General features: G+C 68.0%; 227 protein-coding genes, 8 tRNA genes, 1 other RNA gene and 1 riboswitch (1 of these 237 only partly in view). Of the genes, 83 read left to right on the top strand and 153 right to left on the bottom strand.

Annotated elements, in window-relative coordinates; genetic code table 11:
• Together RQG82_RS14145 and RQG82_RS14140 are read left to right on the top strand one after the other, a co-directional pair.
• Positions 1-150: the end of a DUF4166 domain-containing protein gene (locus RQG82_RS14145; protein WP_311259685.1), read on the top strand. It extends 480 nt beyond the left edge of the window; 150 of the gene's 630 nt are visible here — the last part of the coding sequence; the start codon falls outside the window, past its left edge; its stop codon occupies positions 148-150.
• Positions 147-1,133 carry a DUF1731 domain-containing protein gene (locus RQG82_RS14140; RefSeq protein WP_311259684.1) on the top strand — a complete coding sequence of 329 codons (987 nt, stop codon included), beginning with the start codon at positions 147-149 and terminating at the stop codon, positions 1,131-1,133. The genes RQG82_RS14145 and RQG82_RS14140 overlap by 4 nt, the downstream gene beginning before the upstream one ends.
• Here the strand turns inward: RQG82_RS14140 and RQG82_RS14135 are convergent.
• The 3 genes from RQG82_RS14135 to RQG82_RS14125 are packed head-to-tail and all read right to left on the bottom strand — an operon-like array spanning position 1,130 to position 2,730.
• Positions 1,130-1,534 (bottom strand): PLD nuclease N-terminal domain-containing protein, encoded by a 405-nt coding sequence (locus RQG82_RS14135; RefSeq protein ID WP_311259683.1) that lies wholly within the window; start codon positions 1,532-1,534, stop codon positions 1,130-1,132. The genes RQG82_RS14140 and RQG82_RS14135 overlap by 4 nt on opposite strands.
• Positions 1,535-1,572: 38 nt before the next feature.
• Entirely contained in the window at positions 1,573-2,502 is a 930-nt protein-coding gene (locus tag RQG82_RS14130; protein WP_311259682.1) for an aldo/keto reductase, read from the bottom strand.
• Between the two features lie 9 nt (positions 2,503-2,511).
• Positions 2,512-2,730, bottom strand: a complete 219-nt coding sequence (locus RQG82_RS14125; protein WP_311259681.1) for a hypothetical protein — start codon at positions 2,728-2,730, stop codon at positions 2,512-2,514.
• An 85-nt stretch (positions 2,731-2,815) separates the two neighbouring features.
• On the opposite strand from RQG82_RS14125, the gene RQG82_RS14120 reads away from it, so the two are divergent.
• From RQG82_RS14120 to RQG82_RS14110, 3 genes are read left to right on the top strand one after another with little or no spacing between them, the layout of a single operon-like run.
• Complete coding sequence (locus tag RQG82_RS14120; protein WP_311259680.1) at positions 2,816-3,202, top strand: helix-turn-helix transcriptional regulator; 387 nt, start codon at positions 2,816-2,818, stop codon at positions 3,200-3,202.
• 22 nt (positions 3,203-3,224) lie between these two features.
• Entirely contained in the window at positions 3,225-3,665 is a 441-nt protein-coding gene (locus RQG82_RS14115; protein ID WP_311259679.1) for an ImmA/IrrE family metallo-endopeptidase, read from the top strand.
• A 35-nt stretch (positions 3,666-3,700) separates the two neighbouring features.
• Complete coding sequence (locus RQG82_RS14110; RefSeq protein WP_311259678.1) at positions 3,701-4,303, top strand: GNAT family protein; 603 nt, start codon at positions 3,701-3,703, stop codon at positions 4,301-4,303.
• Here the strand turns inward: RQG82_RS14110 and RQG82_RS14105 are convergent, their stop codons facing one another.
• Entirely contained in the window at positions 4,304-4,534 is a 231-nt protein-coding gene (locus RQG82_RS14105) for a hypothetical protein (protein WP_311259677.1), read from the bottom strand. It abuts the gene before it with no gap.
• Between the two features lie 78 nt (positions 4,535-4,612).
• Between RQG82_RS14105 and RQG82_RS14100 the strand changes: the two genes are divergently transcribed.
• On the top strand, positions 4,613-5,224 hold the full coding sequence (locus tag RQG82_RS14100; protein ID WP_311259676.1) for an NAD(P)H-dependent oxidoreductase: 612 nt from the start codon (positions 4,613-4,615) through the stop codon (positions 5,222-5,224).
• Position 5,225: 1 nt separating this feature from the next.
• Here the strand turns inward: RQG82_RS14100 and RQG82_RS14095 are convergent, their stop codons facing one another.
• Both RQG82_RS14095 and RQG82_RS14090 read right to left on the bottom strand, forming a co-directional pair.
• Positions 5,226-5,558 (bottom strand): hypothetical protein, encoded by a 333-nt coding sequence (locus RQG82_RS14095; protein ID WP_311259675.1) that lies wholly within the window; start codon positions 5,556-5,558, stop codon positions 5,226-5,228.
• Positions 5,559-5,608: 50 nt separating this feature from the next.
• Positions 5,609-6,628 carry a hypothetical protein gene (locus RQG82_RS14090; protein WP_311259674.1) on the bottom strand — a complete coding sequence of 340 codons (1,020 nt, stop codon included), beginning with the start codon at positions 6,626-6,628 and terminating at the stop codon, positions 5,609-5,611.
• 72 nt (positions 6,629-6,700) lie between these two features.
• Here RQG82_RS14090 and pgi point away from each other — a divergent pair, with 72 nt between their 5' ends.
• Together pgi and RQG82_RS14080 are read left to right on the top strand one after the other, a co-directional pair.
• On the top strand, positions 6,701-8,380 hold the full coding sequence (gene pgi, locus RQG82_RS14085; protein WP_311259673.1) for a glucose-6-phosphate isomerase: 1,680 nt from the start codon (positions 6,701-6,703) through the stop codon (positions 8,378-8,380).
• A gap of 21 nt (positions 8,381-8,401) precedes the next feature.
• Entirely contained in the window at positions 8,402-8,812 is a 411-nt protein-coding gene (locus RQG82_RS14080) for a DUF2809 domain-containing protein (protein WP_311259672.1), read from the top strand.
• A gap of 49 nt (positions 8,813-8,861) precedes the next feature.
• Here the strand turns inward: RQG82_RS14080 and RQG82_RS14075 are convergent.
• The 4 genes from RQG82_RS14075 to galU form a co-directional block, all read right to left on the bottom strand.
• A tRNA-Ala gene (locus tag RQG82_RS14075) sits at positions 8,862-8,934 on the bottom strand.
• A 49-nt stretch (positions 8,935-8,983) separates the two neighbouring features.
• Positions 8,984-9,841 (bottom strand): hypothetical protein, encoded by an 858-nt coding sequence (locus tag RQG82_RS14070; protein ID WP_311259671.1) that lies wholly within the window; start codon positions 9,839-9,841, stop codon positions 8,984-8,986.
• 82 nt (positions 9,842-9,923) lie between these two features.
• The gene (locus RQG82_RS14065) at positions 9,924-10,535 is read right to left on the bottom strand and encodes a GNAT family protein (protein ID WP_309694366.1); all 612 of its coding nucleotides are present in this window, start codon (positions 10,533-10,535) and stop codon (positions 9,924-9,926) included.
• A gap of 46 nt (positions 10,536-10,581) precedes the next feature.
• Positions 10,582-11,469: a UTP--glucose-1-phosphate uridylyltransferase GalU gene (galU, locus tag RQG82_RS14060; protein ID WP_311259670.1), complete on the bottom strand. Its 888-nt coding sequence runs from the start codon at positions 11,467-11,469 to the stop codon at positions 10,582-10,584.
• 40 nt (positions 11,470-11,509) lie between these two features.
• Between galU and RQG82_RS14055 the strand changes: the two genes are divergently transcribed.
• The 3 genes from RQG82_RS14055 to mscL are packed head-to-tail and all read left to right on the top strand — an operon-like array spanning position 11,510 to position 12,848.
• Positions 11,510-12,106 carry a 5-formyltetrahydrofolate cyclo-ligase gene (locus RQG82_RS14055; protein WP_311259669.1) on the top strand — a complete coding sequence of 199 codons (597 nt, stop codon included), beginning with the start codon at positions 11,510-11,512 and terminating at the stop codon, positions 12,104-12,106.
• A 15-nt stretch (positions 12,107-12,121) separates the two neighbouring features.
• Complete coding sequence (locus RQG82_RS14050) at positions 12,122-12,394, top strand: FmdB family zinc ribbon protein (RefSeq protein WP_311259668.1); 273 nt, start codon at positions 12,122-12,124, stop codon at positions 12,392-12,394.
• Positions 12,395-12,422: 28 nt separating this feature from the next.
• Complete coding sequence (gene mscL, locus RQG82_RS14045; protein ID WP_311259667.1) at positions 12,423-12,848, top strand: large conductance mechanosensitive channel protein MscL; 426 nt, start codon at positions 12,423-12,425, stop codon at positions 12,846-12,848.
• 87 nt (positions 12,849-12,935) lie between these two features.
• Here the strand turns inward: mscL and RQG82_RS14040 are convergent, their stop codons facing one another.
• Complete coding sequence (locus RQG82_RS14040; protein ID WP_311259666.1) at positions 12,936-13,130, bottom strand: hypothetical protein; 195 nt, start codon at positions 13,128-13,130, stop codon at positions 12,936-12,938.
• A complete protein-coding gene (locus RQG82_RS14035) occupies positions 13,123-16,842 on the bottom strand; it encodes an AAA family ATPase (protein WP_396653626.1) in 3,720 nt (1,239 codons plus the stop codon). Before RQG82_RS14035 ends, RQG82_RS14040 begins: the two co-directional genes overlap by 8 nt.
• A 190-nt stretch (positions 16,843-17,032) precedes the next feature.
• On the opposite strand from RQG82_RS14035, the gene RQG82_RS14030 reads away from it, so the two are divergent.
• Positions 17,033-17,548: a methylated-DNA--[protein]-cysteine S-methyltransferase gene (locus tag RQG82_RS14030; protein WP_311259665.1), complete on the top strand. Its 516-nt coding sequence runs from the start codon at positions 17,033-17,035 to the stop codon at positions 17,546-17,548.
• A gap of 62 nt (positions 17,549-17,610) precedes the next feature.
• Here RQG82_RS14030 and RQG82_RS14025 read toward each other — a convergent pair whose 3' ends face one another.
• A complete protein-coding gene (locus RQG82_RS14025) occupies positions 17,611-19,248 on the bottom strand; it encodes a cation acetate symporter (RefSeq protein WP_311259664.1) in 1,638 nt (545 codons plus the stop codon).
• Entirely contained in the window at positions 19,245-19,592 is a 348-nt protein-coding gene (locus tag RQG82_RS14020) for a DUF485 domain-containing protein (protein ID WP_311259663.1), read from the bottom strand. The genes RQG82_RS14025 and RQG82_RS14020 overlap by 4 nt, the downstream gene beginning before the upstream one ends.
• A gap of 109 nt (positions 19,593-19,701) precedes the next feature.
• Here RQG82_RS14020 and RQG82_RS14015 point away from each other — a divergent pair, with 109 nt between their 5' ends.
• The 3 genes from RQG82_RS14015 to RQG82_RS14005 all read left to right on the top strand — a co-directional run bounded on the left by RQG82_RS14015 (position 19,702) and on the right by RQG82_RS14005 (position 21,419).
• Positions 19,702-20,559, top strand: coding sequence for a LuxR C-terminal-related transcriptional regulator (locus RQG82_RS14015; RefSeq protein WP_311259662.1), 858 nt, complete (start codon positions 19,702-19,704; stop codon positions 20,557-20,559).
• 72 nt (positions 20,560-20,631) lie between these two features.
• Positions 20,632-20,699, top strand: a riboswitch (guanidine-III (ykkC-III) riboswitch).
• Between the two features lie 10 nt (positions 20,700-20,709).
• Positions 20,710-21,036, top strand: coding sequence for a multidrug efflux SMR transporter (locus tag RQG82_RS14010; protein ID WP_311259661.1), 327 nt, complete (start codon positions 20,710-20,712; stop codon positions 21,034-21,036).
• A gap of 38 nt (positions 21,037-21,074) precedes the next feature.
• A complete protein-coding gene (locus tag RQG82_RS14005) occupies positions 21,075-21,419 on the top strand; it encodes an Lsr2 family protein (RefSeq protein WP_311259660.1) in 345 nt (114 codons plus the stop codon).
• 1 nt (position 21,420) lies between these two features.
• Here RQG82_RS14005 and RQG82_RS14000 read toward each other — a convergent pair whose 3' ends face one another.
• The gene (locus tag RQG82_RS14000) at positions 21,421-22,065 is read right to left on the bottom strand and encodes a MarR family transcriptional regulator (RefSeq protein ID WP_311259659.1); all 645 of its coding nucleotides are present in this window, start codon (positions 22,063-22,065) and stop codon (positions 21,421-21,423) included.
• 77 nt (positions 22,066-22,142) lie between these two features.
• On the opposite strand from RQG82_RS14000, the gene idi reads away from it, so the two are divergent.
• The 8 genes from idi to RQG82_RS13960 are packed head-to-tail and all read left to right on the top strand — an operon-like array spanning position 22,143 to position 30,057.
• Positions 22,143-22,664, top strand: coding sequence for an isopentenyl-diphosphate Delta-isomerase (gene idi, locus RQG82_RS13995; RefSeq protein WP_311259658.1), 522 nt, complete (start codon positions 22,143-22,145; stop codon positions 22,662-22,664).
• Between the two features lie 2 nt (positions 22,665-22,666).
• The gene (locus RQG82_RS13990; RefSeq protein WP_311259657.1) at positions 22,667-23,758 is read left to right on the top strand and encodes a polyprenyl synthetase family protein; all 1,092 of its coding nucleotides are present in this window, start codon (positions 22,667-22,669) and stop codon (positions 23,756-23,758) included.
• A complete protein-coding gene (locus tag RQG82_RS13985; protein WP_311259656.1) occupies positions 23,755-24,660 on the top strand; it encodes a squalene/phytoene synthase family protein in 906 nt (301 codons plus the stop codon). Before RQG82_RS13990 ends, RQG82_RS13985 begins: the two co-directional genes overlap by 4 nt.
• The gene (gene crtI / locus RQG82_RS13980) at positions 24,657-26,258 is read left to right on the top strand and encodes a phytoene desaturase family protein (protein WP_311259655.1); all 1,602 of its coding nucleotides are present in this window, start codon (positions 24,657-24,659) and stop codon (positions 26,256-26,258) included. The genes RQG82_RS13985 and crtI overlap by 4 nt, the downstream gene beginning before the upstream one ends.
• Complete coding sequence (locus tag RQG82_RS13975) at positions 26,258-26,599, top strand: lycopene cyclase domain-containing protein (protein WP_311259789.1); 342 nt, start codon at positions 26,258-26,260, stop codon at positions 26,597-26,599. The genes crtI and RQG82_RS13975 overlap by 1 nt, the downstream gene beginning before the upstream one ends.
• Positions 26,596-26,940, top strand: coding sequence for a lycopene cyclase domain-containing protein (locus RQG82_RS13970; RefSeq protein ID WP_311259654.1), 345 nt, complete (start codon positions 26,596-26,598; stop codon positions 26,938-26,940). Before RQG82_RS13975 ends, RQG82_RS13970 begins: the two co-directional genes overlap by 4 nt.
• Entirely contained in the window at positions 26,937-27,824 is an 888-nt protein-coding gene (locus tag RQG82_RS13965; protein WP_311259653.1) for a prenyltransferase, read from the top strand. Before RQG82_RS13970 ends, RQG82_RS13965 begins: the two co-directional genes overlap by 4 nt.
• A gap of 46 nt (positions 27,825-27,870) precedes the next feature.
• A complete protein-coding gene (locus RQG82_RS13960) occupies positions 27,871-30,057 on the top strand; it encodes an MMPL family transporter (protein WP_311259652.1) in 2,187 nt (728 codons plus the stop codon).
• A gap of 21 nt (positions 30,058-30,078) precedes the next feature.
• On the opposite strand, the gene RQG82_RS13955 is transcribed toward RQG82_RS13960, so the two are convergent.
• The 4 genes from RQG82_RS13955 to RQG82_RS13940 form a co-directional block, all read right to left on the bottom strand.
• Positions 30,079-30,152: transfer RNA gene (locus RQG82_RS13955), tRNA-Arg, on the bottom strand.
• 41 nt (positions 30,153-30,193) lie between these two features.
• Positions 30,194-30,691: an HNH endonuclease gene (locus RQG82_RS13950; RefSeq protein WP_042539885.1), complete on the bottom strand. Its 498-nt coding sequence runs from the start codon at positions 30,689-30,691 to the stop codon at positions 30,194-30,196.
• A 327-nt stretch (positions 30,692-31,018) separates the two neighbouring features.
• Positions 31,019-31,750: a M23 family metallopeptidase gene (locus RQG82_RS13945; RefSeq protein WP_311259651.1), complete on the bottom strand. Its 732-nt coding sequence runs from the start codon at positions 31,748-31,750 to the stop codon at positions 31,019-31,021.
• A gap of 353 nt (positions 31,751-32,103) precedes the next feature.
• On the bottom strand, positions 32,104-32,805 hold the full coding sequence (locus RQG82_RS13940) for a metal-dependent transcriptional regulator (RefSeq protein WP_290159458.1): 702 nt from the start codon (positions 32,803-32,805) through the stop codon (positions 32,104-32,106).
• 99 nt (positions 32,806-32,904) lie between these two features.
• On the opposite strand from RQG82_RS13940, the gene serC reads away from it, so the two are divergent.
• Positions 32,905-34,017 (top strand): phosphoserine transaminase, encoded by a 1,113-nt coding sequence (gene serC, locus RQG82_RS13935; protein ID WP_311259650.1) that lies wholly within the window; start codon positions 32,905-32,907, stop codon positions 34,015-34,017.
• Positions 34,018-34,087: 70 nt separating this feature from the next.
• Here serC and RQG82_RS13930 read toward each other — a convergent pair whose 3' ends face one another.
• The gene (locus tag RQG82_RS13930) at positions 34,088-34,798 is read right to left on the bottom strand and encodes a DUF3027 domain-containing protein (protein WP_311259649.1); all 711 of its coding nucleotides are present in this window, start codon (positions 34,796-34,798) and stop codon (positions 34,088-34,090) included.
• Positions 34,782-35,162 (bottom strand): cold shock domain-containing protein, encoded by a 381-nt coding sequence (locus RQG82_RS13925; RefSeq protein ID WP_311259648.1) that lies wholly within the window; start codon positions 35,160-35,162, stop codon positions 34,782-34,784. The genes RQG82_RS13930 and RQG82_RS13925 overlap by 17 nt, the downstream gene beginning before the upstream one ends.
• A 139-nt stretch (positions 35,163-35,301) precedes the next feature.
• On the opposite strand from RQG82_RS13925, the gene RQG82_RS13920 reads away from it, so the two are divergent.
• From RQG82_RS13920 to RQG82_RS13895, 6 genes are all read left to right on the top strand, one after another.
• Positions 35,302-35,577 (top strand): multidrug ABC transporter ATPase, encoded by a 276-nt coding sequence (locus RQG82_RS13920; protein ID WP_311259647.1) that lies wholly within the window; start codon positions 35,302-35,304, stop codon positions 35,575-35,577.
• A gap of 10 nt (positions 35,578-35,587) precedes the next feature.
• Positions 35,588-37,297: a helicase-associated domain-containing protein gene (locus tag RQG82_RS13915; protein WP_311259646.1), complete on the top strand. Its 1,710-nt coding sequence runs from the start codon at positions 35,588-35,590 to the stop codon at positions 37,295-37,297.
• An 11-nt stretch (positions 37,298-37,308) separates the two neighbouring features.
• Positions 37,309-38,949, top strand: a complete 1,641-nt coding sequence (locus tag RQG82_RS13910) for a DNA repair helicase XPB (RefSeq protein ID WP_311259645.1) — start codon at positions 37,309-37,311, stop codon at positions 38,947-38,949.
• Between the two features lie 101 nt (positions 38,950-39,050).
• Entirely contained in the window at positions 39,051-39,737 is a 687-nt protein-coding gene (locus RQG82_RS13905; RefSeq protein WP_042539813.1) for a response regulator transcription factor, read from the top strand.
• Positions 39,738-39,793: 56 nt separating this feature from the next.
• Positions 39,794-41,491, top strand: coding sequence for a HAMP domain-containing sensor histidine kinase (locus RQG82_RS13900; RefSeq protein ID WP_311259644.1), 1,698 nt, complete (start codon positions 39,794-39,796; stop codon positions 41,489-41,491).
• 146 nt (positions 41,492-41,637) lie between these two features.
• Positions 41,638-41,925, top strand: a complete 288-nt coding sequence (locus tag RQG82_RS13895) for a WXG100 family type VII secretion target (RefSeq protein ID WP_311259643.1) — start codon at positions 41,638-41,640, stop codon at positions 41,923-41,925.
• Between the two features lie 74 nt (positions 41,926-41,999).
• Here RQG82_RS13895 and groL read toward each other — a convergent pair whose 3' ends face one another.
• The 4 genes from groL to RQG82_RS13875 form a co-directional block, all read right to left on the bottom strand.
• Positions 42,000-43,619 carry a chaperonin GroEL gene (groL, locus tag RQG82_RS13890; protein ID WP_042539806.1) on the bottom strand — a complete coding sequence of 540 codons (1,620 nt, stop codon included), beginning with the start codon at positions 43,617-43,619 and terminating at the stop codon, positions 42,000-42,002.
• A 122-nt stretch (positions 43,620-43,741) separates the two neighbouring features.
• Positions 43,742-44,320, bottom strand: coding sequence for a LytR C-terminal domain-containing protein (locus RQG82_RS13885; protein WP_311259642.1), 579 nt, complete (start codon positions 44,318-44,320; stop codon positions 43,742-43,744).
• Between the two features lie 68 nt (positions 44,321-44,388).
• Entirely contained in the window at positions 44,389-44,646 is a 258-nt protein-coding gene (locus tag RQG82_RS13880; RefSeq protein WP_311259641.1) for a DUF3263 domain-containing protein, read from the bottom strand.
• A 9-nt stretch (positions 44,647-44,655) separates the two neighbouring features.
• Positions 44,656-45,648, bottom strand: coding sequence for a DUF2332 domain-containing protein (locus RQG82_RS13875; RefSeq protein ID WP_311259640.1), 993 nt, complete (start codon positions 45,646-45,648; stop codon positions 44,656-44,658).
• 68 nt (positions 45,649-45,716) lie between these two features.
• Between RQG82_RS13875 and msrB the strand changes: the two genes are divergently transcribed.
• Both msrB and RQG82_RS13865 read left to right on the top strand, forming a co-directional pair.
• Complete coding sequence (gene msrB / locus RQG82_RS13870; protein ID WP_042539800.1) at positions 45,717-46,121, top strand: peptide-methionine (R)-S-oxide reductase MsrB; 405 nt, start codon at positions 45,717-45,719, stop codon at positions 46,119-46,121.
• A complete protein-coding gene (locus tag RQG82_RS13865) occupies positions 46,118-46,699 on the top strand; it encodes a nitroreductase family protein (RefSeq protein WP_311259639.1) in 582 nt (193 codons plus the stop codon). Before msrB ends, RQG82_RS13865 begins: the two co-directional genes overlap by 4 nt.
• 1 nt (position 46,700) lies before the next feature.
• Here RQG82_RS13865 and RQG82_RS13860 read toward each other — a convergent pair whose 3' ends face one another.
• Positions 46,701-47,642: a DMT family transporter gene (locus RQG82_RS13860; RefSeq protein WP_311259638.1), complete on the bottom strand. Its 942-nt coding sequence runs from the start codon at positions 47,640-47,642 to the stop codon at positions 46,701-46,703.
• Between the two features lie 75 nt (positions 47,643-47,717).
• Here RQG82_RS13860 and RQG82_RS13855 point away from each other — a divergent pair, with 75 nt between their 5' ends.
• The 6 genes from RQG82_RS13855 to RQG82_RS13830 all read left to right on the top strand — a co-directional run bounded on the left by RQG82_RS13855 (position 47,718) and on the right by RQG82_RS13830 (position 52,577).
• Positions 47,718-48,371: an SOS response-associated peptidase family protein gene (locus RQG82_RS13855; protein ID WP_311259637.1), complete on the top strand. Its 654-nt coding sequence runs from the start codon at positions 47,718-47,720 to the stop codon at positions 48,369-48,371.
• Positions 48,372-48,373: 2 nt separating this feature from the next.
• Positions 48,374-48,757 (top strand): MmcQ/YjbR family DNA-binding protein, encoded by a 384-nt coding sequence (locus tag RQG82_RS13850; RefSeq protein ID WP_311259636.1) that lies wholly within the window; start codon positions 48,374-48,376, stop codon positions 48,755-48,757.
• Positions 48,758-48,863: 106 nt separating this feature from the next.
• Positions 48,864-49,775, top strand: coding sequence for an ABC transporter ATP-binding protein (locus RQG82_RS13845; RefSeq protein WP_042539792.1), 912 nt, complete (start codon positions 48,864-48,866; stop codon positions 49,773-49,775).
• Complete coding sequence (locus RQG82_RS13840; protein ID WP_311259635.1) at positions 49,772-50,581, top strand: ABC transporter permease; 810 nt, start codon at positions 49,772-49,774, stop codon at positions 50,579-50,581. The genes RQG82_RS13845 and RQG82_RS13840 overlap by 4 nt, the downstream gene beginning before the upstream one ends.
• 38 nt (positions 50,582-50,619) lie before the next feature.
• Complete coding sequence (locus tag RQG82_RS13835) at positions 50,620-51,885, top strand: histidine kinase (RefSeq protein ID WP_311259634.1); 1,266 nt, start codon at positions 50,620-50,622, stop codon at positions 51,883-51,885.
• On the top strand, positions 51,882-52,577 hold the full coding sequence (locus RQG82_RS13830) for a response regulator transcription factor (RefSeq protein WP_311259633.1): 696 nt from the start codon (positions 51,882-51,884) through the stop codon (positions 52,575-52,577). The genes RQG82_RS13835 and RQG82_RS13830 overlap by 4 nt, the downstream gene beginning before the upstream one ends.
• A 28-nt stretch (positions 52,578-52,605) precedes the next feature.
• On the opposite strand, the gene RQG82_RS13825 is transcribed toward RQG82_RS13830, so the two are convergent.
• From RQG82_RS13825 to RQG82_RS13800, 6 genes are all read right to left on the bottom strand, one after another.
• Positions 52,606-53,559 carry an aldo/keto reductase gene (locus RQG82_RS13825; RefSeq protein ID WP_311259632.1) on the bottom strand — a complete coding sequence of 318 codons (954 nt, stop codon included), beginning with the start codon at positions 53,557-53,559 and terminating at the stop codon, positions 52,606-52,608.
• 80 nt (positions 53,560-53,639) lie between these two features.
• On the bottom strand, positions 53,640-55,067 hold the full coding sequence (locus RQG82_RS13820; RefSeq protein ID WP_311259631.1) for a M23 family metallopeptidase: 1,428 nt from the start codon (positions 55,065-55,067) through the stop codon (positions 53,640-53,642).
• Complete coding sequence (locus RQG82_RS13815; protein WP_311259630.1) at positions 55,067-55,594, bottom strand: hypothetical protein; 528 nt, start codon at positions 55,592-55,594, stop codon at positions 55,067-55,069. Before RQG82_RS13815 ends, RQG82_RS13820 begins: the two co-directional genes overlap by 1 nt.
• A 169-nt stretch (positions 55,595-55,763) precedes the next feature.
• Positions 55,764-55,839, bottom strand: a tRNA-Thr gene (locus RQG82_RS13810).
• 172 nt (positions 55,840-56,011) lie between these two features.
• The gene (locus RQG82_RS13805; RefSeq protein ID WP_311259629.1) at positions 56,012-57,250 is read right to left on the bottom strand and encodes an alginate O-acetyltransferase AlgX-related protein; all 1,239 of its coding nucleotides are present in this window, start codon (positions 57,248-57,250) and stop codon (positions 56,012-56,014) included.
• Positions 57,251-57,362: 112 nt separating this feature from the next.
• Complete coding sequence (locus RQG82_RS13800) at positions 57,363-58,343, bottom strand: thioredoxin domain-containing protein (RefSeq protein WP_311259628.1); 981 nt, start codon at positions 58,341-58,343, stop codon at positions 57,363-57,365.
• Between the two features lie 229 nt (positions 58,344-58,572).
• On the opposite strand from RQG82_RS13800, the gene RQG82_RS13795 reads away from it, so the two are divergent.
• Together RQG82_RS13795 and RQG82_RS13790 are read left to right on the top strand one after the other, a co-directional pair.
• Complete coding sequence (locus RQG82_RS13795; protein WP_311259627.1) at positions 58,573-59,676, top strand: sn-glycerol-3-phosphate ABC transporter ATP-binding protein UgpC; 1,104 nt, start codon at positions 58,573-58,575, stop codon at positions 59,674-59,676.
• A gap of 80 nt (positions 59,677-59,756) precedes the next feature.
• Complete coding sequence (locus RQG82_RS13790) at positions 59,757-61,064, top strand: DUF4032 domain-containing protein (RefSeq protein WP_311259626.1); 1,308 nt, start codon at positions 59,757-59,759, stop codon at positions 61,062-61,064.
• Between the two features lie 33 nt (positions 61,065-61,097).
• Here RQG82_RS13790 and RQG82_RS13785 read toward each other — a convergent pair whose 3' ends face one another.
• From RQG82_RS13785 to RQG82_RS13760, 6 genes are all read right to left on the bottom strand, one after another.
• Entirely contained in the window at positions 61,098-61,739 is a 642-nt protein-coding gene (locus RQG82_RS13785) for an NAD(P)H-binding protein (protein WP_311259625.1), read from the bottom strand.
• Positions 61,740-61,749: 10 nt separating this feature from the next.
• Complete coding sequence (rlmB, locus tag RQG82_RS13780) at positions 61,750-62,760, bottom strand: 23S rRNA (guanosine(2251)-2'-O)-methyltransferase RlmB (protein WP_311259624.1); 1,011 nt, start codon at positions 62,758-62,760, stop codon at positions 61,750-61,752.
• Positions 62,753-64,156 (bottom strand): cysteine--tRNA ligase, encoded by a 1,404-nt coding sequence (gene cysS / locus RQG82_RS13775; RefSeq protein WP_311259623.1) that lies wholly within the window; start codon positions 64,154-64,156, stop codon positions 62,753-62,755. The genes rlmB and cysS overlap by 8 nt, the downstream gene beginning before the upstream one ends.
• A 74-nt stretch (positions 64,157-64,230) precedes the next feature.
• Positions 64,231-64,821, bottom strand: a complete 591-nt coding sequence (locus RQG82_RS13770; protein WP_311259622.1) for a short chain dehydrogenase — start codon at positions 64,819-64,821, stop codon at positions 64,231-64,233.
• 80 nt (positions 64,822-64,901) lie between these two features.
• On the bottom strand, positions 64,902-66,110 hold the full coding sequence (gene ispD, locus RQG82_RS13765) for a 2-C-methyl-D-erythritol 4-phosphate cytidylyltransferase (RefSeq protein WP_396653628.1): 1,209 nt from the start codon (positions 66,108-66,110) through the stop codon (positions 64,902-64,904).
• A 73-nt stretch (positions 66,111-66,183) separates the two neighbouring features.
• Entirely contained in the window at positions 66,184-66,666 is a 483-nt protein-coding gene (locus RQG82_RS13760) for a CarD family transcriptional regulator (RefSeq protein WP_042539766.1), read from the bottom strand.
• A 135-nt stretch (positions 66,667-66,801) separates the two neighbouring features.
• On the opposite strand from RQG82_RS13760, the gene RQG82_RS13755 reads away from it, so the two are divergent.
• Complete coding sequence (locus tag RQG82_RS13755; protein ID WP_311259620.1) at positions 66,802-67,338, top strand: DNA modification methylase; 537 nt, start codon at positions 66,802-66,804, stop codon at positions 67,336-67,338.
• A gap of 79 nt (positions 67,339-67,417) precedes the next feature.
• Here RQG82_RS13755 and RQG82_RS13750 read toward each other — a convergent pair whose 3' ends face one another.
• Together RQG82_RS13750 and RQG82_RS13745 are read right to left on the bottom strand one after the other, a co-directional pair.
• Positions 67,418-68,101: a response regulator transcription factor gene (locus RQG82_RS13750; RefSeq protein WP_060926595.1), complete on the bottom strand. Its 684-nt coding sequence runs from the start codon at positions 68,099-68,101 to the stop codon at positions 67,418-67,420.
• Positions 68,098-69,315, bottom strand: coding sequence for an ATP-binding protein (locus RQG82_RS13745; protein ID WP_311259619.1), 1,218 nt, complete (start codon positions 69,313-69,315; stop codon positions 68,098-68,100). Before RQG82_RS13745 ends, RQG82_RS13750 begins: the two co-directional genes overlap by 4 nt.
• A gap of 221 nt (positions 69,316-69,536) precedes the next feature.
• Between RQG82_RS13745 and phoU the strand changes: the two genes are divergently transcribed.
• On the top strand, positions 69,537-70,235 hold the full coding sequence (gene phoU, locus RQG82_RS13740) for a phosphate signaling complex protein PhoU (protein ID WP_042539758.1): 699 nt from the start codon (positions 69,537-69,539) through the stop codon (positions 70,233-70,235).
• 63 nt (positions 70,236-70,298) lie between these two features.
• Here the strand turns inward: phoU and RQG82_RS13735 are convergent, their stop codons facing one another.
• A complete protein-coding gene (locus tag RQG82_RS13735; RefSeq protein WP_311259618.1) occupies positions 70,299-71,048 on the bottom strand; it encodes a phosphoglyceromutase in 750 nt (249 codons plus the stop codon).
• A gap of 60 nt (positions 71,049-71,108) precedes the next feature.
• On the opposite strand from RQG82_RS13735, the gene RQG82_RS13730 reads away from it, so the two are divergent.
• Positions 71,109-71,933, top strand: a complete 825-nt coding sequence (locus RQG82_RS13730) for a class I SAM-dependent methyltransferase (protein ID WP_311259617.1) — start codon at positions 71,109-71,111, stop codon at positions 71,931-71,933.
• A 23-nt stretch (positions 71,934-71,956) separates the two neighbouring features.
• On the opposite strand, the gene RQG82_RS13725 is transcribed toward RQG82_RS13730, so the two are convergent.
• The 3 genes from RQG82_RS13725 to RQG82_RS13715 form a co-directional block, all read right to left on the bottom strand.
• Positions 71,957-73,078 carry a folate-binding protein gene (locus RQG82_RS13725; RefSeq protein WP_311259616.1) on the bottom strand — a complete coding sequence of 374 codons (1,122 nt, stop codon included), beginning with the start codon at positions 73,076-73,078 and terminating at the stop codon, positions 71,957-71,959.
• A gap of 1 nt (position 73,079) precedes the next feature.
• The gene (locus RQG82_RS13720) at positions 73,080-73,682 is read right to left on the bottom strand and encodes an FABP family protein (protein ID WP_311259615.1); all 603 of its coding nucleotides are present in this window, start codon (positions 73,680-73,682) and stop codon (positions 73,080-73,082) included.
• A gap of 164 nt (positions 73,683-73,846) precedes the next feature.
• Complete coding sequence (locus tag RQG82_RS13715) at positions 73,847-74,134, bottom strand: hypothetical protein (RefSeq protein ID WP_311259614.1); 288 nt, start codon at positions 74,132-74,134, stop codon at positions 73,847-73,849.
• A 72-nt stretch (positions 74,135-74,206) separates the two neighbouring features.
• On the opposite strand from RQG82_RS13715, the gene RQG82_RS13710 reads away from it, so the two are divergent.
• From RQG82_RS13710 to pstB, 7 genes are all read left to right on the top strand, one after another.
• The gene (locus tag RQG82_RS13710; RefSeq protein ID WP_311259613.1) at positions 74,207-74,890 is read left to right on the top strand and encodes a response regulator transcription factor; all 684 of its coding nucleotides are present in this window, start codon (positions 74,207-74,209) and stop codon (positions 74,888-74,890) included.
• Positions 74,891-74,944: 54 nt separating this feature from the next.
• Positions 74,945-77,110 carry an RNA degradosome polyphosphate kinase gene (locus tag RQG82_RS13705; protein ID WP_311259612.1) on the top strand — a complete coding sequence of 722 codons (2,166 nt, stop codon included), beginning with the start codon at positions 74,945-74,947 and terminating at the stop codon, positions 77,108-77,110.
• On the top strand, positions 77,107-78,084 hold the full coding sequence (locus RQG82_RS13700) for an NUDIX domain-containing protein (RefSeq protein WP_311259611.1): 978 nt from the start codon (positions 77,107-77,109) through the stop codon (positions 78,082-78,084). The genes RQG82_RS13705 and RQG82_RS13700 overlap by 4 nt, the downstream gene beginning before the upstream one ends.
• Positions 78,085-78,266: 182 nt before the next feature.
• Positions 78,267-79,370: a phosphate ABC transporter substrate-binding protein PstS gene (gene pstS, locus RQG82_RS13695; RefSeq protein ID WP_311259610.1), complete on the top strand. Its 1,104-nt coding sequence runs from the start codon at positions 78,267-78,269 to the stop codon at positions 79,368-79,370.
• Positions 79,371-79,499: 129 nt separating this feature from the next.
• On the top strand, positions 79,500-80,468 hold the full coding sequence (pstC, locus tag RQG82_RS13690) for a phosphate ABC transporter permease subunit PstC (RefSeq protein ID WP_311259609.1): 969 nt from the start codon (positions 79,500-79,502) through the stop codon (positions 80,466-80,468).
• Between the two features lies 1 nt (position 80,469).
• Positions 80,470-81,579: a phosphate ABC transporter permease PstA gene (gene pstA / locus RQG82_RS13685; protein WP_311259608.1), complete on the top strand. Its 1,110-nt coding sequence runs from the start codon at positions 80,470-80,472 to the stop codon at positions 81,577-81,579.
• 37 nt (positions 81,580-81,616) lie between these two features.
• Positions 81,617-82,396, top strand: a complete 780-nt coding sequence (gene pstB / locus RQG82_RS13680) for a phosphate ABC transporter ATP-binding protein PstB (protein WP_311259606.1) — start codon at positions 81,617-81,619, stop codon at positions 82,394-82,396.
• Positions 82,397-83,301: 905 nt separating this feature from the next.
• Here the strand turns inward: pstB and RQG82_RS13675 are convergent.
• From RQG82_RS13675 to sigK, 4 genes are all read right to left on the bottom strand, one after another.
• Entirely contained in the window at positions 83,302-84,186 is an 885-nt protein-coding gene (locus RQG82_RS13675) for an aminodeoxychorismate lyase (protein WP_311259605.1), read from the bottom strand.
• Positions 84,187-84,365: 179 nt separating this feature from the next.
• Complete coding sequence (locus tag RQG82_RS13670) at positions 84,366-84,995, bottom strand: DNA-directed RNA polymerase subunit beta (protein ID WP_311259604.1); 630 nt, start codon at positions 84,993-84,995, stop codon at positions 84,366-84,368.
• 28 nt (positions 84,996-85,023) lie between these two features.
• Positions 85,024-85,830, bottom strand: coding sequence for an anti-sigma factor (locus RQG82_RS13665; protein ID WP_311259603.1), 807 nt, complete (start codon positions 85,828-85,830; stop codon positions 85,024-85,026).
• On the bottom strand, positions 85,827-86,426 hold the full coding sequence (gene sigK / locus RQG82_RS13660; protein WP_311259602.1) for an ECF RNA polymerase sigma factor SigK: 600 nt from the start codon (positions 86,424-86,426) through the stop codon (positions 85,827-85,829). The genes RQG82_RS13665 and sigK overlap by 4 nt, the downstream gene beginning before the upstream one ends.
• 223 nt (positions 86,427-86,649) lie before the next feature.
• Here sigK and RQG82_RS13655 point away from each other — a divergent pair, with 223 nt between their 5' ends.
• From RQG82_RS13655 to RQG82_RS13645, 3 genes are all read left to right on the top strand, one after another.
• A complete protein-coding gene (locus RQG82_RS13655) occupies positions 86,650-87,312 on the top strand; it encodes a fasciclin domain-containing protein (RefSeq protein ID WP_311259601.1) in 663 nt (220 codons plus the stop codon).
• A 129-nt stretch (positions 87,313-87,441) separates the two neighbouring features.
• Positions 87,442-87,514 (top strand) — tRNA-Lys (locus RQG82_RS13650).
• Positions 87,515-87,623: 109 nt separating this feature from the next.
• Positions 87,624-88,172, top strand: coding sequence for a type 1 glutamine amidotransferase domain-containing protein (locus RQG82_RS13645; RefSeq protein WP_311259600.1), 549 nt, complete (start codon positions 87,624-87,626; stop codon positions 88,170-88,172).
• Positions 88,173-88,203: 31 nt separating this feature from the next.
• Here RQG82_RS13645 and RQG82_RS13640 read toward each other — a convergent pair whose 3' ends face one another.
• The gene (locus RQG82_RS13640; RefSeq protein ID WP_311259599.1) at positions 88,204-88,725 is read right to left on the bottom strand and encodes a CGNR zinc finger domain-containing protein; all 522 of its coding nucleotides are present in this window, start codon (positions 88,723-88,725) and stop codon (positions 88,204-88,206) included.
• A gap of 25 nt (positions 88,726-88,750) precedes the next feature.
• Between RQG82_RS13640 and RQG82_RS13635 the strand changes: the two genes are divergently transcribed.
• Positions 88,751-88,951 carry a hypothetical protein gene (locus tag RQG82_RS13635; protein ID WP_311259598.1) on the top strand — a complete coding sequence of 67 codons (201 nt, stop codon included), beginning with the start codon at positions 88,751-88,753 and terminating at the stop codon, positions 88,949-88,951.
• 8 nt (positions 88,952-88,959) lie between these two features.
• On the opposite strand, the gene RQG82_RS13630 is transcribed toward RQG82_RS13635, so the two are convergent.
• The 13 genes from RQG82_RS13630 to RQG82_RS13570 form a co-directional block, all read right to left on the bottom strand.
• Entirely contained in the window at positions 88,960-89,592 is a 633-nt protein-coding gene (locus RQG82_RS13630) for a M23 family metallopeptidase (protein WP_311259597.1), read from the bottom strand.
• On the bottom strand, positions 89,589-90,116 hold the full coding sequence (locus RQG82_RS13625) for a DUF1697 domain-containing protein (RefSeq protein ID WP_311259596.1): 528 nt from the start codon (positions 90,114-90,116) through the stop codon (positions 89,589-89,591). The genes RQG82_RS13630 and RQG82_RS13625 overlap by 4 nt, the downstream gene beginning before the upstream one ends.
• On the bottom strand, positions 90,113-90,694 hold the full coding sequence (locus RQG82_RS13620; RefSeq protein ID WP_311259595.1) for an isochorismatase family protein: 582 nt from the start codon (positions 90,692-90,694) through the stop codon (positions 90,113-90,115). Before RQG82_RS13620 ends, RQG82_RS13625 begins: the two co-directional genes overlap by 4 nt.
• Positions 90,695-90,779: 85 nt before the next feature.
• Positions 90,780-90,855: transfer RNA gene (locus tag RQG82_RS13615), tRNA-Thr, on the bottom strand.
• 51 nt (positions 90,856-90,906) lie between these two features.
• Positions 90,907-92,439 carry an alpha/beta hydrolase gene (locus tag RQG82_RS13610; RefSeq protein ID WP_311259594.1) on the bottom strand — a complete coding sequence of 511 codons (1,533 nt, stop codon included), beginning with the start codon at positions 92,437-92,439 and terminating at the stop codon, positions 90,907-90,909.
• 20 nt (positions 92,440-92,459) lie between these two features.
• Complete coding sequence (locus tag RQG82_RS13605; protein ID WP_311259593.1) at positions 92,460-93,617, bottom strand: DNA polymerase III subunit delta'; 1,158 nt, start codon at positions 93,615-93,617, stop codon at positions 92,460-92,462.
• Between the two features lie 91 nt (positions 93,618-93,708).
• The gene (gene tmk, locus RQG82_RS13600) at positions 93,709-94,338 is read right to left on the bottom strand and encodes a dTMP kinase (protein ID WP_311259592.1); all 630 of its coding nucleotides are present in this window, start codon (positions 94,336-94,338) and stop codon (positions 93,709-93,711) included.
• Positions 94,335-97,193, bottom strand: coding sequence for a type I DNA topoisomerase (topA, locus tag RQG82_RS13595; protein ID WP_311259591.1), 2,859 nt, complete (start codon positions 97,191-97,193; stop codon positions 94,335-94,337). Before topA ends, tmk begins: the two co-directional genes overlap by 4 nt.
• A 98-nt stretch (positions 97,194-97,291) precedes the next feature.
• On the bottom strand, positions 97,292-97,621 hold the full coding sequence (locus tag RQG82_RS13590) for an Rv3654c family TadE-like protein (RefSeq protein ID WP_311259590.1): 330 nt from the start codon (positions 97,619-97,621) through the stop codon (positions 97,292-97,294).
• 28 nt (positions 97,622-97,649) lie between these two features.
• Positions 97,650-97,994, bottom strand: coding sequence for a TadE family type IV pilus minor pilin (locus tag RQG82_RS13585; RefSeq protein WP_311259589.1), 345 nt, complete (start codon positions 97,992-97,994; stop codon positions 97,650-97,652).
• The gene (locus RQG82_RS13580; RefSeq protein ID WP_311259588.1) at positions 97,994-98,191 is read right to left on the bottom strand and encodes a DUF4244 domain-containing protein; all 198 of its coding nucleotides are present in this window, start codon (positions 98,189-98,191) and stop codon (positions 97,994-97,996) included. The genes RQG82_RS13585 and RQG82_RS13580 overlap by 1 nt, the downstream gene beginning before the upstream one ends.
• A 52-nt stretch (positions 98,192-98,243) precedes the next feature.
• The gene (locus RQG82_RS13575) at positions 98,244-99,137 is read right to left on the bottom strand and encodes a type II secretion system F family protein (RefSeq protein ID WP_311259587.1); all 894 of its coding nucleotides are present in this window, start codon (positions 99,135-99,137) and stop codon (positions 98,244-98,246) included.
• Positions 99,134-100,147, bottom strand: coding sequence for a TadA family conjugal transfer-associated ATPase (locus tag RQG82_RS13570; protein WP_311259586.1), 1,014 nt, complete (start codon positions 100,145-100,147; stop codon positions 99,134-99,136). The genes RQG82_RS13575 and RQG82_RS13570 overlap by 4 nt, the downstream gene beginning before the upstream one ends.
• A gap of 412 nt (positions 100,148-100,559) precedes the next feature.
• Between RQG82_RS13570 and acs the strand changes: the two genes are divergently transcribed.
• Positions 100,560-102,527, top strand: a complete 1,968-nt coding sequence (gene acs, locus RQG82_RS13565) for an acetate--CoA ligase (RefSeq protein WP_311259585.1) — start codon at positions 100,560-100,562, stop codon at positions 102,525-102,527.
• 56 nt (positions 102,528-102,583) lie between these two features.
• On the opposite strand, the gene RQG82_RS13560 is transcribed toward acs, so the two are convergent.
• Positions 102,584-103,042, bottom strand: coding sequence for a RidA family protein (locus tag RQG82_RS13560; RefSeq protein ID WP_311259584.1), 459 nt, complete (start codon positions 103,040-103,042; stop codon positions 102,584-102,586).
• Entirely contained in the window at positions 103,039-103,263 is a 225-nt protein-coding gene (locus RQG82_RS13555; protein ID WP_311259583.1) for a hypothetical protein, read from the bottom strand. Before RQG82_RS13555 ends, RQG82_RS13560 begins: the two co-directional genes overlap by 4 nt.
• A gap of 78 nt (positions 103,264-103,341) precedes the next feature.
• On the opposite strand from RQG82_RS13555, the gene RQG82_RS13550 reads away from it, so the two are divergent.
• From RQG82_RS13550 to RQG82_RS13525, 6 genes are all read left to right on the top strand, one after another.
• A complete protein-coding gene (locus RQG82_RS13550) occupies positions 103,342-105,930 on the top strand; it encodes a transglycosylase domain-containing protein (protein ID WP_311259582.1) in 2,589 nt (862 codons plus the stop codon).
• Positions 105,927-106,862, top strand: a complete 936-nt coding sequence (locus RQG82_RS13545; RefSeq protein WP_311259581.1) for a metallophosphoesterase — start codon at positions 105,927-105,929, stop codon at positions 106,860-106,862. Before RQG82_RS13550 ends, RQG82_RS13545 begins: the two co-directional genes overlap by 4 nt.
• A 53-nt stretch (positions 106,863-106,915) precedes the next feature.
• Positions 106,916-106,992: transfer RNA gene (locus tag RQG82_RS13540), tRNA-Pro, on the top strand.
• A gap of 66 nt (positions 106,993-107,058) precedes the next feature.
• On the top strand, positions 107,059-107,535 hold the full coding sequence (locus tag RQG82_RS13535; protein ID WP_311259580.1) for a VanZ family protein: 477 nt from the start codon (positions 107,059-107,061) through the stop codon (positions 107,533-107,535).
• On the top strand, positions 107,532-108,287 hold the full coding sequence (locus tag RQG82_RS13530) for an HAD-IIB family hydrolase (protein WP_311259579.1): 756 nt from the start codon (positions 107,532-107,534) through the stop codon (positions 108,285-108,287). Before RQG82_RS13535 ends, RQG82_RS13530 begins: the two co-directional genes overlap by 4 nt.
• Positions 108,288-108,340: 53 nt before the next feature.
• Positions 108,341-109,186 (top strand): DUF1295 domain-containing protein, encoded by an 846-nt coding sequence (locus tag RQG82_RS13525; RefSeq protein ID WP_311259578.1) that lies wholly within the window; start codon positions 108,341-108,343, stop codon positions 109,184-109,186.
• A gap of 12 nt (positions 109,187-109,198) precedes the next feature.
• On the opposite strand, the gene RQG82_RS13520 is transcribed toward RQG82_RS13525, so the two are convergent.
• The 17 genes from RQG82_RS13520 to ffs all read right to left on the bottom strand — a co-directional run bounded on the left by RQG82_RS13520 (position 109,199) and on the right by ffs (position 129,878).
• On the bottom strand, positions 109,199-110,458 hold the full coding sequence (locus tag RQG82_RS13520; protein ID WP_311259577.1) for an alpha-hydroxy acid oxidase: 1,260 nt from the start codon (positions 110,456-110,458) through the stop codon (positions 109,199-109,201).
• 11 nt (positions 110,459-110,469) lie between these two features.
• On the bottom strand, positions 110,470-111,192 hold the full coding sequence (locus RQG82_RS13515) for an FCD domain-containing protein (protein ID WP_311259576.1): 723 nt from the start codon (positions 111,190-111,192) through the stop codon (positions 110,470-110,472).
• A 257-nt stretch (positions 111,193-111,449) separates the two neighbouring features.
• Positions 111,450-112,103 carry a thymidine kinase gene (locus RQG82_RS13510; RefSeq protein WP_311259575.1) on the bottom strand — a complete coding sequence of 218 codons (654 nt, stop codon included), beginning with the start codon at positions 112,101-112,103 and terminating at the stop codon, positions 111,450-111,452.
• A gap of 7 nt (positions 112,104-112,110) precedes the next feature.
• Positions 112,111-113,583, bottom strand: coding sequence for a malate:quinone oxidoreductase (locus RQG82_RS13505; RefSeq protein ID WP_311259574.1), 1,473 nt, complete (start codon positions 113,581-113,583; stop codon positions 112,111-112,113).
• A gap of 83 nt (positions 113,584-113,666) precedes the next feature.
• Positions 113,667-114,737 carry an aspartate-semialdehyde dehydrogenase gene (locus RQG82_RS13500; protein WP_311259573.1) on the bottom strand — a complete coding sequence of 357 codons (1,071 nt, stop codon included), beginning with the start codon at positions 114,735-114,737 and terminating at the stop codon, positions 113,667-113,669.
• A 249-nt stretch (positions 114,738-114,986) separates the two neighbouring features.
• Complete coding sequence (locus tag RQG82_RS13495) at positions 114,987-116,270, bottom strand: aspartate kinase (protein WP_311259572.1); 1,284 nt, start codon at positions 116,268-116,270, stop codon at positions 114,987-114,989.
• Between the two features lie 203 nt (positions 116,271-116,473).
• Positions 116,474-117,412: an EamA family transporter gene (locus RQG82_RS13490; RefSeq protein ID WP_311259571.1), complete on the bottom strand. Its 939-nt coding sequence runs from the start codon at positions 117,410-117,412 to the stop codon at positions 116,474-116,476.
• On the bottom strand, positions 117,409-118,002 hold the full coding sequence (recR, locus tag RQG82_RS13485; RefSeq protein WP_140037790.1) for a recombination mediator RecR: 594 nt from the start codon (positions 118,000-118,002) through the stop codon (positions 117,409-117,411). The genes RQG82_RS13490 and recR overlap by 4 nt, the downstream gene beginning before the upstream one ends.
• Positions 118,002-120,380 (bottom strand): DNA polymerase III subunit gamma and tau, encoded by a 2,379-nt coding sequence (locus RQG82_RS13480; RefSeq protein ID WP_311259570.1) that lies wholly within the window; start codon positions 120,378-120,380, stop codon positions 118,002-118,004. The genes recR and RQG82_RS13480 overlap by 1 nt, the downstream gene beginning before the upstream one ends.
• Before the next feature lie 104 nt (positions 120,381-120,484).
• Positions 120,485-121,564, bottom strand: coding sequence for a DUF2207 family protein (locus tag RQG82_RS13475; RefSeq protein WP_311259569.1), 1,080 nt, complete (start codon positions 121,562-121,564; stop codon positions 120,485-120,487).
• Positions 121,565-121,566: 2 nt separating this feature from the next.
• Positions 121,567-124,071: a glycosyl hydrolase family 65 protein gene (locus tag RQG82_RS13470; RefSeq protein ID WP_311259568.1), complete on the bottom strand. Its 2,505-nt coding sequence runs from the start codon at positions 124,069-124,071 to the stop codon at positions 121,567-121,569.
• Positions 124,068-124,874 (bottom strand): HAD-IA family hydrolase, encoded by an 807-nt coding sequence (locus RQG82_RS13465; RefSeq protein ID WP_311259567.1) that lies wholly within the window; start codon positions 124,872-124,874, stop codon positions 124,068-124,070. Before RQG82_RS13465 ends, RQG82_RS13470 begins: the two co-directional genes overlap by 4 nt.
• Before the next feature lie 105 nt (positions 124,875-124,979).
• Entirely contained in the window at positions 124,980-126,200 is a 1,221-nt protein-coding gene (locus tag RQG82_RS13460) for an acetate kinase (protein ID WP_311259566.1), read from the bottom strand.
• Positions 126,197-128,320 carry a phosphate acetyltransferase gene (gene pta / locus RQG82_RS13455; RefSeq protein WP_311259564.1) on the bottom strand — a complete coding sequence of 708 codons (2,124 nt, stop codon included), beginning with the start codon at positions 128,318-128,320 and terminating at the stop codon, positions 126,197-126,199. The genes RQG82_RS13460 and pta overlap by 4 nt, the downstream gene beginning before the upstream one ends.
• 60 nt (positions 128,321-128,380) lie before the next feature.
• Positions 128,381-129,124, bottom strand: a complete 744-nt coding sequence (locus RQG82_RS13450) for a hypothetical protein (RefSeq protein ID WP_311259563.1) — start codon at positions 129,122-129,124, stop codon at positions 128,381-128,383.
• Positions 129,121-129,738 carry a rhomboid family intramembrane serine protease gene (locus RQG82_RS13445; protein WP_311259562.1) on the bottom strand — a complete coding sequence of 206 codons (618 nt, stop codon included), beginning with the start codon at positions 129,736-129,738 and terminating at the stop codon, positions 129,121-129,123. The genes RQG82_RS13450 and RQG82_RS13445 overlap by 4 nt, the downstream gene beginning before the upstream one ends.
• A gap of 43 nt (positions 129,739-129,781) precedes the next feature.
• An RNA gene (ffs, locus tag RQG82_RS13440) (signal recognition particle sRNA small type) lies at positions 129,782-129,878 on the bottom strand.
• Positions 129,879-129,928: 50 nt separating this feature from the next.
• Here ffs and RQG82_RS13435 point away from each other — a divergent pair.
• The 4 genes from RQG82_RS13435 to RQG82_RS13420 all read left to right on the top strand — a co-directional run bounded on the left by RQG82_RS13435 (position 129,929) and on the right by RQG82_RS13420 (position 137,405).
• Entirely contained in the window at positions 129,929-132,832 is a 2,904-nt protein-coding gene (locus RQG82_RS13435) for a DEAD/DEAH box helicase family protein (RefSeq protein WP_311259561.1), read from the top strand.
• A gap of 116 nt (positions 132,833-132,948) precedes the next feature.
• Complete coding sequence (locus tag RQG82_RS13430; RefSeq protein WP_311259560.1) at positions 132,949-133,938, top strand: MoxR family ATPase; 990 nt, start codon at positions 132,949-132,951, stop codon at positions 133,936-133,938.
• Positions 133,939-133,951: 13 nt separating this feature from the next.
• Entirely contained in the window at positions 133,952-135,163 is a 1,212-nt protein-coding gene (locus RQG82_RS13425) for a DUF58 domain-containing protein (RefSeq protein WP_311259559.1), read from the top strand.
• Positions 135,150-137,405 carry a DUF3488 and transglutaminase-like domain-containing protein gene (locus RQG82_RS13420; protein ID WP_311259558.1) on the top strand — a complete coding sequence of 752 codons (2,256 nt, stop codon included), beginning with the start codon at positions 135,150-135,152 and terminating at the stop codon, positions 137,403-137,405. The genes RQG82_RS13425 and RQG82_RS13420 overlap by 14 nt, the downstream gene beginning before the upstream one ends.
• A gap of 41 nt (positions 137,406-137,446) precedes the next feature.
• Here the strand turns inward: RQG82_RS13420 and RQG82_RS13415 are convergent, their stop codons facing one another.
• The gene (locus RQG82_RS13415; protein WP_311259557.1) at positions 137,447-138,337 is read right to left on the bottom strand and encodes a rhodanese-related sulfurtransferase; all 891 of its coding nucleotides are present in this window, start codon (positions 138,335-138,337) and stop codon (positions 137,447-137,449) included.
• A 9-nt stretch (positions 138,338-138,346) separates the two neighbouring features.
• Complete coding sequence (locus RQG82_RS13410) at positions 138,347-139,225, bottom strand: hypothetical protein (protein ID WP_311259556.1); 879 nt, start codon at positions 139,223-139,225, stop codon at positions 138,347-138,349.
• Positions 139,226-139,470: 245 nt separating this feature from the next.
• Here RQG82_RS13410 and RQG82_RS13405 point away from each other — a divergent pair.
• Positions 139,471-139,558: transfer RNA gene (locus RQG82_RS13405), tRNA-Ser, on the top strand.
• 245 nt (positions 139,559-139,803) lie between these two features.
• Here the strand turns inward: RQG82_RS13405 and RQG82_RS13400 are convergent.
• The 8 genes from RQG82_RS13400 to RQG82_RS13365 all read right to left on the bottom strand — a co-directional run bounded on the left by RQG82_RS13400 (position 139,804) and on the right by RQG82_RS13365 (position 148,938).
• Positions 139,804-140,403 carry a GNAT family N-acetyltransferase gene (locus RQG82_RS13400; RefSeq protein WP_311259555.1) on the bottom strand — a complete coding sequence of 200 codons (600 nt, stop codon included), beginning with the start codon at positions 140,401-140,403 and terminating at the stop codon, positions 139,804-139,806.
• A gap of 30 nt (positions 140,404-140,433) precedes the next feature.
• Entirely contained in the window at positions 140,434-141,069 is a 636-nt protein-coding gene (locus tag RQG82_RS13395; RefSeq protein ID WP_311259554.1) for a phosphatase PAP2 family protein, read from the bottom strand.
• A gap of 30 nt (positions 141,070-141,099) precedes the next feature.
• On the bottom strand, positions 141,100-142,464 hold the full coding sequence (locus RQG82_RS13390) for a multidrug effflux MFS transporter (protein ID WP_396653625.1): 1,365 nt from the start codon (positions 142,462-142,464) through the stop codon (positions 141,100-141,102).
• 279 nt (positions 142,465-142,743) lie between these two features.
• Positions 142,744-143,895, bottom strand: a complete 1,152-nt coding sequence (locus RQG82_RS13385; protein WP_311259553.1) for a cystathionine gamma-synthase — start codon at positions 143,893-143,895, stop codon at positions 142,744-142,746.
• A 55-nt stretch (positions 143,896-143,950) separates the two neighbouring features.
• Positions 143,951-145,327, bottom strand: a complete 1,377-nt coding sequence (locus RQG82_RS13380) for a cystathionine beta-synthase (protein ID WP_311259552.1) — start codon at positions 145,325-145,327, stop codon at positions 143,951-143,953.
• 89 nt (positions 145,328-145,416) lie between these two features.
• Complete coding sequence (locus RQG82_RS13375; RefSeq protein ID WP_311259551.1) at positions 145,417-146,379, bottom strand: carbohydrate ABC transporter permease; 963 nt, start codon at positions 146,377-146,379, stop codon at positions 145,417-145,419.
• On the bottom strand, positions 146,376-147,515 hold the full coding sequence (locus RQG82_RS13370; protein ID WP_311259550.1) for a sugar ABC transporter permease: 1,140 nt from the start codon (positions 147,513-147,515) through the stop codon (positions 146,376-146,378). Before RQG82_RS13370 ends, RQG82_RS13375 begins: the two co-directional genes overlap by 4 nt.
• A gap of 103 nt (positions 147,516-147,618) precedes the next feature.
• Positions 147,619-148,938, bottom strand: coding sequence for an ABC transporter substrate-binding protein (locus RQG82_RS13365; RefSeq protein ID WP_311259549.1), 1,320 nt, complete (start codon positions 148,936-148,938; stop codon positions 147,619-147,621).
• Between the two features lie 276 nt (positions 148,939-149,214).
• On the opposite strand from RQG82_RS13365, the gene RQG82_RS13360 reads away from it, so the two are divergent.
• Positions 149,215-150,219: a LacI family DNA-binding transcriptional regulator gene (locus tag RQG82_RS13360; protein WP_311259548.1), complete on the top strand. Its 1,005-nt coding sequence runs from the start codon at positions 149,215-149,217 to the stop codon at positions 150,217-150,219.
• 135 nt (positions 150,220-150,354) lie between these two features.
• Here the strand turns inward: RQG82_RS13360 and rplL are convergent, their stop codons facing one another.
• From rplL to RQG82_RS13345, 3 genes are all read right to left on the bottom strand, one after another.
• Positions 150,355-150,732, bottom strand: coding sequence for a 50S ribosomal protein L7/L12 (gene rplL, locus RQG82_RS13355; protein ID WP_042539579.1), 378 nt, complete (start codon positions 150,730-150,732; stop codon positions 150,355-150,357).
• A gap of 48 nt (positions 150,733-150,780) precedes the next feature.
• The gene (gene rplJ / locus RQG82_RS13350) at positions 150,781-151,269 is read right to left on the bottom strand and encodes a 50S ribosomal protein L10 (RefSeq protein ID WP_053097428.1); all 489 of its coding nucleotides are present in this window, start codon (positions 151,267-151,269) and stop codon (positions 150,781-150,783) included.
• 233 nt (positions 151,270-151,502) lie between these two features.
• On the bottom strand, positions 151,503-153,296 hold the full coding sequence (locus tag RQG82_RS13345) for a glycoside hydrolase family 15 protein (RefSeq protein ID WP_311259547.1): 1,794 nt from the start codon (positions 153,294-153,296) through the stop codon (positions 151,503-151,505).
• 55 nt (positions 153,297-153,351) lie between these two features.
• On the opposite strand from RQG82_RS13345, the gene RQG82_RS13340 reads away from it, so the two are divergent.
• Entirely contained in the window at positions 153,352-154,716 is a 1,365-nt protein-coding gene (locus tag RQG82_RS13340; protein WP_311259546.1) for a glucose-6-phosphate dehydrogenase, read from the top strand.
• A 99-nt stretch (positions 154,717-154,815) separates the two neighbouring features.
• Positions 154,816-155,508: a YqaJ viral recombinase family protein gene (locus RQG82_RS13335; protein WP_311259545.1), complete on the top strand. Its 693-nt coding sequence runs from the start codon at positions 154,816-154,818 to the stop codon at positions 155,506-155,508.
• A 21-nt stretch (positions 155,509-155,529) separates the two neighbouring features.
• Here the strand turns inward: RQG82_RS13335 and RQG82_RS13330 are convergent, their stop codons facing one another.
• From RQG82_RS13330 to RQG82_RS13305, 6 genes are all read right to left on the bottom strand, one after another.
• Positions 155,530-156,039 (bottom strand): hypothetical protein, encoded by a 510-nt coding sequence (locus RQG82_RS13330; RefSeq protein WP_311259544.1) that lies wholly within the window; start codon positions 156,037-156,039, stop codon positions 155,530-155,532.
• Positions 156,036-156,677, bottom strand: a complete 642-nt coding sequence (locus RQG82_RS13325; protein ID WP_311259543.1) for a hypothetical protein — start codon at positions 156,675-156,677, stop codon at positions 156,036-156,038. The genes RQG82_RS13330 and RQG82_RS13325 overlap by 4 nt, the downstream gene beginning before the upstream one ends.
• Positions 156,674-157,306: a signal peptidase I gene (locus RQG82_RS13320; RefSeq protein WP_311259542.1), complete on the bottom strand. Its 633-nt coding sequence runs from the start codon at positions 157,304-157,306 to the stop codon at positions 156,674-156,676. The genes RQG82_RS13325 and RQG82_RS13320 overlap by 4 nt, the downstream gene beginning before the upstream one ends.
• A gap of 38 nt (positions 157,307-157,344) precedes the next feature.
• On the bottom strand, positions 157,345-157,998 hold the full coding sequence (locus tag RQG82_RS13315) for a SipW-dependent-type signal peptide-containing protein (RefSeq protein WP_311259541.1): 654 nt from the start codon (positions 157,996-157,998) through the stop codon (positions 157,345-157,347).
• A complete protein-coding gene (locus tag RQG82_RS13310) occupies positions 157,965-158,588 on the bottom strand; it encodes a SipW-dependent-type signal peptide-containing protein (protein WP_311259540.1) in 624 nt (207 codons plus the stop codon). Before RQG82_RS13310 ends, RQG82_RS13315 begins: the two co-directional genes overlap by 34 nt.
• A gap of 279 nt (positions 158,589-158,867) precedes the next feature.
• Entirely contained in the window at positions 158,868-159,743 is an 876-nt protein-coding gene (locus RQG82_RS13305; protein ID WP_311259539.1) for a LysR family transcriptional regulator ArgP, read from the bottom strand.
• 70 nt (positions 159,744-159,813) lie between these two features.
• Here RQG82_RS13305 and RQG82_RS13300 point away from each other — a divergent pair, with 70 nt between their 5' ends.
• A complete protein-coding gene (locus RQG82_RS13300) occupies positions 159,814-160,476 on the top strand; it encodes a LysE/ArgO family amino acid transporter (RefSeq protein ID WP_311259538.1) in 663 nt (220 codons plus the stop codon).
• A 43-nt stretch (positions 160,477-160,519) separates the two neighbouring features.
• Here the strand turns inward: RQG82_RS13300 and RQG82_RS13295 are convergent, their stop codons facing one another.
• The 8 genes from RQG82_RS13295 to RQG82_RS13260 all read right to left on the bottom strand — a co-directional run bounded on the left by RQG82_RS13295 (position 160,520) and on the right by RQG82_RS13260 (position 165,778).
• On the bottom strand, positions 160,520-161,341 hold the full coding sequence (locus tag RQG82_RS13295; RefSeq protein ID WP_311259537.1) for an amino acid ABC transporter ATP-binding protein: 822 nt from the start codon (positions 161,339-161,341) through the stop codon (positions 160,520-160,522).
• Positions 161,328-161,993 (bottom strand): amino acid ABC transporter permease, encoded by a 666-nt coding sequence (locus RQG82_RS13290; protein WP_311259536.1) that lies wholly within the window; start codon positions 161,991-161,993, stop codon positions 161,328-161,330. Before RQG82_RS13290 ends, RQG82_RS13295 begins: the two co-directional genes overlap by 14 nt.
• A gap of 3 nt (positions 161,994-161,996) precedes the next feature.
• Positions 161,997-162,809: a transporter substrate-binding domain-containing protein gene (locus tag RQG82_RS13285; RefSeq protein WP_311259535.1), complete on the bottom strand. Its 813-nt coding sequence runs from the start codon at positions 162,807-162,809 to the stop codon at positions 161,997-161,999.
• Between the two features lie 160 nt (positions 162,810-162,969).
• Complete coding sequence (gene rplA / locus RQG82_RS13280) at positions 162,970-163,659, bottom strand: 50S ribosomal protein L1 (RefSeq protein ID WP_053097442.1); 690 nt, start codon at positions 163,657-163,659, stop codon at positions 162,970-162,972.
• Positions 163,660-163,670: 11 nt separating this feature from the next.
• Positions 163,671-164,102 (bottom strand): 50S ribosomal protein L11, encoded by a 432-nt coding sequence (gene rplK, locus RQG82_RS13275; RefSeq protein ID WP_053097443.1) that lies wholly within the window; start codon positions 164,100-164,102, stop codon positions 163,671-163,673.
• 188 nt (positions 164,103-164,290) lie between these two features.
• Positions 164,291-165,352, bottom strand: a complete 1,062-nt coding sequence (nusG, locus tag RQG82_RS13270) for a transcription termination/antitermination protein NusG (RefSeq protein WP_311259534.1) — start codon at positions 165,350-165,352, stop codon at positions 164,291-164,293.
• Between the two features lie 41 nt (positions 165,353-165,393).
• A complete protein-coding gene (gene secE, locus RQG82_RS13265) occupies positions 165,394-165,666 on the bottom strand; it encodes a preprotein translocase subunit SecE (RefSeq protein WP_311259533.1) in 273 nt (90 codons plus the stop codon).
• A gap of 39 nt (positions 165,667-165,705) precedes the next feature.
• Positions 165,706-165,778: transfer RNA gene (locus tag RQG82_RS13260), tRNA-Trp, on the bottom strand.
• 192 nt (positions 165,779-165,970) lie between these two features.
• Between RQG82_RS13260 and RQG82_RS13255 the strand changes: the two genes are divergently transcribed.
• Both RQG82_RS13255 and RQG82_RS13250 read left to right on the top strand, forming a co-directional pair.
• A complete protein-coding gene (locus tag RQG82_RS13255; RefSeq protein WP_311259532.1) occupies positions 165,971-167,794 on the top strand; it encodes an HSP90 family protein in 1,824 nt (607 codons plus the stop codon).
• 38 nt (positions 167,795-167,832) lie between these two features.
• Positions 167,833-170,631, top strand: a complete 2,799-nt coding sequence (locus RQG82_RS13250; RefSeq protein WP_311259531.1) for a hypothetical protein — start codon at positions 167,833-167,835, stop codon at positions 170,629-170,631.
• Between the two features lie 50 nt (positions 170,632-170,681).
• Here the strand turns inward: RQG82_RS13250 and poxB are convergent, their stop codons facing one another.
• The 7 genes from poxB to gabT all read right to left on the bottom strand — a co-directional run bounded on the left by poxB (position 170,682) and on the right by gabT (position 180,780).
• Positions 170,682-172,406 (bottom strand): ubiquinone-dependent pyruvate dehydrogenase, encoded by a 1,725-nt coding sequence (gene poxB, locus RQG82_RS13245; protein WP_311259530.1) that lies wholly within the window; start codon positions 172,404-172,406, stop codon positions 170,682-170,684.
• 132 nt (positions 172,407-172,538) lie between these two features.
• Positions 172,539-173,903: an NAD-dependent succinate-semialdehyde dehydrogenase gene (locus RQG82_RS13240; protein ID WP_311259529.1), complete on the bottom strand. Its 1,365-nt coding sequence runs from the start codon at positions 173,901-173,903 to the stop codon at positions 172,539-172,541.
• A 74-nt stretch (positions 173,904-173,977) separates the two neighbouring features.
• Positions 173,978-175,444 (bottom strand): NAD-dependent succinate-semialdehyde dehydrogenase, encoded by a 1,467-nt coding sequence (locus RQG82_RS13235; RefSeq protein WP_311259528.1) that lies wholly within the window; start codon positions 175,442-175,444, stop codon positions 173,978-173,980.
• 48 nt (positions 175,445-175,492) lie between these two features.
• Positions 175,493-177,037: an APC family permease gene (locus tag RQG82_RS13230; RefSeq protein ID WP_311259527.1), complete on the bottom strand. Its 1,545-nt coding sequence runs from the start codon at positions 177,035-177,037 to the stop codon at positions 175,493-175,495.
• Positions 177,037-177,921 (bottom strand): universal stress protein, encoded by an 885-nt coding sequence (locus tag RQG82_RS13225; RefSeq protein WP_311259526.1) that lies wholly within the window; start codon positions 177,919-177,921, stop codon positions 177,037-177,039. Before RQG82_RS13225 ends, RQG82_RS13230 begins: the two co-directional genes overlap by 1 nt.
• Positions 177,921-179,303: an NAD(P)/FAD-dependent oxidoreductase gene (locus tag RQG82_RS13220; protein WP_311259525.1), complete on the bottom strand. Its 1,383-nt coding sequence runs from the start codon at positions 179,301-179,303 to the stop codon at positions 177,921-177,923. The genes RQG82_RS13225 and RQG82_RS13220 overlap by 1 nt, the downstream gene beginning before the upstream one ends.
• A 109-nt stretch (positions 179,304-179,412) precedes the next feature.
• A complete protein-coding gene (gabT, locus tag RQG82_RS13215) occupies positions 179,413-180,780 on the bottom strand; it encodes a 4-aminobutyrate--2-oxoglutarate transaminase (protein ID WP_311259524.1) in 1,368 nt (455 codons plus the stop codon).
• A gap of 116 nt (positions 180,781-180,896) precedes the next feature.
• Here gabT and RQG82_RS13210 point away from each other — a divergent pair, with 116 nt between their 5' ends.
• On the top strand, positions 180,897-182,423 hold the full coding sequence (locus RQG82_RS13210) for a PucR family transcriptional regulator (protein WP_311259523.1): 1,527 nt from the start codon (positions 180,897-180,899) through the stop codon (positions 182,421-182,423).
• A gap of 14 nt (positions 182,424-182,437) precedes the next feature.
• On the opposite strand, the gene RQG82_RS13205 is transcribed toward RQG82_RS13210, so the two are convergent.
• Genes RQG82_RS13205 through RQG82_RS13180 form a run of 6 tightly spaced genes read right to left on the bottom strand, consistent with a single transcriptional unit; the run spans position 182,438 to position 187,438 of the window.
• A complete protein-coding gene (locus tag RQG82_RS13205) occupies positions 182,438-183,262 on the bottom strand; it encodes a MurR/RpiR family transcriptional regulator (RefSeq protein ID WP_311259522.1) in 825 nt (274 codons plus the stop codon).
• A gap of 28 nt (positions 183,263-183,290) precedes the next feature.
• The gene (gene phnE, locus RQG82_RS13200) at positions 183,291-184,124 is read right to left on the bottom strand and encodes a phosphonate ABC transporter, permease protein PhnE (RefSeq protein ID WP_311259521.1); all 834 of its coding nucleotides are present in this window, start codon (positions 184,122-184,124) and stop codon (positions 183,291-183,293) included.
• Positions 184,121-184,930 (bottom strand): phosphonate ABC transporter, permease protein PhnE, encoded by an 810-nt coding sequence (phnE, locus tag RQG82_RS13195; RefSeq protein ID WP_311259520.1) that lies wholly within the window; start codon positions 184,928-184,930, stop codon positions 184,121-184,123. The genes phnE (RQG82_RS13200) and phnE (RQG82_RS13195) overlap by 4 nt, the downstream gene beginning before the upstream one ends.
• Entirely contained in the window at positions 184,927-185,730 is an 804-nt protein-coding gene (gene phnC / locus RQG82_RS13190; RefSeq protein ID WP_311259519.1) for a phosphonate ABC transporter ATP-binding protein, read from the bottom strand. Before phnC ends, phnE (RQG82_RS13195) begins: the two co-directional genes overlap by 4 nt.
• A gap of 22 nt (positions 185,731-185,752) precedes the next feature.
• Positions 185,753-186,742 carry a phosphate/phosphite/phosphonate ABC transporter substrate-binding protein gene (gene phnD / locus RQG82_RS13185; protein WP_311259518.1) on the bottom strand — a complete coding sequence of 330 codons (990 nt, stop codon included), beginning with the start codon at positions 186,740-186,742 and terminating at the stop codon, positions 185,753-185,755.
• Positions 186,743-186,793: 51 nt separating this feature from the next.
• Positions 186,794-187,438, bottom strand: coding sequence for an HAD family hydrolase (locus RQG82_RS13180; protein WP_311259517.1), 645 nt, complete (start codon positions 187,436-187,438; stop codon positions 186,794-186,796).
• A gap of 118 nt (positions 187,439-187,556) precedes the next feature.
• Between RQG82_RS13180 and RQG82_RS13175 the strand changes: the two genes are divergently transcribed.
• Both RQG82_RS13175 and RQG82_RS13170 read left to right on the top strand, forming a co-directional pair.
• A complete protein-coding gene (locus RQG82_RS13175; protein ID WP_311259516.1) occupies positions 187,557-188,210 on the top strand; it encodes an amino acid deaminase in 654 nt (217 codons plus the stop codon).
• A 107-nt stretch (positions 188,211-188,317) separates the two neighbouring features.
• A complete protein-coding gene (locus RQG82_RS13170; protein ID WP_311259514.1) occupies positions 188,318-189,640 on the top strand; it encodes an aromatic acid/H+ symport family MFS transporter in 1,323 nt (440 codons plus the stop codon).
• A gap of 6 nt (positions 189,641-189,646) precedes the next feature.
• Here RQG82_RS13170 and RQG82_RS13165 read toward each other — a convergent pair whose 3' ends face one another.
• On the bottom strand, positions 189,647-191,098 hold the full coding sequence (locus RQG82_RS13165; protein ID WP_311259513.1) for a helix-turn-helix domain-containing protein: 1,452 nt from the start codon (positions 191,096-191,098) through the stop codon (positions 189,647-189,649).
• A gap of 136 nt (positions 191,099-191,234) precedes the next feature.
• Here RQG82_RS13165 and aceA point away from each other — a divergent pair, with 136 nt between their 5' ends.
• The 4 genes from aceA to RQG82_RS13145 all read left to right on the top strand — a co-directional run bounded on the left by aceA (position 191,235) and on the right by RQG82_RS13145 (position 195,225).
• Positions 191,235-192,560, top strand: a complete 1,326-nt coding sequence (gene aceA / locus RQG82_RS13160) for an isocitrate lyase (RefSeq protein WP_311259512.1) — start codon at positions 191,235-191,237, stop codon at positions 192,558-192,560.
• Between the two features lie 23 nt (positions 192,561-192,583).
• Complete coding sequence (aceB, locus tag RQG82_RS13155) at positions 192,584-194,254, top strand: malate synthase A (RefSeq protein ID WP_311259511.1); 1,671 nt, start codon at positions 192,584-192,586, stop codon at positions 194,252-194,254.
• A 113-nt stretch (positions 194,255-194,367) separates the two neighbouring features.
• Positions 194,368-194,748, top strand: a complete 381-nt coding sequence (locus RQG82_RS13150) for a hypothetical protein (RefSeq protein ID WP_311259510.1) — start codon at positions 194,368-194,370, stop codon at positions 194,746-194,748.
• Positions 194,749-194,790: 42 nt separating this feature from the next.
• Entirely contained in the window at positions 194,791-195,225 is a 435-nt protein-coding gene (locus RQG82_RS13145; protein ID WP_311259509.1) for a hypothetical protein, read from the top strand.
• Between the two features lie 483 nt (positions 195,226-195,708).
• Here the strand turns inward: RQG82_RS13145 and RQG82_RS13140 are convergent, their stop codons facing one another.
• Positions 195,709-196,770, bottom strand: coding sequence for a helix-turn-helix domain-containing protein (locus tag RQG82_RS13140; RefSeq protein ID WP_311259508.1), 1,062 nt, complete (start codon positions 196,768-196,770; stop codon positions 195,709-195,711).
• 162 nt (positions 196,771-196,932) lie between these two features.
• On the bottom strand, positions 196,933-197,442 hold the full coding sequence (locus RQG82_RS13135; RefSeq protein ID WP_311259507.1) for an Lrp/AsnC family transcriptional regulator: 510 nt from the start codon (positions 197,440-197,442) through the stop codon (positions 196,933-196,935).
• 115 nt (positions 197,443-197,557) lie between these two features.
• Between RQG82_RS13135 and ald the strand changes: the two genes are divergently transcribed.
• On the top strand, positions 197,558-198,652 hold the full coding sequence (gene ald, locus RQG82_RS13130; protein ID WP_311259506.1) for an alanine dehydrogenase: 1,095 nt from the start codon (positions 197,558-197,560) through the stop codon (positions 198,650-198,652).
• A gap of 65 nt (positions 198,653-198,717) precedes the next feature.
• On the opposite strand, the gene RQG82_RS13125 is transcribed toward ald, so the two are convergent.
• From RQG82_RS13125 to RQG82_RS13090, 8 genes are all read right to left on the bottom strand, one after another.
• Positions 198,718-199,554, bottom strand: coding sequence for a fumarylacetoacetate hydrolase family protein (locus RQG82_RS13125; RefSeq protein WP_311259505.1), 837 nt, complete (start codon positions 199,552-199,554; stop codon positions 198,718-198,720).
• Complete coding sequence (locus tag RQG82_RS13120) at positions 199,554-199,961, bottom strand: RidA family protein (RefSeq protein WP_311259504.1); 408 nt, start codon at positions 199,959-199,961, stop codon at positions 199,554-199,556. The genes RQG82_RS13125 and RQG82_RS13120 overlap by 1 nt, the downstream gene beginning before the upstream one ends.
• 56 nt (positions 199,962-200,017) lie before the next feature.
• Positions 200,018-202,408 carry a bifunctional salicylyl-CoA 5-hydroxylase/oxidoreductase gene (locus tag RQG82_RS13115; RefSeq protein WP_311259503.1) on the bottom strand — a complete coding sequence of 797 codons (2,391 nt, stop codon included), beginning with the start codon at positions 202,406-202,408 and terminating at the stop codon, positions 200,018-200,020.
• A gap of 1 nt (position 202,409) precedes the next feature.
• On the bottom strand, positions 202,410-204,071 hold the full coding sequence (locus tag RQG82_RS13110) for an AMP-binding protein (RefSeq protein WP_311259502.1): 1,662 nt from the start codon (positions 204,069-204,071) through the stop codon (positions 202,410-202,412).
• A 33-nt stretch (positions 204,072-204,104) separates the two neighbouring features.
• Complete coding sequence (locus RQG82_RS13105; protein WP_311259501.1) at positions 204,105-204,971, bottom strand: acyl-CoA thioesterase domain-containing protein; 867 nt, start codon at positions 204,969-204,971, stop codon at positions 204,105-204,107.
• The gene (locus RQG82_RS13100) at positions 204,968-205,408 is read right to left on the bottom strand and encodes a cupin domain-containing protein (protein WP_311259500.1); all 441 of its coding nucleotides are present in this window, start codon (positions 205,406-205,408) and stop codon (positions 204,968-204,970) included. The genes RQG82_RS13105 and RQG82_RS13100 overlap by 4 nt, the downstream gene beginning before the upstream one ends.
• A 78-nt stretch (positions 205,409-205,486) precedes the next feature.
• On the bottom strand, positions 205,487-206,314 hold the full coding sequence (locus RQG82_RS13095) for a PaaX family transcriptional regulator C-terminal domain-containing protein (protein ID WP_311259499.1): 828 nt from the start codon (positions 206,312-206,314) through the stop codon (positions 205,487-205,489).
• Positions 206,315-206,359: 45 nt separating this feature from the next.
• Entirely contained in the window at positions 206,360-206,818 is a 459-nt protein-coding gene (locus tag RQG82_RS13090) for an Lrp/AsnC family transcriptional regulator (protein ID WP_311259498.1), read from the bottom strand.
• Between the two features lie 179 nt (positions 206,819-206,997).
• On the opposite strand from RQG82_RS13090, the gene RQG82_RS13085 reads away from it, so the two are divergent.
• Together RQG82_RS13085 and RQG82_RS13080 are read left to right on the top strand one after the other, a co-directional pair.
• A complete protein-coding gene (locus RQG82_RS13085; RefSeq protein WP_311259497.1) occupies positions 206,998-208,422 on the top strand; it encodes an amino acid permease in 1,425 nt (474 codons plus the stop codon).
• A 49-nt stretch (positions 208,423-208,471) separates the two neighbouring features.
• Positions 208,472-209,671: a pyridoxal phosphate-dependent aminotransferase gene (locus tag RQG82_RS13080; protein WP_311259496.1), complete on the top strand. Its 1,200-nt coding sequence runs from the start codon at positions 208,472-208,474 to the stop codon at positions 209,669-209,671.
• Between the two features lie 102 nt (positions 209,672-209,773).
• On the opposite strand, the gene RQG82_RS13075 is transcribed toward RQG82_RS13080, so the two are convergent.
• From RQG82_RS13075 to RQG82_RS13055, 5 genes are all read right to left on the bottom strand, one after another.
• The gene (locus RQG82_RS13075) at positions 209,774-210,175 is read right to left on the bottom strand and encodes a VOC family protein (protein WP_311259495.1); all 402 of its coding nucleotides are present in this window, start codon (positions 210,173-210,175) and stop codon (positions 209,774-209,776) included.
• Positions 210,176-210,241: 66 nt separating this feature from the next.
• Positions 210,242-211,387 (bottom strand): UDP-N-acetylmuramate dehydrogenase, encoded by a 1,146-nt coding sequence (locus RQG82_RS13070; protein ID WP_396653624.1) that lies wholly within the window; start codon positions 211,385-211,387, stop codon positions 210,242-210,244.
• Positions 211,387-211,785, bottom strand: a complete 399-nt coding sequence (locus RQG82_RS13065) for a MaoC/PaaZ C-terminal domain-containing protein (RefSeq protein ID WP_311259494.1) — start codon at positions 211,783-211,785, stop codon at positions 211,387-211,389. The genes RQG82_RS13070 and RQG82_RS13065 overlap by 1 nt, the downstream gene beginning before the upstream one ends.
• A complete protein-coding gene (locus RQG82_RS13060) occupies positions 211,785-212,240 on the bottom strand; it encodes a MaoC family dehydratase N-terminal domain-containing protein (protein WP_311259493.1) in 456 nt (151 codons plus the stop codon). Before RQG82_RS13060 ends, RQG82_RS13065 begins: the two co-directional genes overlap by 1 nt.
• A gap of 60 nt (positions 212,241-212,300) precedes the next feature.
• Positions 212,301-213,101 carry a sulfite exporter TauE/SafE family protein gene (locus RQG82_RS13055; RefSeq protein ID WP_311259492.1) on the bottom strand — a complete coding sequence of 267 codons (801 nt, stop codon included), beginning with the start codon at positions 213,099-213,101 and terminating at the stop codon, positions 212,301-212,303.
• Between the two features lie 163 nt (positions 213,102-213,264).
• Between RQG82_RS13055 and RQG82_RS13050 the strand changes: the two genes are divergently transcribed.
• On the top strand, positions 213,265-214,836 hold the full coding sequence (locus RQG82_RS13050; RefSeq protein WP_311259491.1) for an AMP-binding protein: 1,572 nt from the start codon (positions 213,265-213,267) through the stop codon (positions 214,834-214,836).
• Positions 214,837-214,909: 73 nt separating this feature from the next.
• Here the strand turns inward: RQG82_RS13050 and rplQ are convergent, their stop codons facing one another.
• The 16 genes from rplQ to rpsH all read right to left on the bottom strand — a co-directional run bounded on the left by rplQ (position 214,910) and on the right by rpsH (position 224,660).
• Complete coding sequence (gene rplQ / locus RQG82_RS13045) at positions 214,910-215,455, bottom strand: 50S ribosomal protein L17 (RefSeq protein ID WP_311259490.1); 546 nt, start codon at positions 215,453-215,455, stop codon at positions 214,910-214,912.
• A gap of 33 nt (positions 215,456-215,488) precedes the next feature.
• On the bottom strand, positions 215,489-216,478 hold the full coding sequence (locus RQG82_RS13040; RefSeq protein ID WP_042538798.1) for a DNA-directed RNA polymerase subunit alpha: 990 nt from the start codon (positions 216,476-216,478) through the stop codon (positions 215,489-215,491).
• Between the two features lie 135 nt (positions 216,479-216,613).
• Complete coding sequence (gene rpsK / locus RQG82_RS13035) at positions 216,614-217,012, bottom strand: 30S ribosomal protein S11 (protein WP_042538796.1); 399 nt, start codon at positions 217,010-217,012, stop codon at positions 216,614-216,616.
• 32 nt (positions 217,013-217,044) lie between these two features.
• Complete coding sequence (rpsM, locus tag RQG82_RS13030) at positions 217,045-217,419, bottom strand: 30S ribosomal protein S13 (RefSeq protein ID WP_311259489.1); 375 nt, start codon at positions 217,417-217,419, stop codon at positions 217,045-217,047.
• Positions 217,420-217,573: 154 nt separating this feature from the next.
• Positions 217,574-217,690, bottom strand: coding sequence for a 50S ribosomal protein L36 (rpmJ, locus tag RQG82_RS13025; RefSeq protein WP_033106073.1), 117 nt, complete (start codon positions 217,688-217,690; stop codon positions 217,574-217,576).
• Between the two features lie 64 nt (positions 217,691-217,754).
• Positions 217,755-217,976: a translation initiation factor IF-1 gene (infA, locus tag RQG82_RS13020; protein WP_017201569.1), complete on the bottom strand. Its 222-nt coding sequence runs from the start codon at positions 217,974-217,976 to the stop codon at positions 217,755-217,757.
• 180 nt (positions 217,977-218,156) lie between these two features.
• Complete coding sequence (locus RQG82_RS13015; RefSeq protein WP_311259488.1) at positions 218,157-218,816, bottom strand: thioredoxin domain-containing protein; 660 nt, start codon at positions 218,814-218,816, stop codon at positions 218,157-218,159.
• A gap of 158 nt (positions 218,817-218,974) precedes the next feature.
• Positions 218,975-219,823: a type I methionyl aminopeptidase gene (map, locus tag RQG82_RS13010; RefSeq protein ID WP_311259487.1), complete on the bottom strand. Its 849-nt coding sequence runs from the start codon at positions 219,821-219,823 to the stop codon at positions 218,975-218,977.
• A gap of 10 nt (positions 219,824-219,833) precedes the next feature.
• Positions 219,834-220,430, bottom strand: coding sequence for an adenylate kinase (locus RQG82_RS13005; RefSeq protein WP_311259486.1), 597 nt, complete (start codon positions 220,428-220,430; stop codon positions 219,834-219,836).
• On the bottom strand, positions 220,427-221,749 hold the full coding sequence (gene secY, locus RQG82_RS13000) for a preprotein translocase subunit SecY (protein ID WP_042538786.1): 1,323 nt from the start codon (positions 221,747-221,749) through the stop codon (positions 220,427-220,429). The genes RQG82_RS13005 and secY overlap by 4 nt, the downstream gene beginning before the upstream one ends.
• A 101-nt stretch (positions 221,750-221,850) precedes the next feature.
• A complete protein-coding gene (gene rplO, locus RQG82_RS12995) occupies positions 221,851-222,477 on the bottom strand; it encodes a 50S ribosomal protein L15 (RefSeq protein WP_311259485.1) in 627 nt (208 codons plus the stop codon).
• Positions 222,477-222,662, bottom strand: a complete 186-nt coding sequence (gene rpmD / locus RQG82_RS12990) for a 50S ribosomal protein L30 (protein WP_042538783.1) — start codon at positions 222,660-222,662, stop codon at positions 222,477-222,479. The genes rplO and rpmD overlap by 1 nt, the downstream gene beginning before the upstream one ends.
• Positions 222,662-223,336, bottom strand: coding sequence for a 30S ribosomal protein S5 (rpsE, locus tag RQG82_RS12985; RefSeq protein ID WP_052492887.1), 675 nt, complete (start codon positions 223,334-223,336; stop codon positions 222,662-222,664). The genes rpmD and rpsE overlap by 1 nt, the downstream gene beginning before the upstream one ends.
• A gap of 20 nt (positions 223,337-223,356) precedes the next feature.
• The gene (gene rplR / locus RQG82_RS12980; protein WP_042538778.1) at positions 223,357-223,716 is read right to left on the bottom strand and encodes a 50S ribosomal protein L18; all 360 of its coding nucleotides are present in this window, start codon (positions 223,714-223,716) and stop codon (positions 223,357-223,359) included.
• A gap of 2 nt (positions 223,717-223,718) precedes the next feature.
• Positions 223,719-224,255, bottom strand: a complete 537-nt coding sequence (rplF, locus tag RQG82_RS12975; protein WP_042538776.1) for a 50S ribosomal protein L6 — start codon at positions 224,253-224,255, stop codon at positions 223,719-223,721.
• 6 nt (positions 224,256-224,261) lie between these two features.
• Positions 224,262-224,660 carry a 30S ribosomal protein S8 gene (rpsH, locus tag RQG82_RS12970; protein WP_140037891.1) on the bottom strand — a complete coding sequence of 133 codons (399 nt, stop codon included), beginning with the start codon at positions 224,658-224,660 and terminating at the stop codon, positions 224,262-224,264.
• Between the last annotated feature and the right edge of the window lie 109 nt (positions 224,661-224,769).

Raw genomic sequence — 224,769 nt, 5'->3', positions numbered from 1 at the left:
TTCCTGCGTCCGCGCATCGGGCTCGTCGAGCGCTGGGACGAGCAGCGCGAGCGGCACCACGTGAACATGACCATCGACGCCCCTCTGCTCGGTCGCGTCTACGAGTACACCGGCTTCTTCGAGTACGCGATCGAGAGCGAGACCCCGTGACAGACCAGACGCCCCTCTCGGCAGGCCCCGTCGTGATCGGCGGCTCGACCGGCTTCATGGGGCAGTATCTGATCCCGCGCCTGCGGTCGGCCGGGCGGGAAGTCATCACGATCTCGCGCTCCGGCGCCGACATCTCCTGGGGCGACCAGGAGATGATCGATCGAGCCGTCGACGGCGCATCGCTCGTGATCGGCCTGGCGGGCAAGAGCGTGAACTGCCGCTACACCCCCGAGAACCGCGCGGCGATCTTCCGTTCGCGTCTCGACACGACCTCGTCGCTGAGCACCGCTATCGCGAAAGCCGCGAGTCCTCCCCCGCTGTGGATCAACTCGTCGACGGCCACGATCTACCGCCATGCGGAAGAGCGACCGATGACCGAGTCATCCGGCGAGATCGGCACCGGATTCTCCGTCGAGGTCGCCAAGGCGTGGGAGCGCGCCCTGTTCGCAGACGATCTGCCGCACACACGGCGGGTGGCCCTGCGCAGCGCGATCGTGCTCGGCAACGGGGGCGTGCTCGGCCCGCTGAAGAACCTGGCCCGGCTCGGCCTCGGCGGGGCGCAGTACGACGGCCGGTGGCCGATCAGTCGTGCGCGCCAGGCCGCCGGCACTGCACACCGCCTCGGAGCGCGCCGCGGTCGGCAGCGGTTCAGCTGGGTGCACGTCGAGGACATCGCCCGCATCATCGACTTCCTCGAGGCGACGCCCACCCTCGACGGGCCCGTGAACGCAGCCTCCCCGAATCCCACCGACAACGCCGACTTCATGGCGACCGTGCGGCGGGTGCTCGGCGTGCGCATCGGGCCGCCGATGCCTCGGTGGATGCTCGAGCTCGGCGCCATCGGCATCCGCACCGAGACCGAGCTGATCCTCAAGAGCCGATGGGTGATCCCCGAGAAGCTCACGGTCGCAGGCTTCGAGTTCGCGTACCCGAACCTCGAAGACGCCGTCCGAGAGTCGTTCGATCTCGAACGCGTCGACTAGCGAGGCGCGTCAGCGGACCCGCCCGACGTCTCGCCGCCCTCGCGCCTGCGTTTCTCGATCTCCTGACGCAGCCGCCACTCCTCGATCTCACGATCGAGATCGGCGATCTGCTGCTCGGTGCTGCGGGCGTCCACCGGCGGTGCCGGACGCGGCTCGGGCTGTCGAACCGCGGGTCGCGCAGTCGGCCTCCTGCGCGGGATCCGAGGGATCCGCAGACCCGCCTCGGAATACTCCCTGCCGATCGCGAACCACAGCAGACTGCCGATCAGCGGCAGCAGGATCACGATGACGACCCATGCCATCTTCGGCAGGAATCTCACCTGCGCATCGTCTTTCCTGATGATGTCGACCATCGCGCCGACCATCAGCGCGATGATGAGGAGCGAGAACAGGAACGGCATGTGATCAGGGTAGACGACGCGCGTGCCTCCTGCCGTGGCTACGGCAGCAGGTGACCGGCCGCGCGGAAGAGCTCGTACCACTCGGCCCTGGTGAGCTCGATGTCGGCGCCGGCAGCGGCATCCTGCACGCGTTGCGGAGTCGTGGTTCCGAGCACGACCTGCATCTTGGCGGGGTGACGCGTGATCCATGCGGTCGCGATCGCGATCGGCGGGACTCCGTGCGACGCCGCCAGGCGATCGATAACCACGTTCAGCTCCGCATACTCGGGGTTGCCCAGGAAGACGCCCGTGAAGAAGCCGCCCTGGAACGGCGACCACGCCTGGATCGTGATGCCGTTGATGCGGCAGTACTCGACGATGCCGCCGCCGTCGCGGACGATGCTCTGGTCTTCGCCGGCCATGTTCGCGGCGACGGGCTGCGCGAGGATCGGCGCGTGCGTGATCGAGAGCTGCAGCTGGTTCGCGACCAGGGGCTGGGTGACTGCCGTGCGCAGCAGATCGATCTGCCGGGGAGTGTGGTTCGAGACGCCGAAAGCGCGGACCTTGCCTGCGGCCTCGAGCTCGTCGAACGCCCTGGCGACCTCTTCGGGTTCGACCAGCGCGTCCGGACGGTGCAGCAGCAGCACGTCGATGTGGTCGGTGCGCAGCGCCGCGAGGGACCCCTCGACCTGGCGGACGATGTGCTCGTACGAGAAGTCGAACGTGCCCTCGGCCGGGTTGATGCCGCACTTGGTCTGCAGCACGATCTCATCGCGCTCGGCGGCGCTCAGCCCCAGCGCCTCGGCGAAGCGGCCCTCGCAGAAGTGCATGCTTCCGCCGTAGATGTCGGCATGATCGAAGAAGTCGATGCCCGCGCCGCGGGCCGTGTCATAGAGTTCGCGGATCTGAGCGTCATCCTTGTCATCGATGCGCATCATTCCGGCGACGACGGCGGGGGCGGTGGCGGATCCGAACGGGATGGTCTTCATACCCCCACGCTAGTGCGGGCGAGGGGTGAGCTGTGCGACCGCGATGTCGAGCGCCTGCGCGATCTCGGCCAGGTCGGCGACGGTGAAGTCAGCCTCACCTGCGAGCTTCTCACGCAGCTCGTCGCCGGTGATCCCCACCTGCTGGGAGAGCCACCGAGTGCTGCGTCCCGCGCGCAGCAGCTCTTCTTCAACCGCGGTCGCCACCACACGTCGCACATCTGTCGTCATCCATAGACAGTATCGCCGCATACGTGGCGCGACAAGCATCTCGAGCACCAGTATGACGGCATCCTGGCTTCATCACGGTGCTATCGTGACTCACGTGAAGACACCGGGTGAGCAGTTCAACGCGGCAGTGGGCCGTCAGCTCCGGGCCGAGATCGGCGCCGCAGGCAGCAGCATCGCCGCGATGGCGCGCGAGATCGGCATCGCCAGGAGCGCGCTCGACAACTACGTCACGGGCAAGCGCTCCATCCCGGTCCCCATCCTCTACGCGGTCAGCGCATCCCTCGACATCGCGCCCCACATCGTGATCACGCGCGCAGAGGAGCGTCTTCGCTCGGAGGTCGAGCGTGGCGGCGCCACGATCACCCCGCTCCACCCGCGCACCGATGTCCGTGGCCGACGCGAAGATCGATCCGAAGTCGCGTTCGAGTCTCCCCTCGCCCACGCCGACGACACCGACGATCTCTACGACTGACGACCCCGCGACGAGGAGGACCATGGAGGCCCTCCTCAGCCTGCTCGAAGAGAACGGGCTGCATCTGGTCGAACGCCGAGGCCTCTGCCACGGCGGCTATGAACCGCAGACTGCGACCATCCGCGTCTCCCCCGGACTCAGCCTCAGAGCGACCTGCAGCGTGATCGCACATGAGCTGGCGCACGCCATGCTCGGCCACACCCCCACCGCAGATCCGTCGATCCGTGCGCGTCAGGAGCGCCGCGCCGACGAGTGGGCCGCGCGTCTGCTGATCAGCGCCGACACCTACGCCGAGGCCGAGAAGGCGCGAGGCACCCACCCGGCCAGCCTCGCGTTCGAACTGGGAGTGACGATCGAGATCGTGACCGCCTACCAGCGGCTGCTCCGCCGCGTCGGCGACACCACGTACGTCGGCGCGAAGATGGGCCGAGGCCAATGGGAGCACCGCACCCTGATCGCGTGATCCGACCCCGGGCGCAGCGCTGATTGAATGGCTGCATGACCTTCCGCACCACCCCGGCCCCGATCACCCTCACCGGACGCCTCGTCGAGCTCCGCCCGCTCGAGACCTCGCATCACGACGGCCTCCTCGACGCGCTGCGCGAAGGCGATCTGTGGAAGCAGGCCTGGTACACCTCGGTGCCCTCTCCCGAGGGTCTCGCCGCCGAGATCGACCGTCGCATCGGTCTGATCGAGAGCGGCGGCATGATCCCCTTCACGGCGTTCGACGCCTCGGGGCGCATCCTCGGTCTCACCTCGTACTACGACCTCGAGGCCGACGTCCCGCGGCTGCACATCGGCTATACGTGGAACCGCCCGTCAGCGCACGGAACCGGCACCAACGCCGAGTCGAAGCTGCTGCTGCTCAGGCACGCGTTCGAAGAGCTCGGCGTCTTCCGGGTGGGCCTGACGACTCAGTGGGTGAACTTCCAGTCGCGCGCAGCGATCGAACGTCTCGGTGCGAAGCAGGACGGCGTCATGCGCGCAATGAGCCGGTACCGCAACGGCGCGCTGCGCGACAGCGTGGAGTTCTCGATCATCGAACCGGAATGGCCCGCGGTGAGGGCCACCCTCGAGGCGAGGCTGGCCAGACGGGCCTGACTACTCGGTGGCGTTGCCCGACCAGTTGTCCTTGCGACGAGTGGCCGATCCGCCCGCACGCATCATGAATGCGAGCGAGAGGCTGGTGACGAGAAGTCCGCCGACGAAGACGATCGCCTGGAAGTCCTCGAGCGACTGCGCGAGCCCCATGAGCCAGATGCCTCCGAGGAAGAGGATCATGAAGAAGATGAAGCTGAGGATCACGGGATCTCCTGTCGTAGCGGCCGTCATCCAGGATACCGTCTAGCGCACACCTGGCAGCGACGGAACCCCCTGGGCTATCGACGCCGACGATGGTTTCGTGCAGGGATGACCGCACAACTGACTGCCCTCGCCATCTCCTGCACGCTCAAGCCCTCCCCCGCGGAATCGAGCACCGACCTTCTCGGTTCGCAGATCCTCTCGGCACTCTCCGAGCACGGAGTCACCGGCGAGCTCGTACGCGCCGTCGATCACGTCATCAGCCCCGGGGTCGAGGCCGACATGGGCGGCGGCGACGAATGGCCTGCTCTGCGGGATAAGGTGCACGCCGCCGACATCCTGGTTCTCCTGACGCCCACCTGGATGGGACAGCAGTCGAGTGTCGCGCAGCGGGTTCTCGAACGCCTCGACGCCGAGCTGAGCGAGACGGATGACGCGGGCAGGCCGATCCTCTTCGACAAGGTCGCGATCGCCGGCATCGTCGGCAATGAAGACGGCGCACACCACATCGCCGCGATCCTGTTCCAGTCTCTGAACGACGTCGGATACTCCGTGCCCGCTCAGGCGTCGATCTACTGGAACGGCGAGGCGATGCAGACCGTCGACTACAAGGATCTCGACGAGACCCCCGAGAAGGTCGCACAGGCGATGGCGACAGCCGCTCGCAATGCGGCGCACCTGGCCGGCCTGCTCAAGACGGATCGCTACCCGGCCGAGTAGCTCAGGACTTCGACGTGCTCCCGTCGGCGATCTTCGCCTGCACATAATCGTCGATCACGAGTTCGCCGGTCGCGTTGAGGGCGTGCATGATCTCTTCGACGCGCTGCTTCTGGATGGCCTGCGGTTCCGCTGAGGTGAAGAGGAACTGCAGGGGGATCGCCGGGTGGATCCATACCGTGACACGTCCCGGATCGCCGCCCTCGTGAGGAAGCCAGGTCATCATGAAGCTCTCCTGGCGGCGCAGCTTCGTACCAACGATGACCTTCAGATGAGCGAGCGTCTCGTCGTCGATGAGGATCGGCTCCGATGTGCCGTCATATCGCAGTCTTCCCATGAAGGAAACCGTACCCCGGCGTGCGCATCATCGTGTACACGCGTGCGCGATCAGGCCCGACGGAACGTCACGACCTCATCACGGCGCGCGCGTTCGACGCTCAACCCTGCGAGTTCGAGTCGGCGGAAGACCCGGCGCGGCAGCGCGGGCAGCTCACCTGTGCGGCCCGGCGGCGGCTCGGCGAGCCCGGCGATGAGCGAGAGGTCCACGCCCGCACCCCGCACCTCGATGCGGGCGTAGTCCGAGCGGGTTCGCCAGACGAGGTGCTGCAGCTGGCGGAAGGGGATGCGGTGCATCGCCGACCCTGCGCGGATGCGCAGCTCATCGTTGCCGAACACGACCCTGCACGACAGCGTCCGGCGGCGCAGCAGGCTTCTGAGCAGGAGATAGACCGGCAATCCGACGACGACGCCCATCAGGATGATCGCGAGGCGGGCCCCGACGCGCATCACGGCGTCGTCGAAAGCGATGAGGAGAGCCGTTCCCGCGACGCCGACGACCAGGACCACTCCGACGATGGCGAGAATCAGCGCCCGCATCCGCAGCTCGAGAGCGGAGAACTCCACGCCGGAGCCGTCGCCGCCCTCGTCACGCACCCACTCGGGGGCTGCGGGAGGCGGTCGTCTCTTCGCATCACGACGACCGATGAGACCTGTGACGCGCGACAGGAGGCCCAGCCAGATCCACGCGGCAGCGGGGCCGGCGGCCATCTGGAGCACGACGACGATCGCGCGGATCGGCTCGGGCAGACCGGCCAGCAGAGTGCCACCGGACTCGATCACGAAGATCATCACGGCCGTCAGGCCGACTGCGACACCGAGATGCACCGCGACGCCGGTGCGCACCGGGCGCATCTCCATCGTCGCGTTGACGAAGGAGAACGCGATGCTCCAGCCGCCGAGCAGCATGAGCAGGAACGGGAAGAAGCTCAGGTCGTCGCCCGCGATCGTCCACACCATCGCGGCGAGCAGGAACAGCAGTCCCCATACGAATGGAGCACGCACGAACCTGCGACCGACCTCGCGCCTCAGCCGCCTCTCCGAGGTCGTCTCGGGCGCTGTGTCGGTCATCGCAGCAATCCTAGGACGAGACCCGACGTCATCGCGGGCGCATCGGGTCGCGTGCAGCAGTACCGTGGATCCATGACCGCTCCTGTTGATCCGACACACACCCCCGCCTGGTCCGAGCTCGCCGCGCTGCGCGAGTCGATCACCGCCGATCTGCGGGGCTGGTTCGCCGCCGATGCGAGCCGCGCCGAGCGCCTCACGTTCCCGCTCGCCGATCTGCACGTCGACCTGTCGAAGAACCTCGTCACCGATGAGGTTCTGGCCGCGCTGCTGCGCCTCGCCGAGCAGACGGGTGTCGCCGAACGCTACGCCGCGATACTCGAGGGCGGCCACCTCAACACGTCCGAAGACCGGGCCGTGCTGCACACCGCGCTGCGCCGCCCGGCCGGGGCCTCCCCCGCGCTCGTCGTCGACGGGCAGGACGTGGATGCCGATGTGCAGGCCGTGCTCGACGCGCTCAGCGCGTTCGCCACCAGAGTTCGCGCCGGCGAGTGGCTCGGCATCACGGGCAAACGCGTCACCCACGTCGTCAACATCGGCATCGGCGGCTCCGACCTCGGGCCTGTCATGGTCTACGAGGCGCTCAAGCCCTATGCGGATGCCGGCATCGAGGCGCGTTTCGTGTCGAACATCGACCCGACCGACCTCGCTCAGAAGACCTCCGACCTCGACCCCGAGACGACCCTCTTCATCGTCGCGTCGAAGACCTTCACCACTCTCGAGACGCTCACCAACGCCCGTCTGGCGCGCGACTGGCTGTGGGCCGGGCTCCAGGGCTCCGGCGCCATCTCCGATGACGACGACGCCCGCACCGACGCCGTCGCGCACCATTTCGTGGCGGTGTCGACCGCGCTCGACAAGGTCGCCGCGTTCGGCATCGATCCCGCGAACGCCTTCGGGTTCTGGGATTGGGTCGGCGGTCGCTACTCCGTCGACTCCGCGATCGGCCTGTCGCTCGCGATCGCGCTCGGTCCAGACACGTTCCGCGAGCTGCTGGCCGGCTTCCACGCCGTCGACGAGCATGTGCGCACCACCCCGCTCGAGCGCAACGTGCCCGTGCTGATGGGCCTGCTCAACGTCTGGTACGTCAACTTCCACGGCGCGCAGTCGCATGCGGTGCTGCCCTACGCGCAGCAGCTGAGCCGGTTCCCGGCCTACCTGCAGCAGCTGACGATGGAGTCCAACGGCAAGTCCGTCCGGTGGGACGGCACCCCCGTCACCACCGACACCGGCGAGGTGTTCTGGGGAGAACCGGGCACCAACGGCCAGCACGCGTTCTACCAGCTCATCCACCAGGGCACCCGACTGATCCCGGCCGACTTCATCGCCTTCGTCAACCCGGCGCACCCGCTCACCGACGGCGGGCAGGACGTGCACGAGCTGTTCCTGGCGAACTTCCTCGCGCAGACCAAGGCCCTGGCCTTCGGCAAGACCGCCGAAGAGGTCGAGGCCGAGGGAACCACGGGAGCGCTCGTCGCCGCGCGCACGTTCGCAGGCAACCGCCCGACCACCTCGATCTTCGCGCCGGCTCTCACGCCGCACGTGCTCGGTCAGCTCATCGCCCTCTACGAGCACATGACGTTCACCCAGGGCACGATCTGGGGCATCAACTCGTTCGACCAGTGGGGCGTCGAGCTCGGCAAGCAGCTCGCCATGCAGATCGCCCCGGCGATCGGCGGCGACGAGTCAGCCATCGAGGCACAGGATGCGTCGACGAAGGCGCTGCTCGCGTACTACCGCGCGAATCGGAAGTAGGTGGAGGCGCGCGAGACGCGGATGCCGTCGACCCCGCCTCGCGATCCGCTCGTCGGTGCGCGGCGACGACGTCTGCTCGTCAGCGCCGTGCTGGTGGTCGCGGCGGGTCTCGTCACGCACATCGCCGGCAGCGGTCCGGTGGCGGACCTGGCCGGCGACGCCCTCTATGCGGTGATGATCTACCTCGTCATCGCCGTCGCGGCCCCTCGCACCGCCTTCTGGATCGTCGGCGTGACCGCGCTGGCCCTGTGCACGCTGATCGAGTGCTTCCAGCTCACCGGCCTGCCGGGGTTGTGGGCTGAGAGCTTCTGGCCGGTGCGACTCGTCCTCGGGGTCGGCTTCGACGTGCGCGACCTCGCCGCGTACGCGGTGGGTGCTGGCGCCGCGACCCTCGTCGACGCCGCCCTCAGCCGTCGTCGCGCACGAGTCTGACAGACAACAAAAGACCCCGCGAGCGGTGCTCGCGGGGTCTTTCTGTCGGTGGACCTAAGGGGATTCGAACCCCTGACCTCCTCGATGCGAACGAGGCGCGCTACCAACTGCGCCATAGGCCCTGACGTCTTCTACGCTATCACGCTCGAAGACCTGCTCGTGCCTCGCTGATCAGCTTGCTGCGCGCTTCGCGAGGAGGTCGCGAACGTGCGCCTCGATCTCGGCGTCGTCGACGTATCCCATCTTCGCGAAGGGAGAAGATGCTGCCGAAGCGGCGGCGGGGATCTGCACCGGTGTCGCGGGCGCCAGGCGCTCGGCACGCTCGCGCAGCTCTGCGAGGCGAGCCGCGGTGCGGCGCTCCTCCTGGGCATCGAGCTCTGCTCGCGCGACCTGCGCACGAGAGCCTGCGACGGTCACCAGCGGCTCGGGCAGCGGACGCGGAGTCCACGTCGCTCGACCCTGGTCGTGCAGTTCGGGTGCCACCCGCTGCACGGGCTGCTCGGCGACCCGAACGGAGCGTCGGGCCGCGCGAGCAGCGACCGACGACATGCGCTGCAGGGCATAGCCGGCCACGACGATCATCGCACCGCCGATCCACAGCAGCAGCTGCGCCTGAACGGCGATCAGCTGCCACACGCCCAGTCCCGTGATGACGAGACCGAGAAGAAGAGTCGAGGTGGCTACGATGCGCACGCGGCGACGAGCGCGTGCCTGGCGGATGACCGGATCGGCCCTCGTGGCCGCGAGCTCTTCACGCAGAAGCATGAGCTCGGCGGCTTCCTTCTCGGACTGCAGGCGCTTCGCGAGCTTCTGCTGCGCGAGAGCCGTCCGCGCGTTGAGCTCGAGACGAACCTCGCCGGGGGTCTCGCTGGTCTCAGCGAGCACCCGAAGGGCCTGATTCAGCCTGACGGCGTTGCGCTCTGCGGCGTCGTACTGGAAGCGTCCGCGCCATGACGGCAGCAGATAGAGCATCCACAGGAGCACGGCGACGAGGACTATCACTCCCCCGCTCAGCACTGGCCCGTCCATGTCGACAACGGTACGGGAACATCGAGGGTCACGACGCTCAGTGGCAGCGTGTGTCGCGACGAGTTCTGAAGTCAGCGGCGTGTCAGAGCGCGAAACGGTCGGAAGGAGGGATCGTCGCGGCGTCCGGGGGCACCTCGCCGTTCAACCAGCGGGCCAGCACACCCTGCGGCACGTCCTCACGCGTCAGGGCGAACGCGTAGTGATCGCGCCAGTCGCCGTCGATGTGGATGTACCGGCGACGCAGCCCTTCATAGCGGAATCCGAGCTTCTGCACGACTCTCAGACTCGCGACGTTCTCGGGACGGATGCAGATCTCCATGCGATGCAGTGCGTACTCGGTGAAGCAGGCGTCCGTCGCGAGTGCGACCGCCGTCGGCGTGATGCCCTTACCGGCGAACCGCTCGCTCACCCAGTAGCCGATGGTCGCCGAGCACAGCGACCCCCTGGCGACTCCCCAGACGTTGAGCTGCCCGGCTATCTCGCCGTCGTACTCCATGACGAACGGGTAGCCGGCGCCGTCTCGGTACTGCTGCAGCAGACGACGGATGCTGAGCCGCATGTCGAACGAGACCGAGCCGTACGGGACGGTGGCCTCCCACGGCTGCAACCAGGAGCGGTTGCTCAACAGCTCGTGCTGCAGAGCCCTCGCGTCCCGAGAGCGCACCAGGCGCAGCTCGATGGGACCGTGCCGCATCCCCGTCGCCTGATCCATCCGCGCGTTCACGACCCCGCGATGACGCCTAGAGGCGTTCCGCGAACTCCTTGAGCCACGGTCGCAGTTCGGGGCCGAGGTCGTCCCGGTCCGAGGCCAGCTGCACGATCGCCTTGATGTAGTCGACGCGGTCACCCGTGTCGTACCGGCGGCCGCGGAAGATCACGCCGACCACACCGGGGCCCTCGGGTCGGGTCGCCAGCACCTGCAGCGCGTCGGTCAGCTGGATCTCTCCGCCCTTGCCGGGTTCGGTGTGCTCGAGCACCTCGAAGATCGACGCGGGAAGAACATAGCGACCGATGATCGCGAGGTTCGACGGAGCGTCCTCGGCGGCCGGCTTCTCGACGAGGTCGGTCACGCGCACGGCGTCCGATCCTTCGATGTCCTCGACGGCTGCGGCGCCGTACATGTGGATGTTCGAGGGGTCGACCTCCATGAGGGCGATCACCGCGGCGCCGGAGCGCTCGTGCTCTGCGATCATCTCGGTCAGCAGCTGGTCGCGCTCGTCGATGAGGTCGTCGCCCAGGAGCACGGCGAAAGAACTGTCGCCGACGTGGGTGCGCGCACGCAGCACCGCGTGACCGAGGCCCTTCGGCTCGCCCTGACGGACGAAGTGGATGTCAGCGAGATCACTCGAGTGAATCACCCGCGCCAGGCGACCGGTGTCGCCCTTCTCCATCAGCTTCACCTCGAGCTCGGGAACCGAGTCGAAGTGGTTGGAGATCGCGTTCTTGTTGCGACCGATGATGACGAGGATGTCGTCGATCCCTGCGCTGGCCGCCTCTTCTACGACGTACTGGATGGCCGGCTTGTCGACGACCGGCAGCATCTCCTTCGGCATCGCCTTCGTCGCAGGCAGGAACCGTGTTCCCAGTCCTGCGGCGGGAATGACAGCCTTCATCTTCCTAATACCCATCCACACAGCCTAGTGGGGATGCCACCGTAGACTCGGAGGCATGCCCCACGACGTCGAGCATGAGAAGCGCGCACTCCGCGCCGAGCTCCGCGAGCGCCGCCAGCTGCTGAGCGACTCCCAGCGAGAGACCGCGGCATCCGCCATCACGCAGCATCTCGACGAACTCGTCGAGTCACTCGGCGCCCGGTCGATCTCATGCTTCCTCTCGACCACGACCGAACCCGGCACGAGGGAGTTCGTCTCCCGGGCTGTCCGCCGCGGCATCCGGGTCCTGCTTCCGGTGACGCGCGCAGACGGTCTGCTCGACTGGGCGGTGGCTACCGATGACGACGACGTCGCCGAGGGCCTGTTCGGGCTGCCTGAGCCGACCGGCGAGCTGCTCGGTCCGATCGCCGTGAACGACGTCGACCTGATGATCATCCCTGCCGCCGCGGTCGACCGCACCGGGATGCGCATGGGCTGGGGGCGCGGATACTTCGACAAGACCATCGGATCGATGCAGAAGTGCCCGCCTGTCTACGCAGTCATCTATGATTCCGAGGTACTCGACTTCCTGCCGAGGGAGGTGCACGATCAGCCGGTGTCCGGCGTCGTCACTCCCACGCAGACCCTCCACCTGTCGCCGACGCGACGCTGACCCGCGAGGATCGCCATGCCCACCTATGCCTACGCCTGCCGTTCGTGCGGCCACGCCTTCGACGCCGTGCAGAGCTTCTCGGACGACGCTCTCACCGTCTGCCCCGAGTGCGGCGGCGAGCTGCGCAAGCAGTACGGATCGATCGGCGTGACGTTCAACGGATCGGGCTTCTACCGCAACGACTCGCGCGCGGGTTCTGGCGCATCGACGTCCGCACCGGCATCATTGAAGTCGGAGCCGGCGAAGAGCACCACTCCGGCGCCCGCCTCGACCAGCACCTCATCCTGACCACATCGACTCTTCGGAGGCACTCATCATGCTCAAGGGCTTCAAGGACTTCATCCTCCGCGGCAACGTGATCGACCTGGCCGTCGCCGTGGTCATCGGCACCGCGTTCACGGCGATCGTCACCGCCGTGGTCAACAGCATCATCACCCCGCTCGTCTCCCTGTTCTTCAAGGCAGACGCGACCGGAAACTTCGGGCCGCAGCTGACGAGCATCTACGGCGACCAGGTCACGTTCCCCATCGGCGACCTGATCTCGGCGATCATCAGCTTCCTCTCGGTCGCCCTGGTCGTGTACTTCGTCTTCGTGCTGCCGATGAACACGTTCAAGGCGCACGTCGAGGCCCGCAAGGGTACCCCGGCCGAGCAGCCCGAGGAGGAGCCGGCCGCGGCCACCGAGGCCGAGCTGCTCGTCGAGATCCGCGACCTGCTCGCCAGGAACAACTCGCGCAGCTGACGCACCGTCGTCCTACGACGAAGCGCACGGTCCTGGTCGGGCCGTGCGCTTCGTCGTATCCCCTGCGGAGAACTCGGGGGCAGGCGCTCAGTAGTGCGGGGGCACGTCCTGCAGCAGCTGATCGTCGTTCGGACCCCTCGGGCCCTTCGGCCGATTCGTCTCCTTCGCGACCCGCTCCGGGTCGGTGTCGGTGCCCGGCACCGGAGTCAGGCGGGCGCGTCTCGATCCGGCAACCCGCACGACCTTCTGCCGGGGCGCGTCAGGGTCGCGTTCGTCAGTCATTCTGCGGATCGGAGAGATCGATCGGCTGCGTGTCGTTGTCGGCGCGAGCCGCAGATGCCGAGATGCCCAGGACTCCGGCGATGCGGGTGGCCGCGGTGACAGGGTCGCTGTAGAGGTCGAACGCATGCACGCGCACGTAGTGCCAGCCGAGTCGGCGCAGCACATGCGGGCGCAGTCGGAGCGTCTCGCGCAGCGACTCCCCTCGCGACTCGGGGTCGGACTCGATCACGACCGCCTTGCCGTTGTGCTGGGCGACGAGCGGCAGCAGGCCGCGGTAGTCGACGTCGACGGCGGCGCCGAGACGGCGCAGCTCCCGCGCGAGCGCGAGCGTCAGCGGATCGGCGAGGTCTTCGAGGCGCGCATCGCGCGCGCGGGTGGCGAGGCCACCCAGGATAGACATCAGCGTGGCCGCGCCGAACTCGAGGCGACCGTCATCGAACGAGGAGGGTCGGATCGACGAGACGATGACCATCGATCGCCGGGCGCGGGTCATTCCCACCGTGAGCAGCCGCTCGCCATCCGGCGTCGAAAGGTCACCGAAGTCGCTGAGCACCCGGCCGTGCTTGGTGAGGCCGTAGCCGAGCGAGAAGATCACACGGTCGCGGCTCTCGGCCACGGACTCCTCGAGGGTGAGCACCGCGAAGGGCTCGGCGGTGTCACGACCGACGAAGTCGGCGACATCCGATCGTCCGGCGAAGGCGGAGGTGACCGCCGCGCGCACGCGCTCGGCGTGACGTCTGCTCGCCGTGACGACCATCAGCGACTCATCGGGGCGGTGCACGGCATGCTCGACGACCAGGGTGACGACGCGCGCGACCTCGGCCTCGGGGCTCTCCACCGCGCCAGACACGGGGTCGGGGGCTCCCGTGCCGCCTTCGACGTAGTCGACGGTGAGGCTGCCGCGGCCCAGGTACGACCCGGCCCAGGGCAGGGAGACGATCTCGCCGCCGTAGAACGCGTCGTTGATGAGCTCGGCGAGGTCTTCGCCACCGGCGCGATAGCTGCGCGTGAGGGTCATCACCGGAAGCAGCTCGGAGAGCCGCTCGAACACCGACACGGAGTCGAAGGGAACCTCATGCTCCCACTCGGAACCCGGATCGACGGCGACGTGGAACGCGGTCGGCAGCTGCGTGACCGGGTCGCCGAACGCCACGACCTGACGGGCGCGGCGGATCGCCGGGGCGGCTTCAGCCAGGTTGATCGCGGCCGCATCCACGAGGAGGACCGCGTCGAACTCGACCGAATCGGGGATCTGCGGCACGAGGTAGGGCGACGAGATCCAGACCGGCGCGAGTACGTCGACGAGGGTGGGCGCGGAGCTCACGATCTCGGCCGTCGTCGTCGCCGGCTGCTTCAGTGCGCGCCTCAGGTTCTGGGATTCCTGCGGCTCGTCGACGATAGCGATCTTCCACTGGTTCGCGAGCTGCCATGCGAGAAGCGGACCCGCCATCGCGGCGTGCGCCTCGTCGACGAGACGGAAGTCCCGCTCGAGCCGATCGACCACCGCCGTGTTCGCGCCGAGCAGCGCCCGGTCTTCCTGCAGAGCGCGCTCGAGCAGCGTCTGCCACCACGCGAATTCCAGCTCGTCTCCCACACGCGACTCGGCGACATGCCGAACGGACAACTCCGCGAGCAGCGGCTCGAGACCGAGCTCGGCCAGTCGATCGCGCAGCTGCGCGCGCTCCACGAGGTTGTCGAAGACGTCGGATTTGGCTGCGAGGCCGGCGAGAGTGCGCACGAGGCGGGCCACGGGGAGAGTCGAGAGCGGCTCCCTGCGCCCGAGCGCGACGTCCAGCTCTGCGAGCTCGGCGGTGACCCGCTGCCAGGAGGCGTAGACGTCGGCGAGGCCGAGCGGAACCTCGGGTGCGACACCGGCGTCCACGAACCGCTGCCACTGGGTGCGCTGCGCCTGGATGCGCAGCAGCGACTCATGCATCTCGGTGACGTGCACTCCGGGGCGGACGTATTCCTTCGCGAGTCGACGCAGACGGCGCCGGTTGGCTCCGGACATGGCCGGCGCATCGCGTCGCGAACCGTGGGCCTGGATCAGCTCCCCCAGCGGGCGCTCGAACACGGTGGGGCTGAACCGGTCGAGGGAATCACGGATGCCCTGCAGGAGCCGCAGGTACTCGCCGAGCTCGTCGATGGTCGAGAACGGACGCATGTGCGTCTGGGCGATCAGCGCATAACCGCGCTCGAGCACGGCAGGCACGCTCTCGGAGTGCAGGCGCGCCGCCAGCTGATGTGCGGACTTCGCAGCCTCCGTGCTCGAGAAGGTCACGCCGTACCAGGGTGAGTCGTTCGGGCCGAAGCGGAACTCGCCCAGGCGCGCCGCGTGCGCGAGCGCTGCGGCAGCCGATGAGCGATCGTCGGCGAGACGGCGGAGGGTCTCGGCGCTGAGCCGCGCGGTGGTCGAGGGCGGAGTGGGCAGCGAGGCGAGCCTCGTGAGGTGACGCGTGGCGTCGAGCACCGACGAGTTCGTTCCCGCGACGGGAGCGGTGAGCGCGTGCCGGTAGTCCCGCAGCACGGCGCGCAGACGCACCAGCGCGTCATCGACGTCGCTGACCTTCGGAGCGGTCGCCTTCTCGTTCCTGCCGATCGCACGCACGAGGTCGCGGCGCACGCTGGCGGGTGAGACCGCCAGGCTGTCGAGACCGATGCCCGCGAGGCGGTGCCTCACGCCGTCGAGGGTAGAGCGCCGAGCAGAGACGACGAGCACGCGCTTGCCGGCGCGCACGAGTTCGCCGAGCGCGTTGATCACGGTCTGCGTGCCGCCGGTGCCGGGGAGAGTCGCGACTGTCAGCGAATGGCCGGCCGCGATCTTGGCGAGCAGGGCCTCCTGCTCGGCATCCGCGTCGAGCAGCAGATTGTCGGATGCCGGTGCGCGGTCATCCGGTCCGGTGTGGTGCGGGTCGGGTCTGCGAGCGGAGACCTGTTCGCGGTCGCCGACGTGTCCGGCGAGGGCGTTGAGCACGACATGGTCGAGGCTGCCCCCGTCGCGGGACATCGCGCCACCCACATCGGCGAAGGTCGAGACCACGAGCCTCGGCAGCACAGTGAACGTGTCGATCGATCGCGTCGTGGCACGCAGGCTGTCGATCACCGGCTGGGGCTTGAAGATCCCGCCGTCGTAGGCGAGGGCGGCGAGCGCTGCGGCATCGATCGTGATGCCGAAGTGCTCGCGCGCGATCCGCACCAGCTCCGGATTCACCTCGAACGCGCCCTGCAGCTTGAGCTCGAAGTCGGAATGGTGTCGACGGATCGCCAGCGGCCGAAGGAGCACGGGTGCCGAGAACTCCGCCCCGCCGATGCGCCATCCCGCGACGCCGACCGCGAGGTGCACGGCTTCGATACCGCGCACGGTGCGCAGCTCGGTGTTCTTCGCGGTGATCCGCTCGGCGGCGAGCCTCGCGGTCCGCAGTCCGACCTCGTCGCGATAGAGGTTCGACAGCAGGGTGGACTTGCCGGTGATGAACTGGGGAAGGCTGCCGGGGTGGGCCTTCGAGATGTCGATGCCGGACTCGACGGTGTCGCGGAAGTTGACCAGCGGCGATGAGCCGCCGAGGTCCGCGGCTTCAGCACGCAGACGGGTGCGCTCCGCCTCTGCGGCATGCGCGATGCCGATACCGGCGACCGGCTCGTGCAACTCGCCGAGGGTCACTGCGGCATCGGTCGCTGCGTCACCCGCAGCCTTGCCTTCACGTCGCCACACACCTCACACACTAAGCGCGCCTCGCCCCGCAGCCGGTATCCCTGGCGGGTTTCACCGCATTTCCGCCCCTCAAAGGCCTGCACCGGGCGTCTGCGGACTGCTTCTGCACGCAGGCCGCGAGTCGGCGGGGTCTCCCCCGGTCGCGTTCGTGATGATGCAGGTGTGCGAGCGAGACGGTCAGTATGGACGCATGACCTTCCGCTACGACTTCGCACCGACCCCGTTCGGAGACGCCCTCGCCGTGTTCTCCGACGACGGTCTTGTCCGATTCGATCTCTCGGAATCGGACGATCCCTCGGTTCCCTGGGTTCTCGAGAACGTCTCCGTGCAGCTCGGCACCGTCCCCGAGCCCGACCCCGGGGCAGCCGACGAGGTCACCGAGCTCCTCGACGCGTACTTCGACGGCTCGCCGGTGCGCTTCGACGATCACCTGACGTTCGATTGGCGCCTCGCGAACGGGTTCGCCCGCGCCGCTCTGCAGACGATCAGCACGATCGAGTGGGGAGAGACGATGAGCTACGGCGAGATCGCGGCACTGTCCGGCCGCCCCGGCGCCGCGCGCGCCGTCGGCACCGCGTGCCGCCTCACACCCTTCTCGATCGTCGTCCCCGTGCACCGCGTGGTGCGATCGGATGGAACGGCGGGGCAGTACGGCGCGCATCCCGAGCGCAAGAAGTTCCTTCTCGATCTCGAGTCGCACCGCTGACCGCACACGACGTGGACCCCGACGAGTAGGCCGTCGGGGTCCACGTTCGCGTCACCGCCGGATCAGTGATCCACGGCTTTCTCTGCTCCGAACCCGGTCAGCGAGCGCACCTCCATCTCGGCGGCCAGGAGCGGCGATTCCTTGGTGCGACTCGTGACGGTTCCGAGCCAGCCGAGGAAGAAGCCGAGAGGGATCGACACGATGCCCGGATTGTTCATCGGCCACAGGACGATGTCGATTCCCGGGATCATCGACGTCGGCGAACCCGAGAACACCGGCGACAGGACGATGAGGATGATCGCCGCCGCCAGACCGCCGTACATGCTCCAGACGGCGCCTCGCGTGTTGAATCGTCTCCAGAACAGCGAGTAGAGGATCGTCGGCAGATTCGCCGAGGCGGCGACCGCGAAGGCGAGCGCCACGAGGAAGGCGATGTTCTGCCCCTGTGCGCCGATGCCGCCGACGATGGCGAGGATGCCGATCACGACCACCGTTCGCCGCGCGACGCGCACCTCACCGTCGGGGTCGGGCTCGACCGGATTGCCCGCGGAGTCCTTCCGGCCCTTCTGGATCACGTTCGCATAGATGTCGTGCGCGAACGAGGCGGCTGCCGTGATCGTGAGTCCGGCGACCACGGCGAGGATGGTCGCGAACGCGACCGCCGAGATGAAGCCGAGCAGCACCGGCCCGCCCAGATACAGCGCGAGCAGCGGTGCGGCCGAGTTCGGTCCACCGGGTGCTGCCGCGATCACATCAGCGCCGACGAGCGCGCCCGCTCCGTAGCCGAGCACCAGCGTCAGCAGGTAGAAGCCGCCGATGAGCCAGATGGCCCACACCACGGAACGACGAGCCTCCTTGGCGGTGGGCACCGTGTAGAAGCGCATCAGCACATGCGGGAGCCCGGCGGTTCCGAGCACGAGAGCCATTCCGAGGGACACGAAGTCCCAGGGGTTCGCACCGTACTGAAGTCCCGGGCCGAGGATGGCATCGCCCTTGTCGGAGTTCGCCACCGCTGCCTCGAGCAGCGTGTTGAGGCTGAACCCGTTGATCGCCAGCACCCAGATCGTCATCGCGATGGCACCGCCGATGAGCAGGAACGCCTTGACGATCTGCACCCAGGTCGTGCCCTTCATTCCGCCGATGAGGACGTAGACGATCATCAGCAGACCGACCACGGCGATCACGATCGACTGCCCGATCCGGCCTTCGATTCCGAGCAGCAGCGAGACCAGGCCGCCGGCACCCGCCATCTGCGCGAGCAGGTAGAAGAAGCACACGGCGAGCGTCGTGATCGCGGCCGCCATGCGCACTGGGCGCTGCTTCAGACGGAAGGACAGCACGTCGGCCATCGTGAACTTGCCGGTGTTGCGCATGAGCTCTGCGACGAGGAGCAGTGCGACGAGCCAGGCGACGAGGAATCCGATCGAATACAGGAATCCGTCGTAACCGTTGATCGCGATCGCTCCGCAGATTCCGAGGAAAGAGGCCGCGGACAGATAATCGCCGGCGATCGCGAAACCGTTCTGCGGCCCCGTGAACGAGCGGCCGGCGGCATAGTAGTCAGCCGCTGTCTTGTTGTTCTTGCTCGCGCGAATCACGATGAACAGGGTCACCGCGACGAAAGCCAGGAAGATCGAGATGTTGAGCACGGGATTGCTCTCGGCCGTGACCGGCTGGGTGGCTGCGTGAATGATGTTCATGCTTCTCCCTGCGCCTTCTCGAGTTCTTCACGGATCTCGGTGGCGATCGGATCGAGACGCCGATTGGCGAACGCGACGTATCCCATCGTGATCGCGAAGGTGGTCACGAATTGTCCGAGCCCCATGAGCAGCCCGACGGTGATATCGCCCCACACTCTCTGCGACATGAAGTCGGTGGCGAAGGCGGCGAGCAGGACGTAGACGAAATACCAGATGAGGAAGAACGCCGCGAGCGGGAAGATGAACGATCGCTGCGTCTTCTTCAACTCGCGGAATCGTGGTGATTGCTCGACAGCGATGTAATCGATCGCTCCCGGCGAATCTGCCGTCGGATGGTCGGTCATGGGGCCTCCTTGCCTCATGTGCTGCGGCTCGCTCCGGCTTCCCAGGCGAATGATAGGGTCGACGCTACGAAACGGGGAACAGCGCCGTCACCCCCGAAAGTAGGTAGTCGTGAGCACATCGACCCAGATGGAATCAGAGACCGAGCTCGTCGCGAGAGCGGTGCGCGAGCTCGCTCAGCGCACCCGGTTCCCCGTCGCCTTCGGCGGACTCATCGACGAGGGCGTCGTCAGCGTCACCAGCATCGTCGGAAACCGCACCCGCAGTCTCGACGGACTGCGCGTGAGACCCGAGCGCGGGCTCGGAGGGCGGGCGATGATGGAACTGCGCCCTCGGATGACCAGCGACTACGGATCCTCGCAGCAGATCACGCACGACTACGACGTGTTCGTGCTCGGCGAAGGACTGCGGACCCTGCTCGCTCTGCCCATCGTCGTGAGCGGTCGCCCTCGGGGCGTCCTCTATGCCGGCGCCTGGGACAGGACGCCCGTCGGAGGCGTGACGACCGCTCCGGCGATGCAGGTCGCGCAGTCGGTGGCGGAGGAGCTTCGCGTCCGCGACGAGGTGGAGCGACGACTGCGTGCGGTGACACCGGCATCCGCATCCGTCGCGCCCCGTCATCGCGAAGAGCTGCGCGAGAGCTTCGCCGAGCTTCGCAGCATCGCGGCGTCCGTCGACGACTCCGATCTGCGCGCGCGAATCGCGCAGGTGGAGCAACGTCTCGTGATGCTCGCGGAGGACGCTGTCCCGACGGGAACAGGGCCGATCTCGACCGTCCATCTCTCCCGTCGGGAGACCGATGTGCTCGCCTGCGCAGCCCTGGGCGCGACGAATGCGGAGATCGCCGGCCAGCTGGGCCTCCGCGAGGGCACGGTCAAGGCGTACCTCGGCACGGCGATGTCGAAGCTCGATGCTTCGACCCGCCATGCTGCCGTGGCCAAGGCGCGCCGCGCCGGCCTGCTTCCCTGAGCCGACTGCACGCGCGGCAGCCGGAACAGCAGCGCTGCACAGGCACTGCTCAGAGCTGACGGCTATCGTGGATACTGGTCGGTGAACCCCGGCCCCGGACGAGGCAGACCAGTACCCGGTGAGCGAAAAGACTGGTCCGAAAGGACCGTCATGTCGTGGATAGTGCTGATCATCTCCGGAGTTCTCGAAGCCGTGTGGGCGACTGCCCTGGGCAAATCCGAGGGACTCACCAAGCTGTGGCCGAGCATCATCTTCGTGGGCGGTCTGGTCCTCTCGATGATCGGGCTCGCATTTGCGATGCGTGATATCGCGACCGGCACCGCATATGCCGTATGGGTCGGAATCGGGGTGACACTCACCGTCATCTGGGCCATGGTCACGGGTGACAGTGAGGTCTCCTGGGCGCGGATCCTGCTGCTTCTCGGACTCGTCGGATGCATCGTCGGCCTGAAATTGATCGACCCCGGTCACGAGTAACATTCCCGAACTCGTCAATTCGGAGTATGGTCATTTCCATGGCAAGAAGAATTGTGCACCAGCTGGTAGACGACATCGACGGAAGCGTTCTTGAAGTCGGTGAAGGCGAGACCGTGCATTTCTCGCTGAATGGAACCTCTTACGAAATCGACCTGAATACCGCGCACGCGGAAGAATTGCGCGCAGCATTCGAGCCGTACATCTCGGCAGGGCGTCGGGCCGGCTCCGCTGTGTCGGCGCGATCGGCTGCGCCTCGCAAGCGCGCCGGTCGCAATCCCGAGGTCGCCGCGATCAGGGCATGGGCCAACGACAACGGCTACACGCTCTCGGAGCGGGGCCGTATTCCTGCTCCGGTCGTCGAGGCGTACAACGCCGCGCACTGAATCACTCGGAGGACGCGACTCCGGGTTGGGCCCACGGCTCATCCCGGAGCGTGATCTCCCGGGCCATGTCCGACAGGAATCGGATGACGACATCACGCTCATCCGCAGTCAGCCGCGCCGCTGAATAGAAGCGTTTGGCCTGCTGACGACCCACCGTCTCCATCGCTGCCTGTCGCGTCTCCGGGGTGATGGTGATCGCGAGAGCACGCCTGTCGGTCGGATGCGGCGCACGCCGGATGTGCCCGCCCTTCTCTAGGCGGTCGAGCAGCTTCGTCGTCGACGCCGTCGAGATCCCGAGGTGGGTAGCGATACCCCCGGGAGTCGCGGTCGCGCCGCGGTTCGCGCAGACGATCAGATAATGCAGCGCGCGCATGTCCGTGTCGTTCAGACGCATGTAGCGACGCGAGGCAAGCGACAGCTTCTGCTCGGCGTCCCTGAGCTCGCCGAGCGCTCCCATGACCAACGCTATCTGGCGCAGGTCCTCAGGGGCGACCCCCGACCGGTCGATCAGGATGCTTCGCGGATCCGCCGATTCGACGTCGTAGATCGCTGCGTGAGCGACGCCGTCGGGCGCGCTCGCGACCTGTCGAGAGAGCACATCGGACGCCCCGCCTGCGTGGGGGGTGGCGTCGGATCCGTCGTGCATGACATCATGCTACACACGAATGTTTCATGTTATGTTGATTATTAGCTAAGCTAGCGAAAATCGAGGAGGTTCCCCCGTTGGATGAGGTCACCCTCCTTTCTGCAGACGGAGTCGCGATCGGTACCCGTGCGAAAGACACGGTGCATACGACCGATACCCCTCTTCATCTGGCCTTCTCCTGCCACGTCTTCGACCGCGAGGGGCGGCTGCTCGTGACGCGACGAGCACTCGCGAAGCGCACGTGGCCCGGCGTCTGGACCAACAGCTTCTGCGGTCACCCCCGCCCCGGCGAGGACATGACGGATGCGGTGCATCGCCGCGCGCACGACGAACTCGGACTCCGGCTCACCGACATCTCCCTGGTGCTGCCCGACTACCGCTACCGGGCCGTCGACGCGAGCGGGATCGTCGAGAACGAGATCTGTCCCGTCCATGTGGCCGTTGCAGACGGCCCCCTCTCCCCCGACCCCGACGAGGTCGCCGAGTGGGCATGGGTCGACCCGGCGGAGTTCGCCGACTCCGTGATCGGCGCTCCCTTCGCCTTCAGCCCATGGCTCGTCGAGCAGCTCCCCCAGCTCCGCGACCTCGGGGTGGTGTGACCATGACAACCACCGTGACGCAGGCCGCGCCGCGAGAAGACCTGAGCAGTCGAGTCGAAGAGACGCTCCGCCGGCGTTTCGCCCTGCACTGCGAGAACGCCGAGGCGTATGGAACCGAGTTCGCCGCTCTCTGGCGCGCGACCGCAGACCATGCCCTCGGCGGCAAGCTGGTGCGCCCGAGGCTGCTGCTCGACATCCACCGCGCACTGGTGCCGTCGGCAGACGACAGCGCGACGATGGCCGCCGTCGACATCGCGACGCACATCGAGCTGCTGCACTATGCCTTCCTGCTGCACGACGATGTCATCGACGGAGACCTGACCCGCCGCAAGCGACCGAACCTGATCGGACAGCTCGCGGCAGGCGCGCCCGGCACCTCAGAAGAGGACTCGCTGCACTGGGCAAGATCCAGCGCGATCCTGATGGGCGACCTGATGCTCTCGGCCGCGATCATGGGCTTCGCCCGGGCCGAGGTCTCGACTCACGCACGACGACGCCTGCTCGATCTCGTCGAACAGACCATCCTCGAGACTGTGGCGGGCGAGCACACCGACGTCGCGCTGAGCCACGGGATCATCGCCTCCGACGTCGACACCGTGCTCACCATGAGCGTCTACAAGACGGCGACGTACTCGTTCTCGCTGCCGCTGCGCGCGGCGGCGCTCCTCGCCGAATCCTCCGCTTCTGCCGAGGCGACGCTGCAGTCCGTCGGCCGCCATCTGGGCCTCGCGTACCAGCTGCAGGACGACCTGCTCTGCGTCTTCGGAGACCACCGCACGCACGGCAAGGATGCGTTCTCCGATCTGCGCGAGGGCAAGGAGACGGCACTCATCGCCTTCGCTCGCTCGACCAGCACGTGGGAGCGCATCGAGCCCCGATTCGGCTCCGCCGACCTGAGCCTGCAGGACGCCACCGGAGTGCGCGATCTGCTGAGCGAATGCGGAGCCGAGCGATTCGTCATCGGCCTCATCGGCGATCAGCTCGACGCGGTCTACGCGCTGCTGTCCGACGCAGAGCTCGCTGGCGAGATCAGCTCGGATGCCGCGCGGTCGATCCTCGTCTCCGCCTCTCGCCTCGAAGGACGCCAGGCATGACCCCTTCCCCTCATGACGCGGCGGGTGCGAGTCTGGGGCGATTCAACCGCGCCGCCGACACGGCATCCACCGAGGTCATCCGCACCTACTCCACGTCGTTCGGACTCGCGACGCGACTGCTCGGCGAGAGACATCGCCAGCACGTGCGCAACATCTACGCCATGGTGCGCATCGCCGACGAGATCGTCGACGGCGTCGCGGCGCAGGCAGGGCTCGACGAGTCAGCCCAGACCGACGCGCTCGCGTCTTATGTGGCCGAGACGCACCGGGCGATGAGCGTCGGATACAGCACCGACCTGGTGCTGCACGCATTCGCGCGCACGGCGAGGGAGTGCGGGATCGGCGAGGACCTCACCCAGCCGTTCTTCGACTCGATGGCCGCCGACATCGCAGCAGACAGCGGCTTCACCGCTTATGACGCCGCGGCGCACGAGCGCTACGTGTACGGCTCGGCCGAGGTGGTCGGGCTGATGTGCCTGCGGGTGTTCCTGCGAGACGAGAAGCGCACGGCCGGCGAACTCGAGACCCTGACCCATGGAGCGCGACAGCTCGGCGCGGCGTTCCAGAACGTCAATTTCCTGCGTGACCTCGCCGATGACACCGAGCGCCTGCAGCGCAGCTACCTCGGCGACGGCGGCCGACTCACCGATGCCGACCGCGACGACTGGGTGCGCACGATCACGGCACAGCTCGACGATGCGGCGCGCTCGATCCCCCTGCTGCCCAAGGACGCCCGCGCCGCCGTGCGCAGCGCCCACGCGCTGTTCGCCGCCCTGACGAGACGGGTCGCGAAGACTCCGGCCTCGAGCCTCTACGAGCGACGGGTGCGCGTGCCCGATCCGATCAAGGCGCTGTTGGCCGCACGGTCGACGCTCGTGACGGCTATGGAGCGGAACCGATGAGCCGGGTCGCAGTGATCGGCGCGGGAGTCGCCGGTCTCGCTGTCGCAGGCCTGCTCGCCCGCGAGGGTCACGATGTGACCGTCTATGAGAAGAACAGCCGAGTCGGCGGTCGCGCGGGCACCATCGAGCGCGACGGCTTCCGGTTCGACTCCGGGCCGTCGTGGTACCTCATGCCCGAGGTGTTCGATCACTTCTTCGAGATGATGGGCACCTCGACCCAGGATCAACTCGACCTGACGCTCCTCGATCCTGGATACCGCGTCTTCCAGCAACCGGAATCGGACGGGCGTCCATCGCCCTCCGTCACCGTGCCCACCGGGCGCGCGGCGGTGTCTCGTCTGTTCGAGTCCCGCGAGCCCGGCTCGGCGCAGGCGCTCGACGCGTATCTCGACTCGGCGCACGACGCGCGCGTCATGGCAGAGCGCTACTTCCTCTACAACCCGTTCACGCGTCTGCGCACGCTCATGACGCCTGAGGTGCTGCGAGCCCTTCCTCGTCTGTTCACGCTTCTGGGCACACGCCTGCAGTCGTTCGCCGCCCGGCGGTTCCGCGATCCGGTCATCCGTCAGCTGCTCGGATACCCCGCGGTCTTCCTCGGCACGGATCCCCGCACCGCCCCGGCGATGTACCACCTGATGAGCGCTCTCGACCTCGACGAGGGCGTCAGCTACCCGCAGGGCGGGTTCTGGCGAGTCGTCGAGCGCATCGCAGAGCTGGCCGAATCGGCGGGAGCCAGGATCGTGCTGAATGCCGACGTCACGGCGATCAGCACCGGCATCCGATCGGGCTCAGCCAGCGTGACGGGTGTCGAGTGGCGCGACTCCGACGGGGTATCGCACACCGCAGACGCCGACATCGTCGTCTCCGGCGCCGACCTGCACCACACCGAGACGGCGCTGCTCCCGCCGCACCTTCGCACGTACCCCGATTCGTGGTGGCAGCAGCGCACCAGCGGACCAGGCGCCGTGCTCGTGATGCTCGGCGTCCGCGGCTCCCTCCCCGAGCTGCCGCACCACTCGCTGTTCTTCACCGAAGACTGGGATGCCAACTTCGACGCCATCTTCGGCGATGCGCCAGAGATCCCCTCCCCAGCTTCGACGTATGTCTGTCGTCCGAGCGCGACTGACAGCACGGTCGCCCCCGAAGGGCACGAGAACCTCTTCGTGCTGGTGCCGATCCCCGCCGACACGGCATTGGGTGCCGGCGGCTCCGACGGCGGCGGATCTGCGGCGATCGAACAGGCAGCGGATGCCGCGATCGACCAGATCGCGAGCTGGGCGGGCATCGACGACCTGCGCGAGCGCATCGTGGTGCGTGAGACGAAGGGCCCCGCTGACTTCCTCGAGGATTACAACTCGTGGCGCGGCGGGATGCTGGGGCCTGCGCACATCCTCTCCCAGAGCGCGATGTTCCGAGCTCAGAACCAGTCGCGCCAGGTGTCCGGACTGTACTACGCGGGTGCCACGACGGCACCGGGCGTCGGCGTGCCGATGTGCCTGATCAGCGCCGAGATCGTTCTCAAGCGGATCCGCGGCGACCACTCCGGCGGACCACTCGACGTCTCGACCGTCGCTGCATCCCCGAGCGGAACGGCGTGATGGGCTTCGTGTATCCGGTGCTCCTGCTCGCCACTCTCGGATGCATGCTGCTGCTCGACTGGCGATTCCGGCTCTTCTTCTGGCGAGACGCCGTGACCGCGGCCATCGTCACGGTCGTGGGGTTCGCATTCTTCCTCGTCTGGGACCTCGCGGGCATCGCCGGAGGGATCTTCTTCCGCGGCGAGTCGGCCATCGCGACAGGAATCGTCCTCGCACCCGAGCTCCCGATCGAGGAGCCGGTCTTCCTTCTGTTCCTCGTCGTGTGCACGATGGTCGTCTACACCGGCGCTGTGCGGATCCTGGCGAGACTGAGCAGACGCCCCAGCGAGGTCGGACGATGACCTACCTCGAGCTCTCCGCATGGTTCGTCGGGGCCGCGGTGGTGGCGGCCATCGTCCTGTCCGTCGTCTCGGGTCGGCATCGCGCCCACCTCGGCGCGATGGCCGCGACCGTCGTCGTGCTCTTCATCCTCACCGCCGTGTTCGACACGGTGATGATCGCGACGGGACTGTTCCACTACTCCGCCGATCATCTGCTCGGCGTGCACATCGGCCTCGCGCCTCTCGAGGACTTCGCCTATCCGCTCGCCGGGGCGGTGCTGCTGCCGACCCTGTGGGCGGCACTGCGCGCCCGTCGACGCGCCCGCACCGGCATCCGAGCCACCGATGAGGACCCCTCGTGACCTCGTCGACCCGCGGATCCGTCGGTCGCGACATCGCGCAGATCCTCCTGTCCTCCCGTCCGATCAGCTGGATCAACACGGCCTTCCCGTTCGCTGCGGCCTACCTTCTCAGCACCCGCGAGATCGACGTCACGCTGATCATCGGCACGCTGTACTTCCTGGTGCCCTACAACCTGGCGATGTACGGCATCAACGACGTGTTCGACTACGCGTCCGACCTCGCCAACCCGCGCAAGGGCGGCATCGAGGGCGCACTGCTCTCCCCCCGCATCCACAGGGCCACGCTGTGGGCGGCGGTCGTGACGAACGTGCCGTTCCTCGTCTACCTCGTGGTGGTCGGAAACCCGGTGTCCTGGTTCTGGCTGGCGATCAGCGTGTTCGCGGTGATCGCCTACTCCGCGCCGAAGCTCCGCTTCAAGGAGCGGCCTTTCCTCGATTCCACGACCTCGAGCCTGCACTTCGTGACGCCCGCGATCGTGGGTCTCGCCCTGGTCGAAGCGTCTGTCACGCCCACGGCCGTCATCGTGCTCCTCGCCTTCTTCCTGTGGGGCATGGCCGCGCACGCCTTCGGGGCGGTGCAGGACATCGCGCCCGACCGCGAAGGGGGCATCGGCTCGATCGCGACCGTGATCGGGGCCCGTGCGACCGTGCGGCTGTCGATCGTGCTCTGGGCGCTGGCCGGCATCGCGATGCTGTTCACGTCATGGCCCGGCCCGCTGGGCGCCGCGCTCGCGCTGCCCTACATCGTGAACGCCGCGCCCTGGTGGAACGTCACCGACGAGACGTCCGCGGGCACCAACCGCGCCTGGCGGCGTTTCATCTTCCTCAACTACTTCGCCGGGTTCCTCGCGACGATGATCCTCATCCTCGCCTGGGTCTCCTGACCCCCACCCCGCTGATCCGCACCCTGCAGCCCCCGAGAGGAACCCGATGTCCAGCCCTGAGCACGCGCCCATCCCACAGACCCGAGTGCGCACGCGGCGACACTCCTGGGCGCGCGTCCTCATCCCCGTCGCCCTGATCCTGGTGTGGCTGGTCGGGGCAGGGCTCGGCGGCCCGCTGTTCGGCAAGGTCGACGAGGTCTCGTCGAACGATCAGACGAGCTATCTGCCCGAATCGGCTGATGCGACTCAGGTGCAGAAGCTCCTCGGCGAGTTCAACGACAGCGACGCCATCCCGGCGATCGCCGTCTTCGTCGCCGACGACGAGCTCGCGGAGTCGGATCTGCAGACCATCTCGGATGCCGTGGCCGACGCGCCCTCCGTCGAGGGCGTCAGCGAGGACGTCTCCCCCGCGCTGACGTCGGAAGACGGCAAGGCCGTGCAGGCGTTCATCCCCATCGAGGGCGACGCGGAGCTCGCCGATGCGGTCGATGCACTCGGCGTTCAGCTGCGGGAAGCCGCTCCCGACGGCGTCGCCGTCTACATCACGGGCCCTGCGGGGTTCAGCGCAGACCTCGTCGCCGGGTTCGCCGGCATCGACGGACTGCTGCTGGGCGTTGCCCTCCTCGCCGTGCTCGTCATCCTGGTGCTGGTCTACCGGTCGTTCCTGCTGCCCATCGTCGTGCTCTCGACGAGCCTGTTCGCGCTCTGCGTGGCATTGCTCGTCGTCTGGTGGCTCGCCAAGTTCGAGGTGCTGCTGCTCAGCGGACAGACCCAGGGCATCCTGTTCATCCTGGTGATCGGAGCGGCGACCGACTACGCACTGCTCTTCGTGGCGCGGTTCCGTGAAGAACTCCGTGTCGTTCAGGACAAGGGAACAGCCGTGCTCGCGGCGTGGAAGGGCTCGTTCGAGCCGATCGTCGCCTCAGGCGGCACCGTGATCGCCGGCCTTCTGTGCCTGCTGCTCAGCGACCTCAAGTCCAACAGCACCCTCGGGCCCGTGGCCGCGATCGGCATCGTGTTCGCGATGCTCGCCGCCCTCACGCTGCTGCCCGCCCTGCTGCTGCTGTTCGGCCGCGCGGTGTTCTGGCCCCGGCGTCCGAAGTTCGAGCCCGAGGTCGTCGCCGAAGAGCACGGCATGCGCAAGACGGGGCTGTGGGCGAGCCTGGCCCGCCTGATCACCAAGAGCCCCCGCGTGATCTGGATCGTCACGACTCTGGTGCTGCTCGCCGGTGCCTCCGGCGTGCTGCAGCTCAACGCCGTCGGGGTGCCGGCGTCCGACCTCGTGCTCGGCGCCTCGGAGGCTCGCGACGGACAGGTCGCGCTGGGCGAGCACTTCCCCGGAGGATCGGGCAGCCCCGTGTACGTGGTGGTCGCCGAGGACAAGCTGCAGGACGCGGCGGATGTGCTGCTCGCCGACGACGGCATCGACGGCGTCTCGGTGACGGCTGCCGATTCGCCGAGCGGTTCGGCGACGGTCACTGAAGACGGCCTGGTCGCGATCGGCCCTCCAGGGACCCCTGTGCCTGAGCCCACCGTCGTCGACGGCGAGGTGCTGCTCCAGGGCACCTTGACCGACGCGGCCGACTCGGATGCTGCTGCTGCCACGGTGCGCGAGCTGCGTGTAGAGTTGAACGAGCTCGACGCTCTCGTGGGCGGTGTGACGGCGACGGCGATCGACACGAACGACGCGTCGATCCATGACCGCAACCTGATCATCCCGGTGGTCCTCGTGGTGATCATGCTCATCCTGATGCTGCTGCTGCGCTCGATCCTCGCCCCGGTGCTGCTGATCATCACCACCGTGCTGTCGTTCGGCACGGCCATGGGCGTCTCGGCGCTGATGTTCAACGGCGTCTTCGACTTCCCCGGCGCCGACCCTGCCGTGCCGCTCTACGGATTCGTGTTCCTTGTCGCGCTCGGCATCGACTACAACATCTTCCTGATGACCAGAGTGCGCGAGGAGTCGCTCGAACACGGCACACGCGAGGGAGTTCTCCGCGGACTCTCGATCACGGGAGGCGTGATCACCTCCGCCGGTCTCGTGCTCGCTGCGACGTTCGCCGCCCTGTCGGTGATCCCGATCCTGTTCCTGGCACAGCTCGCGTTCATCGTCGCGTTCGGCGTGCTGCTCGACACGTTCGTGGTGCGCTCGCTGCTCGTGCCTGCGCTCGCCTACGACCTGGGCCGAGTGATCTGGTGGCCGTCGAAGCTGTGGCGCAGCGGTCGCGACTGAGGAGTCCGGCTGTCCGAGGGGTGCCCTCGACTGGATTCGAACCAGCGACCTGCCCTTTAGGAGAGGGCTGCTCTATCCTGCTGAGCTACGGGGGCGAGGATTCCATTCTAGAGGCACCCTCGCCCCCGACTTCCGCTCACGCCGCGAGGGCGAGGTACGGCTCCCACCGCGGGTCGCTCCGCTCGGTGCCGCGCACCGTCCACGCGGTGCCGTGAGGAGGACGCGGCGCGAAGCGCAGCTCCCAGCGCATCTCCTGAGGAGTGCGGTCGCTCTTGGTGTTGTTGCAGCGCAGGCAGCAGGCGACGAGGTTCTCCCATGAGTCGGCTCCGCCCCGCGAGCGCGGCATCACGTGGTCGATGGTCGACGCCGCCTTGCCGCAGTAGCCGCAGCGGTGATTGTCGCGGCGCAGGACTCCGCGCCTGGTGACCGGCACCCGTCTGCTCGCGGGGATGCGCACGTAACGCGAGAGGACGATGACGGCGGGGCGGTCGTAGACGCCGTGGCTGCCCCAGACGGGGTCGTCTTCCACGCGTTCGATCACGGTGGCCTTGTCATTCATGACCAGGACCAGGGCTCTCTTGAACGACACGATCGCGAGCGGTTCGTATCCTGCGTTCAGTACAAGTGTGCGCATCGTCATCCTCTCGATCCGCCGGGACGGCTTCCCGGCACTCTCGACTCACACGAAGCCGCACGGATCGGAGGCGTTCGCAGGGATGAAAAAAGGCGCTGTCTACAGACAGCGCCTTCTACGCACGGCAACGCCGTGGTGTCCCTGCGGACGATGCCGAAGGACGTGACGACCGAGGGCATCCATGGTTCGGATGCTCGATATTCGCTCCATCAGCTTCTCCCGCCTGTGCGACAACGGGTTCAGGCTAACCCATCAGGAGTACCCGAGGGCGAAACTGCGGGTGAACTCCCGGAGGCGTGTCCGAGAGGAAGCGATAAGGTGACGCGATCAGCCCGCGTTGGCCCCGAGCCAGGCGATGGGCTCCATGAGCCCGCCGTTGACCCAGACCTCGAAGTGCAGGTGGTTGGCTGTCGAACGCCCGGTGCTGCCGACGAAGCCGATCAGCTGGCCTGCGGCGACGGTCTGGCCGGCCTGGACCTGGCGTGAGCCGTAGATCATGTGACCGTACGTGGTCTGCACGCGCTGGCCGCCCACGACGCTGTCGAGCATGACGGCGACGCCGTATCCGCCGATGCTCTCTGCCGAGGCGCGAACGACGCCCGCAGCGGCGGCATAGATGGGCGTACCCGCCGGGGCCAGCATGTCAGCACCCTGGTGGGCACCGCCGACCGTGCGGCTGACGTTGTACGAGCCCTGAGGAAGCGGATAGCGGACCTCGCCGGAACCCGGCGACACCAGCGCATAGCGACCGGTGTCGATCTTGGTGCCTGACGTCGAAGCGACGGAGGCGGCGGCAGCGGCCGCACGGGCCGCGGCAGCTTCTTCCGCCTTCTTCTTCTCGATCTCACCCGGCGTCGTGGCGGTGAACGTGCCGCGACTGAGCGGGGCGGCCGTGGCGTCGGAGGCGACGACCAGCGACTGAGCGTCGACAGCGGCCATCTGCTGCACCGTCGTCGCCGCCTCGGCGGGCTTCGTCGCAGCGTAGGCGGGAAGAGCGACAGCAGCGACGAGAGCACCGACGGCCCCGAAGATGGCGATCGAACGCAAGGGCTTAACCACCTTGCGAGCGTCGACGCGGCTGCGAGAGCTGCGAGCGACTGCTCGATCTTCAGTTGTCTTCATGGGCGATTCGATGTCTTTGGCCAAAACTTGATCCTCCAGCGCCTGCGCGCTCGGGTAGCGCTGGCTCGTCGGCACTCTGCTCTCGTGGCACGAATGTAGCTCGGGTACGTTGTGCGGTCTGACCGAGAGGTCGACGAGCCTGGAAGGCGAGTCCTCTCGGGTGTCATCAGTGGGCTTCTTCGACGACTTGTCCGAGGTTACCGGAAGATAACGATTCTGTCACCCCACGAACCTGGCAATCCTCGGAGAGGCGGAATCACGCGGATTTTCGGGCCGATCGGCCTCATCGATCAGGCGGGTTCGCCGACCAGGAAGATGTGCGAGGCGAGCTCGACGGGGAGTTCCAGACCGTCTTCCTTGCCCTCCATCTGGATGAGGACGTACCCCTCGTTGAAGCGATAGTCGCCCTTCGCGCCGGGGACGACGCCCGCGTCGCGGAGCTGCTCGAGCAGCTCCGGGTCGACCTGAGCGGGCTCAGCGAGACGACGCACGGTTCCGTCGATCGGAGCGCCTGCGGCGTTGAGCTTCTGCACCAGCCCGATGACACCCTCGTCGAAGGTGCGCGCCGGGGTGTCGCCCAGCTGATCGAGCCCGGGGATCGGGTTGCCGTACGGAGATTCGGTCGGGTGACCCAGCAGCTCGACGAGGCGACGCTCGACCTGCTCGCTCATGACGTGCTCCCAGCGGCAGGCCTCTTCATGCACGTACGCCCAGTCGAGACCGATGACGTCGGAGAGCAGACGCTCGGCCAGCCGGTGCTTGCGCATGACGTTGACGGCCTTGCGGCGGCCGGCGTCTGTCAGCTCGAGGGTGCGGTCTTCAGAGACGACGACGAGACCGTCGCGCTCCATGCGCCCCACTGTCTGGGAGACCGTCGGGCCCGAGTGTCCGAGACGCTCGGAGATTCGCGCACGCAGCGGCACGATGTTCTCCTCCTCGAGTTCGAGGATGGTGCGGAGGTACATCTCCGTGGTGTCGATCAAGTCCGTCATGTGGCCCTCCGGGTCTTCTTAGGCAAGCCTACATTCCCGCGCGGACATCAGGGCGTCATGCGGTGAGGGCACTCGGAGCTCACGCCGTAGAATCGACGCATGGCGATCGAGATTCCCCGTGACCTCCTGCCCGCTGACGGCCGCTTCGGCTGCGGTCCCTCGAAGGTGCGCCCCGCGCAGCTCGATGCGCTGCTCGCCGCGGCGCCGACGCTGCTGGGCACCTCGCACCGCCAGGCGCCGGTCAAGAACCTGGTCGGCAGTGTCCGTGAGCAGCTCGCCGCACTGTTCCGGCTTCCCGAGGGATACGAGATCATCGTCGGCAACGGCGGCTCGACGGCGTTCTGGGATGCCGCGGCCTTCGGCCTGATCGAGCGACGCAGTCAGAACCTCGTGTTCGGGGAGTTCGGTGGCAAGTTCGCCGCCGCCGCGGCCGCTCCGTGGCTCGAGGCCCCCGATGTGCGCAAGTCCGAGCCGGGTTCCCGCACCGCCGCAGAGGTCGTCGACGGCATCGACGTCTACGCCTGGCCGCACAATGAGACGTCCACCGGCGTCGCGGCGCCCATCGAGCGCGTGATCGCCGACGGCGCTCTGACCGTCATCGACGCGACCAGCGCAGCCGGCGGCATCGACTTCGACGCCGCCCAGGCGGATGTGTACTACTTCGCGCCGCAGAAGAACCTCGGCTCCGACGGAGGCCTCTGGTTCGCCGCGGTGTCGCCTGCCGCCGTCGACCGGATCGAGCGCATCGCCGCCTCCGACCGGTACATCCCTGAGTTCCTCAGCCTGAAGAACGCCGTCGACAACTCGCGCCTCAACCAGACGCTGAACACGCCGGCGCTGACGACCCTTCACCTGCTCGACAGCCAGCTCAGCTGGATCCTCTCGAACGGCGGCCTGTCGTGGGCGGGCGCTCGCACTGCGGAGTCCTCGGGGGTCCTCTACGACTGGGCATCTGCATCCGCCGTGGCGACGCCGTTCGTCACGGATGCGGCCCACCGTTCACCGGTCGTCGTGACCATCGACTTCGACGACAGCGTCGACGCAGCGGCCGTCGCCAAGACCCTGCGGGCCAACGGCATCGTCGACACCGAGCCCTACCGCAAGCTCGGCCGCAACCAGCTGCGGGTCGCGACCTTCGTGTCGATCGAACCCGACGACATCCGACAGCTCACTCGCTCTCTCGACTACGTACTCGAGCAGCAGGGCGCCTGACGCCGGGAGTCGACGAGAAAAGGGGCCGCGTTCACACGCGGCCCCTTTTCTGGTTCGTCTCAGTGGACGGTCACTCCTCGTCGTCTGAGTCGTCTTCTGAATCGTCGTCGTCGTCAGAGTCGTCGTCGTCAGAGTCGTCCTCGTCCGAGTCGTCGTCTGAGTCGTCCTCGTCGTCGGAGTCCTCGTCCGAATCATCATCGTCCGAGTCGTCCTCGTCCGAGTCGTCCTCGTCGTCGTCCGCAGCAGCCGAGTCATCGAGTTCGTCGATGTCGACTCCGTCGAGGTCACCCGCATGCAGCACCCGCGGCTCGGCGGCGAGTTCGTCGTCGTCGAGGTCGTCGTCGTCATCGTCGAGGTCGTCGTCTTCGTCGATGTCATCGAGATCGTCGTCTGATTCGTCATCGATCGTTGTCGCATCGGCGCCGTCAGCAGCGGCCGCGGCCGCCTGCGCCGCGAGCTCCACCTGGTGGGCGCGGTAATCGGCGAGACGCTCGGCCCACGGCACCCATTCGGGGGCGAGCAGCGCTCCGTCGCCGGGCAGCAGCTCGAGCTCGAGAACCGTCGGCTCCTCGTCGTCGACGCGCGCGACCGTGACGGTCCAGAACCAGCCCGGGTACCCGGGAAGTCGGTTCTCGAAGCGCAGCGATACAGAGCCGCCCTCGTCGGGGATGTAATCGGCTGCGGGTCCGACGGTCGACGGCGGAGTGATCTCGTGCAGCGCGGCGAGCGCGAGATCGTGAGCGTCGATCAGACGCTGGTCTACATCAGGCTTCGAGGTCATCGGCTACCTTGCGCAGAACTGCCGCGATCTTGCGGCCCTGGGCCGACGAGGGGTACCGGCCGCGTCGCAGATCGCCACCCATCCCGTCGAGGAGCTTCACGAGATCCTCGACGATGATCGCCATGTCGTCTGCCGGCTTGCGCTTCGCCTTCGCGAGGCTCGGCGGGGCTTCGAGCACCCGCACGGACAGCGCCTGGAGGCCGCGCTTGCCATCGGCGACACCGAATTCCACGCGTGCACCCGCCTTGACTGCCGCGCCCGTGGGCATGGCGGAAGCGTGCAGGAAGACGTCTTGGCCGTCATCGCTGGCGATGAAGCCGAAACCCTTGTCTTCGTCGTAGAACCTGACCTTGCCGGTGGGCATGGGAGAAACCTCGCTGAGTCGGTGTGGAGCTGGATCGGACGCACGTGTGCGACCACCCCCAGCCTACCGGTCGCGGGGCAGGGAATCCGTAGGTCACGATGCGGAACCGTCAGACCCTGCAACGACTAGGCTGAGACGGATGAGCACCAAGAGTCCCGAACCTGAGGTTCCCGTTCGCCGCATCGATCGCATTTTGGCGTTCACGGCACTCGGACTCGCCGCGGCGTCCATCATCTGCTTCTTCGCGATCATCATCGGCACCGCCGTCGGCATGCAGCAGCAGGACTTCGGCACCGGCGCCTGGCCGTTCATCGCCGCGATCCCCTACTGGGGGCTTCCGGCCGCGTTCGTCATGATCATCGTGCTCCTCGCCATGAGCTTCATCCGCAAGGGGCGCGCGGCATCGCGGCCCTGAGGTATCCGTCATGAGCACGCACGCCCGACCGCTGGCCGAATGGCTCTCTGCGGCGAGCGACGAGCAGCTCACCACTCTGTTCTCAGCGCGGCGTGTGCGCGCGGATGCCGGCTGGCAGGACTTCTTCGATGCTGCCGAGGCACTCCTCGATCCGGCGTCGATCACGCGGGTCCTGCCCCTCCTGACGCATGCCGAGGCCGTGACACTTCTCGCGGCCGCGACGGCCCCTGCCACAGAGCACGCCGCACAACGGGCGACGCTCGAGAGCCTCGCACTGTTGCGCCCCGACGGTGCGCCCTTCCCACCGGTCGGCACCGCGATCGCGGATCGACCGGAGCCCACTCCACTCAGCCTTTCGGCACCGACGCCTGCGACCGATGCCGAGACCGCCCATGCGGCCGAGCGGGCCTTCACGACGGTCTCCGCCCTCGCCGATCTGCTGCTGCTCGCACGGGAGAAGCCCTTCGCGCTGCTTGCCGGCGGCAACGTCAGCGCCGGAGAGAAGCGGCAGCTCAGCGATTCGGGCGTCACCCCTGAATCGATCGACGCACTGATCGCGATCGCGATCGACTCGGGCCTCGTCGCGCCCGATGCTCGCAGGCTGCGCACAACGCCCCGGACCGAGGAGTGGCTGCGATCACCCGTGGCGGATCGGTGGAGCGTGCTCGTGGAGGGGTTCCGCGACGCTCTCCCCCGCGGGGTGCGCACGTCAGACGGCGGGTGGCTGCCCACGACGACCTGGGCGCAGGCGCATCCGTGGGATCCCGCGTGGTCCGATCGCAGCACCGCCCTGCTCGAGCGCGCTCGTCTGCTCGGGCTCATCGCCGACGGCGGCAGCGAACCCGCATGGGCGGCCTCGATCCGCCGAGGCGAGAGCGTCGACGCCGCTGCGCTCGTCGCACTGCTCCCGAACGAGGTCGATCGCATCTTCCTCCAGAACGACCTGAGCGCGATCTCGCCCGGCCCTCTCGCCCCCGGGCTCGACGTGCGGCTGCGCACGATCGCCGCGAGAGAGTCCGCCGCCCAGGCATCGACCTATCGCTTCACCCCCGAATCGATCGCCCACGCGCTCGTCGCCGGCGAGACCGAGCAGTCGATCCTCGAGTTCCTCGAATCCCTCTCGCTCACCGGCATCCCTCAGCCACTCCGCTACCTCGTCACCCAGACCGCGCAGCGACACGGCCTGGTTCGCGTGTCGATCGACCCCGAGACCGGACGAACGCGCATCGAGAGCAGCGACCAGCATCTGATCGAGGCGATGGCCGTCGATCAGGGGCTGCGGCCGCTGGCCCTCACGAAGCACGTCGATTCTCTGACGACGCGCGTCGGGCGCGACACCGTCTATTGGGCGCTGACAGACGCCCGGTACCCGGCGACGCTCGTCGACGAGGACGGACGCGCGATCGCCCGTGAACGGAATCCGATCTCCGAGGCGATGCCCGAACCCGCGCCCGACTACTCCTCGCTCATCGCCGCGATGCGCTCGCACCAGGGGCCGGACGCGGACGCCGCCTGGCTCGATCGCGAGCTCGAGGCCGCGGTCCGGGCGAAAGCCGTGCTGCGCGTGAGCGTCGGCATGCCTGATGGCTCGACGAGAGAGCTGATCCTCGAAGCCACCGGGCTCGGCGGAGGACGCCTCCGCGGCCGGGATCGCGCGGCGGATGTCGAACGCACACTTCCGGTGTCGAGCATCCGCGCCGCCGTCGTGATACCCCAGTAAACTGGACAGCTATGTCTGATGGACCCCTGATCGTCCAGAGCGATCGCACAGTGCTGCTCGAAGTCGCCCACTCCGACGCGGAGAGCGCCCGCCACGAGCTGGCGATCTTCGCCGAGCTCGAGCGCGCGCCCGAGCACATCCACACCTACCGGATCACGCGGCTCGGACTGTGGAACGCGCGTGCCGCAGGGCACACCGCCGAAGACATGCTCGAGACGCTCGACCGCTGGTCGCGCTTTCCCGTGCCGCCGTCGGTCGCAGTCGACCTGCGCGAGACCGTGAACCGGTACGGCCGCCTCGTGATCGAGCGTGACGACGAGGGCACCCTGATCCTGCGGTCGACCGACCCCGCCGTGCTCGCCCAGGTCGCGAACAACAAGCGCATCCAGCCGCTGCTGATCGGCCACCCGGCGCCCGACACCTTCGTGGTCGACGCGTGGGCCCGCGGGCAGATCAAGCAGGAGCTGCTGAAGATCGGCTGGCCGGCCGAGGACCTCGCCGGGTACACCCCCGGCACCCCGCACGAGATCGAGCTCGCCGAGGACGGCTGGCAGATCCGGCCCTACCAGCAGGATGCCGTCGACGCCTTCTCGAAGGACGGCTCTGGCGTCGTGGTGCTGCCGTGCGGCGCAGGCAAGACGATCGTCGGCGCCGCCGCCATGGCCGCGACCAAGACCACCACGCTGATCCTCGTGACCAACACCGTCTCGGCCCGACAGTGGCGCGACGAGCTGCTCAAGCGCACGAGCCTCACCCCCGAGGAGATCGGCGAGTACTCCGGCCAGGCCAAGGAGATCAAGCCGGTCACCATCGCGACCTACCAGATCCTCACGGCGAAGCGGAAGGGCGAGTACGCCCACCTCGCGCTGCTCGACGCCCTCGACTGGGGCCTCATCGTCTACGACGAGGTGCATCTGCTGCCCGCCCCCGTGTTCAAGCTGACAGCCGATCTCCAGGCGCGGCGCCGGATCGGCCTCACCGCCACGCTCGTCCGCGAGGACGGCCGCGAGGGCGACGTGTTCAGCCTGATCGGGCCCAAGCGCTTCGACGCTCCGTGGAAGCAGATCGAGGCTCAGGGATTCATATCCCCCGCCGTCTGCTACGAGGTGCGGGTCGACCTGCCGCCGGACGACCGACTCGAGTACGCCGCTGCGACAGACGACGAACGGTACCGTCTCGCCGCATCCGCACCGGCGAAGATCGCGGCCGTGCGAGAGCTCATCGCGAAGCACAAGGACGAGCGGATCCTCGTGATCGGCCAGTACCTCGACCAGCTCGACTCGCTCTCGCAGTCGCTGAACGCACCGCAGATCACGGGCGCCACGCCCATCGACGAACGCGAAGAGCTCTACCGCGCCTTCCGCGAGGGAGAGATCTCGCTGCTCGTGGTGTCGAAGGTCGCGAACTTCTCGATCGACCTCCCCGAGGCATCCGTCGCCATCCAGGTGTCGGGTTCGTTCGGCTCGCGACAGGAGGAGGCCCAGCGCCTCGGCAGGCTCCTGCGCCCCAAGCAGTCCGGCCGCACCGCGAGCTTCTACACGCTGGTCGCGCGCGACACGATCGACCAGGACTACGCCCAGAATCGCCAGCGGTTCCTCGCCGAACAGGGGTACAGCTACACGATCATGGACGCCGACGCGATCGCCGCCTGACCACCTGCGGGCCCTCCGCACGGCACCGCTACGCGGAGGGCGAAAGCGCCGCTCCGACGGATAATCAGCATCCGCATGGCCGAAGTCACCATAATGGGGACATGACTGATGCGCGCATCCTGGTCGTCGACGACGAACCCAACATCCGCGACCTGCTCTCGACAGGTCTCAGCTTCGCCGGGTTCCAGGTGAAGACGGTGGCCAATGGTGCCGCCACCATCTCGGCGGTGCTCGAGGAGGAGCCGGACCTCATCATCCTCGACGTCATGCTTCCCGACATGAACGGGTTCAGCGTGACCAAGCGCCTTCGCGGCGCCGGCTTCACCGCTCCGATCCTGTTCCTCACCGCGAAGGACGGCACCGACGACAAGATCGAGGGGCTCAACGCCGGCGGCGACGACTACGTCACCAAGCCGTTCAGCCTCGACGAGATCGTCGCCCGCGCCCAGGCGATCCTGCGCCGCACCATGCAGGCCGACGAGGAGTCGATCATCCGCGCCGGCGAGCTGTCGATGGATCAGGACACCCACGACGTGCACGTGGGCAAGGAGTCGATCGAGCTCAGCCCGACCGAGTTCAAGCTGCTGCGCTATCTGATGCTCAACCCCAACCGCGTGCTGTCGAAGGCGCAGATCCTCGACCACGTCTGGGAGTACGACTTCAACGGGGATGCCGGCATCGTCGAGAGCTACATCTCGTACCTCCGTCGCAAGATCGACCCGCACACCGAAGAGTCGGTGATCCAGACGAAGCGCGGCTTCGGATACATGCTCAAGGTCGGCAAGTAGTCCGGCTCGCCGCCCCACGCTGACGCCGCACAGCATCCGTCTCCAGGGAGGTCCGCATGGCGCACAAGCCTGACGCGATCACCCAGTGGTGGCGGTCGATCAGCCTGCGCGCCAAGGTGACCGGCGTCACCGTCGCGGTGCTCGCGCTCGGGCTCCTGGCCGCGGGAATCGGCACTGCGCCGATCCTGCGCAACTCGCTCATCGACAACATCGACTCGCAGCTGCCGGCGCTGGTCTCGGCCGATCTCGCCGACCGCTATTTCGAGGTGACCGTCGAAGACGGCGTGACCATCTACACGCCGAGCGACTCGCCCAGGGACTTCTTCGTCGCCATCTACGACGCCGAAGGCGTGCTGCAGACGACCACCGGGAACTCCGCCAACGGGCAGCCGCTCTTCCCCGCGACGTACTCGCCTCTCGACGTGCAGGCGAACGAGGACACGCCGTTCACGATGGAGGGCACCGAGGGATCGAGCTTCCGCGCGGCCGTCGCGCGCGTGCCCGGAGAGGGTGACGGCTCGCTGCGGATCCAGATCGTGGCGATGCCGCTCGAGTACGCGGATCGCGTCATCAGTCAGTACTTCGGCATCTACATCACGGTCGCCTTCGTCACCATCTTCCTGGCCGCGCTGCTGACACGAGGGCTCGTGACTCTGACGTTCAGACGGCTCGGGCAGGTCGAGTCCACGGCCATGTCGATCGCCGCTGGCGACTTCACGCAACGCCTCACCGATCTCGAGCCGACGACCGAGGTCGGCCGCCTCAACAGCGCGATCAACACGATGCTCGATCGAGTCGACGGATCGCTCGCGCAGCGCGACCGCACCGTGCAGCACATGCGGCGCTTCATCGGCGATGCCAGTCACGAGCTGCGCACACCCCTGGTGAGCGTGCGCGGGTATGCCGAGCTCTACCGGATGGGCGCGATCAAGGGCGAGGAAGACACCGCGCGCGCCATGGAGCGCATCGAGAAAGAGGCGATCCGCATGGGTGTGCTCGTCGAGGACCTTCTCGCGCTCGCGCGCCTCGACGAAGAGCGCGAACCCGAGATCGAGGCACTCGACCTGCGCCCCATCGCTCGCGACGCCGCCCTCGATCTGCGCGCTGCGGCTCCGGCGCGCACCGTGACCGTCGTCGATCGCACGGTCGAAGCACCGCTGATCGATGTCACCACCCGGTCGACGCCCGTCGTGCCCGCCGCCCCCGAGACTCCCGCTCCCCGTGGACTCTCACGCGGGACGCTCGCCCGTCTGCGGCGTCGCTCGCGAAGCTCCGCGGCGGACGTGCCCGCGATCGACTTCACCGAAGCCGCTGACATCCCGGTGCGCACTCCGCCGATCGTGCTCGGCGAGGAGAACAAGGTGCGTCAGGTGGTCACGAACCTGCTCGGTAACGCGCGTCGCTTCTCACCCGAGGAGAGCCCGATCGAGATCGTCGTCGACGCGGATCGCGTGCGGGGCACCGCCAGCATCGCGATCGTCGACCACGGCGAGGGAATCCCGCCCCAGATCCGCGAGCAGATCTTCGAGCGCTTCTGGCGCGCCGACACCTCACGAGCACGCGAGACCGGTGGGTCCGGACTCGGGCTCGCGATCGTGTCCTCGATCGTGAAGGCGCTGCACGGAAGCGTCGCGGTGTCGGAGACGCCCGGTGGCGGAGCGACGTTCACCGTCACCCTGCCCCTCGCCCCCTCTCGCGCGACCCCCGCCCACCTTCTCGAGGACACCCAGCCGCTCGACCGGCTCGACCTCTGACCCGCACCCCGCGCTCCTGCACGGGGCTCCTGCACGGTGACCTGCCTGCGCGGGTTCTCCACAGCGCGTGTCGCGAGGTGCGCTCGCACCCGCATCCGAGAATCACCTCTCCCCTATCGTCAGAGCACCAATCGAGAGGAGTTCCCATGTCCGTCATCACCGTCGACACCGAAGCCGTAGGTGCCGCGCAAGGCGCGGCGCTGGCCACGATGGAGCGTCTGCAGACCGAGTCCGCGACGCTCATGGCACAGCTCACGCAGCTGCAGGCAACCTGGGTCGGCACCGCGTCGGCCGCATTCCAGTCGTGTGCCGAGGAGTGGCGTGGAGCGCAGCTGCACGTCGAGCAGGTGCTCGAATCGATCGGGCACTCGCTGGGCAGCGCGGCGACGCAGTATGCAGACGCCGATCAGTACTCGGCGAGCCTGTTCCACTGATCCACGGGTTCGATCACCCTCTAACGCAGAAACGCCCCGACCGAGGTCGGGGCGTTTCTGTCAGTGCTGATGGATCAGAAGTCCATGCCACCCGACGGGTCACCCATCGGAGCTGCGGCCTTCTCAGGCTTGTCAGCGACGACGACCTCGGTGGTGAGGAAGAGCGCCGCGATCGACGCTGCGTTCTGCAGAGCCGAGCGGGTCACCTTCGCCGGGTCGATGATGCCTGCGGCGAACATGTCGACGTACTCGCCCGTTGCCGCGTTGAGGCCCTGACCCGAGGGAAGCTCGGAGACCTTGTTCGCGACGACACCCGGCTCGAGACCGGCGTTGAGAGCGATCTGCTTCAGCGGAGCCTCGATCGCGACGCGAACGATGTTCGCACCGGTCGCCTCGTCGCCCGTGAGCGAGAGAGCGTCGAGAGCCTTGGTGCCCGACTGGATCAGCGCGACGCCACCACCGGGGACGATGCCCTCTTCGACGGCTGCCTTCGCGTTGCGGACGGCGTCCTCGATGCGGTGCTTGCGCTCCTTGAGCTCGACCTCTGTTGCCGCGCCGGCCTTGATGACGGCGACGCCACCTGCAAGCTTGGCGAGGCGCTCCTGCAGCTTCTCGCGGTCGTAGTCGCTGTCGGTGTTCTCGATCTCGCGACGGATCTGCGTGACGCGACCCTCGATCTGGTCTGCCTCACCGGCACCCTCGACGATCGTGGTCTCGTCCTTGGTGACGATGACCTTGCGAGCACGACCCAGCAGGTCGAGCGTGGCGTTCTCGAGCTTCAGGCCGACCTCTTCGGTGATGACCTGACCACCGGTGAGGATCGCGATGTCCTGCAGCTGCGCCTTGCGACGGTCGCCGAAGCCGGGAGCCTTGACGGCGACCGACTTGAAGATGCCCTTGAGCTTGTTGAGCACGAGAGTCGCGAGAGCCTCGCCCTCGACGTCCTCGGCGATGATGACGAGCTCCTTGCCGTCCTGGATCACCTTGTCGACGATGGGCAGAAGGTCCTTGATGTTCGAGATCTTCTGGTTCGCGATCAGGATGTAGGCGTCTTCGAAGACGGCCTCCTGGCGCTCCGGGTCCGTCACGAAGTACGGGTTCAGGTAGCCCTTGTCGAAGCGCATGCCCTCGGTGAGCTCGAGCTCGGTGCCGAAGGTCTGCGACTCCTCGACGGTGACGACGCCCTCCTTGCCGACCTTGTCGATCGCCTCGGCGATGAGCTCGCCGATGGCGGGGTCAGCAGCCGAGATGGAAGCGGTGGCGGCGATCTGCTCCTTGGAGTCGATCTCCTTCGCGCTGGCGAGGAGCTCCTCGGTGATGGCCGCGACGGCCTTCTCGATGCCGCGCTTGAGCGAGATCGGGTCGGCGCCGGCTGCGACGTTGCGCAGGCCTTCGCGGACCAGAGCCTGAGCGAGCACCGTGGCGGTGGTGGTTCCGTCACCGGCGACGTCGTCGGTCTTCTTGGCGACCTCCTTGACGAGCTCCGCGCCGATCTTCTCGTACGGGTCGTCGAGCTCGATCTCCTTGGCGATGGAGACACCGTCGTTCGTGATCGTGGGGGCGCCCCACTTCTTCTCCAGAACGACGTTGCGACCGCGCGGGCCGAGGGTCACCTTGACCGCGTCAGCCAGGATGTTGAGGCCGCGCTCGAGGCCGCGTCGGGCCTCTTCATCGAAAGCAATGATCTTTGCCATGAGTTTTTTCGTCCCTCCTGGACGTAGACGTTGGGTTTAGCACTCAGAGTGTGAGAGTGCTAACGCCATTCTGGCACTCGACCCCATCGAGTGCAAGCTGCGCGAAACGACCGCGCGGCGGTCTACGGGGCAGGAGTCTCTGCGGGCGTCTCAGGCGCGGTCGTCGCACGATCGAGTCCGATGACGACCGTGAGCTGCTTCGCGCCCGTGTCGTTGAGGTCGGAGTAGAAGTCGCTCTGCTCGACCTGGGCGCCGCCGATCAGGTTCGCGAGGCCGATGGCCGCGAGCTCGTCCTCTTCGGCGATGTAGTACACCGTCGTCGTCGAGAAGTCCTGGCTCGCGCTGTCGCTCGCGAACACGACATCTGCCGCCCAGCCGTTGTTGATGAGCACGTCGCGCATCTGCTCGTCGAGACCCTCGTCCGGCGATGCGTTGAGGATCATCACCGAGTAGGTGACGTCGACGACACCGGTCTCGACGGGTGCCGGGCTCGCCGTCGGGACGGCCTCGGGGAAGAGGCTGATGCGCCCCATCACCACGAGAGAGCCGAAGATGCCGCCGATGATGAGCACGAGAGCGGCCACGAAGGACCAGAGGAGCACCACCCAGCCGTTCATCCCGGGGGCTTCGGCGCGGTGCGCTCCGACGCGTCCGGACGATCGGGGGACGTCGTCGAATCGATCTCGGCTGAGCTTTGACACTCCTCGATGCTAATGGCACCGACCCGTGTATCCGTATCGAGCGGCAGCGGCGCGTGGCGCGAGCCCCGTCAGCTCACGAAGCCCGGCGTGCGTGTGGCCCGCTGGAACGACCTCGCGTCACGGATGCGACGCAGCCGTCGCACGAGCATCGGGTCGTACTCCAGCGCTGCCTCCGACTCGATCAGACGACCGAGGAGCTGGTAGTAGCGGGTCGCACTCATGCCCAGTTGGGCGCGGATGACCTCTTCCTTCGCGCCACCGTGCCGCGGCCACGCGGTCTCGAGCGCGAGGATCGCGCGATCCCGCTCGCTCAGATCTCCCAGCATGTGACCAGATTAGGTCGCGGAAGCGCCGACTCCGGTGCGCCACTCCCACCATCTGCCGAGCGGATCAGCCGTCGCGCGCACTTCGCCGTCGAGCGCCACGACGAAGCCGGGCCACTCCTCGGCGACCACGGGCGGCCGCCATACGTCGAGCAGTGCCGGAGGATCGATCGTCACCCAGCGTGCGTCGAGACCTCTGATGCGCTCGACGAGCGCCGTGCGCGCCTCTCGCGGGATGTGCACGAGCACGCCGGGCGTCGTGATCACCAGAGTCGCGCCCCGGGGTGCCTCGGCCGCGAGCGCGTCGATCCGCTCGAGCGCGTCGCCGGCGACGAGGCGGGGCGGATCGGATGCCGCGATGTCGAGCGCGGCTCTCACCCGCTGCTCCCGCCCTTCCTCCCCCGGCCAGACGAGTCCCTGCAGCCAGCGCCGATCGCGGTCGACTCGCGCGTCGAGAGGCGCGAGGTCGATGCCGGCACGCCAGACGATGTCCGGCATCCTCATGGTGGGGAGGTGCCCGTCGACTCTGCTCTGCAGCACGACGGTGCTCGGCCCGTCCGCCGGATCGAGTGACGCGCGCAGCCGACCGTCGGAGCCGACGAATCGGTACGAGTAGCGATCGGGGTAGAGGCACAGGCCGGCAGAGGCTCCGACCTCGAGCAGGGCGATCGGCCCGTCGATCTCGGACAGCACCGGGAGCAGCGGGGCGAGCCGGAGCGGCTCGTTGGTCTGCAGACGCCGGTCGCTGCATTCGCTCACGATCTCGTCGGCGCGTGAGAGCACGAACGCACGCCAGGCGTCGTAGCGGTCGAGGCCGACGCCCAGCATCCGCGTCACGGCGAACACGAGTGGCGGCTGCCTGCGATTCTCGGGAATCCGAGCGAGCACCGCCTGCATCTCGGGGTCGTCCGCCACCCCGGACGCCCAGTCGACATAGAGGTCGCTGCGCCCCGGTGCTTCCTCATCGGCGAAGCGCCGGTAGCGCAGCCGCACGGCATCCGTCATGCATCCATTGTCTCGTGACGCCGACCGCCTCTGAACGCGAGAGAATGGAGCAGACCCCAGGAGGACCTATGTCGTACAGCGTGGACAAGACCGAAGAAGAGTGGCGCGAAGAGCTCGGCGAGGAGCAGTACGCCGTGCTCCGCGAAGCCGCGACCGAGCGCGCCTGGACGGGCGAGCTGCTCGACGAGGGCCGTGCCGGTCTCTACACCTGCGGCGCCTGCAACGCCGAGCTGTTCAAGAGCGGCACCAAGTTCGACTCCGGGTGCGGGTGGCCGAGCTTCTACGAGTCGATCCGCCCCGACGCGGTGCAGCTCATCGAGGACACGACCCTGGGCATGGTGCGCACCGAGGTGCGTTGCGCGAACTGCGGCTCGCACCTGGGGCATGTCTTCCCCGACGGCTTCGGCACGCCGACCGGCGACCGCTACTGCATGAACTCCATCGCCCTGAACTTCACGCCCGAAGAGTCGTGAGCGCCCTCGAGGCCGTTCGCGCACGGCAGTCCTCCTCGAAGGTCACCGACGAGGCGCCGTCGCGCGACGAGCTGCTGAAGCTCGTCGCAGCCGCCGGACGCGTCGCGGATCACTCGTCGCTGCGCCCGTGGCGTCTGATCGAGCTGCGCGGATCCGACCGAGAGCTGCTGGGCGCCGCGATCGCCAAGGCCGAGGGCGACAAGTCTCCCTCGACGAAGCCGCTTCGCGCTCCGCTGCTGATCGCGGTCGTCGCCAGCTACCGCAGGAGCGAGAAGGTCCCCCGCTGGGAGCAGGAAGCCGTCGCCTCCGGAGTCGCCCACATGCTCAGTCTGCTGCTCGACGAGGCCGGCTTCGGCGTGCTGTGGCGCACAGGCCACTACACGCGCTCGAAGGCCGTCGCCAAGGCCCACGGCCTCGGCAAGAACGAGGAGCTGCTCGGGTGGCTGTATGTCGGGGGCAAGCCCGCTGGCCGCAGGCCCGGTCGCCGCAAGCCCGTCGATGCCCGCGGCCTCGTGACGCGGATGCCGAAGCCCAAGCCGAAGGCGAAGCCCGAGCCGAAGGCGAAGAAGAAGAAGTAGGTCAGCGCCGCCTGCGGCGGGGCAGCGCGACGGCGACGGATGCCACCGCGACGACCACCATCCCGATGATCTGCCAGGGCGCGGGGCCCGAGGCGGCCGGCCAGATCAGGTCGATGGTCACCGAGGTGGCGAGCTGGCCCAGCACCGATCCGAGTCCCATCAGCAGCACCCCGGTGTGCGCGACGATGAAGGTGCCGAGCAGGATGTACGCGGCGCCGAGGAATCCGCCGAGGTACAGCCACGGCTCGGCGGGCGGCGCATCGGGCAGACCGCGCACCGCGAGGCTGATGCCGGATGCGGCAAGCAGGGCCACGGTGCCGGCGACGAAGCTCATGAAGGTCGCCGCGAGGGGTGAGCGCACGCGCTGCGACAGTCGGCCGTTGGTCGCAGCCTGCCAGGCGATGCCGACACCCGCCGCGAACGGCAGGAGGAGCATCCAGAGCGGCGCCGTGGTCAGCACGTCACCGCTCAGCGAGATGCCGACCGCGGCGAGCGCGAGCGCTCCTCCCAGCACGCGCCCCGGCGTGATCGCGACGACTCCGGCCGGACCGAATCCGATGCGGTCGAGCACGAGCCCGTGCAGGGTCTGGCCTGCGACGACTCCGACCGTGAACAGCGAGACGCCGAGCACGCCGGCCGTGATGCCCTGAGTCGAGACGGTGAGCGCGCCGCAGGCGCCGCCGAGCAGCATCCAGAACGGGATCGTGCGATCGCGGATGCCGCCGAGCAGGCGTCCGACGCCTCGACGCGCCGCGGGAATGCAGACGATCACCATCGCGAGAGCCGCGAGCCCCACCGAAAAGGAGATGAGGCCGGCCACGATGCCGTTGTCGACCTCGATGCCCAGCACGCCGTTGATGCGCGCCTGGATGGCCGTCATGACGCCGATCGCCACTGCCCCGCCGAGCGCGAGGGGCGGAGGCAGTCGACGGGCCTGGGTCACCTGTCGACCCTAGCCGAGCCCGGACAGCCACCCCGCCCCGCGCACGATGTCGGTGGCGGGGCGTACCCTGACGGCATGTGCGCGAGTTACGGACTTGACCCCCGGTTCACCGACACCGAACTCCTGGCCGCCGCCGATGAGGCGGTGCTCGACGGTCTCCGCGGCTGGGCCGAGCAGAACGCGCGCGAGACCGTGCGCCCCACGGGCAGGAACCTGCGCAACCTCAACCCGATCGTGGTGCAGCCCGAAGCCGAGCCCGTGCTCGAACCCGCCTGGTGGGGCTTCCTCATCGGCGGAGAGCCCTCGAAGTTCCCGTCGATCAACACGCGCTCCGAGCGGCTGCAGGAGCGCCCCGGCGGGTTGAAGACCCGAGCTCTCGTGCCCGCGACGAGCTGGTACGAGATGAAGAAGCCCGAGCGCGTCTGGCACGAGTTCGTCGTCGACGACGGTGCGCTGTTCGGAATGGCGGCTGTCACCCAGCGGGGGCGCACGGCCGATGGCGAGTCCTTCACCTGCTACTCGATCGTGATGCGCCCGGCTCCCCCGCATCTCGCCGGCATCCACGATCGGATGCCGTTGCTGATCCCCGCGGCTCTGAGCGACGACTGGCTGACCGCCGAGCCCACGAAGGAGATCATCGACGAGGCTCTGCTCGCGGCGGCCGCGATCGACGAGCGCGTGCAGGCTGCGCCACGCGCAGACGACAAGGGTGCGGATCGGCTGTTCTGAGCGTGGACTCTGCACAGCTGGGCGCCGCCGCCACTGACCGCGCCGAAGAACTTCCGGGCGCGGAGCGCGACAACCCGTTCGGCCCCGAGTGGGATGTCTACAAGGTGCGAGGGCGAGTCTTCCTGCTGATCCCCCTCGACGGCACAGGGCGCGTGACGCTCAAGTCCCACCCCGACGACTCCGTCGCGTTGCGAGAGACGTTCGCCGACATCGTGCCCGGCTACCACATGAACAAGAAGCACTGGATCACTCTCATGCCGGGGCCATCGCTCGAAGAGGACCTCGTGACCGAACTCGTCACCGAGTCGTACCGGCTCGTGGTCGAGAAGCTCCCCCGAACGCAGCGGCCGGTCGACCCTGAGCTGTTCGGGCGCCCCGCCGACTGAGAACGGCCAGACCCACGGCATCCGCCGAGAGGATGACCCCTGACGTTCATGGAACGGTACCCAGGGAGGACGCGGGGGCGAGCCGACCGTCGATAGCGTCGTAGACATGATCACAGCAGAAGGCCTCACGAAGAGATTCGGAGACAAGACAGCCGTCCAGGACGTGTCGTTCACGGTGCAGCCGGGCACGGTCACGGGGTTCCTCGGGCCGAACGGCGCGGGCAAGTCCACCACGATGCGCATGATCGTCGGCCTGGACCGGCCGACCTCGGGCATCGCGACCGTCGGCGGGCGCGAATACCGCAAGCTCCGCGCCCCACTCACCGAGGTGGGAGTGCTGCTCGATGCCAAGGCCGTGCACACGGGCCGCACCGCGCGCAATCACCTGCGTGCGATGGCGGCGACCCACGGCATTCCCGCATCCCGCGTCGACGAGGTCATCGACCTCGCAGGCATCGGTCCCGTGGCCCGCAAGCGTGCGGGCAAGTTCTCGCTCGGCATGGGGCAGCGGCTAGGAATCGCCTCGGCCCTGCTCGGCGATCCGCACACGCTGATCCTCGACGAGCCGGTCAACGGCCTCGACCCCGAGGGCGTGCGCTGGGTGCGCCAGTTCGTCCGTCACGCGGCATCCGAGGGACGCACCGTGCTGCTCTCCAGCCACCTGATGAGTGAGATGGCGCAGACCGCCGATCACGTCATCGTGATGGGCCGGGGCAAGGTGCTCGCCGATGCTCCTCTCGAGGAGCTCGTGCGCGCCTGGACGACCAACACCGTGCGTGTTCGCACGCCGCGAGCCGCCGACCTGGCTGCCGCAGTGGGCGGTCCGTCCGTCGAGATCGTGAGCTCCGCCCCCGATCTGATCGACATCGTCGGCCTCCCCGCATCGCGCATCGGCGATCTCGCCGCAGAGCGCGGCATCCCCCTGCACGAACTCACCCCGACCACCGGATCGCTCGAAGACGCCTACCTCGCCCTCACCGGCGACTCGGTCGAGTACCGGACGAAGGAGATCTCATGACCGTCCAGGCTCCGCCCCTCCGGCGTCAGCACGTCGACACCGATCGTCGGCTCACGTTCGTCCGCGCCGTGCGCGGCGAGTGGATCAAGCTGGCCACGCTCCGTTCGACCTGGTGGTCGATCGGCATCGCGGCGATCCTCACGATCGGCATCGCCGTGCTCATCGCCCAGGCGATCGACATGCCGGGCTTCGAACCCATCCAGGCCGTCGTCATGCCGATTCAGTTCACGATGCTGCTCGCCGGCATCCTCGGCGCGATCTCGGTGACGGGCGAGTACTCGACCGGAATGATCCGTTCGACACTCGCGGCCAACCCGAAGCGCGGATCCGTGCTGGGCGCCAAGGCGGTCGTGGTCGGGCTGTTCATGTTCGTGTCGTCGCTGGTCATCTTCTCCGCAGCGGCCGTAGCGGTCTCCGCCGTCGTCGCCTCGCGCGATCAGGGAATCGACTGGGCCGACCCTTCAGCGTCGATCCTGCCCATCGTGGTCTCGTCGCTCGCGATGGCCGTGTTCGCCCTGATCGGTGTGGCGTTCGGATTCCTCCTGCGCTCGGGTGCCGGAGCGATCGCCGCGACCGTCGGTCTGCTGTTCGTGCTGCCGATCGTCGCGAGCTTCTTCGCGGTCGCCGGCGAGGCATGGGCCTGGGTCATGGACGCCGCGAGCTACCTCCCGGTCGCCGCAGCGCAGAGTGCGATCCTCCCCGAGGGCGCCGCTCTCGAGGGCCCGGTCGCTTACCTGACGCTGGCCGGCTGGGTCGTCGGCGGCATGCTCGCCGCCTGGGCCGTGCTCCGCACTCGGGACGCGTGAGCTCGATGCACCACGATGCAGCCGCGTAGAGTCGGCCAGTGACCCGCACGCGCAGCCGCAGCACCTCAGTCCACGAGGACGAGGGGCTGCGGCTGCCGCGTCCGCCCGGATTCCTCCGGCGCTTCTGGGCGCGTCATCCGGTCGTCGCAGACGTGGTGATCGCCCTCGTGTGTCTGCTGCTCTCGCTGGTTCCGGCCGGCATCATCACCCGCGATCTGCCGATTCCCCTGAGCATCGCGGTCTCGATCCTGGTGCCCGCCACCGTCGTCGCCGTCTGCGCGACTCTGCTCTGGCGCCGCCGCCGGCCGCTGGTGCCGTTCGTGGCCTCGTTCGCCCTCGAAGCGGCGTTCCTGTTCGCGCTGCAGCCCATCGGCTCTCCCGTTCTGCTCGTCACGTGCTACTCCCTCGCGGTGTACCGGTCTTCGCGGGCCGCCTGGACCGGCTTCGGCATCGCGCTCGCATCGCTCACCGCGTTCGCGGGGATCCTCATGCTGAGCGGTGTCATCACCCTTCAGGTCGCCGCCAACGCCGTCGTGATGTCGCTCGTGCTCGGCCTCATCGGCACGCTGATCGGCGTGAACGTGGGCGGACGCAAGCGCTACCTCGCTGCCGTGATCGACCGCTCCCGCCAGCTGCTCGTCGAACGCGATCAGCAGGCGCAGCTGGCCGCGGCGGGCGAGCGCGCCCGCATCGCCCGCGAGATGCATGACATCGTCTCGCACTCGCTCACCGTGATCGTCGCGCTGTCCGAGGGGGCGGCCGCGACACCCGATCCGGTGCAGGCACGATCAGCGGCGTCCTCCGCCGCGGAGACGGCGCGTAGCGCGCTCACCGAGATGCGTGCGATGCTCGGCGTCCTCAGAGCCGACGATTCGCCGCTGCCGCTCGCGCCCCTCGAGCCGACGCCTCCTCAGGAGACGGTCGCTGCGGCACAGCGAGCCGGCTTTCCGGTGTCGCTCTCGGTCACCGGGGCCGCCTCGCTCTCCCCCGCCCTGGCGCACGCGGTCGGGCGCATCGTGCAGGAGGGCGTGACGAACGCGATGAGGCATGCACCGGCAGCGACGTCGATCGAGGTCCGAGTCGTGCACGCCGCAGATGCGGTGACCATCGAGATCGTGAACGACGGCGTCGCCGGCCCTGTCGGCTCATCCGGGTTCGGCCTGCGCGGTCTCGCCGAGCGCGCAGCGCACTCGGGAGGAACCATCACCTCCGAACTCGTCGACGACGGGCGGTGGATGCTGCGCGCCGAGCTCCCCACGACGCCACCCGAACCGACAGACCGCGAACCGAAGGAACGACCATGACCGATCCGATCAGACTGCTCCTCGTCGATGATCAGGCACTCATCCGCGTCGGATTCCGCATGGTGCTCGACGCCGAGGCCGACATGGTCGTTGTCGGCGAAGCCGCGGACGGGCACGACGCGATCTTCCAGGCGGCCGAACTGCGCCCCGACCTCGTACTGATGGATATCCGGATGCCGGGGCTCGACGGGATCGCCGCGACCGAGGCCATCGTCCGCGAGCACCCGCAGACCCGCGTACTGGTGCTGACCACGTTCGATCTCGACGAGTACGCCTTCGGTGCGATCCGCGCCGGGGCGAGCGGATTCCTGCTGAAGGACGCTCAGCGGCACGAGATGATCGCGGCGATCCGCGCGATCCACAGGGGCGATGCCGCGCTCTCACCACGGATCACGCGGATGCTGTTGGAGCATGTGACGCCGACGCTCGGTGCGACGCCCGCACCGCAGACCCCCGGGATCGACGACGTCACGGAGCAGCTCACCGACCGTGAGCGCGACGTCTTCGTCGAGATCGCCCGCGGGCTCACCAACGCAGAGATCGCCCAGGCGTTGTTCGTCAGCGAATCGACCGTCAAGACGCACGTGGGCAGGATCCTCTCGAAGCTCGGATCCCGCGACCGCATCCACCTGGTGATCCTGGCGCATCGACTCGGTCTCGTCGACGACGATGCTCTGCCCTCCGGCCCCTGAGCCGGGGCGGAGGGCAGAGCGAGCACTCTCAGGCCTTCGCCGGGGTCCACTCCGAGACGCGGTTCAGAGCGTCGACCTCGTCAGTGGTCAGCTCGAGGCGCGCGCCGGCGAGGAGATCAGGAACCTGCTCGACCGTGCGGGCACTCGCGATGGGTGCGGCGACCGTCGGCTGAGCGCGCAGCCAGGCGAGCGAGGTCGCAGCGATCGAGGCGCCGTGCGCGTCGCCGATCTCCTCGAGGGTGTCGATGATCCGCAGCCCCGCCTCGGTCGCGTACTTCGCCGCGCCCGAGGCACGCGGGGACGTCTGTCCCTCGACGTCTACGGAGCGGTACTTGCCGGTGAGGAACCCACTCGCCAGCGAGTAGTAGGGCACGAGACTGAGGTCGAACTCCTGGGCCACCGGGATGATCGTCTCCTCGACGTCGTTGCGGTGCACGAGGTTGTAGTGCGGCTGGATGGCGACAGGCAGCGCGACCCCCGCGCGGCGGGAGATCTCGATCCACTCGCGGATGCGCTCGGCCGTGTAGTTCGAGACCGCGACGTGGCGCACGAGGCCGTCCGAGACGAGCTCCCCGAAGGCCGCGACCGTCTCTTCCAGTGGAACGGTCTCGTCGTCGAAGTGCGCGTAGTAGAGGTCGATCGTGTCGACGCCCAGGCGGGCGAGCGAGGCCTCGGCGGCCTTGCGCACGTTCGACGCCGAGAGGCCCTTGAAGTCCGGGTGCTGGCTCACCTTGGTCGCGACGACGACGCCCTCGGGCTTGCGAGACGCGAGCCATTCGCCGATGATCGTCTCGCTCTCCCCACCCGAATTGCCGGGCACCCAGGCGCTGTAGCCGTCTGCGGTGTCGATGAAGTCGCCGCCCCCGTCGACGAACGCGTCGAGCACCGCGAACGACGCATCGCGGTCGGCCGTCCAACCGAACACGTTGCCGCCGAGCGAGAGGGGGAAGACGTCAAGATCACTGTTTCCGATGCGAGTCATACTCGGGACAACCCGCAACCCCCGCACACTATTTCACGTGCGACGTCACATGCGGCGCGTCCCGCCGCAGGCCGGCGTCGTCAGCGCGCAGAACGCCGATAACCCGCTCTGACCGCAGCGCTCTCGGTGCGGAAGCACTCCTCGGGGTGTGTCGTGTTGTAGTGGCGCCCACCCGGGACGTGGTAGATGCCCGCGTATCCCTTGATCGGTGCCCAAACGGGGCAGGTGTTGAGCGCCACCGGGCCGATCCGTCGCACGGCCGGTGTCGGGTAGCCCATCACGCCCCACTCTGAGTGGTTGATCGTCCGGTTCACGGTCGGACCGGCATACCAGACCGTGTCCTCGCCGTTGAACCTGTACACCTGGTCTCCGGGGAATCGTGCCGCGACCGTCGGAGTGGGGAACCCCTCGGCCTCCCACTGCTGGTAGCTGATCGGTGTTCCCTTGCCGTTCGCGAAGTCGGTCAAGAAGGCGAGGCTCCCGTCCCACGAGAGTTTCACGAAGCCCTGCGTGGTGCGCCGCTCGAATGGCTGGAAGCCGGAGGCCCGCCACTCCTCGTAGGTGAGCGCGTGCCTGACGCCGCCTGGATCCTGCACGAACACCTGGTCGGACTTGGCCCACTGGTAGTAGATCGAGTCCTTGATCCATCCGGCGGTTCGTGGTTCGGGGCGCCCCGCGCGGTTCCACTCGTCGAGTGTGACGTGCCGCCAGATCCATCGCGATTGATCCGTGCCGAAGATCGTGACGGCGCTGATCGTGCTGGACCAGGCATACCTGACGTAGTCCGTGGGCGCCGGAGCCGGCTCCGGGAACCCCGCCGCCTGCCACTGCGACCAGTTGAGGGCGATGATCGTCGTCGGTGTCACGGCCCAGACTGTGCCGTCGTACTCGGTGAGGTAGTACTTGACCTGCTCAGCGGGCTGGCCCGTGCTGGTCGCGACGTAGTTCTCGAAGTCCACCGTTCTGGTGAACCCCTGTTGGCTCGGAGTGCCGCCGACCCAGAGGGAGACGTGCACGTGGGGTCCGTAGCCGGCCTCGCTGCCGAATCCCGATGCGCCCGAGTAGGCGATGATCTGCCCGCGTCTGACACGGGTACCGAGTGCGACGGCGCTCGACAGCAGATGCAGGTACCGAAGATAATTCCCGTCGTCTCCCCGGAGTGCGATGTAGCGACCGGTGGCGGTGGACGTCGAATCCTTGCGATCGATGATCACGCCGTCCGTCGCAGCTCGAATGGCCGTTCCGACGCCGACGGCGTAGTCGGTGCCCGGCTCACCGGAAGGCGGTTTGCGGTTCTTGTGCCCCTGCCAGGAACTCGAGATGCGAACATCGCCGCACGGACGCAGGTAGGTTCCTGCAGCGGTCGCGCTGAGCGTCGGAGCGAGCGCGTCTGCTCCGAGAGCGGCCGCTCCGAGCATGGCCCCCGCCGCAAGGAGCATGGTGCGGCGGGAGAGACCGGGCTCAGGTCGACGTGTCGAGGGAGACTCGTCTGCGTCCGCGTCGCACACTACTGATCCCCGCCCTCGTTCTCGCCCCGGATCAATCTCTGGATCTGCTCCTCCGGCATCTCGCTGATCGATCCGGATGCCAGCTCGAGCACGGGCGCAGACGGAGTTCCGCCGATCGTGCACAGAGAACGCCCGTCGATTCCCACCGTCTGAGCGGGAACGATGACAAGCCATTCCGGGGTCACCGTCCGCTGCTCGATCCGAGTGTTCTCGACATCGAATCGCACGTCGCTGCTGAAAGTCGACACAGTGGCGTCGATACAGATCTGGGCCAGCTCGTCGTGGGTGAAAGCTCCGTATCCCGCGTCAGCCGGAGGCGCCGGCTCAGGGACGGGCGCGTCCGTGGTCGCCACCGGCGCAGGGGTCGGAGGAGCTGTCGTCGCTTCGGGGCTCGGACTCGCGGTGGCGCTCGATGTGGGCGCAGGACCGGTCGATCCCGGCAGGCCCGCACACCCCGCGGTGACGGCGGCAATCGTGCCGAGGACTGCGGCAGCCGCGACCAGGCGCGCGATATAACGGGGACTCATACTTCCGAATGTAGTGGTTTATCAGGATCGGAGCACTCTTCCTTGCCGATCCGCGCGCCCGATCCCCCTTCGGAGCTCACAGAGGTTCGGGCGCGGGCGGCCTTTCTCACCGGCATGTGACAGAGGCCCGCATCCCCCAGTTCTTCTGCGGGACGCGGGCCTTCGCGTGTGGTGCCGACTACAGGACTCGAACCTGCAACCCCCGTATTACAAGTACGGTGCGCTACCAATTGCGCCAAGTCGGCAAGCCGCGAATTCACGCGGGCTTCGAGGCGGTGAGCGAGTTCGGTGTGGACCGATCCCGCGCATACCCCGCACATTCAATCGTGCCGAATGTGCATCAACGAGTCTAGAGCGTCCGAGGCTCTGCTTCCGCCGACCGTCGTCGACATGCAGGTGTCAGGGATACGGAGGTCTCTAGGCTTCGGGGATCCTGCCGAGGAATCGCTCCACTGTTTGCCCGACCACGATGTCCGGTCGCAATTCGTCGACGAGCGCCCAGTCGACGTCCGGGGCCCACTGGAAGTGGAACTCTCTGAAAAAGTGCTTCCCCCACCAGGAGAGCGAGCCGGCGAAATCGCCGATGCTGAAGAACGAGTTGCCGAACACGAGAACCTTGAGCGCACTCGGCGCTGTGTCGTTGACCCACCTGAACCGCCGCCCGATCGATCCGTTCTCGGGCGGGAAGTGCTTTTCCACCATCTCGAGGCCGCCACGATACGCGGAGACTTGATCCTCGCTCGGCTCGACGATCCGAGAGTAGATGGGCAGCCCGAAGCGCCCGCTGAGGTCACCGGTGGCGTACCGGACTTCGTCCATGCGAATCGCCTCGATGAGAGGCACCAGCTGCGGGTCGATCCGCGCAGCCAGGGCGGCGAAGACGCTCTGCGCTCCGGCCGCTGACAGATGCGTGTCGGCCATGAGGAACGGATCGTCTTCGCTGGACCACTGGTCGAAGGGTTCCAGACCGCTGACGTAGAAGTCTGTACCGCGGAGCCTGCTCTCGAGTTCCTGGAGCAGACGACTCGGCCCATCGATCTGCAGGAGCGCGTCAGCTCGAAGGGCAGTCAGCTTCTCGGGAAGAACAGTCTGCAGGTACCTGAGCCCACGCGCTTCGCATTGTTCTTGTCGCTGCGCGAACAGGTCGACCCATCGATCGACTCGAGAGAGGACCGCGTCATCGACAGGCGCTTGGTACTGAGAAAGCAGAGAGTTGCTCCCGCCTGTGAGGAAGAGGTGTCCGCGCAACCCGATAATCGCTGATCCATCCGGAGACGGCAATCCGGCCGGCAGAAGCACGGGCGTCATGCTGCCCGTCTTGACCCGGGCTTTCACGGCGTCAAGGTCGGCCGGGGACCACAGGGCGGGGGTCACATCCGCATTGAGTTCCTTGAGGGCGGCCTTCTTGAGGACGGTGAGATCGTGGGCTGTGAAGCGCAGCGCCTTCTCTCTGTCACCGCACTGCGCCTTCACCACAAGCCGACCGGATACGACATCGAGGGCCGTGAATCCTCGAGAACACCGCAGGGAGAAAGTGGCGTCTTGGTCTGTGACCTTCAGCAGGTCCTTGCGCGAGCCGCTCGGACTGGCTTCCCCCACGGGGGCACCGTCGAAGGCTGCGACGACGCGAACATCGCGGTTGTCCTGCGCGTCCACGTCAAAGACCCAGCCACTGATGGTCTGACTGTCGAAGTCAAAACGTTCCGCGTACCCATGCACCCGGCCAACTGTAGCGAATGCCTGTGTGCCGGGTTCGGACGCCGACGAACTACGACGCGGGCGTCTCCGAAGGAGCCGGCTCCGTGGTCTCGGTGGGCGTCGGGCTCGGGCTCGGCGTCGGGGTCTCCGTGGCGTAGTAGGCGTCGCTGGCGACGGTGAGCACGAACTGCGAGAACTCGCTCGGGTCGTCGAGCGCACCCACGTAGGCCTCGCCGTTCACGACGATCATCGGGGCTGCGGTGAGCACGAGATCTTCCGAGCCGACGAGCGGGCCCTCGAGTGCGCGCGAGGTCGCTTCCTTCGCCCAGGTGACGTAGTCCTGATCCTCGATGCACGAGCGGACGCTCTTGACGTTGTCAGACCCGACGGCGCCGGCGATCGCGGCGAGCTCGTCGTCGGAGAAGCCGTCGGTGTTCACCTCGGGCTGGTCGTCGAGCAGATCGTGGTTGAACGCGTAGAACTGCGCGGGCGAGTGCGTCGCGACGCAGGCCGCAGCTGCAGCCGAACGCAGCGAGTACTTGGTGCCGTTCGAGCTCGCGGTGAGCAGCGCGACCGGGTGGTAGGTGACTGTCGCCGCCCCCTCGGAGATCCAGTTGACGAGCTGACGCGCGTTCGCACGCTCGAACTCGCCGGCATCCGGCGACAGGTAGTCGACGTAGATGTGGATGTCGACCGTGCTCGACGTGGTGGGCTCCGGGGTCGGTGTGGCCTCGCCGCCCGCTTCGGTCTCCTCCGGGCTCGGGGCTGCGGCCGTGTCGTCCGACATCGCGGACGCGCTGATGTCCGAGACGAGGATGCCGTCGTCGTTCATGCCGCCTGGGTTCAGCTGAGGCTTCGACACCTGCGCCGATACGGCGAGGGTGATGGCGGTGCCGATGGCGCCCACGGCGACGATGGCGATCGCGCCGAGGATGATCCGTCGCATCACGCGCGCCCTCGACTGCTGGGCGTGCACCTTCTGGGCCTTCTCCCGCACAGCCTCACGCGTATTGCGAGTGCTGGGGACGTTCGGCGTCTCGTCGCTCGACATCGTTCCTCTAGACAGTCTCAGGGGGGCAGGGTGGCCCCGGACGCCACTCGGGCGGCGAACGCCGCGAAAGGCGGCCGAGATCGATGTTAACCAGCCAGGCTGAGAAATACCCAGATGGACGGGCTTCTGCCATACTGATTCCGACCCGATGAGGGGTCACGGTGGATCACTCCGCCGCTCTATCACTACGGATCGTCCGGCACGTACCTGCCGGTGAAGGAGAAACACAATGGCATCTGTGACTTTCGACGAGGCCACCCGCCTCTACCCCGGCGGAACCCGCCCGGCTGTCGACAAGCTCAACCTCGAGGTCGCCGACGGCGAATTCCTCGTTCTCGTCGGCCCGTCCGGCTGCGGAAAGTCCACCTCGCTTCGCATGCTCGCCGGCCTCGAAGAGGTCAACGCCGGGCGCATCCTGATCGGTGACCGCGACGTCACCGACGTGCCGCCGAAGGACCGCGACATCGCGATGGTGTTCCAGAACTACGCGCTGTACCCGCACATGACGGTCGCCGAGAACATGGGCTTCGCGCTCAAGATCGCCGGCATCGGCAAGGAAGAGCGCGCGACCCGCGTTCTCGAGGCTGCGAAGCTGCTCGACCTCGAGGAGTACCTGACCCGCAAGCCGAAGGCCCTCTCGGGTGGTCAGCGTCAGCGTGTCGCCATGGGCCGCGCGATCGTCCGTCAGCCCCAGGTCTTCCTCATGGACGAGCCGCTGTCGAACCTCGACGCCAAGCTCCGCGTGCAGACCCGTACGCAGATCGCGTCGCTGCAGCGTCGTCTCGGCGTCACCACGGTCTACGTCACGCACGACCAGACCGAGGCGCTCACCATGGGCGACCGCATCGCCGTGCTCAAGGACGGCCTGCTCCAGCAGGTCGGAACGCCGCGCGACCTGTACGAGAAGCCCGAGAACGTGTTCGTCGCCGGCTTCATCGGCTCGCCTGCCATGAACCTGTTCAGCGCAGACCTGGCTGAGGGCGGCGTGCGCTTCGGCACCGAGGTCGTGCCGCTCGACCGCGACACGGTCGGCCGCGCCAACGGCTCGCAGGTCACCGTGGGAGTGCGTCCCGAGGACATCACCGTCGGCCCCGCCGACGGCAAGGGCCTCTCGGTCGTCGTCGACCTCGTCGAGGAACTCGGCGCCGACGGCTACCTCTACGGTCACACCGAGATCAACGGCAAGCGCGCCGACCTGGTCGCTCGTGTCGACGGTCGCAGCCACCCCAACGCGGGTGAGACCGTCACCCTCGCGGCGAACGCAGGCCACGTGCACGCGTTCGACATCGAGTCGGGTGTGCGCCTGAACGACAAGCCGATCGTCTCCGCCTGATCGGATCCACTGACGCGGCGCGGGCTGACTTCGGTCACCCGCGCCGCTTCTTCTTTTTCCACCCCACCGACGGGAGAGACATGCAGGATGCGCTGCGGATCACCGCGAGCTCGATCGATCCGGGGCTGCTCGCGCTGCCCTGGTCGACACCGCTCGCCAAGTGGCCGTCCGAGCTGATTGTGTCGCTCCCCAAGGGGCTCTCGCGGCATCTGGTGCGGTTCGCCGATCTGTCGGGCAAGGTCGTCGCCGTCAAGGAGACCACCGACGAGATGGCCAAGCGCGAGTACGAGATGCTCGGCAATCTCGCCAGGCTCGATGTGCCCTGCGTCGACCGCGTCGCCGTGATCGCCGGACGCTCGGACGCCACAGGCGAGCCGCTCGCTGCCGCACTCGTCACGTCGCACCTGCGGTTCTCCATGCCCTACCGCGCCCTCTTCACCCGGGTGCTGCGCCCAGACACCGCGAATCGACTGGTCGACGCCCTCGCAGTGCTCCTGGTGCGTCTGCACAATGTCGGCTTCTACTGGGGCGATGTCTCTCTCTCGAACACGCTCTTCCGTCGAGACGCCGGTGCCTTCGCGGCCTACCTGGTCGACGCCGAGACCGGCGAACTGCACGAGGAGGGGCTGACCGACGGGCAGCGCGCCTACGATCTCGACCTCGCCCGCACCAACATCGCCGGGGAGATCATGGACCTCGCCGCCGGCGGTCGGCTCGAGCACGGAGTCGACGCGGTGGCGATCGCCGACGGCCTCGTCTCGTCGTATCACTCGCTGTGGGCTGAGCTCACTGCGCAGGAGTCGTTCTCGGCGGCCGAGACCTGGCGCATCACCGAGCGCGTCGAGCGCCTGAACGCCCTCGGGTTCGACATCGACGAGATGTCGATGTCGACGACCTCCGACGGCACGGTCGTCGAGATCCAGCCCAAGGTCGTGGACGCAGGGCACCACCAGCGTCGCCTGATCCGTCTGACCGGCCTCGACGTCGAAGAGAACCAGGCCAGACGGCTGCTCAACGACCTCGACGAGTTCCGCGCGCGCTCGACCAAGCAGTGGGCCGACGAGGAGATGTACGCGCATGAGTGGCTGACCCGCGTGTTCGAGCCCGTCGTGCGTGCGATCCCCTGGGAGCTGCGCGCGAAGCTCGAGCCCGCCGAGGTGTTCCACCAGGTACTCGAGCACCGGTGGTACCTGTCACAGGCCCAGGGGCGTTCTGTTCCGCTCGCCGAGGTGCTGACGAGCTACATCAACGAGGTGCTGCGGCACCGCCGTGACGAGGCGACCATCATGGGCCCGCCCACCGAGACGATGAGCCTGCCCGTCGTCACCGGCACGAATCCGGTCGCCGATGATGACGACGACGAGGTCGATTGGCGCGACCTCGTCTGACTTCTCCTTCGCTCAGCGAGAGGAGACGGCGCCTCAGTAGCCGACGGTGAAGCGCTCGCGGTGGTGGTTGCCCTGCTCGATCTCGTCGACGACCGCGACCGCGAAGTCGCCACCCGAGATGAACGACTTGCCGTCGGCGTCGCGAACGATGACGTCGCCGCCATCGCGGTAGTGACCGGTGCGCTCCCCCTCGGCCCAGGGTCCGAAGACCTCGGCGGGGTGGATGAAGAACCAGTCGAGCGAGTCGTCGGTCTGCTCGAGCAGCGCGAGCGAGTCGATGCCGACCTGCGCCTCGTGCTTGTACTCCTCGGGGAACCCCTGGTCGAAGAGTCGCGGCCCTCCGGGAGCGACGAGGCTTCCGCCCGCACCGCCGACCACACCGATGCGCGTCTCGGTGCCGCTCAGCTTCGCGACGAGGCCACGGAGGGCGTCGAGCACCGAGTTCTCCATGTCGCCACGAGGAGACAGCGACGACACGACGGCGTCGGCACCGTCGAACACGTCGCCGAGGCTCGCGAGGTCGAGGACGGATCCCTGAACGTTCTGCGCACCCTCGACAGGGTTCGACGGCACCGAGCGAGAGACCGAGACGACCTCATGCCCGCGGCTCACCGCCTCCGCGACGATGTGGCGACCGGCATAGCCGGTTCCTCCGAGGACGACGATGCGAGCCATGGCTTCTCCCCTACTTCTTCGCGTTGCGAGTGGTCGACACCTGGTACAACGCGACCGAGGTCGCGATACCGGCGTTGAGCGACTCGGTCACAGCCGAGATCGGGATCGACACGATCTGGTCGCAGGTCTCGGCGACCAGACGAGACAGCCCCTTGCCCTCGGAGCCGGTGACGATCACGACGGGGCGGTCGGCCAGCTGCAGCTCGGGCAGCAGCACGTCGCCGTCGCCGTCGAGGCCGAGCACGAACACGCCCTGCTTCTTGAATTCCTTGAGCTGCGTGGTGAGGTTCGTCGCGAGCGCGACGGGCACGCGCGCTGCTGCGCCGGCGCTGGTCTTCCAAGCCGCGGAGTTCACGCCGGCCGAGCGGCGCTGCGGCAGGATGATGCCGTGGCCGCCGAAGGCACCGGTCGAGCGGATGATCGCGCCGAGGTTGCGCGGGTCGGTGATGCCGTCGAGAGCCACGAACAGCGGCACCTCGCCCTTGGCGATGACAGCCTCGAGCAGATCCTGCGGGTGGGCGTACTCGTACGGCGGCACCTTGACGGCGACGCCCTGGTGCACGCCGTCGTAGCCGGCCATGCGGTCGAGCTCCTGACGCGTGACCTCGAGCACCGGGATGCCACGGTTGGTGGCGAGCGACAGCATCTCTTTCACGCGGTCGTCCATCTCGACGCGCTGCGCGATGTAGAACGCCGACGCGGGGATCTTCGCGCGCAGGGCCTCGAGCACCGAGTTGCGGCCGGTGACGACCTCGACCTCGGTGGTGTTGTCCTTGGCTCGTGCCGAGCGGTTCGGGTTGCCGCCGGCGGTCTGACGCTGCTGCCCCGGCTTTCCCTTTCCGCCGGACGCCGCATAGCGCTCGGCCGCAGCCTTGCGCTTGCCCGCGGGGTGCCAGGCGCGGTCTTCGGCCTTCGGGGTCGGTCCGCGGCCCTCGAGCGACTTGCGCCCCATTCCGCCGGTGCCCTTGGTGGGGCCCTTCTTGTTTCCCTTGTTTGCGCCGGGGCGCTGTGGCTTAGCCATCGATACTCCAATGAGTTCCGGCCGGAGAATCCTCCAGCGTGATTCCTGCGGCGGCGATCGCATCACGGATGCGATCGGCCGCCGCCCAGTCCTTGTCAGCGCGCGCCTGCGCACGCTGGGTGATCATCGTCTGCATGAGCGCGTCGAGAGCGGATGCCTGCGCGTCGCCACCCGACGCCATACCGACGCGGTCGAGCCCGAGCACGTCGAGCATCGCGAGAACCTCGTGTCGCGCCGAGGCCGCGCTGTCGTCGTCGCCCGCGTCGAGCGCCGCGTTCCCTGCGCGCACGGTGTCGTGCACGACCCCGAGCGCCTGCGGGATGCCGAGGTCGTCATCCATTGCGGTCGCGAAAGCCTCGGGCAGCTCGGTCGCCTCCGCCCAGCCGAACGTCCGGGGAAGCACGCGTTCCGCACGCTCGACGAACGTGCGGATACGGCCGAGTGCCGCCTCCGCCTCGGTCCACGAGGACTCAGAGAGGTCGAGACTCGAGCGGTAGTGCGCTGCAGCGAGCGCGTAGCGCACGACCTGCGGATCGCGCTCGGCGAGCACATCGCGCGCGAGCGTGAAGTTGCCGAGGGACTTCGACATCTTCTGCCCGCCCACCGTCACAAGACCGTTGTGCACCCAGTACCGCGCGAAGCCGTCTCCTGCAGCGGTCGACTGGGCGAGCTCGTTCTCGTGATGCGGAAAGCGCAGGTCGAGTCCGCCGCCGTGGATGTCGAACTCGGGGCCGAGGTAGCGCTTCGACATCGCCGAGCACTCGATGTGCCAGCCGGGGCGTCCGGCGCCCCAGGGCGACTGCCACGTGGCATCCGCCTGCTCATCGGGCTTCGCGCCCTTCCAGAGCGCGAAGTCCTGCGGGTTGCGCTTGCCCCGGGGGTCGGCGTCCTCCGCCGCCTCCATGGCATCGATCGACTGATTCGTCAGCGAGCCGTACTCCGACCACGAGCGCACGTCGAAGTAGACGTCGCCCGAGCCGTCGGGCGCGGGGTATGCGTGGCCGCGCTCGATGAGCGTGGCGATGAGCTCCTGCATCTGCGGGACGGATGCGGTCGCGCGAGGCTCGTACGTCGGCGAGAGGATGCCGATTCCGGCATACGCTGCCGTGAACTCCTGCTCCATGCGGTAGGCAAGCGCCCACCACGGCTCAGCGTCGGTCGCGTTCGCGAGCACCTTGTCGTCGATGTCCGTGACGTTGCGCACGAAGGTGACCCGGCCGTACCGATGCGTCAGCCAGCGGCGCAGCAGATCGAAGCTCAGAGCTGCGCGGACGTGCCCGATGTGGGGGCCGGACTGCACGGTGGGTCCGCAGACATACATCGTGACGTTCTCGGGGTCGAGAGGCACGAAGTCGCGCAGCTGCTGTGCGCGGGTGTCGTAGAGGCGGAGAGTCACCGCACAAGCTTACCGGGCCGCCGATCGCGTTGACTGGGTGTGACCCCGGGCCCTTCGCACCGCGTCGCCGACCCTCAGTCGACCGGGAACACCTGCCCGGTCTGCACCCCGAGCACGCTCTTCGCGTACGCCTGGCCGACGCGGTGCGACGACACGGGCACGAAGCCGGGGAACGACGAGTGATACGAGGGCGAGTCCTCGAGCACCGACGGACTCACGGCGTTGATGCGGATGCCGCGGGGCAGCTCGGCCGCTGCCGCGAGCACGAAGGATTCGACGGCACCGTTCGCGAACGATGCAGCGGCGCCGGCCGCGATGGGCTCCCGCGCGAGGATGCCGGAGGTCAGGGTGATCGAACCGCCGTCGCGCACGAAGGACGTGCCGATGCGCACGACATCGAGCTGCGACAGCACCTTGCCGCGGAAAGCGGATTCGTAGTCGCCGCGGCTCAGCACGCCGAGCGGCCGGAACGGCACCTCCCCCACCGCGACGACGACGGCATCGACCTGGCCTACCGACGCGAACAGCCGCTCGATCGACGCCGGGTCCGTGACGTCGACGGAGGGCTCGCTGCTGCGCGATGCGGCGATGATCTCGTGACCGTCCAGCGCGTGCACGGCGGTTCGTCCTACCTGACCGCCGGCTCCGATGACGAGAATCCTCATGACGCCTCCTTCTCCGCGTGCGATCACCGCACGACGATGTCCGACAACGCCGACGGATGCCGACGCATTCCCCGATGTCGTCAGCGGCGCCCGTTCGGGTGGACCATGGCGACCGCCGTCACCGCGATGCCCTCACCGCGGCCGGGGAAGCCCAGGCCGTCGGTGGTGGTGGCTGTGACCGAGACCGGCGCGCCGCCGAGCGCCGCCGACAGCACCCGCTCAGCCTCTGCTCGGCGCCCGCTGAAGCGCGGTCTATTGCCCTGGAACTGCACCGACACGTTGCCGATCGCGTAGCCCGCCTCGGCGAGAAGCTCGCGAGTGCGGGCGAGGAATACCTCTGCGTGGGCGCCGGCGTACTCGGGGTGCGCGGTGCCGAAGTGCTCGCCGATGTCACCGAGCCCTGCGGCGCCCAGCAGAGCGTCGACCATCGCGTGGGCCACGGCGTCTCCGTCGGAATGTCCCGAGAGCGCTCGCTCCCCCGGCCATTCGATGCCGGCCAGCCACAGGTTGCCGTCTCCGCCGAACGCGTGCACGTCTGTGCCGAGTCCGACCCGGGGGCCGGTCCACATCGGTGCCGGCGCCGCGACCGGCGTCTGCACGTCCGCCAGCAGATGGCGGGCGCGTTCGAGGTCGGCCGCCGTGGTGATCTTGAACCCGCGGGGCGAGCCGGCGATCTGTCGCACGAGATGCCCCGCGGCCGCGAAAAGCGCCGCATCGTCGGTGTACTCGATGCCGGAGGCCGCCGCCGCAGCGTATGCGGCCTCGAGCAGAGCACGCGGGAATCCCTGAGGAGTCTGCGCCGCGGCGAGCTCGGAGCGATCGACCGGCGCGATGACCGCATCCCCGTCGACCCGCTTGAGCGTGTCGACGACGGGGAGCGTCGGGATCACCCCGCTCTCACCATCGGTGGCCGCGGCCACCGCATCGATGATCTCGGGGGGCGTCAGCGCGCGGGCCGCGTCGTGCACGAGCACTCGCGTGACATCGCCCCAGAGCGCCTCGAGACCCGCGGCGACGGACTCCTGCCGCGTGGCGCCGCCCGTCACGACCCTGCCGAGATCGACGCGATCTCCGGCAGCCGCAAGCAGCTCGGTCTCGGCGTCACCCTCGAATCCGCCAGGGGCGACCACGATGACCTGGGCGGGGGCGGCGGCGAAGACGCCGTCGAGCGCGTGGCGGAGGATCGAATGCGTGTCGATGCCGACGAACGCCTTGGGCGCTCCGGCATCCAGTCGGGTGCCGGAACCGGCGGCGACGACGATGATCGCGGTGTCAGGAACGGGAAGCATGCTCACCAGGTTCACGTTACCGGCGCGCACGAAAAAAGGCGGATGCCGAAGCACCCGCCTTCTCTCAGTCCACTCAGGACGCGAGAACCTCGTCGAGCAGTGCGCTCGCCTTGTCCTCGTCGGTCTTCTCAGCGAGTGCGAGCTCGGAGATCAGGATCTGACGCGCCTTGGCCAGCATCCGCTTCTCACCCGCAGACAGCCCACGGTCCTGGTCACGACGCCACAGGTCGCGGACGACCTCGCTCACCTTGATGACATCGCCGGAGGCGAGCTTCTCGAGGTTCGCCTTGTAACGACGCGACCAGTTGGTCGGCTCTTCGGTGAACGGCGCACGGAGAACCTCGAACACAGCGTCGAGGCCCTCTCGGCCGATGACATCGCGGACCCCGACGAGATCGACGTTCTCAGCGGGCACCTCGATGATGAGGTCCCCCTGGGTGACGTTGAGCTTCAGGTATTTCTTCGCCTCACCCTTGATGATGCGCTCCTTGACCTCGATGATGGTCGCAGCGCCATGGTGCGGATAGACGACAGTTTCGCCAACCTCAAAAAGCATAAAAACTTGTCCTTTCGGCAACCTCAAGGATACCACAGGGGGAATGCGCTAAGGTTCGCGCCCCCACGTCCTCAGGCGGCACCCCGCATGCGCATAGAATGGATGCGGATATCCCGTCGGACCTCAGGAGGACCCGTGAAATCGCGCCTTGTTGCGTCTGCCGCCATCAGCGCCCTCGTTCTTCTCGGCGCGACCGGCTGCACGTTCATTACGCCGCAGTCGACGGAGGTCCAGTACTCGGCCTCGGACGGCGTCAACGTCTCGGACTCGGATGGCCCGATCGACGTGCGCAACGCCTTCATCGTCGCGAACGAAGACGGTTCCGTCGGCAACTTCGTCGCCGCAGTGGTGAACCCGACCACCGAGAAGGCCACTCTCACGATGACGGTCGCCGGTCTCGACCCGTTCACCGTCTCGGTGCCTGCAGGCAAGACGGTCAGCTTCGGCGCCGACGAGGAGCCCCTGCGCATCGACGACCTCGACACTCTGCCCGGTGCGACGATCGAGATCCACTTCCAGTCGGGTGACGGCGCCGGCACCAAGACCGAGGTCCCCGTGCTCGACGGCTCGCTGCCGTACTACGCCGACCTGGTTCCCGACGAGGCCGAAGAGTCCACCCGCACGCCTGAGCCCGTCCCGTCAGACACCGCCGCCCCCGCTCCCTCGGAGTGATCCGGCGCACACGCTGAAGAAGAGGCCGTCACCCCGGGGTGACGGCCTCTTCTGTATGTGCTCGGGACGGCGCCCGCGTTCAGCCCTCGAAGCGGTAGCCGAGGCCGCGGACCGTGACGAGCATGACCGGCTCGCCCGGGTTCTCCTCGATCCGTGAGCGGATGCGCTTGATGTGCACGTCGAGGGTCTTGGTGTCGCCGAAGTAATCACTGCCCCATACCCGGTCGATGAGCTGGCCGCGCGTGAGCACCCGACCCGAGTTGCGCATGAGCACCTCGAGCAGCTCGAACTCCTTCAGCGGCATGTTGATCTGCTGTCCGGCGACCGAGACCGTGTGGCGGTCGATGTCGAGTGAGACGCGGCCGCCGTCGAGCACGCGCTCGTCTAGCTCGCTGTCGGCCTGGACCACACGGCGCAGCACCGCACGCATCCGAGCCAGCAGCTCACGTGACGAATACGGCTTCGTGACGTAGTCGTCGGCGCCGAGCTCGAGCCCGACGACGATGTCCACCTCGGAGTCCTTGGCGGTGACCATGATGATCGGGACGGCGGAGGTCGAGCGGATCTGCCGGCACACCTCGGTGCCCGGCATGCCCGGCAGCATCAGGTCGAGGAGAACGACGTCAGCGCCGCGCTCGCGGAAGGCGGTCAGCGCTCCTGGGCCGTCCTCGGCGATCTCGACCTCGTACCCCTCTCGGCGCAGCAGGTAGGCGAGCGGGTCGGCGAGGTCTGGCTCGTCTTCGACGAGAAGGATGCGGGTCATGCGTTCTCTCCGTTTCGGACGCGAGCTGCGGCCTTCGCCGCCTTGCGCTCGCGCTTCTTCTTGTTCTTCTTGTCCCTGTCGATGCTCGGGGGAGCATCGATCGTCGGAAGCCTGATGGTGAAGGTGGAGCCTCGTCCGGGGCGCGACCAGAGGCGCATCTCACCGCCGTGGCGCTGCGTGGCGTGCTTCACGATCGAGAGCCCGAGTCCGGTTCCGCCGGTGCGGCGCGACCTCGCCTCGTCTGCGCGGTAGAAGCGCTCGAAGATCCGCTCTCGGTCCGCCTCGGCGATGCCGATGCCCTGGTCGGACACCGCGACCTCGACGACACCGTCGTCGGCCTTCACTCCGATGCCGACGCGGGACCCCTTCGGGGAATACACGATCGCGTTGGCGATGAGGTTGCCGAACGCCTCGATCAGGATCTGCGAGTCACCTCGCACCCAGACTCCCCTGTCGCCGCCGCGGGCGAGCTCGACTCCGGCCGAGTCGGCCTGCACGACATGAGCCTCGAGTGCGGTCGCCAGCACCTCGTCGATCGAGACGGGGCGCACATCAGACAGCGCATCGTCGGTCTGGAGTCTCGACAGACTCATGATGCGGCCCGTCAGCTGCCCGAGACGAGCGGCCTCGGCCGAGATCCGGGTGGCGAAGTGGCGCACCTGCGCCGGATCGTCTGCCGCGGACTCGATGGCCTCGGCCAGCAGGGTGACCGCCCCGACGGGGGTCTTGAGCTCGTGGCTGGTGTTGGCCACGAAATCGCGGCGCATCTGGTCGAGACGCTCCTGCTCGGTGACATCGCGGATGATCAGCAGAGTCATGCGGGGGCTGATCGCACTCGCGCGAGCCGACACCAGCCGCGGGTCGAGGCTGAGTCCGCCGCGAGTGATGCGCAGGGACTCGGTCGCCGAACTCCCCTCGTTACGCCCTCCCCGCACGAGCTGTCGCAGCTCGGGGTTCTCGAGCGGTGCTCCCACCTCGATGCCGAATCGCGTGGCCGCTTTGGAGACGGCGAGCACGAGCCCAGAGGAATCGACCACGCAGGCGGCGTCGTCCATGCTGCCCAGAACCGCGGTGACGCCCGCCGGAACGGCGAGTGACGTCTCGTCGGCGACCCGGGCCCTGGCGCGGTACGCCCAGGCGACGAGGAGCGAGAGGCCGATGCCGATCACGAGGCCGACGGCCAACGCGAGCAGCGCGATCTGCGGCAAGGTCATAACCCCAGCGTAGAGTGCGTTCACCGCCGGATCGGCGGGTTCTCCTGCGCTGGCTTCAACGGGAGAAGTACTATTCACGTGCTGGGCACCGTTCGTTAACCTTCGAAGCAGACAATCGCTTTCGGGCCTGTGCGGGAGCGCGGACCTCTCCTCCCGCGCGGACGACCCAGCCGTCTCGCGCTGTCACCACAGTCGAGACCCGAATGAAAGGTTGCGCCCACATGCGCGAAGTCTTCCACCAGTCCCTCGAGGACCTGCAGTCCCGTCTCGTGGAGATCGCCGACCTCGTCACGGTCTCGATCGACAAGGCGACGCGTGCGTTCGCCACCAGCGACGTCGAGCTCGCCGAAGAGGTCATCGCCGACGACGCGAAGATCGACGAGCTGGCGGTCAAGCTCGACGAGCAGGCCATCGAGATCCTCGCCCGTCAGCAGCCGGTCGCCCGCGACCTGCGCATCGTGGTGATCGCGCTGCGCGTCAGCGCGTCGCTCGAGCGCATGGGCGACATGTCCGAGCACATCGCCCAGCTCGCTCGCCTGCGCTTCCCGGAGCGCGCGATCCCGAAGGGCCTCAAGGGCACCTTCACCAAGATGGGCGAGCTCGACGTCGAGATCTCGCGCACGCTCTCCGAGCTGCTGCGCACCCAGGACCTTCGCCTGGCCGACACCATCCGCAACACCGACGACGACATCGACGAGCTGCACGCCAGCGTGTTCGAGAAGGTACTCAGCGACAACTGGAAGGGCGAGGCGACCGCGACGGTCGACGCCACGCTCGCCAGCCGCTACCACGAGCGCTTCGCCGACCACGCAGTGGCGGTCGCCAAGAAGGTCGTGTACCTCGCGACCGGTGACTGGCGCGTCGAAGAAGAGGACATCCCCCTCGCAGCAGAGCAGCAGCGCGAATTCGGTCACGCCTGAGGCGTCACGAGATAGACGAAGGGGGCGGATGCTGACAGCATCCGCCCCCTTCGTCGTCTTCTGTTACTTCTTGCCCTGCGCTGCCACGGCAGCGGCGCCTGCGGCGGCGGCCTCGGGGTCGAGGTAACGACCGGGGCCGGTCGGGACGTTGTTCTCGTCGAGCTCATAGACCAGCGGGATGCCGGTGGGGATGTTGAGTTCGGCGATGTCGTCGTCGCTGATGCCCTCGAGGTGCTTCACGAGGCCGCGCAACGAGTTGCCATGAGCGGTGACGAGAACCGTCTTGCCGGCCTCGAGGTCGGGCACGATGGCCTCGTCCCAGTACGGCAGCAGGCGGTCGATGACGAGCTTCAGCGACTCGGTGCGGGGCACCTCGCCGTCGATGTCGGCATAGCGCACGTCGCCGACCTGGCTGAACTCGCTCTCGTCGTCGAGCAGGGGCGGCGGCACGTCGAACGAGCGACGCCACAGCTGGAACTGCTCCGGCCCGAACTCCTCGAGGGTCTGCGCCTTGTCCTTGCCCTGCAGGGCGCCGTAGTGACGCTCGTTGAGGCGCCACGAGCGCGTGACCGGGATCCACAGGCGGTCGGCCGCGTCCAGCGCGATGTTCGCCGTCTGGATCGCACGGCTGAGCAGCGAGGTGTGCAGCACGTCGGGCAGGATGCCGGCCTCGGCCAGCAGCTCTCCACCGCGCTGGGCCTCCTTCTTGCCCTGCTCGTTCAGGCGGACGTCCACCCAGCCGGTGAAGAGGTTCAGTTCGTTCCACTCGCTCCGGCCGTGACGGAGCAGGATCAGGGTGCGCTTCGAAGTCATGACGTCAGTTTATCGGCGCAGCTCGACGCGTCCACGCCCTCGCCCTGCGAGGATTGACGCATGGCGTCATCTCCCCTCGGTCGGCCGACCCGCGGCACGACCGGGACGAACCGGCTGCGCCGCAACGATCGCTGGATCGCGGCGAGCCCGGCCTTCCGCCGAGCCGCGGATCCGCTCGTGATCGACCTCGGCTACGGAGCCAGCGGCGTGACGGCGTTCGAGCTCGCGACCCGGCTGCAGCGCGTGCGCGTGGATGCCGAAGTGCGGGGCCTCGAGATCGATCCGGCCAGAGTCGCGACGGCGGAAGAGCAGCTCGCCGAGGTGCGGACGGGTCGCACTCCCTTCTCCCCCGACCTCCGGGTGTCGTTCGCGCGCGGCGGGTTCGAGGTGCCGCTGCCTGCGGGGCGTCGACCAGCGGTGATCCGGGCAATGAACGTCCTGCGGCAGTACGACGAGTCGGATGTGGCCGGCGCGTGGCGCACGATGGCCGGCCGACTCGCTGGCGACGGCCTGCTCGTCGAAGGCACGTGCGACGAGATCGGACGCGTGTCGAGCTGGGTCGACGTCGCCCCGACGGGAGCGCCGCTGCGGTTCACGGTCTCGCTCCGCCTCGCCGACCTCGAGCATCCGAGCATCGTCGCCGAGCGGCTGCCGAAGGCGCTGATCCACCGCAACGTGCCTGGCGAGCGCATCCACTCCCTGCTCGTCGACCTCGACCGCGAATGGGACCGCGCGGCACCGCTGTCGACCTTCGGCGCGACGCAGCGGTTCCTGGCCGCGGTCGCCGCGCTTCGCGATCAGGGGTGGCCGGTGCTGGGCGGCAAGAGCCGGTGGCGACTGGGCGAGCTCACGCTCCCCTGGGATGCCGTGGCTCCACTCCCCTGACGAGCGCTCGCGCGCGGCCCGGTTCAGCCCGCCTGACGGGGATCCGGGGCACTGGGGCGGCGCGACAGCCGCGTGAGCCGCGGGATGTCGGCCGTGGCACCCGCATCCGCCGGCACGATGACCTGCTGGGTCGCGGCGATGTCGGCACCGTCGGCTCGGACGACGAGATCGCCCACCGGCGTGCGACGAGACAGGATCGCGAGCGCGATCGGGCCGTCTTCATGGTGTCTGGCGACGGAGGTGATGCGACCCACCTCGTCGTCGCCGGCGAAGACCGCATCGCCGACGGCGGGCAGCACCGCCTCACTGCCATCGAGGTGCAGCGCCGCGAGCCTGCGTGGCGGGTGTCCGAGGTTGTGCACCTTGGCCACCGTCTCCTGGCCGCGGTAGCACCCCTTGCTCAGGTGCACTGCCGTGCGGATCCAGTCGGATTCGTGCGGCAGCGAGCGCTCGTCGACCTCGGCCGACCACCGCGGACGCCACGCGGCGACGCGCAGCGCCTCGGCGGCGAGAAGTCCTGCCACCTCTTCGGACGACAGGGTCGCGGCGAGCGCGTCAGCGGCGTCGGTCGTCGTGATCGCCACCCTCCACGCGAGCTCTGCGCCCGGATGATCGGCGACCTCGGCGTACTGATGACCACCCGCGCTCACGCGCTGCCAGGGGTCGGCCCAGATCAGCGGAGCACCGGACGCAGCGGATGCCGCAGCAGTCGCGCGCTCAGCCGCGGCGCCGCCGTCGACGAAGCCGAGCAGCGTCAGATCGGGGCGCACGGCCACCGTCGCCTGGGTGCGGAACTTCATGCGCGTCAGCCAGGTCGCGAGGGCCTCCGCGTCGTCTGAGTCCGCGATCAGCCAGGTCGACGAGCCGTCGTCGACGACCCCGGCCGCGTGCTCCACGCGCCCCTGAGGGTCGAGCACCAGCAGTTCCGTGCTCTCACCCGGAGCGAGTCGCCCGACCGACTGCGAGGTGATCGAGTCCAGCCACCCCAGCCGTTCGGGACCTGCGACTTCGATGACCGTCCGATCGTCGAGCGGAACCAGGGCCGCGCCGTCTGCGAGGCGACGCTGCTCGCGGAACGCGTCGCCGAAGTGCGCGATCCCGTGCTCGCCGATCACAGCGCCGGAGATGTCGGTGAATCCGCTCATGTCAGACCTTCGCGAGTCGGGCGGAGGCGTGCGACCGCATTTGTGTGCCCAGGGCCGCGATGTCCCAGGCCCAGAGAAGGTGGTTGTCGACCAGGCCGTACATCCGCGTGGCCGCGCCGTACTCCTTGGCCCCGGCTCCGCGCACGATGGCGTCGGAGGCGATGTCGATGCGCGGACCGTTGATCTCGCCGAGGTAGAGCTCGAGCGTCCCGTCGGCATGGGCGATCGAGACCTCGATCGGGAAGCCGCCTGACGCAGCGCGGAGGGTCTCGACGTCGTCGACGGTCCGCACGACCGGCTCGGCACGCGGCGGCAGCAACGCGGGACCCGGGTCGGCGTCGGAGGCCGGCCGGGAGAGACGCCAGAAACCGGTCTCAGCGACGAGCGGGATCGAGACCGCTCCATCTTCGCCCGCGAAGATCGCCGTCGCAGAGTAGTTCAGGAAGGGACCGCCGTCATGGCTGAAGCTCACGCGATGGGTGAACTCGCCCTGCAGACGGTCATCGCCGACCGGATAGTCGATGACGCCGGTTCCCTCCCAGACGCCGACGAGCCACGAGAGCGGCGCGAGGTCGGCGGGGAGATCCGTGGGCAGCTCGAGCACGATGCTCAGCGCTGGCCGCGGAAGAGATTCCGCAGCACGACGACCGAGACGAAGGCGATCGCGAGGCTCGCCAGGCCCAGGAGGCCGATGAAGAAGAGTTCGAGCGCCATGAGGTCCATGGCGTCCACTTTACCCTCCAGCAGGCCGAGTGTCTCGTTCGCGGATCAGGTGACGAGAGCGGCGAGACCGAAGCCGACCGAGATCACGCCCATCAGCATCAGCGCGCCGATGGTGCTGGAGCCCACACGGAAGATGAAGCCCTGCGTGCGCCCGTACTGCAGCTGCACGGCGAAGGAGAGGAGCACGATCGCGCCGAAGACCACGAGCAGCCACGGCACTCGCCACTCCTCCGCGACGAAGATGCCCACGCCGATCGAGGCCACGACGGCGACCCCCCATACGATGAGCACGCCGACGAAAGCGTTACGCGGTGCGAGCGCTGGATCCGTCATGACTCCATTGTGACCCATCGGCGCCCGGTATCATTGCGGCACGGCGTACCCCGCCGTCCGGAAGGAGTGCGTGTGGCCCAGGTCCTGGTGTTGACCAATGCTCCGGTCTCGGAGCAGGTCCTGCCCGCACTCGAGCTCCTCAGCCATCGAGTGCGCCAGATCCCGGCCGAGCCCGCCCAACTCGTGAGCGCCCCCGAATACGACATCGTGATCGTCGACGGGCGTCTCGACCTCGTCGGGGCGAAGTCTCTCTGCCGTCTGCTGCGAGCCACCGGCCAGGACGCGCCGCTGCTGCTCGTCGTCACGGAGGGAGGAATGAGCGCGCTGTCCGGAGACTGGGGCATCGACGACGTGCTTCTCTCGACCGCAGGCCCGGCCGAGACCGACGCACGCGTGCGGCTCGCCCTCGCCCGCCGAGACGAGGTCGCAGAGCCGACGCGCGTGCAGGCCTCCGGCGTCACGATCGACGAGCAGTCGTATTCGGCGAAGCTCAGAGGACGCCCACTGGACCTCACGTACAAAGAGTTCCAGCTGCTGCATTTCCTGGCCACCCACCCTTCACGGGTGTTCACCCGCGAGCAGCTGCTCAGCGAGGTGTGGGGTTATGACTACTTCGGCGGCACCAGAACCGTCGACGTGCATGTGCGGCGCCTGCGGGCGAAGCTGGGCGACCAGGAGCAGATCATCGGCACGGTCCGCAATGTCGGGTACCGATTCAACGTCTACGAAGACGAGACAGTCGCCGCATCGCGGTGACGCACGCGACGTCAGTTCACGCACGCGTCATCTCACGGTGCTTAGATGTACCCCATGATCGATCCCGCACTCGCCGACGCAGGTCTCGGTGACGCTGAAGATGACGACTTCGATGCCATCGAGTCTCCCGACGCCCTTCTGCCCGACCACCGCTACCACGACCGCGAGCTGAGCTGGCTCGCTTTCAACCAGCGCGTGCTCGAACTCGCGGAGGATCCGTCGCTCCCTGAACTCGAGCGCGCGAACTTCCTCGCCATCTTCGCCAGCAACCTCGACGAGTTCTTCATGGTGCGCGTCGCCGGACTCAAGCGCCGCATCCTGACAGGCCTGGCGGTGCCCACCAACATCGGCCGCTCCCCCGCCGACGCGCTCGCCGACATCGCCCGCGAAGCCCACGCGCTGCAGCTGCGTCACGCCGACGCATGGAAGTCGCTCGTGCGTCCGGCGCTGGCCGAGTCCGGCATCGAGATCACCCAGTGGTCGGAGCTCACCGAAGAAGAGCGCTCCAAGCTCTCCGATTACTTCGGGGCACAGGTGTTCCCCGTGCTGATGCCGCTCGCGGTCGACCCCGCGCATCCTTTCCCGTACATCTCGGGGCTGTCGCTGAACCTCGCCATCCGCATCCGCAACGCCCGTACCGGGCGTCAGGAGTTCGCGCGTCTCAAGGTGCCGCCCATGCTGCCCCGCTTCGTCGAGGTTCCGGGCTCCGGTGAGATCAAGCGCTTCCTCACGCTCGAAGAGCTCATCGCCAACCACCTCGGCGACCTCTTCCCCGGCATGGAGGTCCTCGACCACCACGCCTTCCGCCTCACCCGCAACGAGGACGTGGAGATCGAGGAGGACGAGAGCGAGAACCTCATCCAGGCGCTCGAGGCCGAGCTGCTTCGCCGCCGCTTCGGTCCGCCGATCCGCCTCGAGATCACCGACGACATGGACGAGGTCACGATGGACCTCCTCGTGCGCGAGCTCGAGATCACCGACCAGGAGATCTACCGCCTCCCCGGGCCGCTCGACCTCAGAGGTCTCTTCGACCTGTCGCGCATCGATCGCCCGGATCTGCGCTACCCGCCGCATCTTCCGACCACGGCCGTCGCCTTCCAGCCGACCGGAAGCAACACGCGCGCCGACATCTTCAAGGCGATCCGCAAGTCGGACGTGCTCGTGCACCACCCGTACGAGTCGTTCACCACCAGCGTCGTCTCGTTCCTCGAGCAGGCGGCACGCGACCCGCACGTGCTCGCGATCAAGCAGACGCTCTACCGCACCTCGGGCGACAGCCCGATCGTCGAGGCGCTGATCAACGCCGCCGAATCGGGCAAGCAGGTGCTGGCGCTGGTCGAGGTCAAGGCCCGCTTCGACGAGGCCAACAACATCGTCTGGGCGCGCAAGCTCGAGAAGGCGGGCGTCCACGTCGTCTACGGCCTCGTCGGGCTCAAGACCCACTGCAAGCTCGCGCTCGTCATCCGTGAGGAGGACGGGGTGCTCCGCCACTACTCGCACATCGGCACAGGAAACTACAACCCCAAGACCAGCCGCATCTACGAGGACTTCGGGCTGTTCACCACCGATGCCCAGGTCGGCAAGGACCTCACCCGTCTGTTCAACGAGCTCAGCGGCTATGCGATCGAGAAGAAGTTCAAGCGCCTTCTCGTCGCGCCGCTTCACCTGCGCAAGGGGCTCGTGCGCCAGATCGACAACGAGCGCCGCAATGCCGAGAACGGCAAGCCTGCCGGCATCCGCATCAAGGTGAACTCGATGGTCGACGAAGAGGTCATCGACGCGCTGTACCGCGCCAGCGCCGCCGGTGTGAAGGTCGACGTGTGGGTGCGCGGAATCTGCAGCCTGCGCACCGATCTCGACGGAATCAGCGACAACATCACCGTGCGCAGCATCCTGGGCAGATACCTCGAGCACTCGCGCATCTTCGCGTTCCACAACGACGGCGATGCCCAGGTGTACATCGGCAGCGCCGACATGATGCATCGCAACCTCGACCGCCGGGTCGAGGCGCTGGTGCGCGTCACCGACCCCGGGCACATGAAGGACCTGCTCGACTTCTTCGACCTGGCCATGGACCCTGGCACCACCTCGTGGCACCTCGGGACGGACGGCGTCTGGACTCGACACGCCACGGATGCCGCGGGCAAGCCCCTCATCGACCTGCAGGACAAGACCATGGGGTTGGTCCAGCGACGTCGTCGCGCACGGGCGGTTCGATGAGCGACGATTCGCGTACCCACGGCACACGGTCGAAGTGGACGGACAAGGCCGTGTATGCGGCCGGCGCCGTCGTCTGGCGACTCATCGACGGCAAGCTGCGGATCCTTCTGATCCATCGCACCAAGTACCGCGACGTCACGCTTCCCAAGGGCAAGGTCGACCCCGGTGAGATGCTCGCCGAGACGGCGGTGCGGGAGGTGCACGAAGAGACCGGCATCCGCGTCTCCCTCGGAGTCCCCGTCGGAGTGAGCCGCTACCATCTGCCCTCCAGCAAGCAGAAGGTCGTGCACTACTGGGCCGCCGAGGCCACGTCCGACGCGATCCGGGCTTCGACGTTCGTGCCGAATCGCGAGATCGCCGCCCTCGAATGGGTCAGCGTCAAGAAGGCGCGCGCCCGACTGAGCTACCCGGTCGACCTCGAGATCCTCGACTTCTTCGCTCAGCTCGTCGATGACGGCGTGCTGCGCACGTTCCCGATCATCGCGCTGCGGCACGCGAAGGCGCTCTCGCGCGGCGACTGGGACGGCCCGGATGCCGAACGACCACTCACCGATCGCGGCATGCAGCAGGCGAAGTCGATCGTCGGCCCGCTGCGGGCGTTCGGTGTGCGCAAGATCATCACGAGTGATGCCGTGCGCTGCATGCAGACCGTGACGCCGCTCGCGAAGGCCCTGGATCGGAAGACCGTCATCACGCCGAAGATCAGCCAGGACGCATGGGAGGACGGCGAAGACGATCTGCGCTCGGTCGTCGGTCGTCGCGTGCGCTCAGGCAAGCCGGCCGTTCTGTGCAGCCATGGCCCCGTGCTCCCGGGAATCCTGACTGAGATCGCCCTGGCCACCGGAACCGTGCGCGGCTCGTACGTCAGCAGCGCGGCCGACCTCGAACCGGCCGCCTTCTCTGTCGTGCACCTCTCAGCATCCAATCCGGGGTCGGGGATCATCGCGATCGAGACCCACATCCCGAAGGTCTAGCGCGCTGCGAACGGCAGCGCAGGCCGTATCCGGCAACGGATGCGGCCTTTTGCATGCCCCAGAGAGACGCGTGCCGTTCACCTCCCGTTCACCTGCGCGGGAGAGTCTCGTTAACCGCCGCACATAGCGTCACTGTGTGCCCTGCACCGGGCCCCACCACATCAAAGATCGAAGGATCCACAGTGAAGATCTCCCGAATCGCACGTATCGGCGCCGTCGGCGCCGTGGCCGCTCTCGCCCTCGCCGGCTGTGCCGCGAACGAAGGCGGAACCGGCGGAACCACCGACGCACCGAGCGAATCCACCCTCACCGGCACCATCGAGGCCACCGGAGCCTCCTCGCAGGAGGCCGCCCAGCAGTCCTGGGTCGCCGCATTCCAGACCGCCAACCCCGACACCACGGTGAACTACACCGCGACGGGTTCGGGCACCGGCCGCGAGAACTTCATCGCTGGCTCGTCGAACTTCATCGGCTCCGACCGCGCATTCGACGCTGACGAGCTCGCCGCGGGTGGCTTCGGCTCCTGCGCCTCCGACGACATCGTCGAGATCCCCGTCTACATCTCGCCGGTCGCCGTCGCCTTCAACCTCGAGGGCATCGACGAGCTGAACCTCGACGGCGAGACCATCGCCAAGATCTTCTCGGGCGCCATCACCAACTGGAACGACGCAGCCATCGCGTCGCAGAACGAGGGCGTCGAGCTGCCCGACCAGGCGATCGTCCCCGTGCACCGCGCAGACGCGTCTGGCACGCAGGAGACCTTCACCAAGTACCTCAGCGCCGTCGCTCCGGACGTCTGGACCTACGAGGCCAGCGACGAGTGGCCGCTCCAGACGGGCGAGGCCGGCGACGGCACCTCGGGCGTCGTCGACGCGATCACCAACGGTGTGGGCTACATCGGCTTCGCGGACGCTTCGCGCACCGGTGACCTGGGCCAGGTCGCCGTCGAGGTCGAGGGCGAGTACGTCGCGTACTCCGCCGAGGCCGCCGCAGCGCTCGTCGAGGCATCGCCGCTCGAAGAGGGCCGCTCCGACCACGACCTCGCATACGCCGTAGACCCGGCCGCAGCACCCGCCGGCTCGTACCCGATCGCGCTCGTGTCGTACCTCATCGGCTGCGTCGAGTACGACGACGCCGAGACCGCCGGCCTGGTGAAGGCGTACTTCCAGTACGTCGCATCGGCCGAGGGCCAGGACGCCGCCGCAGAGGCCGCAGGCAGCGCGCCGATCTCAGACGCCCTGCGCGACCAGATCAACACGGCGATCGACGCGATCGTCACGGAGTGACCGAACGCTCAGCACACCGCTGAGCTCCGGTCCCGACGCCCCCGTGGTGTCGGTCGTAGGACTCGACCGACACCGCGGGGGCACCCGCATGAAAACCCCGAAAGTCCCTCAGAGCCTGGAGTCGCTCCGATGACCACAACCTCAACGGGTCCCGATACCACCCGTTCCCCCGGGACGCGAACCGCCCCCCGCCGACGGGGTGACCTCATCTTCTCCGGCACCGCGCTGGCGGCGGGAATCATCATCCTCGTCACCCTCGCCGCGGTGGCGGTCTTCCTCATCGTGCAGGCGATCCCCGCTCTGTCGTCCGACACCTCCAACAACCACATCCTCGAGGGACAGTCGTTCCTGTCGTGGGTGTGGCCCTTCGTCTTCGGAACTCTGTGGTCGAGCTTCATCGCTCTCGTGATCGCCGCTCCGATCGCGATCGGCATCGCACTCTTCATCTCGCACTACGCGCCGCGTCGTCTCGCCGGCTTCCTCGGCTACATCATCGACCTGCTGGCGGCCGTGCCCTCGGTCGTCTTCGGTCTGTGGGGTGCGCTCACCTTCGCGCCGATGCTCGTGCCGTTCTACAAATGGCTGAACACGAACCTCGGCTGGATCCCGCTCTTCAGCGGCACCCCCTCCGGCACCGGAAAGACGATCCTCACGGCATCCCTCGTGCTCGCGGTGATGATCCTGCCGATCATGACCGCGATCTGCCGCGAGGTCTTCCTCCAGACGCCGAAGCTCCACGAAGAGGCGGCACTCGCGCTCGGCGCGACCCGTTGGGAGATGGTCCGGATGGCCGTGCTCCCCTTCGCACGCAGCGGAATGGTGTCTGGGGCCATGCTCGGCCTGGGCCGTGCGCTCGGCGAGACCATGGCCGTGACACTCGTGCTCTCGCCCCTCGGCATCGTCACGTTCAACCTGATCAACCCGGAGAACCCCACGACGATCCCGGCGATCATCGCGCTGCGGTTCCCCGAGGCCCACGACGAGGGTGTCAACACGCTCATCGCGGCGGGTCTGATCCTCTTCATCGTCACCTTCGCGGTCAACTTCGTGGCCCGCTGGATCGTCTCGCGCCGTGCCGAGTTCTCGGGAGCCAACTGACATGACCGCTACCCTCACCCCCTCGCCGTCTCCCTCCTCCGTCGTCGCTCCGGTGCACACCACCTCTGCAGGCCACCTGCCCAAGTGGGCTCCGTGGGCTCTCCTGCTCGTCGCATTCGTGCTGTCGGGGACGATCTTCGCCTTCGTCAATGCGGGCGGCGACCCGGCCGACTTCAACATCGCGCTCACGCTCGTCGTCGGCCTCGTGTTCTACATGGCGCTCATCATGGTCATCTCGTCGGTGGTCGAGAGTCGCCGCCACGCGATCGACCGCCTCATGACCGCTCTGGTATCCGGCGCCTTCGTGGTCGCGCTCCTGCCCCTCATCTCGCTGCTCTACACCGTGGTCGTCAACGGCCTCATGCGCTTCGACGGAGAGTTCTTCAGCTTCTCGATGCGCAACATCGTGGGCGAGGGCGGCGGCGCGATCCATGCCATCTACGGCACGCTTCTGATCACGCTCGGCGCGACGATCATCTCGGTGCCGATCGGCCTGATGACCTCGATCTACCTCGTCGAGTACGGCGAGGGTCGCAAGCTCGCGCGGGGCATCACGTTCCTCGTCGACGTCATGACCGGCATCCCGTCGATCGTCGCCGGTCTCTTCATCTACTCCGTGTTCGCGCTCATCGTCGGACCAGGCACCCGAATGGGGATCATGGGCTCGCTGGCGCTCTCGGTGCTGATGATCCCGGTCGTCGTCCGCGGCTCTGAAGAGCTCCTGCGCATCGTTCCGAACGAGCTCCGCGAGGCCGCCTACGCGCTCGGTGTCCCGAAGTGGCTGACGATCATCAAGGTCGTCCTGCCGACGGCCATCGCCGGAATCCTGACCAGCATCATGCTCGCCATCTCCCGCGTGATCGGCGAGACCGCTCCGCTGCTGCTCACCGTCGGCATCGTGCAGGGCATGAACCTGAACATGTTCAGCGGGCAGATGGCGACGCTACCCGTGTTCTCGTACATGCAGGCCAAGTACCCGGGCATCCCCGTCGAGGCCTACCTCGACCGCGCCTGGGCCGCGGCCCTCACCCTGATCGTCATCGTGATGGTGCTGAACCTGCTGGCCAGGATCATCGCCAAGGTGTTCGCCCCCAAGATCAACGGCCGCTGAGCCGTCTTTCCCGACTGAAGAAGAAGAAGGATCACACGTGTCCAAGAGCATCGAAGTCAACGACCTCAACGTCTACTACAGCGACTTCCTCGCCGTCGAAGGCGTCAGCATCGAGATCAAGCCCAACACCGTCACGGCGTTCATCGGCCCGTCCGGCTGCGGCAAGTCCACGTTCCTGCGCACCCTCAACCGCATGCACGAGGTCATCCCCGGCGCCCGCGTCGAGGGTGAGGTGCTGATCGACGGCAAGAACCTCTACGGCGCCGGCGTCGACCCCGTGCTGGTGCGCCGTCAGGTCGGCATGGTCTTCCAGCGTCCGAACCCGTTCCCCACGATGTCGATCAAGGAGAACGTGCTCGCGGGCGTCAAGCTCAACAACACGCGCATGTCGAAGAGCGATCAGGATGGCCTCGTCGAGAAGTCGCTGCGTGGCGCGAACCTGTGGAACGAGGTCAAGGACCGTCTCGACCGCCCCGGCTCCGGCCTCTCGGGCGGCCAGCAGCAGCGTCTGTGCATCGCGCGTGCCATCGCCGTCTCCCCCGACGTGATCCTGATGGACGAGCCCTGCTCGGCCCTCGACCCGATCTCGACCTTCGCGATCGAGGAGCTCATCGCCGAGATCAAGTCCGAGTACACCGTCGTCATCGTGACGCACAACATGCAGCAGGCGAGCCGCGTGTCCGACCGGACCGCGTTCTTCAACATCGCCGGCACCGGCAAGCCCGGCAAGCTCATCGAGTACGACGACACCCGCACGATGTTCACCACCCCGTCGGTGCAGGCTACCGAGGACTACGTCTCGGGACGCTTCGGATAAGCATCCGGTTCTTCCTTCTCCTTCTCACCGGAGCCTGCGCTCTTCGCGGGCACAGCTTCGGAGATGCAGGTTCGAAACGCCGTGCGACCTTCTCGTCGCCCGGCGTTTCGTCGTTCCGGTCCGCAGTTGTGCCCGGGGCCGGAACTGCGGCACTCATCCTGCAGAATAGTGCGGATACGCGGTGCATCCACAGGTCCCGGCATCGTGGTCAGGAACGGGTGCCTGGATCGCAGATGCTCGTCAGATGTGCGGCTCATCGTCGATCGAGATCTGGACGTGGAGAGAGCTTCGGGCGACAAGCTCGCGACGGGCTCTCGAGGCTCGCGTGCGATGCGGGCGCCTGCGACGACTCCGACGCGGGGTCTACGCCGCCGACACCGCCTGCGCGAGCGCCGTCGAGGCCGCTGAGCACGGAGGGTCTCTGGGCTGTTCGAGTGCCGCGCGACACCTCGGGATCTGGGTTCTCGACGACCCGACTCTGCATGTCTGGCTTCGCCCCGAAAGACACCATCACACTGGCATCAGCCGTGGGTGCACCTGCATCCGTCATTGGGATTCAGGCGCCTCCTCGGGAACGTTCGCCCTCCCCTCGGTACCGCAGATCCTGCTGCAGATCCTCCGCTGCGGACCCGCGACGCCACGGCTGCCGCCTGGGGACACGCCACGCTGAGGTTCGACTACGCGATGGTCGTGCATGACTGGGATCTGGTGGAGCGCGCGATCGTCGGGATGCTGGCACTCAAGCCCTGATCCGTGTCGGATCATCGACTCATCTCCGGGCACAACTTCGGATGCGGGTCGACGACGCGCCGGTCTCGACGACCTGGCGCGGCGGTTCTGCAGAGAGTTCCGAAGTTGTGCTCGCAGCGAGCGAGCAACCCGGGCGGCCGAGCGGCCTGGCGGCCTCAGTCGCGGGGTGAGAGGAGGTAGTCGTTGAGCTCGGCCGTGAGCGCGCGGTCGACGGGCAGCTCGACGCCGTCGACGGCCGTGATCGGCGCGGCGAGGCGGACGCTCGAGACGAGCCAAGCGGCATCGGCATGCGTCAGGTCGGATGCCGGCACCTGGGCGTACTCCGCGAGCAGCCCTCGCCCGGTGAGGTGCTCGTAGACGCTCAGCTGCGTCGTGCCGTGCAGGATGCCGCCGTTCGGCGCCGGTGTCACGAAACGATCGCCGAAGCGCAGGATCAGTGACGCGGTCGGCGCCTCGAGCACGAAGCCGTCCCGCGACAGGAAGATCGCGTCGTCGGCTCCGCGTCGGTGCGCCTCACGAAGCGCAGCCATGTTCACCGCATACGAGAGGGTCTTGGCCCCGAGCAGCAACCATGGCGCCTTCTCGGCCACGTCGAGGTCGTACCCGCGGTCGAGGGTGACCACGCGGACTCCGTGCTCGCGCACCGCCGAGAAGTCGGATGCCGGCGCGGCCGTGACCCAGGCGGTCGGTGTGGGTCCGTGCTCGACCCCGCGACTGAGGATGAGTTTGATGACGTACTCGCCCTGCTCGCAGTGGGCGGCGGCACGCTCGATGGCCTGATGCCACTGCGCCTGGTTGGGGAGCGGCAGGTCGCACAGCTGCGCCGAGTGCGCGAGCCTCTCGAGGTGCGGTACGACCTCCTGCGCATGACCGTCGATCACGCCGATCGACTCGAACACTCCGTCGCCGCGCTGTGTGCTCAGCTCCCCCACGCTCAGTGCCGGCGCCGCGGCATCGACGAGGGTGAACGTGTCTGCGAAGTCGGAGCGGTCGACGTCAGCCGCCGCAGGATCGATCATCAGAGCAAAGCACCGTGTCATGATCCGAGCCTAGAGCCCCGGGAATAGCTTCAGCGTGATCTTGTTACACTGGAGTGGCCGGGCCGCATAACCCCGGGCTCCAAAATTTGCCGCCGCGAGCGGCCTTCCGCCGAGAGGCGTTTTTGCGGCCCGGTCTTTTCATGCCCGCACGCAGACTCTGACCACGCCCCAGCGTCGATTCAGGCCAGCGCTCCCGAGCGCCACAGCACGGCAGAAGCCGACAGGTCTCGCGCATAGCTGCTCAGACGCAGAGCGCGGGTCGTGAGCTCACTTGCGCGCGACGGTTCGGTCGCTTCGTAGTCGTCCGCCATGTGGGTGGCACCGGAAGCCTGGACCCGGCAGAACGCCGCGGCCCGATCGAGGGCCACCGCGAAGTCACCGCGAAACGCGCCACGCAGGATCGTGTCGATCAGGGCGACGAGCTCGTCGGGGTTCGCCGGCACCGGCGCCCCGGCGATCACGACATCGACGGATGCGAGCTCCACCCTGCCCCGCTCGTAGAGCAGGGCTGCGGTGTGAGGATCGTCATGGATGGCCAGCTGCAGGATGTACAGCCGCCACAGCGCGCCCGGCAGGGTGCGAGCTGGAGCCTTAGACCAGAGCTCGGCGATCTCATCGATGCCGTGCTCGTCGGTGAAGGCGACCAGTCGGTCGGCGCTCACACCGCTCTCATCGGCGCGCACGCGGGTCAGCAGAGCGGATGCGGTCGCATGCGCGACGCGCGTCTCTTCGGCGGGATCGTGACTGCCCACGATGTTGTCGAAGGCACTGGTGGGCCGGCGCACCGGACGGGAGAACTGCTCAGGCATCAGTCCAGGGTACGCGCGATACGCGAGGTCAGGCCGTCGGGATCACGACGACGGGGTCGGATGTCGGCAGGCCCGAGGGCGAGCCTCCGTCCTGCTCCACCGTGACCGCGATCACGTCACCCGCGTGCATCTCGCCGGCGAGCACCGCCGTGGCTTCGCCGCCGTCGGCCGCGAACACACCTGCCGAGATGGGAGTATCGCCCCGGACATACCAGAGCTCGTATGTCTCGCCCTCGGCGAGCGACGGGATGCCGTCGGTCACGAGCACGGACTTGCCGAGCGACGCCGACCAGTGCGCGGTCGCAGTGCCGCCGCTCTCGAGCGACACGCTGGCCTGCTGCGCATCACCGGCCGACTGGATGTCCTCGAGTGCGACGACACTCGCCGGACGGTTGATGTACGTGTTGATCGCGACAGCGCCGGCCCCCACGCCTACGAGCAGTGCGAGGCATGCGGCGAGCGCGAAGAGGAAGCGGAGGCGGTGCGCCGGAGCCTTCGGGGCTTCGTCTCCCGGTGGGGACTGCGAAGGTCCGGCCTCGGATGCGGCATCCGATGCCTCTTCATGCGGACCATCGGGCGTCGAGTCCGCGAGGACGACATCGCCGTTCTGCGGGGTGACGGCGATGCGTGCGAGAAGCGCGGCACGAATGTCGGGCGACGGGACCGACTGCGTCACACCGTCGGCGAGGAAGCCTGCGCTGTCGGCGTCTGCCTCCACGATGTGCTGCCATTCCGGGTGCGCTGCGAGCGCGGCGTGATACCGCTGCTGGTCATCGGGCGACAGCGCGTCGAGCGCTGCTCCTGCCGCGAGCTCTGCGAATTCCTTCTCGTTCATGCCGTCACCCCCATAGCCGTTCGCAGACGCGAGAGCCCATCTCGCATCCGTGTCTTGATCGTCCCCAGCGGCGCTCCGACGAGCACTGCCACTTCGTTCTGACTGTAACCGCCGTAGTAGGCCAGAACGAGAGCCTCGCGCTGCACCTCAGGAAGGCCCGAGAGTGCGTGAACGACCTTCTCGCTCTCGATGCCCAGCTCCACCGTCTCCGCGACACTGTCGTGCGCGACTCCGATGTCCCTGAACCCGGCTCGTACGTCTCGGTCCGCGCTGGACTGGGACGCCCGAACCCGGTCGACCGCACGACGGTGCGCGATCGTCATCACCCAGGTTCTTCCCTGTCCCTTGTTCGGAGCGAACTTCGTAGCGGATTGCCAGATCTCCAAGAAGACTTCCTGAAGGACCTCTTCGCTCTGCGAGCGGTTCACGAGGACCCTGAGGATGAGGCCGAAGACGCGGGAAGACAGAGTGTCGTAGAGCTCCGCGAATGCGCGCTGGTCACCGTCGCCGATGCGCAGGAGCAGGTCAGCGACAGCATCCCGAGCCGTACCGTCTTCGGGTACGTCCATTCCGTCGATGACCATCTCTAACAGCATGCCGCATTCACCCCGCTTTCCCGTGCAGCCGCCACCCGAAAGTGACGTAAACGAGTCCTCTTAAGTGTTCTTCGTCGAAAGCTGTTCGCCGCAGACCCCCGAAACGGATTGGATTCCGAGAAGTCGAAAAAAGTTTGAGGTTTCTCCCATCCGATCCCGAGGGGGCTCCGAACGACTGTCAACGCCACGGAGAGGCCGTGGCATTGTTCTGAAGGAGCTTGAGATGTTCAGCACCAAGAAGAAGGTCACCGCAGCGATCACCCTCGGCCTTGCGAGCGCATTCCTGCTCTCCGCATGTTCCATGGGCGGCACCACCGAAGAGCCGGCAGAGTCGACGGCTCCCGAGTCGTCCGAGACGATGGCTCCCGAGACCGAGACGATGGACCCGGCCGCGAACCTGGTCGGCTCCGGCTGCGCCGCATACGCAGAGGCTGTTCCGGACGGCGCAGGATCGGTCGAGGGCATGGCTCTTGACCCGGTCGCCACCGCGGCATCCAACAACCCCCTGCTCACCACGCTCGTCGCAGCAGTCAGCGGCCAGCTGAACCCGGATGTCAACCTCGTCGACACGCTGAACGGCGACGAGTTCACCGTCTTCGCACCGGTCGATGACGCTTTCGCGAAGATCGACCCGGCCACCATCGAGGCTCTCAAGACCGACAGCGCCACGCTGAGCTCGATCCTGACGTACCACGTGGTCCCCGGCCAGGTGGCGCCCGACGAGATCGCCGGCATGCACACCACGGTCCAGGGTGCTGACCTCGAGGTCACCGGCAGCGGCGACGACCTGATGGTCAACGACGCCACCGTCATCTGCGGTGGAGTTCAGACCGCCAACGCGACCGTGTACCTCATCGACACGGTCCTGATGCCCCCGGCCGAGTAAGGCAGGGAAACACCGAGGCGGACACTCGGTGAGCCGTCTCACCTCTCGGGGGAGGTCGGTGAGATGGAGAAGGAGCCGTTGACGACACGTCGTCAGCGGCTCCTTCTTTGCGCCCTAGACTGGAGGGGCGGGCCTCTAGCTCAGTTGGCAGAGCATCGGACTTTTAATCCGCGGGTCGTGGGTTCGAGCCCCACGGGGCCCACCGTTTATCACCGCCGGCCTGATCCGGCCACCCCCTTCACTGCGTCAGCACCCTGCGAGAGAGTCGAGGCGTCCCCATTCGGGACACTCACCCCACGAAAGGACGCATCATGGCGACTCTCACCGACAGCCGAGTGGCATTCCTGGCGACAGACGGATTCGAGGACAGCGAGCTGACCAGTCCGTGGGAAGCGGTGCAGAGCGAGGGCGCGAGCGCCACGCTCATCGCACCGGACGGACAGCAGATCACCGGAAAGAACGGTCACGTGCAGCACGTGGACCTCACCTCCGAGACGGCCAAGGCCGACGAGTTCGACGCTCTCGTGCTTCCGGGCGGCGTCGTGAACGCCGACCACCTGCGGCTCGACAAGGCATCGATCGACCTCGCCCGCTCGTTCTTCGAGCAGCATAAGCCCGTCGCCGTCATCTGCCACGGCGCGTGGATCCTGATCGAGGCCGGTGTGGTCGACGGACGCACGCTGACCAGCTACCCGAGCCTCGCGACCGATCTCCGCAACGCGGGAGCCACCTGGGTCGACGAGGAAGTCGTGGTCGACGCCGGACTCGTCTCGAGCCGCACGCCAGACGATCTCCCCGCTTTCAACGCGAAGCTGATCGAGGAGGTCGCCGAGGGGCGGCACGCCGAGCAGACCGCGTGATCTGAGCATCCGGCGGTCCGGCGGTCCGGTGTCAGGCGCCAGCGCGCGCCCTGTGACGCCGGACCGCCGCTCTGTTCGCACAGCGCACCGAGCAGAACCGCTGTCGCCCGTTTCGGGTCACGTCGACGACCACGTTCGTGCAAGGCGAGGCCTCGCAGCGGCCCAATCGATCCATGCCGCGGGTGACGAGGTGCAGCGACGTACCGACGGCGAAGACGGCCCGCAGCACGTAGGACAGCGACTGCACGTCGTCACGGTAGTGCAGGTGCCAGCCTTCGCCGTCGTGGTTCGTCAGGCGCGGGTATGCCGCAGCTTCCACCATCTGCGCGTTGAGGATCTCGGCACGAACAGCCGGGTCCGGCGCATCGACGATCTGCAACCAGTCGTCGACCACCTCGCGGACCCGTTCGTGGTCGTCGGGCGCAGGCGGGAAGGTCATCGTCATCCCCATCTCGAGGGTGCGCTGCTCGATGCCCGCACGATCGACGGGGAAGTCATCGGCGAGGGATGCGGCCAGGAGGACCGCGTACTCGCCGTAAGGGTTGAGATGCATAAGGCCATTACATCACGCTGGATGCATGACCACGTTGCACACCCTGCCGATCCCCCGCCAGACCACCACCGCGCATGAGCACGCCTGGGTCGCGGACTCGCGGCATCCGACCAGCGAGGGCGTCGTCGTGTACGTCCGCTGCACCGGTTGCGGCACGCACCGCGTCGACCTGCAGGCGCACCCGCTGACGCCTCCCTCCGCGATCAGCCGCGAGACCTCGGACTGAGCCGACGATCAGGCAGCGACGATCGCGCCGTTTCGCGGCACCCAGAACCGCTCGCCCTCGGCGACGAAGGCGAGTGGGATCCCTCGCCCGTTCTGCTCGACCGAGTCCGAGACCTGGACATGCAGATGCGGTTCGGTGCTGTTCCCGGAGTTGCCGCATTCGCCGATCACCTCGCCCACCGACACCCGGTCTCCGAGCCGCGGCCTCACGCTCCCGGCCCTCAGATGGGCGAGCAGCACGAGAGCGCCGTCGCAACGGATGACGACGTGGTTTCCGGCGATCCCCGGTGCACCCTCGCGGACACGCGATCTCTGGGTCAGCGCATACCCCAGCTGCGCCCCGATCGAGCGCCGGGCGACGTGGTCGTCCTCGCCATCATGCACCCGCACCACCTCGCCCGACACCGGCGCGAGGATCGGACGCCCGAAGCCGATGAACGCGTCGGCAGGCTCGGTGCCGAACATGCTCCCGAGACTGCGAGGTGCGCTGCGACCGTTCGAGTCGACCGGCACGAAGTCGATCGCGTGCGAGCTGCCGAACAGCTCGGTGCCGTGACTGGGCACGCGTGACGCCGGGCTGTTCTGCACGATCCAGAGCCCGGTGAAGGGCAGGATCAGCACGAACGGCTCCTGAGCAGTCATGCGGTCAGCTCAGCGAGCTTTCGGACGGTACGGAGGTTGCGCGCCGTGCCGGCGACACCGAGCGCGCGGTCGAGGACGGTCTTGGTGAGCCTCGTACTGTGCACACCGCCCTCGGCGTAGTCGATCCACAGATCGTCGCCGACGAGTGCGATCCGCTCCCCCGGCACGAGTCGCTCCTGCAACGCCTCGACAGCCCCGGGCGCGGCCGGCGCCTCGAGGAACATCGCGTGCAGCAGCTTCTCGGACGCCCCGCTGAACGGGTGCGCAGCCAGGGCGTGCACGAGGGCGTCATGCGTGCGCAGGATCACCGGGGTGTCGACGTCGAACTCGGCGGCGATCAGCGCCCGGACCCGAGCGCACGCCGACGCCGGATCATCCGGATGCTCGCACACGATGTTCCCGCTCGCGATGTAGGTCGAGACCTCACCCAGCACCGGAGCGAGCACCTCGCGCAGCTGAGCCATCGGCACCCGATTGCGGCCCGAGACGTTCACCGCTCGCAACAGCAGGACGCTGCGGATCACCCCGCGTCGCTCTCGACGAGCTCGGCACCCGCATGAGCGAGTTCTGCGAGAGCCGCCGCACTCGGCTCAGCCGCGACACCCGCGATCAGATCGGTGAAGATCCGCACCCGCACTCCGTGCGCCACAGCGTCGAGCGCAGAGGCGCGCACGCAGTGGTCGGTGGCGATGCCCACGACATCGGCCTCGAGGACACCCGCGCCGGTGAGGATCGCGCCGACGGTCTCGCCGGATTCGGTCGCACCCTCGAACATCGAGTACGCGGGGCGCCCCTGCCCCTTGTGCACATGATGGGTGACGGCATCGGTCACCAGCAGCGGGTCATAGTCGGCGCCAGGCGTGCCTGCGACGCAGTGCACGGGCCAGGTGTCGACGAAGTCCGGCGCCTCGCCGAAGTGGCCGCCGTTGTCTCCCTCGGCGTCGTGCCAATCGCGAGACGCGACGATGACGTCGTACTCCGCCGCGTGAGCGGAGAGGAAGGCTGAGACAGCGGATGCCACGGCATCCCCACCATCGACGGCCAACGCACCGCCCTCGGTGAAGTCGTTCTGCACATCGACGATCAGAAGCGCTCTGCTCATGGTCTGAGCGTACGCCGCCCTCACCGGTCACCCCAAGGCAGGAAACCAAAAGGCCCCGAGATGTTGTTCACATCACGGGGCCTGCTGGAGCCGCTTGTCAGAATCGAACTGACGACCTTTTCATTACGAGTGAAATGCTCTGCCGACTGAGCTAAAGCGGCGCGATCATCGATATTACCCGTTCCGGAGCCGCACCGCGAATCGAGCCGGAATCACTCGCAGCGGACGTCGCTCTCGGGCACGACATCGTCGAGCAGGAACGCCTCGACGGCGCCGTCGACGCACGTGTTGCCCTTGTTGTATCCGGTGTGGCCTTCGCCCACGCGGGTGATCAGCACGCCCTCGTCGAGCTGCGCGGCGAGGGACTCCGACCACTCGTACGGGGTCGCCGGGTCGTTGGTCGTTCCGACCACGAGGATCGGGCCAGCACCCTCGGCGTTGATCTCGCCCCGGGTGCCGGTCGGCGGGTAGGGCCACACCGAGCACGAGTCGGGACCGCTCCAGTACGGAGCGATGGTCGGCGCGCCGTCTGCGATCTTCTTCTCGGTCGCAGCCTCGGCCGCCGGGTCGTCCTCGACCGGATAGTCCATGCAGTTGTAGGCGCGGAATGCTTCGCTCGAGTTGTCGAGATAGGTCCCGTTCTCACGTCCGTTGTAGAAGTCGGCGAGGAAGAACGCCGTCGTCGGGTCACCCTGCAGAGCTTCGTCGAGCGCCTGCGTGAGGTACTGCCAGCTGTCTGCCGAATACAGGGCGGCGATGATGCCGGTCATCAGCGCGTCCGCGCCGAGCATGCGTCCGTCGCCGTTCTCGAGCGGGGCCGCGTCGACGCTCCCGAGCAGCGCACCGAGGTCGGCCATGGCCTCATCGACCGTGCCGTTGAACGGGCACTCGCCCGAGTCGAGGCAGTCCTGCATGTACGCGCGGAGGGCCGATTCGAATCCCAGGGCCTGGGTCGCACCGACATCGAGCCCCGAGACGGCCGGGTCGATCGCGCCGTCGAGCACGAGCCGTCCCGCCTTCTCGGGGTACAGGTCGGCGTAGGTCGCGCCGAGGAACGTGCCATACGAGTAGCCGATGTAGTTCAGCTGCTTGTCGCCGAGAACAGCGCGGATCAGATCCATGTCGCGTGCGGCGTTGATCGTGGTGATGTAGGGCAGGATGCCGCCGCTGTTCGCCTCACACGCATCGGCGAACTCCTTGTGCGCCTCGAGCAGCTCGGCCTCCCACTCTGCACTCCCCCGCTTTCCTTCGGGGATCGTGTAGAGGTAGTCGTCCATGCCTGCAGCATCGAAGCACGTCACTGCGGTCGACTCTCCGACGCCGCGGGGGTCGAATCCGATCACGTCGTAGTTCTCGATGAGATCGGCGCCGACGGCGAAGTCCAGGCTGTCACGGATGAGCTCGACACCGCTGGCGCCAGGACCACCGGGGTTCGTCAGCAGTGAGCCCTGAGCTGTTCCCGTCGCCTGGTGTCGCACGACCGAGAGGGTGATCTCACCCTCGCCCGGGTTCTCCCAGTCGAGGGGAGCGGTCACATCGGTGCAGTCGAACCCCGTGCCGCACTCGCTCCAGGTGAGCGTCTGCCCGTAGAACGGCAGCAGGTCTTCTGCCACGCCTTCGGTGTCCGGCGCGTTCGTGGTGGACGGCTTCGGCTCGGCCTGCTCGGGGATCATCGAGTACAGGCAGCCGGAGAGCGCGACCGAGGCCGCGGCGAGGCCGGCGATCACGGCGACGGCACGTCGCATGCGGGAAGTCGGTCGAGTGTTCACGGTGTCCTCCCGCTCGTGACAGTCACGAGCAAGCTCTCGAGGGCGAGCAGCGGTGCGACGTTGCGCTCCAGCGACTGGCGTGTGTCGGCAAGGTGGTCGAGTACGACAAGAGTACGGGTCTCCGGCCAGGCGGCAGCCAGCGCGGCCAGATCTTCGCGAAGCTCGCGGTTGATCAGCTCGTCGTCTCTGCCGAACTGCAGCATGACGACGTCACGGAAGAGCGACTGCAGATCGGTGAGGACTCTGTCGATCCCGTCACGCAGGCTTCGGGTCGCACGCTTCTTCTGGTCGTCCTCCAGCGCGGAGATCTGCGTGCGCAGGGCCGGCGGGACGGCCTGTCCCTCGGCGATGCCGACCATGCGGAGCAGGGATGCACGCTCGGCCGCGTCGCGCTCGGCGGTGAGGGCCTTGGCGTCGTCAGTGGCCGCCTGGATGATGCGGCCGGCGACCTCGACGGCGTCGCTGACACCGCGAACCCCCAGCACCGACCGCAGCGTCTCGTCGCGGCGGCGGCGGGCGGCCTCATCGGTGGCGAGGCGCTGGGCCATGCCGATGTGCCGTTGTGCATGACGGGCGGCCTGCTCGGCGATGCCCTCATCGACCCCTGTGCGGAGCGTGATCAGACGCGCCACGTCTGCGACGTCGGGCTCGCGCAGTCGCAGCGAGCGTACGCGAGAACGGATCGTCGGCAGCAGGTCGGCCTCGCTCGGGGCGCAGAGTATCCAGACGGTCTTCTCCGGCGGCTCCTCGAGAGCCTTCAGCAGCACGTTCGAGGTGCGCTCGACCATGCGGTCGGCGTCTTCGACCACGATCACGCGATAGCGGCCTGCCGACGGCGCGAAGTAGGAGCGCTCGACGAGCGCACGAGCCTCCGCGATCGTGATGATGACCTTGTCGGTGCGCAATGCCGTCACATCGGGATGCGTTCCCGCGAGGACCTGACGCATCGCCGCCTCGTCATCGGGGTGATCAGCGACGAGCGCGGCCGCGAAGGCGTGCGCGAGTGTGGAACGCCCCGACCCCGGCGGCCCCGTGATGAGCCAGGCGTGCGACAGCGCGGAAGGATCGGATGCGGCGTTGCGCAGCGTGTCGACCGCGGCATCCTGCCCCCACACGTCGGCCCACGGGAAAGGGGCGGCGACAGTCTGGGGCATGTCCTCAGCCTAATCGGGAGCACCGACGTCCGCGGCAACCGCCCCCGGATGCACGGGGCTCGTGAGGCAGGCGACATGCCGTGCGGGCGGCTCAGCCGATCAGCGTCGCGACCCGCTCGCGGATCTGCTCGGCGATGATCTCGGGTGCTGCTGCGGCGTCGAGAACCAGGAACCGCTCGGGTTCGGCCTGCGCCAGGGCGAGGAACGCGTCGCGGACCCGCGCGTGGAACTCGGTCTTCTCCGCCTCGAGTCGGTCGAAGGGCTTGTCAGCCGAGTCGAGTCGCACGCGCGCCGACTCGGGGTCGAGGTCGAGCAGCACGGTGAGGTCGGGCAGTGCGCCCTCCGCGGCCCACAGCGACAGGTTGCGGATCTCGTCGCCGTCGAGCACGCGGCCTGCGCCCTGGTAGGCGACCGACGAGTCGAGATAGCGGTCCTGCAGCACGACCTCGCCACGCGCGAGAGCAGGTCGGACGACCGTGGCGACGTGATGTGCGCGGTCGGCGGCGTAGAGAAGAGCTTCGGCACGCGGCGCGATGTCCCCTCGGTGGTGCAGCACGATGTCGCGGATCAGTTGGCCGACCTCGGACCCACCCGGCTCGCGGGTGCGCACGACGGTTCGCCCTGTCTCCGTCATCCACTGCGCGAGGAGGTTCGACTGGGTGGTCTTGCCCGATCCGTCTCCGCCCTCGAGGGTGATCCAGATTCCGGGGCCTGATGTCACGAACCGGCCTTTTTCGCGGCGTTCGCTGCACGTGTCGCCGCGGCCTTCTTGGCTGCTGCCGACCGTGCGGCGGCCTTCTCGGCATCCGTCGCAGTCGCCTTGGCCGGGGCCTTCTTCGCCGCAGGCTTCTTGGCCGGCGCCTTCTTGGCTGCCGGCTTCTTGGCGGCGGGCTTCTTGGCAGGTGCCTTCTTCGCGGCCGCACCGCGCTTGGGAGCCGGACCCTTGGCACGCTTGTCGGCGAGCATCTGCACGGCGATCTCGAACGTGACGTCCTCGACCTTCTGCCCGCGAGGGATCGTCACGTTCGTCTCGCCGTCGGTGACATAGGCACCGAAGCGCCCGTCGCGGATGCGGATCGGCTTGTTGCTGACGGGATCGGCCTCGAACTCGGCGAGCGCACTGGACGCGCGGCGGGAACCTGCGCCGTACTTCGGCTGCGAGTAGATCTCGAGCGCCTTCTCGAGCGTCACGTCGAAGATCTCCGACTCGCTCTCGAGCGAGCGGGAGTCCGTGCCCTTCTTCAGGTACGGACCGAACCGGCCGTTCTGTGCGGTGATCTCCTCGCCGGTCTCCGGGTCGGCTCCGACGACGCGCGGCAGGCTGAGCAGCTGCAGGGCGGTGTCGAGGTCGATCGTGTCGACCGACATCGAACGGAACAGCGAGGCGGTGCGCTGCTTGGGCGCCGCGACCTTCTTCGCTCCCCGCTTGGGCTTGGGGGCCTCGACGACCTCACCGGTCGCCTCGTCGACGGCGGCGTCCTCGGACACCGGGTCGTTCTCCTGCACGTAGGGTCCGAAGCGGCCGTCCTTGACGACGACGATCTTGCCGTTCTCCGGGTTGGTGCCCAGCACACGGTCGCCGGCGACCGGCGCGTCGATGAGCTCCTGCGCCTTGGCAGCGGTCAGCTCGTCTGGCGCCAGATCTTCGGGCACGTTCACGATGCGCGGCTTCTCGTCCGGCGCCTCGGGGTTCGCGACCTCGAGGTAGGGACCGTACTTGCCGAAACGCAGTGTGGCGGTGTCGGTGATGGGTGTGGAGTTGAGAGCCCGCGCATCGATCTCGCCGAGATTGTCGACGGTCTGGCGCAGGCCGACGTGCGAATCAGAGCCGTAATAGAAGGAACGCAGCCACTCGACGCGCTTCTGCTCGCCTCGGGCGATCGCGTCGAGGTCGTCTTCGAGTGCGGCGGTGAAGTCGTAGTCGATCAGGGTGGCGAAGTGCTCTTCGAGCAGGCGCACGACACTGAAGGCGAGCCATGTCGGCACGAGGGCCTGGCCGCGCTTGGTCGCGTAGCCACGGTCGATCACCGTGCCGATGATGCTGGCGAAGGTCGAGGGACGGCCGATGCCGTGCTCCTCGAGCGCCTTGACGAGTGACGCTTCGGTGAAGCGGGGCTTCGGGGTCGTGCGGTGACCCTTGGCCTCGGAATCCGACATGCGCAGCTCATCGCCGACCGCGACGATCGGGAGCGACTGGTTCTCGTCGGCATCCTTGTCGTTGCGCTTCTCGTCGCGCCCCTCCTCGTACGCCTCGAGGAACCCCTTGAAGGTGTACACGGTGCCGGATGCGGTGAACTCGGCGTTGCGGCCTGCGGCGTCGACTGCGATGGTGACGGTCGTGGTCTCGTACTTGGCATCGGCCATCTGGCTGGCGACGGTGCGCTTCCAGATCAGGTCGTAGAGACGGTGCTCCTCGCGGTCCAGCTCCGAGGAGACGGACTTCGGGGTGCGGAAGTTCTCGCCCGAGGGACGGATCGCCTCGTGCGCCTCCTGCGCGTTCTTGCTCTTCGACTTGTAGGCGCGAGGCTTGAGCGGAACCGCGGTGTCGCCGTAGAGCGCGACGGCCTGACTGCGCGCGGCCTGCACGGCCTGGGTGCTCAGCGCGACCGAGTCGGTTCGCATATAGGTGATGTAACCCTTTTCATACAGCCGCTGCGCGACGCTCATCGCCTGCTTGGCGCTCATCGAGAGCTTGCGGCCAGCCTCCTGCTGCATGGTGGAGGTGGTGAACGGCGCGTAGGGGCTGCGGGTTCCGGGCTTCGCCTCGACCTTGGTGACGGAGCCTGCGCCGGCGGCGTCGACGGCGAGTGCGAGCTCTGCAGCCTGCTTCTCGTCGAGGATGACGACGGCTTTCTTGAGCTTTCCGTTGTCGTCGAAGTCGGTGCCTCGGGCGAGCTGGCCGCCGTCGACTCGCACCAGACGCACCTTGAATCCTGCCGACGACGAGGCGAGCGCCTCGACGTCCCAGTACTCGGCCGACACGAACGCCATGCGCTCGCGCTCCCGCTCGACGATCATGCGGGTGGCGGCGGACTGCACGCGTCCGGCAGACAGGCCCGTCTTGACCTTGTACCAGAGAACGGGCGAGACGTCCCAGCCATAAAGCCGGTCGAGGATGCGGCGGGTCTCCTGCGCGTCGACGAGGTCGGTGTCGAGCTCACGGGTGTTGCCGATGGCCGCCTGGATCGCGTCTTTCGTGATCTCGTGGAAGACCATGCGCTTGACGGGGACCTTCGGCTTCAGAGTCTCGAGCAGGTGCCAGGCGATGGCCTCGCCTTCGCGGTCCTCATCAGTGGCGAGCAGGAGCTCGTCGGCGGTCTTGAGCGCACGCTTGAGCTCGGCGACAGTCTTCGTCTTGCGATCGGAGACGACGTAGTAGGGGTCGAAGTCGTTGTCGACGTCGATCGAGTACTTCCCGTACGCCTGCTTGTCAGCGGCGGGGATGTCCTTCTTATCTGCGAGGTCGCGGATGTGGCCGACAGAGCTGAGCACCTCATAGCCGTCGCCGAGGTATCCCTGAATCGACCGCATCTTCGTCGGGGACTCGACAATGACGAGCTTCTTGCCTTCAGCCAAGGGAGCGTCCTTTCTTCGAAGCACACCATACACACCGCCGTGATGGGTTGGTCACAGTGGTCGCCTGCATTTTCGCCGGAAAGTGCTTCGTGCCGCCGTCAGGATCCCTCGGGTGGCCCAGCACGGGCTCGGGAGACGGCAGCGAGTCCAGCGTACGCCGCGTTCACCTGCACAGTCGCCACGAAGCCCTCGACGGCACACTCGGTGAGGGTCGCGCCTGAGGCCGCCGCGACCCGCGCGGCAAGCGCGCACGGGTCGTCGGTCGAGGCGATCGCGCCACGGGCCGCGTCGGCTGCGGCGAGCGCCGCGGCGTCGGCGGCTCCGGCGGCCCGCTGCGCTGTGACCGCTGCTCCCCCGACTGCGGCGAGCCCCAGCGAGAGCGCCGTCGCGACCGAGAGAACCCCCGCCGCGAGAGCAGAGCCCGCCATCAGCTGCCCGCCCCTGCGACGTTCGACATCAGAGCCCTCCGGCGAGCGCGCAGCTGGACGCCTGCAGCGGGATTCGGATGAAGCCGCCGATCGCGACGTCGGCGTGCGCTTTCACACAGACGAGATCGCCGGATGAGCTGCTCGACATTCCGGCGCCGGGAACCGCGGTCGAGACTGCGTGCGATGCCCTGCCGGCGTCCTCCCCTCGGCCGAGAAGGCGTGCTGCGTCGGCCGACGCGTCTTGGAGCGCCACCTGACGAGCGGCCGCGCCCAGTGCGCCGGCACCGAGCAGAAGAGTGAGGACCACCGCCGGCAGCGCGAGTGCGAGCTCGGCGGCCACGGATCCCCGCTCGCCGTCACGACTGTCGCTCATCACGCCACCGTGAGTGCCCGACGCACCAGGTCGGTGAGGATGCCGCGCACCTCATCAGACCTCATGATGACGACGAGCAGCCCGGCGAAGGCCACGGCGGCCATCGTGGTGATCGCGTACTCGGCGGTTGCCGCGCCGCTGTCGTCTCCGAACAGCATTGCGGAGCGGCGCTGAGTGAGGGGAGGGAGGGTGGTCATGGGTTCCTTCTTTCTCTATGCGGATGCACGGGCATCCGGTGGTCGGCGGCCGTCACAGCGGCAGCGGGGTCGAGAGGAGCACGCTCAGCAGCAGCGGAGCCACTCCCAGCAGGAGGAAGGCCGGCAGCGTGCAGACGCCGAGCGGGATCAGCAGCTTCGTCGAGAGCTTCGCGGCGCGCAGACGGCCGTCGACGCGGGACGCGTGCCGCTCCTGCCCGGCGGAGGCGCGAAGAAGTTCACCGGCGGGCACTCCCGCGGCGTGCGACAGCTCGAGCACCGCACGGATTCGCGCGTCGTCCCCGCGACGAGATGCCGGACTCTCCGCGACGAGGCGCAGTGCACGATCAATCGACGCGCCTCCGGAGAGGGCGACAGCCATGAGCTCCGCCTGCATGCCCGGTGTGCCCGGCTCGGGTCGCGCGCTCCGAAGCAGTCGGTTCGTCCAGCCTCTGGCAGCGAGCACGAGCAGGAGCCCGGCCACGACGCAGGCCGCGCCCGCAGGCGTCCCGACGATGACACCGAGCGTGTCGAAACCGAGGGCGAAGCCGAGCAGCAGACCGGCGAACGGCATCCACAGGAGCAACCGCGCGGTTCCCGCCGGTTCAGCCAGAGCTATGCGCACGTCGTCAGCGGCGGACGAGGCGTCGCGAAGCGTCTCGGCGATCATCCGCAGCACCTCGGCCAGTGGCGCCCCGACAGTCGTCGCGACCTCCCACGCGGCAGCGAGATCTTGCCACGGGCCCCCCTCGGCCTCGATGGCGGCGATGAGCGGGACACCATCGTCCACTCGACCCACCACGGACGCGGCGTGCACGTCGCCGATCGAGGCGAGGTGGCGCCAGGCGACCAACGGCACAGCTCCCGCCTGCAGCAGCACCGCGAGCGTCTGCACCGACGTCGCCGCGTCGGTTCCGCCGTCAGGGGCGCCTCGCCGCCGAGCGCTCACCACGGTCGCACCTCCTCGATGCCCAGCCGGTCGCCGGTCAGCGCGAGCTCCCCCGCCTGCGCGATGCGTCGCTGCCCGCCGGGCGCCCTGTCGAGATGCAGAACGATCGTGAACGCGCTCACCGCCTGGCGTGCGAGCGCCGTGGCATCCATCGATGCCAGCGCGCCGAGTGCTTCGAGCCGGGCAGGCACATCGCTCAGACCACTCGCGTGGAGGGTTCCGGCGCCCCCATCGTGTCCGGTGTTCAGAGCCGTCAGCAGTTCTCTCACCTCTTCGCCTCGGCACTCACCGACCACGAGACGGTCGGGGCGCATGCGCAGCGACTCGCGGACCAGCCGTGCGAGGCTGATGCCGCCGGCGCCCTCGAGGTTCGACTGCCGCGCCTCGAGAGCGACATGGTGGGGGTGCTGCGGGCGCAGTTCGGCCACATCCTCGATCGTGACGATGCGCTCGGAGGTCGGCACTGCCGACAGCAGCGCCGACAGCAGAGTCGTCTTGCCCGTGCCGGTGCCGCCGGTGATGAGGATGTTGGCGCGCTCAGCCACCAGACCGAGGAGCCAGCTGTGCTGCCTGGCGTCGAAGGCGCCGAGCGCTGCCAGCGCATCGAGATCTGCGGCGCGCACTCGGGGCACACGGATCGAGAGCGCAGTCCCCGAGGTCGAGATCGGCGCGAGGATGGCATGCACTCGGATGCCGGACTCGAGCCTTACGTCGACGCACGGTGCCTGGTCGTCGAGGTGGCGACCGCCAAGTCCGACGAGAGCGACCGCGAGATCGCGAACCTCTCGCTCGGACGCGCTCCACCCTCGCACAGCCTCGGCGCCGCGCCCCCGGTCGATGAACAGCCCTGAGATGCCGTTGACGAAGATGTCGGTGACCTCTTCGTCAGCGCAGTGCTCTGCGAGCGGGCCGAAGACGGGATCGACCTGCAGCGGCGTGCGAACGCCTCGTCTGTCGCCGTCGACGAGCGAGGACGTGTCGCGCGGCTGGATGACGAAGGGATCGGGCATCCCCTGAAGCTAGGCCCCACGCTCAGCGCGCCGCCCCTGAATGGAGAGGCTCGGACGGTGCCTGTGGGCAACCCGTTCCGGACGCTCAGCGTGCAGGGGAGGTCGCGAAGACGGGCATGAGGAGCGACCTCGACGTGGGAGCGCTCCCGAAAAAGAGAGGGCGGCACCTCACGGGGGGAATGAGATGCCGCCCACGGCGTCCCTCATGGGGGAATCGGGCACGCCAAGGCCAGAATGAAAATTCGGCTGTCGTCGAGTGTACGCAAGGCGACCGTCCTGACAAAACCCACCCGACTACCTACTTTCGGCAGTATGCGATGTCTGTGCCCGAGGCTAGATTCGCCCTGACCTGATCGCGTCGAGACGCGTTCATGCCCGCACGACCTGCCACGCCGCAAAGGAGCGCCTGCCGATGAGCAGCCAGATCGATCATCTTCTCGATGAGACCCGCCAGTTCCCGCCCTCCGAGGAGTTCGTCGCGCAGTCGGTCTCCTCCCCCGCGCTGTACGAGAGTGCGGCGGCCGACCGCGAGGCCTTCTGGGCAACGCAGTCCTCCGAGCTGCTCGAATGGCACAAGCCGTTCACCCGCGTGCTCGACTGGTCGACTCCTCCGTTCGCGAAGTGGTTCGACGACGGCGAGCTGAATGTGGCGTACAACTGCCTCGACCGCCATGTCGAAGCCGGAAACGGCGATCGCGTCGCCCTGCACTGGGAAGGCGAACCGGGCGACTCTCGCACCATCACCTACGCCGAGCTCACCGAAGAGGTCAAGCGCGTCGCCAACGTGCTCGAGGGCCTCGGCGTCGGTCACGGAGACCGCGTCGCGATCTACCTGCCGATGATCCCCGAGGCGGTCGCGTCGATGCTCGCCGTCGCTCGGGTCGGAGCCATCCACTCGGTCGTGTTCGGCGGTTTCAGCGCCGACAGTCTGCGCTCCCGCATCGACGATGCGGGCGCCAAGCTCGTCATCACCGCCGACGGCGGGTACCGCAAGGGCCGCGTCTCAGCGCTCAAGCCGGCTGTCGACCAGGCCCTCGCGGACCGCGGTGACGGCGAGCAGCAGACGGTCGAGCACGTGCTCGTCGTCAAGCGCGGCGAGAACGAGGTCGACTGGCAGGATGGCCGCGATCTCTGGTGGCATGAGGTGGTTCCGGCCGCGTCGCCCGAGCACACGGCCGAGGCCTTCCCTGCCGAGAACCCGCTGTTCATCCTCTACACCTCGGGAACGACGGGAAAGCCCAAGGGCATCCTGCACACCTCGGGCGGATATCTCACCCAGGCCGCGTACTCGCACAAGTACGTGTTCGACCTGCACCCCGAGACCGACGTCTACTGGTGCACGGCCGACATCGGCTGGATCACCGGGCACAGCTACGTCACGTACGGGCCGCTCGCGAACGGCGCGACCCAGGTGATCTACGAGGGCACCCCCGACGCCCCGCACCCCGGCCGCTGGTGGGAGATCATCGAGAAGTACAAGGTCTCGATCTTCTACACGGCGCCGACCGCCATCCGCTCGTTCATGAAGATCGGCCGCAGCGTCCCGGCGAAGTTCGACCTGTCGTCGCTGCGCCTGCTCGGCTCGGTCGGCGAACCCATCAACCCCGAGGCCTGGATCTGGTACCGCGACGTGATCGGTGCGGGCAAGACCCCCATCGTCGACACCTGGTGGCAGACCGAGACGGGCGCGATCATGGTGTCGGCGCTTCCTGGCGTCACCGCCACCAAGCCCGGCTCCGCACAGGTGCCGCTGCCCGGCATCTCGATCGACGTCGTCGATGAGACCGGCGCCGAGGTGGGCCACGGCAACGGCGGCCTCCTGGTCGTCACCGAGCCGTGGCCGAGCATGCTGCGTGGCATCTGGGGCGACCCCGAGCGCTACAAGGAGACGTACTGGGAGAAGTTCGAGAAGCAGGGGTACTACTTCGCGGGCGACGGCGCTCGCCTCGACGACGACGGCGACCTGTGGCTGCTCGGACGCGTGGACGACGTGATGAACGTCTCGGGTCACCGTCTCTCGACCGCCGAGATCGAGTCGTCGCTCGTCGCTCATGAGGCGACGGCGGAGGCCGCTGTGGTCGGCGCCGCAGATGAGACCACGGGCCAGGCGGTCGTCGCCTTCGTGATCATCAAGGAGAGCTACCTCTCGGCCCACGACCCCGCGGGCCTCGCTCAGCAGCTGCGCCTCTGGGTCGGCGAGCAGATCGGAGCGATCGCACGCCCCCGCGACGTGTACATCGTCGGCGAGCTGCCGAAGACCCGCTCGGGCAAGATCATGCGGCGTCTGCTGCGCGACGTCGCGGAGGGTCGCGAGGTCGGCGACACCACGACGCTCGCAGACACCGCGGTGATGAGCATCATCTCTGCCCAGGTCAAATAGGGCGGATGCAGAAACGCCCCCTCCCGATCCGGGAGGGGGCGTTCTTCATGTGAGGGTCAGGCGAGGATGAAGGTGACCTCGACCTCGACCGGGCTGTCGAGCGGCAGCACCGGCACGCCGACGGCCGCGCGCACATGGCGACCGGCGTCGCCGAAGATCTCGCCGAGCACGAGGCTCGCACCGTTGATGACGCCGGGCTGGCCGGTGAAGTCGGGGGTGGATGCCACGAAGCCGCCGAGCCGCAGCACTCCGGCGATCCTGTCGACACCGCCGGCGGCATCCGAGGCCGCGGCGAGGGCGTTCAACGCGCAGGTGCGGGCGTAGCTGTTCGCGTCCTCCGCGCTGATCTCGGCGCCGACCTTGCCCGTCGCGGGCAGCTCACCCGCGGTGAACGGCAGCTGACCGGAGGTGTAGACGAGTCCCTCATGGACGACGGCCGGAACGTAGGCGGCGACGGGCGCTGCCACCGCCGGAAGCTCGATGCCGAGCTCGGTCAGACGCTGGGAGACGCTCACGCCGCGCCGCCTTCGAACTGACGCGATGCCTCGGCGGCGGCCGCGAGACCGGTGTTGCCTGCGGCATCCGTCGACACCGGACGCTTGAAGTAGGCCACGAGCCCGCCCTCGGGGCCCTGGATGACCTGCACGAGCTCCCAGCCCTGCTTGCCCCAGTTGTTGAGGATCGCAGCGGTGTTGTGGATCAGCAGCGGGGTGGTGAGGTACTCCCAGGTGGTCATGGCTCTCCTGTCTGGCGGCATCCGCGGTGGCGGCTGCGTCAAAGGCGGTATTCAGGGAACTCCCCTACGATCTAGCGTATGCCTCAAAAGAATCGCACGGTGAAAGGTGCGCTCGGCGGAGTCCTCGGACTCGTCGGGCTGAGCGCCGTCGCCGGTCTCCTCGTCGCGGCCAGCGTCACCCCTGTGCTGGCGATGACCGGTATCGCCGGGTCGCAGGCCCTCACCATCTTCGAAGACCTCCCGGAGAACCTCCAGGTCGGTACGCCGATGCAGCAGTCGACGATCTACGCGACCGGCCTCGACGGCAACCCCGTCCCGCTGGCGTCGTTCTACGAGCAGAAGCGCATCCCGGTCACCTACGACCAGGTCGCGCCGGTGATGTACGACGCGATCCTGTCGAGCGAAGACAAGAACTTCTACACGCACGGCGGAATCAACCTCGGCGCGACGATCAAGGCCGCAGTCGGAAACGTCGCGGGCACGACCGACCGGGGCGCCTCCACGATCACACAGCAGTACGTGAAGAACGTCCAGGTGCAGGAATGCGAGCAGGACGTCGACCCCGCAGCCGAGGACTACTCCACGCAGGTCGAGCAGTGCTTCCTCGATGCGGCAGTCGCTAAGGGCGGCGAGGGCGTCGAGCGCAAGCTGCAGGAGATGCGCTACGCGCTGAAGATCGAGAAGGAGTACTCGAAGAACGACATCCTTCTCGGCTACCTCAACATCGCGAACTTCGGCGGCACCATCTACGGCATCGAGGCCGCAGCGAACCGCTACTTCTCGACCAGTGCAGCGAACCTCAGCCTCGCCCAGGCCGCCACGATCGCCGGCATGGTCCAGGAGCCCAACAGGTTCCGCATCGACCGCCCGGGCGGGATCTGGACCGACGACGCCGGAGTGGCGCACAACGGAGATGCCGACGGCTACAAGGACACGAAGGACCGCCGGGACTACGTCCTGGAACGAATGCTGCTCGATGCCAAGATCACGCAGGCCGCGTATGACGAGGCCGTGGCCACGCCGATCACTCCGGCTCTGAGCGAGCCGCAGCAGGGTTGCGGGGCCGCAGGCGACAACGCGTACTTCTGCCAGTACGTCAAGGCCGTCATCGAGAACGACGAGGCCTTCGGCGCCACCGCGGAGGAGCGCCGAGCGAACCTGCGTCGCGGCGGCATGGAGATCTACACCTCGCTCGACCTGCGGGTGCAGCAGACCGCGATCGAGGCCGTGCGGTCTCAGGTTCCGCAGGCGATGCCCGGGATCGCAGTCGGCGGCGCGGGGGTCTCGATCGAGGCATCCACCGGGCGCATCCTCGCCATGGCTCAGAACACGGTCTTCAATGAGACGACCGAGGCGAACCTTGCGAACGGCGAGACCTCGCAGGTCTTCGCTGCCGACAAGGCGCACGGCGGCTCGACCTACGGGTTCGAGACCGGATCGACCTACAAGCTGTTCACGCTTCTGAGCTGGCTGGAGTCGGGCCACTCGGTCAATCAGGTCCTCGACGGCCGTCTCAAGACCTTCAGCCCCTTCACGAAGTGCGGGGACCGGGTGACGAACAGCGCCAAGATCAACAACTTCGGCAACTCCGGCGGTTCGGTGGGCAGCGTGCGGCAGTTCACCGCACAGTCGCTGAACACCGGTTTCCTCGCGATGGCGCAGCAGCTCGACCTCTGCGACATCAACGAGGTCGCCAAGAGACTCGGCGTCCACTACGGCAACGGCGATGACATCACTGTCGGCGGAACCACCTCCAACACCGCCCCGAACGATCCGTTCCCCACGGTCCTCGGTTCGAAGAGCGTGGCCCCGCTGCAGATGGCCGGCGCCTATGCGACAGTCGCGAACGGCGGCGTCTACTGCGAGCCGCGCGTGATCGACCGGGTCGTCGGTGAGAACGGGGCGGAGATCACGCCTCCTGCGCAGAACTGCTCCCCGCAGCTCACCCCCGAGGTGGCTGCCACCGCCGCGTTCGCGCTGCGCGGCGTCATGGAGGGCAACGGCACGGGAACGCGGGCGAACCCGTTCGACGGCACCCAGCTCATCGGCAAGACCGGTACCGCCGAGAAGGAGCACACGATGCTCGTCGAGTCGAGCACCAGGGTCACCACTGCGGTGTGGGTGGGCAACATCGACGGCCGCGTGCCGCTGAATGACTTCCGCAACGGAGAGGGAACCCGGCTGGGCGACATCCGCTACGGTCTCGCCCGAGCCATCCAGGGAGCCGCGAACGCCGCGTACCCCGCTGGCGAGTTCCCCCGGCCCGACGACAAGCTGGTCCGACAGGTGCTCACGGACGTCCCGGATGTCGTGGGCAAGACGGTCGGAGAAGCAAGCTCCATCATCGAGGCCGCGGGCTTCACTGCCGCTGTCGGCCCGGCCGTCGACGGCCCCGCAGGTGACGTGATCATGGCTCAGGATCCGTCCGGACAGGCCCCGAGCGGTGCGACCATCACGATCTCCCCGAGCAACGGGCAGGGAGCGACCGTGCCGGACATCACCGGCCAGTCGAAATCCGAAGCGCAGAGCGCGCTGTTCGGTGCAGGGTTCTCATCGATCGACTTCGACGGATCGTGCAACGGGCAGAATGCCTCTGTGACATCGACCGACCCGGCAGCGAACACGGCGACCACCAAGAGCACCTCCATCAAGGTCAGCTGCAAGTGACGTCGCACCATGCGGCACACCCGGCCCTCATCGCGCTCGGCGCGGTGGGGGCCGCTGGTGCTGCGGCCGCCGTCTGGGGCATCGGCATCGAGCGCTACCTGTTCACGGTGCGCGAGGCGACGGCATCCGCTCTCGCCCCCGGCTCAGCGCCGCTGCGCGTGCTGCACATCTCGGATGCGCACATGGCTCCGTGGCAGCATCGCAAACAGGACTGGCTCGCCTCGCTCGCGCAGCTGAAGCCCGATCTCATCATCAACACGGGCGACAACCTGGGGCACCGAGACGGCCTCGCGGGCATCCGACGGGCCTTCGAGCCTCTCGCAGGCATCCCCGGCGTCTTCGTGCACGGCTCGAACGACGTGATCGGCCCCTCGCCGCGCAACCCGATCCGGTACTTCGCCGGGCCGTCGGAGCGACCGCGAGAGCTGAACTTCCTCGACACCGATGCGATGGACGCCTATTTCACCGACGAGCTCGGATGGACGAGTCTGAACAACGCGGCTGAGCGGCTCACGGTCGCCGGCAACCAGCTCGACCTCTTCGGCGTGAGCGACGCGCACTGCGACTGGGATCGCCTCGAAGATCTGCCGGCGGCGATCGACTCCCTCGGACCGCGGAGCCCCGACACGACCGTGCTCGGGGTCACCCACGCGCCGTATCAGCGAGTGCTGAACGGCTTCGTCGACCTCGGCGCCGACGCGGTCTTCGGTGGTCACACGCACGGCGGCCAGGTGTGCCTGCCGGGCTTCGGCGCTCTCGTCGCGAACTGCGACATCCCTCTGAAGCAGGCGAAGGGCCTCAGCACCTGGACGCAGGGAGACCGCACGGTCCCGCTCAACGTCAGCGCCGGCTGCGGGCACTCGATCTACGCACCGGTGCGCTTCGCATGCCGCCCGGAGGCGACGCTGCTCACGCTGACGGCGCGCGGTTGACGCCTCGATTCGGTGCTGAGAGCATTTCGCTGTAGACTCGGAGGGTTGCAAAACGGGGTGTGGCGCAGCTTGGTAGCGCGCTTCGTTCGGGACGAAGAGGTCGCAGGTTCAAATCCTGTCACCCCGACCAGTAACACGGGAAGGCCGTCCTCACGGGCGGCCTTCTCTGTATCCGCCCCGAGGTGAAAGGCACCGTGTGAGTCGTCTGCTCCCTCCCCCGCGCCGGCTCACCCGCGGCATCGCGCTCGCTCTCGGCATCCCCTTCTTCCTGGGTCTGGCCATGCTCACGCTCACGCCCGAGCGCGTCGAGAATGCGATGCCGAACCTGCTCGATCTCGTGCTGTCGGCCGCGCACCGTCTGGGATGGGAATCTCTCGACTTCACCCGCCTGGAGATCATCGCCAACGTGCTGGTGTTCGTGCCCATCGGCATCCTCGCGTTCGTCCTCGTGCCGCGCCGCTTCTGGCCGGTGGCGATCGTGCTCGGACCGGCGTTGTCGCTCGCGATCGAAGCCTTCCAGCGACTCGTGCTGCCCCATCGTGCGGCCACCCTCACCGACGTGGTGGCGAACTCCGGCGGAGCCCTGATCGGAGTCGCCCTCGCGATCGCAGGCACCCTGCTCTTCGCACCGCGTTTCTCTCAGCATCGCCCGTCTACCCTGGAGGCATCATGACCTCGCCTGCACTCGTCGCCTTCGATCTCGACGACACCCTCGCCCCGTCGAAAGAGCCCATCGACGCCCGCATGGCCGCATTGCTGCTCGCGCTGCTTCAGAAGGTCGATGTCGCGATCATCTCGGGTGGCAACGAGACGCAGTTCCGCGCACAGGTGATCGCTCGACTCGGAGCCATCGATGACGAGTCCGCCGCACGACTGCATCTGCTGCCGACCTGCGGCACTCGGTACCTGCGGCACGACGGCTCGGACTTCTCGCCGCTCTACGCCCACGACCTCACCGCCGAGCAGAAGTCGGCCGCCCTCACCGCGCTGCGCGAAGAGGCGGAGCGCCTGGGACTCTGGGAGGCGCAGCCCTGGGGCGCGATCCTCGAGGACCGCGGATCTCAGGTCACGTTCTCCGCCCTGGGGCAGAAGGCCCCTCGCGACGCGAAGCACGACTGGGACCCGTCGGGCGCGAAACGAGAGGCTCTGCGAGACGCCGTGGCCGCGCGACTCCCCGACCTCGAGGTGCGATCGGGCGGCTCGACCTCGATCGACATCACCTTGGCGGGCATCGACAAGGCGTTCGGCATGAAGCAGCTCGCCGAGCACACGAGCATCCCGCTCGCCTCGATGCTCTTCTACGGCGACCGGCTCGATGAAGGCGGCAACGACTACCCCGTGCTGGCGATCGGCGTGCCCTCCGTGGCCGTGGACGGCTGGGAAGACACCGCCGACAAGCTCGACGAGCTTCTGCCGACTCTCTGACGCCCGGCCGCCGCCTCCATCGCACTGACGCGGCGGAGTTCTAGCATGTCGGTATGGAACCGCTGCTGATCGTCGTCTGGACCGCGGCCATCGCGAGCGCGGCCTGCTGGCTGCTCTCGCTCGTGACCCGCGACACCTCCTGGGTGGACCGCGCGTGGTCGATCGTGCCCGTCGTCTACCTGTGGATCTTCGCAGGCTCGGCCATCGCGAGCGGCGAGGACGCCGGCCGACTGGTGCTGATGGCGTCCCTCGTGACCGCGTGGGGCGTGCGACTGACCTTCAACTTCGCCCGCAAGGGCGGGTACACCGGCATGGAGGACTACCGGTGGGCCATCCTGCGGCACCGGATGAAGCCCTGGCAGTTCCAGATCTTCAACCTGCTGTTCATCATCGGCTACCAGATGACGCTGCTCGTGCTGATCACTCTTCCCGCCGAGATCGCGCTGCAGAACCCCGCACCCCTGAACGCATGGGACCTCGTCTTCGGCGCCCTCTTCCTCGTGCTGCTGGTGGGCGAGACGGTCGCCGACCGCGAGCAGTGGGAGTTCCACCGGCGAAAGAAGCAGGCCGGTGGCACGCTGGCTCCGGGCTTCGCCACCGAGGGGCTCTTCCGGTACAGCCGTCACCCCAACTTCTTCTTCGAGCAGAGCCAGTGGTGGGTCGTCTACGCGATCGGGGCGAGCGCCGCAGTGGCGTCGGGCGCCGGCATCGTCGGAGGGGCACTGAACTGGACGATCATCGGCCCGTTCCTGCTCAGCATCCTGTTCATCGGGTCGACGATCTTCACCGAGTCCATCACCGCCGGCAAGTATCCCGAGTACGCGGAGTACCGCCGGACGACGTCGATGCTGATCCCCTGGCCGCCGCGGGCTCGGCGTGTCGCCGAGCCCGCGGCCTGACCGAAGGCTGCGTCAGCGCACCACCGCGTCGGAGACGGTGCGCGTCACCGGCACGAGGCGGGTCAGCTGCGTGACGTGCGACGGCTCGAGCTCTTCGAGTGAGGAGACGCCCAGCAGTCGCATGGTGCGCTCGATCTCGGTGCGCAGGATCTCGATCGTGCGATCGACACCCGCGCGCCCACCCGCCATGAGGCCGTAGAGATAGGCGCGGCCGATGAGGGTGAAGTCGGCGCCGAGCGCCACAGCCGCCACGATGTCGGCGCCGTTCATGATGCCGGTGTCGATCATGACGGTGAAGTCGTCGCCCACCGCCCTGCGAACCTCGGGAAGGAGGTGGAACGGGATCGGCGCGCGGTCGAGCTGACGCCCTCCGTGGTTGGAGAGCACGATGCCGTCGACACCGGCATCTCGCAGCCGCATCGAGTCCTCGACGTTCTGCACGCCCTTGATCACGATCTTGCCGGGCCAGATGTCGCGGATCACTGCGAGGTCGTCGTAGCTGATCGTCGGGTCCATGGCAGCATCGAGCAGCTCGCCGACGGTGCCGCCGGTGGTGCTCAGCGAGGCGAACTCGAGCTTGGGCGTCGTGAGGAAGTCGTACCACCACCACGGGCGAGGGATCGCGTTGATGATTGTGCCGAGGGTCAGCTGCGGCGGGATGCTGAAGCCGTTGCGCTTGTCACGAAGGCGCGCACCGGCGACCGGGGTGTCGACCGTGAACTGCAGGGTGTCGAAGCCCGCTGCCGCCGCACGACGGGTGAGCTCATAGGAGATCTCACGATCGCGCATGACGTAGAGCTGGAACCAGTTGCGGCCGTGCGGGTTGGCCGCCTTCACGCCCTCGATCGATGTCGTGCCGAGAGTCGAGAGCGTGAACGGGATGCCCGCCGCGGCGGCGGCACCGGCCCCGGCGACCTCGCCCTCGGTCTGCATGAGGCGCGTGAACCCGGTCGGGGCGATGCCGAACGGCAGCGCCGACGGGCCGCCGAGGATGTCGACGGAGGTATCGACCGAAGGGGCCGGACGAAGGATGCCGGGGTGGAACTCCACATCCTGGAACGCCTGCCGAGCACGCGTGAGCGACAGTTCACCCTCGGCCGCACCGTCGGTGTAGTCGAACGCCGCCTTGGGCGTGCGACGCTTGGCGATCGTGCGCAGGTCGTCGATCGTGAGCGCCGAATCGAGACGGCGCTTCTTGCCGTTGAACTCGGGCTTCTTGAACTTCATCAGGTCGAGAAGCTCTGCGGGGTTGGGAACCTGGCGCTGGACCATGTCGTGTCCTCTCAGTCGGTGGGTCGGGTGCTGCGGGTCAACCCCGCAGCGGTGTAGTAGCCGGTGATGTGGGCTCGCACGAGGGCCCGGGCGGTCGTCGCGTCGCCGGCCGCGATGGCGTCGACGATGGCTCTGTGCTCGGCGCGGAGCACATCGGCCATGTCGCCCCAGTCGTCGATCGCGGCGGCCCCCTGCTGCACGTACGACTCGATCGCCGTGCGCAGCCCCGCCATGATCGCAGCGACGACGGTGTTGCCACTGGACTCCGCGAGCGCGAGATGCAGCTGCGCATCGAGGGCGAGGAACTCGTCGGGCGTGAGCGCGTCTGCGTCCATCGCCTCGAGCACCCGGTGCGCGGCTGCGAGATCGGGGGAATCCTGGCCGGCCAGTGCAGCGGCCACGGCGTCTTCGAGCAGCAGACGTGTCTGCACGACATCTGCGAGCGGAAAGCCCTGCGCCGCGACCTGGAGACGCAGCAGCGTCGACATGCCGCCGGTCGGCGTGGCGATCACGATCGCACCCGACTGAGGGCCTGAGCCGGTCGACGTGCGGATCAGGCCCATCACCTCGAGCACGCGCAGGGCCTCACGGACACTGGAGCGGCCGACGCCGAGATCGGCGGCGAGGTCGCGCTCGGAGGCGAGGCGGTCGCCGGGGCCGATTCGGCCGTCGAGGAGGTCTCGCTCGACGTGCTCGAGGACGAGGCGCCAGGCGCGGGCGGGCTGTTCCGGCATCCGCTCTCCTCGTTGTTCGCGTTCGGCTGCGTCTTCGGCGCGCCGCGTGTGGTCTGACCACAGTAGCGCGTATGGTCAGACCACGCAATCGCTGTTCACCGGTCAGCAGGAACGCGGCGATCGAGGCCGAATCGGGCCGCGGCAGGGCGCTCCACTGCTGTTCACGCTGAACTGTGAACGGCAGCCCGCCTTCGGGGCGCGCAGAACACACGCAGAACACCCACCGAGCTCGCTGCGCCGAGTGCGCCAGCAGGCTCTCAGCCCAGGCGTCCGCCGGACTCTTCGAGGTAGCACGCACCGCACAGCGACTCGTAGGTGGTGATCTCGGGCGCCACCGACCCGTCGGCGCCCTCGTCGATCGCGACCTGATCGCCGTCGAAGACGAAGCGCCCACCGACCACCCGGCCGTTGAAGACGGCCTTGCGCCCGCAGCGGCAGATGGTCTTCAGCTCTTCGAGAGAGTGCGCGATGGCGAGAAGCCGTGCGGAACCGGGGAACGCGTGTGTCAGGAAGTCGTTGCGGATCCCGTAGGCGATCACCGGGATGCCGTCTTCGATCGCGATACGGAAGAGGTCGTCGACCTGCTCGGACGTGAGGAACTGCGCCTCGTCGATCAGGAGGCACGCGACGTCGAGCGCTCCGCTTGAGAGATGCTCCCCCGCCGCCGCGCTGCGCACGGACTCTCGGTACTCAGCGAACAGCGCCCGAGCGTCGGCGTCGTGGTCGATGAGGAAGTCGACCTCTCGGGTGACACCGAGACGGCTCGCTATCTCGGACGCACCCTTGGTGTCGATCGCGGGCTTCGCGAGCAGCACATGCTGACCGCGTTCCTCGTAGTTGTACGCGGCCTGCAGCAGGGAGGTGGACTTGCCCGAGTTCATCGCCCCGTAGCGGAAGTAGAGCTTCGCCACCGGGGAGCTACTCGTTGATGCCGAGAACGGCCGCCGTCGCCGCGGTGGACTCCGCCGCCAGCTCGGGATTCTTGTTCAGCTGCTCGCCGAAGGTGGGGATGAGCTCACGCAGCTCGGACTCCCACCCGGGGTACTCGTCGGGGAAGCACTTCTTGAGCAGATCGAGCATGATCGGCACGGCAGTGGAGGCACCCGGCGATGCACCGAGCAGACCCGCGATCGAGCCGTCGGCGGCGGATACGACCTCCGTGCCGAACTGCAGGATGCCGCCCTTCTTGGGGTCCTTCTTCATGACCTGGGCGCGCTGACCGGCGTCGATGAGGGTCCAGTCCTCGTCTTTCGCTGTCGGCATGAACGTGCGCAGGCTGTCGACCTTCTTCGCGTGGTTCTTCAGCAGCTCGCCCACCAGGTAGGTGATGAGGTCGGGGTTCGCGAAGGCGACGCGCAGCATCGGCCACAGGTTGTGTGGGCGCACCTGCGACACGATGTCGAACATCGACCCGTTCTTGAGGAACTTGGGGCTGAAGGTCGCGAAGGGCCCGAACATCAGCGAGGCCTCGCCGTCGACCACTCGCGTGTCGAGGTGCGGCACCGACATGGGCGGCGCACCGACGGACGCCTGCGAGTAGACCTTCGCCTGGTGCTGCGCGACGATCTTCGGGTTGGAGGTCTTGAGGAACTGGCCGCCGATCGGGAAGACGCCGTAGCCCTTGATCTCGGGGATGCCCGAGCGCTGCAGCAGCTTGAGTGCCCAGCCGCCGGCGCCGACGAACACGAAGCGAGCCTTGATCTGGTTCGGCGTGCGCCCGATGGTCGTGCGGTAGTTGATGAGCCAGGTGCCGTCCTTCTGCTTCTTCAGGCTCTTGACCTCGTGGTTGGTGCGCAGCTCGACGCCCGACGCGGTGAGGTGGCCGAAGAGCTGGTGCGTGAGCGCACCGAAGTCGACATCGGTGCCCGCGGGCACGCGGGTGGCCGCGAACGGCTCGCCCTTGCGACGCTGCTGCATCAGCAGCGGCGCCCACTTGTTGATGACACGTGAGTCTTCGCTGTACTCGATGCCGTCGAACAGGGGCTGCTTCTTCAGCACCTCGTAGCGGTCCTTGAGGTACTTGACGTCCTTCTCACCGCGGACGAACGTCATGTGCGGGGTCGCGTTGATGAAGGTCGACGGGGCGTCGAGCACTCCCCTGTCGACCAGCGACGACCAGAACTGACGGCTCTGCTGGAACTGCTCGTTGATAGAGACGGCCTTGGCCGGGTCGAGTGGAGCACCCTTCTGCTGCGGCATGTAGTTCAGCTCGCAGAGGGCCGCGTGGCCGGTGCCCGCGTTGTTCCAGGGGTTCGACGACTCCTGAGCCACATCGGAGAGTCGCTCGAAGGCGACGATCTTCCAATCCGGCTGCAATTCGTGCAGCAGGGTACCCAGGGTGGCGCTCATGATGCCACCACCGATCAAGACGACATCGACGGTTTCGGTCACCGGAACAGTCTAGTTCGAGGTCACGGCGCTGCCGACCACGCGGGCCTGCCTGATCAGACCGGTTCCGCATGACGGGGATGCGGTCAGGCTATGGTCACCAGGCGCTCGGCGAGGATCTCGGCGATCTGCACGGCATTCAGCGCCGCGCCCTTGCGCAGGTTGTCGTTGCTGATGAACAGCACGAGGCCCCTGTTCTCGGGGGCGGACTGGTCGGCGCGGATGCGGCCCACGAAGCTCGGGTCCTTGCCAGCGGCCTGCAGCGGGGTGGGCACCTCGTCGAGAACGACGCCGGGTGCCGCGGAGAGCACCTCGGTCGCGCGCTCAGGAGTGATGTCTCTGGCGAACTCGACGTTGATCGAGAGCGAGTGGCCCGTGAAGACCGGCACGCGCACGCAGGTGCCGGCGACGCGCAGATCGGGAAGCTCGAGGATCTTGCGGCTCTCGTTGCGCAGCTTCTTCTCTTCGTCGGTCTCGTTCTCGCCGTCGTCGACGAGGTTGCCGGCGAACGGGATGACGTCGAAAGCGATCGGCGCGACGTACTTCTCGGGCTCGGGGAAGTCGATCGACGACCCGTCGTGCACGAGGCGCAGCGTGTCGCCCTGGGCGAGCACGCCCTCGACCTGGCCGAGCAGTTCCTGCGCGCCGGCGAGGCCGGAGCCGGAGACGGCCTGGTAGGTCGAGACGATGAGCCGCTCGAGGCCCGCTTCGGCATCCAGTGCCTTCAGCGCCGGCATCGCGGCCATCGTGGTGCAGTTCGGGTTCGCGATGATGCCGCGAGGGCGGTCATCGATCGCGTGCGGGTTGACCTCGCTGACGACGAGCGGCACCTCGGGGTCGTTGCGCCACGCGCTGGAGTTGTCGACGACGACGGCTCCGGCCTCGGCGAATCGCGGGGCATAGGCGCGGCTGGCGGTCGCACCGGCCGAGAAGAGGGCGATGTCGATGCCCCCGGCATCCGCGGTCTCGACGTCTTCGACGATGACCGTCGCTCCGCCGAACTCGATGGCCGTGCCCGCAGAGCGCGATGACGAGAACAGGCGCAGCTCGCGGATCGGGAAGGATCGCTCAATGAGAATCTCGCGCATCACGGTGCCCACCTGGCCGGTGGCGCCGACGATGGCGACGGAGAGTCCTGAGTCGGAGATGCGGGTCATGATGTTCCTTGGCGTCGTGCAATGCAGCATGCGAGGCTTCGGGCGCGACGTCGGGGTGCGGATGCCGCGCCTGGCGCCGATGTCAGGGTTTCGGTGAGTCTATCGTGCCGTGCGGCGGTCGAGGACCGGGCGCCGACGTCTGGTCGGTGGACGGAACGCGGTGCGTGTGGCTGGAGGTTTCCCGCCCGGCTGCCAGCATCCGGGCGGACCGTCAGCCAGGCGGGGAGATTCCAGCCGTTCGCGCGGTGTTCAGCGGCCGGTGCCGGCGTGGACGGTCGCCTCGGCGTCGCCGTCGAGTCCATAGGCGGTGTGCACGGTGCGGGCGGCCTCGGCGAGGTCGGTGTCGCGCAGCACGACCGAGATGCGGATCTCGGAGGTCGAGATCATCTCGATGTTGATGCCGCCGGCCGACAGCGCCTCGAACAGCACGGCCGAGACACCGGAGTGCGTGCGCATGCCGGCGCCCACGACCGACAGCTTGCCGATCTGGTCGTCGTGCACGAGGTTCTGGAAGCCGACCTCGGTCTGCTCTCCCGCGAGCGCCTTGAGCGCCGCAGCGGAATCGGCCTTGGGAACCGTGAAGGAGATGTCGGTGCGACCGGTGGCCGACACGTTCTGCACGATCATGTCGACGTTCGCGCCGGACTTGGCGACGATCTTGAAGATCTCCGCGGCCTTGCCCGGAACGTCGGGGACGCCCGCGACGGTGATCTTGGCCTGGCCGAAATCGGTGGCGACACCGGCGACGATCGGTTCTTCCATGGCTGCTGCTCCCTCGGCTCCGCGAGGGTTCTTCATGCCCTCGCCCAGAACGTATGTGCCCTCGGACGACGAGAACGTCGAACGAGCGTGGATCAGGACGCCGTGACGGCGTGCGTACTCGACGGCGCGGATGTAGAGCACCTTGGCGCCGTTGGCGGCGAGCTCGAGCATCTCCTCGCTGCCGATGTGGTCGAGCTTCTGCGCCTTCGGGATGACGCGGGGGTCAGCCGTGAAGATGCCGTCGACGTCGCTGTAGATCTCGCAGACATCCGCATCGAGGGCCGCAGCCAAGGCGACGGCCGTCGTGTCGGAGCCGCCACGACCGAGCGTGGTGATGTCACGTGTGTCGCGGTTGAAACCCTGGAACCCGGCGACGATGACGATCGCCCCCTCGTCGAGGGCTTCCCGCAGACGCACGGGCGTGACGTCGACGATGCGCGCCGCACCGTGCTGCGAGTCGGTGATCATGCCGGCCTGGCTGCCGGTGAACGAACGCGCCTCGAACCCCATCGAGTGGATGGCCATGGCGAGGAGCGCCATCGAGATGCGCTCACCGCTGGAGAGGAGCATGTCGAGCTCGCGCGGAGCGGGGATCGGCGCGACCTCGTTCGCGAGGTCGAGCAGCTCGTCGGTCGTGTCGCCCATCGCGCTCACGGCGACGACGACGTCGTGCCCCGCTCGGCGCGTGTCTACGATGCGCTTGGCGACGCGCTTGATGCTCTCTGCGTCGGCGACTGAGGAGCCGCCGTACTTCTGCACGATGAGGGCCACGTTCACTCCCTGGGATGTCGGGCGGATCCGCCCACCCTCATTCTACGATCGGCGCATATGCGCTTCTTCGCATGTGACGCCCCCGGGCGGGGCAGGTCAGGTCTGGGCGGGCACAGCTTCGGACCTGGCGACGGACCCGCCGGTCTCAGGGGTCACCCGCGGCGCGTCGCCCACGACATCCGAAGTTGTGCTCGGCAGCGAGGTCAGGGAGCCGGCGGCAGCGGCGTGACAGCCAGGTCGGGAGCGGCGGATGCCGGCGGGCGGAGGCGTCCGCCCGTGGCGGCGAACCAGCATCCGACGATGATGAGCGGGAAACCGAGGAGCAGACCCGGCGTCAGGGGCTCGGAGAGGACGATCGCGCCGAGGATGATCGCCACGACCGGGTTGACGTAGGTGAACAGCGGCGCGCGAACAGGCCCGACCTCGCGGATGAGCGCGAAGAAGGCGAGGAAGGCGACCGCGGTGCAGATGACCGCGAGCGCGAGGAGCGCGAAGATCGAGGGCAGCGTCGGCACCTCGTGCTGCGTGAGCAGACCGATGGGCAGATAGATCACACCGATCATCAACAGCGACAGCGTGATGGTGCCGAGCGAGGGGACATCGTTCAGCTTGCGCGCGACGATGAAGGGCGCGATCGCATAGAGGATCGCGACCAGCAGCACCTCGCCGGCCGCGAGCAGACTGACCTCGCCGCCGAAGAGGCCGGGCCCGGCGACGACGATCGCGACTCCGATGAAGCCCACGAGAAGACCGATTCCGCGCGACGGACGCAGGACGCCCCGGTCTCCGCCGCCCAGGGCGATGAGGGCGGCGAACAGCGGCACGGTGGCGACGAGCAGACCGGTCATGCCTGAGGGCAGGGTCATCTCGGCGTGCCCCAGCAGCACGAACGGACCCGCCATCTCGACGAGCCCGAAGGCGAGGACCCAGGGCCAGTGCTTCCACGCCGCTCTCAGCGCACCGCCTGTGAACGCGAACGGCAGGAGCAGCAGGGCCGCGATGAGGGTGCGCCCCGCGACGATGGCCGGAGGCGAGAGCGACTCGACCGCGATGCTGATGAACAGGTAGGGCACGCCCCACAGCAGCGCCATCGCCCCGAAGAGCAGCCAGCCGCGCCGAGTGAAGCCGCCCTGCGTGTTCACAGCACGCGCCGGCCCTCGAATGCGCGCCCGAGGGTGACCTCGTCGGCGTATTCGAGGTCGCCGCCGACCGGAAGGCCGGAGGCGAGGCGCGACACGGTGATCTGCATGGTGGTGAGCAGACGGCTGAGATAGCTGGCCGTCGCCTCACCCTCGAGGTTGGGGTTCGTCGCGAGGATGACCTCCTGCACCGTGGCGTCGGCGAGACGAGTCATCAGCTGCGCGATGCGCAGGTCGTCTGGCCCGATGCCGGCGATCGGGCTGATCGCTCCGCCGAGCACGTGGTAGAGACCACGGAACTCTCGTGTGCGTTCGATCGCGGCGACGTCCTTCGCGTCTTCGACCACGCAGATGAGGGCAGGGTTGCGTCTGGGGTCGCGGCAGATCGCGCAGCGATCCTGCTCTGAGACGTTGCCGCAGATCTCGCAGAAACGCACCCGCACCCGCACCTCGACGAGCAGCTCGGCGAGCCGCGCGACGTCGAACGTCGGTGTCTGCAGGATGTGGAATGCGATGCGCTGCGCGGACTTGGGGCCGATTCCGGGGAGCCGACCGAACTCGTCGATCAGCTCCTGGACGATTCCGTCATACATCAGGAGAACCTCGTCGGGGGCTCGTAGGGCTCTTCGCGAACGAACGTCGCGCCGAGCACCTGGCGGATCACGGCCTCGCCGTAGCGCTGGACTCCCCCGGCGGGGGTGCGCTCGGTGATCACCGGGGCTGCTGCGGCCGAAGCCACTCTGCGCACCGGGGCTGCCTGCACAGGCGTCGACCGCGCGGATGCCGAGGGAGACGCCGACTGCGCGCGGGCGGCCGTCGGTGCGGCCTGCGACGGCGGCGCAGGCTCGTAAGACGGGTCGTAGGGCGGCTCGTCGTCGAAATAGGGCGGCTCGTCGTCGAGGGAAGGCGGCGGCTCGTCTGCCCCGCCTGGCCGATCATCACTCGGAGTCGAGGTCGTCGGCGTCGGCGCTGCGGCAGGCGTGGCCTGCGTGGCTGTCACCGCGGCGGGCGCAGGGACGGGCACCGGGGCCGGCACCGGCCCCGGCACTACGACCTCGGATGCCGGAATCGACGCGACCGCCCACTCGGTCACCGGGACTGCAGAGGCACCGTCCTTCGGCGGAGGTGATGTCCGAGCGTCCGGCGTCTCAGCGCGCGGGGCCTGAGGACGTGGTGACTGAGCGCGCGGTGAACCCGCTGACGCAGGCTCCGATGCGGGCGCGTCGTCTGTCGGGCGCGCCGCCGAGGGCGACGAGGGCTGGCGAGGCGCACCACCAGCCGGCATCGGAGCAGGCAGGTACTTGACCCGCACACCGAGCTCTTGCTCGATGGCTCCGCGCAGATGATCGGACGGGCCGGAACCCGGCGTCGTGCCCTTGAACTTCGCCACGTCGTGCTGACTGGCGAAGCCGAGGGTCAGCACCTCGGTCTCGGTGACGAATGCGAGCGGCTGAACCGCGGTGGCCAGCAGCCACGACGTGCGGCTGACACTCTCGAGTCGCTTGAGCACGGCCGGCCAGGCGGCGGTGATCTGCTCGAACGCGACCGGACCCGACGGAGCGGCAGGATCGGCAGCCGGTGCGGTGGGCGGAGTGCTCGACGTCGCGTCGCCCGATGCCTCGGCTTCCGGGTTCTCGGCCGCAGGGGTCCCGGCCGCGTCACCGATCGACCCGGCGTCAGCCGGCTCGGTGTCGACGTGCTCGGCAGCGGGCTGAGCAGCCGCGGCAGCGGGCTGAGCAGCCGCAGCTGGTTGAGCCGGGGCGGCAGCGGCAGGCTGAGGCGCAGCAGGAGCCGTGGCCCGTGCCGGCGCCGCACTCTGCGCGGAGGGAGCGGCCGCGACCGCCCCCGCTCCCCCTCCAGAGGCGAGCACACGAGCGACCATCAGCTCGAGGTGCAGTCGGGGCGACGTCGCGCCCGACATGTCGTCGAGAGCGGCGCTGACGATGTCGGCCGTGCGCGACAGCCGCGCCGATCCGAAGGATTCGGCCTGCGTGCGCATGCGAGCGAGCTCGTCGGCGGCGATGCCGCGAAGCACGGAGGATGCCCCGGCTCCGACGGCCGCGATCACGATCAGGTCGCGCAGGCGCTCGAGCAGGTCGTCGACGAAACGCCGGGGGTCCTGGCCGGTCTGCACCACTCGATCGATGGCGGGGAACGCCGCGGCCGCATCGGCGGCGGCGAGCGCATCGACGATCTCGTCGAGCAGCGCCGCGTGCGTGTAGCCGAGCAGCGCCACCGCGCGCTCGTAGGCGACGGTCACGGTCTCGGACCCGGCTGGCGAATCGGAACCGGCGATCAGCTGGTCGAGCAGCGAGAGCGTGTCACGCGGCGACCCGCCTCCGGCACGGACGACGAGCGGCAGCACACCCTTCTCGACGATCACGCCCTCTTCGCCGCACAGCTTCTCGACGTACTCGAGCATCGCGGCCGGAGGCACCAGACGGAACGGGTAGTGGTGCGTGCGCGAGCGGATCGTGCCGAGCACCTTCTCGGGCTCGGTCGTCGCGAAGATGAACTTCACGTGCTCCGGCGGCTCTTCGACGAGCTTGAGGAGCGCGTTGAACCCCTGCGGCGTCACCATGTGCGCCTCGTCGAGGATGAAGATCTTGTAGCGATCACGGCTGGGGGCGAACGTCGCCCGCTCGCGCAGGTCACGGGCGTCGTCGACGCCGTTGTGGCTGGCCGCATCGATCTCGACCACGTCGAGCGAACCGCCACCGGCGCGGGACAGCTCTACGCAGCTCGGGCACGTGCCGCACGGCACATCGGTCGGACCCTCGGCGCAGTTGAGGCAGCGGGCGAGGATGCGCGCAGACGTCGTCTTTCCGCACCCGCGGGGCCCGGAGAACAGATATGCGTGGCCGACACGGTCGCCGCGGAGGGCGGTCATCAGGGGTTCGGTCACCTGGGACTGCCCGATCATCTCGCCGAACGACTCGGGGCGGTAGCGGCGGTAGAGGGCTGTGGTCACCAGAACAGCCTACGGCGTGCCACGGACGTTCCGGCAGACGGCCTCCGACGATGATGCCGGGGATCCCCGACGCGCCCCTCAGACCGCCGAGGTGCGGGGAGGAATCACGACGACACGACCTCGAAGACGCCACCGACGACCTCGACCACCCCACCGGTCGCGTCGACGAGCTCGCCGACCGCACTCACGAGATGAACGACGCCGCCCACCAGCTCGATCACGTCGATCACGGCCCCCGCCACCTCCATGGCGCCGTCGATCCCCTCGGCGACACGCAGCTCGCGCGACTCGGTCTGCAGCACCGCCGTCCACGATCGTTCGAGGCCGAAGAGCACCGCATACGGCAGCAGTCGCTCGTTGAGCAGGAACCTCTGCAGTCGTGCGCTCGAGGCCTCAGGAGAGACATCCGCCCTCAGCTCTGCTCCCCCGGCCGACTGCGAGAACCGCAGCGGCTCCGCCTCGGCGAGGGCGATGTACTCGCGCATCCCGGCGAGATGCGCGCGCATCGGCTGCGCGGCCGGGTGGAATCGGCGCCAGGGCCGCGGTGCGATCACGATGGCGGCGATCGCGACGGCCAGACCGGCGATCAGCACCACGTAGAGCGCGGCACCCGGTTCGCTCACCGCCCAGGCGGCGAGGAGCAGGAGGAGGCAGACCCCGATCACCAGCACTGCGGCGACGCGGATCAGGAACGTGGCCCACCCGCGTCGGCCTCGGGCGATGAGCCCCGCGGATGCGAGTCGCTTCTCCGTCTCGTCGATGACGCCGTGCACGCGACGGTGCAGAGCCCGAGCATCCGAGCTGAACCGCCGCACCCGCCCCGGAGTGTGGTCCGGACCGAACAGCGCCTCGAGGACGCTGAGCTCCTCGGGCGTGAACGTCGCGCCCTCGACGATCTCCATGCCGACAGGCGCACGTTTTCGCGACCCGCCGGACTTCTCGACATCTGCGTCGACCAGCAGCCGCACCTTGCGCTGCACGGCCAGGTCGATCAGAGCGGCGGCGACCGCCTTGCGATCCGCGTTCAGCAGCAGCGCGTCGTACAGCACGGTCGCGCCTTCTGCCGGCGCGAACCGCGCTCCCGGCGACGCGACGCGCTGCGCCGAGCGCGCACGCTCGACCACCGCGAGCGCGAGCAGGAGCAGCGCAGGCGCGAGCCCGAACAGCGCTGCGGTGATCAGCACCCTCAGTCGATCGGTTCGATGATGGGGATCGCGGTCGTGATCACCGGGACGGATGCCGACAGGCGCGTGCCGTCTTCTCGAAGAGCGTCGGCGAACTGCCGCAGCGACGGGCGCCCCGGGATCAGCGGTCCCTGATCCGCGAGCGGCACGACGACCTCCTGCTCGGCCGTGGCGATGTAGGCGGCATCGCGCACAGTGAACGGCACCGGGTCTCCGGTGAGCACGCGGACGCGCAGTTCGTCCGTCGTGAGCGTGATCTGCAACGCCGACCCCTGCCACTGCAGGGGGTACGACAGCGACGGCCAGTCGGCAGGCAGCCGAGGGTCGAAGCTGAGCTCGCCGGCGTAGTCGCGCATGCCGCCGAAGCCGCACACGAGAGCCGTCCACACGCCACCGGCGGAGGCGACGTGCACGCCGTCGGCCGCGTTGTGGTGCAGGTCGTGCAGGTCGACGAACAGCGACTGCCGGAAGTACTGCAGAGCGAGATCCTGGTAGCCGACCTCGGCTGCGAGGATCGACTGCACGACCGCCGACAGCGTCGAGTCGCCGGTGGTCAGCGGGTCGTAGTAGTCGAAGTCCGCCTTCTTCTCCTCCGGCGTGAAGTGGTTCCCCTGCAGGAACAGCGCGAGCACGACATCCGCCTGCTTGAGCACCTGGAACCGGTAGATGACGAGCGGGTGGAAGTGCAGCAGCAGCGGCCGCTGCTCCTTCGGCGTGTGGGCCAGATCCCAGACCTCGCGCTCGAGGAACAGCGAATCCTGCGGATGGATGCCGAGCCGCTCGCTGAACGGGATGAACATCGCGTCGGCGGCGCGCTCCCATCCCTCCGCCTCACCCTCGGCGAGCCCGGTGCGCTCGACGACCCTGGCGAACTCCTCGCCGTTGGCCTCCTGCGCCTCGCGCACGACCCTCGCCGCGTAGCGGAGGTTGTAGCGTGCCATGACGTTGGTGTACAGGTTGTCGTTGACGACCGTGGTGTACTCGTCGGGCCCGGTCACACCGTGGATGTGGAAGGTCTCGATGCCGTCGTCGTCCTTCGTGTCGGCGACGAGCCGCGAGGTGCGCCAGAAGCCGAGCGTCGCCCACAGGCGAGCCGTCTCGATGGCGATGTCGATGCCCTCGCGTCGCAGGAAGTCCTCGTCGCCGGTCGCCCGCACGTACTTGCCGAGCGCGAAGCTGACGTCGGCGTTGATGTGGTACTGCGCGGTGCCGGCCGCGTAATAGGCCGACGCCTCTTCGCCGTTGATCGTGCGCCAGGGAAACAGGGCGCCCGCTTCATTGAGCTGCGCGGCCCTGCGGCGGGCCGCCGGGAGCATGAGCACTCGCGCCCGCAGTGCGTTGCGCGCCCACTGCGGCGACGTGTACGTGAGGAACGGGAGCACATAGATCTCGGTGTCCCAGAAGTAGTGGCCGCTGTATCCGGACCCCGAGACGCCCTTCGCGGGCACTCCGGTCCCGTCGGCACGCGCCGAGGCCTGGGCGAGCTGCAGGAGGCACCAGCGGGTCGCCTGCTGGATGTCGTCGTGCCCGCCGATCTGCACGTCGCTGCGGCCCCAGAAGGCGGCGAGCCAGTCGGCCTGCCGGTCGAACTGCGCCTGGACGCCCTCGAACGCGACGCGGTCGAGGGACCGACGGCAGCGGTCGACGAGCTCGCGAGCCGGCACGCCCCGCGAGGTGTGGTAGCTGACGAGCTTGGTGACCGTGATGGGCACCCCGGCCTTGGCCTGCACGCGGAACACGTTCTTCGAGATGTCGGCCTCGATCAGCGTGCGCGACGTGTAGTCGTTCTCGGTCTCGATGATGTGATCGGCGACGACGGCGACCGTCATGCCGGAGTCGGCGACGCTGTACGACAGCGCCGAGCGCAATCCGTCCTGCCAGTACTCGCCGGGCTCGAGCACGCGCTCGGCGATCTTCTCGGCCTTGCGCGGATCGAATCCGCCCTTCGCCTGGTTGGGGGTGCCCGCGTACACGCCGGCGCCGTCCTGGCGGTTGATCATCTGGCAGCTGACGGTGACGGGGGCGTCGGCGTTCTCGACGACGACCTCGAGGCGGAGCACGGCGAGGTGGCGCTCCTCGAAGCTGACGATGCGCTCGTCGCGCATGCGCACGCGCTTGCCGGACGGCGTCTCCCACACCACGACGCGCTCGAGCACGCCGGTGCGCATGTCGAGCGTGCGGCGGTACTCGCGCACGTCGGCCTCGTCGAACGAGATCGGCTCGTCGTCGACGTACACCCGCATGACCTTGGCATCGGGGGCGTTGACGATCGTCTGCCCGACCTCGGCGAAGCCGTAGGCCTGCTCGGCGTGCCGGATCGGCCAGGTCTCGTGCAGACCGTTGATGAAGGTGCCGTGCTCGTGGGCGCCTCGACCCTCGATGTGGTTGCCCCTGAGCCCGAGGTAGCCGTTGCCGACGGCGAACAGGGTCTCGGCCACTCCGTCTTCGGAGTAGCGCGTCTCGATGAGTCGCCAGGGGTCTACGGGGAAGCGGTCGCGATCGATCATGCGGTCTCCTCGTTGTCTGAGCGGGTGTGCTGGTCGGCGGAGTCTGAATCGGAGTGCGCGGCCCGGTCGGCCGCAGCGTCGACGAACACGTCGAGATCGCTGACGACGACAGTCGCACCGGCGGCGCGCAGCGCGTCGGCTCCGGTGCCGCGGTCGACGCCGACGACGATCGCGAACCCCGCGGCGGCCGCGGAGGCCGCCCCCGAGGTCGCATCCTCGATGGCGATGCTGCGGGCAGGGTCCACGCCCAGAGCTACGGCGCCGGCGCTGAACATGTCGGCGGCGGGCTTCGAGGCGAGGTTGTCGCGTTCTGCGACGACACCGTCGACCACGACGCGGAAGAACGAGCGGAGGCCGGCGGCCGCGAGCACCTCTTCGGCGTTCTTGGAGCTCGAGACCACGCCGATCGGGATGCCGGCGGCGTGCAGCTTCTCGACGAGCGCGAGCGAGCCGGGGAACGGGGCGATGCCCTCGCCCCGGAGGGACTCGGCGAATGCGGCGTTCTTGCGATTGCCGATACCGCAGATGGTCTCGGCCTCGGGCGGGTCGTCGACCGCTCCCCACGGGATCTCGACGTTGCGGCTGCGAAGCAGGCTCGCCACGCCGTCATAGCGCTTCTTGCCGTCGACGTAGTCGAAGTAATCGGCGTCCGAGTACGCAGGCGTGATGCCCCAGCGTTCGAAGACGTCGTCGAACACGACCTTCCAGGCGCTCATGTGCACCTCGGCGGTCGGCGTCAGCACCCCGTCGAGGTCGAACAGGACGCCTTCGGCGCGGAGCGGATCGGGCAGGGCTTCGGGCACAGGAGCCTCCAGGAGAAGGACGAGGGGTTGTTCCGGCACCTCTCCGTGCCACTGTGCAAGCGTAGTGCGGCCCGGCACCGGGCGGTAACCCCCGAGGCGTGTCGATCAGAGCATGCGGGAAGTCTGTCTGGCGATCTCGAGCTCTTCGTTCGTGGGCACGACGAGCACGGCGACTCGCGATTCGTCGGTGGAGATGCGTCGGATGCCGCGCTGCCGCGCGGAGTTGCGCCCCTCATCGATCTCGACCCCGGCGAATCCGAGGGTGGCCATCGCCTCTGCACGCACGGCGGCCGCGTTCTCGCCGACGCCCGCGGTGAAGGAGATCACGTCGACACCGCCGAGCTGGGCGATGTACGACCCCGCGTAGGCGCGCAGCCGGTGGATGTAGACGTCGAAGGCGAGCGTCGCCGCCGCGTCTCCGGCGTCCCTGCCCGCGAGGATGTCGCGCATGTCGCTGCGCCCGGCGAGTCCCTTCAGACCGCTGCGCGAGTTCAGGAGCGCGTCGAGCTCGTCGATCGAGTATCCGGCTCTCCGCGACAGATGCACCAGCGCCGCAGGGTCGAGGTCTCCCGAACGGGTTCCCATCACGAGCCCCTCGAGCGGCGTCAGCCCCATCGAGGTCTCGACCGATCGACCGCCATCGATCGCGGTCACCGATGCGCCGTTGCCGAGGTGGAAGACGAGCTGCCGCAGCGTGCCGAGGTCGCGTTCGAGGAACGCGGCCGCCGACTCGCTCACGAACTGGTGGCTGGTGCCGTGGAATCCGTATCGGCGCACCCGGTGCTCCGCGGCGAGCTCGGCGTCGATCGCGTAGGTGTAGGCGGCCGGAGGCAGGGTCTGATGGAAGGCCGTGTCGAACACCGCGACATGCGGGACGCCCGAGAACATCGCCTTCGCCGCGACGATGCCGGCCAGGTTCGCGGGGTTGTGCAAGGGGGCGAGCACCGAGAGCTCCTCGATCTGCTCCTCGACGTTCTTGGTGACGATGGTCGGCCCATAGAACCGCGCCCCGCCATGCACCACGCGGTGACCGACGGCGACCGGAGGATGCTCGTCGAGCAGCGGGCCGTGCTTGGCGAACTGCTCGAGCATCACCGTGAACGCGGCACCGTGATCGGCGACGGGGCGCTCCGAGTCGTATGAGGCATCGAGCATCGCCACGACGGCATCCGCGGTGGTGTCCGGACGGACCGTGTGCCGGATCGCGCTGAGATCCTGCCCGATCCGCTCGATGAGCCCTGCGGCGAGCTCATTCTCGTTCTCGATGTCGATCAGGCTGTACTTGAGCGACGAGGACCCGCTGTTGATGACGAGGATGGCGCTCATGCGGTCGCTCCTTCAGACTGCGCCTGGATGGCGGTGATCGCCACCGTGTTGACGATGTCGTCGACCAGTGCCCCGCGTGACAGGTCGTTGATCGGCTTGTTGAGTCCCTGCAGCACCGGGCCGATCGCGACGGCACCCGCCGAGCGCTGCACGGCCTTGTAGGTGTTGTTGCCGGTGTTGAGATCGGGGAAGACGAAGACGGTCGCGCGGCCGGCCACCTCGGAGTCGGGGAGCTTCGCCTTCGCCACCGCGGCGTCTGCGGCGGCGTCGTACTGGATGGGCCCCTCGACGAGCAGCTGCGGCGCGCGCTCGTGCACGAGCGCGGTGGCCGCGCGGACCTTGTCGACGTCGGCACCCGACCCGGATTCGCCGGTCGAGTACGACAGCATCGCGATGCGCGGCTCGATGCCGAACTGCTGCGCGGTGGCCGCCGACGAGATCGCGATGTCGGCCAGCTGCTCGCTGGTCGGATCGGGGATCACCGCGCAGTCGCCGTAGACGAGCACGCGGTCGGCGAGCGCCATGAGGAACACGCTCGAGACGACGGTGACTCCCGGTTTCGTCTTGATGATCTCGAACGACGGGCGGATGGTGTGCGCCGTCGTGTGGGCGGCGCCCGAGACCATGCCGTCGGCGAGCCCGAGGTGCACCATCATCGTGCCGAAGTACGAGACGTCGGTGACGGTGTCGGCCGCCTGGGCCAGCGTGATGCCCTTGTGCGCACGCAGTCGCGCGTATTCCGTCGCGAAGCGCTCGACCATCTCAGGATCGGTCGGACTGATCACCTGCGCCGCCGAGATGTCTACGCCCAGCTCGACTGCGCGGGCCCGGATCGCCGACTCGTCACCGAGGATCGTGAGGTCTGCGACCTCGCGCGCCAGCAGAGTGGCGGCCGCGCGGAGGATGCGATCGTCGTCGCCCTCCGGCAGCACGATGCGTCGGCGGTCGGAGCGTGCGCGCTCGATGAGTCCGTACTCGAACATCAGCGGAGTCACGACGCGCGACTCGGCGAGACCCAGCTGGGTGGTGAGCTCGGCGATGTCGACGTGGGTCTGGAAGAGCCCCAGCGCGCGATCGTAGCGGCCGCGCGACTCGGCAGAGATGCGACCCCGCGCTCCCATCACGCGCACCGCGGTGTCGTAGGTGCCGAGGTCGGTCGCGATGATCGGCACGGTCGAGGTGAAGCCGTCGAGCAGCTGCACGATCGGCTCGGGAAGCGGGAAAGGGCCGTTGAGGATGATGCCCGCGACCCGCGGGAACGTGCCGGAGGCATCGGCGAGCAGCGTCGCCAGCAGCACCTCGGTGCGATCGGCGGGGATCACCACGACCGACTCGTCGGTGAGCCGAGGAAGCACGTTCACCATCGACATGCCGGCGACCACGATCGTCAGCGCCTCGCGGGCGAGACGATCAGGGTCGCCCTTGATGAGACGGCCGTCGACGGCGGCGAGGATGCCGTTGATCGACGGCGCCACCAGGGTGCGGTCCTCGGGGATCGCCCACACGGGCGTGGTCTTCTGCGGACGCACCGCGGCGACCGCCTCCTCGATGCCCGCGAGCTGCTCGGGGTCGGCTCGATTCACGATCACCGCGAACAGCTCGGCCCGCTCGACGTCGAGTTCGGAGAGCGCGAGCGCCCCGATCTGTCCGACCGCCGCGGGAGGGCGGGCGGTGGTCGTTCCCAGCTGCTCGGCCTGACGCTGCTGATCACGGCCGCTCAGCACGAGCAGCACGGGCGCTGCCAGGTTCGCGGCGATCCGGGCGTTGTACCCGAGCTCTGCGGGGCTGGCGACATCGGTGTAGTCGCTGCCGATGATGACCACGGCGTCGCACTGGGCCTCGACGGCCTTGAACCGGGCGACGATCGTCGAGAGCGCCCCGTCGGGGTCGTCGCGCACGTCGTCGTAGGACACACCGATGCAATCCTCATAGTCGAGGTGCACCCCGTCGTGCGCGAGCAGCAGTTCGAGCACGTCGTCGCGCTCGGTGACCGACCGCGCTATCGGGCGGAAGACGCCGACCCGGGGCGTGACGCGCATGAGCGCGTCGAGCACACCGAGGGCGATGGTCGACTTGCCTGTATGGCCTTCGGCCGAGGTGATGTATATGCTCTGCGCCACAGTTCCACCCTAGGTGCACGACCTCATGTTCTCGCTGGGTTGACAGCCGTGCGAAATCGCTCAGCAGGGCATCGAGAGAGCGTCGACCACGGCCGTGGCATCCGACGCGTAGCGCGTGTAGTAGGTGGGGTCGAGGTTGATCTGCACCCGGTGGATCGCGAGGGACGGGTCCATCGACTGCCAGTCGGGCACCCTCGCAAGACGCTCGTAGAACAGCGTCGCGGCGGTCGCCGGGTCCATGCGCTGCTCGGCCGACCCCCACCAGTGCTGCTGCTGGAAGAGGCCGATGCTCGTCGTTCGGCTGCCGTCCGGGTTTGTGAACCCGATCGTCTCCCAGTCTCCGTAGTCGATGTTGTTCAGGCTGCTCTCACCCATCGCCGTCATCACCCCGAGGATCTGACCGTCACGACCGAAGCCGAGCGCGGTCGCCGTCTGCATGATGGTCGCGGCGTTCTCGAGCTGCTCGCCCTGCCACCCCGCGACGCCCGACTCGGGGAACGTGGTCGGATCGGTGATGCAGATCGCCAGGGGCTTCTCGTGAGCGAGCCCCAGCGGGATCAGCACTGCGGCGAGCGCGACGACGATCACGGCTGCAGCGGACAGGGCGATGCGACGCAGCAGCTTCGCACGCTGCATCCGCCGCTGCGCTCGGCGGCGCGGCGACGCACGACGCGTGCGCGATCCCTGACGGGTCGGCGGCTTCCTGCTCGCGCGCTTCCTGCTCGCCGCCTTCTTGCCGGCCGTCTTCTTCGCTGCGGGCTTCTTGCGCGTCGCGGCGCCTCGGGTGCTCCTGGTCGTGCTCATGCGCCCCGGGTCTTGGTGCTGCCCCTGCCGACGAACGCGGCGAGGCCGCCGCCGATCGCGCCGAACAGGTGCGCCTGCCACGAGATGCCCTCTCGCACGCCGACGACACCGGCGAGCATGGACCCGCCGTACAGGCCGATCACGATGAGCGCGACGATCGCGTAGAGCACGCGGTGTGCGACCCTTCCCGGCGCGAAGACCCGCATCACGGTGTACCCGAAGTAGCCGAAGACGAGCCCTGACGCCCCGACCGTCAATGCCCCGGGTGCGTTCATGAGCCACGTGCCGAGGCCGCCGATCACAGCGGCGAATACGGTGACGATCCAGAACCGGCGTGCGCCCTCGACAGCGACGAGGCATCCGAGCACGAGAAGCGGCACGGTGTTGCCGATCAGGTGCGCCCAATCCGCATGCAGGAGAGGACCGACGACGATGCCGCCGAGGCCCGAGAGATCCCAGGAGCGGAGCCCGAATCCCGTGAAGGAGCCGGGGAGGACCGCATCGACGAGCTGCACAGCCCACATCAGGGCGACGAGCAGGAGCGGCGCTGCGAAACGGCCGAGAGCACTGGAGCGCGGGGAATCGGCGGTGCTGATCACATCTGGCCTTGTCACGTCACGATCCTGTCAGGACTGGCCCGGAGGACGCTGACAAAAAGAAAGTGACCCTCCGCGCACCCAGCAGAGCCCGGTTACCCTTGCTGCGTTTCCGCCCTGGGGGAATTGGCCTGGATGCCGCCACGCGGAGAGCCGTCGACAAGTCTAGCCGATGTCGGCACCCGCTCTTTGACAGACTGGGCAGGTCATGGATCCCGTCGCCGCCACTCCCCTGTCGACGTGGCGCTTTCAGGGCACACTGCGCACCTACCAGTCCGAGGTGCTCGAGCGTCTCTCACCGGGAGCCGCGGGTCCGCTGCACATCGTCGCACCGCCCGGTTCAGGGAAGACCCTGCTCGGCCTGCTGCTCGCCGCACGGGAGGGGCATCGCACCCTCGTGCTCTCGCCGACGGTGACGGTCCGTCAGCAGTGGGTGCGCACCGCTGCGGCCCTGGCGCCCGAGGCTGCGGCAGTCTCTGACGAGCCCGCGCAGATCGGCGATCTCACGGCGCTGACCTATCAACTGCTCAGTGTGACCGGAGACGGCTCGCCCTTCGACGATCTGGCCCGATCGATCTGGGTGGAGGAGCTCACGGCGGCCGGCCGCGCCGAGGCCGACGCGGCGACGTGGCTCGCCGAACTCGCGATCGACAACCCTGGGCGGTATCGCAGCGGCATCCGCTCCCGCTCCCGGCGTGTGCGCTCGCGCTTCGCGAGGAGACGGCCCGCCGAACTCGCCCGCGTGCTGCATCCGAACGCCGTCGCCCTCATCGATCGTCTCGTCGCCGCGGGTGTGCGCACGGTCGTGCTCGACGAAAGCCATCATCTTCTCGATCACTGGGCCATCGTGGTCGCGTACCTCGCCGGTCGCATCCGCGAGAGCGGCGTCGAGCCCCTGCTGATCGGCCTGACGGCGACCCTTCCGTCTCCCGACGACGAGACCGAGTTCGAGAACTACAGCCAGCTGCTCGGCGAGGTCGACTACGAGGTGCCGACCCCCGCCGTGGTGAAGGAGGGGCATCTGGCCCCCTATCGCGATCACGTGATGTTCACCGAACCCACACCCGCGGAGGCCGGCTTCATCCGTCGACACGAGGCCCTGCTGCACGACATGATCACCCGGGTGCTGTCGACGCCCGACGCGGTGTCGTACCTCGAGCATCAGCTGCAACCGGCAGCTGCCTCCGACGACGACGCGACACCGCTCGCGCGCCTCGACCGCGCGTTCTCGACGGACTTCACTCTCACGCGCTCCTGCGCTGTCGTGCTGCGAGAGGTCGCACCGCGGCATCCGCTCGTCGCCGCGATCCCGCCGGTGCTGCTCGAGCGCTGCACCACCGACGACCTGCTCACGGTGCTCTCGCGTTTCGCCCAGGTGCGGCTGCTGTCCGACCCCGCCGCCGCGCGACAGTGGGAGTACGTGCGGCGCTCTCTCGCAGACTTCGGCTACGCCCTCACCGACCGCGGCATCCGTCGGGGCCGCAACCCGGTCGAGAGCACGCTGGCGTTCTCGGCGGCGAAAGACCATGCTGCCGTCGAGATCCTCCACCGGGAGCTCGGCGGCACCGACGGCGACCGCATCCGCGCCGTCGTCGTCACCGATTTCGTCGAGCACGGCAACAACCGCGGCCTGGCCGGTGACGCACCGGCAGGGGCCCTGCGCACGTTCGATCTGCTCGCCGTCGACAGCGTCACCGCAACGCTGCGGCCCGTGCTGCTCACCTCCCGGCACCTGCGCGTGCGCGCCGAGGATGCGGTCGACCTCGCGGACGCGCTGGCCGACCTGCTCGGCGAGCCCGTAGAGGTCGCCGCGGGCACCGAGCCCGTGCGAGATCTCGAGGTGCGGGGCGTCGGAAGCGGACGCGTCGTCGCCGCGGTGTCGGAGCTGATCCGCCGAGGCGACGTGCGGCTGCTCGTGGGCACCCGAGGGCTTCTGGGCGAGGGCTGGGACTGCCCGGCGGTCAACACCTTGATCGACCTCACGACCGTGGCCACGTCATCGGGCACGCAGCAGCTTCGGGGCCGTACCCTGCGCCTGGATCCGGCCTGGCCCGAGAAGGTCGCGCACAATTGGTCGGTCGTCTGCCTGATCCCCTCGGACGTCGACCTCGACGACTCGTCTGAGCCGAGTCGACTGCGCCGCCGTCATTCGCATCTGTGGGGGCTGAGCGCCGACGGCGACGGTCGGATCGTGAGCGGACTCGGCCACGCGCTCCCCACCGCGGCCTTCGACGCGTGGGAGCGGGTGCTCGACAAGGACCCGTCGACCTCCATCGGCGACCTCGACGCGCTGCTGCGCGACCGGTGGCCGACCCGGAGCAGCACCAGGAGCGAGTGGCGGATCGGCGAGCGCTATGAGCCGCGCGAACGCGAGGTCGTGGCGGTGCGCCGCACCTCTCGCGCACCCCTGCTGCGCACCGCGCAGACAGCGCGCGCCGGTGCTGTGGGAGCGTTCGTCACCGGAACCGTCGGAGTGGGCGGGCTCGTCGGCGTGCTCATCGCGTCGGGAGTCGAGGTCGCCCCGCTGCTCTGGATCGCACTCGCGCTCGGTGGTGGCGCCGTCGCTGCCGCCGCCTCATCGCTGCGCATGCTCGCCCGGCTGCTGCGCGACCGTCGGCGGCCGGCCGAGATCTACCGGGCGGCGGCGATCGCCGTCGCCCGCACCCTGCACGACGCGGAGCGGGTCGGACGCGTCGACGAGTCCGTGATCGCGGCGCGACCGGACATTGCGGAGCCGACTCGGATCCGCATCGAGCTCGGAGGCTCAGCCCACGACGCGCGCGTGATCGCAGACGCCGTCGAGGAGCTCTTCGCGCCGGTGCGCACTCCGCGTTTCCTGCTGCGCATCGACTCCGCCGGCCTGCCACGAGTGCGACTGCTCGAGCGGCTCGCCGATCGCCTCTCCCCCGGACGCACTCTGCTCGCGGTGCCTCGGCTGATCGCCCGCCGTCGGGGTGACGCCGAACGCTTCCGTGAGCACTGGCAGGCGCTGATCGGCACCTGCACGCTGCAGGAGCTCACCGGGATTCAGGGGCTCGCGCTGTTGCGGGTCGCCCGCAGCGCCGACGAACGACTCGACACCACAGAGCCCCGTGCCCGCGTCTGGGGCTGACGGTCGCGACGCGGGCCACAGCGCCCCGGCGTCGGATGACGGTTCCCACCCCATCCGTAGACAGCCGGGTTACGATCAGATCACGCGCACCGCAGCGCCCACGCGAGAGGGAACGCATGCCAGAGAACCCGCCCCTGACCCCGGCAGTCATCGACGCCGAGCAGTTCGCCGCGCAGACGTCTGCCATCGTCGAGTCCGTCGGACGGGTGATCGACGGAAAGCCGGATGCCGTGCGCAGCGCCCTGGTGTGCCTGCTGGCCGAGGGACACCTGCTGATCGAGGATGTGCCCGGGGTCGGCAAGACCGTGCTGGCGCGCGCGCTGGCCGCGAGTGTGGATGCCACCGTCCGCCGCATCCAGTTCACGCCTGATCTCCTTCCCGGGGATGTCACGGGTGTGAGCGTCTACAACCCTGTCGATCGGGAGTTCGAGTTCAAGCGCGGCGCGGTGTTCGCGCACATCGTGATCGCCGACGAGATCAACCGCTCGTCTCCCAAGACGCAGTCGGCGCTGCTCGAAGCCATGGAGGAGGGGCAGGTGACGGTCGACGGATCGACGCACATGCTTCCCAACCCCTTCCTGGTCGTGGCGACCCAGAATCCTCTCGAGATGGAGGGCACCTACGCGCTGCCCGAAGCTCAGCGGGACCGGTTCATGATGCGCATCTCGATGGGCTACCCCGACGCCGCCGCCGAAGCCCTGATGCTCCGTCAGCGCGATACCGTGAACCCGCTCGCCGCGGTGAGAGCCGTCGCGAACGCGGGGTCGATCTCGGGGTTGATCGCCTGGGCCCGTTCGGTGCACGTCGCCCCGGCTCTCGAGGAGTACACGGTCGCACTCGCCCAGGCGACCCGCGCAGACCCCAATCTGCACCTCGGCGCGAGTCCGAGGGCGACCCTGCAGTTGATCCGCGCCGCGAAGGTGTGGGCGGCGCTCGATGGCCGCGACTTCGTGATCCCCGACGACGTGACGGCGCTGATCGTCCCCGTTCTCGCGCACCGTCTTCTTCCGGCCCGCGGGGCGCACCGTGCCGGAGCCCAGCCCGTCGAGGCCGCCCTCCGACAGATCGTCGAGCGCGTGCGGGTGCCCGTGACCGCTCGCTCCTGACCCTTCGCTCGCCATGCCCCACCGTCGAACCCTCACCCTTCGGGGCACGGGTGCGCTTCTCTCCGGTCTCGGCTGCCTGATAGCGGCGAACATGATCGGCGCGCCGATCCTGCTCTACATCGGCGTCCTGCTTCTCGCGCTCACCGCCTTCTCGGTGCTCGTCGTGCGGCTGCCGCGCCGTGCGGGTTCTGTCACGCGGCAGGTCTCGACCGACCTGCTGACGGTCTCGGAGACCTCTCGCGTCACGCTGCGCTTCACTCTGCGGGCACTGCGGGTGCCTCGGGGTCTCTGGCGCGATGTGCTCCCGTCAGCGGTCACCGGCGACTCGGCCGGCGAGTACCCGTCTGAGACGGGCCAGCTGAGCTACCTGATCACCGGTGTGCGACGCGGCGTCTGGCCGATCGGGCCGCTGGTGCTGCGAACGGTCGACCCGTTCGGCCTCGCCCAGCGCGAGCAGGCGTTCGGCGAGACCCGTTCCGTGACGGTCGTGCCCGAGGTGTTCACCCTCGCGCCGCTGAGCGTCAAGGTCGGTGCCGCCGGCGGTACCGCGCACACCTCGTCGAGCCGACTCGGGCAGGGCAGCGACAACCTGTCACCGCGACGCTACATCCCCGGTGACTCGATGCGTCGCATCCACTGGCGGGCGACCGCGCACCGCGGGCAGCTGATGGTGCGCCAGGAAGAGGAGGAGTCGAGCCCCGACGCCCTCGTGATCCTCGACCGCAGCGCTGCGCGCTGGGCACGCCCCGGCGACGACGAGGATCGAGCCTTCGAGACCGCCGTGTCGATGTGCGCCTCCGTCGCCGTGCACCTGGTGCAGGAGGGATACGGCGTCGACGTGATCGACAGCAGCGGAACTCTGCTCGGCACCCTGCGCGGTCACGAAGACGACCGCGACGGTCTGCTCGTCGCCCTCGCGCTGGTCGGCCCGCGCGGCGACGCCCGCGACATCATGACCCTCGTCGGCGGCACCCCGCCCGGTCCGCTCGTCTACATCACCGGCGAGATCGACGAAGAGGATGCCGCCCTGCTGCGCCCATCCGGCGCTGCCGCGCCGATGCTGTTCGCGACCGCACCGCACCGCGGTGCCGCAGCGGCAGCCGAGCAGCACGGCTGGCGCTTCGCTCGACTGGGCGACGACGTCGCAGAGGCGTGGGAAGACGTGCTGCCCGACCGCATCGGCGGGCCCGTCGAGCAGCGGGGAGCGACCGATGTCACGAGCTGAGCGAAAGGCCGAGCGCGGTTCCCGCCTGTCGTGGCACCGTGAGCACGAGCTGCCCGTCGGCACGGTCGTGCCGTCGGTGCTGGCCGCAGCCGCCGGGCTCGTCGCTATGTGGCCCTTCACGTCGGTCATCGAACCGGGCACCTGGTCGTTCGCAGTCCTGGCGGTGATCGTCGTAACCGCCATCACCGGCATGGCGTCGCGCACCTTGATGCGCGGCCGTCCGGCCTGGGCGCGCGACCTCGTCACCATCGCCGTTCAGATCGTCGCGGTGATGGGCACTGTGATCCTGCTCGTCGCGGGCGACACCGCGGTGTTCGGCGTCTTCCCCACCGACGCGACGTTCTTCACATTCCAGGCGCTCGCCGCCTCGGCCTGGGAGGAGATCACCTTCGGCTCTGCGCCGATCGCTGCCTCCCCCGGACTCGAAGCCGTGATGGGCATCGGCTTCGGCGTCGTCGCCGTCCTGCTCGACCAGCTGGTCGCGCAACGCGGAGCGATCCTCGCCAGCCTTCTCACGGCAGTCGTGGGATCCGTGCCCATGATCGTCACCCTCGGCGGAGTCAACGTCGTCTGGTTCGTGATGCTCGGCATCCTGATCCTCGCCCTGCTGCGGTACACGGCGGCCCAGAACCCCGATTCGCCCCGGCGCACGTCTGTGGCTGTCGCCGCGGGCGTCGGAGTCGCGGCGCTCGCGGCGACCGTCATCATCGCACCGATCCTGCCGGTCTCGGCGAGCCTCGCAGGTACAGGCACCGGCGTCACCGTCGATGCGTCACTGCGGCTCGGCGATGACCTGCGGCAGCCGAACCCGGTCGAGGTGCTCACGTTGGCGACGACGGCGGACACCGCGCCCTACCTGCGGCTCACGACGCTGTCGGCGTTCAACGGCCGCGTGTGGGAGCCGGATCGCGGCGACCTGCAGGCGCAGAGCGAAGGTTTCGGCCCCGCCGAGTGGGCAGACGACATCGAGACCACCGACCAGAACACCTCCATCAGGGTGATCCGGATGTCGAGTTCCTGGCTTCCCGTGCCCTACCCCGCCACGAGTGTGCAGGGTCTCCCGTCGACCTGGAGGGTGAGCCCCGAGAACCGCACTATCGCCTCTCGCAGCGGGGATGCCGTCGGCAACGACTACACGGTGCGATCGCTCGAGGTGTCGCCGACTCTCGAGCAGATCCGAGCGCTCCCCGCCTCGTCGCCGATCGTCGACCCCGACACGGAGCCTGTCGAGCTGCCGGAGGTGATCGGCGACACGGCGGCCGACGTCACCGCTGACGCCACGAACGACTACGACCGGCTGATCGCGTTGCAGTCGTGGTTCCGGAGTCAGTTCGCCTACTCGCTGGAGACCCCGGTCGATGAGGGTTTCGACGGCACCGGCGCCGATGCGGTCGCGCGGTTCCTCGATGTGCGGTCGGGGTACTGCATCCACTTCGCCGGCGCGTTCGCGCTCATGGCCGAGAGCCTCGACATGGAGGTGCGCATCGTCGTCGGCTATCTGCCCGGTGCGCTGACAGAGACCACGCGTGGCGACGAAGCGGTGTATTCGGTCTCCAGCGACCAGCTGCACTCGTGGCCCGAGGTTCTCTTCCCCGGCGTCGGCTGGGTTCCCTTCGAGCCGACAGCGTCGCTCGGGGTTCCCACGGCCTTCAGCGCCGCGGCGACCGCAGGCGGCGGATCGGGCGGCGCCGCCACACCGGCTCCGACGGCCGCCCCCAGCACCGAGCAGACCTCGGGGCCGGAGCTCGAGCGTGAAGACGCGGGCGACAACGCGGGGGCGACCGGAGAGCTCCGGAGATTGAACCCCACCCCCGTCATGCTGACGACGCTCGGCGTGCTGGTGGTGCTGCTGCTGCCCGCATTCGCTCGACTCGCGCTGCGCGTCGCGCGACGCGGGCGCGCACGTCGCGGTGACGCGGGGTCGGCCTGGACAGAGCTGCGAGCGACGATGCAGGATCTCCGCGTACCGCTGTCGGATGCCGAGACGCCGCGCATGCGCGGCGACGATCTCGTCAGGGACAGCCGAGTGGATGCCGAAGCCATGCGGGTGCTCGTCGCCGCGGTCGAACAGGCCAGCTATGCGCGCCCCTCGGCGAACGCGACGCGAGATCTCGATGCGGCCCTCGTCGAGGTGACCGCTCAGCTGCGACGCAGCGTCGACAGGTGGACGAGGGTGCACGCGTTCCTGCTTCCGCGATCGCTCTTCGCGAGCCGACGCACCGACGTGCCCCTGCTGACCTGAGCTCGTCGCGTCACGGCCTGGCGAGGCGCACCCCGATGGGATCAAGCCGCGTGCAGGTCGCAGCGCACGGCGTCGCAGGATTCGCAGACGACGAACTGGGTGCGGCATGCCAGATCGGGGCAGTTCGCCGTGCGCTTGGTAGCCGTGCCGCATCCGACGCACTCGCCGATCACGGCCGCATGATCTGAGAAGTCGACGGATCCGCGCTTGTCGAACACGTAGAGCGAGCCCTCCCACAGGCCGTCATCGCCGTACTGCTCGCCGTAGCGGACGATGCCGCCTTCGAGCTGGTACACCTCGCCGAACCCGCGCGCGGTCATCAGGCTCGACAGCACCTCGCAGCGGATGCCGCCGGTGCAGTAGGTGACGACCGGCTTGCCCTTGAGGTCGTCGTATGCTCCAGAGTCGAGCAGCTGCACGAAGTCGCGTGTGGTCTCCGTGTCGGGAACGACGGCTCCTCGGAAGCGACCGATCTGCGCTTCGAGCGCGTTGCGGCCGTCGAAGAAGACGACGTCGTCGCCGCGCTCCCCCATCAGCTCATGCAGTTGCTCGGGTGTGAGCCGGGTGCCGCCTCCGACGACGCCCTGCTCATCGACGCGCAGCTCGCCCGGCGCCCCGAACGACACGATCTCGTCGCGCACTTTGACGCTGAGCTTCGGAAAGTCGAGACTGCGACCATCGGCGTCGACGCCGGTGCCCTCGCTCCACTTGATGTCCGCATCAGAGAACGGAGCGTAGGACCGGAACGACCTCGCCCATTTCTTGAGCGCCGGCAGGTCGCCGCCCAGAGTGCCGTTGACTCCGTCCTTCGAGATCAGGAGCCGGCCACGCAGCCCGAGCGCTTCGCCGAGGTCGCGCTGCCACACCCGGATCGCGTCCGGATCGGCGAGCGGGGTGAAGACATAGAAGAGGACGATCTTGGGTGTTGCCACCCAGCGATTTTACGTCGCGCGAGCGGGCGCCCGGCGCCCGAGGGGGACTCTGGTGCCGAGAAGTCGTCCGACGTGTCGATGCACTGCGGGCACGAGCCCCCCGTGCTCTCCCGCGTCGGCCCGCGTGAGCAGCTTCGTCATGACGTACAGCTGGGAGAAGATGCCGCTCTCGGTCTCGAGGTCACTGCGGAAGCGTCGTGCGATCTGATCGGCCACGTGCGGGACAGCCAGCGAGTGCCCCAGCAGGAAGGCCGGATCGTAGCCGCGAGGGGCGAGGCCCCAGGACTCCCAGTCGGCCAGCGCGAAGGGCTCGCGATGGAGATTGTTCCAGTGCAGGTCACCATGACTCGCCACCCAGTCGCTCGGATCGACCTCGAGGTCGATCCCGAAGAAGACTCCGACCCTGCGGCGCATGATCTCGGGATCGAGCACGGTGCGCTCCGTCGGGGTCGCCGCGATCGCATCGAGATTGCGCTCGAGGCTGTTCCACCACGTCTCGTCCAAACCGGGCGTCCTTTCGAGCACGGAGGTCGGAGCGCACGCTCGGCCGGGGAGCAGGCTCATGAGATCGGCCCGATACAGCAGCGGGCCGTCCTCCCAGGCCCGTGCATCGATCATGCGTGGCTTCTCGACGCCCGTGATCATCGATGCATCCTGGTTTCCGGCCCACCACGTGCTTCGCGCCCATTCGCGTCGAGCCCAGACGACCCGCAGCCAGTACGACGAGCCGGCACGTTCGACAGCTGAGCCGATCGATCGGTCGCGCCATCCGAAGCGAGCACGACCGATCGCGTCGAGCCCCATGTCTGCGAGCGCACGCGAGTGCGCCAGGCGCAACGCGGCGCGAACAGGAGTGCTGGTCACGGGTGCCGATGGGTCTATCGCCATGAACGTCCTTCCGAGACGAGTTCGCCGACCGATGCGGTCGGCTGCGCTCACCGAGCATTCGCGTGCCCTGCATATGCGCTTCTTTGACTTCAGAGTGTCTACGTTCGAGGCTAGATTCGATTGCAGCGGCGGCGCAAGGCTCGAACCGATCGCATACCGGTCGATCAACAGCTGGGTCACTGCTGGTCTCACGGCCTGGTCAAGGGCGCCCCACCCGATCGGATAGACTGTTCAGGTTGTTCCTTGGTGACGTGTCCGAGCGGCCGAAGGAGCACGCTTGGAAAGCGTGTGTTGTGCAAGCAACCGCGGGTTCGAATCCCGCCGTCACCGCCAAAAAGATCAAGGGTCTCCGCGCCAGCGGGGGCCCTTGATCTTTTTATCGAGCACTGGGGATTCGGGGAGAACCGAGCGAAGCGAGGATCGGAGTCCCGCCGTCACCGCCAAAAAGCACGAAGGGTCTCCGCGCCAGCGGGGGCCCTTCGTGCTTCTTATCGAGCATTGGGGATTCGGGGAGGAGCGAGCGAAGCGAGCACCGGAGTCCCGCCGTCACCGACCGATCACAGCGGATGGTCTGCAGATCAGACGAACTTCACGCCGAAGCTCTGCCCACCCGGTTCTGCGGGCAGCGGCGTCATGCCGAGGCGCTCGTAGAAGGCGGCGGCTCCGGTGTTGTTCGGGTCCATGCCCAGGTGCAGCCCGCGCACTCCGCGGCGGGTGAGCTCGGCGAACAGCGTCTCGATGAGCTGCCGTCCGAGCCCCTGCCCCTGCGTCTCTGGGAGCAGATCGATGTGCAGGTGAGCGGGGTACTCCGCGGCGTTCATGTCCTTCCCCGGAGCCTGGGCGTAGCCGTGCTCGATCACCCGCTCTTCGCGGGTCGTCGGCTCGGCGGGCTGCGGATACCGGTTCTGCAGCGTCGGCCACCACTCGTCGCGGAACCAGGTCGCGAAGGCGTCCGTGTCGTCGGTCGCCACGATGTAGCCGATCACGCGCTCATCATCGGTCTCGACGACCCAGGCGAGGTCGGGATGCCGTTCGGCATACGGCACCGCGAACAGGTCGCCCCAGAGCGAGTCATCGGTGAACAGACCGGTCGCGTCTGCGCCGGCATCCGCTGTCCTCACGCATACCTCGTAGAGGGCATCACGGTCGGTCGGTCGATACGGACGGATGCGCGACACTGCTGCTCCTCGATGAGTGGGGGTGAGCTGTCAGCCTACCGAGGTGAGCGCCGGATCATCCCGCCGCGACCGGGTCACCCACGGCAGCAGCCACGCCCCGAGCACCAGCACGACGCCGGCCCCGACCAGCGCCCCGCCGAGCGTGTCTGTGGCCCAGTGCACCGAGAGCAGGGTGCGAGAGATCGCCATCGCGACGACCCACGCGACCCCGAGAATCGCTGTCCACACCCGCGGGAATACGAGCCACAGCACCATCGCGATCGTCGCTGCATTGGCCGCATGCCCCGAAGGGAATGAACCGAAGTCGCTCGCCACGATCATGTCCTCCGGGCGTGCCCGGCCGAACAGGTGCTTGAGCAGCTGCACCGCGCCGGCGCTCACGAGGAACGCCACGGCGGCGAACACGGCCGCCTGCCATCGCCGCGCGATCAGGAGCGCGATGATCACCAGCATCGGCACGAGGAGGATCGCGATCCAGCCGCCGCCGATGTGATCGAGCAGCAGTGCGAACGACAGCATCCAGTCGGAGCGCGACGCGCTGACCGTGTCATTCCACCAGGTGTCGAATCCCGGCGGCTCGGTGTACCCGAACACGATCGCCGCTCCGAGAAGCGTCGCCGCGACGAGCATCCCTATTCCCCACCACAGCAGCGTTCGTGATCTCATCGAACCATTCTGCCGGTCGGAAGCTGAAAATCAGGGAGCCAGCATGCCGACAGTCCGCGGACGCACGATCAACCACAGCGAGAGGATGCCGATCGCGGCGCAGCCGACCATGACCGATGCCATGCTCGTGGCGGTGATTCCGGTGCCGTGCGAGATCCATCCGACGACCGGCGAGATGAGTCCTGCGACGCCGAAGTTCGTGGCGCCGATGACCGATGCCGCCGTGCCCGCAGCCTTGCCGTGCCTGTCGAGGGCGAGCACCTGCACGTTCGGGAACGTGAAGCCGCAGGCCGTCATGAAGAAGAACAGCGGGATGACGGTGCCCCAGAGCCCGAGGCCCAGCTGGTCGGTCACGATGATCGCGATTCCCGCGAGCAGCAGCACCGCAGTGGAGTACGCCATGACCCACTGCGGACCGAATCGTGCGGCGAGACGCGAGGCCGTCTGAACGCCGGCCACGACGCCGAGCGAGTTGACCGCGAACAGCAGGCCGTACTGCTGCGCATCCAGTCCGTGGGTCTGCTGGAACAGGAACGGCGATGCCGACAGATACGAGAACAGGCCCGAGAACGTCATTCCGCCGATGATCAGCACACCGATGAAGACGCGGTCGGAGAACACCGAGCGGTAGCGCTGCATGACTGTGGCGCCGCCCTTCTCCTGGCGACGCGCGATCGGCAGCGTCTCGGGGACGAACACCACGGTCGACACGAGCATCACCACGCCGTAGAGGGCGAGCACGACGAAGATGCCGCGCCACGGCATGAATGTGAGCAGCCACGAGCCGATCAGCGGCGCGATCACCGGGGCGACTCCCGATACCAGCGCGAGCCTCGACAGCATCACGACCAGACGGCGACCGCCGAACAGATCGCGCACGATCGCCATCGCGACGACGCCACCGGCGGCCGCCCCCACGCCCATGAGCACGCGAGCGCCGCTCAGCAGCGGAAGAGTCGGGGCGTAGGCGGCGGCGACGCTGGCCAGCACGTGCAGGGCGGTGACGACGATCAGCGGAATGCGCCGCCCCACCTTGTCGCTGAGCGGCCCCACGACGAGCTGACCCAGCGCGAAGCCGATCATCGTGCCTGTGAGGGTCAGCTGGATCGCCGCGGCCGTGGTCTCGAAGTCCTGCTCGAGCACCGGGAAAGCCGGCAGATACAGGTCGATCGTGAACGGTCCGAGGGCGGTGAGAGCCCCGAGCAGCACGATGTAGAGCGCGCGGCGGCCGTTCGAGATCGAATCGCCCGGGTGCAGCATGATCGGCGCCGTGGCAGGGTTCGACCCGAGGGTGCGGATCGCGCCCGTCGCCGACGGGATGCGGATGCTGCCGGTGGCCGTCCGCTCGGGAGCGGGGGTCGTCGAGATGGAGTCAGTGCGTGGAGCGTCGGGCACGACGGTCCTTCCGGAGATCTAGGGGTCTGTTCGAGGAGTATGCGCTCGAGGGGATGTGTTCACATCGCAAGGGCGACCGAATCGGCGAACGACGTCGAATCGATTCGAACTGGGCGAAGAGTCCATGTTACAGCCCGCCAGCACACACCTGCATGGCGAGAGGACGGATGCAGGCCGAAACCCGTGGTCTCAGCCTGCATCCGTGTTCTGAGCATGCATCTGTCGTCACACTCGACAAAACGGCCGACCCGACCGGCCGACCGCCGGACGAGCCGGTGATCAGCGGAGGCGCGCGAGCCCCTGCTCGAGATCTGCGATGAGGTCGTCGACGCCCTCGATGCCCACCGACAGGCGCACGACGTTCTCGGGCACGGCGAGCGCGGTGCCCCGCACCGAGGCGTGGGTCATGTCCGGCGGGTAGCCGATGAGCGACTCGACGCCGCCGAGCGACTCGGCGAGCTGGAAGAGCCGGGTCGACTCGGCGAACGCCTTCGCGGCATTCGCACCCGCCGAGAGGCCGAGCGACAGCATCCCGCCGAAGCCGCTCATCTGCCGTGTGGCGACGTCGTGCCCCGGGTGCGAGGCGAGTCCCGGATAGTAGACGGTCGCGAACTCGGGGCGCGCCGTGGCCCACTCGGCGATGGCCTGCGCGTTCTCGGAGTGCTGGCGCACCCGCACCGCGAGCGTCTTGATGCCGCGGGTCGTGAGCCAGGCGTCGAGCGGGGCAGAGACGGCACCGACCGCGAACTGCTGGAACTTGATCTGCTCGAAGAAGCGGTCATCGCCGAAGACCACGGCGCCGCCGAGGACGTCGGAGTGCCCGCCGAGGTACTTGGTGGTGGAGTGCACGACGAGGTCGGCGCCGAGCGAGAGCGGCTGCTGCAGCGCCGGAGAGGCGAAGGTGTTGTCGACGACCGCGATGGCACCGGCCGCGTGCGCGATCTCGGCGATGAGCGCGATGTCCACGATCTTCAGCAGCGGGTTGCTGGGCGTCTCGACCCAGACGATCTTCGTCTCGGGGCGGATCGCCGCGCGGAGCTCGTCGACGTCAGACAGCTCGACCGTCGTGGTCTCGATGCCCCAGGGCGCCAGCACCTTCGTGAGCAGGCGATAGGTGCCGCCGTAGACGTCGTTGCCGAGCACGACATGGTCGCCGGGCTTCAGGATGCCGCGCAGCAGCGCGTCCTCGGCAGAGAGCCCCGACGCGAACGACAGCGCGTTCGCGCCGCCCTCGAGCGCCGCGAGCTGCGTCTCGAGCGACGAGCGCGTCGGGTTTCCGGCGCGGTTGTACTCGTAGCCGTCGCGGAACCCGCCGATGCCGTCCTGCACGTGGGTGGACGCCTGATAGATCGGCGGGATGATCGACCCCGTGGTCGGGTCGGGTGCCTGACCTGCGTGGATGGCTCGGGTGGCGAAGGCATGCTCTGACATGCTCCTCAGCCTACGTCCGCCCCGGGGGCGGCAGCCGCCCCTGTTACGCCGGGCGTCAGCGCGACAGGTACGACAGCAGATCCTGCCGGGTGAGCACCGTGTGCGGCTTACCGTCGAGTGTGACGAGCAGCGCGTCGGCGTCGGCGAGAGCGGCCCGCGCCTGCGCGAGAGGGGCATGGATGCCGATGAGCGGCAGCCGCTCACCCACATGCTCCCCCACGGCATCCGCAGGCTTGGCGTCGCCGCGGAACAGCAGGTCGAGCAGACCCTTCTCGTCGACCGTGCCGACGACCTCGCCCATCATCACGGGAGGCTCTGCGCTCAGAACCACGAGCTGCGAGACGTCGTACTCGGTCATCATGCCGATCGCCTCGAGCACCGTGTCGGACGGGTGCGCGTGCACGAGATCGGGGATCCCCTCCCCCAGACGCGCGGTGCGGGCGGTCAGCACGTCCGACACGGTCTCGCCCTCCTCGACCTCGCTGAAGCCGTAGGAGCGCATCCAGCCGTCGTTGAAGATCTTGCTGAGGTATCCGCGCCCGCCGTCCGGCAGCAGCACCACCATCACGGCATCCGCCGGCAGATCGCGAGCGACCCGCAGGGCGCCGACCACGGCCATGCCGCTGGATCCGCCGACGAGGATTCCCTCTTCGCGCGCGAGCCGCCGGGTCATCGCGAACGACTCGGCGTCGTCGACCGCGACGATCTCGTGCGGAACCGTCGGGTCGTAGGCGCCGGGCCAGATGTCCTCGCCGACCCCCTCGACCAGATACGGGCGTCCGGTGCCGCCGCTGTAGACGCTGCCCTCGGGGTCGATTCCCACGATGCGCACGCGGTCTTCCGACACCTCGCGCAGATAGCGGCCGGTACCCGTGATCGTGCCACCCGTTCCGACGCCGGCGACGAAGTGCGTGACAAGGCCGTCGGTGTCGCGCCAGATCTCGGGGCCGGTGGTCTCGTAGTGGCTGCGTGGCCCGTTGGGATTCTCGTACTGGTTCGGCTTGAACGCTCCGGGGATCTCTCGGGCGAGCCGATCGCTGACGCTGTAGTACGACTCCGGGCTGTCGGCCGCGACCGAGGTCGGCGTCACGACCACCTCGGCGCCGTAGGCGCGGAGCACGTCGATCTTGTCTTCTCCGACCTTGTCGGGCAGCACGAAGACGCATTTGTACCCGCGCTGCTGGGCGACCAGCGCGAGACCGACGCCGGTGTTGCCGCTCGTGGGCTCGACGATGGTGCCCCCCGGCTGCAGGTCACCCGAGGCCTCGGCCGCATCGATGATCCGCGAGGCGATGCGATCCTTCGCCGAGCCGCCGGGGTTGAGGTACTCCAGCTTCACGAGCACCGTGCACGCGACACCCTCGGTGACGTGCTGGAGCTTCACGAGGGGCGTGTCGCCGACGAGATCGACGATGGAGTCTGCGTACTTCATGTTCACAGCGTACGTGCGACGATGCCGCGACCGGGGCTGTGTTGCGCCCGATCGCGGCATCGTGTGCTCGACCTGTCGTGCGGAGCCGATCAGCCCTTCGTGGAACCCGCCAGGAGTCCTCGCACGAAGTACCGCTGGAGCGAGAAGAACACGATCAGCGGAACGATGATCGACACGAACGCGCCTGCGGTCAGCAGGTACCAGCCCTCGCCGCGACCGGTGATCTCGGCCAGCACCTTCGTGATCGGCGAGGCGGCGCCGTCGGCGAACACCAGGGCGACGAGCAGGTCGTTCCAGACCCACAGGAACTGGAAGATCGCCACCGACGCGATCGCCGGCATCGTCAGCGGCAGCACGATCCGGAAGAAGATCTGGCCACGGGATGCACCGTCGACGCGTGCGGCCTCGATGATCTCGCCGGGGATCTCCGACATGAAGTTGTGCAGCAGGTAGATCGCCAGCGGCAGCGCGAACATCGTGTGGGCGATCCAGACCTGGGCGTAGCCGCCGGCGACGTCGAGACCCTGCGTCACCTGCACGCCGAACAGGTTGATGCCCCGCGAGAACGACGACAGCAGCGGAACCAGCGCCATCTGGATCGGCACGATCTGCAGCGCGAACACGAAGATGAACAGCGCGTTGCGCCCCTTGAACTCGATCCACGAGAACGCGTATGCCGCCATCGCCGCGATCATCAGCGGGATGAGCGTGGCCGGGATCGTGATCACGATCGAGTTGAAGAACGACTCGAGGATGGTCAGCTGCGTGGTGCCGGACTGCAGCACTGCCACGTAGTTGTCGAGGGTGAACTGCGGGTTGGTGAAGAAGGTCCACCACCCTGTGGTCTCGATCGCGTCCCTCTCACGGAACGACGAGATGAACAGCCCGAGCGTCGGGATGGTCCACACCACGGCGATGACGATCGAGGCGACCGTCGCCCACGGACGGCTGAGGCGCTTGCGCGCGCGGCCTGCCGAAGCCTCGAAGCGTCCGGCGGTCGTGATCGCTCTCGTGCTGTTGGCGCCGGTGTCTGACTTCACTGTGTCGGTCATCGGATCTCCCGCTGCTTCTTGATCTGGCGCGCGTTGTAGATGACGATCGGCAGCACCAGGATGAACAGGATGACGGAGAGCGCAGCGCTGCGACCCGCCTCGAACTTGGAGAACTGGGTGTACATCTCGTTCGCCAGCACCGATGTGCCGTAGTTTCCACCGGTCATCGTGCGCACGATGTCGAAGACCTTCAGCGAGGCGATCGAGATCGTGGTCAGCACGACGATGAGCGCCGGCCTGATCGAGGGGATCGTCACCGAGCGGAAGCGTTCCCAGGCGTTCGCGCCGTCGAGCTCGGCCGCCTCGAGAAGCTCGGTGGGAACTCCCTTGATGGATGCCGAGAGCACGACCATCGCGAAACCGGTCTGCACCCAGATCAGCACGACGATGAGGGCCAGGTTGTTCCACGGATTGTTCAGCAGGAACTGCTGCGGCTCACCGCCGAACCAGACCAGGATCTGGTTGAGCAGACCGATCTGCTCGAACTCGGGTCCGCGGTAGGCGTAGACGAACCGCCAGATGATGCTCGCACCGACGAACGAGATCGCCATCGGCATGAAGACCAGCAGCTTGTAGATCTTCTCACCGCGGGTCTTGTCGATGAAGACCGCGTAGGCGAGACCGACGATCGTCGACAGCGTCGGCACCAGCAGCACCCAGACGATCGTGTTCACTACCGAGGTGACACCGTCGGACTGCGTGAAGATCCACAGGTAGTTGGAGAAGCCGACGAAGTCGCTGCCCGTCGAGTTCCAGAACGACGCATACACGGTCTGGATCGACGGAAGGATGAGACCTGCCAGAAGCAGCAGGAGCGCCGGGGCCATGAAGGCGACGAGCTGGATCAGGTACCCCACGCCGTCGCGCGAGCGGTAGTCCAGGAAGAAGAAGAGGGCGCCGACGGCGACCGCGACTCCCATCGCCCAGTAATAGGAGTTGAAGAACCACATCACCGCGAACGGGATGAGCAGGCACATCGCGAGACGGATGCCGGTGTAGAGCGCGCCTTTTCGCGGCGCGATGTCGACGAGAAGCAGGATGACGACGACGACCACCGCGAAGGCGAGGACGACGGCGAGAGCCTGGGCGATCGGGGGCAGAGACCCGATCCATTGGAAGAACACAGTCGCGTTCATGGATTCCCCTTCATGAGGCGGAGCTGATCAGCGGTCCGCGCGGCGATGCGCGGACCGAGTACGAGACGGTGGGCCGCCCATCGGGGCGGCCCACCTCATCCGATCAGCTGGAAGGCCAGCCGGTCTCGATTTGGGTCAGCACCTCATCGGTCGAGGTGCCATTCACCCAGGCGACGATGCCCTTCCAGAAGGTTCCCGAGCCGACAGCTCCGGGCATCTGGTCGGAACCGTCGAAGCGGAACGTGATCGAGTCGTCCTGGAGCAGCTTGATCGACTCCTGCAGGATGGGATCCTCGACCACATCGAGGTTCACGCCCTTGTTAGCCGACGTCACCCCGCCGAGAGCGAGGCGGCTGTCCGCCCACTCGGGGCTCGACAGGTACTCGAGCACCTTCTGCGTCGCCTCGTCGTCGCTGAACGCGCCGACGATCTCGCCACCACCGGTGATGAGCGTCTCGTCCGCGTTCTGGCTCGGCGTCAGGAACGCCCAGACGTCTCCGTCTTCGGCGAAGTTCGTGCCCTCGGGGTAGAAGCCCGAGAGGAACGACGCCTGGTGGGTCAGCGCGCACTCGCCGCTGGCGACCTGCGCCGCCACATCACCGAACGCGGTCGAGTTGATCGAGCGCACGTCGCCGAAGCCAGCGTTGACGTACTCCGGGTTGAGCAGAATCTCACCGGTCGCGTCGAAGGCCTCCTTGATCTGGGGGTCGGTGAACGGGATCTCGTTCTTGACCCACTGGTCATACACATCGGGGCCCGCGTTGCGGAGCACCAGGTCCTCGATCCAGTCGGTGCCGGGCCACCCGGTCGCGACGCCCGATTCGAAGCCGGCGCACCAGGGAGCCTTGCCGCTCGCGGTCTTGATCGTCTCGGTGAGGGCGAGAAGCTCGTCCCAGGTCGTCGGCTCTTCGACGCCCCACTCGGCGAACTTCGTCGGCGAGTACCAGATCCAGCCCTTGACGCTGGCCATCAGCGGCGCGCCGTAGAAGGTGCCGTCGTACGTGCCGAACTCGACCCAGCCCTCAGTCCAGTACTCCTCGGCGTTCGCCTTGACCGCCTCAGGCGCCGGCTTCAGCAGGTCGCGCGACGCGTAGTCCGCGAACAGGCCCGGCTGCGGGAAGATCGCGATGTCGGGCGGGTTGCCGCCCTGTGCGCGGGTGCCGAGCTGCGTCTCGAAGTCCTGGCTGCCCTCGTACTTGATGGTGATGTCATTCTCTTCTTCGAAGTCCGCCCAGGACTCCGCGAGGAGTTCTGCTTCTCCCTCGACGATCGTGCCGTAGATGGTGACGGTGTTGTCTCCTTCGCCGCCGCCCTCGCTTCCGCCGTCCGTGCCGCCGGGAGCACCACAGCCGGCAAGCGCGATACCCGCGACCCCCAGCAGAGCGATTGGCGCGTAGCGCCGGGAACGCTGTGACAGACCCATGTGAATTCTCCTCTTCGAGTTGTGCGGTTCCCCTGGATCCACGCCGCCCCTGGCGCAGAATCGGGAACCGATTCCAGGACAACCTATCGGGGTGCAGCGCCGCGGCACAATAAGCCAGGATCACAAGCTCGCAACCTTTCGCGATGTCCGACTCGCGGGCGTGGGAGCGCTCCCTCGTTATTCGTGTGGAACCGGTTCCTTTCCTGCCTTCGAACGGTTACGCTGTCATCGGCGTGGGGCGGGGGCTCGCGTCGAAGGCATGGTCGAGGAGGACCGATGAGCACGATCGCGGACGTCGCCGCGCGCGCAGGCGTGTCGAAGGCGACGGCGAGCCGAGCGCTCAGCGGACGCGGATACGTCTCGGAAAGCACCCGTCAGAGGGTCGCCGATGCCGCCGATGAACTCGCCTACGTCGCGCACTCCTCTGCGACGAGTCTCGCCACGGGGCGCACGCAGACCGTCGGCGTCATCATGCCCCCGGTCGACCGCTGGTACTTCTCCGAGCTGCTCGCCGGCATCCAGGAGTCTCTGTTCGCTCTCGACTACGAGCTCGCCCTGTACGGCATCCGCGAGGGCAGCGAGACTCGCGAGCGACTCTTCGACACGGTGCTGCCCGGCCGACGGTTCGACGGGATCATCGCCGTCGGCATCCAGCCGAGCGCACAGGAGCTCGAGCGCCTGCACCGCTCAGAGCGGCCGCTCGTCAGTGTCGGCCCCTACAGCGAAGGGTCGAGCGCGGTGTCGATCGATGACGTCGCCGCCGCTCGCATCGCCACCGAGCACCTCATCGAGCTCGGCCACACCGATATCGCCTTCGTCGGCGGATCCTCGGATCCGGACGACCTCAGCTTCGGCGATGCCCAGCGCGTCGAGGGATATCTCGAGGCACTCGCTGCGGCGGGCCTCGAGGCCATCGCCAGGATCGCGGACGCGCGCCCGACGATGCCCGGCGGCTACGCCGCCGCCGTCGAGCTTCTCGGCGACCGCAGGGGGCGACCCACCGCGCTCGTCGGCGTGTGCGACGAGGCGGCGATCGGAGCGATGATCGCAGCCCGACGCCTGGGGATCGCCGTCCCCACAGAGCTCAGCATCGTCGGTGTCGACGACCACCAGCACGCCGAGATGTTCGCGCTCACCACCATCAAGCAGTCACCGCGAGAGCAGGGGCACGAGGCCGTGCGTCTGCTGCGGCAGCAGATAGATCACCCGGACTCGCCACGGGAGCGCACCGTGACGGCATCCGCGCTGGTCGTGCGCAGTTCCACCGCGGGCCGACGCTGACCAGCGACCCCGCTCCCTCTGCTCCGGGCTCGCACACCGACCCCGGACGCACGAAAGCCCCGGGCGAACCCGGGGCTTTCGTGAAGCATTCAGACGCATCCAGGGCGAGGCGCATGCGCCGCGACCTGGAACGGATTACTTGAGGGTAACCGTGGCGCCTGCCTCTTCGAGAGCAGCCTTTGCCTTCTCGGCGGCTTCCTTGTTCGCGCCCTCGAGCACGGCCTTGGGAGCACCGTCGACGACAGCCTTGGCCTCGCCGAGACCCAGCGAGGTGAGCTCGCGGACGGTCTTGATGACCTGGATCTTCTTGTCGCCGGCAGCCTCGAGGATGACGTCGAAGGAGTCCTTCTCCTCAACCTCTTCAGCAGCGCCGCCGCCTGCGCCTGCAACGGCGACGGGGGCAGCAGCGGTGACCTCGAACTTCTCCTCGAACGCCTTGACGAAGTCGTTGAGCTCGACGAGGGTCAGGCCTGCGAACTGCTCGAGCAGCTCCTCAGTGGTGAGCTTAGCCATGATGTATCTCCTAGATGTTTGGGTTTGTTGAACGAGATCGCAGGTCGCTTACGCGGCCTCAGCGGTCTCCAGCTTTTCGCGAAGAGCATCGATGGTGGCGGCAGCCTTGCCCATCGTGGCCTTCATCATGCCCGCAGCCTTCGCCAGCAGAACCTCACGGCTCTCGAGCGCGGCGTACTTGTTGACCTCGTCGGCAGAGAGGGCGTTGCCCTCGAAGATGCCCGACTTGATCACGAGAAGCGGGTTGGCCTTGGCGAAGTCACGAAGAGCCTTGGCAGTGGCGACGAAGTCACCGTGCACGAACGCGACGGCAGACGGACCCTTGAGGTCGTCGTCCAGCGCGGTGATGCCAGCCTTGTTGGCGGCGATCTTGGTCAGCGTGTTCTTCACCACGGCGTACTCAGCGTCCTGACGGATGCTGTTGCGCAGCTCCTTGAGCTGGGCAACCGTCAGACCGCGGTACTCGGTCAGCAGAACGGCAGTCGAGTTCTCGAATGACTTCGTGAGCTCGGCGACCGATGCGTCCTTCTGCGCCATGGTCACTCCTTGGTGTGTACGAGGCGCCTCACGGCGGTGAGGCACCGACCCCTGACCGCATGCAACAGAAAAGCTCCGGCGCAAGCGCACGGAGCTTTGAAAGTTCGTGTCCTGCGCGGGCCCCTGCTGAGCAGAGCTTCGATCGTCTCGCGTTCGCACGCATGACGATGACCAGCGGTCTTCGGTTGATCCAAGGTTACCCCATCGACCCTCTGCACCCAAATCCGGCTGGGTCAGCGTCGATGGGCTGCGCGCCCTCCGTGGCCGGCGAGCGCGTCGGCCGCGCGGATGAGACTCAGATGCGAGAGCGCCTGCGGGGTGTTGCCCGCCTGCCGCGCGTTCGCGACGTCGTACTCTTCGGACAGCAGGCCGAGGTCGTTCGCCATCCCGACGACGCGCGCCATCAGCTCTCGGGCCTCGTCGCCGCGCCCGCTCGTCGCGTACTGCTCGACAAGCCAGAAGCTGCAGGCGATGAAGGGATGCTCTCCCCCGTCGAGTCCGTCGACGCCGGACTCCGTCCGGTAGCGCCGAAGGAATCCGTCCGTGAGCAGCGTGCGCTCGATCTGCTCCACCGTGCGGAGCATCCGCGGATCGTCGGGGGCGCAGTAGCCGACCTGCGGCAGCACGAGCAGCGAGGCATCGACCTCGATCGAGCCGTAGTGCTGGACGAAGTACCCGTGGTCTGCGTCGACTCCGCGCTCGTCAATCTCGCGCCGCAGCCCGTCGCGCACCGCCTGCCACCGATCGGCGTCGCCCGGGAGGCCGTGCTCGCGAACGGCGCGGACGCCGCGGTCGAGCGCAGCCCACATCATGACCCGGGAGTGCGTGAACCACTGCGGCTCGCCTCTGATCTCCCAGATGCCGTTGTCCGGGCGCTCGATGGACGCGATCACCTGCTCGATGAGCGCCCGCTGCAGGGGCCACGAGAAGTCGCCCTCTTCGAGGCCCGCGATCCTGGCGCACTCGAGTGCGACGAGCACCTCGCCGATCACATCTCCCTGGTACTGGTCGACCGCGCCGTTGCCGATCCGCACCGGCGCCGCCCCTCCGTAGCCGGGCAGGCTCGTGAGCTCGCGCTCGATGAGGTCGCGCTCCCCGGCGATCCCGTACATGATCTGCACCTCGTTCGGCTCCCCGGCGACGGCTCGGAGCAGCCATCGACGCCAGTGGTGCGCTTCGGTGAGGAATCCATGGGCGATGAGCACCTCGAGCGTCAGAGCGGCGTCCCGCAGCCAGACGAAGCGGTAGTCCCAGTTTCGCGAGCCGCCGAACTCCTCGGGGAGCGACGTGGTCGCCGCGGCCACGATGCCACCGGTGTCCTTGTTCGTGAGCGCCCGCAGCACGAGCAGCGACCGCACGACCTCGCCACGGTAGGCACCGTCGTGCTGGATGCCGCTCGCCCAGCCCTGCCACCACGCTCGCGTGGCGGCGATCGCGTCGTCGACGTCGAGCGGTGCCGGGTGATGCTCGTGCGAGGGGAACCAGCTGAGAGTCAGGTCACGGACGTCATCCGCCGCGACCGTGACCGTCGCCCGGTGCCGGTGGTCCTCGGCGACGAGCCGCACTCCGCGCACGATCACCGATTCGGGTCCGGCCGTCGCGTGCAGCGCCGGCTCCTCGCTCGTACCCACCTGACGCACCCACGGGAGCCTACGGGAGTAGTCGAAGTGCAGCCGCAGCTCGGTGACGAACTCGACCTGACCCGTGATGCCGACGATCCGACGCACGACGTCGCTGCGCGACGGATGCAGCGGCATGAACTCCTGCACCTCTGCGATGCCGCCTGCCGTCTCCCAACGCGTGACGAGGATGAACGTGTCCGACACGTAGTGCCGCCGAGGAGTCGCCTTCGCATCGAGCGGTCGCAGGCTCCAGCATCCGTTACGCGCCTCTCCGAGCAGCGCTCCGAACAGCGACGGCGCATCGAAGCGAGGGAGGCAGAGCCAGTCGATGCTGCCCTCCTTCGAGACGAGCGCGCCGGTGCGGCAGTCGCTGAGCAGGGCGTAGTCCTCGATGGGAGCGGGCATCGCCCGATTCTCGCACGAGTGCCGGTCGGGCGGGCGGAGCGGTTACGGTGAGACCATGACCGATGCGACGACGCTGGTGATCCTCGGGGCCGGCGGCGACCTCACCGCCCGGCTCCTCCTCCCCGCGCTGGGACAGCTGCTGACGCGGGAGCCCTCCCGCGCGGTGCGCATCGTCGGCGCCGACCGCGAGGAGTGGACCGACGATGATCTCGAGTCCGTCGTCCGCGCGTCGTTCGCGTCGATGGATGCCGAGGACGCCGCGTCCCGCGTGGACGTGACGTACAGGCGGATCGACATCACACATCCGGACGACCTCCGCGCACTGTTGAAGGACTGCACCGGGCGGGTCGCGCTCTACTTCGCCGTGCCGCCCGCCGTGGCCGCGGCATCTGTCGCGACGCTCACTCCCGACATGCTGCCTGCGGGCGCGATGCTCGTCATGGAGAAGCCGTTCGGTACGGACGAGGAGAGCGCTCGCGAGCTGAATCGGACGTTGACCGCGCTCGTCCCCGAGAGCCAGGTGTTCCGGGTCGACCACTTCCTGGGCCGCTCGACCACACTGAATCTGCTCGGGGCGCGGTTCGCGAACCGCGTCCTCGCACCGCTCTGGTCTGCCGAGAGCATCGAGTCGGTCGACATCGTCTACGACGAATCGCTGGCGTTGGAGGGTCGCGCGGGCTACTACGACAAGGCAGGCGCGCTGGTCGACATGATCCAGAGCCACCTGCTGCAGGTGCTCGCCGTGCTCGCGATGGAGGAGCCTGCCACTCTCGACGAGATCGACTTCCGCGCCGCGACCGGCGCGGTGCTGCGCGCGACGACGGTGTGGGGCGATGACCCCGCGGCGTCGTCCCGCCGAGCCCGATACACCGCAGGAGAGATCGACGGCGCGGCGAAGCCGTCGTACGTCGACGAGCCGGGGGTCGATCCCGACCGCCAGACCGAGACGCTCGCCGAGGCGACGTTCGAGGTGCGCAATGCCCGGTGGGCGGGGATCCCGTTCCGGCTCCGCTCGGGCAAAGCCCTCGGAACGCCTGCCAGGGAGATCGTCGTGCGCTTCCGTCCGGTGCGCCACCTGCCACGGGGGCTCACGGGCACATCGGACGGCGCAGTCCTGCGGTTCTCTCTGGGACCCGACCGGATGTCGCTCGAACTGAACCTCAACGCGTCAGACGACCCGTTCGAGCTCGAGCGGGCGACCTTGTCGGCCGAGCTCGGCGAAGGCGCGCTCAAGGCCTACGCCGAGGTCCTCTCCGGCGTCCTGGACGGCGATCCCATGCTGGCAGTGCGCGGAGACGCCGCGGAACAGTCCTGGCGCATCGTGGCCCCGATCCTCGAGGCATGGCGGCGGAATGAAGTACCGCTCGACGACTACGTCGCCGGATCCTCCGGCCCCGAGGGCTGGCCCGCGCCCGCCTGACCCTCCCCTGATGCTCCCCTGCCCCGGAGAGCGTCCGAGGGATGCCGCGAAGCGGCGTGTGCGAGAGGGAGAGTCGGCGGCCGGGGTTAGGCTCGATAGGTGACTCCCGAACTCCAAGCTCGCATCGTCGCGGACTCCCGCGACCGCGTGGCCTGGATGAGGGCACGCTCGCGCGGCATCACCGCCACGGACGTCGCCGGACTCACGAGCGAGAGGTCGATCGCACGCGCGGCCGACTCGAAGCTCGGCGGTGGACCCCGCTTCGGAGGCAACGCCTACACCGATCACGGGCGACGTCGCGAGCCCGAGATCGCCGCCTGGGTGGCGGCGACGCACGGCATCCTGCCTTCGTCCGCCCTGTTCCGCGCCGAGGTCGAGCATCGCCACCTCGCGACACCCGACGGCATCGCCGTCGATGCAGACGGCCGTGTCAAACTCGCCGAGATCAAGACCACGAACAAGCCGTTCCGCGGCATCCCCCGCACCTACCTCCGCCAGATCTGGTGGCAGCAGCACGTGCTCGGCGCCGAGCGCACCCTGTTCGTCTGGGAGGAGCACGTCGACTTCGCTCCTATCCACGACGAGCCCCGCTGCGTCTGGATCGACCGCGACGACCGCGAGATCGCGAAGCTCATCGGCCTCGCCACCGACCTCATCGACGAGCTGTACCGACGAACCACCGGCATGCAGGTGCCGACGCGCATCGCGGATGCCGCGGCTGCCGCCGCCGCGAGTCGCCGTGAGCACCTTCGCGAGCGCGACGCCTTCCGCGCGCTCGCTCTCGCCGACTGAGCCCGCTCGTCCCTTCCGATCTCACGTACAGGACGCGTTGAGTCCGAGCAACGCGATGGACAGCTGGCGTGACGATCCCGCCGACACCCACGTCGTACCCGCCAGCAGGTTCGTCGCCGTCATCGTCGTCGTGCTGCCGAGCAGGTTGGAGATGAGGCTGGTCAGCAGGGCCTGCGTGAGCACCGCCGAGTGCGTGTAGAGACCGGCGGCGGGTCCGGTCGTGGTGATGTTCGAGGCGGGCACCACGGCTGTCGTCGCGCCCTGGGTGAGCGTGAGTCTGGTTCCGGTCGCAGGGTAGGGCGACGTCCAGTCGAGCCTGACGCTCTGGAAGATTCCGAGCCCGTTGTTCGTGACCCCGCAGGCGATGATCGTCGGTGCGGGAACCTTGAACGCGGTGATGGTCGTCCTCGCGTAGTCGTCGTCGGTGAACGCGGCCTCGGTCATCTGAACCGTCGGCGCCATGCCGATGCCCAGCAGAAGCGCTGCCCCCGCGACGCCGGCGAGGACACGCCGCCCGCGTCGACCGGTCATGGCCTGCCCTCCCTCTCGCCGACGGCGCGGCGGCGGGCTGCGACGAGCAGCAGCGTTCCGACGGCGCCCATGGCGATGGCTGCGCCGATGGTCCAGGGCGCGAGCGGTGAGAGTCCGGTCGTCGCGAGCCCGCCGTCCGGGCCGATCACGGCCGACTCCCCCGCGCCGCGCGCATGCAACCACACCTGCGTGCTCCCGGCGTCGTCACCTGCGACAGAGATGACGAGCCTCAGGTGCGCGACCTCCGTGTCAGCCATCTCGAGAAGCTCCACCTCCGAGCCGTCTCGGGGAATCGGCCAGCCGGACTCGAGCATGGTCGGGCCCCCCGGGCACCCGCTCTCTCCCCACTCCTGCCCGCAACGGAGCACGTCGGTCACGAGCGCGGCATCTCCGTTCGCGCTCACGCCCACCGCAACGACGCCCGGATCCGCCGCCTCCGCACTCACCGTCACGTCCCACTGCACCGGCTGCCCTGGCAGCAGGCTCGACGCGGCGTCCCAGTCGGCGACCGAGACCAGCCGAAGAACCTCTCCTTGCACGACCTGCGTCGACGGCGCCGCCCATGCGGGCCCCGCTGCGAGACACGCTCCGAACACGACCGCCGAGGCGACCGTCGCGCATACCGCCCGCCGGTTCATCGGCCGATCCCCGCTGTCTCGGTCCGCGGGCGACGATCCTTCGGCGAGCGCGGCCAGAACGCCCACATCACCAGGGCCGTCGCGCCGAGCGTGAGTCCGCCGAGCACGTAGGGGTTGCCCATGGCGACGATCACGGTGGCGATGCCCGGCACGGAGAACAGCACGACTCGCACCGACTGCACGGTGTACGGGTAGGGGTCGTCTGCCGCATTGGCGTCGCCCCGCATCGTGATCACACGCTCGCCCTCGTTCGCTCCTGTGGCGATCGAGGTGATGCGGTGAGTGACCGGCAGGTTTCCCTCCCGATCGACGGTGACGACGTCGCCGACCTGCACCTGCGAGGCCGTGACGCTCTGGACGACCGCGACGGACCCTGCCGGAATGGTCGGCGCCATGGATCCGGTGCGGAACATGATGAGCGTGATGTTCGCGGTGAGCGCGACGACCACCAGCACCATGCACGCGACTCCGGCGATGGCCGCGAGCCAGAGGAGGGCGTCGGCGAGCAGGCGCCCGAGACCTCGTCGAGCCGAACGCGTCGGGACGGATGCCCACGCTGCGGGCGCGGAGGGCGACTCGTCGATGGCCACCGCCTGCTGGCGCAGGCTCCGCCTCGTCGGTGCGCTCATCGTTCCTCCTCAGACGTCATCCGTATCTTTCCCACGCATCAGCTCGAGGTGCCGACGACCTGCCAGGTCTGGATCGCCGTCAGCCCCTGCGCACCGTTGTCGGTCGCAGCCGGCAGCGTGACCGCGAAGCAGTAGTTCACGGTCGTCCCGCCGTTCGCCGCCACCGCCTGGGTCCCTGTGCCGCCGACCGACATCGCAGAGTTGTCGGGCACGACCGCAGTCCCTGCCGCGTAGGTGGTGCCGTTGCACGTCGTCCCGGTGATCGAGCGCACGCCGTAACGGAGATAGGTGCCGAGACCTGTTCCCGCCGTCGAGGTCACGCTGAGCTGCAGCGTTCCCGCGACAGACGGGTTCGCGGTGCGCACGCTGAACAGCGAGTACACGGTGTTGCCTGGTGCCATGGCCGAGAACGGAGCACTGAACGACAATGCTGCCGGAGTGCCGACCGGATGGCTCGAGAACGTCGTGCCGTCGGTCGCGCCCACGACGTCGAAGCGCCCCGCGGTGAAGGTCGCGTTGCCGTGCTCGGAATCGTTCCAGGCGGCGAGGGTCATCGTCGCACCGACGCCGAACACCAGGCCGCCCGCGAGCACGGCGCGTATCCGACGGGAGAGCAGTCGCTTCCCCTCCCGCATGCCTCTGCGGGTGTCGGCCATGATCAGTCCGCAGTCGAGGTGGCCGTGAACTCCCATGTCGCGATCGCCGTCGCACCCTGCGTGAGACCAGTACCGGCGGTCACGGCGAAGCACAGCTGAACGGGCGTTCCTGCGGTGCCTGTCGGCGTGCCCTCGGCGAGCGGAACGGAGGTGGCTCCGGTCTGAGCGCTGAGTGTCGCTCCCGTCGCGACCACCGTTCCTGCAGCGGTGGCATCGCACGCGTCACCCGGATCGATCGCCGTGACGGTGTACGAGAGGTTCGCCTCGTTGCCCCCTGTTCCCGCGGTGATCCCCGACGGGACGAGCGTGGCACTGTTCGTGGTCGTGCTGTCGAGGCGCACCCAGAACGGCGCGTACACGACGTCGCCCGGCGACATCGACGATGCGACAGCGGGCAGCTCGAAGACGAGCGCGGCTGCAGTCTGCCCCAGGTCGACGTTGTGGTCGTCGTAACCGGCGGCGGCGCTCGTCGTCGAGCCCTCCAGGTTGAACGAGCCTGCAGTGAAGGTGCCGGTCGCGAACTCCGAATCGTTCCAGGCTGCGAGCGTCACCCCGATCCCGACGCCGAGCACCAGCCCACCGGCCAGAACTGCCAGAACCTTGCGTTGTGTGTCTTTCTCAGCCATGACATCCCCCTCAGGATTCGCGAACCGCAGACATCTGGGAATGGCCGCCTCCGGGGCCTGCATCAGCGTGTTCGTCGTGGTTGGGGTCAGTTTTGTCCATCGAATGCCGCATAACAAGTGCCACTTCGCCACATTTGGACATTTCTTGAGTTCTGGACCGACGAAACGTCTATGCGACTCTCCAACCGATCGGCTGGTCGACGATGTGCGCAGGAGGGAAGGTCAAGACCCACACCGGGCCGTTCGCTCCTGATCGCGGCTCTCGATGCCGCAACGACGTCAGTGCGACAGCACGCGCCGAGCCTCGACCGCGACCTCAGTGGCGATCGTGTCGAGCAACCGAGACCGCAGATTCCACTGCTGCCAGAACAGGCTGACGCGCAGCGGTGGTCCCCCGAGCCGCACCAGCTCATGATCGCCCTGCAGCAGCGGCACCATTCCCCAGCCGAGCCCCAGCCGGACGGCGAGCGCGTAATCATGCGACGCCGGCACGTAGTGCCTGGGGACCCCGTGCTGCGCGACGCCCATGGCGCTCAGCCACTCATGCTGAAGCGTGTCGCGTCGATCGAAGTCGACGAAGGGCGCGGCGGCGAGAGCGTCGGCCGTGACGCCGTCGCCGAACCAGCGCCGGGCGAACGCGGGCGCGGCCATCGCGTGGTACTCCAGCACGCCGAGCGGCGAGACGGAGCATCCGGCCACGGGTTCCGCCTCACTGGTGACCGCCCCCATGACGGTGCCCGACTCGAGCAGACGGGCCGTGAAGTTCTGGTCGTCGCGATGCAGGTCGAAATCGAGCTCGTGCGTCGCAGAGAGTCTCGCCAGCGGGCTGAGGAACCACGTCGCCATCGAGTCCGCATTGACGGCGAGAGGGATGCGGGTGCGCGGCGCGTTCACGTCGTCGAGACCGAGCGCGGTGAGGGCGTCATGTTCGAGCAGGGCGATCTGCCGCGCCAGTCGAACGACCGACTCACCTGCCTCTGTGAGGCGCGCCGGCTTGGCGCGCACCACGAGCACGCGTCCGAGCTGCTCTTCGAGGCTCTTCAGCCGCTGGCTCACCGCAGAGGGGGTCACCCCCAGCGCTCGGGATGCCGCGTCGAAGGTTCCTTCGTCAGCGACCGCGGCAAGGGTGACGGCGAGTTCGGGGTCGATCTTCACATTAGCGATGCTAATGGTAGACAAGGAATACGAACTGGTGTTGATGTCGACTCGGACTTAGCGTGGGATCATGCTCCCCGTGTTCTCCGGCCTCGGCCTCGGCCTGTCCCTGATCATCGCCATCGGCGCCCAGAACGTCTTCGTCCTCCGTCAGGGCATTCGCCGAGAGCACGTGCTGCCCGTCGTCATCATCTGCGCCGTCTCGGACGCCCTGCTGATCGCCGCGGGCGTCGCCGGACTCGGATTCGTCATCTCAGCGGCTCCCTGGCTCGTCGTCGTCGCGCGCTGGGCTGGTGCGCTGTTCCTGCTGGCCTACGGGATCCTCGCGGCTCGCCGAGCGTGGCGGGGCGGCGAGCAGCTGCGCGTCGACCCGGCCGACGGTGAGAACGCAACTGCGCGAACGAGCGGTGCACGCGCTGTGACCGCGACCCGCACGGCGCTCGCTCCGGTGATCGCGACGGCGCTGGCGCTGACCTGGCTGAACCCCCATGTCTATCTCGACACCGTGCTGATGCTCGGGTCGATCGCGGCCACCCACGGCGAGGATCGCTGGCTGTTCGCGGCCGGCGCGATCACCGCCAGCATCCTGTGGTTCACCGCGCTGGGGTTCGGCGCCCGCTATCTCGGTCGCTGGCTGCGCACCGAACGCTCGTGGCGCATCCTCGACGCGCTCATCGCGATCGTCATGATCACGCTGGCCGTCAGTCTGGTGCTGCCGGCGCTCGGAGCCTGAGGCGGCCAGGGAGCCCTCGCCACCGTCTCAGCACCGTCTGCGGTCAGTCGCCGTCGAGAGGCCTCATGATGCGGGCGAGGAATCTCTTCGTGCGCTCGTGCTGAGGGGCGCCGAAGATGTCGGCCGGGGCGCCCTCTTCGACGACCACACCCGCATCCATGAACAGCACATGGTCTGCCGCCTCGCGGGCGAAGCTCAGCTCGTGCGTGACGACGACCATGCTCCAGCCCTCATCGGCGAGCTCCTTGATCACCAGCAGCACCTCCCCGACGAGTTCGGGGTCGAGTGCACTGGTCGGCTCGTCGAAGAGCAGGAGATCGGGGCGCAGCGCGAGCGCGCGAACGATGCCGACCCGCTGCTGCTGACCACCGGAGAGCTCGTGCGGACGGGCGTTCTCCTTGTCGGCGAGCCCGACCCTGGCGAGGAGCACGCGCGCATCGGCGATCACCTCGGCCTTCGGCCTGCCCTGCACCCGCCACGGGCCCTCGATCACGTTCTCGAGCACCGAGAGATGCGGGAACAGATTGTGATGCTGGAACACCATCGCCGAGCGGTCGCGCAGCGCGAGTCGCTTCTGTGCGCGCGTGCGCTTGGGCATCGGCGCCTCGGGAGCGAAGTCGATGTCCGGCCCGCCCGCGACGACGATCGTGCCGGCATCCGGCGTCTCGAGGCCGTTGAGCGCACGCAGGACGGTCGTCTTGCCCGACCCGCTCGGACCGATCAGCACGACCACCTCGCCGCGGTGCAGCGTGAGGTCGATGCCGCGAAGCACCTCGTTGTCACCGAAGCGCTTGTGCAGGCCGCGTGCCGTCAGAAGAGCGTCTGCGGTGGACGAGCGCGGGTGTGCAGGATCAGTGAGCGACATTGCGATCGAGCCTCCTCTCGAGTGCACTCTGGCCGAACGACAGCACGAGGCACAGCACCCAGTAGACCAGGGCGGCCGCGAGATACAGCACCATGAACTCCAGCGTCGCCGAAGCGATCTGCTGCGCGACCTTGAAGAGCTCGGTCACGAGGATCAGCGAGGCGAGCGAGGTGTCCTTCACGAGCGAGATGAACGTGTTCGACAGAGGCGGCACCGAGACCCGTGCGGCCTGCGGAAGGATGACGCGGATCAGCGTGCGCGTGCGATTCATGCCGACCGTGTACGCCGCCTCCCACTGCCCCTTCGGGACGGACAGGATGGCGGCGCGCACGACCTCTGCTCCGTAGCCGCCGACGTTGAGCGACAGCGCGATGATCGCACTGGGCCACGGGTCGATCTTGAGTCCGATCGACCCGAGCCCGTAGAAGATCACGAACAGCTGCACGATCATCGGCGTGCCTCGGATCACCGAGATGTAGAACCTGGCGATCCCCGACAGCAACGGATTGACCGAGATCCGCATCAGCGCGACGCCGATCGCGATCACGAGACCCAGCGCGAACGACACCAGGGCGAGCGGCACCGTGACCGTCACCCCCGCGAGGGCGATGGGGCCGAGCGAATCGAGGAACAGCTGCCAGGGGTTCTCCATGGGCTACTGCGTCACGTCTTCGCCGAAGTACTTCTCGCTGATCTCGGCCAGTGTGCCGTCTGCACGCAGCTCTTCGAGCGCGCCGTCGACGGCCTCGACGAGGTCGGTCTTGTCCTTGGTGAACACCAGCGCCTGCTCGCCCGCCTCTTCGGTCTCGGCGGCGATCTTCAGACCCGAGGGGCTGTTGGTGGTCTCGTAGTCGAGGAAGGTCAGCTTGTCGTTGACTGTCGCATCGACACGACCCTGACGCAGCAGCTCGACCGCCTGCGCCCAGCCTTCGACGCCTTCGACCGTCGCACCGGACTCGGTGGCCAACTCATACCAGTTGCTGGTGAGGGACTGCGCGGTGGTCTTGCCCTCGAGGTCGTCGAACGACGAGATCGAGTCGTCGTCTTCTGCGACCACGATGACTCCGGGCGAGACGGTGTACGGAGCGCTGAACAGGTACTTCTCCTCACGCTCCTCGTTGATGGTGACCTGGTTCGCGATGACGTCGAAGCGTCCGGCGTCGAGGCCGGCGAAGATCGCATCCCACTGAGTCTCCTGGAACTCGATCTCGAGATCGAGCTTGTCGGCGACCGCCTCGATGATCTCGACGTCGAACCCGGTGAGGTCACCCGTGCCGCCGTCGCCGTGGAAGCTGAACGGACGGTAGGTGCCTTCGGTGGCGACAGTGAGCACGCCGTCCTTGACGAGACCGAAGTCCGAGCCGGCCTCGCTCGAGCTGCTCTCAGCGGGGGTCGTGCTTCCGCTGCAGGCGGTGAGTGCTGCGGCGGCGACGACCAATGCGGTGACGGCGATGAGGCGACGAGACATGTGACCCTCCTGGGGTGCGGTGAGGCGCGGTTGCTGTGGCGCGGAACTCATTCACAGTACGCGGCATCCGACCGGCATCCCAAAATCCGATGACGTTCGATGTCGCGCTCTGCACGCAGAAAGGCCCCCGCGCGATGCGGGGGCCTTTCAGGAATCACACTCAGATGGCGTTGACGTCCAGCGGGATGCCGGGGCCGAACGTGGTCGACACCGCACCCTTCTGGATGTAACGGCCCTTCGAGCTCGACGGCTTGAGGCGGACGATCTCCTCGAGCGCTGCGCCGATGTTCTCGTCGAGCTGCTCGGCCGAGAACGACGACTTGCCCACGACGAAGTGCACGTTGGCGTGCTTGTCGACGCGGAACTCGATCTTTCCGCCCTTGATCTCCTCGACGGCCTTGGCCGTGTTGGGGGTCACGGTGCCGGTCTTCGGGTTCGGCATGAGTCCACGCGGACCCAGGACCTTTCCGAGACGACCGACCTGGCCCATGAGCTCCGGGGTCGAGACGGCCGCGTCGAACGCGGTCCAGCCTGCGGCGACCTTCTCGATGAGCTCGGCGCCGCCGACCTCATCTGCACCTGCGGCGATCGCTGCCTCGGCCGCGGGGCCGGTGGCGAAGACGATGACGCGGGCGGTCTTACCGGTGCCGTGGGGCAGGATGACGGTGCCGCGCACCATCTGGTCTGCCTTGCGGGGGTCGACTGCGAGCTTCAGCGCGACCTCGACGGTCGAGTCGAACTTCGACGAGCCGGTCTCCTTGGCGAGGGCGACTGCCTCGGTGGGAGTGTAGAAACGGTCTGCCTCGATCTTCTCGGCGGCAGCCTTGTAAGCCTTGGACTTCGTAGCCATGATTATTCTCCTCAGCCCTCGACCGTGATGCCCATGGAACGGGCGGTGCCGGCGATGATCTTCGAGGCAGCCTCGATGTCGTTAGCGTTCAGGTCGGCCTGCTTGGTCTCGGCGATCTGACGGACCTGGTCCTTGGTGATCTTCGCGACCTTGACCGTGTGAGGCGTCGACGAGCCCTTGGGCACGCCGGCGGCCTTCTTGATGAGCTCCGCGGCAGGCGGGGTCTTCAGGATGAACGTGAAGCTGCGGTCCTCGTAGACGGTGATCTCGACGGGGATGACGTTGCCGCGCTGCGACTCGGTCGCGGCGTTGTACGCCTTGCAGAACTCCATGATGTTGACGCCATGCTGACCGAGCGCGGGGCCGATCGGCGGCGCCGGGTTGGCTGCACCGGCGTTGATCTGAAGCTTGATCAGGCCGGTCACCTTCTTCTTCGGTGCCATATCCTCTTCCTTTCATCGAACGGATGCTGTCGCATCAGCTCTCCCGCGAACCCGGCATCTCCGGGCTGCGGTCGTCTGCGCGCACGCCGAAGCGGCACGCAAACCACACAAGTCTACCTGATCCGAGCGCGTGCCCGATACGCAAGAACGGCCGCCCCGAATGGGACGGCCGTTCTGTGAAGCGAATGTCACATCATCTTCGTGACCTGGTCGAACGACAGCTCGACCGGGGTCTCGCGCTCGAAGAGCGACACGAGCACCGTGAGCTTGCCGCTCTCGGGCTTGATCTCGCTGATCGAACCGGGAAGACCCGCGAACGAGCCCTCCTTGATCGTGATGGTCTCGCCGACCTCGAAGTCGACCTCGGCGGGAAGCGGACGAGCGACGGCGAGGCCGCCCTTCGACGCGATGTTCTTGGCGGTCGGGACGTCCTTGACCTCGACGAGCGACTTCAGCATGTTGAAGGCCTCTTCGAAGCGCAGCGGCGTCGGGTTGTGGGCGTTGCCCACGAAGCCGGTGACACCGGGAGTGTGGCGCACGACCGACCAGGTGTCTTCGGTGAGCTCCATGCGCACGAGCACGTAGCCCGGGATGCGCACGCGAGTGACCATCTTGCGCTGGCCGTTCTTGATCTCGACCACGTCTTCCATCGGGACCTCGATCTGGTAGATCTCGTCCTCGACCTCGAGCGTCGACTTGCGCTGCTCGATGTTGGCCTTGACCTTGCGCTCGAACCCGGCGTACGAGTGGATGACGTACCACTTGCCCGGAAGCATGCGGAGGTCCATGCGGAAGGCCTCGTAGGGGTCTTCCTCGGCGTCGTCGTCGTCGTCGGACTCGGCGTCCTCGTCGGACTCGTCGTCGCCCTGCTCGTCGTCGGCACCGAGGTCGGGTCCGTCGTAGGGGGTGACCTCGTCGGCCTCAGCGGCCTCGAGCTCAGCGGTCTCTTCCGCCACGGATTCGTTGAGGACCTCAGCGGCAGCTTCAGTCTCAGCCGCTTCGTCCAGGTTGAGAGCGTCGTTCACGATCGCGTCCGCCTCCGGGTCGTTGATCTCGATGTCGGTGTCGTCGTCCTGCGCATCGGCGTCGTCGTCTCCGTCGACGTCCTCGATGTGGAGGGCGACATGTTCGGCCGGGGTGGCCGACTGCTCTTCCGCAGCGAGCACGTTGCCCTCTTGGGCCTCGTCCTCTTCGCTGGACTGCTCAGCAGCCGTCGCCCAGTCGGCGTCGTCGGAATATCGTTCAGACACGTTGCTTCTTTCCAATCACTGCGGCCAGGGCCGCGAGGGCGTCAGGCGCCCGGGACCCCGAAGACGATGTGCGTCACCCAGGCGAACAGGGTGTCAAGTCCGTAGACGATGCCCATGACGATGAGAACGAAGACGAGCACCACTGCAGTGAACTTGACCAGTTCCTTGCGGGTCGGCGTGACGACCTTGCGCAGCTCTGCGATGACCTGACGGAAGAACAGGGCGATCCCTGCGAAGAAGCCCGCGATGCCACGCTTCTTCTCGCGGGTGGCGCCGGCCGCGACGAGATCGCCGCGCGGTTCGTCCTGATCCATCCTGAATGTACCTTTCGTGTGTCAGCGTGTGCTGACGCGCAGGGCGGACAGGAATCGAACCTGCAACCTGCGGTTTTGGAGACCGCTGCTCTGCCAATTGAGCTACCGCCCTAGAGACCGGGAGGTCTCGGGGTGTCATCTCCATCCTGCCACCGCTGGCGGACCGAAAGGACCGGGGCACGGCGAAAGAATGCAGACAACAACTGCTGGTCAAGCATACGGCATCTCTCGGTCGGTGCCGAACCGGGCCCGCTCTCGTCGTTGTTGTTAGGCTCGGCGAGCGGACGAAACGGGAGGGGGCGCAGTGAGCGCTGACGTGCAGCAGTTCCAGGTGGACCTGCGCGGTGTCGTCGACCTTCTGAGCCGCCACATCTACTCGAGTCCGCGCGTGTACCTGCGCGAACTGCTGCAGAACGCACGCGACGCCATCACTGCACGACGCGAGGTCGACGGCAAGGGCGGAAGCATCCGCATCACCGCGCTGACGGACGGCTCCGGCGAGTTCGTGCTGCGAGACGACGGCGTGGGCCTGAACGCCGACGAGGTGGGCGATCTTCTCGCCACGGTCGGACGCAGCTCGAAGCGCGACATCTTCGATCTTCCTCGCAGCGACTACCTGGGTCAGTTCGGCATCGGCCTGCTCAGCTGCTTCATGGTCGCCGACTCGATCGTGATCCGCTCGCGCAGCGCACGAGGCGGTTCGGCCGTCGAGTGGACGGGCAGCGCCGACGGCACCTTCCGCGTCGTCGAGATCGACGACGACCTGCCCATCGGCACGAGCGTGCACCTGACGCCCCGCTTCGACGCCGACGAGCTGCTGCGTCCTGCAGCCGTGCGCGAGCTGGCCACCACCTTCGCCGAGTTCCTGCCCGTGCGGGTGACGCTCGAGTCCTCGAACGGCGACATCGACATCACGAGACGCGCGCCCTTCCTCGACGCTGTCGACGACATCGACGGCGCTGTGCAGTACGGACGCGACCTGCTGGGCGCCACCCCGCTCGACGCGATCGAACTCAGCGAACCCGCCACGGGCACCCGAGGGCTCGCCTACGTGCTCCCCTACGCTCCCCCGCCGGGTGCTCGTCAGGCCACCCGCATGTACCTCGGCAGGATGCTCCTGGGCGAGCGCGTCGACGACGTGCTGCCCGAGTGGGCGTTCTTCGTGCGGGCGGTCGTCGATTCGACCGGCCTCGCCCCGACCGCGAGCCGCGAGTCGCTCGTCGACGACGCGGCGCTCGAGCGCGTCCGCGAGCAGCTGGGCGCCGGCATCCGGCGCTGGGTGCTCGAACTCGGGCTGCGCGAGCCGCACAGACTGGCTCAGTTCGTGGCGATCCACGAGGTCGGGCTGAAGTCCCTCGTGCGCCACGACGACGAGCTGGCGAGGTTCATCACCCGATGGCTCACCCTCGAGACGACGCACGGCACGATGCGCATCGGCGATCTCGTCGAGCGGTACCCGCACGTGCGTTTCGCGCAGTCGGTCGACGAGTTCCGCCAGGTCGCCGGCATCTCGCCCGGCTCCGAGGTGCTGGTCAACGGCGGCTACCTGTATGACGCTGACCTCGTGCGGTTGCTGCCGGACCTCTATCCTCAGGTCACGATCGAGCTCGTCGACGTCGCCGGCGAGCTCGACCGCCTCGATCCTCCGCCCCTCGACGACCGGGATGCCGCGATGGCGCTGGAGCGACGAGCGGGCGGTGTGCTGACGGCATCCGGATGCTCCGTCACGGTGCGCTCGATCGACCAGCCCGAGCTCGCGGCGCTCTACGTCGCCGACCCTGAGGTGCTGCGCCGGATCGATCGCGGTCGCACGAAGGGCATCACCGGATCGCTGTGGGGCGGCGTGCTCGATCGCATCGACTCGACCGTCTCGGCATCCCGCGACGACGATCTGAGCGCACGCCTGTGCCTGAACTGGTCGAACAGGGTCGTGCGAGCTCTCGTGCGTGTGCAGGACGACGCGGTGTTCGCGCGCACCGTGCAGCTGCTCTACATCCAGGCCCTGCTGGCCGGTCACCATCCGCTCTCCGATGCCGATCGCGCGCTCATGACGACGGCGCTCTCCGACCTCGTCTCGCTCTCGGCCGGCATCGAAGAGGACTCGATCCCCTTCGGCGACTCCATCTGACCGCAGCTCTGACCATCCGCTCCGTTCGAAGGATCCCCATGACACGTCCGAAGAAGCGCTTCACGCAGCTCATCGAGGAGATCGACCGCACTCCGTGGGGCCCGGCGGAGCAGGCGCTGGTGGCGGATGCCGTCGCACTCGCCGTCGAGCTCGGCGACGAGCGGCTCGAGTACGAGGCGCGGATGCGGCAGACCGCCTCAGCGAACATGAACGGCGCGACCGACGTGATGCTGAACTCCTTCGCGTGGTGCCTCGCCCGGCACGACGCCGACCCGCAGCGGTTCCCCGCCGACCTCGAATACGGCGGCGCCGATCTGATGTGGCAGTTCAAGTGGATGGCGTCGTCGCTGCGTTCGTCTCCCGCCTTCTCGGTCGAGCAGATCGCGGCGGTGCTCGATGACATGGAGACGCACTACCGCGCGGCCGGGCTCGGCATGAGCGGAGTGCTCACGGCCCGATTCGAGGACGCCTGGGACGCCGGGCGCATCGATGACGCCGAGGCACTGCGTGTGCAGCTGGAAGCCACGCCCCGCGACGACCACAGCCACTGCGACGCGTGCGGGCGCAGCCAGTTCGCCGGCTTCTTCGCAGAGACCGATCGCGACGCCGAGGCCATCCGGCTCGTCGAGGAGATGCTCGAAGGCGGATTCTCCTGCGGCGAGGAGCCGGAGCATGCGCTGTCGCGCGTGCTCGTGCCCTACCTGCGCGCCGGGCGCCTCGACGAGGCGAAGAGCGCGCATCTGCGCAGCTACCGCCTCGCGAAGGACAACCCGGACAACCTGCGGATCGTGGCCAACAACATCGTGTTCTCCGCCCTGACCGGCAACGAGGCGAGGGCGCTCGCGCAGGTCGAGCGCCACATCGCGTGGCTCGCGCACGACGGACTCAACGTCGACGCGCACTTCGCGGCGCTGGCCGCATTCGCGTTCGCCCTCGACCGCGTCACCGCGGCAGGCCATGGCGACGCCCCGGTGCGCGGCGCCGACTCCCCCGCACTCACCGCGTTCTTCGGCGAGCACGACGGAACGTGGGGCGCAGCCGAACTCGCCGCCGCCGCATGGGCCGCTGCCGAGCGCATCGGCTCCGAGTTCGATCGCCGCGACGGCACCGAGGGCCACGCACGCAGCCTCGCCCGCATGCGCGCTCTCGCGGACGAGCACTACGAAGTGCCGATCAGGTCGGATGCGTTCGCCGCAGCGCCGGACTCGGCCACCCCCGGCGATCCGGACGCCTGGTTCGACCGGGTCATGGACCTCGCGCAATTCGGGGCGGAGCACGAGACCCTGCAGGCTCTGCCGCATGCCCTGGGAGTCGAAGACCCCTCGAAGCTCGCCCAGCTCATGTCGATGCGCCTCGGGATCCTCATCGCCCTCGACCGCGCCGACGAGGCCGCCGAGCTGCTGCCGGCACGGATCGACGCCCTGCGCGCTGCCGACCTCGAGGCACAGGCCGATCTCGAGCAGCGCCTGGGTCTCGCGACGTTCGGGCTGAACACGGCCGATGCCGCAGCGGCCCTCGAGGACGAGCTCGCGAACGCGGCATCCCTTCCGGCGTGGTCACGGGGAGATGTCGCGATCAGCCGGGCGTCGCTGCACATGCAGGCCGACGAACCGGATGCGGCACTCGACATGGCCGAGATCGCTGCCCGAGCGTTCGCCGACGCAGACGATGTGCGCCTCTCGAACACGACGACGCTCGTCGCCATCGCGGCAGTGCTGCAGAAGGGCGACATCGAGGCGGCATCCGCTCTGCTCGATCGCTTCCTGGCTCAGGACGATCTCAGCGTCGGCCACCGCGCGCAGGCCCTGCAGACGCGGGCCAGGGTGCGCGGCGGCAGCGAGGACTACGCGGAAGGCGCGGCGGATGCCGATGAGGCCTCCCGGCTTCTCGCCGGGCTCGGCGCGACCACTGCGCTGGCGACGGCGCACCTGCTGGCCGGGGCGCTCTGGGAGGACGCCGGCGACCCCGAGAAGGCCGTCGCCCGCTACCGCGTCACCTCGCGTCTCGTCGCCCAGGAGGGCGGCGATCAGGCAGGGGCGGACTTCCGCCTCGCACGGGCGATGCTCGCCGCGGGTGACGCCGAGGTCGCCGCCGAACTGTTCGGTCAGGTTCTCGAGCGCGAGGAGCAGGCCGAGGTGCCTGCCGCTTCTCGGGCGATGACGGCATCGCTGCTCGCGCGCGCCCTCGGCTCGGCCGGCGAGTTCGGTCAGGCGGTCGGCGTGTTCGGATATGCGGCAGAGCTCTTCGGCGAGGCGGAGGAGCACGCCGATCAGGCCATGTCCCTGACTGAGCGCGCGAAGATCCTCGCCCGATTCGACGAGCACGACGAAGCGATCGAATCGCTCGAGACGGCATCCGAGATCGCACGCAAGGCCCCCGAGGCGATCGGCGCCCTCGCCGACGTGCTGCACAACCTCGGCCAGGCCTACGGCGCGAAGCAGGACGACCGCGCCTTCGCCCTGTTCGATGAGGTCGCAGCGCTGGCTCAAGAGCACGAGGCCGCGTGGCTGCTCGCCGACGTCACCGACTCGCGGGGTCGAGCGCTCGCTCAGTTCGGACGCACGGATGAGGCCGTGGCCGCGGCGCTCACGGCAGCCGACGGATTCGCCTCGATCGGGGATGCGGGTTCGGCCGGAGGGTCAGAGCTGTTCGCCGCCCGCCTGCTCGCCGGCGACGACCGCGCCGCTGACGCCGTGCCGATCTACCGCAGCGCTCTCGAGCACGCCGTGGACCACGCGCCGCTGCGTCAGGTGTCGGCGCTCGAGCTCGGCAACGTGCTCGAGTCGCTCGGTCGCCAAGTCGAGGCAGCCGAGGTGCGCGCGCTCATCGAGAGCTGACCTCTTCGCCGCGTTCGGCACGCTGGAGTGCGACGATCGGATGCCGCGGCTCAGAGCAGCTGACGCCAGTTGGCGCGCGCGAGGTCGAGCAGTTCGTCTCCCTTGCCCGACATGACCGTGCGGATCGCGTACAGCGCGAAGCCCTTGACCTGCGCGGCTTCGATCGCCGGCGGCATCGACAGCTCCTGGCGTTCGGTGACGACATCGAGCAGCGCGGGGCCGTCGTGTGCGAGCACCTCGCGGACGGCATCCGGCAGATCCTCGCTGTTCTCGACGCGGCGGGCGAAGATGCCCATGGCCTCAGCGATCGCCGCGAAGCTCGGGTTGTCGAGCGCGGTGCCGTAGTTCACGAAGCCGGCGGCCTTCATCTCGAGCTCGACGAAGTTCAACGACGAGTTGTTCACGACGATCGTCTTCACGGGCAGCTTGTTCTGCGTGAGCGTCAGCAGCTCTCCCAGCATCATGGCCAGCCCTCCGTCACCGGCGAGAGCGATGACCTGGCGATCGGGATGCGAGACCTGCGCGCCGATCCCGTGCAGCAGTGCGTTGGCCATCGAGCCGTGCGTGAAAGAACCGATCAGGCGTCGGTTCTCGGTCATCGACAGGTAGCGCGCAGCCCACACGGTCGGCGAGCCGACGTCGGCGGTGAAGACGGCGTCATCCGCCGCCTGCTCGTCGAGCAGCCGGGCGAGATACTGCGGATGGATCGGGCGACCTGCCTTGGTGGGCGTCGCGAGGTCGTCGAGCTTCGCCCTGGTCTTGCGGTAGTGCGCGGTCGAATCGTCGAGGTGGTCGCGATCGCTCTTCTGGGCCAGGCGGGGCAGCAGCGCCTCGGCGGTGGCGCGGACATCGCCGACCAGACCGAGATCGAGCGGATGCCGCTTGCCGAGCTGCGATCCGCGGATGTCGACCTGGATGGTCTGCGCGTGCTCCGGGTAGAACTGCTCGTACGGGAAGTCGCTGCCCAGCACCAGCAGCGTGTCGGCCGCCTCCATCGCCCGATAGCCGGAGGCGAAGCCGAGCAGACCCGTCATGCCGACGTCGAACGGATTGTCGTACTCGATGAACTCTTTGCCTCGGAGCGCGTGCACGATGGGGGCACCGAGGCGATCGGCCAGGGCGATGACCTCGTCGTGGGCGCCCTCGACACCCGCTCCGGCGAGGATCGTGGTCTTCTTCGAGGCGTTGAGCACTGTCGCTGCCCGGGCGAGTTCGTCGCCGCTCGGAACGATCACCGGGTGGGACCGCTCGATCACCACGGCGCGGTCGTCGGCGATCTCGGCCAGGGCGACGTCGCCGGGGATCACGAGCACCGCCACCCCGCGCTGCTCGATCGCTGCGCGCATCGCGATCTCGAGAAGGCGCGGCATCTGCTTCGGGTCTGCGACGTACTCGACGTAGACGCTGCACTCGCGGAAGAGCTCCTGCGGGTGGGTCTCCTGGAAGTACCCCGTGCCGATCTCGGTCGTGGGAATGTGCGCGGCGATCGCGAGCACCGGGACGCGCGAGCGGTTAGCGTCGTAGAGGCCGTTGATGAGGTGCAGGTTGCCGGGCCCGCATGAGCCGGCGACGACTGCGAGGTCACCCGTGAGCGCAGCATCCGCCGCCGCGGCGAAGGCCGCCGACTCCTCGTGCCGCACGTGCACCCAGCGGATGCTGCCGTCCTTTCGGAGGGCGTCGGTGAACCCGTTGAGGGAGTCACCCGGAAGGCCGTAGACACGGTCGATCCCGTTGGCGCGGAGGGTCTTGACGATGTTCGCTGCGACGGTTGCCATGCTTCCAACCTACGCCCGGGTGCGCATGCGGGCTCCGGCATCCGTCGAACCCCGGGCGCGTCAGGCACCGGGCACCGAGCGCACGAAGGGGCGGATGCCGCAGCATCCGCCCCTTCGTGCGGCGAGCGTCGCTCAGCCGATGCGGATGAGCTTCTTGTTGACGAACTCGTCGGCCGCGAGGTGGCCGAGCTCGCGCGAGGTGCCGCTGCGCTTGATGCCGCCGAACGGCAGCTCGGGACTGTCGGCGAGCACGAGGTTGACGTAGACCATGCCCGCCTCGATGTTGTCGGCGACGCGCTCGGCCTGCTCGGCGTCGGTGGTGAAGACGTACGAGCCGAGACCGAAGGTCGTGTCGTTCGCGAGAGCGACGGCGGCGTCCTCGTCAGCGACCCGGTAGACGACCGCGGCGGGGCCGAAGAGCTCCTCACGGTAGACGTTCATCTCAGGCGTCACATCGGCGAGCACGGTCGGCGCGAAGAACGCTCCGTCGCGGGTTCCGCCGGTGAGCAGCGTCGCGCCCTGCTCGACGGCCTGGTCGATCTGCTTCTGCAGGTTCTCGGCCGCCGTCTCGGACGAGACCGGGCCGAGCACGGTGTCGTCGAGCGTCGGGTCGGTCGCCTTCACCGAAGCCATCGCCGCGGTGAACTTCTCGACGAACTCGTCGTACAGGCCGTCGACGATGATGAAGCGCTTCGCGCCGTTGCACGCCTGTCCGTTGTTGTCGAGTCGCGCGTCGACGCCGGCCTGCACCGTGGCGTCGAGGTCGTCGGTCGAGAGCACGATGAACGGGTCTGAGCCGCCCAGCTCGAGCGCGACCTTCTTGAGGTTGCGGCCGGCGATCTCGGCGACCGCGGCACCCGCACGCTCCGAGCCCGTGAGCGAGACACCCTGCACGCGCGGGTCGGCGATCATGTCTGCGATCTGCTCGTTCGTCGCGAGCACGTTCTGGTAGGCGCCCTTCGGGAATCCGGCGTCGTGGTAGATCGCCTCGATCGCGGTCGACGACTCGGGGCACTGCGGTGCGGGCTTGAGCAGGATCGTGTTGCCGACGATCAGGTTCGGGGCCGCGAAGCGCACGATCTGGTAGGCCGGGAAGTTCCACGGCATGATGCCGACGAGCGGTCCGAGCGACGACCGGCGGACGACCGCCGAGCCCTCTCCGAGGATGGCGATCGGCTGGTCGGCCATGATCGCCTCTGCCTGGTCTGCGTAGTACTCGGCGATGTCGGCGGCGAAGTCGACCTCTCCGAGTGCTGCCTCACGCGGCTTGCCCATCTCGCGCACGAACACGTCGGCGAGCTGCTCGCGACGCTCGCGGTGCAGCTCGGCCGCGCGACGGAGGAGCGCTGCGCGCTCGGCCACGGTCGAGGAACGCGACCAGTCGCGGTGCGCGGCGTCGGCGGCAGCGAGTGCCTCCTCGATCTGCGCATCCGTGAACGTGTCGAAGGACGCCAGCGTCTCTCCGGTGGCGGGGTTGATGACGGCGTAATCGGTCATGTTCTTCTTCCTCTCGTTCGGTGTCCGGTCGTCGAGCGAGGAGCGGAGCTCCGCCCGCTCGACGACCGGAAGGATCAGGAGATCGGGATCAGCGTGTACTTGGTGGACAGGTACTCGTGGATGCCCTCGAGACCGCCCTCTCGGCCGACGCCGGACTGCTTGACGCCCCCGAACGGAGCTGCCGCGTTCGACACCACGCCCACGTTGAGACCCATCATGCCGGTCTCGAGCTTGTCGATCATGCGCTGACCACGCTGCAGGTTCTCGGTGAACACGTACGAGACGAGCCCGTACTCGGTGTCGTTCGCGAGACGCACGGCGTCGTCCTCGGTGTCGAAGGTCGCGATCGCGAGCACCGGGCCGAAGATCTCCTCGCGGAGGATCGCAGAACCGGCGACCACATCGGTGAGCACGGTCGGCTCGTAGAAGGTGCCGGTGCCCTCGAGCGCCTTGCCGCCGGCGAGCAGCGTGGCGCCGCGTTCGACGGCGTCGTCGACGAGCTCGCCCGCCTTCGCGACCGCGCCCTCATCGATGAGCGGTCCGATGGCCACGCCCTCTTCCGTGCCGCGACCGATCTTCATCGCCTTCACGCGCTCGGTGACCTTGCGGGCGAACTCGTCGGCGACGTCCTTGTGCACGATGAAGCGGTTGGCTGCGGTGCAGGCCTGGCCGATGTTGCGGAACTTCGCGGCCAGCGCTCCGTCGACCGCCTTGTCGAGGTCGGCGTCGTCGAAGACGACGAACGGGGCGTTGCCGCCCAGCTCCATCGACACCCGCAGCACGCCCTCGGCGGCCTGGGCGATGAGCTTGCGGCCGACCTCGGTCGAACCCGTGAACGACAGCTTGCGCAGACGCGGGTCGGCGATGATCGGAGCCGACAGTGCCGACGACTTCGACGTCTGAACCACGTTGACCACACCGGCGGGCAGGCCCGCCTTCTCGAGCAGCGAGGTGAAGAACATCGTCGTCAGCGGCGTGAGAGCCGGGGGCTTGATCACGACGGTGCACCCTGCGGCGAGAGCCGGGGCGATCTTGCGCGTCGCCATCGCGAACGGGAAGTTCCACGGCGTGACGAAGAACGACGGTCCCACGGGACGCTGCGAGACGACCATGTGGCCGGTGCCTTCGGGGTTGATGCCGTAGCGGCCGCTGATGCGCACCGCCTCCTCGCTGAACCAGCGCAGGAACTCGCCACCGTAGGCGACCTCTCCTCGCGCCTCGGCGAGCGGCTTGCCCATCTCGAGCGTCATCAGCAGCGCGAGATCCTCCTTGTGCTCCTGCACGAGATCGAACGCGCGGCGCAGGATCTCGCTGCGGGTGCGAGGAGCGGTCGCCGCCCAGGCATCCTGAGCGGCCACAGCAGCATCCAGCGCGCGGATGCCGTCGCCGGGAGTCGCATCCGCGATCGTGCGGATCACCGCGCCGGTCGCCGGGTCGGTCACGTCGAACGTGCCGCCGGTCTCGCCGTCGATCCACTCTCCCCCGATGAAGAGGCCGGTGGGGATGCTGTCGAGCAGGGCCTGCTCAGTCTGAGTGCTCATGGAATCTCTTTCTGTGGGGAGGGAGGAATGCGGATGCCGCGGATCCGGTCAGCGTCTGCGGACGCTCGCGGGAGCATCCATGCTGAGCGTCTCGCCGCGGAAGAACGCCGGGCGCTTGATCGACTGCCAGATCATGATGACGATGCCGATCACGATGATGCCGACGCCGAGGACGAACACGAGCCCGACGCCGCCGATGCTCGAACCGCTGCCGTACGCGGGGTCCATCGAGTCGATGAGCGTCGTCACGAACAGCACGGCGAGGATCGCGCCGCCGACGAGCGGGAACAGGAAGGTGAAGAAGAAGCTCCTGGCCGAGTCGAACCACTGCTTGCGGAAGTACCAGACGCACGCGAACGCGGTGAGGCCGTAGTAGAAGCAGATCATCATGCCGAGCGACAGGATCGTGTCGGTGAGCACGTTCTCGCTCACCAGTCGCATCACGGCGTAGAAGACGGACGCGACCACGGCCGAGACGATCGTCGAGTAGCCCGGAGTGAAGAAGCGCGGGCTGACCCGTGCGAACTTCTTCGGCAGGGCGCCGTAGTGCCCCATCGCCAGCAGCGTGCGGGCGGGGCCGACGGCCGTCGACTGCAGGGATGCCGCCGAACTCGACAGCACCGCGAGCGAGACGAGGAACGCGAGCGGGCCCAGGATCGGGTCGGACAGCGCGAAGAACACGTTCGCCGAGATGTCCTCGTTCGCGAGCCCGTAGTCGCCCGTGCCGACACCGGCGAACATGATCAGGCCGATCGCGAGCAGGAGGTACAGGGCGACGACGACCACGACGGTGACCATCGCGGCGCGACCAGGCGTCTTCGCCGGATCCTTCGTCTCCTCGTTCATGGTGAGGACGACGTCCCAGCCCCAGAAGATGAAGATCGACAGCGAGAGACCCGCGGCGAAGGCGCTGAAGGACGGAACCTCGAACGGGTTGAACCACGACCACGAGAACGGGGTCGGCTCGGGGGCGTCTCCGGAGACCGCCTTGACGATCGCGACCGTCGCGAACACGACGAGGACGAGCACCTGGAAGCCGACGAGGATGTACTGGAACTTCTGCGTCGTCTGCATGTCGCGGTACGACACGAGGGTCGCGCCGAGCATGAAGAGCAGGCAGACGACGACGTTGATGATCGGGTTGAACGCCAGGTCGGCGATCTCGGGGTTTCCGCTGAGCTGTGCGATCAGCAGGAACAGGAACTCGACGGCGATGCCGGCGAGGTTCGACAGCACGATCACGGTCGCCGCGATCAGGCCCCAGCCCGTCATCCAGCCGATCCACGGGCCGAAGGCCCGAACTCCCCAGGTGAACGAGGTGCCCGAGTCAGGCATCATGCGGTTGAGCTCGCGGTAGCCGAACGCGGTCAGCAGCATCGGGATGAACCCGACGAGCATGATCGCGGGCACCTGGGTGCCGACCTCGGCGACCGTCGGGCCGAGCGATGCGGTGAGGGTGTAGGCCGGGGCGATCGTGGAGACGCCGATGACGACGGCCCCGAGGACTCCGACGGCCCCCGCGCGCAGGCCTTTCTGCGAGATGCCGGTCGTCACACCGGATACGGGCTCCGTTGCCCGGTTCGAGCTGCTCATCAGCGGACTCCTGCTTCGGCGCGGGTGCGCGGGACGACGATCATGGGCACGGGCAGTTCGTGCAGCATCTTCGCTGCGGTCGAGCCCAGGAACAGGCGGCGCGGCTGCGCCAGACGGCTGGAACCGACGAGGGCGACCTCGCCGGGCAGCCACGAGAGGTTCGCGACGGCGTCTTCGACCGTGTCGCCGGGGGCCTCTTCGACCTCGGCCTTCAGCTCTTCGGGCAGCAGCCCCTTGGCCACCTCGAGCACTTGGTTCGCGTGCTCGTCGCCGACCACCCGGATCGCGCCGGTGTCGAGACCGGGCGGCACGTCGAACGGCACGAGCGAGACCAGACGCAGTCCGACGCGCGACTCGGTCGCGATCGCTGCGGCCTCGTCGAGGAGGTTCTCGGCGCCGGCGCGGTTGCCGACCGCCGCCGTCACCCGCGGCAGAACGTGGTCGTCCTGCTCCGCCGTGCCGGCCGGGGCGAGCGCGACGGGGATGGTCGAAGAGTGCAAAAGTTCGGAGGCCACGCTGCCGAGGCGGTGGCGGCCGAAGATGCTGCCCCCGGCGGTGCCGATGACGATCAGACGCGCATCGAACTCCTCACCGGCGGCGATGAGCCCCTCGGCGAACGACTCGGCGAAGCGCACATGCCCGGTGCGGGTGAGCTCCTGTGGCAGACGGACGACGGCATCCTCGAGCCACTCCTTCGCCTGGCGGCGGATGTGGTCTTCGTATGCCCGCTCGGGGGGAACGGCCGCGTTGCGGGTGCCCTCCGAGGGAAGCACGATCACGAGGTGCAGGACCGCGCCGAGACTGCGCGCGAGCCGCGCGCCGAGCGCCGCAGCATCCGCTCCCGCATCCGTCGCCGTGTAGCCGACGACGACCGCGCCGGTCATCAGCCGACCTCGGCGGTGTCGCCTGCGGCGCGGGTGGCTTCGACGATGGTCGACGCGACGAGGTGCCCCATGCGGATCGCGCCGTCGACGTGCTGGTATCCGGCTCCTGCCATGTCGCTGCAGGCGAAGTGGATGGGTCCGACAGCCGAGCGCAGGTCGGCGCCGTAGCGGTGCAGCCCGCCCATGTCGAAGCTCGCCGCGTACGCTCCGCGGGTCCACTCCTCGGTGCCCCAGTCGCTTTCGTAGTAGACGACCGGGTTCTTCGCCTCGTCGCCGTAGTAGTGCGAGAGCGACTCGAGGATGCGCTCCTTGCGCTCCTCGGCCGACAGCGTGAACAGGTCGTCGGCGTTCTGGTCGCTGACGAAGCCGACCAGGGTGCCGCGCTCGTCGGCGTGGTTGGTGTTGTCGTACGCCTCGTGCGCGAGCTCGTAGGGGCTGAACGCGGTGCCGCTGAGACCCTGTTCGCGCCAGAACGGGCGGTCGTAGACGGCGTGCACCTTGATGACGAAGCCCATCGAGATGTGCTGGTGCATCTGGTGCTGGCGACGTGGCAGTGGCGGCACGAAAGCGATGCGGCTGTAGAGAACCGGAGCGTGAGCGAGGATCGCGAAGCGCGCGCGCACGGTGGTGTCATCGGTCGTCGCAGTCACGCCGTCGGCGCTCCACTCGAGCGAGCGCACCGGCTGGTTCAGCAGCACGTCGTCTCCGAGGCGCTCGGCGAGCAGCAGCGGCACCTTCTGCAGGCCGCCGACGACGCGCTTGTCGAGGATGAAGTCGGCGTCGACGAGGTTCGAGTACGAACCGGCGGATGCCGCCATCAGCAGCGACTGCAGCAGCGAGAACGAGTGCGTGGGCTTGGTGAGCATCGCGGAACCGGTGGCGAAGGCCAGGTTGCGCACGGCCTCGTCGTCGTCGGTCTGGGCCCGCAGCCAGGCGTCCCACGTGACCGAGTCCCACTCTTCGGCCTTTGCGTGCACCCAGGGGCGGTCGGGGTCGATCTCGGCGACCATGCCGTCGAGGCGGTCGGTGATCTCGGCGATGACGGCCTCGGTCTCGGCGGACACCGGGAACATCTCGCCTGTGAAGCGGTGCGACTGCCCGTCCGGGCCGACGTACACGCTGTCGCCTTCGCGATAGCGGCTGTAGGTCTCGAGCCCCAGCTCCTCGATCGTGTCCTTCAGGGCATCCTGATCGGGCGAGACCCACTGGCCGCCGATCTCGAGCATGGCGCCGTCGATGACATCCGTCCACAGACGGCCGCCGACGCGGTCGCGTGCTTCGAGGACGGCGACCGACAGTCCGGCCTTGCGCAGGTCGTTCGCGGCCGTGAGCCCTGCGGCTCCGGCTCCGACGATCAGCACGTCGCGAGTGATCTCAGCCATCTGCTTCTCCTTCGTTGGAAGTGTTGTGCCGGCCGCGACTCGAAATCCCCCGATCCTCGTCGCGGCCGGACGTGTGGTGGCAGTCGCGGCGAGCCGCGACTGCTGGTCGTCAGGCCGCGGTGGCGGCGAGCGCTGTCGCGACGACGTCGAGACCCTCGTTCAGGAGGTCGTCGCCGATCGAGAGCGGAGGCAGGAAGCGGATGACGTTGCCGTAGGTGCCGCAGGTGAGCACGATGACACCCTGGGCGACGCACGCCTTCGCGACGGCGGCGGTGAGCGCGGCATCCGGAGCGTTCGTCTCAGGGTTCACGAACTCGGCGGCGATCATCGCGCCGTGACCGCGGATGTCACCGATGCGGGCATCCTTCTCCTGCATGGCGCCGAGACGCTGCACGAGGATCTCGCCGATCTCGCGCGCACGCTCGATCACGCCGTCGTTCTCGAAGACGTCGATCGCGGCGAGCGCTGCGGCACAGGCGATCGGGTTGCCGCCGTAGGTGCCCCCAAGGCCGCCTGCGTGCGAGGCGTCCATGATCTCGGAACGCCCGGTGACGGCGGCGAGCGGCAGACCGCCCGCGATGCCCTTGGCGGTCGTGATGAGGTCGGGCTCGATGCCGAAGATCTCGCTCGCGAACATGTGGCCGGTGCGGGCGAAGCCGGTCTGCACCTCGTCGGCGATGAAGACGACGCCGTTGGCGCGGCACCAGTCGGCGATCGCCGGCAGGAATCCGTCGGCCGGCACGATGAAGCCGCCCTCGCCCTGGATGGGCTCGATGATCACGGCGGCGAGGTTGTCTGCGCCGATCTGCTTCTCGAGCTGCAGGATGACGCGGGCCGCAGCCTCGCCGCCCTCGAGTCCGTCGCGGAACGGGTACGACATCGGTGCGCGGTAGACCTCGGGGGCGAACGGGCCGAAGCCGCTCTTGTAGGGCATCGACTTGGCGGTCAGCGCCATCGTCAGGTTGGTGCGGCCGTGGTAGCCGTGGTCGAACGCGACGACGGCCTGGCGACCGGTGTGCTTGCGGGCGATCTTGATCGCGTTCTCGACGGCCTCGGCGCCCGAGTTGAACAGGGCGCTCTTCTTGGCGAAGTCCCCGGGGGTGAGACGGTTCAGCGCCTCGGCCACCTCGATGTACGACTCGTACGGCGAGATCATGAAGCAGGTGTGCGTGAACTGCGCGGCCTGGGCTGCCACCGCTGCGGCGATCTTGGGGTGCGCGTTGCCGACGGTCGTCACGGCGATGCCCGAGCCGAGGTCGATGAGCGAGTTGCCGTCGGCGTCGACGACCACTCCCCCGCCGGCGGCGACGGCCGCGACGGGAACGGTGTGCCCGACGCCCGCGGCGACGGCATCCGCCTTGCGTGCGAGGATCTCGGCCGATCGGGGGCCGGGGAGTTCGGTCACGAGACGACGCTCCTGGGGGAGGTCGGGTCCGCCGAGGGGGACTGCAACAGCTGCGGTGTCGAGGAGAGCCATGTTCGTGAGCGTACGACCGGATCCGCCATGGACGCATTCGCCCGGCTGTACAATCTCGAGGAGATCATCGCCCGACCGTACAATCCCGATTGCGGCGACGAGAGAGGAGCGTGTGCATGGACGACACCGAGCAGCCCACGCTGCGTGCCCTGTTCCGCCGTCGTGACCTCGGACTCGGCCTGATCTCGGCCGAAGGCGACCTTGCGGCCGGCGCCCTCGATCGGCCCCTGCGCTGGGTGCACAGCTCCGACCTCGCCGACCCGACGCCGTTCCTCGCCGAGGATCTCGCTCTGCTGACCACCGGCACCCAGTTCGACGCCGGCACCCGGTTCGACGCCGGCACCGACTTCGACGTGTACGTGGGGCGACTCGCGGACCGCGGGGTGCTCGGCCTCGGCTTCGGCACGGACGTGCACCGCGCCGGCATCCCCGAGGAGCTCATCCTCGAGTGCGCACGCCGCGGGATCCCCCTGTTCGAGGTGCCCTACCGCACCCCGTTCATCGCGGTCGCCCGCGCGCACTCCGAGGCCATCGCCGCTCAGGCGTACGCCCGCAGATCCTGGGCGCTCGACACCCAGCGCGCGCTCGCACTGGCGGCGCTGCGCCCGCGGGGGCTCGACGCGACCGTCGCCGAACTCGGCCGTCGCCTCGGCGTCTGGGTCGGCATGTACGACGCTGCCGGTGCCCTGCAGCTGTCGCACCCTCGATCAGCCGTGTCTGGGGGGCGCCTGACCGAGCTCGGCGAACGCGCCACCGAGATCCTCACCCGCGGACTCGAAGCCGGGCAGTCGCTCACGATCGACGACCAGACGTTCACGCTCTTCACGGTCGGCCGCGGTGGACACCTGCGGGGAGTGATCGCGTTGGCCGTCGATGCGCTCGACGCCGAGGCGCGCACGGTCGTGACCTCGGTGATCGCGATGGCCGGGCTCGCGCTCGAGCAGAGCGATCAGCTCGCCCGCAGCAAGCGTCGGCTGAACTCGCAGCTGCTGAGCTCTCTGCTCGACGACGACCCCTCGCTCGCCCGCAAGGTGCTCGGCGGCATGCCGTCGGCGCCCGTCGTGGTGGCGATCGCCGCAGACGCCCCGACCGGACCGTTCGCCGATTGGTGGGACCGCCGCCGCGCCGAGCACGGCACCGCCAGCTTCCTCGCCGAGTCTCCGGAGGGCGTCGTGCTCTGCCTGTCGACGGCCGACGACGCGCTGCTCGACGAGGTAGCCGCACGTTTCGGCATCCGCATCGGGGCATCGGGGTCGGAGTCGTACGACGCGTTCTCGCGTGCCCACGCACAGGCGCTCGCGGCACTCCGCCAGCAGTCCGGCGCAGGGGTCTTCCACTTCGCCGATGCGGCAGGGTCCAGCATCCTCAGCGCGCTCGCGACCGACGAGGCGCGTCTGGTCGCCGAGTCGCGGCTGGCTCCCCTGCGCGACCACGACGCGCGATCAGGCGGCGACCTCGAACGCTCCCTGCGCACCTGGCTCGAGCACGATGCGAAGGCAGACCCGGCGGCCGCTGCTCTCGGCGTGCACCGTCACACGCTGCGGTCGCGGATCGCTCAGGCCGGCGCCCTGCTCGGCAGCGACCTGTCGTCGTTCCCCGCCCGCGCAGAGCTGTGGGCGCTGCTGCAGACGGCCCGGGACTGACGCCGTCGGCGCCGCTACTCCCCCGCACCCTCTCCGAGGTTGTCGGAGACGACCTCGAGCGCATGCGCACGTGCCTGCACGGCATCCGCGCCCCGCTCCGTCGTGACGGCCGCGGCGAACACCTCGGCGAACACGAGGTAGGCGACGCGCGAGGTGTGCTCGAGCTCGTCGCGGAAGCTCACCCCGGTCGGCGAGATCACGAGCGACAGGGTGGCGGCCTCGGTCAGCGCCGACGAGGCGAAGGACGTGAGGGCGATGACCGTCGCTCCGCCCCGGGCTGCCGCGGTCGCGACGCGCAGGCTCGCCTCATTGGCGCCCGATCCGCTGACGATGAAGCAGACGTCGTCGGGCGTGAGATGGCGTGCCGCGATCTGCTGCGCGATGGCATCCGCGATGAACTCCGCCGCGCGACCCGACGCGGTGAGCCGCATGGCGAGATCGTTCGCGATGGGCGATGACAGACCGTTCGCGAGCACGAGCAGCCGGCGAGCGGACGCGGCGAGGCGCACGGCCTCGCTCACGGCATCCGCGTCGAGCAGGCTCGCGAGCGCTGGAAGGGATGCGGCGACGCGATCGATCTCGCCCCGCATCCGCCCGAGCACACCCGGTCCGTGATCGATGCCCGCCTCCGTCGGCGCACTGCCGAGTTCGGAGGCGAGCGCGACGCGCAGCTGCGGGTATCCGCGGTAGCCGAAGCTCTGGCACGCGCGCACGACCGTGGCGCGGCCGACACCCGCTCGGTCGGCGAGCTCTTGGGCGGTCCATTCGACCACCGCCTCCGCCGACTCGACGATCAGCTCGGCGACGCGGCGTTCGGCGGGCTGCAGGGTGTTGAGCACCGCGGCGATCCGGGCGGTGGGCGGGGCGCTAGGCGAAAACACGGGTGCGGGCCCCCTCCATGATCCGGCGGCGGATCGCGCCGGAGACGGCATCGATCAGCATCGTGACAGCGACGACCACGATGAGCAGGACGCCCACCGTCGACCACTCACGGTACTGGGTATAGGAGGTGAGCATGTCACCGATTCCGCCGACACCGATCAGACCGAGCACGGCGGACGAGCGCACGTTGATCTCGAAGCGATACAGCCAGAACGACCAGAACGCGGGCTCTGCCTGGGGCCAGACGCCCCAACGCAGCACCTGCAGGGTGCCGCCACCCGCCGCACGTGCGGCCTCGATCGGCCCGCGCGGCACGGCCTCGACCGCTTCGTAGCCCCACTTGCCCAGCGTGCCGATGCCGTTGATCGCGAGCGCGAGCGCGCCGGTGAAGGGGGTGAGCCCTGTGACCGACAGGATCACGATCGCGATGATGATCTCGGGAACCGCGCGGATGAGCGAGAACAGCCCGCGCAGCAGCGCACGCAGCCAGGCGGGGCCGAAGCCCCGCGCGGCGAGAAGGCTGATGGGGGTCGCGAGCAGGATTCCGAGGATCGTGCCGACCCAGGCCATCTCGATGCTGCGCCAGGTCTGCCAGAGCGCCTCGGGCAGCTTCTCCCAGTTCGGAGCGCCGAACATGAGGAACGTGTAGCGGACGATCTCCGATGGCAGGTCGGCGAGACGTGCCCAGTTGATGTCGATCGACCAGAAGGCCAGCACGACGATGCCGGTGACGATGATCCATGAGGCGATGAGCCAGGGTCGGCGCGGCTTGTCGGGGATCACCGTGAGGGTGCCGGGCGAGGTGAGCGCGGCGGTCATACGAGTCTCCGTCGGATGGCGTCGGAGACGAGGTCGATCACGATGACGACGATGAGGATCTCCAGGATGATGAGCGAGAGCTGGTCGTAGCGGTAGAACGTGCGCACGGCGTCGATGAGCAGCCCCATGCCGCCGGCTCCGACCAGACCGAGCACGGTGGAGGCGCGGACGTTGAGCTCGAAGACGTAGAGCGTCTGGTTCGCGAACGCCGGCCAGGCGTCGGGCAGAGCGAGCGTGCGGTTGATCTTCGTCTGAGTGGCGCCGACCGCACGCCCGGCCTCGAGCGGACCCCGGTCGTTGGTGTCGATCGCCTCCGAGACGAGCTTGACGATGATGCCGACGTTGAACAGCAGCAGCGCGAGGATGCCGGGGAGTGCGCCGACACCGACCATCGCGACGAGGATCGCCGCGTACAGCAGGTCGGGAACGCTGCGGATGACGTTCAGGATGCCGCGCACGGCGATGCGCGCCGGAGCGTTCGGGTTGGTGGCGCGCGCCGCCCAGAAGCTCAGCGGCAGCGAGATCACCGCGCCGATCGCGGTCGCGATGACGGCCATCTGCAGTGTCTCGATGAGCGGTGGCAGCGTGCGCGGGAAGAAGCTCCAGTCGGGCATCAGCAGCTTGATGATCTTGTCGGCGCCGTTCTGCCAGTTGCGCGCGATTGCCGAGAGGTCGACGCCGATGCCGATTCCGGGCAGGCACATGACGACGGTGATGGCGACGACCGCCAGCAGGATCACGGGTCCGCGCCACGCGCCGGGTGGCCGCCGAGGTATCTCGAGCGGTGCCGGTGTCGCCTCGGTCACGTGTCGAGCCGATCGTCCGCGGTGAGGGATCGACCGTAGATGCTCTCGAAGTCGGCGTCCGTCGCGCTCGCGGCCGGACCGTCGTAGACGATCCGCCCCGCGCGCATGCCGATCATCCGCGCACCGTATTCGCGAGCGAGGTCGAGCAGGTGCAGGTTGACCAGCACGGTGATGCCGAGGTCTCGGTTGATGCGGCGGAGGTCGTTCATCACGCCGTGCGCGGTGGGCGGGTCGAGGCTCGCGACGGGCTCGTCAGCGAGGACGATGCGGGGCTCCTGCGCCAGTGCCCGTGCGATGGCGACGCGTTGCTGCTGCCCTCCCGAGAGGTCGGATGCGCGCGAGTGGAGCTTCGGCAGGATGCCGACACGGTCGAGAGCCTGATAGGCGAGCTGCCGGTCGGCGTCGGGGTAGGCCCCCAGCAGAGTGCGCCAGAGCGGCGTGTGGGCGAGGCGTCCGACGAGCACGTTCTGCAGGACGCTCGCCCGGCCGGCGAGGTTGAACCCCTGGAACACCATTCCGATGTCGCCGCGCAGCCGCCGCAGGGTGCGCGGCGAGGCTCCGCTGACGCGGTGCTCGCCGACATCCAGCGTTCCGCTCGTCACGGGCACGAGGCCGTTGATGGTGCGGATGAGCGTGGACTTGCCCGACCCCGAGAGGCCGACGACGGCGACCATCTCTCCGGCGTCGATGTCGAGGGACACCCGGTCGAGGCCGATCGTCCCGTTGGGGTATCGCACCGTGACGCCATCGAGACGGATGGACCACGGCGTGGACGCCGCAGCCTGCGCTGCGGCGTCCACGTGCTGGATCTGATCGGACAATTTACTGGAGCCCCAGGGCCTGGGCGGCGCGTGCGACGACGTCGAGCGAGTCGGGGTCGGCCGGCGCGAGCTTCGTGATCGAGTAGATGCTCGTGAGGATCTCGGAGCCCTCCTCGGTGTTCGAGAAGTCTTCGAGAGCCGTGGAGATGCGGTCCTGAAGCTCGGGCGAGAGGTCGGACGACAGAGCGACGCCGTCGTTCGGGATCTCCTCGGTCAGGGCGAAGACGACGACCTTCTGGCCGACGTCGGGGGTGTCCTTCTGCACGATCGTGCGAGCATCCCAGAAGCTGAAGCCGACCTCGGCGTCGCCGTTGTAGACAGCCAGCACCGAGGCGTCGTTCGCGGTCACGGGGATCTGCTGGATGTCGGTGTCCGTGTCGAGCCCCGCCTCCTGCAGCGCGAGGACCGGGTAGATGTAGCCGGCAGGCGAGCCGGGGCCGAGCAGTGCGACCTTCGCTCCCTCGACCTTGCCGATGCTGTCGAGGCCGGCGGGGCCCGACATGGCGTCCGCGCCGTTGCAGAACAGCATCCCGTCGCGCTCGACCGGCTCGTCGTCGCAGTACTTGTCGGGGTTGTTCGTCATGAACTGCGCGGGGTAGGTGATGTTGCCGTTGCGCTCGGTCTGCAGCACGACCGACGCGTCGTACATGTCGTTCGCCTGCCACAGCTGCAGCGACGGCAGGAATCCGATCTGGGCCTGACCGGCGCCCATCGCCTCGACTGCGGCCTGGTAGTCCTTCGAGACCACACCGGTCACCTCGATGCCGAGCTCCTCGGTGAGGTAGTCGGTGAGCGGAGCCGCGGTGTCGACGAGGCCGTCCTGGTCCTGCGAGGGGACCAGCGCGAGCACGAGCGACTCGGGGTCGGCCGCGGGGGCGGCGGACTCGTCGGGTGCGGCCGTGTCGGTCGAGCAGCCGGTGAGCACGACGGCGAGCAGGGCGCCTGCGGCGACGAGCCCCGCGGCGGTCCGGCGGAAGGGGGAGGTACGCATTGTCATCCTTCGATGGGGTGGTGGGGTGAGGGAGGGCGGAGAGGTGCGGGTTCAGGGACGCAGCCAGGCGGTGAGCTGAGGGATCAGCGTCGCGAAGTCGGCAGCGCGGTAGGTGGGGGTCGCGTCCGGGTCGGCGAATCCGCCGATCAGCGCGGTCGCGTGACCGCGAGCGTGGGCGGGGGCGAGGTCGTTGTGCCAGATGTCGCCGATGCTCAGCACCCGGGAGTCGTGCGGAAGAGCCGCGAGCAGGGCCTCGAGTCCGGCGGGCTTGCCCGCTCCGGTGACGATGCGATCGAAGAGCCCCGTGAGTCCCAGGGCATCGAGCGCGGCGTCGATGCGGGTCGCCGGAGCGTTGGTGACGAGCATCCGCTCGGCATCCGTCGCCGCCTCGGCCAGGAAGTCGGCGAGCCCGTCGGGCGCGGTGATCGGAGCTGCGGGCGTGGCGAGCTGCGCACGGCTGGCCCGGTAGGCGGCACTGAGGAGTCGCGAGTCGGCCCCTCGCTGCGTGGCCGCCCGCCGCACGGCGTCGTAGCCGTCGAGTGCCTCGCCATCGGATGCGGCGAGCGCGCTGCGGATCGACTCGACGAAGCTGCCGTCGTCACCGAGTGCGGTCGCCACCTGCGTGGCGTAGGCGAGAACGGGACCGTCGCCGAGCGCGATCGTGCCGTCGAAGTCGAAGAGGAGAATGGAGTTCACGGGGTACTTTCTGTGTGGACGCTTCGTCCAGTGTGGGCAATGGATGTGGACAGAACGACCACCTTGCGTAAACACCGTGTGAACATTCCGTCCACGCCAGTCGCGTATGGTGAGCGCCGTGTCCGAAATCGACCAGCTCACGCGCGCGGCGACCCTCGCCCTCGCCGACACCCCCGCCTCTGCGCACGCCGCGCTCGACTCGATCCCGTGGATCGGCAGCGCGATCGACGACGACAGCGCCGCGCGCCGATTCGACACCTGGGGGCGCTCGACCGCGATCGACGAGAACACCGGCACCGCCGTCATCCCGCGAGCGCTCTTCGATGTGCTGCATGACCGCGCCGGCATCGAGGCCACCTGGCCCGTCGGCAACGCCGGACTCCTGCACTGCTACGGATACCTTCTCTCCCTCGAAGCGACCCCGTACGGGCTCAAGCGCGATCGATGGGTGCACGGCGAGCTCGCGCGGGCGTGCGGGCTGCACCCCGACGCCCTCCTGCCCTGGGCCGGCGACTCGACTCTGCTCGCGCGCGCGACGTCTGCAGCCTCGGCGATCCTGCGAGCACCCGCGAGCGATGCCGTCCAGACGATCGAAGGGCGTGACACCCGCGTTGCCCTGAGCAGCACGAGCGGCCCTGCGGCGCTCGTCTACCTGGCCGCACCGCTGCCCGCAAGCGCGCCCCTCTTGATCACCCTCTTCCCGGTCGCCGACCCTTCCGCGCCACTCGACGAGTTCCGCGCGGCGCCGAACCTGCGATGGAACGCCGTCTGATCCGAATTAGATATTGCATTTCGGTGACGCTCGTCATAGTTTTGCGATGTTGGTCGTTCGGCCGCATCCGCTCGACGCACTGTCGCGTCACTGCGAAGGAGACGACGTTGTCTAGAACATCCACTGCACCCGACGCCACCGAGGCGTGGCCGGTACCGAGACGCATCACCGGGATAGTCCTGTTCAGCTGCTGGATGGCGATCCTCGCCGACGGCTACGACATCGGCGTGATCGGCGCGGTGCTGCCGGCTCTCGCCGAGGACGCCGCCTGGTCGCTCTCCCCCGTCGAGCTCGGAGGCCTCGCATCCTGGGCTCTCGTCGGAATGCTGATCGGCGCGCTCTTCATCGGCACCCTGAGCGATCGGGTCGGCCGCAAGCGGATGCTGCTGGTGTCGATGTCGATCTTCACGCTGATGCAGCTCGGTGCAGCGCTCGCCCCCGCCCCCGAGATCTTCGGCCTCTTCCGCTTCCTTGGTGGCCTCGGCATGGGCGGCATCATCCCGGTCGCCGCCGCGCTCACGATCGAGTTCTCGGCGCCACGGCGACGAGCCCTGAACTACGGGATCATGTACTCCGGCTACTCGCTCGGCATCGTCGTGTCGGCACTCGTCGCCATCCTGCTGCTCCCGCACCTCGGGTGGCGCTGGGTGATCGCGGTCGGCGCTCTCCCGATCCTGCTCATCCCCGTGATCGCGAAGGTGCTGCCAGAGTCGCTCGAATCCCTCGAGAATCGCGGTCGTCACGAAAAGGCAGTCGCTCTCGCCGATCGGCTCGGCATCCACCCCTACATCCCCACCGACCGCCCCGCTCTTCCCGAGGGCGAGCGCCGCCCGTGGCACAGCATCCTGCACCAGCTCTTCTCCCGGCGGTACCTGCGCTCGACCGTCTTCCTCTGGATCTCGCTCTTCGCCGGGCTGCTGCTGGTCTACGGCCTGAACTCGTGGCTGCCGTCGATCATGCGCGCCTCCGGCTACGACCTCGGCCCCGCGCTCACGTTCCTGCTGGTCTTCAGCCTCGCGTCCGCCGTCGGTGGGCTGGGGCTCGGCTACCTCGCCGACCGCTTCGGAGCGAAGCCGGTGCTCATCATCTTCTATGCGCTGGGCGGAGTCGCCTGCCTGCTGCTCATGTTCCCGAACGGGATGTTCGTGAATCTCGTGCTCGTGGCCATCTCGGGCATCGGCTCGATCTCGACGTCCCTCGTGCTCACGGCCTACATCACCGACTACTACCCGGCATCGGTGCGTGCGACAGCGGCGGGCTGGGCGTTGAGCTTCGCGCGCATCGGTGCGATCCTCGGTCCGATCATGGGCGGCTGGCTGGCCTCCCTCGCGATCGGCGTCGAGTGGAACTTCGTCGCCTTCGCCCTCGTGGCGATCGTCGCGGCGGTGGCCGTCTCGCTGGTGCCGAAGAAGCCCGCGACTCTCGGCTGAGGCTCGTCAGCGGGGTGCGTGTGCCTCGAGGAACTCGTAGACGTCCGTCGTGTCGACCCCGGGGAAGGCACCCGTCGGCAGCGTGGCGAGCAGGGTGCGGGGAGTCTTGACGTTCGGCCAGGAGTTCTCGCGCCAGCGCCCCTCGAGCTCGGCCGGCGCTCGGCGGCAGCACACCTCGACCGAGTGCTTCGAGACCCCTCGGTGCGGGGTGTCGCGACCGACGAACCACTTCGTGTCGTCGAAGCGCACGCCCACGCTCACCGAGTGCAGCCCCTCGCTCGACGCCTCGACACGGGCGGTGCACCAGTAGGTGCCGTTGCCCGTGTCGGTGTACTGGTAGTACGGGTTGAAACGGTCGTCCTCGTCGAACACGACACGGCTCGTCCACCGCCGGCAGCACATCTGGCCCTCGATCGAACCGAGCCTGTCTGTGGGGAAGTTCACGTCGTCGTTCTCGTAGGCCTTCGTGATGGTGCCCGACTCGTGCACCTTGAGGAAGTGCACGGGAATGTCGAGGTGGCGCGTCGCGAGGTTCGTGAAGCGGTGCGCCGCCGTCTCGTACGAGACCGAATAGGCGTCGCGCAGATCCTCGATCGAGATTGCCCTGCGGGACTTCGCATCCTTCAGCGCGGGAACCACGTGCGCCTCCGGGATCAGCAGCGCCCCGGTGAGATAGTTCGTCTCGACCCGCTGGCGCAGGAACTCGGCATAGCTGTGCGGTTCGGCATGCCCGAGGATGCGGCTGGACAGCGCCTGCAGCACGGCCGTTCTCGCATCGCCCTTGGCCGGCACACTGCTCGAGAGGTAGAGGCGCCCGTTCGCGAGATCGGCGACGCTGCGCGTGGTCTGCGGAAGGTCCGGCGCGTAGTGCAGGGTGAAGCCGAGGTAGGCGGCGATCTCCGAAGCGGTGCGCTGCGTGAGCGGCCCGCCCGGATGACCGACCGCCGCGAGGATCTCAGCGGCTTCGCTCTCGAGGTCGGCGAAATGGTTGTCCTGCCTGCGCATCAGGTGACGCAGTTCGACGTTCGCACGCCTGGCCTCCTCCGGCGTGGCCGCCCGCTCATCCCTGAGCCGGTCGATCTCCCCGTGCAGGGCAAGCAGCGCCTTCAGCGCATCCGTCGGCATGCTCTTCGCGATGCGGAACGGCTCGATCCCGAGCGCCTGGAACGTCTGCCCCTTCATGGCGCGCTCGAGGGCGATCTCGATCGCGCTGCGCTCGTCGAGCGGCTCGCCTTCGAGCAGCGCATCGATCGTGACGCCGAGAGCGCGCGCGATCGCCTGCAGCTGGGTGAGCTTCGGCTCGCGCTTGCCGGTCTCGATCATCGACATCTGGCTGGGCGCCCTATCGACCGCCGCGGCGAGGTCGTCGAGGGTCATCCCGCGCGCCGTGCGCAGCTGACGGATGCGTCGTCCGATCGTGAGGGAGTCGGCGTCTTCTTCGACCGCTGAGGTGCTCATGCGGCCGATTCTGTCACAGAAACAGAATTTCTGTTGATCTTCACACACCGATCGGCCGGTTTCGGGTCAGATCTTCACCCACAGTGGAAACACGCCACCCGGCTTCACGGTCCGGGCATCCAACGGAGGAGACACCATGACGAACACCGCTCAGAACCACACCCCGCGACCCGCAGGTCTGCGCGCCGGCGACCAGGTTCAGACGGCCGCCGAGCTCCGGGAGATCTGGGAGACCGATCCCCGTTGGGACGGCGTCGAGCGCACGTACTCGGCCGAAGACGTCATCCGCATCCGCGGCTCGGTGCGCGAAGACGCGACCCTCGCCCACCGCGGGGCTGAGAACCTCTGGAACCTGCTGCACACCGAGGACTACGTGCGAGCGCTTGGCGCCTACACCGGCGGCCAGGCCGTGCAGCAGGTGCGGGCAGGCCTCAAGGCCATCTACCTCTCAGGGTGGCAGGTCGCCGCAGACGGCAACCTCGCCGGCCAGACCTACCCCGACCAGTCGCTCTACCCCGCGAACTCGGTGCCGGCGGTCGTGCGTCGCATCAACAACGCAATGATCCGTCAGGACCAGCTCGAGCACGCCGAGGGCGAGATCACCCAGGACTGGATCGCCCCGATCGTGGCCGATGCCGAGGCCGGCTTCGGTGGCCCCCTCAACGCCTACGAGCTCGCGCAGTCGCTGATCCAGGCGGGAGCCGCCGCCATCCACTGGGAGGACCAGCTTGCGAGCGAGAAGAAGTGCGGCCACCTGGGCGGCAAGGTGCTCGTGCCCACGCAGCAGCACATCCGCACGCTGAACGCCGCTCGTCTCGCGGCCGACGTCTCGGGCGTCCCGACGGTCATCATCGCCAGGACGGATGCTCTCGCAGCCGACCTGCTCACGAGCGACGTCGATGCGCGCGATCAGCAGTTCACCACCGGCGAGCGCACCGCCGAGGGCTTCTACCGCATCCGCCCCGGCATCGAGTCGGTCATCAGCCGCGGCCTCGCGTTCGCCCCGTACGCCGACCTGCTGTGGGTCGAGACGGGCGAGCCCGACATCGAGCTGGCTCGTTCCTTCGCGGCAGCCATCCACGAGCAGTTCCCTGGCAAGCTGCTCGCCTACAACTGCTCGCCGAGCTTCAACTGGAAGCGCCACCTGTCGGACGCCGAGATCGCGACGTTCCAGCAGGAGCTGGCAGGCCTCGGCTACAAGTTCCAGTTCATCACGCTCGCCGGCTTCCACGCCCTGAACCACTCGATGTTCGACCTCGCCCGCGGCTACGCCGATCGCGCCATGAGCGCGTATGTCGAGCTGCAGGAGGCCGAGTTCGCCGCAGAGGCGAACGGCTACACCGCCACCAAGCACCAGCGCGAGGCGGGCACCGGCTACTTCGACGTCATCTCGACCGCACTCAACCCCGACAGCGCGACCCTCGCCCTCGCCGGCTCCACCGAAGCCGCGCAGTTCCACTAAGCCTCGTGTAAAGGACTCAGATCATGACCACTCCCACCGCTCCCCCGACCACCGCTCCGATCCAGACGACCCAGCAGGGCCCGGCGATCACCGTCACCGGCCCGCTGCGTGAGCGCTACGACGAGATCCTCACTCCCGAGGCGATCGCGTTCCTCACCGAGCTGCACCACCGCTTCGCCGCTCGTCGCCACGACCGGCTCGCCGACCGCATGCGCCGCCGGTTCGAGATCGGCAACGGGCACGACCCGCGCTTCCGCGACGACACCGCGCACATCCGTGCGGATGCCGACTGGCGTGTCGCCGGCCCCGGCCCGGGACTCGAAGACCGTCGGGTCGAGATCACCGGGCCCACCGACCCGAAGATGACGATCAACGCCCTGAACTCCGGAGCACGGGTGTGGCTCGCCGACCAGGAGGACGCCACGAGCCCCACCTGGAAGAACGTCATCGAGGGTCAGCTCTCGCTGCGGGATGCCATCCGCGGAGAGCTCTCGTTCACCGGCCCCGCGAGCGACTCAGGGCCGGGCAAGGAGTACCGAGTCACCGCCGAGCGCACGCCCACGATCGTGATGCGCCCTCGCGGCTGGCACCTGCCCGAGAAGCACCTGCAGTTCATCGACCGTGCGGGGCGCCGCACCGCGGCATCCGGTTCGCTCGTCGACTTCGGGCTGTACTTCTTGCACAACGCGCAGCAACTGATCGCGAACGGCCGCGGACCGTACTTCTACATCGCCAAGCTCGAGTCCAGCGAAGAGGCCAAGCTGTGGGACGACGTGTTCTCGTTCAGCGAGGAGTACATCGGCATCCCGCACGGCACGATCCGCGCCACCGTGCTCATCGAGACCCTGCCCGCGGCGTTCGAGATGGACGAGATCCTCTTCGAGCTGCGTGACCACTGCGCAGGCCTGAACGCCGGACGCTGGGACTACATCTTCTCGATCATCAAGAACTACCGCGGTCGCGGCGCACGCTTCGTGCTTCCCGACCGCAGCGAGGTGACGATGACGGTGCCGTTCATGCGGGCGTACACCGAGCTGCTCGTGCAGACCTGCCACAAGCGGGGCGCCTACGCGATCGGCGGCATGAGCGCCTTCATCCCGAACCGCCGTGACCCCGAGGTGACCGAGCGGGCGATCGAGAAGGTCTCGGCCGACAAGAAGCGCGAGGCCGGCGACGGCTTCGACGGCACGTGGGTGGCGCACCCCGACCTGATCCCCACGGCGCAGGCCGAGTTCGACGCGGTGCTCGGCGACCGCCCGAACCAGGTCGATCGTCAGCGCCCCGAGGTGATGGTGACCGCGTCGCAGCTGCTCGACCTGCACATCGGCCGCCCGATCACGGCTCAGGGCGTGCGCGACAACGTGTCGGTGGCGATCCGCTACCTCGAGGCATGGCTGCGCGGGCTCGGCGCGGTGGCCATCGACAACCTGATGGAGGATGCCGCGACCGCCGAGATCAGTCGCTCGCAGGTGTGGCAGTGGATCCACCAGGACCGCACCACCGAAGACGGCACACCGATCACCGCCGAGTACGTCGAGGGCCTGATCGGCGAGGTGCTCGACGAGGTCGAGCGACGCGAGGGCGACCGCTTCGACGATGCGGCATCGGTGTTCCGCGAGGTCGCTCTGCACGAGGAGTTCCCGGCGTTCCTGACACTCGGCGCCTACAGCCGCTTCCTCGTCGAGGAGGCCTGACCCTCTCTGCACAGAGCCCCTCGGATGCCGTAATTCGGCATCCGAGGGGCTCTGTCGTGATGCCCTGTGGATAACCGCGGTGGGGCGTCGGCGCTCGGTTCTACGCTCGCCGGATGCCGACAACAGAACCCCTGTCCGAACAAGCCGTGCACGTGCGCCGCACGAGCTCCCTCTGCCTGAGCGCCGCATCGCTCGCTCTCACCCTCCTCAGCGCCGTCCCTCTGGGCCTGTTCGTGTTCGATCTCGACGGGGCGATCGTGCCAGAACGTATCCGCGATGTCGCGTTCGCCTCGCTTCCCCTCGCCATCGTGGTCGCGGCCGTCGCGCTGATGCTGTCGGGCGGGCTGCCGCGCTTTGGGGTCCCCCGCGCCGCGCTGCCTGTGCGGCTCGGAGTCGCCGCCCTCCTGACGGCCGGGGCGTGCATCGTGATGCTGATGATGCCTCTGCTCGTCTTCATCGTCAGTCTGCTCGTCGGACTCATGACGTATCTCTGACCGGCACGGCCCCGCCCGCCAGACCGGGCGTAGCCTGAGATCATGAGCAACGTCTGGTCCGACATCTCAACGGAGTTCCTGCACCTGTACCCTCGCGGGCGACGGCTGGTCGTCGTCGCCGGAGCGGATGCCGGGCGCTCGCGCCGAGCAGCGGACGACTTCGCGACTGCCCTGACGTCGGCGGGCCAGCAGGTGGTGCGCGAGCACAGCGATGACGGCGATGAGCAGGCGCTGCGCACCGACGTCATCGCGCCGTTCCGAGCCTCCTCAGCCAGCGGCGCCGTTCTCCTCGTCTCGGGTCCGGCTGAGCTGCTCAGCACGACAGCGCGCGGTCTCTGGAACTTCATCGTGTGGCAGCTCGCCGACGACGAGACGCCGCACTCGATCGCCGCTGCGATCGTCGATGTCTCAGACCCCGCGAGTCCGACCCGGCGCTTCGCGGACTACTGCGCATTGCCCTCGTCGTTCGGCGCCTGAGGGCGGCATCCGCACCTCGTTCTCGAGCCGAGCGGTGCGGTGCGGTGCGGTCGCGCAGGGTTTCGCGGATGCCTCGGCCCCCCCGACCGAGGCACCCGCACGTCCGCCTGCGCTGTGCGCCTGCGATCCGTCGTGCCCAGCGCTCGCGCGCCTGCCCCCGAGCTTCCGGACGGGCGATCCCGCCGCGTCCGGAAGCCGTGACGGCCGGTGTATGAGAAGTCGCGCCTCCCGCATCACCCGCCGTCATGGCCCGCCTGGGGACGCGGGCAGGTTCAGGTTAGGCACGCGCCCGGTACGCAGGAAGCGCTGCGGACCGTCCCGTCACCGGATGAGCGGAGCCCGGCACGCTGTGCGACGGTTGGCACCCGAATCGCGGTCGCGTGTCACTCTGCGCACCACATTCAGTCAGCGTCTCGACCACACCAGACGCCTCTACCTCGTACGCGCCGACCCGCGTTCGGTTCCGGCGCCGGCGCCGCCGACTCAGGCCGTGGGTCCTGGCTGCTCGTCGCTGAGAAGCATCGCCTCGGCAAGACGCGAGGCCTGCGTGCGCGCGGCCATCCTGAATGCACTCGGACTCACCCCGACGTGACGGGAGAACTGGGCACGAAGCGCTGCCGCGTCTGCGAAGCCGGACTGCGCCGCGACCGTCGCGAGATCCTGTGGCGGAGTGGACAACAGCTGCTCCCGTGCCGTCACCAACCGTCGGCGAAGCAACCGCGCGGCGAGACTCTCGTCCATCCCGGCGTACAGCCGGAAGAGCTGGCGGCGGCTGACATGCAGTTCATCTGCGAGCTCCGCGATCCCGAATGCCGCATCCCGGTGGCGTCGTTCGATGATCTGATCCGCCTCAGCACGCACCAGACCGGCCCGATCCGTCTCACCGTCACCGGGAAACTGCCGGAACAGACTGCGCACGAGCGCGACGAGCGCCACTTCGGTGCCCGCCAGAGCTCTTTCCTCCTGATCAGGATCTTTCGCCCATTCGAACAGCATGCGCCCCAGAGCGGCCCCCGCGGCCCTGGTCAGCGGAGTATCGGGAAACATGTCGGCTCCTGCTGCGAGCACGTGCTGGTATCCCGGCACGGCGGCGACCGGCACGACCACACCGGTCGTCTCGCTCACCCCGAGATGCTCGATCGACGACGCCCCGAGACTCGACATGAATCCCATCCGCCCCACGCTCATCAGCTGCACGCCCGCAGCGGTGCGCAACCGTTGTCCGCCCTGATTCGCCATGCCAAGGATGATGATGTCCATGCCCTCCGGAGCGCCGACCTCGTAGCTGACCGTGTGCGAGGTCTCGAGCGTGCTGTATAGCATCGTGGCGCCGATGGATCTGCGCAGCAGGGCAGCTTCGAACGCATCCGGGTCAGCCGCCTTCATAGTGCCGAAGTTCGAGAGCTGCAGCATGCCGAGCGGGCCGTCGAGCCGCATCACCTCCGCCGTGAACCACGCGGGCACCGTCGCACCGTCGCCCTCGCCCTCGCCATCGGCGGGCGGCACCCAAAGTCCGCCCGAGAGTCGGCCCAGCCACGCGGCCATCTCCGCATCATCGAGTACTCGTGACATCGCATCCCCCAGCGGGTGCGAGCCGCCTTCTGCGCCCGCCCCAATCCCCGCCCTCACGATAATTCCGCCCGGTGAGGCACAGCAATATATACGTTCGCCCGAGGCTCGGTCCGGCCGCAGGGTCTGCGTCGAACCTCAGCGGAAGGACGCCGCGACCGAGTTGCGGTGATAGTCGAACACGATGCTGGTGCGCGTCGAGGCCACACTGCTCTGCGCCGAGAGGTGCTCGAGCACGAACTCTCGCATCTCGGACGAGTCGGCGACGGCGATGTGCAGCAGGAAGTCGTCGTCTCCACCGAGGAAGAAGACCTGGATCACCTGCGGCAGCGCCCGCACCCGGTCGGCGAACTCGACGATGCTCTCGCGTCGGGCGCTCGGCCGAAGGCTCACGCCGATGATGGCCTGCAGGCCGGCGCCCAGCATCCGCTCGTCGACGCTCGCGTGGAAGCCGCTGATGACTCCCCGCTCGACGAGTGCACGCAGACGGGCGTGCGCGGTCGACGGGGCGACGCCGAGCTGGCCTGCGAGCTCTGCATTGGTCATCCGACCGTCCGCGCTCAGCAGCTGTACGATCCTGGCATCGACCGCATCGAGTGCCGGCGCCCGAAGGGTGTTCGTCTGAGGGGCTTCGGATGACGTCTCCATGCGAATGATTATGCAGGATCTGTGAGGGAAACGAATGTTCTTCAGGCATTCTGTCGATTCGTCGCCGTTTCTGCGATTCTGAGATGCACTCACGCAACCGTCACTTGGAGGATCGATGAAGATCGGCGTGCCGACCGAGGTCAAGAACAACGAGAACCGCACCGCGCTCACCCCCGCGGGCGCCGACCGACTGGTTCACGAGGGCCATCGCGTGCTCGTGCAGTCGGGAGCGGGAGTCGGTTCCGGCATCTCCGACGAGGCGTATCGGATCGCGGGCGCCGAGATCGTCGAGACGGCCGAGGAGACCTGGGGCGAGGCAGACCTCCTCATCAAGGTGAAGGAGCCGATCGCCCAGGAGTACGGCTTCCTGCGTTCCGACCTCACCCTCTTCACCTACCTGCATCTCGCCGCTGACCGGGCGCTGACGACTGCGCTCGTCGACGCGGGAACCACGGCCGTCGCCTATGAGACCGTGCAGCTGCCCGACCGCAGCCTGCCCCTGCTGGTGCCGATGAGCGAGATCGCCGGTCGACTTTCCGTGACGATGGGCTCGTACTCCCTCATGCGATCCGCGGGCGGACGCGGCGTGCTGATGGGCGGCATCGCCGGAACCCCCCGCGCCAAGACCGTCGTGATCGGCGGCGGCGTCGCCGGTGAGCATGCGGCCGCGAACGCGCTCGGCCTCGGATCCAAGGTCACGGTGATCGACATCTCGCTTCCGCGTCTGCGCGAGCTCGAACACCGTTACGGTGGCGCCCTCGAGACCCGCGCGTCGAGCCGATACGACATCGCCGAAGAGCTCGCGACGGCCGATCTGGTGATCGGATCGGTGCTGATCCCCGGTGCCGCTGCGCCGAAGCTCGTCACCGACGAGATGGTCGCCGGGATGAAGCCCGGATCAGTGCTGGTCGACATCGCGATCGACCAGGGCGGATGCTTCGAGGGCTCTCGTCCCACGACGCACGACAACCCCACCTTCGCCGTGCACGACTCGATCTACTACTGCGTCGCGAACATGCCGGGCGCCGTGCCCGAGACGGCCACGCGGGCACTGACCAACGCCACACTCCCCTACGTCTCTGCCATCGCCGGCAAGGGCTGGGAGCGTGCCGCAGCAGACGACGCCGCACTCGCCAAGGGCCTCAACGTCCAGGGCGGGCGCATCACGCTGGATGCCGTGGCGAAGGCCCACGGCCTCACGACCACCTGACTCATACAGGCTCGCAAGGGCCGGGGAGTCACCTCCCCGGCCCCTCACGCGTCAGTGACTCGCTGCTACGGCTGGTCGTCGAAGCGGATGGTGTTGCGGAGCACACCGATCCCCTCGATCTCGGTCGTGACCAGGTCGCCGTCGCGCAGCCACCGCGGCTCCGGCATCCCGAGCGCCACTCCCCCCGGCGTGCCGGTGAGCACGATGTCACCCGGGCGCAGCACCGTGATCTGCGACACGTAGGCCACCAGATCGGCGGCGTCGAACACGAGCTCGGACGTGTCTGCGTCCTGCACCAGCTCACCGTTCACCGCACAGGTGATGCGCAGCCCGCCGCGGGGATCGAGTTCGTCGGCAGTGACCACCCAGGGGCCCACCGGTGTCGTCGCGTCGAACGCCTTGCCCTGCAGCCACTGCAGCGTGCGCTGCTGCCAGTCGCGCATGGAGATGTCGTTCGACACTGCATATCCGAGAATCGCCGCCTGCGCCTGCTCGCGGTCGGCCCGGTGCACTTCGGCGCCCACCACGACGGCGAGTTCTGCCTCCCAGTCGAGCTTGTCGGTGTTGCGCACGAGGATGTCGTCTTCTGCGCCCGTTAGCGTGTCGGCGAATTTGGCGAACAGGGTCGGGAACTCGGGCACCGGTCGACCGGTCTCGACGATGTGGTCGCGATAGTTCAATCCGCAGCAGAACACCTTCGACGGCCGCGGCACAGGGTTCGCGAACTCTCGTGCCTCGACATCGACCCTGGCCGGATGCCGCAGCGCGGCCTCTGCGTGCGCCCGCCAGTTCGGCGCACAGATCAGCTCCTGCGCATCGGACTCGTCGAGCAGCACCCAGCCGGCGGCGTCTCCGACGGCGGCATGCGTGCGGCCCGCTCGCCGCACCGTGGCGAGACGCATCAGCTGTCCTGCGATGCCGCGAGGTGTGCGACGCCCTGGATCTCGATCAGCGCCTCAGGCTGCCACAACCTCGTCACTCCGATCCCCGCCATCGCGGGGTACTCCGTGCCTGCCAGCTCGCGCCAACGCCGGCCGATCTCGCGCCCGTTGCGCTGGTAGTCCTCGACGTCGGTGAGATAGATGGTGACGTCGACAAGATCGCGCGGCTCGCCTCCGGCGGCGGCGAGCGTGGTGAGCACGTTCGAGAACGCCTGGACGAACTGCTCGACGATGCCGCCCTCGACGATGTGCCCCTCGGCATCCATCGCGGTCTGCCCGCCGAGATAGACGAACTCCCCGGCTCGGACGCCGTGGGCGAATCCGCTCGGCTTCACGAGCGAGTCTGGGTTGATGATCTGCCGCGACATGTGCGGTCTCCTTCGTGTCGGTGTCTCTGTCGATCTGCGCGTCGGACGACGCTGGGTCAGTGGGCGAGAGCGTCGAGCGTCGTCGACGCCGGCACCCAGCGGCGGTGACTCGACTCGGCGGCGTCTCTCTGCGGATCCCGCACGAGAGCGAGTCGAGGGCGAACCGCGTCGGTGCGCGATGACGGCGGCTTGCGCGAGCCCGCACGGAACTGCGGCACCCACTCGGCCCCCGCTCCGCGATACTCCTGATCCGCAGCCGCATGCAGGGTCCACTGGGGGTCCCACAGGTGGGTGCGCCCGAGAGCGACGAGGTCGGCGCGCCCCGCCAGCAGGATCGAGTTGACGTCATCGTGACTCGAGATGGCGCCGACCGCGATCACGCTGACCCCGGCTGCGGCCGCCACCCGATTGCGGATCGCGTCGGCGAAGGGGGTCTGGTAACTGCGGCCGAACCCTGGACGCTCGTGCTTCGCGATCTGCCCTGAGGACACGTCGATCGCCGCAGCACCGTGCGCGATGAATGCGCGGGCGATCTCGACGGCGTCGTCGACCGTGTTGCCTCCATCGACCCAGTCCTCGGCAGACAGGCGAACGGTGAGCGGCCGCTCCTCAGGCCATGCGGCGCGCATCGCGTCGAACACCTCGAGCGGGTACCGCAGTCGGTTCTCGAGCGACCCGCCGTACTCGTCGGTGCGCTGGTTCGAAACCGGCGACAGGAACGACGAGATGAGGTAGCCGTGAGCGGCGTGCAGCTCGGCGAGATCGAATCCCGCGTCGATGGCACGACGGGTCGCCGCCACGAAATCTTCGCGGATCGCCGTCATCGTCGCTCGATCGATCTCTCGGGGCACCTGGTTCTCCGCCGCATAGGGCAGTGCAGACGGTGCGACCGTGTTCCAGTTGCCCTGCTCGAGCGGCAGGTCGATGCCCTCCCACATCCGCCGGGTGGAGCCCTTGCGCCCCGAATGCCCGATCTGCACGCCGATCCTGGCGGTCGACTGGCCGTGCACGTAGTCGACGATGCGCTTCCACGCCCCCGTCTGCTCGTCGGTGTAGAGCCCCGCGCACCCCGGAGTGATCCGCCCTTCGGGCGACACGCACACCATCTCGGTCATGATGAGTCCGGCACCACCCATGGCCTTGGAGCCGAGGTGCACCAGGTGGAAGTCGCCCGGAACCCCCTCGACCGACGAGTACATGTCCATCGGCGACACGACGATGCGGTTCTTCAACTCGAGACGACCGATGCGATGCGGTCTGAACATCGCCGGCTCGGTGTCGTCGCGGCGCGGGAGCGGTGCCCCTCGAACGATCTCCGCTGCGAACTCGGGGTCGCGCATCGCCAGGTTCTCAAGCGTGATCCGGCGACTGCGGGTCAGCAGGTTGAACGCGAACTGCAGGGGTTCCTGATCGGCGTACTGACCGATCCGCTCGAACCATTCCAGCGAAGCCTGCGCCGCGCGCTGCGTCGACGCGACGACGGGGCGACGCTCCGCCTCATAGGCGTCGAGCGCCTCGTCGAGCGACGCGTGCTCGTGCAGGCATGCGGCGAGCGCGAGGGCGTCTTCCATGGCGAGCTTCGTGCCGGAACCGATCGAGAAATGCGCGGTGTGCGCCGCATCGCCGAGGATCACGAGGTTCTCGTGGTGCCAGTGATCGTTGCGCACCGTGGTGAAGTTCAGCCACTTGGAGTTGTTCGTCAGCACCTCGTGGCCGTCGAGCACGTCGGCGAAGAACTCGCGGATCTTCGCGACCGAACGCTCGTCGCTGACGCCGGGAGGGAAGACCTCGTCCTTGGTCGCGTCCAGGCCGGCGGCCCTCCACACGTCCTCGTGCATCTCGATGAGGAAGGTGCTTCTCGCATCGGAGTACGGGTAGCCGTGCAGCTGCATCACGCCGTGCGGGGTGTGCAACACCGCAAAGGTGAAGGCCTCGAACACCCGGTCGGTGCCGAGCCACATGTACTTCGAGGCGCGACGATCGAGATCGGGCCCGAACCGGTCTGCGAACTGCCCCCGCACGAACGAGTTGATGCCGTCGGCACCGAGGACGAGGTCGTACTGCTCCATGAGCTCGGCCGCATCCGGCGCGGGCGTGCGGAAGAGGATCGTCACTCCGAGCTCGAGGCAGCGCTGCTGCAGCAGCTGCAGCAGCTCTTTGCGCCCCATCGCCGCGAAGCCCTGACCGCCGATGGTGTGGGTCTCGCCGCCGAAGACGACGTCGATGTCGGTCCAGCGCGCGAACTGCTCGCCCATGCGCTGCGCGATCACCGGGTCGGCGTTCTCGATCCCGCCGAGGGTCTCATCGCTGAACACGACCCCGAACCCGAACGTGTCGTCGGGCGCGTTGCGCTCCCACACCGTGATCTCGTGGGTGGGATCGAGCTGCTTCATGAGAGCGGCGAAGTAGAGCCCGGCGGGGCCTCCGCCGATGACGGCTGCACGCATGTCAGGCTCCTCGGGTTTCGGTGACGGCGACATCGGCCGTGGCGGCCGCTTGTTCGCGAAGGATGAAGTGCTGCACCTTGCCGCTGGGATTGCGGGGCAGCTCGGTCAGGTAGTCGACGCGACGTGGGCACTTGTAGACGGCCAGTCGGGATTTGACGTGATCGAGGATGCTCGTCGTCAGGTCATCGGACGGCGAGACGCCGTCGCGGGGGACGACGAACGCGGCGACGATCATGCCGCGCTCGGGGTCGAGGCAGCCGACGACGGCGCACTCGAGCACATCCGGGTGGCCGAGCACGACCTCTTCGACCTCGGGAGCCCCGACGTTGTACCCGGCCGTCACGATCATCGAGTCGTTGCGGGCCTGGAAGGTGAAGTAGCCGTCCTCGTCGCGCACGAACGTGTCGCCGGTGATGTTCCACCCGTCGTGCACGTAGACACTCTGACGCTCGTCGTCGAGGTAGCGGCATCCGGTCGGCCCGATCACGCCCAGGCGCCCTGGCTCACCGACCCCGAGCTCGCGCCCGTCGTCGTCGAGGATCGCTGCGCGATACCCGGGCACGGCCCGCCCCGTCGTGCCAGGACGGATGTCGTCTCCGGATGCCGAGATGAACACGTGCAGCATCTCGGTCGCGCCGATGCCGTTGACCAGTCGGAGTCCGCTGGCGGCCTCCACCGCGTCGAAGGTCGAGATCGTGAGGTGCTCGCCGGCCGCGACGGCGATGCGCAGACGGCGCAGCTCACCGGCCAGTCCTTCCTTGATCACGCTTCGGTAGCCGGTCGGAGCCGTATAGAGCACCGTGATGCCGAGCGGCTCGATGAGCTTGGCGAGTTCGACCGGGGTCGCGCGCTCGACGAGAACCATCGCGCCACCCGTGCGCAGGGGGAACACGACGTTGCCGCCGAGACCGAACGTGAAGGCGAGCGGCGCCGTGCTCGCGCTCACGTCGTCGGATGTGAGGTGCAGCACGTGGTGAGCGAAGGTGTCGGCGTTGGCGAGGATGTCACGGTGGAAGTGCATCGTGATCTTCGGCACGCCGGTGGTGCCGCTGGTGGCTCCGAGGAGCGCGACATCGTCGGCCGCGGTGTCGACCGCCGCGAACTCGCCGCTCTTCGCCTCACAGGCACGGATCAGTGCGTCGTCGTCGCCCCCGGAGACGAGCACGGCGGGCGCGACGGCCAGCTCACCGAACGCGGCCTCGGCGTCGCTCATACCCCGGTGATCCACCACCGCGACGGCGGGCCGCACCCGCTCGGCGATCGGGCGCAGCTCTCTCGCACGCCACGCCACCATCGTCGTGACGACGACCATTCCCGCCTTGAGCGCCCCGAGCCAGCAGACGACGGTCCAGGGGCCGTTGAGCATGCGCAGGAGCACCCTGTTGCCCGGAACGAGGCCGAGGTCTTCGGTGAGGACCTGAGCGAACTGGTCGACGCGTCTGCGCAGTTCGCGATAGCTCCACGAGGTGCCGTCGGCGAGCAGGATCGCCGGGCGGTCGGCGCCGAAGCTGTCGATGGTGCGGTCGAGGAGCTCGACCGCGGCGTTCAGCCTCTCGGGGTACTGGACATCGGGGATCGTGAACTCGAGCGTCGGCCACAGGTGGGCCGGCGGGAGGGAATCGCGCGTGAACGTGTCGACATGCGCAGAGGGGGAAAGCGTCATTGCTGGTCCCTTCGGACTGAAGTGGAGGTGTGGTCAGAGCGGACGACCCGGGCGGATCATCCCCTCCTGCGCGACGGTGGCGACGAGCCGCCCGTCGCGGGTGTAGAACCGGCCGAGGCCGAGGCCGCGGCCGTCGGAGATCGCCGCGCTCTCCTGCGCGTAGAGCAGCCATTCGTCGGCACGAGCGGCTGTGTGGAACCACATCGCGTGATCGAGACTGGCGGTCACCAGCCCCTCGGTTCGCCACGGGAGCCCGAGCACACGCAGCACCGGCTCGAGGATCGTGTAGTCGCAGACGTAGGCGATCGCCAGCTGGTGGGTGCGCGGGTGGTCGTCGAGCCGATCGAAGGCGCGCACCCAGACCGCTTGATGCGCCGTGCGCTCTCCCTCGATCTCGATGTAGACGCTGCCGGGCACGTGGCGCATGTCGAAGCTGCGGCCGTGCGACCAGTACTCGACGTCCGCGCCGTCGACGCCCGAGAGGACCTCGGCTGACGAGAGCAGCAGCTCGGGCATCGGCACCTCCGGCATCGGCGGAGCGTGCTCGGGGAAAGCCTCGGACACATGGAACGACGCGGTCGCCATGAATGCCAGCTTTCCGTGCTGGTGCCCGCGCACGTGCCGCGTCGAGAACCCCCGGCCGTCGCGGATCATCTCGACCTCGTAGTGCACGGGCTCCGCCACATCGACGCCCCGCAGGAACGTGCTGTGCACCGAGTGAAGGGACCGGTCGTCACCCACCGTGCGAAGAGCCGCCGCCACGCTCTGGGCGACCAGGTCTCCGCCATAGGCCTTGGGCCACGGCACCGGCTGCGGCTGGGCCTCGAACGCCCGGTCGGCTCGCGTCGTCGTCACCTCGGTCAGGGCGATCGCGCGATGGAACGCAGCAGAGGTGCTCATACGCGACGGAAGCCCTCGAGCGTCGAGTCATCGACGTCGTCGAGGTTCACCACGATGTTGTCGGGAGTGCGAGTCGTCAGCCAGACGAGCTCATCCGTCACCGACATGTTCGCCTCGACGTGAGGCATGAACGGAGGCACGAAGACCCAGTCGCCGGCGGTCATGTCGAGGTATTCGCGGTATCCCTCTCCGAAGTAGATCCGGCCGGCGCCACGGAGCACGTATCCGCCGGTCTCGGCCTCGCCGTGGTGGTGCGGGAGCGACCGGTAGCCGGGATCGTTCGACACCTGGCCGAACCAGATCTTCGTGGCCTCGGTGTGCTGGGGTCCGACGCCTGAGACGCGGACGCACCCACCCGATGACATCGTCTGGGTGTCTTCTTCTCCGCTGCGGGTCACCTGCGGGACTCTGTCCCAGCGCAGTTCGTGCTCGGTCATGAAAGCTCCTTCACTCCGTGTCGAAGAAGTGTCACACATGTGACGACCGTCACGCAAGTGCGATACCGATATGCAGTGTCAGCTCATCACGGATGTCACGAAGCGCTCGGCCGACGGCTCGAGGCTCGCGTGGAGCTCGGCGAAGACGCGGGCCGCCTCGACTCCGATCCACCCGTCCGGGAGCAGCCCGAGCGGCAGCCCCGGATCCAGGTAGACCAGACGACGCCACTGCGTGATGGCGCGCACGTGGGCCGCAAACGCGAGTCGCTCGTCGGTCTCGCCGATCACAGCTCCGAACGACTCGACGAACCCGCGATAGAGCGGTTCCATGGCCTCGAGATCCCACCACTCGCGCACCGCCTCGTCGAGCGGATCCGACGACACCCGCGAGCCGAGGAACAGCTCGACGTAGCCGTCGAGCCCGGCACCCTGCAGCGCCGTCCCGGTCTCTTCCGCGATCAGGCCGGGAGCGATCCAGAGCCCTCCGCTGACCTGCCCGAAGCCCAGCCGCTGCAGGAGCTTGCGCAGCTGATGGCGCAGGGGCCGCTCGCTCTCGGGAATGCTGAAGGAGGCGAGCAGCCACGGGTCAGCAGTCTCGGCTCTGCGCGATTCGAAGATGCGACGATCGCCGGCCGCGAAGACGCCCTCCAGCGACGACGACAGCCGGTAGGCGCCTCCCCCCTCGCTCACGAGGATCCCGCGCTGCTTCAGCCTCGAGACCGAGGAGCGCACGACACCGGGGTCGATGCCCAGCGCGGACATCATCTCGATGAGGGCCGCGATGCGGATCTCACCCCCGTGCGCACGGACATAGCGACCGAAGACCGTCACGATGAGGTGCTGCGGCCGGACTCCGGCCTCAGGCGTCAGCTCGTCAGCATCCATCGGCATCCCGTCCGCACTCATGAGCATTCAGCGTAGCGGCCGCGCCGCCACGCGCTGCCCCGCCGCTCACGCCGGGGCGACGCCGACGGCGTGCTCGAACACGAGCTGCGTCTGCGATTGGCCGAGGTCCGGGTGCGCGCCGATGTTGACCCTGATGAACTCGCGCAGGGCGGGCACGTCGGCCACAGCGACGTGGATCACGAGGTCGCGGTCACCGCCGAGGAGGAAGACCTGCTGCACCCCGGGCAGCGCTCGCATGAGCGGCACGAGATCGGTGACCTGACTGCGGGCGTGGTCGAGCACCGCGACCGACACCAGGGCGCTGATCGCCGCCCCCGCCGCCTGCGGGTCGACGACCGCGCGGTAGCCGCGGATCACCCCGGCGTCCTCGAGCAGTCGCACACGGCCATGGCACGTCGACGGCGCGAGTCCGACACGGGCCGCCAGCTCCTTGTTCGACAGCCGCCCGTCGCGAGACAGCTCGTGCAGGATCCGCCGGTCCCCATCCGTCAATGCCAACATCATCGTCCCCCCCCTCGGTCGAGCCCCAGCTCGAACAGGATTCAAGAATTCGGAAACATCTCGAATCATCTTCATGACTGTGCCATCGAGGTCGAATCCTTGCAAGACTCTCGTCGCGCTCGAGTCCGAAGAAGGCCACTGCGGCGCTCCTCACCGAAAGCAACGACGCTGGAAGGACAGCCATGGCTGAATTCTCCGATATCCAGACCCGAGAGATCGGTCTGCAGAAAGCCCTGACGGCGCGGCAGCTCGGCATGATCGCGCTCGGCGGCGCGATCGGCACCGGCCTGTTCCTCGGCAGCCGGTTCGCGATCGGCTTCGCTGGTCCTAGCGTCGTGCTGAGCTATCTCATCGGCGGCATGATCGCTCTGCTGCTGATGGCGGCGCTCGCCGAGATGACCGTGCAGCATCCGACTTCCGGGTCGTTCGGAGCGTATGCCGAGCACTACATCGGGCCGCTCGCCGGGTTCCTGGTGCGGTACATGTACTGGGGATGCATCGTGCTCGCCGTCGGCACCGAGGTCACAGCAGTCGGCGAGTACATGCAGCTGTGGTTCCCCGGCATCCCGCCGTGGATCTGGGTCATCCTGTTCGGCGGAGCGCTGATCCTCGTCAACGCGATGAACGTCAAGAGCTTCGGAACCCTCGAGTACTGGTTCTCGGCGATCAAGGTCTTCGCGATCATCGCGTTCATCGTGGTCGCGGGCTGGCTGGTCTTCTTCTCGGGCGACCAGAAGCGTGGAGTGCACAACTGGGCGGCAGAAGGCGGCTTCATGCCGAACGGCCTGAGCGGCATGTGGTTCGCCGTGATCGTCTCTATCTTCAGCTACCTCAGCATCGAGATGATCGCGGTCGCCGCCGGCGAGGCCGCAGAACCAGAGAAGGCCGTGAAGAAGGCGTTCAAGGTCACCGCCTTCCGACTGCTCATCTTCTACATCCTCACGCTCTCGCTGATCGTCTCCATCGCGCCGGTCTCCGAGATCCTCTCCGGATCGAGCCCGTTCGTCACTGTCATGCAGGTCATCGGCATCCCCTTCGCGGACTCCGTGCTGAACTTCGTCGTGATCATCGCCGCGCTGTCGGCCATGAACAGCCAGCTCTATATCTCGACGCGCATGATGTTCTCGCTGTCGCGTGCCGGCGAGGCACCGCGGATGTTCGGCAAGGTCGGCAGGAACGGCGCTCCTCTGAACGCCCTGCTGCTCTCGACCGGTGGCATCGCGGTCGCCACCGTGATCTACGTGCTCAACCCGGCCGATGCCTTCGCGATCATGTTCGCGATCTCGATGTTCGGCGCGCTGTTCACGTGGTTCATGATCTTCGTGACCCACGTCGCGTTCCGCCGCCGCCTGGCCGCGCGCGGCGAGAAGCCGAAGTACTCCGTGTGGGGCTCGCGGCCGGGCGCGATCATCGGGGCCGTGCTGATGCTGGCGATCGCCGCCTCGACCGCGCTCACCGACGAGTTCCGCTCGACGCTTCCCTTCGGCATCCCGTGCCTCGCGGCCGCGATCGGCGCGTTCTTCCTCGTGCAGCGGCGGCGACGACGGGCACAAGACGCTGCATCCGTCGAGTCCGCGGCGAGCGCTGGAAAGAACCACGATTCTTGATGGCACCCGACCCGTCATCGACCCGCCCCACCCGAGTACGCTCGTAGTCGTGACCGAACGCGCTCCTCTCTCTCGCAAGCTGTCCGCCATCGCCGAGTCCGCGACCCTCAAGGTCGATGCCAAAGCGAAGGCCCTCAAGGCCGAAGGCAAGCCCGTCATCTCGTATGCCGCCGGCGAGCCCGACTTCGCGACGCCGCAGTTCATCGTCGACGCAGCGGCTGAGGCTCTCGCCGACCCGGCGAGCTACCGCTACACCCCCGCCCCGGGCCTTCCGGCACTGCGCGAGGCCATCGCCGCGAAGACGCTGCGCGACTCGGGACTCGAGGTCTCGCCGAGCCAGGTCATCGTGACCAACGGCGGCAAGCAGTCGGTCTACCAGGCGTTCCAGGCCGTGGTGAACCCGGGCGACGAGGTGCTGCTGCCCGCTCCGTACTGGACCACCTACCCCGAGGCGATCCGCCTCGCCGACGGCACCCCGGTCGAGGTGTTCGCGGGCGCCGCCCAGGAGTACAAGGTCACGGTCGAGCAGCTCGAGGCCGCCCGCACCGAGCGCACGACCGCGCTCGTGTTCGTCTCCCCCTCGAACCCCACAGGCTCTGTGTACACGGCCGAGGAGACCAAGGCCATCGGCGAGTGGGCGCTCGAGCACGGCATCTGGATCATCTCGGACGAGATCTACCAGAACCTCACCTACGAGGGCGTCACGGCGACCTCGATCGTCGAGGCCGTGCCCGAGGTGGCCGGCCAGACGATCCTCGTCAACGGCGTCGCGAAGACCTATGCGATGACCGGCTGGCGCGTGGGCTGGATGGTCGGACCCGCCGATGCCATCAAGATCGCCGGCAACCTGCAGTCGCACCTGTCGAGCAACGTGAACAACGTCGCCCAGAAGGCAGCGATCGCCGCTCTCAACGGCCCGCAGACCGAGGCCGAGCAGTTCCGCGAGGCATTCGACCGCCGCCGCCGCCTGATCGTGTCGGAGCTGTCGAAGATCGACGGCCTCGTGGTGCCGAACCCGCTCGGCGCGTTCTACGTCTACCCCGACGTGCAGGGTCTGCTCGGCCGCACCTGGGGCGGCGTCACGCCGACCACGTCGCTCGAGCTCGCGGACTTCATCCTCGAGAAGGCCGAGGTCGCGGTGGTTCCCGGCGAGGCCTTCGGTCCCTCCGGCTACATCCGCATGTCGTACGCGCTCGGCGACGACCAGCTTCTCGAGGGCGTTCAGCGCCTGCAGCGCCTGTTCGCCTGAGTCGCCGGCAGACCCGGTCGCAACGCGAGACCCCCTCGGATCCACATGGATACGAGGGGGTCTCGGCGTTCGACTGCTCGGCGAACAGAGCCGACGACGCGCTCACGCCTCGTCGTGGAATCCGATCAGCCAGCGGATGCCGTAGCGATCGATGACCGTACCGTCGTAGTCGCCCCAGGGACGCTTCTGCATGGCGTCGATCACGCGACCGTCCTCAGCGAGCTGGTCGTACCAGCTGGTCAGAGTCGAGGCATCCGCGGTGCCCAGCAGCGACAGGAACATCCCGCTCATCTGCACGGCATCGTCGTCGGCTCCTGCATCCGCACCCGCGAGCTCGACCGGCCCCGCGAGCTGTCCGTGAGCGATCGCATCTGACGGCCCGTCGTGGCGTCCGGCGGAGGCGTAGTCGAGAAGCTGGAGCTCCCCTCCGAAGACCGCGCGGTAGTGCTCGAGTGCTTCGGCTGCGTTCCCGGGAAACAGCAGGTAGGGGATCAGTCCGCTCATGCCGCGAGTGTACGGCGAACGGGCGACGTTGTCAGTCGGGCACGGTGCCGCGACGGGCTTGACGAGCTACAGTTCGACGCCGAGCAGCACGGGCTCCGGCTGCAGCACGAGCCCGAACTCGGAGTGCACGCGGCTCTGGATGAAGCGCGCGAGCTCAGACACCTCGGCGGCCGTCGCGCCGCCACGGTTCGTGAGGGCGAGAGCGTGCTTGGTCGAGACGGACGCGCGCGATCGGGGCAGCTTGAAGCCCTTGCGGATTCCGGCCTGCTCGATCAGCCAGGCGGCGCTCACCTTCACGTCGGGCGCCTCCGGCTTCGCGGCGGGCACATAGCCTTCGTACGAGGCGAGCGGGATCACGGTGACGGTGTCGAGATCGGGGGTCACCGGCCAGCGCGGGCACTCGGGTGGCAGGGCGCGGGCGACGACCTCGGGCACGATCGCATTCTGGAAGAACGAGCCGACGCCATGTGTGTCAGGGTCGTTCTCGTCGAGCAGCATCCCCTTCGAGGCGCGGGTGGCGAGGATCCGCTCCCGCACCCAGGTGAGCGGCACAGGGGCGTCCGAATCGAGGCCCAGTGCCCTGCGCAGCTGCTCCCCGCGGACGACGCGCTCTTCGGCGACGAGAAGATCGACCGTGACCGACAGGATGACGGCTCGGCGCTGCGGCACGCTGCCGTAGTGGTGCTTGAGCACAGAGGTCCGGAACCCGAGCCCGAGCTCGGATGCCGGGACGACCGACACCTCGCCTGTCGCCTCGTCGATCAGCTCGACCTCGACCAGGGTCTCTTGGATCTCCTGACCGTATGCACCGATGTTCTGCACCGGCGAGGCGCCGACGGTGCCGGGGATGCCACTCATCGCCTCGAGTCCGGCATAACCGTGCTCGACGGCGTAGGCGACGAGATCGTCCCAGCCGTGTCCTGCCTGCGCGCGAAGCCGGATGCGTCCGGCGTGCGGCGACGGAAGCTCTTCGATGCCACGGGTGAGGATGCGGATAACGGTTCCCTCGAACGAGTCGTCACCGATGAACAGGTTGGAGCCGCCGCCGAGGACGAACCACTCGTCGCCGCGCGACCAGACGTCGGTCAGCGCGTCGATCAGCTCAGCGGTGGTCGACGCCTCGAGCATCCGCTCGGGCGCCCCGCCCGTTCGGAGGGTCGTCAGGGTCGCCAGCCTGAGCGGCTCGACCTCGTGCACCACGCCGTCGCCCATCAGGCGGCGACGCGCAGCTGCGCCTTGACGAGCACGGTCGTCTCGCCGAACGTGACCTTGAGGTCGATGCGCGTCGATTCCTCGTCGACGGCGCCGACGGTGGCGACGACGTGAAGGTCGGCTCCGTCTGCGGGGTCGACCACGACCGGCTTGGTGAATCGCACGCCGTAGTCGAGGATTCGCGTGCCCGGCTCGAGAGCCGCGACGACCACCGACGAGGCGATGCCCATCGTGAGCATGCCGTGCGCGAGGACGCCGGGCAGACCCACCTCGGCGGCGATGTCGTCACGGTAGTGGATCGGGTTGAAGTCGCCCGATGCTCCTGCATACCGCACGAGCGACTCGCGGGTGATGTGCACTGTGCGCTCTGCGACGACGTCTCCGACAGCGAACGGCATCACTCTGCTCCTTCTTCGGCGCCGACCAGCAGCACGCTGGTGGCGGTGACGACGTGCTCGCCGGCGGCATCCGTGATCTCTGCCGCGCTGGTGATCATGGCGTTGCCGCCCATCATGCGGATGGCGGTCACGCGCAGCCGGCCCGTGAGCTCGTCGCCCGCGACGATCGGCCGGGAGTAGGCGAACTTCTGCTCGGCGTGGATCGTGCGTGCCAGCACGATGCCCGAGTCGGGTTCGGCGAGCAGTTGCTGCAGCGTGAGGTCTTGAATGACCATCGCGAAGGTCGGCGGCGCCACGACATCGGCGAAACCGGCCGCACGCGCAGCCTCGACGTCGGTGTGCTGCGGAGCGTCGGCGAAGACCGCGCGCGCGAACTCGCGCACCTTCTCGCGGCCGACGAGGTAGGGGGACGTCGGCGGGAACTCCCGGCCGACCAGATCTTGGTTCACTGCCACCCCTCGATCCTACTTTCTCGGTCGTGGGGATCGGTGCCCGACGGCCGGATCAAAGACCGCTCAGTCCCTGTTCTTCCGACCCTTGATCGCCTTCATCGCCATCTGCACCGCGATGACCACCAGGTATGCCGCGAACAGCATGTTCCCCACCTGCGGGTCGATCAGCGTGGCCAGCCATGCGCCGAGCGCGGTGGTCGTGCAGGCGGACACTCCGACGAACGCCGCGGCGACGAGATCGACGTTGCGATTGCGCAGGTTGCCGATCGTGCCCGAGATCGCGGTGGGGATCATCATGAGCAGCGATGTGCCCTTGGCGACGAGGTCGCTCGTGCCGAATGCGAGCATCAGGATCGGCACGACGATCACGCCGCCGCCCACCCCGATGAGCCCTGCCAGGATGCCGGTGGCGACACCGACCACCACGAGGGCGAGACCGTTGAGCAGCTGCAGCTCGAACTCCGCGTCGCGTGACGGGACCACCAGGAACAGGCTCACGATGACGACAACGAGGAAGCCGACGAAGAACCAGCGCAGCACCGTCTGCGAGATCTTCGGCAGCATCCGGGTGCCGATCTGCGCGCCGACCACCGAGCCCGCTGCGAGGATCAGCGCGGGGATCCAGGCGACCGATCCGTTGATCGCGTACGAGATGACCCCGACCGTGGCGGTCGGGACGATCGCCGCGAGCGACGTGCCGGCGCCGAGCCGCTGGTTGAAGTGCAGGAAGAGCACGAGCAGCGGGACGATCACCGTGCCGCCGCCGACGCCGAAGAGGCCGGAGAGGAGGCCTGCGACCAGGCCGATGCCGATGAATGCCGTGTAGGCGCGAGGCCCTCTGCTCAGGGTCTCTGCATCAGTCACCGGATCAGCCTACCCGCAGGCTCCCTCCCCTTTCGCGCCGCGCTGCGGGGGCCGCGCATCCTGACCCTCCCGCGCGAAGGAGACCCTGGGACCCGGTCTCCTCCTGTGCGACACTGGATCGCATCAGACGGCGTCGTCGATGACCCGGATCGAAGGAGATCTCATGGTGCGCAGTTCCTATCCCGATGTCGAGATCCCGAAGGTCTCGATCCACGACTTCCTGTTCGGTGATGTCGAGGACGACCGTCTCGATGCGGTCGCGATAGTCGACGGCGTCAGCGGTGCGACCACGACCTATCGCCAGCTGATCGCGCAGATCGACCTGTTCGCCGGCGCTCTTGCCGCGCGCGGGGTGGGCGTCGGGACGAAGGTGGGCGTGCTGTGCCCCAACATCCCCGCCTTCGCGACGGTCTTCCACGGCATCCTCCGCGCCGGGGCGACGGCCACCACGATCAACTCCCTCTACACACCCGATGAGATCGCGAATCAGCTGACGGATGCCGAGGCGACATTGCTCATCACCGTCTCGCCGCTGCTTGCCGGGGCGAAAGCGGCGGCCGCCGCGGTGGGCTTAGACGACGACCACGTGATCGTCCTCGACGGCGCCGACGGGCATCCGTCGCTGCCCGCCCTGCTCGGCGAGGGCCGCACCGCCCCCGAGGTGAGCTTCGACCCGGCGACACATCTCGCAGTGCTCCCCTACTCCTCGGGCACCACCGGTCGACCCAAGGGCGTCATGCTGACGCACCGCAACCTGATCGCCAATGTCAGCCAGTGCCGCTCCACGATCTCGCTCGGCGACGACGACCGCGTGCTCGCCGTCCTGCCCTTCTTCCACATCTACGGCATGACGGTGCTGCTGAACTTCGCGCTGCGCCAGCGAGCGGCGCTGGTCACGATGCCCAGGTTCGATCTCACGGACTTCCTCCGCGTCGTCCAGGAGCACCGCACCAGCTGGGTCTTCATCGCGCCACCGATCGCCGTCGCCCTCGCGAAGCATCCGCTCATCGACCAGTACGACACCTCGGCGATCAAGGTCATCTTCTCAGGGGCCGCTCCCCTCGACGGCGGCCTGGCGACTGCAGTCGCCGATCGCCTCGGATGCACCGTCTGTCAGGGCTACGGCATGACCGAGACGAGTCCCGTGACCCATGCGATCCCCTACGACCGACCCGACATCGACCGCTCGTCGGTCGGCATGCTGCTCGCCAACACCGAGGCGCGGCTCGTCGCCGAAGACGGCACCGACGTCGATGCGCCGAATGAGGGCGCCAGCGAACCGGGTGAGCTGCTGATCCGCGGCCCCCAGGTGATGGCCGGCTACCTGAACAGGCCCGACGCCACAGCCGAGATGCTCGACGCCGACGGCTGGCTGCACACCGGCGACGTCGCGACCGTGACGCGCGACGGCATCTTCCGCATCGTCGACCGGCTCAAGGAGCTCATCAAGTACAAGGGCTACCAGGTCGCACCGGCAGTGCTCGAGGCGGTGCTGCTCGAGCATCCGTCCATCGCCGATGCGGCTGTCATCGGGGTGCCGGATGCCGATGGACAAGAGGTCCCGAAGGCGTTCGTGGTGGTGCAGCAGGGTGCGGAGCTCGACGCGGATGCCGTGATGGCACACGTCGCCGCGCACGTCGCACCTCACGAGAAGGTACGACAGGTCGAGTTCATCGACGCGATTCCGAAGTCGGCATCCGGAAAGATCCTGCGCAAGGATCTGCGTACTCGCTGATTCCAGCGCCCCGGAAACGAAGAAGCCCGCCGTCACTTTCGGGGCGGCGGGCTTCTTCGAACGAGCGAGGTGCTTACTCGGACTTCTTCTCGACAGCGTCCTCGGCGGCAGCCTCGGCTGCCTCTCCCTCGGCCGGCGACTCGGCGCCGGCGTCGGTGGCCTCGTCAACGGGAGCCTCCTCAGCGGGAGCCTCCTCGACGACCTCGGCGGGCTTCTCAGCCTTGGCAGCCTTCTTGGTGGACTTCGCCTTGGGGGTGACGGGCTCGAGAACGAGCTCGATCACTGCCATGGGGGCGTTGTCACCCTTGCGGTTGCCGACCTTCGTGATGCGGGTGTAGCCACCCTCACGGTCTGCGACGAGCGGAGCGATCTCGGTGAAGAGCACGTGTCCGGCGTCCTTGTTGGAGCGCAGCACGGTCATCGCACGACGACGCGCGTTCAGGTCGCCGCGCTTGCCGAGCGTGATGAGACGCTCTGCGAGCGGACGCAGGCGCTTGGCCTTGGTCTCGGTCGTCTTGATCGACTTGTGGATGAAGAGCTGTGCCGCCATGTTGGCAAGCAGCAGACGCTCGTGTGCGGGGCCGCCTCCGAGGCGGGGACCCTTAGTGGGCTTGGGCATAATCGTCTAACTCCTGGTCAGAAAGGTCGGGTTTCAGAAGGACTCGTCTTCGCTGCCGCCGTAGAAGTGGGCGCCGTCGAAACCGGGCACCGAATCCTTGAGCGACAGACCGAGCGAGATGAGCTTGTCGCGCACCTCGTCGACCGACTTCTGGCCGAAATTGCGGATGTTCATGAGCTGCGTCTCCGACAGGGCGACGAGCTCGGAAACAGTGTTGATGCCCTCACGCTTCAGGCAGTTGTACGAGCGGACCGAGAGGTCGAGGTCCTCGATCGGCATCGACAGTTCGCTGGAGTTCACTGCCTCCACCGGTGCCGGGCCGATCTCGATGCCCTCAGCCTCGACGTTCAGCTCGCGAGCGAGACCGAACAGCTCGGTGAGCGTCTTCGCAGCCGAAGCGACAGCGTCGCGGGGGCTGATGGCGGACTTGGTCTCGACGTCGAGGACGAGCTTGTCGAAGTCGGTGCGCTCACCCGCACGGGTGGCGTCGACGCGGTAGCTGACCTTGAGCACCGGCGAGTAGATCGAGTCGATCGGGATCTGACCGGCCTCGGCGTACTCGTTACGGTTCTGCGTCGCCGAGACGTAGCCACGGCCACGCTCGATCGTGAGCTCGAGCTCGAACTTCGCGGTCTCGTTGAGCGTCGCGATGACGAGCTCGGGGTTCTGGACCTCGACACCGGCCGGAGCCGAGATGTCAGCGGCGGTCACTTCGCCCGAACCGGTCTTGCGCAGGTAAGCGGTGATGGGCTCGTCGCGCTCCGACGAGACCACGAGCTGCTTGATGTTGAGGATGATCTCGGTGACATCCTCCTTCACGCCGGGGATGGTGCTGAACTCGTGCAGCACGCCGTCGATGCGAACGCTGGTGACCGCGGCGCCGGGGATCGACGACAGCAGGCTGCGACGAAGCGCATTGCCGATCGTGTATCCGAAGCCGGGCTCCAGAGGCTCGATGATGAACCGGCTACGGTTCTCGACGATCTTTTCCTCGGTCAGTGTGGGACGCTGTGCAATAAGCACTCTGTGTTCCTTTCGATCACATGCCCGCTATATGACATGTGGTGGGGTGAGGTTTTGAGTTTTGGGAGTCGATGCCCGCGCTGGCGGGCGTCGAGCCGCTCGGCCCCGAAGGACCGAGCGGCTCAACCAGCCGGATCAGACGCGGCGGCGCTTCGGCGGGCGGCAACCGTTGTGCGCCTGCGGGGTGACGTCCTGGATCGAGCCGACCTCGAGGCCGGCGGCCGTCAGCGAACGGATCGCGGTCTCGCGACCCGAGCCCGGTCCCTTGACGAAGACGTCGACCTTCTTGACGCCGTGCTCCTGCGCCTGACGGGCAGCCGACTCGGCGGCCAGGCCAGCGGCGTAGGGGGTCGACTTGCGCGAGCCCTTGAAGCCCACGCCACCCGACGATGCCCAGCTGATGACAGCGCCGGACGGGTCGGTGATCGAAACGATGGTGTTGTTGAACGTCGACTTGATGTGGGCATGGCCCAGCGCGATGTTCTTCTTTTCCTTGCGGCGCGGCTTGCGCGCGGCGGCCTTGGGTGCAGCCATGAAAGTGTTCTCCTAGTCCCTGGGGGCCGCGCTTAGCGGGCCTTCTTCTTGCCTGCGACGGTGCGCTTCGGGCCCTTGCGGGTACGGGCGTTGGTCTTGGTGCGCTGACCACGGACCGGGAGGCCACGACGGTGGCGGACGCCCTCGTAGGAGCCGATCTCGACCTTGCGGCGGATGTCTGCGGCGACCTCGCGGCGCAGGTCACCCTCCACCTTGTAGTTGCCTTCGATGTAGTCGCGGAGGGTGATCAGCTGGTCATCGCTGAGGTCCTTCACGCGGATGCTCTCGTCGATCTCTGTAGCCTTGAGGATCTCGACCGAGCGGGTACGGCCGACGCCGTAGATGTAGGTAAGGGCGATCACCACGCGCTTATCGCGCGGGATGTCAACGCCGGCAAGACGTGCCATGCGGTTCTCCTGAGATTGGTAGAGGTGTGGAGCAGGATCGGTGCTCGGGCCTCTGTCCCGAGGTGTCCCCCACTTGCGTGGGATCTGATCCTGCCGTTGTGTGTATTGAGTTGTGAGTCAGATCCGAAGAGTCCGTCGGCAAGCCGACGGGTGCTCAGCCCTGGCGCTGCTTGTGGCGCGGGTTGCTCTTGCAGATGACCATGACGCGGCCGTGGCGGCGAATCACCTTGCAGTGATCGCACATGGGCTTGACGCTGGGGTTGACCTTCATGATGTTTCCTATTCGCTGTCTTCACCGGGCAGGCTGAGTGCCTGGGGTGTTACTTCTCGACCGATCAGCGGTAGCGGTAGACGATTCGTCCACGGGTCAAGTCGTAGGGGCTGAGCTCTACGACCACGCGGTCTTCGGGGATGATGCGGATGTAGTTCTGCCGCATCTTGCCTGAGATCGTTGCAAGGACCTTGTGTCCGTTGGAGAGCTCAACGCGGAACATCGCGTTGGGCAGAGCCTCGGAGATCACGCCCTCGATCTCGATGACACCGTCTTTCTTAGCCATAGCCTCGCTGACGCTTCTGCAGACCGGTCGATCTGCGGTGGGTGGTTGGATTGCGGTACTTGTGCCGATTCAGACACGCCGAATCAAGGCGCAAGGCACCAAGGATCTATGTTATCCGACAACGGGAGTTCCGGCAACCTGAGCAGGATGCCGGAACTCCCGTTATGCGAATGATGAAGATCAGCCGAGGATCTTGGCGAACTCCGTGGCGATCTCGCTGTTCTCGATGCGGGTGCCGTTGATCTCGATGGTCGGCGTTCCAGAGATCTCGTGCGCCTTGGTCTGCGACTCGGCGAACTTGTTGTAGGTGCCGTCGGCGATGCAGTCTGCGGCGGCGCCCGCGCCCGCCTGCTCGGCGAGGGCGCTCAGCTCATCGGCGCTGAGTCCGGCGGAGTTCTCCTCCGGCTGGTTCGCGAAGAGCAGGTTGAAGTAGTCCAGGGTCGAGTCGGGAGCCTCTGCGGCGACGCAATACATCGAACCCGCGGAAAGCGACGAGTATTCGCCCGTCGTGGAGTATCGGTTGAGGATCGACACCGGGTGGATGTTCAGCGTGATCTGGTCATCAGCCGCTGCGGCCTGCAGCTGCTCGCCGTAGGCGTCCTCGAACTGTCCGCACACGGGGCACATGAAGTCGACGTACGTGTCGATCTCGTCCTCGCCCGTGCCGAACGAGATCGCGCCGGTCTCCTCGTTGACGATGGAGCTCTGCGGGGCCGTGCCGGGATCGGTGGCCTGGTTGTTCAGGAACACGACGACGAAGGCGAGAACGGCCAGGACGACCACCACAGCCGCCGAGACGCCGATCACGAACCAGTTGGTGTTGCTCTTCGCGGCTGCCATTGCTTTCCGTTTCTGTCGCGGCCCGCCCGTGGCGGACCCGGCCTGAAGTCTGCGGGTGCATGCGCACCCATACACCCATTGTGCCCGGAGAAACCTATGTGCGCGTTGTGATCGCGAGCAGGATCACAGATCTCGCCGCGCCTGCTGGTGCCGACAGGTCAGGCGATCGGCGTCGGCGTCACGCCGAAGGGTGCGAGGCCTGCCGCTCCCCCGTCGGGTGCGGTGAGCACCCAGATGCCATCCGCGTGCAGCGCGACACTGTGCTCCCAGTGCGATCCGTCGGTGCCGTCGACCGTCGAGACCGTCCAGTCATCGTCCTCGACGAAGGTCTCGTCGCTGCCGGCGGTCACCATCGGCTCGATGGCCAGCACGAGACCGGGCTTGACCTCAGCACCGGGATCGGGCGTGCGGTAGTTGAAGACGCTCGGCGCCTCATGCATCTTGCGACCGATGCCGTGGCCGACGTATTCGCGAAGGATGCCGTAGGTCTCGCCTGAGACGGCTGACGGGCCCTGAGCCTCGATGAAACCCTGGATGGCGGCGCCGATGTCACCCAGGTGTGAAGCGGACGCCATTGCGGCGATACCGGCCCACATGGACCCCTCTGTCACGCGCGACAGCTCCTGCCGCTGCGCCACGAGCTCGGGGCGCGTGTCATCGGGGACGACGACCGTGATCGCGCTGTCTCCGTTCCACCCCTCGAACTGCGCTCCGCAGTCGATCGACACGATGTCGCCGGCCTCCAGGACCCGCTCACCGGGGATGCCGTGCACGACCTCCTCGTTGACCGAGATGCACGTGGTGTGCCGGTAGCCGCGAACAAGCTGGAAGTTCGACTCGGCGCCACGGGCCAGGATCACGCGGTTGGCCTCGGCGTCGAGCTCGAGCGTCGTGACGCCCGGTCGAATCAGCGGCCGGACAGCATCCAGTGCCGCGGCCGTGATGAGGCCGGGCTCGACCATCGCGCGCAGCTGAGCCGCGTTCTTGTAGATCGACTTGCGGAACATGGTGCGGTGTTCAGGCCGCGAGACGCAGGCCGCGAGCGACGAGAGCCGCGAACACACGCTCGGTGATCTCGTCGAGCGAGCCGACCCCGTCGATGCGGTCGACGATGCCACGGGGGCCGTAGACCTCGAGGATCGGGGCCGTCTCGTGCTCGTAGATGTCCAGGCGGTGCGCGATGGCCTCGTCGGTGTCATCCGAACGGCCCTGCTCGGCAGCACGGAGCTTCAACCGCTCGATGCTCTCTTCGCGGGGGACGTCGAGAAGGATGACGGCGTCGAGCGACTCGCCGCGAGCAGCCAGGAACGCGTCGAGATGCTGCACCTGAGCCGCATTACGGGGGTATCCGTCGAGCAGGAAGCCGTTGGCCGCGTCGTCCTGCGACAGGCGATCGCGAACGATCTCGCTGGTCAGCTCGTCGGGAACCAGGTCACCCTTGTCGAGGATGGCTGTGACCTGCTGGCCGAGCGGCGTGCCCTCTTTGATGTTCGCGCGGAAGATGTCTCCGGTCGAGACGACCGGGATGCCGTACGACTCGGCGATGCGGACGCCCTGCGTACCCTTGCCCGATCCCTGCGGACCGACGATGAGAAGACGAGCTGATCGAGTCATCGGAGGAGCCCTTCGTAGTGACGCTGCTGCAGCTGCGCGTCGATCTGCTTGACCGTCTCGAGACCGACACCGACGATGATGAGGATCGACGCGCCACCGAACGGGAAGTTCTGGTTGGCGCCGACGGTGGCGAGAGCGATCAGCGGGATCAGCGCGATAAGGCCGAGGTAGATCGACCCGGGCAGCGTGATGCGGGTGAGCACGTAGTCAAGGTACTCAGCGGTGGGACGACCGGCACGGATGCCGGGGATGAACCCGCCGTACTTCTTCATGTTGTCTGCGACCTCGACCGGGTTGAAGGTGATCGCGACGTAGAAGTACGTGAAGCCGATGATCAGCAGGAAGTACACCGCCATGTAGATGGGGCTGTTGCCGGTCGTGAAGTTCGCGCTGATCCAGGTCACCCATGCGGCCGGCTCGGAGCCGTCCTGCGGGGTGTTGAACTGCGCGATGAGTGCAGGGATGTACAGCAGCGACGAGGCGAAGATCACGGGGATCACGCCGGCCATGTTGACCTTGATCGGGATGTAGGTGTTGGTGCCGCCGTAGGTGCGACGACCGACCATGCGCTTGGCGTACTGCACCGGGATGCGCCGCTGCGACTGCTCGACGAACACCACGAGCGCCATGACGATGATCCCGACCAGGAGCACCAGGAGGAAGACCTCGAAGCCCTTGCTCTCCCAGATGAGCCACATGGCGCCGGGGAAGGTGGCGGCGATCGAGGTGAAGATGAGCAGCGACATGCCGTTGCCGATGCCGCGCTCGGTGACGAGCTCGGCGAACCACATGATGAGTCCGGTGCCGGCGGTCATGGTCATGATCATGAGCAGCTGCGCCCACCACACGTCGTTGGTGAGGAGGTTCTGGCACGCGGCGATGTCGGTCGTGCCGAAGAGCTGGCCGCTGCGGGCCACGGTCACGAGCGTGGTCGACTGCAGCAGCGCCAGGGCGATCGTGAGGTAGCGCGTGTACTGGGTCAGGCGGGCCTGGCCTGCCTGGCCCTCCTTGTGCAGAGCCTCGAAGTGAGGAATGACGACGCGAAGGAGCTGCGTGATGATCGTCGCGGTGATGTACGGCATGACACCGAGCGCGAAGATCGAGAGCTGGAGGAGCGCGCCACCCGAGAACAGGTTGACGAGCCCGAGGAGTCCCTCTGTCCCGGAGTTCAGCGCGAGGCACTCCTCGACGTTCGGAAAGTTCACGAACGGAGCAGGCACATTCGAGCCAAGCCGGTAGATGGCGACGATGGCGAGGGTGAAACCGATCTTCCGACGCAGGTCGGGCGTGCGGAAGATCCGCGCGATGGCGCTAAACAAGGACGTCCTCCTGAAAGGTTGCCGGTCCCTTGAGGACGGCTGAAAGAACAGGCTAACCCATAAGAGGGGCCGGAGAATCTCCGACCCCTCTCATGAAGTGGTTACTTGACGGATCCGCCAGCCGCCACGATCTTCTGCTCGGCAGAACCCGAGACCTTGTCGACCGCTACGGTGAGCTTCACGGCGATGTCGCCGTTTCCGAGAACCTTGACCTTCTCGTTCTTGCGAACGGCACCCTTGGCGACCAGGTCGCCGATGGTGACGTCGCCACCCTTGGGGTACAGCTCCGCGAGCTTCTCCAGGTTCACGACCTGGTACTCGACGCGGAACGGGTTCTTGAACCCGCGCAGCTTCGGGGTGCGCATGTGCAGCGGCATCTGCCCACCCTCGAATCCGACGCGAACGGTGTTGCGAGCCCTCGTACCCTTGGTACCGCGACCCGCAGTCTTACCCTTGGAGCCCTCACCGCGACCGACACGGGTCTTCGCGGTGTTGGATCCGGGGACCGGACGCAGGTGGTGCACCTTCAGCACGCCGGGGCGGGATGCCGGAGCATCCTTCTTCGGCGCAGCCTTCTTGGCAGCAGGCTTCTTGACGGCGTCAGCCTTGGCCGAAGACGCCTTTGCAGGTGCCTTCTTGGCGGCGGGCTTCTTGTCGGCTGCGGCCTTGGGAGCGGCAGCCTTCTTCGGGGCCTTCTCGGCCTCGACGGCTTCGTTCTTCTCAGCCATTAGTCGATCTCCTCAACCTTGACGAGGTGGGCGACGGTCTTGACGTAACCGCGCGTCTGCGCGTCGTCGGGGCGAACGGTGCTGTCACCGATGCGCTTCAGACCGAGGCTGCGCAGCGTGTCACGCTGGTTCTGCTTCTCGCTCACCTTGGATTTGACCTGCGTGACCTTCAGGCGCGCAGCCATCAGGCACCTACCTTCTGTGCGGCGATGGCGTCAGCCTCCGCACGGACGAGACGCGCGGGTGCGACCTGGTCGAACTCGAGGCCACGACGTGCGGCGACCGCACGGGGCTCCTCGAGCATCTTCAGGGCCGTCACCGTCGCGTGCACGATGTTGATCGTGTTCGACGAGCCGAGCGACTTCGACAGCACGTCGTGGATACCGGCGCACTCGAGCACGGCGCGGACCGGACCACCGGCGATGACACCGGTACCGGCAGCGGCCGGACGAAGCAGGACGACGCCTGCTGCGGCCTCACCCTGCACGGGGTGCGGGATGGTGCTTCCGACGCGCGGAACGCGGAAGAAGTTGCGCTTGGCCTCTTCGACACCCTTGGCGATCGCCAGAGGGACCTCGCGGGCCTTGCCGTAGCCGACGCCCACCAGACCGTTGCCGTCACCGACGACCACGAGAGCGGTGAAGCTGAAGCGACGACCACCCTTCACGACCTTCGAGACGCGGTTGATGGTGACCACGCGCTCGAGGAACTGGTTGTCCCCACGGTCGCGGGAGTTGCGGTCACGGCCACCCTGGTTGCGGTCACCACGGCCACCGCCGCGGCGGTTGTCGCGCTGAGACGGCTCTGCCTGCGTGGTGCCGGTGGCAGTCTCGGAAGTGGCAGCTGCCGCTTCGGTCACTTCGTTCTCCTTGTTGTCACTCACAGTGCCAGACCCCCTTCGCGGGCGCCGTCGGCGATGGCGGCGACACGACCGGCGTAGCGGTTGCCGCCACGGTCGAACACTGCCTCGGAAACGCCGGCAGACTTCGCACGCTCGGCGAGAAGCTCGCCGACCTTGCGGGCCTTGGCGGTCTTGTCACCCTCGAGCGAGCGCAGGTCGGTCTCGAGCGTCGATGCCGACGCCACGGTGTGACCCTTGCTGTCGTCGACAAGCTGCACGAAGACGTGGCGAGCCGAACGGTTGACGACGAGACGCGGACGCGACTCGGTGCCGACGACCTTCTTGCGAAGGCGGGCATGACGACGCGCGCGGGCGTCAGACTTTGACTTGAGAGCCATGGTTACTTACCACTCTTTCCGGCCTTGCGACGCACGATCTCGCCGGCGTAGCGCACGCCCTTGCCCTTGTACGGCTCGGGCTTGCGGATCTTGCGGATGTTCGCAGCTGCCTCGCCGACAGCCTGCTTGTCGATACCACTGACCGTGAGCTTGTTGGTGCCCTCGACCGTGAGCGTGATACCGGCGGGCGGGTCGATGAGGACCGGGTGCGAGAAGCCGAGAGCGAACTCGACCGAGCTGCCCTTCTGTGCCACTCGGTAACCGGTTCCGACGACCTCGAGACCCTTGGTGTAGCCCTGGGTCACGCCGATGATGTTGTTGTTGATGAGCGTGCGGGTCAGGCCGTGAAGCGACCGGGACTCGCGCTCGTCGTCGGGACGGGTGACGAGAACCTGGTTCTCCTCGACCGCGACCTCGATGGGCTTGGCGACCGTCAGGGTGAGCTCACCCTTGGGGCCCTTCACCGCGACCTCACGGCCGTCGACCGAGATGGTCACGCCCGCGGGAACGTCGATGGGAAGTCGTCCAATACGCGACATTTTCGATTACCACACGTAGGCGAGAACTTCTCCGCCCACGCCCTTCTGCTCTGCCTGACGGTCGGTGAGAAGACCGGAGGAGGTGGACAGGATGGCCACGCCGAGTCCGCCGAGGACCCTGGGCAGCTCGGTGGACTTCGCGTAGACGCGGAGGCCGGGCTTCGACACGCGCTTGATGCCCGCGATCGAACGCTCACGGTTGGGGCCGTACTTCAGCTGCAGGGTGAGGTTCGTGCCGACGCGAGCGTCAGACGTCTCCCATCCTGCGATGTAGCCCTCCTGCTGGAGGATCTCGGCGATGTGCGTCTTGAGCTTGCTCGACGGCAGGGTCACGGAATCGTGATGCGCCGAGTTCGCGTTGCGCAGACGGGTCAGCAGATCTGCGACCGGGTCTGTCATTGTCATTGTTGTTTTCCTTTGTTCATGAGGTTCCGGCTGCCGTTACACGACAGACGGCCTGCGATGACACGCAATCTTCAATTGTACGGGATCGGGCGGGGCGCTGTGCGCCCCG

The organism is Microbacterium sp. WCS2018Hpa-9 (assembly GCF_031843745.1).
GTDB lineage: Bacteria > Actinomycetota > Actinomycetes > Actinomycetales > Microbacteriaceae > Microbacterium.
This window is presented reverse-complemented; position numbering and strand designations above follow the sequence as displayed.

Excerpts from the sequence above, each read along its gene's own strand:
- RQG82_RS14135 (WP_311259683.1), bottom strand. The coding sequence starts at position 1,534 with ATGCCGTTCCTGTTCTCGCTCCTCATCATCGCGCTGATGGTCGGCGCG.
- RQG82_RS14130 (WP_311259682.1), bottom strand. The coding sequence starts at position 2,502 with ATGAAGACCATCCCGTTCGGATCCGCCACCGCCCCCGCCGTCGTCGCC.
- RQG82_RS14125 (WP_311259681.1), bottom strand. The coding sequence starts at position 2,730 with ATGACGACAGATGTGCGACGTGTGGTGGCGACCGCGGTTGAAGAAGAG.
- RQG82_RS14115 (WP_311259679.1), top strand. The coding sequence starts at position 3,225 with ATGGAGGCCCTCCTCAGCCTGCTCGAAGAGAACGGGCTGCATCTGGTC.
- RQG82_RS14110 (WP_311259678.1), top strand. The coding sequence starts at position 3,701 with ATGACCTTCCGCACCACCCCGGCCCCGATCACCCTCACCGGACGCCTC.
- RQG82_RS14105 (WP_311259677.1), bottom strand. The coding sequence starts at position 4,534 with ATGACGGCCGCTACGACAGGAGATCCCGTGATCCTCAGCTTCATCTTC.
- RQG82_RS14100 (WP_311259676.1), top strand. The coding sequence starts at position 4,613 with ATGACCGCACAACTGACTGCCCTCGCCATCTCCTGCACGCTCAAGCCC.
- RQG82_RS14095 (WP_311259675.1), bottom strand. The coding sequence starts at position 5,558 with ATGGGAAGACTGCGATATGACGGCACATCGGAGCCGATCCTCATCGAC.
- RQG82_RS14090 (WP_311259674.1), bottom strand. The coding sequence starts at position 6,628 with ATGACCGACACAGCGCCCGAGACGACCTCGGAGAGGCGGCTGAGGCGC.
- pgi (WP_311259673.1), top strand. The coding sequence starts at position 6,701 with ATGACCGCTCCTGTTGATCCGACACACACCCCCGCCTGGTCCGAGCTC.
- RQG82_RS14080 (WP_311259672.1), top strand. The coding sequence starts at position 8,402 with ATGCCGTCGACCCCGCCTCGCGATCCGCTCGTCGGTGCGCGGCGACGA.
- RQG82_RS14070 (WP_311259671.1), bottom strand. The coding sequence starts at position 9,841 with ATGGACGGGCCAGTGCTGAGCGGGGGAGTGATAGTCCTCGTCGCCGTG.
- RQG82_RS14065 (WP_309694366.1), bottom strand. The coding sequence starts at position 10,535 with ATGCGGCACGGTCCCATCGAGCTGCGCCTGGTGCGCTCTCGGGACGCG.
- galU (WP_311259670.1), bottom strand. The coding sequence starts at position 11,469 with ATGGGTATTAGGAAGATGAAGGCTGTCATTCCCGCCGCAGGACTGGGA.
- RQG82_RS14055 (WP_311259669.1), top strand. The coding sequence starts at position 11,510 with ATGCCCCACGACGTCGAGCATGAGAAGCGCGCACTCCGCGCCGAGCTC.
- RQG82_RS14050 (WP_311259668.1), top strand. The coding sequence starts at position 12,122 with ATGCCCACCTATGCCTACGCCTGCCGTTCGTGCGGCCACGCCTTCGAC.
- mscL (WP_311259667.1), top strand. The coding sequence starts at position 12,423 with ATGCTCAAGGGCTTCAAGGACTTCATCCTCCGCGGCAACGTGATCGAC.
- RQG82_RS14040 (WP_311259666.1), bottom strand. The coding sequence starts at position 13,130 with ATGACTGACGAACGCGACCCTGACGCGCCCCGGCAGAAGGTCGTGCGG.
- RQG82_RS14030 (WP_311259665.1), top strand. The coding sequence starts at position 17,033 with ATGACCTTCCGCTACGACTTCGCACCGACCCCGTTCGGAGACGCCCTC.
- RQG82_RS14025 (WP_311259664.1), bottom strand. The coding sequence starts at position 19,248 with ATGAACATCATTCACGCAGCCACCCAGCCGGTCACGGCCGAGAGCAAT.
- RQG82_RS14020 (WP_311259663.1), bottom strand. The coding sequence starts at position 19,592 with ATGACCGACCATCCGACGGCAGATTCGCCGGGAGCGATCGATTACATC.
- RQG82_RS14010 (WP_311259661.1), top strand. The coding sequence starts at position 20,710 with ATGTCGTGGATAGTGCTGATCATCTCCGGAGTTCTCGAAGCCGTGTGG.
- RQG82_RS14005 (WP_311259660.1), top strand. The coding sequence starts at position 21,075 with ATGGCAAGAAGAATTGTGCACCAGCTGGTAGACGACATCGACGGAAGC.
- RQG82_RS14000 (WP_311259659.1), bottom strand. The coding sequence starts at position 22,065 with ATGCACGACGGATCCGACGCCACCCCCCACGCAGGCGGGGCGTCCGAT.
- RQG82_RS13990 (WP_311259657.1), top strand. The coding sequence starts at position 22,667 with ATGACAACCACCGTGACGCAGGCCGCGCCGCGAGAAGACCTGAGCAGT.
- RQG82_RS13985 (WP_311259656.1), top strand. The coding sequence starts at position 23,755 with ATGACCCCTTCCCCTCATGACGCGGCGGGTGCGAGTCTGGGGCGATTC.
- crtI (WP_311259655.1), top strand. The coding sequence starts at position 24,657 with ATGAGCCGGGTCGCAGTGATCGGCGCGGGAGTCGCCGGTCTCGCTGTC.
- RQG82_RS13975 (WP_311259789.1), top strand. The coding sequence starts at position 26,258 with ATGGGCTTCGTGTATCCGGTGCTCCTGCTCGCCACTCTCGGATGCATG.
- RQG82_RS13970 (WP_311259654.1), top strand. The coding sequence starts at position 26,596 with ATGACCTACCTCGAGCTCTCCGCATGGTTCGTCGGGGCCGCGGTGGTG.
- RQG82_RS13960 (WP_311259652.1), top strand. The coding sequence starts at position 27,871 with ATGTCCAGCCCTGAGCACGCGCCCATCCCACAGACCCGAGTGCGCACG.
- RQG82_RS13950 (WP_042539885.1), bottom strand. The coding sequence starts at position 30,691 with ATGCGCACACTTGTACTGAACGCAGGATACGAACCGCTCGCGATCGTG.
- RQG82_RS13940 (WP_290159458.1), bottom strand. The coding sequence starts at position 32,805 with ATGACGGACTTGATCGACACCACGGAGATGTACCTCCGCACCATCCTC.
- serC (WP_311259650.1), top strand. The coding sequence starts at position 32,905 with ATGGCGATCGAGATTCCCCGTGACCTCCTGCCCGCTGACGGCCGCTTC.
- RQG82_RS13930 (WP_311259649.1), bottom strand. The coding sequence starts at position 34,798 with ATGACCTCGAAGCCTGATGTAGACCAGCGTCTGATCGACGCTCACGAT.
- RQG82_RS13925 (WP_311259648.1), bottom strand. The coding sequence starts at position 35,162 with ATGCCCACCGGCAAGGTCAGGTTCTACGACGAAGACAAGGGTTTCGGC.
- RQG82_RS13920 (WP_311259647.1), top strand. The coding sequence starts at position 35,302 with ATGAGCACCAAGAGTCCCGAACCTGAGGTTCCCGTTCGCCGCATCGAT.
- RQG82_RS13915 (WP_311259646.1), top strand. The coding sequence starts at position 35,588 with ATGAGCACGCACGCCCGACCGCTGGCCGAATGGCTCTCTGCGGCGAGC.
- RQG82_RS13910 (WP_311259645.1), top strand. The coding sequence starts at position 37,309 with ATGTCTGATGGACCCCTGATCGTCCAGAGCGATCGCACAGTGCTGCTC.
- RQG82_RS13905 (WP_042539813.1), top strand. The coding sequence starts at position 39,051 with ATGACTGATGCGCGCATCCTGGTCGTCGACGACGAACCCAACATCCGC.
- RQG82_RS13900 (WP_311259644.1), top strand. The coding sequence starts at position 39,794 with ATGGCGCACAAGCCTGACGCGATCACCCAGTGGTGGCGGTCGATCAGC.
- RQG82_RS13895 (WP_311259643.1), top strand. The coding sequence starts at position 41,638 with ATGTCCGTCATCACCGTCGACACCGAAGCCGTAGGTGCCGCGCAAGGC.
- groL (WP_042539806.1), bottom strand. The coding sequence starts at position 43,619 with ATGGCAAAGATCATTGCTTTCGATGAAGAGGCCCGACGCGGCCTCGAG.
- RQG82_RS13880 (WP_311259641.1), bottom strand. The coding sequence starts at position 44,646 with ATGCTGGGAGATCTGAGCGAGCGGGATCGCGCGATCCTCGCGCTCGAG.
- RQG82_RS13875 (WP_311259640.1), bottom strand. The coding sequence starts at position 45,648 with ATGACGGATGCCGTGCGGCTGCGCTACCGGCGCTTCGCCGATGAGGAA.
- msrB (WP_042539800.1), top strand. The coding sequence starts at position 45,717 with ATGTCGTACAGCGTGGACAAGACCGAAGAAGAGTGGCGCGAAGAGCTC.
- RQG82_RS13855 (WP_311259637.1), top strand. The coding sequence starts at position 47,718 with ATGTGCGCGAGTTACGGACTTGACCCCCGGTTCACCGACACCGAACTC.
- RQG82_RS13845 (WP_042539792.1), top strand. The coding sequence starts at position 48,864 with ATGATCACAGCAGAAGGCCTCACGAAGAGATTCGGAGACAAGACAGCC.
- RQG82_RS13840 (WP_311259635.1), top strand. The coding sequence starts at position 49,772 with ATGACCGTCCAGGCTCCGCCCCTCCGGCGTCAGCACGTCGACACCGAT.
- RQG82_RS13830 (WP_311259633.1), top strand. The coding sequence starts at position 51,882 with ATGACCGATCCGATCAGACTGCTCCTCGTCGATGATCAGGCACTCATC.
- RQG82_RS13825 (WP_311259632.1), bottom strand. The coding sequence starts at position 53,559 with ATGACTCGCATCGGAAACAGTGATCTTGACGTCTTCCCCCTCTCGCTC.
- RQG82_RS13815 (WP_311259630.1), bottom strand. The coding sequence starts at position 55,594 with ATGAGTCCCCGTTATATCGCGCGCCTGGTCGCGGCTGCCGCAGTCCTC.
- RQG82_RS13800 (WP_311259628.1), bottom strand. The coding sequence starts at position 58,343 with ATGTCGAGCGACGAGACGCCGAACGTCCCCAGCACTCGCAATACGCGT.
- RQG82_RS13795 (WP_311259627.1), top strand. The coding sequence starts at position 58,573 with ATGGCATCTGTGACTTTCGACGAGGCCACCCGCCTCTACCCCGGCGGA.
- RQG82_RS13790 (WP_311259626.1), top strand. The coding sequence starts at position 59,757 with ATGCAGGATGCGCTGCGGATCACCGCGAGCTCGATCGATCCGGGGCTG.
- RQG82_RS13785 (WP_311259625.1), bottom strand. The coding sequence starts at position 61,739 with ATGGCTCGCATCGTCGTCCTCGGAGGAACCGGCTATGCCGGTCGCCAC.
- rlmB (WP_311259624.1), bottom strand. The coding sequence starts at position 62,760 with ATGGCTAAGCCACAGCGCCCCGGCGCAAACAAGGGAAACAAGAAGGGC.
- RQG82_RS13770 (WP_311259622.1), bottom strand. The coding sequence starts at position 64,821 with ATGAGGATTCTCGTCATCGGAGCCGGCGGTCAGGTAGGACGAACCGCC.
- ispD (WP_396653628.1), bottom strand. The coding sequence starts at position 66,110 with ATGCTTCCCGTTCCTGACACCGCGATCATCGTCGTCGCCGCCGGTTCC.
- RQG82_RS13760 (WP_042539766.1), bottom strand. The coding sequence starts at position 66,666 with ATGCTTTTTGAGGTTGGCGAAACTGTCGTCTATCCGCACCATGGCGCT.
- RQG82_RS13750 (WP_060926595.1), bottom strand. The coding sequence starts at position 68,101 with ATGACCCGCATCCTTCTCGTCGAAGACGAGCCAGACCTCGCCGACCCG.
- RQG82_RS13745 (WP_311259619.1), bottom strand. The coding sequence starts at position 69,315 with ATGACCTTGCCGCAGATCGCGCTGCTCGCGTTGGCCGTCGGCCTCGTG.
- phoU (WP_042539758.1), top strand. The coding sequence starts at position 69,537 with ATGCGCGAAGTCTTCCACCAGTCCCTCGAGGACCTGCAGTCCCGTCTC.
- RQG82_RS13735 (WP_311259618.1), bottom strand. The coding sequence starts at position 71,048 with ATGACTTCGAAGCGCACCCTGATCCTGCTCCGTCACGGCCGGAGCGAG.
- RQG82_RS13730 (WP_311259617.1), top strand. The coding sequence starts at position 71,109 with ATGGCGTCATCTCCCCTCGGTCGGCCGACCCGCGGCACGACCGGGACG.
- RQG82_RS13725 (WP_311259616.1), bottom strand. The coding sequence starts at position 73,078 with ATGAGCGGATTCACCGACATCTCCGGCGCTGTGATCGGCGAGCACGGG.
- RQG82_RS13715 (WP_311259614.1), bottom strand. The coding sequence starts at position 74,134 with ATGACGGATCCAGCGCTCGCACCGCGTAACGCTTTCGTCGGCGTGCTC.
- RQG82_RS13705 (WP_311259612.1), top strand. The coding sequence starts at position 74,945 with ATGATCGATCCCGCACTCGCCGACGCAGGTCTCGGTGACGCTGAAGAT.
- RQG82_RS13700 (WP_311259611.1), top strand. The coding sequence starts at position 77,107 with ATGAGCGACGATTCGCGTACCCACGGCACACGGTCGAAGTGGACGGAC.
- pstC (WP_311259609.1), top strand. The coding sequence starts at position 79,500 with ATGACCACAACCTCAACGGGTCCCGATACCACCCGTTCCCCCGGGACG.
- pstA (WP_311259608.1), top strand. The coding sequence starts at position 80,470 with ATGACCGCTACCCTCACCCCCTCGCCGTCTCCCTCCTCCGTCGTCGCT.
- RQG82_RS13675 (WP_311259605.1), bottom strand. The coding sequence starts at position 84,186 with ATGACACGGTGCTTTGCTCTGATGATCGATCCTGCGGCGGCTGACGTC.
- RQG82_RS13670 (WP_311259604.1), bottom strand. The coding sequence starts at position 84,995 with ATGCCTGAGCAGTTCTCCCGTCCGGTGCGCCGGCCCACCAGTGCCTTC.
- RQG82_RS13665 (WP_311259603.1), bottom strand. The coding sequence starts at position 85,830 with ATGAACGAGAAGGAATTCGCAGAGCTCGCGGCAGGAGCAGCGCTCGAC.
- sigK (WP_311259602.1), bottom strand. The coding sequence starts at position 86,426 with ATGCTGTTAGAGATGGTCATCGACGGAATGGACGTACCCGAAGACGGT.
- RQG82_RS13655 (WP_311259601.1), top strand. The coding sequence starts at position 86,650 with ATGTTCAGCACCAAGAAGAAGGTCACCGCAGCGATCACCCTCGGCCTT.
- RQG82_RS13645 (WP_311259600.1), top strand. The coding sequence starts at position 87,624 with ATGGCGACTCTCACCGACAGCCGAGTGGCATTCCTGGCGACAGACGGA.
- RQG82_RS13640 (WP_311259599.1), bottom strand. The coding sequence starts at position 88,725 with ATGCATCTCAACCCTTACGGCGAGTACGCGGTCCTCCTGGCCGCATCC.
- RQG82_RS13635 (WP_311259598.1), top strand. The coding sequence starts at position 88,751 with ATGACCACGTTGCACACCCTGCCGATCCCCCGCCAGACCACCACCGCG.
- RQG82_RS13630 (WP_311259597.1), bottom strand. The coding sequence starts at position 89,592 with ATGACTGCTCAGGAGCCGTTCGTGCTGATCCTGCCCTTCACCGGGCTC.
- RQG82_RS13620 (WP_311259595.1), bottom strand. The coding sequence starts at position 90,694 with ATGAGCAGAGCGCTTCTGATCGTCGATGTGCAGAACGACTTCACCGAG.
- RQG82_RS13610 (WP_311259594.1), bottom strand. The coding sequence starts at position 92,439 with ATGCGACGTGCCGTCGCCGTGATCGCCGGCCTCGCCGCGGCCTCGGTC.
- RQG82_RS13605 (WP_311259593.1), bottom strand. The coding sequence starts at position 93,617 with ATGCCCCAGACTGTCGCCGCCCCTTTCCCGTGGGCCGACGTGTGGGGG.
- RQG82_RS13590 (WP_311259590.1), bottom strand. The coding sequence starts at position 97,621 with ATGGCGGGCTCTGCTCTCGCGGCGGGGGTTCTCTCGGTCGCGACGGCG.
- RQG82_RS13585 (WP_311259589.1), bottom strand. The coding sequence starts at position 97,994 with ATGAGCGACAGTCGTGACGGCGAGCGGGGATCCGTGGCCGCCGAGCTC.
- RQG82_RS13580 (WP_311259588.1), bottom strand. The coding sequence starts at position 98,191 with ATGACCACCCTCCCTCCCCTCACTCAGCGCCGCTCCGCAATGCTGTTC.
- RQG82_RS13570 (WP_311259586.1), bottom strand. The coding sequence starts at position 100,147 with ATGCCCGATCCCTTCGTCATCCAGCCGCGCGACACGTCCTCGCTCGTC.
- acs (WP_311259585.1), top strand. The coding sequence starts at position 100,560 with ATGAGCAGCCAGATCGATCATCTTCTCGATGAGACCCGCCAGTTCCCG.
- RQG82_RS13555 (WP_311259583.1), bottom strand. The coding sequence starts at position 103,263 with ATGACCACCTGGGAGTACCTCACCACCCCGCTGCTGATCCACAACACC.
- RQG82_RS13550 (WP_311259582.1), top strand. The coding sequence starts at position 103,342 with ATGCCTCAAAAGAATCGCACGGTGAAAGGTGCGCTCGGCGGAGTCCTC.
- RQG82_RS13530 (WP_311259579.1), top strand. The coding sequence starts at position 107,532 with ATGACCTCGCCTGCACTCGTCGCCTTCGATCTCGACGACACCCTCGCC.
- RQG82_RS13525 (WP_311259578.1), top strand. The coding sequence starts at position 108,341 with ATGGAACCGCTGCTGATCGTCGTCTGGACCGCGGCCATCGCGAGCGCG.
- RQG82_RS13520 (WP_311259577.1), bottom strand. The coding sequence starts at position 110,458 with ATGGTCCAGCGCCAGGTTCCCAACCCCGCAGAGCTTCTCGACCTGATG.
- RQG82_RS13515 (WP_311259576.1), bottom strand. The coding sequence starts at position 111,192 with ATGCCGGAACAGCCCGCCCGCGCCTGGCGCCTCGTCCTCGAGCACGTC.
- RQG82_RS13500 (WP_311259573.1), bottom strand. The coding sequence starts at position 114,737 with ATGACCCGCATCTCCGACTCAGGACTCTCCGTCGCCATCGTCGGCGCC.
- recR (WP_140037790.1), bottom strand. The coding sequence starts at position 118,002 with ATGTATGACGGAATCGTCCAGGAGCTGATCGACGAGTTCGGTCGGCTC.
- RQG82_RS13470 (WP_311259568.1), bottom strand. The coding sequence starts at position 124,071 with ATGATCGATCGCGACCGCTTCCCCGTAGACCCCTGGCGACTCATCGAG.
- RQG82_RS13460 (WP_311259566.1), bottom strand. The coding sequence starts at position 126,200 with ATGAGCGCCATCCTCGTCATCAACAGCGGGTCCTCGTCGCTCAAGTAC.
- RQG82_RS13450 (WP_311259563.1), bottom strand. The coding sequence starts at position 129,124 with ATGAGCACGACCAGGAGCACCCGAGGCGCCGCGACGCGCAAGAAGCCC.
- RQG82_RS13435 (WP_311259561.1), top strand. The coding sequence starts at position 129,929 with ATGGATCCCGTCGCCGCCACTCCCCTGTCGACGTGGCGCTTTCAGGGC.
- RQG82_RS13430 (WP_311259560.1), top strand. The coding sequence starts at position 132,949 with ATGCCAGAGAACCCGCCCCTGACCCCGGCAGTCATCGACGCCGAGCAG.
- RQG82_RS13425 (WP_311259559.1), top strand. The coding sequence starts at position 133,952 with ATGCCCCACCGTCGAACCCTCACCCTTCGGGGCACGGGTGCGCTTCTC.
- RQG82_RS13420 (WP_311259558.1), top strand. The coding sequence starts at position 135,150 with ATGTCACGAGCTGAGCGAAAGGCCGAGCGCGGTTCCCGCCTGTCGTGG.
- RQG82_RS13410 (WP_311259556.1), bottom strand. The coding sequence starts at position 139,225 with ATGGCGATAGACCCATCGGCACCCGTGACCAGCACTCCTGTTCGCGCC.
- RQG82_RS13395 (WP_311259554.1), bottom strand. The coding sequence starts at position 141,069 with ATGAGATCACGAACGCTGCTGTGGTGGGGAATAGGGATGCTCGTCGCG.
- RQG82_RS13385 (WP_311259553.1), bottom strand. The coding sequence starts at position 143,895 with ATGTCAGAGCATGCCTTCGCCACCCGAGCCATCCACGCAGGTCAGGCA.
- RQG82_RS13380 (WP_311259552.1), bottom strand. The coding sequence starts at position 145,327 with ATGAAGTACGCAGACTCCATCGTCGATCTCGTCGGCGACACGCCCCTC.
- RQG82_RS13375 (WP_311259551.1), bottom strand. The coding sequence starts at position 146,379 with ATGACCGACACAGTGAAGTCAGACACCGGCGCCAACAGCACGAGAGCG.
- RQG82_RS13370 (WP_311259550.1), bottom strand. The coding sequence starts at position 147,515 with ATGAACGCGACTGTGTTCTTCCAATGGATCGGGTCTCTGCCCCCGATC.
- RQG82_RS13365 (WP_311259549.1), bottom strand. The coding sequence starts at position 148,938 with ATGGGTCTGTCACAGCGTTCCCGGCGCTACGCGCCAATCGCTCTGCTG.
- RQG82_RS13360 (WP_311259548.1), top strand. The coding sequence starts at position 149,215 with ATGAGCACGATCGCGGACGTCGCCGCGCGCGCAGGCGTGTCGAAGGCG.
- rplL (WP_042539579.1), bottom strand. The coding sequence starts at position 150,732 with ATGGCTAAGCTCACCACTGAGGAGCTGCTCGAGCAGTTCGCAGGCCTG.
- rplJ (WP_053097428.1), bottom strand. The coding sequence starts at position 151,269 with ATGGCGCAGAAGGACGCATCGGTCGCCGAGCTCACGAAGTCATTCGAG.
- RQG82_RS13345 (WP_311259547.1), bottom strand. The coding sequence starts at position 153,296 with ATGCCCGCTCCCATCGAGGACTACGCCCTGCTCAGCGACTGCCGCACC.
- RQG82_RS13340 (WP_311259546.1), top strand. The coding sequence starts at position 153,352 with ATGACCGATGCGACGACGCTGGTGATCCTCGGGGCCGGCGGCGACCTC.
- RQG82_RS13330 (WP_311259544.1), bottom strand. The coding sequence starts at position 156,039 with ATGACCGGTCGACGCGGGCGGCGTGTCCTCGCCGGCGTCGCGGGGGCA.
- RQG82_RS13325 (WP_311259543.1), bottom strand. The coding sequence starts at position 156,677 with ATGAACCGGCGGGCGGTATGCGCGACGGTCGCCTCGGCGGTCGTGTTC.
- RQG82_RS13320 (WP_311259542.1), bottom strand. The coding sequence starts at position 157,306 with ATGAGCGCACCGACGAGGCGGAGCCTGCGCCAGCAGGCGGTGGCCATC.
- RQG82_RS13315 (WP_311259541.1), bottom strand. The coding sequence starts at position 157,998 with ATGGGAGTTCACGGCCACCTCGACTGCGGACTGATCATGGCCGACACC.
- RQG82_RS13310 (WP_311259540.1), bottom strand. The coding sequence starts at position 158,588 with ATGGCTGAGAAAGACACACAACGCAAGGTTCTGGCAGTTCTGGCCGGT.
- RQG82_RS13300 (WP_311259538.1), top strand. The coding sequence starts at position 159,814 with ATGCTCCCCGTGTTCTCCGGCCTCGGCCTCGGCCTGTCCCTGATCATC.
- RQG82_RS13295 (WP_311259537.1), bottom strand. The coding sequence starts at position 161,341 with ATGTCGCTCACTGATCCTGCACACCCGCGCTCGTCCACCGCAGACGCT.
- RQG82_RS13290 (WP_311259536.1), bottom strand. The coding sequence starts at position 161,993 with ATGGAGAACCCCTGGCAGCTGTTCCTCGATTCGCTCGGCCCCATCGCC.
- RQG82_RS13285 (WP_311259535.1), bottom strand. The coding sequence starts at position 162,809 with ATGTCTCGTCGCCTCATCGCCGTCACCGCATTGGTCGTCGCCGCCGCA.
- rplA (WP_053097442.1), bottom strand. The coding sequence starts at position 163,659 with ATGGCTACGAAGTCCAAGGCTTACAAGGCTGCCGCCGAGAAGATCGAG.
- rplK (WP_053097443.1), bottom strand. The coding sequence starts at position 164,102 with ATGGCACCGAAGAAGAAGGTGACCGGCCTGATCAAGCTTCAGATCAAC.
- secE (WP_311259533.1), bottom strand. The coding sequence starts at position 165,666 with ATGGATCAGGACGAACCGCGCGGCGATCTCGTCGCGGCCGGCGCCACC.
- RQG82_RS13250 (WP_311259531.1), top strand. The coding sequence starts at position 167,833 with ATGACACGTCCGAAGAAGCGCTTCACGCAGCTCATCGAGGAGATCGAC.
- poxB (WP_311259530.1), bottom strand. The coding sequence starts at position 172,406 with ATGGCAACCGTCGCAGCGAACATCGTCAAGACCCTCCGCGCCAACGGG.
- RQG82_RS13240 (WP_311259529.1), bottom strand. The coding sequence starts at position 173,903 with ATGACCGATTACGCCGTCATCAACCCCGCCACCGGAGAGACGCTGGCG.
- RQG82_RS13235 (WP_311259528.1), bottom strand. The coding sequence starts at position 175,444 with ATGAGCACTCAGACTGAGCAGGCCCTGCTCGACAGCATCCCCACCGGC.
- RQG82_RS13230 (WP_311259527.1), bottom strand. The coding sequence starts at position 177,037 with ATGAGCAGCTCGAACCGGGCAACGGAGCCCGTATCCGGTGTGACGACC.
- RQG82_RS13225 (WP_311259526.1), bottom strand. The coding sequence starts at position 177,921 with ATGACCGGCGCGGTCGTCGTCGGCTACACGGCGACGGATGCGGGAGCG.
- RQG82_RS13220 (WP_311259525.1), bottom strand. The coding sequence starts at position 179,303 with ATGGCTGAGATCACTCGCGACGTGCTGATCGTCGGAGCCGGAGCCGCA.
- gabT (WP_311259524.1), bottom strand. The coding sequence starts at position 180,780 with ATGGCTCTCCTCGACACCGCAGCTGTTGCAGTCCCCCTCGGCGGACCC.
- RQG82_RS13210 (WP_311259523.1), top strand. The coding sequence starts at position 180,897 with ATGGACGACACCGAGCAGCCCACGCTGCGTGCCCTGTTCCGCCGTCGT.
- phnE (WP_311259521.1), bottom strand. The coding sequence starts at position 184,124 with ATGACCGCCGCGCTCACCTCGCCCGGCACCCTCACGGTGATCCCCGAC.
- phnD (WP_311259518.1), bottom strand. The coding sequence starts at position 186,742 with ATGCGTACCTCCCCCTTCCGCCGGACCGCCGCGGGGCTCGTCGCCGCA.
- RQG82_RS13165 (WP_311259513.1), bottom strand. The coding sequence starts at position 191,098 with ATGAGCACCTCAGCGGTCGAAGAAGACGCCGACTCCCTCACGATCGGA.
- aceA (WP_311259512.1), top strand. The coding sequence starts at position 191,235 with ATGACGAACACCGCTCAGAACCACACCCCGCGACCCGCAGGTCTGCGC.
- aceB (WP_311259511.1), top strand. The coding sequence starts at position 192,584 with ATGACCACTCCCACCGCTCCCCCGACCACCGCTCCGATCCAGACGACC.
- RQG82_RS13150 (WP_311259510.1), top strand. The coding sequence starts at position 194,368 with ATGCCGACAACAGAACCCCTGTCCGAACAAGCCGTGCACGTGCGCCGC.
- RQG82_RS13145 (WP_311259509.1), top strand. The coding sequence starts at position 194,791 with ATGAGCAACGTCTGGTCCGACATCTCAACGGAGTTCCTGCACCTGTAC.
- RQG82_RS13140 (WP_311259508.1), bottom strand. The coding sequence starts at position 196,770 with ATGGCCGCGTGGCTGGGCCGACTCTCGGGCGGACTTTGGGTGCCGCCC.
- RQG82_RS13135 (WP_311259507.1), bottom strand. The coding sequence starts at position 197,442 with ATGGAGACGTCATCCGAAGCCCCTCAGACGAACACCCTTCGGGCGCCG.
- ald (WP_311259506.1), top strand. The coding sequence starts at position 197,558 with ATGAAGATCGGCGTGCCGACCGAGGTCAAGAACAACGAGAACCGCACC.
- RQG82_RS13125 (WP_311259505.1), bottom strand. The coding sequence starts at position 199,554 with ATGCGTCTCGCCACGGTGCGGCGAGCGGGCCGCACGCATGCCGCCGTC.
- RQG82_RS13120 (WP_311259504.1), bottom strand. The coding sequence starts at position 199,961 with ATGTCGCGGCAGATCATCAACCCAGACTCGCTCGTGAAGCCGAGCGGA.
- RQG82_RS13115 (WP_311259503.1), bottom strand. The coding sequence starts at position 202,408 with ATGCGTGCAGCCGTCATCGGCGGAGGCCCCGCCGGGCTCTACTTCGCC.
- RQG82_RS13110 (WP_311259502.1), bottom strand. The coding sequence starts at position 204,071 with ATGACGCTTTCCCCCTCTGCGCATGTCGACACGTTCACGCGCGATTCC.
- RQG82_RS13105 (WP_311259501.1), bottom strand. The coding sequence starts at position 204,971 with ATGAGCACCTCTGCTGCGTTCCATCGCGCGATCGCCCTGACCGAGGTG.
- RQG82_RS13100 (WP_311259500.1), bottom strand. The coding sequence starts at position 205,408 with ATGACCGAGCACGAACTGCGCTGGGACAGAGTCCCGCAGGTGACCCGC.
- RQG82_RS13095 (WP_311259499.1), bottom strand. The coding sequence starts at position 206,314 with ATGAGTGCGGACGGGATGCCGATGGATGCTGACGAGCTGACGCCTGAG.
- RQG82_RS13090 (WP_311259498.1), bottom strand. The coding sequence starts at position 206,818 with ATGATGTTGGCATTGACGGATGGGGACCGGCGGATCCTGCACGAGCTG.
- RQG82_RS13085 (WP_311259497.1), top strand. The coding sequence starts at position 206,998 with ATGGCTGAATTCTCCGATATCCAGACCCGAGAGATCGGTCTGCAGAAA.
- RQG82_RS13075 (WP_311259495.1), bottom strand. The coding sequence starts at position 210,175 with ATGAGCGGACTGATCCCCTACCTGCTGTTTCCCGGGAACGCAGCCGAA.
- RQG82_RS13070 (WP_396653624.1), bottom strand. The coding sequence starts at position 211,387 with ATGGGCGACGGCGTGGTGCACGAGGTCGAGCCGCTCAGGCTGGCGACC.
- RQG82_RS13065 (WP_311259494.1), bottom strand. The coding sequence starts at position 211,785 with ATGCCGTTCGCTGTCGGAGACGTCGTCGCAGAGCGCACAGTGCACATC.
- RQG82_RS13050 (WP_311259491.1), top strand. The coding sequence starts at position 213,265 with ATGGTGCGCAGTTCCTATCCCGATGTCGAGATCCCGAAGGTCTCGATC.
- rplQ (WP_311259490.1), bottom strand. The coding sequence starts at position 215,455 with ATGCCCAAGCCCACTAAGGGTCCCCGCCTCGGAGGCGGCCCCGCACAC.
- rpsK (WP_042538796.1), bottom strand. The coding sequence starts at position 217,012 with ATGGCTGCACCCAAGGCCGCCGCGCGCAAGCCGCGCCGCAAGGAAAAG.
- rpsM (WP_311259489.1), bottom strand. The coding sequence starts at position 217,419 with ATGGCACGTCTTGCCGGCGTTGACATCCCGCGCGATAAGCGCGTGGTG.
- rpmJ (WP_033106073.1), bottom strand. The coding sequence starts at position 217,690 with ATGAAGGTCAACCCCAGCGTCAAGCCCATGTGCGATCACTGCAAGGTG.
- infA (WP_017201569.1), bottom strand. The coding sequence starts at position 217,976 with ATGGCTAAGAAAGACGGTGTCATCGAGATCGAGGGCGTGATCTCCGAG.
- RQG82_RS13015 (WP_311259488.1), bottom strand. The coding sequence starts at position 218,816 with ATGGCAGCCGCGAAGAGCAACACCAACTGGTTCGTGATCGGCGTCTCG.
- map (WP_311259487.1), bottom strand. The coding sequence starts at position 219,823 with ATGTTCCGCAAGTCGATCTACAAGAACGCGGCTCAGCTGCGCGCGATG.
- RQG82_RS13005 (WP_311259486.1), bottom strand. The coding sequence starts at position 220,430 with ATGACTCGATCAGCTCGTCTTCTCATCGTCGGTCCGCAGGGATCGGGC.
- rplO (WP_311259485.1), bottom strand. The coding sequence starts at position 222,477 with ATGGCTGAGAAGAACGAAGCCGTCGAGGCCGAGAAGGCCCCGAAGAAG.
- rpmD (WP_042538783.1), bottom strand. The coding sequence starts at position 222,662 with ATGGCTGCGCGCCTGAAGGTCACGCAGGTCAAATCCAAGGTGAGCGAG.
- rplR (WP_042538778.1), bottom strand. The coding sequence starts at position 223,716 with ATGGCTCTCAAGTCAAAGTCTGACGCCCGCGCGCGTCGTCATGCCCGC.
- rplF (WP_042538776.1), bottom strand. The coding sequence starts at position 224,255 with ATGTCGCGTATTGGACGACTTCCCATCGACGTTCCCGCGGGCGTGACC.
- rpsH (WP_140037891.1), bottom strand. The coding sequence starts at position 224,660 with ATGACAATGACAGACCCGGTCGCAGATCTGCTGACCCGTCTGCGCAAC.